This window comes from Cyanobium sp. NIES-981 (assembly GCF_900088535.1).
In the GTDB taxonomy this organism is placed as follows: Bacteria; Cyanobacteriota; Cyanobacteriia; order PCC-6307; family Cyanobiaceae; genus NIES-981.
In genome coordinates this window covers 488,234-709,085 of sequence record NZ_LT578417.1, presented here as the reverse complement: position 1 = coordinate 709,085, position 220,852 = coordinate 488,234, and the positions used below count along the sequence as shown (strand labels likewise).

225 protein-coding genes, 2 tRNA genes and 1 riboswitch (2 of these 228 cut by a window edge) are annotated in these 220,852 nt (G+C 69.9%); of the genes, 118 read left to right on the top strand and 109 right to left on the bottom strand.

The window, feature by feature from the left end:
• Window positions 1-439, top strand: partial view of a single-stranded DNA-binding protein gene (locus tag CBM981_RS03665; protein WP_087067310.1) — the 3' portion only. It extends 74 nt beyond the left edge of the window; the window shows 439 of its 513 coding nt (coding positions 75-513); its start codon lies beyond the left edge, outside the window; the stop codon is at window positions 437-439.
• A 7-nt stretch (window positions 440-446) separates the two neighbouring features.
• Here CBM981_RS03665 and CBM981_RS03660 read toward each other — a convergent pair whose 3' ends face one another.
• The gene (locus CBM981_RS03660) at window positions 447-689 is read right to left on the bottom strand and encodes a hypothetical protein (RefSeq protein WP_087067309.1); all 243 of its coding nucleotides are present in this window, start codon (window positions 687-689) and stop codon (window positions 447-449) included.
• 34 nt (window positions 690-723) lie between these two features.
• On the opposite strand from CBM981_RS03660, the gene CBM981_RS03655 reads away from it, so the two are divergent.
• The 3 genes from CBM981_RS03655 to CBM981_RS03645 all read left to right on the top strand — a co-directional run bounded on the left by CBM981_RS03655 (window position 724) and on the right by CBM981_RS03645 (window position 3,389).
• A complete protein-coding gene (locus tag CBM981_RS03655) occupies window positions 724-1,266 on the top strand; it encodes a DUF2854 domain-containing protein (protein ID WP_087067308.1) in 543 nt (180 codons plus the stop codon).
• An 86-nt stretch (window positions 1,267-1,352) separates the two neighbouring features.
• The gene (gene argB, locus CBM981_RS03650; RefSeq protein ID WP_087067307.1) at window positions 1,353-2,249 is read left to right on the top strand and encodes an acetylglutamate kinase; all 897 of its coding nucleotides are present in this window, start codon (window positions 1,353-1,355) and stop codon (window positions 2,247-2,249) included.
• Window positions 2,250-2,282: 33 nt separating this feature from the next.
• The gene (locus CBM981_RS03645; RefSeq protein ID WP_225867515.1) at window positions 2,283-3,389 is read left to right on the top strand and encodes a DUF3153 domain-containing protein; all 1,107 of its coding nucleotides are present in this window, start codon (window positions 2,283-2,285) and stop codon (window positions 3,387-3,389) included.
• On the opposite strand, the gene priA is transcribed toward CBM981_RS03645, so the two are convergent.
• The gene (gene priA, locus CBM981_RS03640) at window positions 3,386-5,608 is read right to left on the bottom strand and encodes a primosomal protein N' (RefSeq protein WP_225867514.1); all 2,223 of its coding nucleotides are present in this window, start codon (window positions 5,606-5,608) and stop codon (window positions 3,386-3,388) included. The two genes, CBM981_RS03645 and priA, sit on opposite strands and share 4 nt — an antisense overlap.
• 576 nt (window positions 5,609-6,184) lie before the next feature.
• On the opposite strand from priA, the gene rpoD reads away from it, so the two are divergent.
• The 4 genes from rpoD to CBM981_RS03620 all read left to right on the top strand — a co-directional run bounded on the left by rpoD (window position 6,185) and on the right by CBM981_RS03620 (window position 11,047).
• Complete coding sequence (gene rpoD, locus CBM981_RS03635; protein WP_087067304.1) at window positions 6,185-7,576, top strand: RNA polymerase sigma factor RpoD; 1,392 nt, start codon at window positions 6,185-6,187, stop codon at window positions 7,574-7,576.
• 52 nt (window positions 7,577-7,628) lie between these two features.
• Entirely contained in the window at window positions 7,629-8,024 is a 396-nt protein-coding gene (locus CBM981_RS03630) for a DUF1824 family protein (RefSeq protein WP_087067303.1), read from the top strand.
• 85 nt (window positions 8,025-8,109) lie between these two features.
• The gene (gene hemC / locus CBM981_RS03625) at window positions 8,110-9,075 is read left to right on the top strand and encodes a hydroxymethylbilane synthase (RefSeq protein ID WP_087067302.1); all 966 of its coding nucleotides are present in this window, start codon (window positions 8,110-8,112) and stop codon (window positions 9,073-9,075) included.
• Window positions 9,050-11,047 (top strand): chloride channel protein, encoded by a 1,998-nt coding sequence (locus CBM981_RS03620; RefSeq protein ID WP_087067301.1) that lies wholly within the window; start codon window positions 9,050-9,052, stop codon window positions 11,045-11,047. The genes hemC and CBM981_RS03620 overlap by 26 nt, the downstream gene beginning before the upstream one ends.
• Window position 11,048: 1 nt before the next feature.
• Here the strand turns inward: CBM981_RS03620 and CBM981_RS15170 are convergent, their stop codons facing one another.
• From CBM981_RS15170 to CBM981_RS03595, 6 genes are all read right to left on the bottom strand, one after another.
• The gene (locus CBM981_RS15170; RefSeq protein WP_157665318.1) at window positions 11,049-11,348 is read right to left on the bottom strand and encodes a hypothetical protein; all 300 of its coding nucleotides are present in this window, start codon (window positions 11,346-11,348) and stop codon (window positions 11,049-11,051) included.
• Window positions 11,349-11,476: 128 nt separating this feature from the next.
• The gene (locus CBM981_RS03615) at window positions 11,477-11,971 is read right to left on the bottom strand and encodes a L,D-transpeptidase (RefSeq protein ID WP_225867513.1); all 495 of its coding nucleotides are present in this window, start codon (window positions 11,969-11,971) and stop codon (window positions 11,477-11,479) included.
• 235 nt (window positions 11,972-12,206) lie between these two features.
• Window positions 12,207-12,794, bottom strand: coding sequence for an inorganic diphosphatase (locus CBM981_RS03610; protein ID WP_087067299.1), 588 nt, complete (start codon window positions 12,792-12,794; stop codon window positions 12,207-12,209).
• A 306-nt stretch (window positions 12,795-13,100) separates the two neighbouring features.
• Window positions 13,101-14,657: a carboxypeptidase M32 gene (locus CBM981_RS03605; RefSeq protein ID WP_087069169.1), complete on the bottom strand. Its 1,557-nt coding sequence runs from the start codon at window positions 14,655-14,657 to the stop codon at window positions 13,101-13,103.
• A gap of 31 nt (window positions 14,658-14,688) precedes the next feature.
• Complete coding sequence (locus CBM981_RS03600; protein WP_087067298.1) at window positions 14,689-17,208, bottom strand: plasma-membrane proton-efflux P-type ATPase; 2,520 nt, start codon at window positions 17,206-17,208, stop codon at window positions 14,689-14,691.
• 33 nt (window positions 17,209-17,241) lie between these two features.
• Window positions 17,242-17,649, bottom strand: coding sequence for an OsmC family protein (locus tag CBM981_RS03595; protein WP_087067297.1), 408 nt, complete (start codon window positions 17,647-17,649; stop codon window positions 17,242-17,244).
• A 44-nt stretch (window positions 17,650-17,693) separates the two neighbouring features.
• On the opposite strand from CBM981_RS03595, the gene CBM981_RS03590 reads away from it, so the two are divergent.
• Window positions 17,694-18,146, top strand: a complete 453-nt coding sequence (locus CBM981_RS03590; RefSeq protein WP_087067296.1) for a DUF2721 domain-containing protein — start codon at window positions 17,694-17,696, stop codon at window positions 18,144-18,146.
• Between the two features lie 37 nt (window positions 18,147-18,183).
• Here CBM981_RS03590 and CBM981_RS03585 read toward each other — a convergent pair whose 3' ends face one another.
• The 4 genes from CBM981_RS03585 to CBM981_RS03570 form a co-directional block, all read right to left on the bottom strand.
• Window positions 18,184-19,743: an NAD(P)/FAD-dependent oxidoreductase gene (locus tag CBM981_RS03585; RefSeq protein ID WP_087067295.1), complete on the bottom strand. Its 1,560-nt coding sequence runs from the start codon at window positions 19,741-19,743 to the stop codon at window positions 18,184-18,186.
• Window positions 19,740-20,225 (bottom strand): thiol-disulfide oxidoreductase DCC family protein, encoded by a 486-nt coding sequence (locus tag CBM981_RS03580; RefSeq protein WP_087067294.1) that lies wholly within the window; start codon window positions 20,223-20,225, stop codon window positions 19,740-19,742. The genes CBM981_RS03585 and CBM981_RS03580 overlap by 4 nt, the downstream gene beginning before the upstream one ends.
• Complete coding sequence (locus CBM981_RS03575; RefSeq protein ID WP_087067293.1) at window positions 20,226-20,474, bottom strand: hypothetical protein; 249 nt, start codon at window positions 20,472-20,474, stop codon at window positions 20,226-20,228.
• 84 nt (window positions 20,475-20,558) lie between these two features.
• Entirely contained in the window at window positions 20,559-20,750 is a 192-nt protein-coding gene (locus CBM981_RS03570; protein WP_369801683.1) for a hypothetical protein, read from the bottom strand.
• 150 nt (window positions 20,751-20,900) lie between these two features.
• Here CBM981_RS03570 and CBM981_RS03565 point away from each other — a divergent pair, with 150 nt between their 5' ends.
• The 4 genes from CBM981_RS03565 (at window position 20,901) to CBM981_RS03550 (ending at window position 22,454) form a co-directional block, all read left to right on the top strand.
• A complete protein-coding gene (locus CBM981_RS03565) occupies window positions 20,901-21,095 on the top strand; it encodes a hypothetical protein (RefSeq protein WP_225867512.1) in 195 nt (64 codons plus the stop codon).
• Window positions 21,096-21,231: 136 nt separating this feature from the next.
• Window positions 21,232-21,690 carry a secondary thiamine-phosphate synthase enzyme YjbQ gene (locus CBM981_RS03560; RefSeq protein WP_087067291.1) on the top strand — a complete coding sequence of 153 codons (459 nt, stop codon included), beginning with the start codon at window positions 21,232-21,234 and terminating at the stop codon, window positions 21,688-21,690.
• Window positions 21,691-21,753: 63 nt separating this feature from the next.
• Window positions 21,754-22,125 carry a hypothetical protein gene (locus CBM981_RS03555; protein WP_087067290.1) on the top strand — a complete coding sequence of 124 codons (372 nt, stop codon included), beginning with the start codon at window positions 21,754-21,756 and terminating at the stop codon, window positions 22,123-22,125.
• 41 nt (window positions 22,126-22,166) lie between these two features.
• Window positions 22,167-22,454 carry a 4a-hydroxytetrahydrobiopterin dehydratase gene (locus CBM981_RS03550; protein WP_087067289.1) on the top strand — a complete coding sequence of 96 codons (288 nt, stop codon included), beginning with the start codon at window positions 22,167-22,169 and terminating at the stop codon, window positions 22,452-22,454.
• A gap of 113 nt (window positions 22,455-22,567) precedes the next feature.
• Here the strand turns inward: CBM981_RS03550 and CBM981_RS03545 are convergent, their stop codons facing one another.
• Window positions 22,568-23,413, bottom strand: coding sequence for a hypothetical protein (locus CBM981_RS03545; RefSeq protein WP_087067288.1), 846 nt, complete (start codon window positions 23,411-23,413; stop codon window positions 22,568-22,570).
• A 149-nt stretch (window positions 23,414-23,562) separates the two neighbouring features.
• Here CBM981_RS03545 and CBM981_RS03540 point away from each other — a divergent pair, with 149 nt between their 5' ends.
• Both CBM981_RS03540 and CBM981_RS03535 read left to right on the top strand, forming a co-directional pair.
• On the top strand, window positions 23,563-24,459 hold the full coding sequence (locus CBM981_RS03540) for an NAD-dependent epimerase/dehydratase family protein (protein ID WP_225867511.1): 897 nt from the start codon (window positions 23,563-23,565) through the stop codon (window positions 24,457-24,459).
• Between the two features lie 56 nt (window positions 24,460-24,515).
• The gene (locus CBM981_RS03535; RefSeq protein WP_087067287.1) at window positions 24,516-25,289 is read left to right on the top strand and encodes a Coq4 family protein; all 774 of its coding nucleotides are present in this window, start codon (window positions 24,516-24,518) and stop codon (window positions 25,287-25,289) included.
• 35 nt (window positions 25,290-25,324) lie between these two features.
• Here the strand turns inward: CBM981_RS03535 and clpB are convergent, their stop codons facing one another.
• Window positions 25,325-27,994, bottom strand: coding sequence for an ATP-dependent chaperone ClpB (clpB, locus tag CBM981_RS03530; protein WP_087067286.1), 2,670 nt, complete (start codon window positions 27,992-27,994; stop codon window positions 25,325-25,327).
• Window positions 27,995-28,204: 210 nt separating this feature from the next.
• On the opposite strand from clpB, the gene CBM981_RS03525 reads away from it, so the two are divergent.
• Window positions 28,205-28,894 (top strand): hypothetical protein, encoded by a 690-nt coding sequence (locus CBM981_RS03525; RefSeq protein WP_087067285.1) that lies wholly within the window; start codon window positions 28,205-28,207, stop codon window positions 28,892-28,894.
• Here CBM981_RS03525 and CBM981_RS03520 read toward each other — a convergent pair.
• The gene (locus CBM981_RS03520) at window positions 28,876-29,139 is read right to left on the bottom strand and encodes a hypothetical protein (RefSeq protein WP_087067284.1); all 264 of its coding nucleotides are present in this window, start codon (window positions 29,137-29,139) and stop codon (window positions 28,876-28,878) included. The two genes, CBM981_RS03525 and CBM981_RS03520, sit on opposite strands and share 19 nt — an antisense overlap.
• A 130-nt stretch (window positions 29,140-29,269) precedes the next feature.
• Here CBM981_RS03520 and CBM981_RS03515 point away from each other — a divergent pair, with 130 nt between their 5' ends.
• On the top strand, window positions 29,270-29,491 hold the full coding sequence (locus CBM981_RS03515; protein ID WP_087067283.1) for a hypothetical protein: 222 nt from the start codon (window positions 29,270-29,272) through the stop codon (window positions 29,489-29,491).
• 28 nt (window positions 29,492-29,519) lie between these two features.
• On the opposite strand, the gene CBM981_RS03510 is transcribed toward CBM981_RS03515, so the two are convergent.
• From CBM981_RS03510 to CBM981_RS03460, 11 genes are all read right to left on the bottom strand, one after another.
• Complete coding sequence (locus CBM981_RS03510) at window positions 29,520-30,476, bottom strand: bluetail domain-containing putative surface protein (protein ID WP_304441612.1); 957 nt, start codon at window positions 30,474-30,476, stop codon at window positions 29,520-29,522.
• Between the two features lie 218 nt (window positions 30,477-30,694).
• A complete protein-coding gene (locus CBM981_RS03505; RefSeq protein WP_006910690.1) occupies window positions 30,695-31,036 on the bottom strand; it encodes a c-type cytochrome in 342 nt (113 codons plus the stop codon).
• A 97-nt stretch (window positions 31,037-31,133) separates the two neighbouring features.
• On the bottom strand, window positions 31,134-31,514 hold the full coding sequence (locus tag CBM981_RS03500; protein ID WP_087067281.1) for a plastocyanin/azurin family copper-binding protein: 381 nt from the start codon (window positions 31,512-31,514) through the stop codon (window positions 31,134-31,136).
• On the bottom strand, window positions 31,511-32,578 hold the full coding sequence (locus CBM981_RS03495; RefSeq protein ID WP_087067280.1) for an NAD(P)-dependent oxidoreductase: 1,068 nt from the start codon (window positions 32,576-32,578) through the stop codon (window positions 31,511-31,513). The genes CBM981_RS03500 and CBM981_RS03495 overlap by 4 nt, the downstream gene beginning before the upstream one ends.
• Window positions 32,575-33,633, bottom strand: coding sequence for a uroporphyrinogen decarboxylase (gene hemE / locus CBM981_RS03490; protein WP_087067279.1), 1,059 nt, complete (start codon window positions 33,631-33,633; stop codon window positions 32,575-32,577). Before hemE ends, CBM981_RS03495 begins: the two co-directional genes overlap by 4 nt.
• A gap of 98 nt (window positions 33,634-33,731) precedes the next feature.
• Complete coding sequence (gene glgB / locus CBM981_RS03485; RefSeq protein WP_087067278.1) at window positions 33,732-36,044, bottom strand: 1,4-alpha-glucan branching protein GlgB; 2,313 nt, start codon at window positions 36,042-36,044, stop codon at window positions 33,732-33,734.
• A 69-nt stretch (window positions 36,045-36,113) separates the two neighbouring features.
• A complete protein-coding gene (locus CBM981_RS03480; protein WP_087067277.1) occupies window positions 36,114-36,944 on the bottom strand; it encodes a DUF3887 domain-containing protein in 831 nt (276 codons plus the stop codon).
• 22 nt (window positions 36,945-36,966) lie between these two features.
• Window positions 36,967-38,613: a CocE/NonD family hydrolase gene (locus tag CBM981_RS03475; protein ID WP_087067276.1), complete on the bottom strand. Its 1,647-nt coding sequence runs from the start codon at window positions 38,611-38,613 to the stop codon at window positions 36,967-36,969.
• Complete coding sequence (locus CBM981_RS03470) at window positions 38,614-38,958, bottom strand: hypothetical protein (protein ID WP_225867510.1); 345 nt, start codon at window positions 38,956-38,958, stop codon at window positions 38,614-38,616. It lies immediately after the preceding gene.
• Window positions 38,959-39,023: 65 nt separating this feature from the next.
• Window positions 39,024-39,404 (bottom strand): DUF4332 domain-containing protein, encoded by a 381-nt coding sequence (locus tag CBM981_RS03465; RefSeq protein WP_087067275.1) that lies wholly within the window; start codon window positions 39,402-39,404, stop codon window positions 39,024-39,026.
• 38 nt (window positions 39,405-39,442) lie between these two features.
• A complete protein-coding gene (locus CBM981_RS03460) occupies window positions 39,443-39,928 on the bottom strand; it encodes a Ycf51 family protein (protein WP_087067274.1) in 486 nt (161 codons plus the stop codon).
• 66 nt (window positions 39,929-39,994) lie between these two features.
• Between CBM981_RS03460 and CBM981_RS03455 the strand changes: the two genes are divergently transcribed.
• The 6 genes from CBM981_RS03455 to CBM981_RS03430 all read left to right on the top strand — a co-directional run bounded on the left by CBM981_RS03455 (window position 39,995) and on the right by CBM981_RS03430 (window position 49,653).
• Window positions 39,995-44,299 carry a translocation/assembly module TamB gene (locus CBM981_RS03455; protein WP_087067273.1) on the top strand — a complete coding sequence of 1,435 codons (4,305 nt, stop codon included), beginning with the start codon at window positions 39,995-39,997 and terminating at the stop codon, window positions 44,297-44,299.
• 1 nt (window position 44,300) lies between these two features.
• On the top strand, window positions 44,301-45,230 hold the full coding sequence (locus CBM981_RS03450) for an ROK family protein (RefSeq protein WP_087067272.1): 930 nt from the start codon (window positions 44,301-44,303) through the stop codon (window positions 45,228-45,230).
• A 7-nt stretch (window positions 45,231-45,237) separates the two neighbouring features.
• Window positions 45,238-46,617 carry a glutamate-5-semialdehyde dehydrogenase gene (locus CBM981_RS03445; protein WP_157665316.1) on the top strand — a complete coding sequence of 460 codons (1,380 nt, stop codon included), beginning with the start codon at window positions 45,238-45,240 and terminating at the stop codon, window positions 46,615-46,617.
• Window positions 46,614-47,021: a dihydroneopterin aldolase gene (gene folB / locus CBM981_RS03440; protein WP_087067271.1), complete on the top strand. Its 408-nt coding sequence runs from the start codon at window positions 46,614-46,616 to the stop codon at window positions 47,019-47,021. The genes CBM981_RS03445 and folB overlap by 4 nt, the downstream gene beginning before the upstream one ends.
• A complete protein-coding gene (locus CBM981_RS03435; RefSeq protein WP_087067270.1) occupies window positions 47,014-48,009 on the top strand; it encodes a polysaccharide pyruvyl transferase family protein in 996 nt (331 codons plus the stop codon). The genes folB and CBM981_RS03435 overlap by 8 nt, the downstream gene beginning before the upstream one ends.
• A 162-nt stretch (window positions 48,010-48,171) precedes the next feature.
• Window positions 48,172-49,653, top strand: a complete 1,482-nt coding sequence (locus tag CBM981_RS03430; protein WP_087067269.1) for a glycosyltransferase family 39 protein — start codon at window positions 48,172-48,174, stop codon at window positions 49,651-49,653.
• A 58-nt stretch (window positions 49,654-49,711) separates the two neighbouring features.
• Here the strand turns inward: CBM981_RS03430 and CBM981_RS03425 are convergent, their stop codons facing one another.
• The 8 genes from CBM981_RS03425 to thrS form a co-directional block, all read right to left on the bottom strand.
• Window positions 49,712-50,692: a hypothetical protein gene (locus CBM981_RS03425; protein WP_087067268.1), complete on the bottom strand. Its 981-nt coding sequence runs from the start codon at window positions 50,690-50,692 to the stop codon at window positions 49,712-49,714.
• Window positions 50,693-50,705: 13 nt separating this feature from the next.
• Window positions 50,706-51,302, bottom strand: a complete 597-nt coding sequence (locus tag CBM981_RS03420; protein WP_087067267.1) for a DOMON-like domain-containing protein — start codon at window positions 51,300-51,302, stop codon at window positions 50,706-50,708.
• Window positions 51,302-52,480, bottom strand: coding sequence for a phosphotransferase enzyme family protein (locus tag CBM981_RS03415; protein WP_225867509.1), 1,179 nt, complete (start codon window positions 52,478-52,480; stop codon window positions 51,302-51,304). The genes CBM981_RS03420 and CBM981_RS03415 overlap by 1 nt, the downstream gene beginning before the upstream one ends.
• A 9-nt stretch (window positions 52,481-52,489) precedes the next feature.
• A complete protein-coding gene (locus CBM981_RS03410) occupies window positions 52,490-54,619 on the bottom strand; it encodes a M3 family metallopeptidase (RefSeq protein ID WP_087067265.1) in 2,130 nt (709 codons plus the stop codon).
• Window positions 54,620-54,670: 51 nt separating this feature from the next.
• A complete protein-coding gene (locus CBM981_RS03405) occupies window positions 54,671-56,299 on the bottom strand; it encodes an NAD(P)H-quinone oxidoreductase subunit 4 (protein ID WP_087069164.1) in 1,629 nt (542 codons plus the stop codon).
• A 77-nt stretch (window positions 56,300-56,376) separates the two neighbouring features.
• On the bottom strand, window positions 56,377-57,348 hold the full coding sequence (thrB, locus tag CBM981_RS03400; protein ID WP_087067264.1) for a homoserine kinase: 972 nt from the start codon (window positions 57,346-57,348) through the stop codon (window positions 56,377-56,379).
• 28 nt (window positions 57,349-57,376) lie between these two features.
• The gene (glk, locus tag CBM981_RS03395) at window positions 57,377-58,375 is read right to left on the bottom strand and encodes a glucokinase (RefSeq protein ID WP_087067263.1); all 999 of its coding nucleotides are present in this window, start codon (window positions 58,373-58,375) and stop codon (window positions 57,377-57,379) included.
• A 2-nt stretch (window positions 58,376-58,377) separates the two neighbouring features.
• Complete coding sequence (thrS, locus tag CBM981_RS03390) at window positions 58,378-60,111, bottom strand: threonine--tRNA ligase (protein ID WP_225867622.1); 1,734 nt, start codon at window positions 60,109-60,111, stop codon at window positions 58,378-58,380.
• Window positions 60,112-60,292: 181 nt separating this feature from the next.
• Between thrS and CBM981_RS03385 the strand changes: the two genes are divergently transcribed.
• Window positions 60,293-60,688 carry a DUF2605 family protein gene (locus CBM981_RS03385; RefSeq protein WP_087067261.1) on the top strand — a complete coding sequence of 132 codons (396 nt, stop codon included), beginning with the start codon at window positions 60,293-60,295 and terminating at the stop codon, window positions 60,686-60,688.
• Window positions 60,688-61,122: a TM2 domain-containing protein gene (locus CBM981_RS03380; protein WP_087067260.1), complete on the top strand. Its 435-nt coding sequence runs from the start codon at window positions 60,688-60,690 to the stop codon at window positions 61,120-61,122. The genes CBM981_RS03385 and CBM981_RS03380 overlap by 1 nt, the downstream gene beginning before the upstream one ends.
• Window positions 61,123-61,138: 16 nt before the next feature.
• On the opposite strand, the gene CBM981_RS03375 is transcribed toward CBM981_RS03380, so the two are convergent.
• From CBM981_RS03375 to CBM981_RS03355, 5 genes are all read right to left on the bottom strand, one after another.
• Window positions 61,139-61,753, bottom strand: a complete 615-nt coding sequence (locus CBM981_RS03375) for a muramidase (RefSeq protein ID WP_369801682.1) — start codon at window positions 61,751-61,753, stop codon at window positions 61,139-61,141.
• A gap of 448 nt (window positions 61,754-62,201) precedes the next feature.
• Window positions 62,202-63,239, bottom strand: a complete 1,038-nt coding sequence (trpS, locus tag CBM981_RS03370) for a tryptophan--tRNA ligase (protein ID WP_087067258.1) — start codon at window positions 63,237-63,239, stop codon at window positions 62,202-62,204.
• 5 nt (window positions 63,240-63,244) lie between these two features.
• Entirely contained in the window at window positions 63,245-63,766 is a 522-nt protein-coding gene (locus CBM981_RS03365) for a hypothetical protein (protein WP_225867508.1), read from the bottom strand.
• Window positions 63,767-63,782: 16 nt separating this feature from the next.
• On the bottom strand, window positions 63,783-64,289 hold the full coding sequence (locus CBM981_RS03360; RefSeq protein WP_157665315.1) for a hypothetical protein: 507 nt from the start codon (window positions 64,287-64,289) through the stop codon (window positions 63,783-63,785).
• Window positions 64,282-65,235 (bottom strand): cation diffusion facilitator family transporter, encoded by a 954-nt coding sequence (locus CBM981_RS03355; RefSeq protein WP_225867507.1) that lies wholly within the window; start codon window positions 65,233-65,235, stop codon window positions 64,282-64,284. Before CBM981_RS03355 ends, CBM981_RS03360 begins: the two co-directional genes overlap by 8 nt.
• A gap of 92 nt (window positions 65,236-65,327) precedes the next feature.
• On the opposite strand from CBM981_RS03355, the gene CBM981_RS03350 reads away from it, so the two are divergent.
• The 6 genes from CBM981_RS03350 to CBM981_RS03325 all read left to right on the top strand — a co-directional run bounded on the left by CBM981_RS03350 (window position 65,328) and on the right by CBM981_RS03325 (window position 72,049).
• A complete protein-coding gene (locus tag CBM981_RS03350; RefSeq protein WP_225867506.1) occupies window positions 65,328-66,764 on the top strand; it encodes a YcjF family protein in 1,437 nt (478 codons plus the stop codon).
• A 161-nt stretch (window positions 66,765-66,925) separates the two neighbouring features.
• On the top strand, window positions 66,926-68,002 hold the full coding sequence (gene psbA / locus CBM981_RS03345) for a photosystem II q(b) protein (protein ID WP_087067255.1): 1,077 nt from the start codon (window positions 66,926-66,928) through the stop codon (window positions 68,000-68,002).
• A 298-nt stretch (window positions 68,003-68,300) separates the two neighbouring features.
• Window positions 68,301-69,206 carry a metal ABC transporter substrate-binding protein gene (locus CBM981_RS03340; protein ID WP_225867620.1) on the top strand — a complete coding sequence of 302 codons (906 nt, stop codon included), beginning with the start codon at window positions 68,301-68,303 and terminating at the stop codon, window positions 69,204-69,206.
• Window positions 69,203-69,997, top strand: a complete 795-nt coding sequence (locus CBM981_RS03335) for a metal ABC transporter ATP-binding protein (RefSeq protein WP_087067253.1) — start codon at window positions 69,203-69,205, stop codon at window positions 69,995-69,997. Before CBM981_RS03340 ends, CBM981_RS03335 begins: the two co-directional genes overlap by 4 nt.
• A gap of 22 nt (window positions 69,998-70,019) precedes the next feature.
• Complete coding sequence (locus tag CBM981_RS03330) at window positions 70,020-70,880, top strand: metal ABC transporter permease (RefSeq protein WP_087067252.1); 861 nt, start codon at window positions 70,020-70,022, stop codon at window positions 70,878-70,880.
• Window positions 70,877-72,049, top strand: a complete 1,173-nt coding sequence (locus CBM981_RS03325; protein WP_087067251.1) for a DUF4336 domain-containing protein — start codon at window positions 70,877-70,879, stop codon at window positions 72,047-72,049. Before CBM981_RS03330 ends, CBM981_RS03325 begins: the two co-directional genes overlap by 4 nt.
• Before the next feature lie 41 nt (window positions 72,050-72,090).
• Here the strand turns inward: CBM981_RS03325 and CBM981_RS03320 are convergent, their stop codons facing one another.
• Window positions 72,091-72,453, bottom strand: coding sequence for a DUF760 domain-containing protein (locus CBM981_RS03320; RefSeq protein ID WP_087067250.1), 363 nt, complete (start codon window positions 72,451-72,453; stop codon window positions 72,091-72,093).
• A gap of 30 nt (window positions 72,454-72,483) precedes the next feature.
• Complete coding sequence (gene lepB, locus CBM981_RS03315; RefSeq protein ID WP_087067249.1) at window positions 72,484-73,056, bottom strand: signal peptidase I; 573 nt, start codon at window positions 73,054-73,056, stop codon at window positions 72,484-72,486.
• 65 nt (window positions 73,057-73,121) lie between these two features.
• On the opposite strand from lepB, the gene menD reads away from it, so the two are divergent.
• The 6 genes from menD (at window position 73,122) to murF (ending at window position 80,050) form a co-directional block, all read left to right on the top strand.
• Complete coding sequence (menD, locus tag CBM981_RS03310; protein WP_087067248.1) at window positions 73,122-74,909, top strand: 2-succinyl-5-enolpyruvyl-6-hydroxy-3-cyclohexene-1-carboxylic-acid synthase; 1,788 nt, start codon at window positions 73,122-73,124, stop codon at window positions 74,907-74,909.
• On the top strand, window positions 74,906-75,751 hold the full coding sequence (menB, locus tag CBM981_RS03305; protein ID WP_087067247.1) for a 1,4-dihydroxy-2-naphthoyl-CoA synthase: 846 nt from the start codon (window positions 74,906-74,908) through the stop codon (window positions 75,749-75,751). The genes menD and menB overlap by 4 nt, the downstream gene beginning before the upstream one ends.
• Before the next feature lie 115 nt (window positions 75,752-75,866).
• Window positions 75,867-76,346, top strand: a complete 480-nt coding sequence (locus CBM981_RS03300) for a L,D-transpeptidase (protein ID WP_087069161.1) — start codon at window positions 75,867-75,869, stop codon at window positions 76,344-76,346.
• 43 nt (window positions 76,347-76,389) lie between these two features.
• On the top strand, window positions 76,390-77,862 hold the full coding sequence (glgA, locus tag CBM981_RS03295; protein ID WP_087067246.1) for a glycogen synthase GlgA: 1,473 nt from the start codon (window positions 76,390-76,392) through the stop codon (window positions 77,860-77,862).
• Window positions 77,863-77,874: 12 nt separating this feature from the next.
• On the top strand, window positions 77,875-78,681 hold the full coding sequence (locus CBM981_RS03290; RefSeq protein WP_087067245.1) for a hypothetical protein: 807 nt from the start codon (window positions 77,875-77,877) through the stop codon (window positions 78,679-78,681).
• Entirely contained in the window at window positions 78,641-80,050 is a 1,410-nt protein-coding gene (gene murF / locus CBM981_RS03285) for a UDP-N-acetylmuramoyl-tripeptide--D-alanyl-D-alanine ligase (protein ID WP_087067244.1), read from the top strand. Before CBM981_RS03290 ends, murF begins: the two co-directional genes overlap by 41 nt.
• A 45-nt stretch (window positions 80,051-80,095) precedes the next feature.
• On the opposite strand, the gene glmU is transcribed toward murF, so the two are convergent.
• From glmU to CBM981_RS03260, 5 genes are read right to left on the bottom strand one after another with little or no spacing between them, the layout of a single operon-like run.
• Entirely contained in the window at window positions 80,096-81,451 is a 1,356-nt protein-coding gene (gene glmU, locus CBM981_RS03280) for a bifunctional UDP-N-acetylglucosamine diphosphorylase/glucosamine-1-phosphate N-acetyltransferase GlmU (RefSeq protein ID WP_087067243.1), read from the bottom strand.
• Between the two features lie 26 nt (window positions 81,452-81,477).
• Complete coding sequence (locus CBM981_RS03275) at window positions 81,478-82,407, bottom strand: MnmC family methyltransferase (protein ID WP_087067242.1); 930 nt, start codon at window positions 82,405-82,407, stop codon at window positions 81,478-81,480.
• Complete coding sequence (aroA, locus tag CBM981_RS03270; RefSeq protein WP_087067241.1) at window positions 82,382-83,707, bottom strand: 3-phosphoshikimate 1-carboxyvinyltransferase; 1,326 nt, start codon at window positions 83,705-83,707, stop codon at window positions 82,382-82,384. Before aroA ends, CBM981_RS03275 begins: the two co-directional genes overlap by 26 nt.
• Before the next feature lie 43 nt (window positions 83,708-83,750).
• On the bottom strand, window positions 83,751-84,185 hold the full coding sequence (locus tag CBM981_RS03265) for an Rrf2 family transcriptional regulator (RefSeq protein ID WP_087067240.1): 435 nt from the start codon (window positions 84,183-84,185) through the stop codon (window positions 83,751-83,753).
• Window positions 84,186-84,204: 19 nt separating this feature from the next.
• Entirely contained in the window at window positions 84,205-85,791 is a 1,587-nt protein-coding gene (locus CBM981_RS03260; RefSeq protein ID WP_087067239.1) for a UbiD family decarboxylase, read from the bottom strand.
• A 153-nt stretch (window positions 85,792-85,944) separates the two neighbouring features.
• Between CBM981_RS03260 and CBM981_RS03255 the strand changes: the two genes are divergently transcribed.
• The 5 genes from CBM981_RS03255 to sds all read left to right on the top strand — a co-directional run bounded on the left by CBM981_RS03255 (window position 85,945) and on the right by sds (window position 90,508).
• Complete coding sequence (locus CBM981_RS03255) at window positions 85,945-86,700, top strand: 2-phosphosulfolactate phosphatase family protein (RefSeq protein ID WP_087067238.1); 756 nt, start codon at window positions 85,945-85,947, stop codon at window positions 86,698-86,700.
• A gap of 71 nt (window positions 86,701-86,771) precedes the next feature.
• Window positions 86,772-87,590: a carbon-nitrogen hydrolase family protein gene (locus CBM981_RS03250; protein ID WP_087067237.1), complete on the top strand. Its 819-nt coding sequence runs from the start codon at window positions 86,772-86,774 to the stop codon at window positions 87,588-87,590.
• A 22-nt stretch (window positions 87,591-87,612) separates the two neighbouring features.
• A complete protein-coding gene (locus tag CBM981_RS03245) occupies window positions 87,613-88,689 on the top strand; it encodes an N-acetylmuramoyl-L-alanine amidase (RefSeq protein WP_087067236.1) in 1,077 nt (358 codons plus the stop codon).
• Window positions 88,689-89,513: a glutamate racemase gene (murI, locus tag CBM981_RS03240; protein ID WP_087067235.1), complete on the top strand. Its 825-nt coding sequence runs from the start codon at window positions 88,689-88,691 to the stop codon at window positions 89,511-89,513. The genes CBM981_RS03245 and murI overlap by 1 nt, the downstream gene beginning before the upstream one ends.
• Before the next feature lie 23 nt (window positions 89,514-89,536).
• A complete protein-coding gene (gene sds / locus CBM981_RS03235; protein WP_087067234.1) occupies window positions 89,537-90,508 on the top strand; it encodes a solanesyl diphosphate synthase in 972 nt (323 codons plus the stop codon).
• 36 nt (window positions 90,509-90,544) lie between these two features.
• Here the strand turns inward: sds and CBM981_RS03230 are convergent, their stop codons facing one another.
• On the bottom strand, window positions 90,545-91,186 hold the full coding sequence (locus CBM981_RS03230) for an HAD family phosphatase (RefSeq protein WP_087069160.1): 642 nt from the start codon (window positions 91,184-91,186) through the stop codon (window positions 90,545-90,547).
• A 2-nt stretch (window positions 91,187-91,188) separates the two neighbouring features.
• Entirely contained in the window at window positions 91,189-91,749 is a 561-nt protein-coding gene (locus CBM981_RS03225) for a hypothetical protein (RefSeq protein WP_157665314.1), read from the bottom strand.
• A 27-nt stretch (window positions 91,750-91,776) separates the two neighbouring features.
• On the opposite strand from CBM981_RS03225, the gene acs reads away from it, so the two are divergent.
• Complete coding sequence (gene acs / locus CBM981_RS03220) at window positions 91,777-93,744, top strand: acetate--CoA ligase (protein WP_087069159.1); 1,968 nt, start codon at window positions 91,777-91,779, stop codon at window positions 93,742-93,744.
• 5 nt (window positions 93,745-93,749) lie between these two features.
• Window positions 93,750-94,376, top strand: coding sequence for a hypothetical protein (locus CBM981_RS03215; protein WP_087067232.1), 627 nt, complete (start codon window positions 93,750-93,752; stop codon window positions 94,374-94,376).
• Between the two features lie 60 nt (window positions 94,377-94,436).
• Here CBM981_RS03215 and CBM981_RS03210 read toward each other — a convergent pair whose 3' ends face one another.
• On the bottom strand, window positions 94,437-95,174 hold the full coding sequence (locus tag CBM981_RS03210; protein WP_087067231.1) for a DUF1350 family protein: 738 nt from the start codon (window positions 95,172-95,174) through the stop codon (window positions 94,437-94,439).
• A 10-nt stretch (window positions 95,175-95,184) separates the two neighbouring features.
• Window positions 95,185-95,643 carry a peroxiredoxin gene (locus CBM981_RS03205; RefSeq protein ID WP_087067230.1) on the bottom strand — a complete coding sequence of 153 codons (459 nt, stop codon included), beginning with the start codon at window positions 95,641-95,643 and terminating at the stop codon, window positions 95,185-95,187.
• Between the two features lie 92 nt (window positions 95,644-95,735).
• Between CBM981_RS03205 and CBM981_RS03200 the strand changes: the two genes are divergently transcribed.
• Together CBM981_RS03200 and CBM981_RS03195 are read left to right on the top strand one after the other, a co-directional pair.
• Window positions 95,736-96,575, top strand: a complete 840-nt coding sequence (locus CBM981_RS03200; protein ID WP_087067229.1) for a 3'-5' exonuclease — start codon at window positions 95,736-95,738, stop codon at window positions 96,573-96,575.
• 105 nt (window positions 96,576-96,680) lie between these two features.
• Window positions 96,681-97,046 (top strand): hypothetical protein, encoded by a 366-nt coding sequence (locus tag CBM981_RS03195; RefSeq protein WP_225867505.1) that lies wholly within the window; start codon window positions 96,681-96,683, stop codon window positions 97,044-97,046.
• Window positions 97,047-97,127: 81 nt separating this feature from the next.
• On the opposite strand, the gene CBM981_RS03190 is transcribed toward CBM981_RS03195, so the two are convergent.
• The 4 genes from CBM981_RS03190 to CBM981_RS03175 all read right to left on the bottom strand — a co-directional run bounded on the left by CBM981_RS03190 (window position 97,128) and on the right by CBM981_RS03175 (window position 98,088).
• Window positions 97,128-97,201: transfer RNA gene (locus tag CBM981_RS03190), tRNA-Pro, on the bottom strand.
• Between the two features lie 14 nt (window positions 97,202-97,215).
• Entirely contained in the window at window positions 97,216-97,563 is a 348-nt protein-coding gene (locus CBM981_RS03185) for a hypothetical protein (RefSeq protein WP_087067228.1), read from the bottom strand.
• Window positions 97,560-97,757: a hypothetical protein gene (locus tag CBM981_RS03180; protein WP_087069158.1), complete on the bottom strand. Its 198-nt coding sequence runs from the start codon at window positions 97,755-97,757 to the stop codon at window positions 97,560-97,562. The genes CBM981_RS03185 and CBM981_RS03180 overlap by 4 nt, the downstream gene beginning before the upstream one ends.
• 34 nt (window positions 97,758-97,791) lie before the next feature.
• Window positions 97,792-98,088: a hypothetical protein gene (locus CBM981_RS03175; protein ID WP_087067227.1), complete on the bottom strand. Its 297-nt coding sequence runs from the start codon at window positions 98,086-98,088 to the stop codon at window positions 97,792-97,794.
• Between the two features lie 173 nt (window positions 98,089-98,261).
• On the opposite strand from CBM981_RS03175, the gene CBM981_RS03170 reads away from it, so the two are divergent.
• On the top strand, window positions 98,262-99,968 hold the full coding sequence (locus CBM981_RS03170) for a potassium/proton antiporter (protein WP_197686666.1): 1,707 nt from the start codon (window positions 98,262-98,264) through the stop codon (window positions 99,966-99,968).
• On the opposite strand, the gene msrA is transcribed toward CBM981_RS03170, so the two are convergent.
• From msrA to CBM981_RS03155, 3 genes are all read right to left on the bottom strand, one after another.
• Window positions 99,958-100,662 (bottom strand): peptide-methionine (S)-S-oxide reductase MsrA, encoded by a 705-nt coding sequence (msrA, locus tag CBM981_RS03165; protein ID WP_087067225.1) that lies wholly within the window; start codon window positions 100,660-100,662, stop codon window positions 99,958-99,960. The two genes, CBM981_RS03170 and msrA, sit on opposite strands and share 11 nt — an antisense overlap.
• Window positions 100,663-100,732: 70 nt before the next feature.
• A complete protein-coding gene (locus tag CBM981_RS03160; RefSeq protein ID WP_087067224.1) occupies window positions 100,733-101,020 on the bottom strand; it encodes a hypothetical protein in 288 nt (95 codons plus the stop codon).
• A gap of 134 nt (window positions 101,021-101,154) precedes the next feature.
• On the bottom strand, window positions 101,155-102,930 hold the full coding sequence (locus CBM981_RS03155) for an ABC transporter ATP-binding protein (RefSeq protein ID WP_087067223.1): 1,776 nt from the start codon (window positions 102,928-102,930) through the stop codon (window positions 101,155-101,157).
• A gap of 89 nt (window positions 102,931-103,019) precedes the next feature.
• Between CBM981_RS03155 and CBM981_RS03150 the strand changes: the two genes are divergently transcribed.
• The 9 genes from CBM981_RS03150 to CBM981_RS03110 all read left to right on the top strand — a co-directional run bounded on the left by CBM981_RS03150 (window position 103,020) and on the right by CBM981_RS03110 (window position 113,816).
• A complete protein-coding gene (locus tag CBM981_RS03150; RefSeq protein WP_087067222.1) occupies window positions 103,020-103,361 on the top strand; it encodes a DUF3288 family protein in 342 nt (113 codons plus the stop codon).
• Window positions 103,362-103,610: 249 nt separating this feature from the next.
• Complete coding sequence (gene trpD / locus CBM981_RS03145; protein WP_225867504.1) at window positions 103,611-104,645, top strand: anthranilate phosphoribosyltransferase; 1,035 nt, start codon at window positions 103,611-103,613, stop codon at window positions 104,643-104,645.
• Window positions 104,646-104,769: 124 nt separating this feature from the next.
• On the top strand, window positions 104,770-105,912 hold the full coding sequence (gene carA, locus CBM981_RS03140; RefSeq protein ID WP_087069157.1) for a glutamine-hydrolyzing carbamoyl-phosphate synthase small subunit: 1,143 nt from the start codon (window positions 104,770-104,772) through the stop codon (window positions 105,910-105,912).
• Window positions 105,913-106,031: 119 nt separating this feature from the next.
• Window positions 106,032-106,376, top strand: coding sequence for an STAS domain-containing protein (locus CBM981_RS03135; protein WP_087067220.1), 345 nt, complete (start codon window positions 106,032-106,034; stop codon window positions 106,374-106,376).
• Window positions 106,377-106,401: 25 nt separating this feature from the next.
• Window positions 106,402-106,788, top strand: coding sequence for a ribonuclease III domain-containing protein (locus tag CBM981_RS03130; RefSeq protein WP_225867619.1), 387 nt, complete (start codon window positions 106,402-106,404; stop codon window positions 106,786-106,788).
• 366 nt (window positions 106,789-107,154) lie between these two features.
• The gene (gene rlmB / locus CBM981_RS03125) at window positions 107,155-108,417 is read left to right on the top strand and encodes a 23S rRNA (guanosine(2251)-2'-O)-methyltransferase RlmB (protein ID WP_087067219.1); all 1,263 of its coding nucleotides are present in this window, start codon (window positions 107,155-107,157) and stop codon (window positions 108,415-108,417) included.
• Between the two features lie 63 nt (window positions 108,418-108,480).
• A complete protein-coding gene (locus tag CBM981_RS03120; protein WP_087067218.1) occupies window positions 108,481-108,720 on the top strand; it encodes a DUF1816 domain-containing protein in 240 nt (79 codons plus the stop codon).
• Between the two features lie 30 nt (window positions 108,721-108,750).
• Entirely contained in the window at window positions 108,751-110,211 is a 1,461-nt protein-coding gene (gatA, locus tag CBM981_RS03115) for an Asp-tRNA(Asn)/Glu-tRNA(Gln) amidotransferase subunit GatA (RefSeq protein ID WP_087067217.1), read from the top strand.
• A 68-nt stretch (window positions 110,212-110,279) separates the two neighbouring features.
• Window positions 110,280-113,816, top strand: a complete 3,537-nt coding sequence (locus tag CBM981_RS03110; RefSeq protein ID WP_087067216.1) for a DNA polymerase III subunit alpha — start codon at window positions 110,280-110,282, stop codon at window positions 113,814-113,816.
• 40 nt (window positions 113,817-113,856) lie between these two features.
• Here the strand turns inward: CBM981_RS03110 and CBM981_RS03105 are convergent, their stop codons facing one another.
• From CBM981_RS03105 to ruvA, 3 genes are all read right to left on the bottom strand, one after another.
• The gene (locus tag CBM981_RS03105) at window positions 113,857-114,249 is read right to left on the bottom strand and encodes a PAM68 family protein (protein WP_172820799.1); all 393 of its coding nucleotides are present in this window, start codon (window positions 114,247-114,249) and stop codon (window positions 113,857-113,859) included.
• 9 nt (window positions 114,250-114,258) lie between these two features.
• Complete coding sequence (rpsO, locus tag CBM981_RS03100; protein ID WP_087067215.1) at window positions 114,259-114,528, bottom strand: 30S ribosomal protein S15; 270 nt, start codon at window positions 114,526-114,528, stop codon at window positions 114,259-114,261.
• A gap of 159 nt (window positions 114,529-114,687) precedes the next feature.
• A complete protein-coding gene (ruvA, locus tag CBM981_RS03095; protein ID WP_087067214.1) occupies window positions 114,688-115,332 on the bottom strand; it encodes a Holliday junction branch migration protein RuvA in 645 nt (214 codons plus the stop codon).
• Between the two features lie 22 nt (window positions 115,333-115,354).
• Here ruvA and CBM981_RS03090 point away from each other — a divergent pair, with 22 nt between their 5' ends.
• Window positions 115,355-115,846 carry a hypothetical protein gene (locus CBM981_RS03090; protein ID WP_087067213.1) on the top strand — a complete coding sequence of 164 codons (492 nt, stop codon included), beginning with the start codon at window positions 115,355-115,357 and terminating at the stop codon, window positions 115,844-115,846.
• On the opposite strand, the gene CBM981_RS03085 is transcribed toward CBM981_RS03090, so the two are convergent.
• Complete coding sequence (locus CBM981_RS03085) at window positions 115,818-116,693, bottom strand: DMT family transporter (protein WP_225867503.1); 876 nt, start codon at window positions 116,691-116,693, stop codon at window positions 115,818-115,820. The genes CBM981_RS03090 and CBM981_RS03085 overlap by 29 nt on opposite strands.
• A gap of 62 nt (window positions 116,694-116,755) precedes the next feature.
• Between CBM981_RS03085 and dnaG the strand changes: the two genes are divergently transcribed.
• The 4 genes from dnaG to CBM981_RS03065 all read left to right on the top strand — a co-directional run bounded on the left by dnaG (window position 116,756) and on the right by CBM981_RS03065 (window position 121,807).
• Window positions 116,756-118,909, top strand: coding sequence for a DNA primase (gene dnaG / locus CBM981_RS03080; protein ID WP_369801666.1), 2,154 nt, complete (start codon window positions 116,756-116,758; stop codon window positions 118,907-118,909).
• Window positions 118,910-118,990: 81 nt separating this feature from the next.
• Window positions 118,991-119,665, top strand: a complete 675-nt coding sequence (locus tag CBM981_RS03075) for a hypothetical protein (protein ID WP_225867618.1) — start codon at window positions 118,991-118,993, stop codon at window positions 119,663-119,665.
• 249 nt (window positions 119,666-119,914) lie between these two features.
• A complete protein-coding gene (locus CBM981_RS03070; RefSeq protein WP_172820798.1) occupies window positions 119,915-121,516 on the top strand; it encodes a mechanosensitive ion channel in 1,602 nt (533 codons plus the stop codon).
• Between the two features lie 39 nt (window positions 121,517-121,555).
• Entirely contained in the window at window positions 121,556-121,807 is a 252-nt protein-coding gene (locus tag CBM981_RS03065) for a hypothetical protein (protein ID WP_087067210.1), read from the top strand.
• Between the two features lie 81 nt (window positions 121,808-121,888).
• On the opposite strand, the gene CBM981_RS03060 is transcribed toward CBM981_RS03065, so the two are convergent.
• Together CBM981_RS03060 and CBM981_RS15760 are read right to left on the bottom strand one after the other, a co-directional pair.
• Window positions 121,889-123,157: a Y-family DNA polymerase gene (locus CBM981_RS03060; RefSeq protein WP_087069152.1), complete on the bottom strand. Its 1,269-nt coding sequence runs from the start codon at window positions 123,155-123,157 to the stop codon at window positions 121,889-121,891.
• A 96-nt stretch (window positions 123,158-123,253) separates the two neighbouring features.
• Complete coding sequence (locus CBM981_RS15760; protein ID WP_369801665.1) at window positions 123,254-123,622, bottom strand: LexA family protein; 369 nt, start codon at window positions 123,620-123,622, stop codon at window positions 123,254-123,256.
• A 94-nt stretch (window positions 123,623-123,716) separates the two neighbouring features.
• Here CBM981_RS15760 and CBM981_RS03050 point away from each other — a divergent pair, with 94 nt between their 5' ends.
• From CBM981_RS03050 to CBM981_RS03040, 3 genes are read left to right on the top strand one after another with little or no spacing between them, the layout of a single operon-like run.
• Window positions 123,717-124,361: a succinate dehydrogenase gene (locus CBM981_RS03050; RefSeq protein ID WP_087069150.1), complete on the top strand. Its 645-nt coding sequence runs from the start codon at window positions 123,717-123,719 to the stop codon at window positions 124,359-124,361.
• Window positions 124,358-126,274, top strand: coding sequence for a fumarate reductase/succinate dehydrogenase flavoprotein subunit (locus tag CBM981_RS03045; RefSeq protein WP_087067209.1), 1,917 nt, complete (start codon window positions 124,358-124,360; stop codon window positions 126,272-126,274). Before CBM981_RS03050 ends, CBM981_RS03045 begins: the two co-directional genes overlap by 4 nt.
• A complete protein-coding gene (locus tag CBM981_RS03040; protein ID WP_087067208.1) occupies window positions 126,271-127,023 on the top strand; it encodes a succinate dehydrogenase/fumarate reductase iron-sulfur subunit in 753 nt (250 codons plus the stop codon). Before CBM981_RS03045 ends, CBM981_RS03040 begins: the two co-directional genes overlap by 4 nt.
• On the opposite strand, the gene CBM981_RS03035 is transcribed toward CBM981_RS03040, so the two are convergent.
• The 6 genes from CBM981_RS03035 to CBM981_RS03010 form a co-directional block, all read right to left on the bottom strand.
• Window positions 126,983-127,417, bottom strand: a complete 435-nt coding sequence (locus tag CBM981_RS03035; protein WP_087067207.1) for a hypothetical protein — start codon at window positions 127,415-127,417, stop codon at window positions 126,983-126,985. The genes CBM981_RS03040 and CBM981_RS03035 overlap by 41 nt on opposite strands.
• A 41-nt stretch (window positions 127,418-127,458) precedes the next feature.
• Window positions 127,459-127,776, bottom strand: a complete 318-nt coding sequence (locus CBM981_RS03030; protein WP_087067206.1) for a DUF805 domain-containing protein — start codon at window positions 127,774-127,776, stop codon at window positions 127,459-127,461.
• 83 nt (window positions 127,777-127,859) lie between these two features.
• On the bottom strand, window positions 127,860-128,861 hold the full coding sequence (gene gap, locus CBM981_RS03025) for a type I glyceraldehyde-3-phosphate dehydrogenase (RefSeq protein WP_087067205.1): 1,002 nt from the start codon (window positions 128,859-128,861) through the stop codon (window positions 127,860-127,862).
• Window positions 128,862-128,900: 39 nt separating this feature from the next.
• Window positions 128,901-129,227: a hypothetical protein gene (locus tag CBM981_RS03020; RefSeq protein ID WP_172820797.1), complete on the bottom strand. Its 327-nt coding sequence runs from the start codon at window positions 129,225-129,227 to the stop codon at window positions 128,901-128,903.
• A gap of 34 nt (window positions 129,228-129,261) precedes the next feature.
• On the bottom strand, window positions 129,262-129,690 hold the full coding sequence (locus CBM981_RS03015) for a hypothetical protein (RefSeq protein ID WP_087067203.1): 429 nt from the start codon (window positions 129,688-129,690) through the stop codon (window positions 129,262-129,264).
• Window positions 129,691-129,717: 27 nt separating this feature from the next.
• On the bottom strand, window positions 129,718-130,245 hold the full coding sequence (locus CBM981_RS03010; RefSeq protein WP_157665312.1) for a pentapeptide repeat-containing protein: 528 nt from the start codon (window positions 130,243-130,245) through the stop codon (window positions 129,718-129,720).
• Between the two features lie 131 nt (window positions 130,246-130,376).
• Here CBM981_RS03010 and CBM981_RS03005 point away from each other — a divergent pair, with 131 nt between their 5' ends.
• Complete coding sequence (locus tag CBM981_RS03005) at window positions 130,377-130,745, top strand: YraN family protein (RefSeq protein WP_087067202.1); 369 nt, start codon at window positions 130,377-130,379, stop codon at window positions 130,743-130,745.
• A 63-nt stretch (window positions 130,746-130,808) separates the two neighbouring features.
• Here CBM981_RS03005 and CBM981_RS03000 read toward each other — a convergent pair whose 3' ends face one another.
• A complete protein-coding gene (locus tag CBM981_RS03000) occupies window positions 130,809-131,075 on the bottom strand; it encodes a hypothetical protein (protein WP_225867501.1) in 267 nt (88 codons plus the stop codon).
• 147 nt (window positions 131,076-131,222) lie between these two features.
• Here CBM981_RS03000 and rsmA point away from each other — a divergent pair, with 147 nt between their 5' ends.
• The 7 genes from rsmA (at window position 131,223) to CBM981_RS02965 (ending at window position 137,214) form a co-directional block, all read left to right on the top strand.
• Window positions 131,223-132,065: a 16S rRNA (adenine(1518)-N(6)/adenine(1519)-N(6))-dimethyltransferase RsmA gene (gene rsmA / locus CBM981_RS02995; RefSeq protein WP_087067200.1), complete on the top strand. Its 843-nt coding sequence runs from the start codon at window positions 131,223-131,225 to the stop codon at window positions 132,063-132,065.
• Complete coding sequence (ispE, locus tag CBM981_RS02990) at window positions 132,058-133,005, top strand: 4-(cytidine 5'-diphospho)-2-C-methyl-D-erythritol kinase (protein ID WP_087067199.1); 948 nt, start codon at window positions 132,058-132,060, stop codon at window positions 133,003-133,005. The genes rsmA and ispE overlap by 8 nt, the downstream gene beginning before the upstream one ends.
• Window positions 133,002-133,343: a DUF3082 domain-containing protein gene (locus tag CBM981_RS02985; protein ID WP_087067198.1), complete on the top strand. Its 342-nt coding sequence runs from the start codon at window positions 133,002-133,004 to the stop codon at window positions 133,341-133,343. The genes ispE and CBM981_RS02985 overlap by 4 nt, the downstream gene beginning before the upstream one ends.
• A 181-nt stretch (window positions 133,344-133,524) precedes the next feature.
• Window positions 133,525-134,508 carry a pyruvate dehydrogenase complex E1 component subunit beta gene (locus CBM981_RS02980; RefSeq protein ID WP_087067197.1) on the top strand — a complete coding sequence of 328 codons (984 nt, stop codon included), beginning with the start codon at window positions 133,525-133,527 and terminating at the stop codon, window positions 134,506-134,508.
• 1 nt (window position 134,509) lies between these two features.
• Window positions 134,510-136,015, top strand: coding sequence for a protein translocase subunit SecD (gene secD / locus CBM981_RS02975; RefSeq protein WP_087067196.1), 1,506 nt, complete (start codon window positions 134,510-134,512; stop codon window positions 136,013-136,015).
• 15 nt (window positions 136,016-136,030) lie between these two features.
• On the top strand, window positions 136,031-136,993 hold the full coding sequence (secF, locus tag CBM981_RS02970) for a protein translocase subunit SecF (RefSeq protein WP_087067195.1): 963 nt from the start codon (window positions 136,031-136,033) through the stop codon (window positions 136,991-136,993).
• A gap of 2 nt (window positions 136,994-136,995) precedes the next feature.
• Entirely contained in the window at window positions 136,996-137,214 is a 219-nt protein-coding gene (locus CBM981_RS02965) for a hypothetical protein (protein ID WP_225867500.1), read from the top strand.
• Between the two features lie 50 nt (window positions 137,215-137,264).
• Here the strand turns inward: CBM981_RS02965 and CBM981_RS02960 are convergent, their stop codons facing one another.
• The 3 genes from CBM981_RS02960 to psb28 are packed head-to-tail and all read right to left on the bottom strand — an operon-like array spanning window position 137,265 to window position 139,764.
• The gene (locus CBM981_RS02960; RefSeq protein WP_087069148.1) at window positions 137,265-138,269 is read right to left on the bottom strand and encodes an AI-2E family transporter; all 1,005 of its coding nucleotides are present in this window, start codon (window positions 138,267-138,269) and stop codon (window positions 137,265-137,267) included.
• Window positions 138,270-138,323: 54 nt separating this feature from the next.
• On the bottom strand, window positions 138,324-139,388 hold the full coding sequence (locus CBM981_RS02955; protein ID WP_087067193.1) for an AI-2E family transporter: 1,065 nt from the start codon (window positions 139,386-139,388) through the stop codon (window positions 138,324-138,326).
• A 4-nt stretch (window positions 139,389-139,392) separates the two neighbouring features.
• On the bottom strand, window positions 139,393-139,764 hold the full coding sequence (psb28, locus tag CBM981_RS02950; protein ID WP_087067192.1) for a photosystem II reaction center protein Psb28: 372 nt from the start codon (window positions 139,762-139,764) through the stop codon (window positions 139,393-139,395).
• A gap of 111 nt (window positions 139,765-139,875) precedes the next feature.
• Between psb28 and CBM981_RS02945 the strand changes: the two genes are divergently transcribed.
• Entirely contained in the window at window positions 139,876-140,607 is a 732-nt protein-coding gene (locus tag CBM981_RS02945) for a GUN4 domain-containing protein (protein ID WP_087067191.1), read from the top strand.
• A gap of 56 nt (window positions 140,608-140,663) precedes the next feature.
• The gene (locus CBM981_RS02940; protein WP_087067190.1) at window positions 140,664-141,104 is read left to right on the top strand and encodes an ATP-binding protein; all 441 of its coding nucleotides are present in this window, start codon (window positions 140,664-140,666) and stop codon (window positions 141,102-141,104) included.
• Here the strand turns inward: CBM981_RS02940 and CBM981_RS02935 are convergent.
• Window positions 141,070-141,366 (bottom strand): DUF6439 family protein, encoded by a 297-nt coding sequence (locus CBM981_RS02935; protein ID WP_087069147.1) that lies wholly within the window; start codon window positions 141,364-141,366, stop codon window positions 141,070-141,072. The genes CBM981_RS02940 and CBM981_RS02935 overlap by 35 nt on opposite strands.
• Before the next feature lie 146 nt (window positions 141,367-141,512).
• On the opposite strand from CBM981_RS02935, the gene CBM981_RS02930 reads away from it, so the two are divergent.
• Together CBM981_RS02930 and CBM981_RS02925 are read left to right on the top strand one after the other, a co-directional pair.
• Complete coding sequence (locus tag CBM981_RS02930) at window positions 141,513-141,734, top strand: hypothetical protein (RefSeq protein ID WP_225867499.1); 222 nt, start codon at window positions 141,513-141,515, stop codon at window positions 141,732-141,734.
• Window positions 141,735-141,836: 102 nt separating this feature from the next.
• The gene (locus tag CBM981_RS02925) at window positions 141,837-142,835 is read left to right on the top strand and encodes an FkbM family methyltransferase (RefSeq protein ID WP_087067189.1); all 999 of its coding nucleotides are present in this window, start codon (window positions 141,837-141,839) and stop codon (window positions 142,833-142,835) included.
• 31 nt (window positions 142,836-142,866) lie between these two features.
• On the opposite strand, the gene CBM981_RS02920 is transcribed toward CBM981_RS02925, so the two are convergent.
• Window positions 142,867-143,685 carry a hypothetical protein gene (locus CBM981_RS02920; protein ID WP_087067188.1) on the bottom strand — a complete coding sequence of 273 codons (819 nt, stop codon included), beginning with the start codon at window positions 143,683-143,685 and terminating at the stop codon, window positions 142,867-142,869.
• Window positions 143,686-143,744: 59 nt separating this feature from the next.
• Window positions 143,745-145,163 carry a type I glutamate--ammonia ligase gene (gene glnA / locus CBM981_RS02915; RefSeq protein WP_087067187.1) on the bottom strand — a complete coding sequence of 473 codons (1,419 nt, stop codon included), beginning with the start codon at window positions 145,161-145,163 and terminating at the stop codon, window positions 143,745-143,747.
• A gap of 208 nt (window positions 145,164-145,371) precedes the next feature.
• Here glnA and CBM981_RS02910 point away from each other — a divergent pair, with 208 nt between their 5' ends.
• Together CBM981_RS02910 and CBM981_RS02905 are read left to right on the top strand one after the other, a co-directional pair.
• The gene (locus CBM981_RS02910; RefSeq protein WP_087067186.1) at window positions 145,372-145,902 is read left to right on the top strand and encodes an allophycocyanin subunit beta; all 531 of its coding nucleotides are present in this window, start codon (window positions 145,372-145,374) and stop codon (window positions 145,900-145,902) included.
• 128 nt (window positions 145,903-146,030) lie between these two features.
• The gene (locus CBM981_RS02905) at window positions 146,031-147,224 is read left to right on the top strand and encodes an alanine--glyoxylate aminotransferase family protein (RefSeq protein ID WP_087067185.1); all 1,194 of its coding nucleotides are present in this window, start codon (window positions 146,031-146,033) and stop codon (window positions 147,222-147,224) included.
• On the opposite strand, the gene CBM981_RS02900 is transcribed toward CBM981_RS02905, so the two are convergent.
• A complete protein-coding gene (locus CBM981_RS02900; RefSeq protein WP_087069145.1) occupies window positions 147,157-147,693 on the bottom strand; it encodes a nucleoside deaminase in 537 nt (178 codons plus the stop codon). The genes CBM981_RS02905 and CBM981_RS02900 overlap by 68 nt on opposite strands.
• Before the next feature lie 47 nt (window positions 147,694-147,740).
• Between CBM981_RS02900 and CBM981_RS02895 the strand changes: the two genes are divergently transcribed.
• Both CBM981_RS02895 and CBM981_RS02890 read left to right on the top strand, forming a co-directional pair.
• Window positions 147,741-149,207, top strand: a complete 1,467-nt coding sequence (locus CBM981_RS02895; RefSeq protein ID WP_087067184.1) for a pyridoxal-dependent decarboxylase — start codon at window positions 147,741-147,743, stop codon at window positions 149,205-149,207.
• The gene (locus CBM981_RS02890) at window positions 149,204-149,446 is read left to right on the top strand and encodes a hypothetical protein (protein WP_087067183.1); all 243 of its coding nucleotides are present in this window, start codon (window positions 149,204-149,206) and stop codon (window positions 149,444-149,446) included. The genes CBM981_RS02895 and CBM981_RS02890 overlap by 4 nt, the downstream gene beginning before the upstream one ends.
• On the opposite strand, the gene CBM981_RS02885 is transcribed toward CBM981_RS02890, so the two are convergent.
• From CBM981_RS02885 to CBM981_RS02870, 4 genes are read right to left on the bottom strand one after another with little or no spacing between them, the layout of a single operon-like run.
• Window positions 149,382-150,932, bottom strand: a complete 1,551-nt coding sequence (locus CBM981_RS02885) for a YcjF family protein (RefSeq protein WP_087067182.1) — start codon at window positions 150,930-150,932, stop codon at window positions 149,382-149,384. The genes CBM981_RS02890 and CBM981_RS02885 overlap by 65 nt on opposite strands.
• Before the next feature lie 3 nt (window positions 150,933-150,935).
• Complete coding sequence (locus tag CBM981_RS02880; protein WP_087067181.1) at window positions 150,936-153,107, bottom strand: transglycosylase domain-containing protein; 2,172 nt, start codon at window positions 153,105-153,107, stop codon at window positions 150,936-150,938.
• Window positions 153,088-153,555: a signal peptidase II gene (gene lspA, locus CBM981_RS02875; RefSeq protein WP_087067180.1), complete on the bottom strand. Its 468-nt coding sequence runs from the start codon at window positions 153,553-153,555 to the stop codon at window positions 153,088-153,090. Before lspA ends, CBM981_RS02880 begins: the two co-directional genes overlap by 20 nt.
• Complete coding sequence (locus CBM981_RS02870) at window positions 153,552-154,127, bottom strand: biotin transporter BioY (protein ID WP_087069144.1); 576 nt, start codon at window positions 154,125-154,127, stop codon at window positions 153,552-153,554. Before CBM981_RS02870 ends, lspA begins: the two co-directional genes overlap by 4 nt.
• Window positions 154,128-154,214: 87 nt before the next feature.
• Here CBM981_RS02870 and CBM981_RS16150 point away from each other — a divergent pair, with 87 nt between their 5' ends.
• Entirely contained in the window at window positions 154,215-154,541 is a 327-nt protein-coding gene (locus CBM981_RS16150) for an NAD(P)H dehydrogenase assembly family protein (protein WP_087069143.1), read from the top strand.
• Between the two features lie 18 nt (window positions 154,542-154,559).
• Here the strand turns inward: CBM981_RS16150 and CBM981_RS02860 are convergent, their stop codons facing one another.
• From CBM981_RS02860 to CBM981_RS02850, 3 genes are read right to left on the bottom strand one after another with little or no spacing between them, the layout of a single operon-like run.
• Window positions 154,560-155,447, bottom strand: a complete 888-nt coding sequence (locus CBM981_RS02860) for a ferritin-like domain-containing protein (protein WP_087067179.1) — start codon at window positions 155,445-155,447, stop codon at window positions 154,560-154,562.
• Window positions 155,448-155,472: 25 nt separating this feature from the next.
• Window positions 155,473-156,786, bottom strand: a complete 1,314-nt coding sequence (locus tag CBM981_RS02855) for a pitrilysin family protein (protein WP_087067178.1) — start codon at window positions 156,784-156,786, stop codon at window positions 155,473-155,475.
• Window positions 156,783-158,057, bottom strand: coding sequence for a pitrilysin family protein (locus CBM981_RS02850; protein WP_087067177.1), 1,275 nt, complete (start codon window positions 158,055-158,057; stop codon window positions 156,783-156,785). The genes CBM981_RS02855 and CBM981_RS02850 overlap by 4 nt, the downstream gene beginning before the upstream one ends.
• A gap of 88 nt (window positions 158,058-158,145) precedes the next feature.
• Between CBM981_RS02850 and CBM981_RS02845 the strand changes: the two genes are divergently transcribed.
• The 11 genes from CBM981_RS02845 (at window position 158,146) to CBM981_RS02795 (ending at window position 169,150) form a co-directional block, all read left to right on the top strand.
• Entirely contained in the window at window positions 158,146-158,898 is a 753-nt protein-coding gene (locus CBM981_RS02845) for a phycocyanobilin:ferredoxin oxidoreductase (RefSeq protein ID WP_087067176.1), read from the top strand.
• A gap of 17 nt (window positions 158,899-158,915) precedes the next feature.
• Window positions 158,916-159,827: an HlyD family efflux transporter periplasmic adaptor subunit gene (locus tag CBM981_RS02840; RefSeq protein WP_225867498.1), complete on the top strand. Its 912-nt coding sequence runs from the start codon at window positions 158,916-158,918 to the stop codon at window positions 159,825-159,827.
• Complete coding sequence (gene devC, locus CBM981_RS02835; RefSeq protein WP_087067174.1) at window positions 159,827-160,999, top strand: ABC transporter permease DevC; 1,173 nt, start codon at window positions 159,827-159,829, stop codon at window positions 160,997-160,999. Before CBM981_RS02840 ends, devC begins: the two co-directional genes overlap by 1 nt.
• Window positions 160,999-161,796, top strand: coding sequence for a DevA family ABC transporter ATP-binding protein (locus CBM981_RS02830; protein WP_087067173.1), 798 nt, complete (start codon window positions 160,999-161,001; stop codon window positions 161,794-161,796). Before devC ends, CBM981_RS02830 begins: the two co-directional genes overlap by 1 nt.
• 39 nt (window positions 161,797-161,835) lie before the next feature.
• Complete coding sequence (locus tag CBM981_RS02825) at window positions 161,836-161,991, top strand: hypothetical protein (protein WP_006910943.1); 156 nt, start codon at window positions 161,836-161,838, stop codon at window positions 161,989-161,991.
• 90 nt (window positions 161,992-162,081) lie between these two features.
• Window positions 162,082-163,014, top strand: coding sequence for a glycosyltransferase family 2 protein (locus tag CBM981_RS02820; RefSeq protein WP_087067172.1), 933 nt, complete (start codon window positions 162,082-162,084; stop codon window positions 163,012-163,014).
• A 234-nt stretch (window positions 163,015-163,248) separates the two neighbouring features.
• The gene (gene rpsB / locus CBM981_RS02815; protein WP_087067171.1) at window positions 163,249-163,962 is read left to right on the top strand and encodes a 30S ribosomal protein S2; all 714 of its coding nucleotides are present in this window, start codon (window positions 163,249-163,251) and stop codon (window positions 163,960-163,962) included.
• A gap of 77 nt (window positions 163,963-164,039) precedes the next feature.
• Window positions 164,040-164,696 (top strand): translation elongation factor Ts, encoded by a 657-nt coding sequence (gene tsf, locus CBM981_RS02810; RefSeq protein WP_087067170.1) that lies wholly within the window; start codon window positions 164,040-164,042, stop codon window positions 164,694-164,696.
• Between the two features lie 30 nt (window positions 164,697-164,726).
• Window positions 164,727-165,905, top strand: coding sequence for a hypothetical protein (locus CBM981_RS02805; protein ID WP_087067169.1), 1,179 nt, complete (start codon window positions 164,727-164,729; stop codon window positions 165,903-165,905).
• The gene (recG, locus tag CBM981_RS02800; protein ID WP_087069142.1) at window positions 165,902-168,385 is read left to right on the top strand and encodes an ATP-dependent DNA helicase RecG; all 2,484 of its coding nucleotides are present in this window, start codon (window positions 165,902-165,904) and stop codon (window positions 168,383-168,385) included. The genes CBM981_RS02805 and recG overlap by 4 nt, the downstream gene beginning before the upstream one ends.
• Before the next feature lie 45 nt (window positions 168,386-168,430).
• Window positions 168,431-169,150 (top strand): M15 family metallopeptidase, encoded by a 720-nt coding sequence (locus CBM981_RS02795; RefSeq protein WP_087067168.1) that lies wholly within the window; start codon window positions 168,431-168,433, stop codon window positions 169,148-169,150.
• Here the strand turns inward: CBM981_RS02795 and CBM981_RS02790 are convergent.
• Both CBM981_RS02790 and sir read right to left on the bottom strand, forming a co-directional pair.
• The gene (locus CBM981_RS02790) at window positions 169,129-169,443 is read right to left on the bottom strand and encodes a hypothetical protein (RefSeq protein WP_087067167.1); all 315 of its coding nucleotides are present in this window, start codon (window positions 169,441-169,443) and stop codon (window positions 169,129-169,131) included. The genes CBM981_RS02795 and CBM981_RS02790 overlap by 22 nt on opposite strands.
• A gap of 120 nt (window positions 169,444-169,563) precedes the next feature.
• Window positions 169,564-171,285 (bottom strand): sulfite reductase, ferredoxin dependent, encoded by a 1,722-nt coding sequence (gene sir / locus CBM981_RS02785; RefSeq protein WP_225867497.1) that lies wholly within the window; start codon window positions 171,283-171,285, stop codon window positions 169,564-169,566.
• Window positions 171,286-171,394: 109 nt separating this feature from the next.
• Here sir and glyS point away from each other — a divergent pair, with 109 nt between their 5' ends.
• The gene (glyS, locus tag CBM981_RS02780) at window positions 171,395-173,560 is read left to right on the top strand and encodes a glycine--tRNA ligase subunit beta (RefSeq protein ID WP_087069141.1); all 2,166 of its coding nucleotides are present in this window, start codon (window positions 171,395-171,397) and stop codon (window positions 173,558-173,560) included.
• 55 nt (window positions 173,561-173,615) lie between these two features.
• On the opposite strand, the gene chlP is transcribed toward glyS, so the two are convergent.
• Window positions 173,616-175,028: a geranylgeranyl reductase gene (gene chlP / locus CBM981_RS02775; protein ID WP_087067165.1), complete on the bottom strand. Its 1,413-nt coding sequence runs from the start codon at window positions 175,026-175,028 to the stop codon at window positions 173,616-173,618.
• Window positions 175,029-175,400: 372 nt separating this feature from the next.
• On the opposite strand from chlP, the gene CBM981_RS02770 reads away from it, so the two are divergent.
• The 7 genes from CBM981_RS02770 to ccsB all read left to right on the top strand — a co-directional run bounded on the left by CBM981_RS02770 (window position 175,401) and on the right by ccsB (window position 181,946).
• Window positions 175,401-176,054, top strand: coding sequence for a D-alanyl-D-alanine carboxypeptidase family protein (locus tag CBM981_RS02770; protein WP_225867496.1), 654 nt, complete (start codon window positions 175,401-175,403; stop codon window positions 176,052-176,054).
• Window positions 176,055-176,279: 225 nt separating this feature from the next.
• Complete coding sequence (gene typA / locus CBM981_RS02765) at window positions 176,280-178,088, top strand: translational GTPase TypA (protein ID WP_087067163.1); 1,809 nt, start codon at window positions 176,280-176,282, stop codon at window positions 178,086-178,088.
• A 9-nt stretch (window positions 178,089-178,097) separates the two neighbouring features.
• Window positions 178,098-178,505 carry a DUF309 domain-containing protein gene (locus CBM981_RS02760; protein ID WP_087067162.1) on the top strand — a complete coding sequence of 136 codons (408 nt, stop codon included), beginning with the start codon at window positions 178,098-178,100 and terminating at the stop codon, window positions 178,503-178,505.
• A gap of 65 nt (window positions 178,506-178,570) precedes the next feature.
• Window positions 178,571-179,047, top strand: coding sequence for an organic solvent tolerance protein OstA (locus CBM981_RS02755; protein ID WP_087069140.1), 477 nt, complete (start codon window positions 178,571-178,573; stop codon window positions 179,045-179,047).
• Window positions 179,044-179,772 (top strand): LPS export ABC transporter ATP-binding protein, encoded by a 729-nt coding sequence (gene lptB / locus CBM981_RS02750; RefSeq protein ID WP_087067161.1) that lies wholly within the window; start codon window positions 179,044-179,046, stop codon window positions 179,770-179,772. Before CBM981_RS02755 ends, lptB begins: the two co-directional genes overlap by 4 nt.
• A gap of 80 nt (window positions 179,773-179,852) precedes the next feature.
• Complete coding sequence (locus CBM981_RS02745) at window positions 179,853-180,959, top strand: LptF/LptG family permease (RefSeq protein ID WP_087069139.1); 1,107 nt, start codon at window positions 179,853-179,855, stop codon at window positions 180,957-180,959.
• Window positions 180,960-181,010: 51 nt separating this feature from the next.
• Window positions 181,011-181,946, top strand: coding sequence for a c-type cytochrome biogenesis protein CcsB (ccsB, locus tag CBM981_RS02740; RefSeq protein WP_087067160.1), 936 nt, complete (start codon window positions 181,011-181,013; stop codon window positions 181,944-181,946).
• Window positions 181,947-182,101: 155 nt separating this feature from the next.
• On the opposite strand, the gene rpe is transcribed toward ccsB, so the two are convergent.
• Window positions 182,102-182,785 carry a ribulose-phosphate 3-epimerase gene (rpe, locus tag CBM981_RS02735; RefSeq protein WP_087067159.1) on the bottom strand — a complete coding sequence of 228 codons (684 nt, stop codon included), beginning with the start codon at window positions 182,783-182,785 and terminating at the stop codon, window positions 182,102-182,104.
• A gap of 182 nt (window positions 182,786-182,967) precedes the next feature.
• Between rpe and glpX the strand changes: the two genes are divergently transcribed.
• The 7 genes from glpX (at window position 182,968) to CBM981_RS02700 (ending at window position 190,030) form a co-directional block, all read left to right on the top strand.
• Window positions 182,968-183,972 carry a class II fructose-bisphosphatase gene (gene glpX / locus CBM981_RS02730; protein ID WP_087067158.1) on the top strand — a complete coding sequence of 335 codons (1,005 nt, stop codon included), beginning with the start codon at window positions 182,968-182,970 and terminating at the stop codon, window positions 183,970-183,972.
• A gap of 34 nt (window positions 183,973-184,006) precedes the next feature.
• Complete coding sequence (locus tag CBM981_RS02725; RefSeq protein ID WP_087067157.1) at window positions 184,007-185,326, top strand: glutamyl-tRNA reductase; 1,320 nt, start codon at window positions 184,007-184,009, stop codon at window positions 185,324-185,326.
• Between the two features lie 126 nt (window positions 185,327-185,452).
• A complete protein-coding gene (locus CBM981_RS02720) occupies window positions 185,453-186,748 on the top strand; it encodes a glucose-1-phosphate adenylyltransferase (RefSeq protein ID WP_087067156.1) in 1,296 nt (431 codons plus the stop codon).
• A 172-nt stretch (window positions 186,749-186,920) separates the two neighbouring features.
• Entirely contained in the window at window positions 186,921-188,339 is a 1,419-nt protein-coding gene (gene gndA, locus CBM981_RS02715; RefSeq protein WP_087067155.1) for an NADP-dependent phosphogluconate dehydrogenase, read from the top strand.
• Between the two features lie 5 nt (window positions 188,340-188,344).
• Window positions 188,345-189,082, top strand: a complete 738-nt coding sequence (gene pgl, locus CBM981_RS02710) for a 6-phosphogluconolactonase (RefSeq protein WP_087067154.1) — start codon at window positions 188,345-188,347, stop codon at window positions 189,080-189,082.
• Window positions 189,079-189,621 (top strand): CIA30 family protein, encoded by a 543-nt coding sequence (locus tag CBM981_RS02705; RefSeq protein WP_087067153.1) that lies wholly within the window; start codon window positions 189,079-189,081, stop codon window positions 189,619-189,621. The genes pgl and CBM981_RS02705 overlap by 4 nt, the downstream gene beginning before the upstream one ends.
• Entirely contained in the window at window positions 189,608-190,030 is a 423-nt protein-coding gene (locus CBM981_RS02700; RefSeq protein WP_087067152.1) for a hypothetical protein, read from the top strand. Before CBM981_RS02705 ends, CBM981_RS02700 begins: the two co-directional genes overlap by 14 nt.
• Before the next feature lie 49 nt (window positions 190,031-190,079).
• Here the strand turns inward: CBM981_RS02700 and ilvD are convergent, their stop codons facing one another.
• The 3 genes from ilvD to CBM981_RS02685 are packed head-to-tail and all read right to left on the bottom strand — an operon-like array spanning window position 190,080 to window position 192,827.
• Entirely contained in the window at window positions 190,080-191,750 is a 1,671-nt protein-coding gene (gene ilvD, locus CBM981_RS02695) for a dihydroxy-acid dehydratase (RefSeq protein WP_087067151.1), read from the bottom strand.
• A 30-nt stretch (window positions 191,751-191,780) separates the two neighbouring features.
• A complete protein-coding gene (locus tag CBM981_RS02690; protein WP_225867494.1) occupies window positions 191,781-192,140 on the bottom strand; it encodes a hypothetical protein in 360 nt (119 codons plus the stop codon).
• A 24-nt stretch (window positions 192,141-192,164) separates the two neighbouring features.
• A complete protein-coding gene (locus CBM981_RS02685; RefSeq protein WP_087069137.1) occupies window positions 192,165-192,827 on the bottom strand; it encodes a uracil phosphoribosyltransferase in 663 nt (220 codons plus the stop codon).
• Window positions 192,828-192,866: 39 nt separating this feature from the next.
• Between CBM981_RS02685 and CBM981_RS02680 the strand changes: the two genes are divergently transcribed.
• The 3 genes from CBM981_RS02680 (at window position 192,867) to cobW (ending at window position 195,288) form a co-directional block, all read left to right on the top strand.
• Window positions 192,867-193,388: a pentapeptide repeat-containing protein gene (locus CBM981_RS02680; protein WP_087067150.1), complete on the top strand. Its 522-nt coding sequence runs from the start codon at window positions 192,867-192,869 to the stop codon at window positions 193,386-193,388.
• Between the two features lie 27 nt (window positions 193,389-193,415).
• A riboswitch (cobalamin riboswitch) is annotated at window positions 193,416-193,570 on the top strand.
• 14 nt (window positions 193,571-193,584) lie between these two features.
• Window positions 193,585-194,199 carry a HupE/UreJ family protein gene (locus tag CBM981_RS02675; protein WP_087067149.1) on the top strand — a complete coding sequence of 205 codons (615 nt, stop codon included), beginning with the start codon at window positions 193,585-193,587 and terminating at the stop codon, window positions 194,197-194,199.
• Window positions 194,200-194,208: 9 nt separating this feature from the next.
• Window positions 194,209-195,288: a cobalamin biosynthesis protein CobW gene (cobW, locus tag CBM981_RS02670; protein WP_087067148.1), complete on the top strand. Its 1,080-nt coding sequence runs from the start codon at window positions 194,209-194,211 to the stop codon at window positions 195,286-195,288.
• Here cobW and CBM981_RS02665 read toward each other — a convergent pair.
• Window positions 195,285-195,704 (bottom strand): hypothetical protein, encoded by a 420-nt coding sequence (locus CBM981_RS02665; protein ID WP_087067147.1) that lies wholly within the window; start codon window positions 195,702-195,704, stop codon window positions 195,285-195,287. The two genes, cobW and CBM981_RS02665, sit on opposite strands and share 4 nt — an antisense overlap.
• Before the next feature lie 90 nt (window positions 195,705-195,794).
• Between CBM981_RS02665 and purS the strand changes: the two genes are divergently transcribed.
• Complete coding sequence (gene purS / locus CBM981_RS02660) at window positions 195,795-196,082, top strand: phosphoribosylformylglycinamidine synthase subunit PurS (RefSeq protein ID WP_087067146.1); 288 nt, start codon at window positions 195,795-195,797, stop codon at window positions 196,080-196,082.
• Window positions 196,079-196,732, top strand: a complete 654-nt coding sequence (purQ, locus tag CBM981_RS02655; RefSeq protein WP_087067145.1) for a phosphoribosylformylglycinamidine synthase subunit PurQ — start codon at window positions 196,079-196,081, stop codon at window positions 196,730-196,732. Before purS ends, purQ begins: the two co-directional genes overlap by 4 nt.
• 88 nt (window positions 196,733-196,820) lie before the next feature.
• Here the strand turns inward: purQ and CBM981_RS02650 are convergent, their stop codons facing one another.
• Complete coding sequence (locus CBM981_RS02650) at window positions 196,821-197,411, bottom strand: peroxiredoxin (protein WP_087067144.1); 591 nt, start codon at window positions 197,409-197,411, stop codon at window positions 196,821-196,823.
• Between the two features lie 144 nt (window positions 197,412-197,555).
• On the opposite strand from CBM981_RS02650, the gene CBM981_RS02645 reads away from it, so the two are divergent.
• Entirely contained in the window at window positions 197,556-197,900 is a 345-nt protein-coding gene (locus tag CBM981_RS02645; protein ID WP_087067143.1) for a hypothetical protein, read from the top strand.
• Between the two features lie 301 nt (window positions 197,901-198,201).
• On the opposite strand, the gene CBM981_RS02640 is transcribed toward CBM981_RS02645, so the two are convergent.
• The 6 genes from CBM981_RS02640 to psb32 form a co-directional block, all read right to left on the bottom strand.
• Window positions 198,202-198,275 (bottom strand) — tRNA-Met (locus CBM981_RS02640).
• A gap of 18 nt (window positions 198,276-198,293) precedes the next feature.
• Window positions 198,294-199,325 carry a peptidoglycan DD-metalloendopeptidase family protein gene (locus CBM981_RS02635; RefSeq protein WP_087067142.1) on the bottom strand — a complete coding sequence of 344 codons (1,032 nt, stop codon included), beginning with the start codon at window positions 199,323-199,325 and terminating at the stop codon, window positions 198,294-198,296.
• Between the two features lie 202 nt (window positions 199,326-199,527).
• Window positions 199,528-200,016 (bottom strand): tRNA (cytidine(34)-2'-O)-methyltransferase, encoded by a 489-nt coding sequence (locus CBM981_RS02630; RefSeq protein WP_087067141.1) that lies wholly within the window; start codon window positions 200,014-200,016, stop codon window positions 199,528-199,530.
• 16 nt (window positions 200,017-200,032) lie between these two features.
• Window positions 200,033-200,581 carry a bifunctional adenosylcobinamide kinase/adenosylcobinamide-phosphate guanylyltransferase gene (gene cobU, locus CBM981_RS02625; protein ID WP_087067140.1) on the bottom strand — a complete coding sequence of 183 codons (549 nt, stop codon included), beginning with the start codon at window positions 200,579-200,581 and terminating at the stop codon, window positions 200,033-200,035.
• A gap of 2 nt (window positions 200,582-200,583) precedes the next feature.
• Window positions 200,584-201,729 carry a proton extrusion protein PcxA gene (pxcA, locus tag CBM981_RS02620; protein WP_087067139.1) on the bottom strand — a complete coding sequence of 382 codons (1,146 nt, stop codon included), beginning with the start codon at window positions 201,727-201,729 and terminating at the stop codon, window positions 200,584-200,586.
• Window positions 201,730-201,735: 6 nt separating this feature from the next.
• Window positions 201,736-202,413: a photosystem II repair protein Psb32 gene (gene psb32 / locus CBM981_RS02615; RefSeq protein WP_369801681.1), complete on the bottom strand. Its 678-nt coding sequence runs from the start codon at window positions 202,411-202,413 to the stop codon at window positions 201,736-201,738.
• Between the two features lie 154 nt (window positions 202,414-202,567).
• On the opposite strand from psb32, the gene CBM981_RS02610 reads away from it, so the two are divergent.
• A complete protein-coding gene (locus tag CBM981_RS02610) occupies window positions 202,568-203,248 on the top strand; it encodes a cofactor assembly of complex C subunit B (protein ID WP_087067137.1) in 681 nt (226 codons plus the stop codon).
• Here the strand turns inward: CBM981_RS02610 and lptC are convergent.
• Both lptC and metG read right to left on the bottom strand, forming a co-directional pair.
• Entirely contained in the window at window positions 203,169-204,305 is a 1,137-nt protein-coding gene (gene lptC / locus CBM981_RS02605) for an LPS export ABC transporter periplasmic protein LptC (protein ID WP_087067136.1), read from the bottom strand. The two genes, CBM981_RS02610 and lptC, sit on opposite strands and share 80 nt — an antisense overlap.
• A gap of 14 nt (window positions 204,306-204,319) precedes the next feature.
• On the bottom strand, window positions 204,320-205,924 hold the full coding sequence (gene metG / locus CBM981_RS02600) for a methionine--tRNA ligase (protein WP_087067135.1): 1,605 nt from the start codon (window positions 205,922-205,924) through the stop codon (window positions 204,320-204,322).
• A 132-nt stretch (window positions 205,925-206,056) separates the two neighbouring features.
• Between metG and CBM981_RS02595 the strand changes: the two genes are divergently transcribed.
• Window positions 206,057-207,871, top strand: a complete 1,815-nt coding sequence (locus tag CBM981_RS02595; protein ID WP_087067134.1) for an FAD-dependent oxidoreductase — start codon at window positions 206,057-206,059, stop codon at window positions 207,869-207,871.
• A gap of 5 nt (window positions 207,872-207,876) precedes the next feature.
• Here the strand turns inward: CBM981_RS02595 and CBM981_RS02590 are convergent, their stop codons facing one another.
• The 3 genes from CBM981_RS02590 to rpmG all read right to left on the bottom strand — a co-directional run bounded on the left by CBM981_RS02590 (window position 207,877) and on the right by rpmG (window position 210,406).
• Window positions 207,877-209,871, bottom strand: a complete 1,995-nt coding sequence (locus tag CBM981_RS02590) for a ribonuclease catalytic domain-containing protein (RefSeq protein ID WP_225867493.1) — start codon at window positions 209,869-209,871, stop codon at window positions 207,877-207,879.
• 44 nt (window positions 209,872-209,915) lie between these two features.
• Window positions 209,916-210,137 (bottom strand): 30S ribosomal protein S18, encoded by a 222-nt coding sequence (gene rpsR, locus CBM981_RS02585; RefSeq protein ID WP_006041316.1) that lies wholly within the window; start codon window positions 210,135-210,137, stop codon window positions 209,916-209,918.
• 74 nt (window positions 210,138-210,211) lie between these two features.
• The gene (gene rpmG / locus CBM981_RS02580; protein ID WP_006910077.1) at window positions 210,212-210,406 is read right to left on the bottom strand and encodes a 50S ribosomal protein L33; all 195 of its coding nucleotides are present in this window, start codon (window positions 210,404-210,406) and stop codon (window positions 210,212-210,214) included.
• A gap of 144 nt (window positions 210,407-210,550) precedes the next feature.
• On the opposite strand from rpmG, the gene pheT reads away from it, so the two are divergent.
• The gene (gene pheT, locus CBM981_RS02575; protein WP_087067133.1) at window positions 210,551-212,998 is read left to right on the top strand and encodes a phenylalanine--tRNA ligase subunit beta; all 2,448 of its coding nucleotides are present in this window, start codon (window positions 210,551-210,553) and stop codon (window positions 212,996-212,998) included.
• Window positions 212,999-213,185: 187 nt separating this feature from the next.
• On the opposite strand, the gene rlmD is transcribed toward pheT, so the two are convergent.
• A complete protein-coding gene (gene rlmD / locus CBM981_RS02570) occupies window positions 213,186-214,376 on the bottom strand; it encodes a 23S rRNA (uracil(1939)-C(5))-methyltransferase RlmD (protein ID WP_255376838.1) in 1,191 nt (396 codons plus the stop codon).
• A 126-nt stretch (window positions 214,377-214,502) separates the two neighbouring features.
• Between rlmD and apcD the strand changes: the two genes are divergently transcribed.
• The gene (gene apcD / locus CBM981_RS02565; RefSeq protein WP_087067132.1) at window positions 214,503-214,997 is read left to right on the top strand and encodes an allophycocyanin subunit alpha-B; all 495 of its coding nucleotides are present in this window, start codon (window positions 214,503-214,505) and stop codon (window positions 214,995-214,997) included.
• Between the two features lie 1,020 nt (window positions 214,998-216,017).
• On the opposite strand, the gene CBM981_RS02560 is transcribed toward apcD, so the two are convergent.
• Both CBM981_RS02560 and CBM981_RS02555 read right to left on the bottom strand, forming a co-directional pair.
• Window positions 216,018-217,235: a DnaJ domain-containing protein gene (locus CBM981_RS02560; RefSeq protein ID WP_087067131.1), complete on the bottom strand. Its 1,218-nt coding sequence runs from the start codon at window positions 217,233-217,235 to the stop codon at window positions 216,018-216,020.
• Window positions 217,236-217,267: 32 nt separating this feature from the next.
• Entirely contained in the window at window positions 217,268-218,770 is a 1,503-nt protein-coding gene (locus CBM981_RS02555) for a DUF3370 family protein (RefSeq protein WP_087069135.1), read from the bottom strand.
• Window positions 218,771-219,212: 442 nt separating this feature from the next.
• Here CBM981_RS02555 and CBM981_RS02550 point away from each other — a divergent pair, with 442 nt between their 5' ends.
• Window positions 219,213-219,404, top strand: coding sequence for a sigma factor SigF (locus CBM981_RS02550; protein ID WP_087067130.1), 192 nt, complete (start codon window positions 219,213-219,215; stop codon window positions 219,402-219,404).
• Here the strand turns inward: CBM981_RS02550 and CBM981_RS02545 are convergent.
• Both CBM981_RS02545 and CBM981_RS02540 read right to left on the bottom strand, forming a co-directional pair.
• A complete protein-coding gene (locus CBM981_RS02545; RefSeq protein WP_157665311.1) occupies window positions 219,352-220,110 on the bottom strand; it encodes a sigma-70 family RNA polymerase sigma factor in 759 nt (252 codons plus the stop codon). The two genes, CBM981_RS02550 and CBM981_RS02545, sit on opposite strands and share 53 nt — an antisense overlap.
• A gap of 125 nt (window positions 220,111-220,235) precedes the next feature.
• Window positions 220,236-220,852 carry the 3' portion of a DUF4922 domain-containing protein gene (locus tag CBM981_RS02540; RefSeq protein WP_087067128.1) on the bottom strand. Its footprint extends 211 nt past the window's final position, so the window shows 617 of its 828 coding nt (coding positions 212-828); its start codon lies beyond the right edge, outside the window — the gene reads right to left on this strand; the stop codon is at window positions 220,236-220,238.

Sequence of the window (220,852 nt, the reverse complement as noted above, 5' to 3'; positions counted from 1 at the left end):
GGTGGCCGAGATGGCGGTGCAGCTGGAGGGCCTGCGTCCCGACGATCCTCCCGGGCAGCTGAAGGTGGTGGGCTGGGGCAACCTGGCGCAGGACCTGCAGAACCGGGTGCAGGTGGGCCAGCGCCTGATGATCGAGGGCCGGCTGCGGATGAACACCGTCACCCGTCCGGACGGCATCAAGGAAAAGCGGGCCGAGTTCACCCTCTCCCGCCTGCATCCGCTCGGCGCCGCTGCGGGGCAGGCCGGCGGCGGTCCGGGGATGCCCCCTGCGGCGTCCGCCGCGCCGACCGCCATGGCCGCGGCTCCGGCGCGACCCCAGCCCCGCCGTTCGCCGGCTCCGGCCACCGGGGCCCCGGCCCCGGCTGCCGAGCCGCCCAGCTGGAATGCCTCTCCCCTGGTGCCCGATCTGCCCGAGGGCGACGACGACATCCCCTTCTGAGCAGGCTTCAGCTCGACGGTTCCTGCACCTCCGCCACCCGGTCGAGCAGTTCGCCGAGTTCCCGCTCCAGGGCCGCCAGGTCCAGCCTCCAGGCTGGCCAGGCGCCGGCATCGATCTGGCGCAGCAGCCAGAGCCTGTCGGCCTGGAGCTGGGTGATCAGATCCGCGGTGGAGGGTTCCGGCGCAGCGGGTGTGGCTCCGGCGGCGGCAGCCGCGCTGCCTGGCTCGGGCGGGTGGGGCTGGCTGGTCATCTCGGGGGCTCGCGGCATACAGGAAGATGGCGTCATGCAAGCACTTCTCTCTCCTGGCAGCCTGGTCACGGTGGCGGGAGCCGCCCTCTCGGTGATCGGCTGGATCGGTTACGCCACCGGCAATCCCAACCTCAGCCTGCCCACCATCTTTTACGGCATCCCGATCCTGCTGGGGGGCCTGGCCCTGAAATCGTCGGAGTTGCCGCCGCCCATGCGGGTCACGCCGGCGGCGCGCTTCCGGCACCTGCGCGAGCAGCCCGAGAGTGAGCCCCTGCGCAAGCTGCTGGCCGATGTGATGCGCTGGCGCTACGGCCAGAAGGCCCATCTGGAGAGTTCCCTCGAGGTGCTGAAGCTCTGGGACGACGACACCCCCCCCCAGCTGGTGGCCGTGGAGGAGATCGAGGAACAGGGCCACTACGGCCTGAAGCTGAACTTCGAGACAGGCGCCGTGCCCTTCGAGCGCTGGCAGGCCCAGCAGGAGCGGCTCGGCAGATTCTTCGGCCAAGGCCTGGCCTGCGCGCTGGACCCCCGGGAGCCCGGCCGCTTCACGCTGCGCCTCTGGGTGCAACCGTCCTGAGTTCAGGCCCGGAGTCCCCTCTGCCCGCCTGCCTGCCGTGGTCTGCCCCCCGGCCGCTCCTGTGTTCCTCCACCCTCCGCTCCGCCGTGAGTTCCGACGTCGTCATCAGCCAGACCGATGCCCTGCGGGTCTCGGTGCTCAGCGAGGCCCTGCCCTACATCCAGCGGTTCAGCGGCCGCCGGGTGGTGGTGAAGTACGGCGGCGCCGCCATGGCCCGTGAGGACCTGCGCGATGCGGTCTACCGCGACCTGGTGCTGCTCACCTCGGTGGGGGTGCGGCCCGTGATCGTGCATGGCGGCGGCCCGGAGATCAACGACTGGCTCGGGCGCCTGAACATCCAGCCGGAGTTCCGCGGCGGCCTGCGGGTCACCACCCCCGAGACCATGGACGTGGTGGAGATGGTGCTGGTGGGCCGTGTCAACAAGCACATCGTCAACGGCCTCAACAAGCTGGGTGGCCGCGCCGTGGGCCTGTGCGGCAGCGATGGCTCCCTGGTGACGGCCCGTCCCTACGGCGAGGGCCGCAACGGGCTGGTGGGGGAGGTGGCGGCGGTGAATCCCGCCGTGTTGTTTCCGCTGCTCGAGGCCGGCTACATCCCCGTGATCTCCAGCGTGGCCGCCGACCACGAGGGCCAGGCCCACAACATCAATGCCGACACGGTGGCCGGGGAGCTGGCGGCGGCGCTGCAGGCCGAGAAGCTGATCCTGCTCACCGACACCCCCGGCATCCTGCGCGATCGCCAGGATCCCTCCACGCTGGTGCGCCAGCTCACGCTCGCCGGTGCCCGGGAGCTGATCGCCAGCGGCGTGGTGGAGGGGGGCATGACCCCCAAGACCGAGTGCTGCATCCGGGCCCTGGCCCAGGGGGTGGGGGCGGCCCACATCGTGGACGGACGCATCCCCCACGCCCTGCTGCTGGAGGTGTTCACCGATGCCGGTATCGGCACCATGGTGGTGGGCAGTCCCCACCTGCTGGAGCCCTGAACCGGCGGAGCCGCTCTGATGTCAGACGATCCCTTGTCAGACGATCCCTTCCGCGAAGCCCGACAACGCCTGGAGCGGGGTGACTACGGCCAGGTGCTGCGCAGCCTCGAGCCCCTGGTCGCCAGCTACCCGCCGGCCAGTCCCGATGGGGCCCAGCTGCAGCTGCTCATGGCCACCGCCTGGATGGGGCAGGGCAACACCGTGCGGGCCATGGCCTGCTGCCGGCAGGTGAAGCGGTGCAGCGACGCGACCCTGCGGGCCCAGGCCCGGGATCTGCTGGAGGTGCTCGAGGCGCCGGCCCTGGAGCGGCCGCGCCACTGGTCGCTCACCCTGCCGGATCTCGGCGAGGCCGAGCCGGTGGCCGGCCGCCTGCAGCAGCTCGCCAGCCGGCGGCGGCGGCAGCGGCGTCCACCGCCGCCCCCCCCACCGCCGGTGGGGCCGACCCGGCCTCCGCTCGGCTTTGCGGCCGTGGCCCTTGCCCTGCTGCTGCTCACCGTGCTGCTGGGGGGGTGCGGTGCAGTGCATGCGGAACTCACCTTCCATTCCCCCGGCCGGCTGCAGGTGGGGGAGCGGCTGGTGCGCGATCCCGCCGCTGTGGCCACGCCCTGGGAACAGGCCCTGCTGGAGGCGCTGCGGCAGGCCGGTCTGCGCCCCACCGCCCCGGAACGGCCGGGCGTGGATCACCTGGTGGGTCCGGTGCTGCCGGCCGGCGCCGCGTTGCAGCAGCTGGGCGAGACCATCACCGAGGCCGGCCGCCTGGCTGGCCTCGACCTGCCGGCTCCCCGGCTGCAGTGGGAGGAACGCAACTGGCTGGTGGGGGTGCGCCAGCACCTGGTCATTGGCGTGGATCTCCGCCGCGCCGATCCCCTGCCCGGGGCAGACTTCAGCCTCGACCTCTCTCCCCTCGCTCCGGCCGCCGTGCGCCTGGCCACGCCGCGATCGGCCGTTCCCCTCGCAGTCGATCGCGGCGTGCGCTGGCCCCTGCAGCTCGGAGCTGACAACCGGCTGGACGTGCACTGCTGGCGCTGGAACCCGCTCGGGCTGGGCGCCCTGGCCATCGGTGTCGCGCTGCTGCTGGCGCTGCTGCTGGCGCGGCTGCGTCAGCAGCTCGGTTTCGGTCTGCCCCAGCTGCCGGCCTAGAGGCTGAGCGGGTCCGGGTCGATGGCCAGGCCCACGCCGGCCGGGAGCACCTGGCGCAGCTCGGCCTCCGGGGGCAGGGGCAGCCCGGAGTGGGCCGGGCCGTGCAACAGCAGTTGCCAGCGGCTGCGGCCCGCCACCCGCGCCACCGGGGCAGGGGCGGGGCCGATCAGGCACCATCCGCTCCGCTCCAGGGCCGGGCGCAGCAGCTCGGCCATGCTGGCGGCGGCCGTGGCCGTGGCGCCGCTGCCGCTGCCGCTGAAGCGCAGCAGGCAGGCCCGGCTGAACGGCACCAGCCCGCCGCTGCGGCGCAGGGCGATTTCTTCGTCCAGGAAGCGGTCGTAGCGGCCGTCCACCAGGTGCCGGATCACCGGGTGCTCGGGGCAGTAGGTCTGCACCAGCACCTCGCCGGGCCGCTCGCCACGCCCGGCCCTGCCGGCCAGCTGCAGCAGCAGCTGCAGGCACTGCTCGGAGGAGCGCAGGTCGGGACGGTGCAGCAGCCCATCGGCGGCCAGAACCGCCGCCAGGGTGACCTGGGGCAGATCCATGCCCTTGGCCAGCATCTGGGTGCCCACCAGCACGTCGGCGTCACCAGCGGCGAACCGTGCCAGCAGCCGGCGATGACCATCGCGGCCGCGGGTGGTGTCCCGATCGAAGCGCAGGACGCGCAACCCCTCCAGTTCGCCGGCCAGTTGCTCCATCACCCGCTGGGTTCCGGCTCCGAAGGGTTTGAAGGCCGTGGACCCGCAATGGCCGCAACGGGCCTCCATCTCCGTGCGGTGGTCACACCAGTGGCAGCGCAGCCACTCGTGCCCGCCCGCTGAGCGGTGGACGGTGAGTGCCACATCGCAGTGGGGACACAGCACCGCTTCCCCGCAACTGCGGCAGCTCAGGAAGGTGCGGTAACCCCGCCGGGGCACCAGCACCACGGCCTGCTCGCCGCGCTCCCGGATCCCCTCCAGCCGCTGCAGCAGCGGGCGGCTCAGCAGGCGCCGGTGACCCTCGGCCAGTTCCTGACGCATGTCCACCAGCCGCACGGGCGGCAGGGGCCGTCCGCCGATCCGCTCGCTGAGGCTCAGCAGCCGGGTCGGATCGCCTGCCTTGCCCTGGCAGGCCAGCCAGGTTTCCACCGCCGGGGTGGCACTGCCCAGCACCAGCCAGGCCCCCGTCTGCTCCGCCCGCAGCCGGGCCACATCCCGGGCGTGGTAGCAGGGCATGGGGCTCTCCTGCTTGTAGGAGCTGTCGTGTTCCTCATCCAGCACGATCAGGCCTGGCTGGCCCAGGGGCAGGAACACCGCGGAGCGGGTGCCCACGGCCACCAGACCCTCCCCCCGCAGGCAGCGTCGCCACGCCGCGATCCGCTCGGCCTCGCCCAGGCCGCTGTGGTACTCCACCACGGTCGCTCCGAAGCGTCGCCGGCAACGGTCCAGCAACTGGGGAATCAGGCCGATCTCCGGGGTCAGCAGCAGCACGCTGCGGCCCTGCCGCAGGCAGTGGGCCGCCGCCTGCAGGTACACCTCGGTCTTGCCGGATCCGGTCACACCCCAGAGCAGAAAGGCCTGCCCGGGGGGGGCGGTGGTGATGGCCTCCACGGCCTGCCGCTGGGGTGCGGTGAGGGGCTGGGGCGGTTCCAGGGCTGGCGCGATCGCGTCGCTGGCGTCGCCGGCCTCCAGCAGCAGCCGTTCCACCAGGCCGCGCTTCTCCACAGCCTGCAGCACGGCCCGGCTGAAGCCTGCGGCACCGCACAGTCTCCGCAGGGGAACGGGGGAGGGACACCGCGCCAGATGGTCGAGCAGCTGGCGTTGGCGCTGGGTGAGACGCTCCCCTGCCTCCGGCGGCCGCCCGAGCTGCACGGCGGCGATGGTGGGAGGCCCCCCCTGGCCCCGTTGGTGCCGCTGCCCCAGCCAGCCGGGGGGGAGGGCGCTCTTGAGGGTTTTGAAGCCGCTGGTGTGGCATTGCTCAGCCACCTGTGCGATCAGGGCATGCCACTGAGGATCCACAGCGGCGTGCTGGAGCACCAGCTCCACCGGCTGCAGGGTTTTTCCCAGCAGCTCCCCGGGGAGACTGGGGAGTTGGGCCACCACCAGGCCGCTGTGGCGCCGGCCCTGCAGGCGCACCTGGACAAGATCGCCGATCCGCAGAGGGAGTTCCTGGGGGTTCGCATAGGTGAACACCTGTCCTTCGCGTCCGGCCTCCAGCCAGATCTGGAGCCATTGGCTCACCAAACTTGCATTCGGCACGGGCCATTCATAGGATGGAGCTGTTGGGCAGCTCACAGGCTGCCGTCGGAACCAGGCAGAGTTCCGTCCAGAGGGAAGACAAGAAGAGAGCCGGGGAGACACCCTCCCATTGCGCCTCCTGTCTGCGACCACCCCTGACAGCCCTGCATCCGGCCCCGGCCACCACCTCCTTCCATTGCTGCAGACCGCACCGGCAGACCGCACCACCCCGGCCTGCCGCGTGCGCGCACGGAAACAGCTCCGGCTCCATTCCTCATTGACAAACCTTCCCTGGCCCGTCAAGCCCTTGCGCCCACCTCTCCAGGCTCCCTCTCCTTGCGGATGAAGCCGACTCCCTCCCCAGAGCGTCTCTCCCTAGAGCGTCGCTGTCCACAGCCTCGCCGTGCCGCCTGGCTCGTCCCGATCCCAGCGGCTCCGGCCCACGGTCTGTCCCCCTGAGCGGGCGCCGACCTTCCGGTCGCGGACTCCTGTGTCGCTTCCTGGCCGTTGGCGACTGGACCCCTGTTCCGCTGCCCGTCCCGCAGCCTTCTCTTCCTGTCCCTCCCCCACCTTTCGTCGATGAGCACCGCACTTCCCAAAGCCAAGCCTGCTGCCCAGATCCTGATGGTGGCCACGGCTTCGGGTGAAGCGGTGAGCGTCCACACCCCCGGCGCCGCGGCTTCCAACACCGGCGCGGCCGCCCCAGGCTCCGGCACGGCCACCGGCTCTGTGGCCAAGGCTGGCAAGCCGGAAGCGAAGGTCAAGCCCGCAGCCAAGCCCAAGGCCAAGGCTGCCGCCAAGGCCAAATCCACGGCCAAGACCAAGACCACGGCCAAAACTCCCGCCGGCAAGGCTGCTGCTGCCAAGCTGCCGGCCGGCGACCTCGATGCCGCGGCCGATGAGCTGCTGACCGCAGCAGGCTCTGCCGAGGCGAAGGCCGACCCCGCCGCCAGGCCGGTCAAGGATGCCGGCGACGACAAGGCCGCCAAGGCCCTCGCCAGCATCAAGGTGGGTCCCAAGGGGGTCTACACCGAGGATTCGATCCGGGTCTATCTGCAGGAGATCGGCCGTATCCGGCTGCTCCGCCCGGACGAGGAGATCGAGCTGGCCCGCAAGATCGCCGATCTCCTCCAGCTCGAGGAGCTGGCGGCCCAGTTCGAGGCCGACCATGGCCACCACCCCGACAACAAGGAGTGGGCGGCCCTCGTGGACATGCCCCTGATCAAGTTCCGCCGGAGGCTGATGCTGGGCCGCCGGGCCAAGGAAAAGATGGTGCAGTCGAACCTGCGCCTGGTGGTGTCGATCGCCAAGAAGTACATGAACCGGGGCCTGAGCTTCCAGGACCTGATCCAGGAAGGTTCCCTTGGCCTGATCCGCGCCGCCGAGAAGTTCGACCACGAGAAGGGCTACAAGTTCTCCACCTACGCCACCTGGTGGATCCGCCAGGCGATCACCCGGGCCATCGCCGACCAGAGCCGCACCATCCGCCTGCCGGTGCACCTCTACGAGACCATCTCGCGGATCAAGAAAACCACCAAGACCCTCTCCCAGGAATTCGGCCGCAAGCCCACCGAGGAGGAGATCGCCGAATCGATGGAGATGACCATCGAGAAGCTGCGCTTCATCGCCAAGAGTGCCCAGCTGCCGATCTCCCTGGAGACGCCGATCGGCAAGGAGGAGGATTCCCGCCTGGGTGACTTCATCGAGGCCGACATCGAGAATCCCGAGCAGGACGTGGCCAAGAACCTGCTGCGCGAAGACCTCGAGGGCGTGCTCGCCACCCTCAGCCCGCGGGAGCGCGACGTGCTGCGTCTGCGCTACGGCCTCGACGACGGCCGCATGAAGACCCTCGAGGAGATCGGCCAGATCTTCGATGTGACGCGCGAGCGCATCCGCCAGATCGAGGCCAAGGCGCTGCGCAAGCTGCGTCACCCCAACCGCAACGGCGTGCTGAAGGAATACATCAAGTGAGAGCTGGGTCAAGCGATGGGCTCCCTCCCCACCGCCCGACACCCTGAGGCCCATGCACGCATCCCTGGGGAGCCTGCGCGCCCTGCGCACGGCTCCTTGCCTCGATCCAGCCGAGCTCACCGCCCTGCGCACTGAGCTGGCCGCCCGCATGGGCCGCTGTGAGTGGTTCACGGTGGGGGTGATGGCCCCCACCGCGCTGCAGGCGGTTCAGACCCTGCGCTCCCTGGAGGCCGCCTGCGGATGGCCCCCGCTGGCGCCCGATTCCTCCGGGGAGGAACTGGAATCCACGGACGGGCCGGTGTTCCTCAAGGCGAACCAGAGCACCGGCCGGTTCAGTCTGCGCCTGGAGGATGGCCTGGGCGAAGGGGTGCTGATCACCGGCCACAGCCGCGCCAACCCTGACGCAGAGGACACCTGGGGGCCTCTGCCGCTCCAGTGTTTCGGCTGATCCGCCGGACTGCGGTGGGGTGAGGGCTGGTCCTTAGGCTGGGCGGCTGTGACACGGCAGTCTGTCTGCCAACCGAAGGATCTCGATGGCCGGCTCCACCCTGCGTATTGCCTCCCGCCGCAGCCAGCTCGCCATGGTGCAGACCCACTGGGTGCGCGATGAGCTGGCCAAGGCCCACGACGATCTGACGATCACGATCGAGGCCATGGCCACCCAGGGCGACAAGATCCTCGATGTGGCCCTCGCCAAGATCGGCGACAAGGGCCTCTTCACCAAGGAACTGGAGGCCCAGATGCTGGTGGACCGGGCCGACATCGCCGTGCACAGCCTCAAGGATCTGCCCACCAACCTGCCCGAGGGGCTGATGCTGGGCTGCATCACCGAGCGGGAGGATCCCGCCGATGCCCTGGTGGTGCACGCGAAGCACCGTGACAAGACCCTCGCCACCCTGCCGGAGGGCGCCGTGGTGGGCACCAGCTCCCTGCGACGCCTGGCCCAGCTGCGCCACCACTTCCCCCATCTCACCTTCAAGGACGTGCGCGGCAACGTGATCACGCGCCTGGAAAAGCTCGACTCCGGTGAATTCGACTGCCTGATCCTGGCTGCCGCCGGCCTGGGCCGGCTCGGCCTCGGTGCCCGCATCCATGAACTGATCGATCCCTCGATTTCCCTGCACGCCGTGGGCCAGGGGGCCCTGGGCATCGAGTGCCGCGATGGCGACACCGCCGTGCTGGAGCAGATCAGGGTGCTGGAGCACACCCCCACGGCGCGCCGCTGCCTGGCCGAGCGGGCCTTCCTGCGGGAGCTGGAGGGGGGCTGCCAGGTGCCGATCGGTGTGAACACCCGCTTCGCCGAGGCTGAGCACAGCGGCGATCTCATCCTCACCGGCATGGTGGCCAGCCTGGACGGGCTGCGGCTGATCCGCGACGAGGCCCGCGGTCCGCAGGAGGACCCCGAAGCGATCGGCGTTGCCCTCGCCCACAGCCTCAAGGATCAGGGCGCCGGGGAGATCCTGGAGGAGATCTTTGCCAGCGTCCGCCCCGAGGCCTGACCCCCAGCCCAACGAGGAGTCGGCCGCCTCGGCGACCCGTCTGCCCTTTCAGTGGAGTCTGCTCGCCTGGGCCGGCCTGGTGGGCGCCCTCACCGGGTTGGCCGTGGTGCTCTTTCACGAGCTGCTTGGTCTGATCAACAACGGCCTGTTCGGCCCCCTGATCGAAGCTCTGCTCAGCCTCGGCCGCTCCCCGGTGGCCGACCCCGGGCAGGATCTGGTGCCGCTGGCTGCCGACAGCTCCACTCCCCTGGAGGCGCTGCTGAGGATCGGCCTGGGGGGTCTCGGCTACCTGCCGACGCCACCGGCAGCACCGGAGCCGCCGCCGCTGCCCGCCTCCCAGCTGCCAGGCTGGATCAGCCTCTGGCCCGTGGTGCTGGTGCCCACCCTGGGCGGTTTCGCCGTGGGGCTTCTGCGCCGCTGGGGCGGCGATCTCGGCCCTGGCCTGCCCAGCCTGATGGCGATGGCGGAGGGCACCGAGCCGCCTGCCCCCCGGCTGCCGCTGCTGCGTCTGCTGGGTGCCTCCCTCAGCCTGGGGAGCGGCGCCTCGCTCGGGCCGGAGGGGCCCAGCGTGGAGAGCGGTGGCAACCTCGGCCTCTGGGTGGCCCTGCGGGGCGGCCTGCCGCCCCAGCGTCAGAAAGCCCTGGTGGCGGCCGGTGTGGCGGCGGGCCTGGCAGCGGGCTTCAAGGCACCGATCGCTGGGGTGTTCTTCGCCTTTGAAGGCAGTTTCAGCGCCATCCAGGGCCGCCCCAGCCTCCGGGCTGTGCTCGTGGCTGCGGTGGCCTCGTCGCTGGTGACCCAGCTGGTGCTCGGGGATGCACCGATCCTGAGACTGCCGGCCTACGAGGTGCGCTCACCCCTGGAATTGCCGCTTTACCTGGGGCTGGGGTTACTCGCCAGCCTGATGTCCTGGCTGCTGGTGCGGCTGCTCGCCCTGGGCCGCGATGCACGCCTGCAACGCTGGCTGGCCCAGCTGCCCCCCGGCCTGCCGACAGCCCTTGGGGGTGCCGCGGTGGGGGTGATGGCGCTTGGCTTTCCCCAGGTGCTCGGGGTGGGCTACGACACGGTCGAAGCCCTGCTGGGCAGTGATGGCGGCATCCCCCTGCTCAGCCTGCTGCTGTTGCTCGGGGTCAAGCTGCTGGCCACCACGGTGAGCAACGCCACGGGATTCGTGGGAGGGGGATTCGCCCCCGCCCTGGTGCTGGGCGCGGTGCTGGGGAATGGCTACGGCCAGCTGCTGGGCGACGCGGGCCTGCAGCTGCCGGTGGCCGAACCGCCCGCCTACGCCATGGTCGGCATGGCCGCGGTGCTGGCCGGAAGTGCCCGCGCCCCCCTCACCGCGCTGCTGCTGCTGTTTGAACTCACCCATGACATCCGCATCGTGCTGCCGCTGATGGCGGCGGCGGGGTTGAGTGCCCTGCTGGTGGAGCGCTGGCAGGGGCTGAGCGATCCCGGTCTGCTGGGGCCCGATGCAGCGGAGGAGCAGCGCCGGCGCCAGCTGGCCGCGGTGTCCGTGCTCGAGGCGATCGAACCGGAAGCCCCCCTGGTGCTGCCGGCAGAGACGCCGGTGGTGGAGGCCCTGGCGGAACTGGTGGCTGCCCATGGCCACTGCCTGGTGGTCGCCGAGGGGCCGTGGGTGCTCGGCCTGGCCACCCTCGCTGATCTGCAACGGCTGATCCGCTCCCGCCTCGACGGCACGGCCAGCACGGGGCTGGCGCCAGCACCGCTGCTGCGGGAGTGCGTGCGCGGGGACCTCCTCTGGCTCCCGGAGGCGGCAAACCTGGCCCAGCTGGAGGACCAGCTCAGCCCCTCAGGCTGCCGGCAGCTGCCGGTGTTTGCTGTGCACGACATCCGTGCCGGCGTTCTGCCCCATGGCTTGCCGAACCCCGGTCTGGCCGTGGGCAGCCTGCGGGGATTGGCAAGTCGCGATGGGCTGGCCAGGGCCCTGGCCCGCACGGCCCTGGCCGGGCACTGATTCAGCCGGCGTGGTGGCCGGCGTCAGAGCGGCAGCCGTTGACCCCCTCGCGTCCGGCCATGCCGAAATGGTGCAGGCTGAGATGGCTGGCCACGGGATCCGCATCGGCCAGCCGGGCCACGATCCGATCCAGGTCAAGGGCAGAGAGCTCACCCTCTTCCGACCACTTCAACGTGGTGTTGAGCGTGGTGTTGAGCGAAACGCCGCGCAGGGGCCGGTCGGCAGCACCGAGCTGCTCCCGTTGACCTCCCCTGTCTCCAGCTGCTCCCGGACATGGCTGGGTGTGCGGCGCTGGAACCATTGCGGCGGAAATGCAGAGCGAAACTTAAGGGAGGATCCCGGGCAATCCTGCCGATCCAGAACCGATCTCCAGGAAGTCTTTCGGATCCCGCCGCCATCCCTGGCGAGCCGCCCAGCCCAGTGGAGCACTCAGCGTCGGACGATCACCGGAGTGCCGATGTCCACCTTGTCGAACAGTTCACGCACATGGGGCGTGAGCATGCGCACACACCCATTCGATACGGCGGCCCGTGAGGTCACGGTCCAGGCCCAGGCGGTGGGCGTGCCGTGGATGCCGTACTGGTTGGGGCCGCTCTGTTTGAAACCGATCCAGCGATCCCCGAGCGGACCCTGGGGTCCCACGGTGGCGTTGATTTTGCCGCTGCGGGTGCTCTGGTAGCGGGGGTTCTGCACCTTGTTCTCCACTTTGAAGGTGCCCACCGGGGTGGGGGTGCTGGGGTCGCCGATCGCGACGGGCCACCGCCTCACCACCTGGCCGTTCTCACGGAGGCTGATCTCCCGACGCCCCAGCTCCAGCACGATCTCCCGCTGGACGGCCACCTCCGGCTGGACGGCGGCTGGAGGGGTCTCGGCCGCTGGAGCGGGCACGGCCGGGGGCGCGCTGGGCGGCTCCGTGGGCGCCACCGCCCCGGAAGGGGGAAGCGGACCCTGTCCGCTCGGTGCCGCCTGGGAGGGGAGTGGTGCTCCCCCCAGGGTCACGAGGGCGACGCCTAGGGCCAAACGCCCCCCCCACAGCCCCATCCCCTTGCTCCAAGTCCGTGCCCACGCTGACGGGGTGCGGGCCGGGGATTGGCTCTGGCGGGGAGCCATCGGCTCCGGGATCAGCAGGGACATCGGCGCGTGGTGGGGTGTCTCGGAATCAGTTCACCAGTTTGGCGTCGATCGCGCTGAGATAGCGCGCTTCGCACTCCTTGATGATGGTCACGGCCTCTGACGCCTCAAAGAAACCGTTCACCTTGCAGGTGCCGGGCTTCTTGAGATCCTTGTAACGCTCCCAGTAGTACTGGGTTTCCTTGAGCCAGTGATCACCCAGCTGGGTGTAGCTGGTGATGTGATCCATCCGCTTGTCATCGGCGAGAACTGCGATCACCTTGTCGTCCACCTCACCGCCATCGTCGAACTTCATGATGCCGATGATGCGGGCTTCCACCAGGGAGCCGGGAATCAGGGGCTCGGTCACTCCCACGATCTCGATGTCGAGGGGATCGCCGTCCTCATCCCAGGTGCGGGGGATACAGCCGTAGGCAAAGGGGTAGGCAAGGGAGGAGTAGCCCACCCGGTCCAGCTTGAGATGGCCGGTTTCCGTGATCAGCTCATATTTGTTGATCGTCATTGAGTTGAGCTCCACGATCGCGTTGAGGCGGAGCTCGGCTTCATCGGCGAAGGCCGGCAGCACGTGCAGCAGGTTGAGCATCGTGCGGCTCGGGGCGTGGTCGATGTTCGCCATGAAACAGAGTGTGCGATCGCGGCGCATCCTACGAAGGGCACCACCCACCAAGGCACGCCGCTGTGGTTGTCCCGTTCACGGCGGCAGTGCAGGCTGCCGCACCCCCTCGGGAAGCCGGCGCGTGGCCCGGGCCTCACCCCGCACGTCCACCGGAGTGAATGGCTCCGCCGTGAGCACCATTGCTTCCGCCCCGGGGGAGGAACTGCTCGATGGGCTCGGCCTGGATCACCCATGCGGCGAGGGGACGAGTTTGATCCAGCCCCTTCCCTGTGGCCGCCATGGTGGCGTCGTCCCTCCCAGGCGGCCTCAGCCCAGCAGCCGTTCGAGCTTGCCGGTGAGGTAGCGGAGGAAGGGGCCGGTCTCCAGGGGGCGGCCGCACACCTGCTGCACCAGCTCCTCGCCGTTGACGCTGCGGCCCAGGGCCCACACCTGCTCCCCCAACCAGCGGCGGAGCTGCTCCTCCTCCCCCGCAGCCACGCGGGCCTCCAGGGCGCCGGTGCCGCCCAGGTCGTGCTCCAGCCGCTCCGCCAGCTGGGCGCTGATCAGGTGCCCCAGGGCGTAGGAGGGGAAGTAGCCGAACAGCCCCTCCGCCCAGTGGATGTCCTGCAGGCATCCCTCCGCATCGCCGGGCGGGGTGATCCCAAGCAGCTCCCCCATCCGCCGGTTCCAGGCCTCGGGCAGCTCCTGAACCGGCATGTCCTGCTCCAGCAGGGCCAGCTCCAGTTCGTAGCGGAGCACGATGTGGAGGCAGTAGCTCAGCTCATCGGCCTCCACCCGGATCAGGCCGGGCCGCACGGGATTGAGGGCCCGCCAGAAGCCGTGGCTGCCGCCCCAGGGATCGCCCCCAAGCCCGGCCACGATCCTGGGATGCCAGCGCCGGGCGAAGGCCTCGCCTCTGGCGATGCGGCATTCCCAGAACAGGGACTGCGATTCATGCACCCCCATCGAGGTGGCCTCACCCAGGGGCCAGGGGAAGTAGTGGTCGTCGCTGCGGGGCAGGCCCTGCTCGTACAGGGAGTGACCCCACTCGTGGGCTGTGGCCAGCAGGGCCGAGAGGGGCTGGCCCGGCACCACCCGGGTGGTGATGCGGTAGTCGGCCGGCCCCAGGGTGCAGGAGAAGGGATGGGCCGAGCGGGAACGCTGGCAGCGCTGCGGGTCATAGCCCCAGCTGCCCAGAAGCTCGGCGCAGAGACGCTCCTGCAGGGCCTCGGGCAGATCGGCGCTCTCCCCAGGGCGCCGGGTTCCGGGGGCCTGGCCGACCGCCTCGGCAGCCCGGGCCAGCAGGTTGGGCAGCTGCTGGCGCAACGGGCCGAACAGCTCCTCCAGCCGGGCCTTGCTGATTCCGGGTTCGAAGGGCTGGGCCAGGATCTCCCAGCTGCTCCGCCGCACGGGTTCGGCCGCCGCCAGTTGGTCGGCCTGGCGGCGGCGCAGGGCGATCAGCTCCTCCAGGGCCGGGGAGAACAGGGTGAAGTCGTTGCGGGAGCGGGCTTCCTGCCACACGGCATTCCCCCGCGACTGGGCCCGGGCCAGGCTGGCCACCAGGGCGGGATCGAGGCGCCGCTGCCGCTCCAGCTCCAGCCGCAGCAGGGCCAGGTTGCGCCGCAGAAGGGCCGATGGAGCACCGTGCTGCCCGGCTGCCGCCTCGGCTTCTGCCGCCTCCAGCAGCGCGGCGTAGTGGGGATCGCTCTGGCGGCGATGGAGCTGGCTGGCCAGCAGGCCCAGCTGTTCGCCGCGCCACTCGGCGCCGGCGGCCGGCATCACCGTGTTCTGGTCGTAGTAGAGGGTGCTGCTGATCGAGCCGAGCAGCCGCGTCTGGTGGAGGTGGTCGCGCAGCTGGGCGAGCGCCGGGCCCGGTGTGGTCATGGAGCCGAGGGAAGGCTCCGCCAGCATGGCCTCAGCCAGGCCCGCGGCGGCCTCGGCCGTGGCGGCGCAACAGGGTGGGCCGCCGCCCGAAGAGCTCATAGCCCAGCAGTTTCACCCGATCCTCCACCAGGAACCAGAGCAGGGAGTAGCCCCACACCAGCAGGGCCCAGCCCCAGCCGATCGGTGCCATCAGGATCCCGTACACCGCCAGGACTGTGGCCACCAGCTGGGTGCCCACCACGGCGAGCAGCAGCGGCAGGGCCGGCCGCACCGACCAGAAGGGGCCTTCCGTGCGTGCCACGAACACCGTCAGGTGACCCGCCACCGACAGTTTCAGGTACAGGAGGGTCTGGATGAACTCCCGGGGCTGGCCGAACCCCCTCTCCGCCAGATAGAGCAGGCCGAAGGAGGCGACGACCCCGGCCAGGCCGAGCATCGTGGCCACCCCGAGCACCACCGGCATCTGCCAGCGCACCGGGCGGGGTGACCAGTGGGTGCGGTCGTAGGCGATCGAGAGGATGGCGCCGTCGTTGAGCAGCGCCAGCAGCACGATCATCAGCGCCGACAGCGGATAGAAGTCGAACACCAGGATCGACACGGTCATGAACACCAGCACCCGGAGCGTTTCGGCGATCCGGTACACGGCGTAGTGGTGCATCCGCTGGAAGATGCGCCGGCTCTCCCGGATCGCCGACACCACCACGCCGAGGCCGGGGCTGAGCAGCACGATGTCGGCGGCGCTGCGGGCGGCATCGCTCGCCCCGGACACGGCGATCCCCGCATCGGCCCGCTTCAGGGCAGGGGCGTCGTTGACGCCGTCGCCGGTCATGCCCACCAGGTGTCCCCGGTGCTGCAGCAGCTCCACGATCCGGTACTTGTGCTCGGGCAGGACCTGGGCGAAACCGTCGCTCCGCTCGATCCGTTCCCCGGGGGCGAACAGGGATGGGATCCGGGGAGCGGCGGTGGACGTCTCGAGGGCCTCCGCCGGAAGAATGGCGCTGCCCAGGCCCAGCTGGCGGGCCATCTCCCGGGTGATCGCCACCTGGTCCCCGCTGATCAGCTTGGTGGTGATCCCCAGCTGGCGCAGTTGCTCCAGGGTGGCCCGGCTGTCTTCGCGGGGTGGATCGAAGAGGGGCAGCACACCCAGCATCCGCCAGCACCCGTCGCCTTCGGCGGCGGCCACGGCCAGGGAGCGAAAGCCACGGGCAGCGAAGGCCTCCACCGCCTGATCCACCGCCTTGCGCACCTCCCCGGTCTCCACCGCCATGGCCAGGAGCACCTGGGGGGCTCCCTTGCTCACCCGCAGATGGTTGCCTGCGGCATCCACGGCGGTGGCTTCGGTGCGCTTGCGCACCGGATCGAAGCCACGGAACGCCTCGATCCGCATTCCGGCCGCAGCGGTGCCGGCCCCGGGGGCCTCGAGCACCGCCGCATCGATCGGATCGCCGTCTTCCGCCCGCGAAGCGAGCGCGGCGCAGCGCAGCAGGTGCTCCGTGGTGCAGGGCGGCACGCAGAAGGGTGTGCCGAGGCTGAGCCGGTTCTGGGTGAGGGTGCCCGTCTTGTCGGAGCAGAGGATGTCGATCCCCGCCAGCTCCTCGATCGCGGCCAGGCGCGTGACCACGGCTCGGCGGCGGGCCAGCCGCTCGGCACCCACGGCCAGGGTCACCGAGAGCACGGTGGGCATGGCCACGGGGATCGAGGCCACGCAGAGCACCAGGGCGAAGCGCAGCGTCTCCACCATGCCGTGGCCCCGGAACAGGGCCACCACCAGGACCAGGGTGATCAGCAGCAGCGCCACCAGGATCAGGTAGTCGCCGATCTTGAGCACCGCCTGCTGGAAATGGCTGGGTGGCGGTTCGGCCTCCGCCAGCCGGGCGGTGCGCGCGAAGGTGGTGGAGGCCCCCGTGGCATGCACCAGGGCATCGGCCTCCCCGCGCCGCAGGATCGAGCCGGAGAGCACGGCGCCCCCCCGGTCCCGCTCCACCGGCAGGGATTCACCGGTGAGGGGGGACTGGTCGATCTCCACCGGACCCCCGTCCAGCAGGCGGGCGTCGGCCGGCACGATGTCACCGATCCTCAGCCGGATCACATCGCCAGGCACCAGCTCCCGGGAGGGCACCAGCGTCCAGCGGCCGTCCCGCACCACCCGCGCCTCCCGGGCCAGCTGGGCCTCCAGGGCCGCGATCTCGTTGCCGGCCTTGTACTCCTCCCAGAAGCCCACCCCGGCATTGGCGGCCAGCAGCAGCAGGATCAGCCCCAGATCACTCCAGTCCGCCACCAGGGCGGAGAGCAGGGCGGCCAGTTCGATCATCCAGGCGATGGGCCCCCAGAGGTGGCCCAGCAACAGCCTCCAGGGCGACACCGCGTGACGCGGCAGCTCGTTGGCCCCCCCATCCCGGAGCCGGCGCCGGGCCTCGTCACTCTCCAGACCGCGGGGCGTCGTCTTCAGCCTCTCGAAGAGCGCAGGCAGCGGAAGGGCGGCCAGAGTGTCCCCGCACCCTGGGGCCGGCTCAGGCGCGCAGACCTTGCCGGGATGGCGAGCCTTGCTCATGCGAGGGATCGGGCGCTCCCGCCCAGGATGGCTTCAGCAGCTCTGCCAGTGCAGCGTCATCGGGATCGCCCCCTGCAGGCTGGCTTTCACCGGACAGGTCTCGGCGGCGCGGCGCAACGTCGCCTGCTGGCGCTCCTCGAGGTGCTCCGGCAGCGCGATCCACACCTCCAGGCCGGTGATCCGCCGCGGGGCGCCCTGGCCCATGGTCTTCTCCACCCGCGCCGTGGCCCCTTCGAGGTTCCACCCATGGCGCTCGGCCACGATCCCCATCACGGTGAGCAGGCAGGTGGCCAGGGATGTGGCGATCAGATCGGTGGGGGAGAAGCAGGATCCCTGCCCCTGGTTGTCCACCGGCGCGTCGGTCTCGATCCGGCTGCCGGAGGGACCGTGCTCGGCGCCGCAGCGCAGACCGCCGCTGTACTGGCAGGTGATGGTGGTCATGGAGTCGGATCCGTCTAGCGTCGTGCCACCACTGTGGCGACCGGATGCACGCTTCCCTGGCGGTGACGGCTGCGCCGGTGGAAGGTCTGGCCCGGGCGATTCAGCTCTCGGTTGCGCCGGTGTTTCTGCTGACGGGCATCGGCGGGCTGCTGGTGGTGCTCACCAACCGCCTGGCCCGCATCGTGGATCGCTCGCGTCAGCTGCAGGAGCAGCTGCGGGACGCCGCCATCGCCCAGGCCCACCTGGCGCGGCAGGAACTGCAGATCCAGAAGCGGCGCATGGGCCTGGTGCTCAAGGCCATTGAGCTCTGCACCGTCACCGTGCTGCTGGTGGCGCTTGTGGTGGCGATCGTGTTCGTGAGTGCCGTCACGGCCATCGATCTGGCCCTGATGGTGGTGCCCCTGTTCGTGGCGGCGATGCTGTGTCTGATGGTGGCGGTGCTCCTGTTCATGCGGGAGGTGCAGCTGGCGGCCGCCCAACTGCGCCGCCGCTTCTGATCGCCGGCTCCCTGCCCCTGCCCTGGGGGCAGCCTGATCAGGCCGCCAGTTCCAGCTCCTCCAGCAGGCGCCGCTGCTGCCTGGCCGGCACGAACCGGTGGGCCGCCATCGCGCCGCTCACCGCCACCGGTGGCACGCCGATTCCGGGAAACACCCCGGCACCGCAGAGCACCAGCCCCTCGAACGGCGTGCTCCCCCCCGGAAACGGCCCCTGGTCCGCCGGCCAGGCCGGGCCGTAGCTTCCCTGGTGCACCCGCAGGTAGTGGCGGTGGGTGAGGGGCGTTCCCTGGAGCTCCAGGATCCGCTGCTCCTGCCAACCCGGAAGCAGCCGGTCGAGCACGGTGTGGAACACCCCGCAGCGTTCCGCCTTGAGCTGACGGTAGGCCGGGCTGCCGCGCTCCAGATCCCTCCACAGCTCCCAGGGTTCGTTGGCAGGCGTGTAGCCGTGCAGCACGTGGTGGCCGGTGGGGGCCAGGCTGCCGTCGAGCAGCGACGGCATTGACAGCACCGCCATGTTGCGCTCGGCGTCGATGCCCCGCCGCCAGTCGCCCACCCACACGTGGTGAATGGGCAGATCGGCCATGGCTGGCGTGGCCCGCAGCCCCAGATGCCAGTGCAGGAAACTGCGGCAGGCGGGCGTGGCCTCCATCCGCCGGCGCCAGCGCCCCGCGACGGCCTGGTCGGGCAGCAGCCCCAGGAGATCCCAGGGGCTCACATTGGCGATCACCCCCTGCCGGGCCCGGATCCGCTCGCCGCCAGCCAGCACCACGCCCACGGCCCGGCGCCGTTCCAGCCACACCTCGGTCACCGGGGTCCCGGTGCGGAGAGCGCCGCCGTGACGCCGCAGGCCCCGCAGCAGGGCCTCCACCACCGCGGCGCTGCCGCCGATCGGGTAGTCGAGGCAGGCCTGGGGTTCGAACCACTCGCCGAACAGCGTTGCCATGGCGGCGGCGCTGGTGCGGTCCATCGGCAACCCGGAGATCAGGAAGCAGAGCAGATCGACCCACTGCAGCAGGAAGGGGTCCTGCAGCCGCCGGCGGGCCATGGGACCGAAGGCTCCCCCCAGCGCCGCCAGCTGGCCGGCCTGGCCGAGCAGTCCGAGCCCGCCGCTCGCCGCCAGGGTGGTGGCGGCTCCCAGCCCCGGCCGCAGGGCCAGCAGCGGCAGGCGCCGCGCCGCACGGCAGAGCGGCTGCAGCCACTCCATGAAGGCGGCCCATTCGCCGGCGGCGGCATCGCCGCGCAGCTGCCGCACCAGGGCGAGGAACGGCTCGAGCCCCACCCCCACCCGCAGGTCTCCCTCCGGCAGCAGCAGGCCCCACTCCCTGTAGGGGTGCACGGGCACCGATTCCCCCACCGCCCGCAGCACCTGGGCGAGGGGATTGCTGCTCGGCCAGCTCCCGAGTCCTGACCAGAGGGAAGGTCCCGATTCGAAGCGGAAGCCGCCGCGCTCGAAGCCGTGGGCGGCACCTCCCGCCTGGGTGTGGGCTTCCAGCACCAGGACCTCCAGGCCGTGGCGGGCGGCGATGGCGGCGGCACAGAGTCCGCCAAGACCGCTCCCCACCACGATCAGGTCCGGTTCGGCCGCTTCGCGCTTCACCGGCCTGGCACCGCCGCATCCTGCGGCTGCGGCTGTGCTTGCGGCTGTGGTTTCAGGGCACAACGGCCCTGGCAGAGCTGATCCAGGGGGGGGCGGCCGGTGAGCCGCAGCCGCCAGGCCGCCCAGAGGCGGTACACCCCATCCACCAGGGGCCGCAGCAGCGGCCAGCGGCTCGGGGCATAGAGCCATCCCAGACCCACCAGGGCATAGGCCCGGCGGAACACCTCCACATCGGTGAGCACAGCCCCATCGGCGCTGATGGCATGGATGCGCTCCATCGCCTGCCGGTAGGTGATGCCCCCGTGCTCGCGGGGGTCGTATCCGGCCGCGTCGACATCCACAAAGGCCAGCACAGGCTGGGCGCCGTGACGCTGGCGGTCTCGGTGGCGCAGCAGCCGCACCTCCCGCAGGCAGAGCGGGCAGCCTCCGTCGTAGAGGATCTCAAGTGCGGCGGCCGCCGGCGAACTGGTGGGGCTAGGCATTCACTTGCGTCGGCAGTATTTGCCGCCCACGTTCATCCAGCCCGAGGGGCAGGGTTTGCCGTGGGTGGGCCGCACCTCGTACTGCATCAATCCGAGGGTGCTGCATCGGCCGTTGAGCAGATCCACGTATCCCAGGGGGCACATCCAGTCCAGCTTCTTCACCTCGCGCTGGGCGAGGGCCGGCGTGGCGAGCGTGACCAGCGTCGGCAGGGCGGCCAGGAGGGGGAGCAGGGGGCGCGGTGGGCGCATTCAGGGCGGGGGCGGTGATGTGATGCTAAGAACAAACCGGTCCGGCGATGGACGGTCGTGCCGGGTGGGCTGGTTCCGCAAACCTCAACCTCCCACCTTCCTGTCCAGCCAGAGGGTGAGCACGTACACACCGATGAACATCGGCAGGTAGGCAATCCACATGTTGGGCAGGTTGAGCTCTGCGTTGTTGATCAGAACAAGCCCGGAATAGCTGATCACTCCATAGATCAAGGCTCGGCGCAACGGCCCGGCAAGCTTGTTCACGGCAGAGGCCACCACGCTGCAGTTCCAGGCTATCGGCCCGGACGGGATCCCTGCAGCAGGGGGTGGGGATCTCCACGGTGGCAGTGGCAGGCACCTTGCCGCGCGAGCGGGAACCGGGATGATGGAGGTTTCCACGGAGCGATGACCGGTATGGATCCCTCGATGGATCTCACCCAAGCCCTCCAGCTTCTCGGTCTGACCTCCCTCCCCCCCACCAGTGAGGAGCTGGCGCGTCTGGTGGCGGCACGCCATCCGGCCTCGAAGGCCTGGAGTGCCGAGCAGAGCGCCGCCTATCGCCGGATCTGGGAAGCGCTCGATCCTGCCGGGGGCACCACGGCTGCCGCAGCGCGGAGCTGAAGCCAGTCCAGCCCTGCGGCCCTGCGGCGGTGATGGAACCCGCAGCATCCCCCGCCCCCCTGGTTCAGGCTGGAGATGCGGAGATGGGTGCCACTCCGCGAATGGTGCCACTCCTCCCCGGTTCCGCTCTGGAAGCATGCGTCAGTCCCTGTCCACCCTGTCCATCGAGACCGCTGGCGAAGGTTTCACCGACATCACAGCGGCAGTGGAGCGGACCATTGCCGAGAGCGGCCTGGACACGGGGCTTTGCCTGGTGTTCGCCCTCCACACCAGCTGCTCGCTCACCGTGAATGAGAACGCCGATCCGCGGGTGCTGCAGGACCTCACCACCTACATGCGGGCCCTGGTGCCCCACCATGGCGTCAGCCCCCTCGGCGGTGAGGGCACCTGGCACCCCTACCGCCACAACGATGAGGGCCCCGACGACATGCCGTCCCACATCCGCACGGCCCTCACCGCCACCAGCCTCACCCTCTCGTTCCAGGCCGGCAGGCTGGTGCTCGGCACCTGGCAGGCGATCTACCTGTGGGAACACCGCAGGGCCGGGCAGCGGCGCCGAATCCGCCTGCACCTGATCGGTGAGGCTGGCGGTTGACGGCCGGCCGCGGGCAAAGCGTCCACCCAGCCCTAGCTTGCTCCCATCCGCTGGCTGCTGCTGATGGTCCGCCTGTCCCGTCCGTTCCTTGCTGCCGGCCTGGCCGCTCTCGTTGGCGCCGCTCTGCCCGCCCTGCCTCTGATGGCCCAGGAGGGCTCCCCAGCGGCGCAGGCCCCTGTGGACGGGCAGGCTCCCGGCACCGAAAGCGGACCTGAGGCCCGCACCGGCAGCGAGACCTCCACCTCCTTCATCTCCGAGGTGGATGCCTGCAACCGTGCCCAGAAACTGCGACCGGCCGGTTCGATCGTCACCCGGATGCACTACTGGCGCCAGGGAGTGGCAGGGGAGCGCAGCGTCACCTGCACGGTGAACTGGAGCACAAGGCAGGACGCCCGACCCACCCACAGGCCCATCCTGTTCGGCCCCACGGCCTGAGGGCTGCGCCAGCATGACCCCAGCTGTTCCCGCTGGTTTCCATGGCTGCCGTTCCCCTCACAGGCGAGCAGATCGCCGACCTCCCCAGTGCCCTGCCGGACTGGCAGCTGGTGGAGGGCAAGCTGCGCCGCGAGCTGCGCTTCACGGACTTCGTGGCCGCCTTCGGGTTCATGACCCAGGTGGCTTTGGTGGCGGAAGCCATGGGCCACCATCCCGAGTGGAGCAATGTGTGGAACCGGGTGGTGGTGACCCTCACCACCCACGACACCGGTGGGCTGTCCGACCTGGATCTGGAGCTGGCGCGGCGGATCGATGCCCTCGCTTCCTAGATGGTCTGCCCCCGCAGGTTGTTCCGTGGCCAATGCGGTGTGAGGCCGCTGCGGTCCGAGGTGCGACCCCATCCACTCCGACCGCCCAGCCAGCCAGGCGGGATCCGTGAGCGTCACGACGAAGCCGATGCGCACCGGTAGGTCCGCCGCTCCCAGGCCTCCAACTGGCCGGTGGCATCGAACAGCACGCTGATCCGCCTGAACTGCTGCGGGCCGAGCAGGCAGCCCACCTCCAGCCGGAACGCACCCTGCGGCAGCCACTCCGGCAGGCTCACGATGAGGCCGTCGGCGAACCCTGCCGTGAGCGTCTGGCTGGCGAAGTCGGCCGGATCGAAGGGTGTGCAGGCCTGGCCAGGCTGGTCCCGCTCCGGCCAGCGCCCAGGCTCCAGCCGCTCCAGCTCACCGGCCCAGCCCTGCAGCTGCTCCAGTTGCTGCAGGGGCTGCTCCACGGCTGGCCGTGCCGGATCCATCGCCGCCAGGCTGCAGCGGAAGGGCGTGACCGCCAGCTGGTCGAGACGCCAGGGGCGGGCTCCGGCCGGAGCCTGGGGCTGGGGCAACCAGAGGGCCACCAGCATCGTGCGGGAGCGCCCCTGGAACAGGTTGATCTCGTGACCGAAGCGGGCCCCCGCGGCCTCGCCTGCCGCCTGGGGTGGCACCACCAGGCTCGACTGACCTCCGGCCGCAGGGAACTGCCAGCAGCTGCCGCCCTGGTTGTAGGTGGAGGCGCTCAGCGGCAGGAGCCGCTCTCCGCCCGGTGCGAAGCGCAGGCCCACCCCGTGCCAGCTGCCGCTGGAGGGGCTGTCGAAGCGGATCGTGTAGGTGCTGTGGGGCAGTTCCAGCTCGGGCCTTTCCAGATCCAGCACCCCCTGCGCGTTGCGTCCATACCAGCGGGTGGGGCCCTGCCAGCGCCCCTCGAAGTTCTGCCGGTTGAGCTGCCACTGCCGTTCCGCTCCGGTCATGGGTTCGCTCCCTGGTGGTGGGCCAATCCTGGGCCCAACGGTGGACCCGATGCTGGGCTCGGTGGGGGGCCGGGGCTGTGGGTCTGGGGGCTGGGGCCGTGGGTCTCGGGCTCCAGCTCCCTAGGGTCGGAACGGCACCCCCCAGCACCTTGCGCATCACCATCATCGGCTGCGGCTGGCTTGGCCTGGCCCTGGCCCGCCACTGGCGGGGGCGCCATGCCCTGGTGCTCACCACGACCACCCCGGAGCGGCTGCCGGAGCTGGAGGCGCTCGGGGCTGAGGCTGCACTCGTGCAGGGCAACGACCGCTCCGCGATGGCCCGGGCCCTGGCGCAGGCCGAGGTGGTGGTGCTGACGCTGGCGCCCCGGGGCGATCGCCAGGTGGATGCCGATGCCTACGCCTCCACCTACCTGTCCACCTGCCGCTCCCTGCTGGAGGTGCTGCCGGAGCTGCCCCAGCTGCGGCAGATCGTGTACACGAGCAGCTGTGGCGTGTATGGCGATGCCGCCGGTGGCTGGATCGATGAAACCACGCCCCCCCAGCCACGGGATGGGCATGCCACGGTGCTGCTGCAGGCCGAGGCGCTGCTGCAGCGGGCCACAGCCCCCCGCGGGGCCGGGATGCCGGCCCCGGCGGTGGCCGTGCTGCGGCTTGGGGCCCTGCACGGTCCTGGGCGTGAGCTGGGCCCCCGGCTGGCCAGGCTGGCCGGCAGCCAGAGGCCAGGCGATGGCATCCTCTGGAGCAACTGGATCCACCAGCAGGACGCCGTGGCGGCGATCGATGCGGTGGTGGAGCAGGGGTTCAGTGGCCTGCTCAATGTGGTGGATGGCCGGCCGGCGACCCTGCGGCAACTGGTCGAGCGGGCCTGCGCTGTCCGTGCTCTGGCTCCGGTGACCTGGGGCGCCGACGACCCGCTCCCCCAGAGCCCCTCTCCCCCCTCCGCCGGGGCCAGCCTGCCCAACCGGCGGATCGGCAACCAGCGCCTGCTGGCGCTGGGCGTAACGCCGATGCGGGCCGGGGTGCTTGAGCAGCTCGCAGAGGGCTGAACGGCCGGCGGCCGGCCCCCCCATCCCTGCCTACCTTGGCGGTTTGCCCCCCTCGGATGAGTTTCCGTTACCTCGACCGGGTGGCCAGCCCTGAAGCGATTCAGCAGTTTCTGGACCTGGCCGATCTGGCCCTGGGCGCGGCCCAGTCGGCCCACAACGTGTTCGCCCTCTCCCACCGGCTGCGCGAGACCCGACCCATGCAGCTGTGCCGCACGCGCCTCCAGCGGGATCCGGCCAGCTGGGCCTGGGTGGAGGAGCGCCGGCCCTGCGGCCCCTACGACCTGGCGGCCCTGCAGGCGATGCCGAAGGGGAGCCTGGGCCACACCTACGGCACGGTGATGGCCACCCTCGGCTACGACATCAACTTCTTCCCCAAGCCGGAGTTCTTCAACAACCTCGACACCGACGCCGACTACATCAACTACCGGGTGTTTGCCACCCACGACATCCACCACATCCTCACGGGCTTCAGCCTCGATAACTTCGGCGAACTCGGGGTGATCAGTCTCAGCGTGGCCCAGTACTCCCACCCCGGGCTGGCCTTCACCGATCTGATCGGATTGCTGATGTCCTGGTTCCGCACCGACACACCGATCGCTGATCTGGAGAGTGAGCAGGAGCAGGCCCGCACCACGGCCTACGTGTTCCGCATGATCAGCCAGGGACTGGAGATGGGCCTGGCGGCCCAGCCCCTGTTCCCCGTGCGGTGGGAGGAGCGCATGGAGCAGAACCTCGAGGAGCTGCGGGCCGAGCTGGGGATCGAGCCGATCCGCGACGGCATCTCCAGCTGGCACAGCGATGGGGCCCTGGCCGCGGCGCTGGCGGCCTGAGCCCCTGGGGCGGCAGCCTCGCCGCCGCCGCCGCTTCAGACCAGCACCGGCAGCTGGGCGGGATCGCTCTGCTGGAAGCGGAGCCGTCCGGCCACGCCAGCGCTGCCCTGGGCGCTACCCACGCCGTTGGCCGCCTCCACCACATCCACCGCGATGGTGTGGCCCGGCGTGAACTGGCCGGCCAGGATTCCCTTGGCGATCGGGGTCTCCAGCTCCCGCTGGATGGCCCGCTTCAGCGGCCGGGCGCCGTACACCGGGTCGTAGCCCACACCGGCCAGCCAGTCGAGGGCATCGGCGTTGAGCGCCAGACCCAGCTTCCGGTCTTCCAGGCGCCGCTCGAGGCGCTTCACCTGCAGCTCCACGATCTCGCGCAGTTCTTCCTGCTTGAGGCTGTGGAAGATGATCGTTTCATCGAGCCGGTTGAGGAATTCGGGCCGGAAGTGGGCCCGCAGGGCGTCGTTCACCCGTTTCTCCATTTCGCTGTGGCGGGCCGGATCGCCGGCCAGATCGAGGATCGAGCTGCTGCCGATGTTGCTGGTGAGGATCAGCACGGTGTTGGTGAAGTCCACCGTGCGGCCCTGGCCATCGGTGACGCGGCCGTCATCGAGGATCTGCAGCATCACGTTGAACACATCGGGGTGGGCCTTCTCCACCTCATCGAACAGGATCACCGCATAGGGCCGGCGCCGCACCGCTTCGGTGAGCTGGCCGCCCTCCTCGTAGCCCACGTAGCCCGGAGGGGCTCCGATCAGGCGGCTCACGGCGTGCTTCTCCATGTATTCGCTCATGTCGATGCGCACCATCGCCTCCTCGGCATCGAAGAGCTGGGCGGCGAGGGCCTTGGAGAGTTCCGTCTTGCCCACGCCGGTGGGGCCCAGGAACAGGAAGCTGGCGATCGGCCGGTTCGGGTCGCTCAGGCCGGCGCGGGAGCGCTGGATGGCATCGGCCACGGCCGTCACGGCCTGCTCCTGGCCGATCACGCGGGTGTGGAGTTCCCCCTCCAGATGGAGCAGTTTCTCCATCTCGCTCTGCACCAGCTTGCTCACCGGGATGCCGGTCCACTTGGCGATCACCTCGGCGATGTCGTCCTCGGTGACCTCCTCGCGCAGCAGCGTCTTCTCGCCGCTGCCGTGGCCGCCGCTGAGTTCGGCCTCCTTGGCGGCCAGCCGCTTGTGCAATTCCGCCAGGGTGCCGTACTCCAGCTCGGCGGCCTTGTTCAGGTCGTACTGGCGCTTGGCCTGCTCCACCTGCAGCTGCACCTGCTCGATCTCCTCCTTGAGGGCGCTGAGAGCATCGATCGAGCCCTTCTCCGCCTGCCACTGGGCGTTGAGGGTGCTCTGCTGCTCGCGCAGCTCCGCCAGCTCCCGCTCCAGCCGATCCAGCCGGTCCTTGCTGGCGGCATCGGATTCGCGCCCCAGCGAGAGCTTCTCCATCTCCAGCTGCAGGATGCGGCGGTCGAGTTCGTCGATCTCCTCGGGCTTGGAGGTGATCTCCATCTTCAGCCGGGCGGCCGACTCATCCACCAGATCGATCGCCTTGTCCGGCAGGAAGCGGTCGGCGATGTAGCGGCTGGAGAGCACCGCGGCGGCCACCAGGGCGTTGTCGGCGATGCGCACGCCGTGGTGCACCTCGTAGCGCTCCTTGAGGCCCCGCAGGATCGAGATGGTGTCCTCCACGGTGGGCTGATCCACGAACACCTGCTGGAAGCGGCGCTCGAGGGCCGGGTCCTTCTCGATGTGCTGACGGTGCTCATCGAGGGTGGTGGCGCCGATGCAGCGCAGCTCGCCGCGGGCCAGCATCGGCTTGAGCAGGTTGCTGGCGTCCATGGCGCCGCCGGTGGCGCCGGCCCCCACCACGGTGTGGATCTCGTCGATGAACAGCACGATCTGCCCGTCGGAGGAGGTCACCTCCTTGAGCACGGCCTTGAGCCGCTCCTCGAACTCACCGCGGTACTTGGCGCCGGCGATCAGGGCGCCCATGTCGAGGGCGATCAGCTGGCGGTTCTGCAGGGCCTGGGGCACGTCGCCGTTGACGATCCGCTGGGCCAGGCCCTCCACGATGGCGGTCTTGCCCACGCCCGGCTCGCCGATCAGCACCGGGTTGTTCTTGGTGCGGCGGCTGAGGATCTGGATGGTGCGGCGGATCTCCTCATCGCGGCCGATCACCGGATCCAGCTTGCCGTCGCGGGCGGCGGCGGTGAGGTCGCGGCCGTATTTCTCGAGCGACTCGTAGGTGCCTTCCGGGTTCTGATCGGTCACGGTCTGGCTGCCCCGCACGGCCTGAACGGCGTCCTTCAGTTTGTCGGCATTGGTGCCGGCCTGGGAGAGCAGCTGCTTGCCGCAGCGATCATCGATGGCCAGGGCCAGCAGCAGATGCTCCACGGCGATGTAGCTGTCGCCGTAGCTCTGCTTGAGCTGGTCGGCCTGGTCCAGCACACCGTTGAGACCCTTGCCCAGGTACACGTTGTCCGGCGCGGCGCTGAGGCTGGGCTGCGCGGCGATGTAGGCGTCCACCTTCTGGCTCAGGCCACCCACATCCACGCCGGCCTTCTCGAGGATGCGGCCGGCCAGGCCTTCCTGGGCCAGCAGGGCGGCCAGCAGGTGCTCGCTCTCCATCTGCTGCTGGCGCTTCTGCACGGCCAGCTGCTGGGCGGCCACCACGGCGCCCCAGGCTTTTTCGGTGAACAGTTCAGCGGTGGGATGCATGAAACGACCTCCCGGAGTCAGGTGCTTTGTGATCAACCTATGGAGCCTGAACGGGCCTGAAACCCGTGCCAGCCGTACCGATGGGTACGGGGCTCCTCCCCCAGGGTGGGAAGACCGAAGCGGCCGGGGCGGATCCCCGTTGCAGCTCTTCAGGAACGGCGCACGGCGCCGGGATTGAGCAGACTTTTCGTGAACTTCCGGTCCGCCGTCATGCGTTGCCAGGCCTTTCTGCTGGGCTGTCTCGTGGCCTCCCTGCCCCTGCTGGCTTCCCCTGCCCAGGCCCGCGGCTTCGGCGGCGGCGGATTCCGCGGGGGTGATTTTCGCGGCGGGGGCGGCTATCGCTTTTCCGGGGATGGCGGTGACGCCTGGCGCGGCGGCTACCGCGGCGAACATCCCCTCTATGGCCCGGGCGCCCGCCCTGGCGTGGATGTCGATCGGGTCAACGTCAACCGGGTGACCATCAACAACAACTTCTACAACCGGGATCTGCACGGCTGGAACGACGCCTGGCGCGGTGGCGGCTACTGGAACCACCGCCCCTGGAACCACGGCTGGTATGGCGGCTGGGGCGGCTGGGGCTGGTGGGGGCCCAGTGCGGCGGCCTGGGGCGTGGCGGGTCTGGCCACCGGCGCCGCCATCGGCTCCCTGGTGAATGCGGCGGCCGAGCAGCAGTCCACCATGATCCTGGTGCCCGACACGGCCATCCAGCTCAACTACGGCTCGGTCGAGAGCGTGGGCAGCGCCGGGGTGAGCTTCAACTATTCCCTCGACGGCAGCGCTGAGCTCATGGGGGCAGCCAACTGCCAGCAGGGCCTGCTCAATGGCCAGGTGCCGGCTTCGGTGCAGCAGGCCCAGTTGCTCAACGCGGTGTGCCAGGTGGCCTACGGCAGCGGCAGCTGAATCACCCCCGCCTCCGGGCCACACAGCCGCTGGGGGCAGCCGTCCGGGCCGTACACCGCATCGAAGGGTGAAAGGCATCCCCGCCTGTTCTTCCCGGCCACCTGCTCGGGGGGCAGGCGCTTGGGCTGCAGGTCGCGCTGGCTGGCTGGCACCAGCAGCGGACAGCCCCCCGTGATCAGCGTCTGGGCACTGGCGACGCCGCTGAGCTGCAGGCAGGCGGCAACCGCCAGCACGCTGAATCCCATGGATCGGTCCAGGCCGGCTCGGGTCAGCGCGCGTTGGTTCTGCGCGAATCGGGTCACGTTCAGCCTCGGTACCCAGCCACTGTGATCTACCTTCAGCCCCAGTGGTGTTCGGCGCTGCCCAGCCCCCTTGATGACCAGCCCTTACCCCCAGGCCCTGATCGCCGAGCTGGCGGAAGCTTCCCGCGAGTTCGACGCCACGGCCCGCGACCTGGAGCGCAACTGCTGGATGGCGGTGCACCGCCACGTGCATGGCGTGCTCCCCAGTGAATACGACATCCGGGAGGTGCCGGAGGAGCTCTATCTGGCCGTGCTGGAGGTCCGCCGCCAGGGTGGCCCCCCGGATCTGCCGTGAGAGCGGCGTGATCGACGGGCAGGGATGGTCAGATCACATTGAGGCTGGAGAGGGGGGTGCTGCCGAAATGGCCGGTGATTTCAATCAGGAAATCCCTTTTGAGTTGAAAGTCCGGAATGCGGTCATTCATCACCAAGAATGTGCGTTCGTTCACGCCACCTGCTCCAACCTTGAATGTTCCCCAGGCTTTGCTCTTCAAATTCTTCCGAGTGAACTTCTTGTTCAGCGCCTTGGCGCTCAGCGAGGAAAGGGTGCCAAAGTCTTTGCCGATTCCACGGGGGCGACCAAAGGGATAGTTGATCCGGTCGTTGTCAGTGTCAAAATCCGTGAAGTGATCGTATTTCTTGAGCCAGGACGATCGGACAGCTTTGCGTCCTAACTTGTAGGTATCGCTCCCCAGGCCTCCGGCGTAGGTATTGACGGATTTTTTCAGCCTGATCAGGTTGTCGCCGTCATCGCCGAACACGGGGTTGGCGCCATGGAAGAGGCGCAGCTCCCAGCCCTGCGCCAGGTTGCCGCTATCCGGATTGAAATCGTCATTGATGTACAGGCGCCAGGTGCCGTTGGGATTGATGCCCCGGAAGGTCCTGAAGTCGGCCGTGTGGGGGCCGGCCGGTGCCGGGGCTGGGAAGGAGTCACCAGATTGGTAGTCGGAGGGCTTGTAGAGGCCGCTGACGATCTGAGTGGAGTCCGGTAGGGGGGCGGGGGCATTGTCGTCAAAGCTCAGATTGACGGAGCTGAGCACATTGCCACCGCCCGCGTCCGACATCACCAGGGAACGGGTGGTCCCATCGGGGGCCACCAACAGCACGTCGACATCATCTGGCCAGGTGTGGCTCAGATTCCTGAGGGTCACGCTCACCCGGGTGACGCCCCCCGGCAGCCCCCCCACGCTGATCAGTGATGGGTAAGGGGAGCCAACTCCGGATGTCCCCGTGCCTGGGATGGCCACCGGGTTGAGATTGGAAAACGTAGAGACGGCCACGGTCAACCTGTCACGACTGTTTCCTTGCTAGTTCAGTCAGGGGTTGCTGACAGGGTTCACACACTGATCTTCATGGGGCCAGTGACCCCTTCAGCAGGAGGGCTCACGCTGCGCTCACGGCCCCTACGCTGGCCGTGGGCCATGAAAAAACCCCGGAAGGCCGGGGTTGGGAGCTGAATGAAGCGGGCTCAGGCTGCAGCGGGAAGGCTGAAAGCCGATCAGGCCCAGCCCTTGGAGGCCATGTCTTCCACGTAGGCCGCCACGTCGGCGATGTCGCCTTCGCTGAGCTTGCCGCCGAAGGCCGGCATGGCGTTCTTGCCGTTGGTCACCTGGTAGGCGATGGCGGCTTCGTGGTCGCTGCTGTAGTTGGCCAGGTAGGCCTCCAGGGCATCCTGCTTGAGGGTGCGTTCCGCGTTCACCACGTTGCCACCGCCCATGTGGCAGGCGGCGCAGTTGGCGGAGAAGAGCTGGCCGCCATGGGCCACATCGGCCGCATAGCTGGGAGCGGCACCCAGCACCAACGCCAGGCAGAGAGCGATCAGGGAGAAAAGACGGCGCATGGAGAGGCGCTTCAGGCACGGGCTACCGCAAAAACTTAGGGGCCGCAGGCGCTGTTGTGCCGGAGGAGGCGGAGCTTCGCAACATTTTTGACATGGCTCAGCCCTGCGCGGCCGCCGGCTCCTCCACGATCAGCAGCCCCTCCATCCCCGCGAAGCGATGGGGCTCGCACCAGAACGGGTACCGCCCCGCCGCATCGAAGCGTCGCTGCCACTGGCCCCCCTCCTCGAACACCAGGCCCTCGTGGCTCCATTCCGGATGGCCGGCCACGATCAGGTTGTGGGGTCCCAGGCCGTGCACCTCGAAGGTCACCACATCGCCGGCCTCGATGCGCAGGGTGCTGGGTTCGAAGGCGAGCAGGCCCTCCGCCGTTCCCAGCTGCAGCCGGTGGGTGGCGGCGGCGGCGGGGCCCGCGGCCGCTGTGAGCAGCAGCGTGAGCATCAGCACGCCTCGGCACAACCAGGCCAGGGCACGGTTCATGGGCGCGACTGGGCCGGCAGGCGCCCCCGGCGCGGCAGGCCGGCGTCGGCGAACACGGTCTCCAGCGTGGGGGCGTGGCTCACGCCGCCGAAGCGCTCAGGCGGACTCACCGGCTCATGCACGAAGTGGCGCTGGCGGATCGAGAAGCGGTCCCAGGCGTTCAGCTCGATCCGCAGCAGGCGGATCAGGCCCTCCACCAGCCAGCCGCGCAGATCCAGACCGAACGGCGGCCACCAGACCCCGCGCCAGCGGCAGAGCTGGCGCACCGTGGCGTTCACGCTCACCGGTGGCTGGCCCAGCACCAACCGCCGCAGAGCCCCCTGTCCCTCCTCCGGGTTGGGCCGATGGGGCGCCGTGACCAGCACCTGGCACACCCGGGCAATGTCGGCGGCGTGGATGAAGTGGAAGGAGGCCTCGGCCCGCAGCCAGCGGGCCAGCCACAGCCAGCGGGCCGCCTCGCCCAGGCCCGCGGTGAGGTAGCTGGTGGGGTAAGGGCCACTGCCGTCCACCCTGCCGCCGAACACCAGGGTGGGGAACACCGCCACGATGCGCGGGGCCAGGGGGTGGCGCTCCAGCTGCTGCAGGCACAGGGCCTTGGTCTGGATGTATTCGGTGCCGTAGCGGCTGGCCTCCGGCAGGAGCTGCAGCCGGCGATCCAGCACCGAGGCGGTGGAGAAGTAGATCACCTGCTCCAGTCGCGCCGGATCGGTGAGGGCCAGCAGGGTCTTCACCGCATCCACGTTCACGCGCTGCGCCCGCTCCGGATCGCCCCAGGCCGTGGCGGTGTGGATCACCCGGGTGGCTGTGGCGATGGCGGCGTTCACCTCCGCCACCTCAGGGCTCCCCAGCTGGCGCAGGTCGGCCACCAGGAGGGTGATGCGGGGATCGTCCGGCGGCAGGGCCGTGAGCTTGGCTGGATCGCGCAGCAGCAGCAGCAGCTGGGCATCCGTCTCCCGGTGGAGGAGGGCGCCGATGTACTGGCCCACACAGCCGCTGGCGCCGGTGATCAGGATCCGCTGCGGCCGGGCGACAGCCTCCGGCGGCGCTGCCGGGGCCACGCTCAAACGGCGGCTCCGAGCAGCTCGTTCACGGCCTTGCCGGTTTCGAAGAACACCCGTGCATTCTCCTCCGGGGTGCCGGGCAGGATGCCGTGCCCCAGGTTGAGGATGTGGCGGCGGCCGCGCGCCTTGCGCACGGTGTCGAGGATGCGCTCACGGATCGCCTCCGGGGTGCCGAACAACAGGCCGGGGTCGACGTTGCCCTGCACGCCGAGGTGCTGGGGCAGCCGCGCACACCCATCGGCCATGTCGACCGTCCAGTCGAGGGAGATGAAGTCGATTCCCGTGCGGGCCATGCGCTCGAGCACGCCGGCGCTGCCGGAGATGTAGAGGATCAGCGGCGTGTCCGGATGGGTGGCCTTCACCTGGTCGATCACCCGCTTCTGGTACGGCGCGGCGAACACGTCGTAGTCGATCGGACTGAGCTGGCCGGCCCAGGAGTCGAACAGCTGCACCACCTGGGCGCCGCTGTCGATCTGGTAACGCACGTAGGTGGCGATTGAATCGGCCAGGTGGCCCAGCAGCTGGTGCAGCAGGGCCGGCTCCTGAAACGCCATCGCCTTGATCACGGCGTAGCTCTTGGAGCTCCTGCCCTCCACGGCGTAGGCCGCCAGGGTCCAGGGGGCTCCCACGAAACCGAGCACCGCGGCGGCGTTGCCGACGTCGGCCCGCAGCCTGCCCAGCACCTCGCCCACGAAGGGCAGCGCTTCCGCCGGGTTCAGCGGCCGCAGGGCATCCACCTGGGCCTGGCTGCGGATGGCGGGCTCGATGATCGGGCCCTTGCTCTCGACGATGTCGAAGTCGATGCCCATCCCCGGCAGCGGGGTGAGGATGTCGGAGAAGAGGATCACGCCATCGGGCTGGAAGGCCCGGAACGGCTGCATCGAGATCTCGTAGGAGAGATCGGGGTTCTCCGAGCGCTCGCGGAAGCCGGGGTGGCGGTCGCGCAGATCGCGGTACACCTTCATGTAGCGGCCGGCCTGGCGCATCATCCACACCGGCGGCCGCTCCACCTGCTCACCTCGGGCGGCGCGCAGCAGCAGGGGGGCGGATTCGGCCATGGAGCGGGGGCAGGGAAGCGATCCGGCAACCTAGCCGAAGGGCCCTGGCGCTCCCCGGGCCCGTGGCCCCCCAGCGTGACAATTCGACAACGCCCGCCTCAGGCGGCCGGCAGCGCAGCCGAGGCGGCGAATTCAGCGGCCTCGAGGCTGCGTTTCTCATCCCGCTGGAACACCAGCACCGACAGCGGTGGCAGGCAGAGGTCGAGCGAGTGCTCGTAGCCATGCACCGCCCAGGTGTCGGTGAACTTGCCGCCCAGATTGCCCAGGTTGCTGCCGCCGTACCGTTCGGCGTCGGTGTTGAACACCTCGCTGTAGAAGCCCTCCACCGGCACCCCCACCCGGTAGTGGGAGTGGCTCTGGGGCGTGAAGTTCGCCACCACCACCAGCCAGCGCCCCGTGGTGCTCTCGCGCCGCATGAAGCTGATCACCGAGTGGCGGTTGTCGCTGCAGTCGATCCACTGGAAGCCGTACTCATTGAAGTCATCGCCCCAGAGGGCCGGCTCCGCCTTGTAGAACACGTTCAGGTCATCCACGAGTCGCTGGATGCCGCGGTGGGGTTCGTAGTTCAGCAGGTCCCACTGAAGATCTCCCCACACGTTCCATTCAGCCCGCTGGCCGAACTCCATCCCCATGAAGATCGTCTTCTTGCCGGGATGGGTCCACATGTAGGCCAGCAGGGCGCGCACGTTGGCGAACTTCTGCCAGTCGTCGCCCGGCATTTTGTGGAGCAGATTGCTCTTGCCATGCACCACCTCATCGTGGCTGAGGGCCAGCATGAAGTTCTCGGTGTAGGCATACCAGATGGAGAACGTGACATTGTTCTGGTGGAACTGCCGGAACCAGGGATCCAGCTCGAAGTAATCGAGCATGTCGTGCATCCAACCCATGTTCCACTTCAGGTTGAAGCCCAGGCCGCCGATGTTCGTGGGCTGGGTCACCATCGGCCAGGTGGTGGATTCCTCCGCGATCGACAGGGCGCCTGGGAAGTGCTGGAACAGCACATGGTTGGCCTGCTGGAGAAAGAGCACCGCTTCGGTATTCTCCCGGCCGCCCTGTTCGTTCGGCAGCCATTCGCCATCGGGCCGCAGGTAATCGCGGTAGAGCATCGAGGCCACCGCATCCACCCGGATGCCGTCGATGTGGAATTCCTCGAACCAGTACACCAGGTTCGCCACCAGGAAGTTCCGCACCTCGTTGCGGCTGTAGTTGAAGATCAGCGTGCCCCACTCCTTGTGCTCCCCGATGCGGGGGTCGGCGTGCTCGTAGAGATGGGCGCCATCGAAGAAGGCGAGCCCGTGGGCATCCTTGGGGAAATGGCCCGGCACCCAGTCGAGGATCACGCCGATCCCTTCGGCGTGGCAGCGGTTCACGAAAGCCCGGAACTCCTCCGGTGTGCCGAAGCGGCTGGTGGGGGCGTACCAGCCCGTCACCTGGTAGCCCCACGACCCATCGAAGGGATGCTCGGAGATCGGCATCAGCTCGATATGGGTGAAGCCCCGTGCCTTCACATAGGGGATCACCCTGTCCGCCAGCTCCGGGTAGGTGAGCAGGCGGGCACCGGGTTTGAGGTCAGCGGGTTGGATCGGGGGCCTCGGCGTGCCGTCGGCCTCGATGTAGGGCTGGTCAGCGCTGGCGTGCATCCAGCTACCGAGATGCATCTCGTACACCGCCACCGGCTGGTCGAGCGGATTGCGGCTGTCCCGTTCGTCCATCCAGCCGGCGTCGCTCCAGGCGAAGCCCCCCAGGGGGTGCACGATCGACGCGTTGGCAGGCCGCACCTCGTGGCGGAAGCCGTAGGGATCGGCCTTCTGGTAACAATGCCCGGCCTGGGTGCGGATCTCGTATTTGTAGATGGCACCAGCGGCCACGCCGGGGATGAACAGCTCCCAGATGCCTCCCAGCCGTGACTGCATCGGGTGATGCCGCCCGTCCCAGCTGTTGAACGGCCCGATCACAGCCACGCTGCGGGCGTTGGGGGCCCACAGGCAGAACATCACCCCGGCCACCCCGTTCCGCTCCACCAGGTGGGCTCCCATCCGGCGCCAGATGTGGTGGTGGTTACCCTCGGCGAAGAGATGGCGGTCCAGCTCGCCCATCCACTCCTCGCGGAATGCCCAGGGGTCATGGGTCTCATGGGTGATGCCGGCGCGGCGCACCCGCACCCGGTAGCTGGAGCTGGGGTCGTGATCCAGTTCCGCCTCGAACACCCAGGGGTGGTTGGGGGTGGCGGTGGGCACCACGTCCTCCCCCCGCAGGATCAGCACCTCGTCGGCCTCCGGCATCCACACCCGCACCACCCAGCGGCCCGCATCGATCGGCTGGGGGCCCAGCACGGCGAAGGGGTGGTCGTGGCGGCACTCCGCCAGGCGCGCACCATCCTCCACCAACCACTCCAGCGTGGGGACCGGCATCGAGACGCAGCAAACGATCCGCGAGCTTAGGCGGCCTGTCCAGGCGGGTACGCCGGCAGTCCGCCCGCGTCAGCGGGCCGGGTTGGCCGCAGGCTGGGGCGGGTTGGGGTCCTTGGGGAAATCGACGCCGATGATTTCGTTGTTGGTGTTGAGGATCACGAACAGGTTGTCGGTCACGCGGTTGAACTCGGTGTTCACCAGCACCAGCTGACTGTCCTCGCTGCGACTGGCCTCGATCACCCGCACCACCTTCACGAAATTGCCGGTGCTGCGCTGCAGCTGCTGCCACTTCGCCTGCAGCGTGGCCGGCGTGAGCTCCTCCTGCAGCGGCAGCGCCAGGTAGCTGCGGGCGCTGATGAAATGGCCACGGCTGAGTTCCCGCACGAAGTCGGCGGCCACCCGGCTGGCCTTGGCGTCGGTGAGATCGAAGTGGTAGCCGCTGAGCCGACCCTCGCGATCCAGCACCATGAACAGGTCGCGCACGCCGTCGCTGGTCCTGAGGCTGGCCTCCACGGTGGTGGAGGCCAGCCCGCCCCGCACGCTCAGCAGGGTCCAGCCCAGCAGCTTCGGCTGGGTGCGCATGGTGTCGGCCACCATCGCCGGGCTGCTGATCGCCTGGAGTTCCGGGGAGAACTGGGCAAAGCGGAGGTTGGGGTCGCGGGTCTGCACCGCCTTGAGGATCCGCTCGGCCGCCGCCCGGGCCTCCGCCACGCTCAGGCCGGCTCCCTCCCTGGCACCAGGGCTGGCCGCCGCCGGGACCGCTGCCGCGGCGCCCTGGCCGGCCTGAACGCCCGGCCATAGTGCGGCACCGCCCAGCGCCAGCGCCAGGGCCAGGACCCTCAGGCCGGCGCGCTGTACAGGAGGCCAGTCCGTTTGGCCTGGCCGCAGGGAGGACCGCATCAGCTGGGGGGGATCGATGGGCTCAGTTTGCCCCAGCTTCCACCCAGGGGAAGGGCTCGATGCTCAGCTGGGCCGTGGCGGTCTGGACCCACAGGGTGATGATCCGGTGCCGTGCCGTGGCAGGCCCCTGGGGCAGCTCCCCGGTGCCGGGGTTCACGGCCACCTGGGGCCAGGCGGCGCCGGCCAGGGACAGGCGCAGCCGCTCGCCGGCCTGAAGCACGGCGCTCAGCGGTTGCAGCAGGATCCGATGGATGGCAGGCCTCAGGCTGCTGTCACCGCAGTGGCGCAGCACGCCGGTGCAGAGCTGCTGCACCTCCTGGCCATTGGCGGCCACGGCAGAGAGGGCCACGCATAGATCGAAACCCGGCTGGTCAGCCCGCACCACCAGATCGAGCACGGGCCTGCCCGCCAGGCTGCAGGCGGCCTCCAGCGGCTCAGTGCTGAAGCAGGCCACATCCTGGCGCTGGTCCAGATCGGCCCGATCGCACAGCCCGGCGTCCAGGCCGAGATGACCCCCGCGGCCCGGCACCGGACGCCAGGGGTCGTGCACCAGGCCCACCCAGGGCTGGCTCAGCCCCGCGGCAGACGTCGCCAGCCGACCGCCGCGGCTCGTCACGCAGACCCCGTCAGCGGTGCCCAGCCACCAGCGCGGCAGCTGCCGGGGGGCTTCCACTGCTGGGGCTGATCGCCACAGCCCATCGCGGCAGTCCTGCAGGGCGATCGGCACGGCCAGATCAAGAGCAGGCGCGTCACGGTGTACCGGGTTGCCCGCCTTCTGCAGATGGCAGCGGAAAAAGTCCAGCAGCAGCTCGTCGATGCCGCCCTGCCAGGCCAGGTGGCTCCAGGCTCCGATCCGCAGCAGGGGACGGCCTCCCTGGCTCCTGGCCTGGCGCCAGAGATCGAGGATCCCCTCCAGGTGCGGATCGTGCCATCCCCCCGTGAGCAGCATCGGCCGGCGCCAGAGCGGCTCGGGCACCGGATGCCGGCGCCATCGGTTGGCGGTGGTGGCATCCCGCGCCAACCAGGCGCTGGCCATCCCGCCGGGATCGAAGCGGTTCAGCAGCGCCAGCCCGTTGTCCAGGAACGTCTGCGTGGTCAGACTGCGGCGGATCTCCGCCCATCCCTCGGCATCGCCCCGGCGGCGGCAACGTTCCGCCGCCAGTTGCAGTCCCCAGGCCAGACCGAGGGCCCACCAGTGGGCTCCACCGCTGCTGGCCCAGTGCAGCCGCTCATCCAGCCCAGCCATGGCGGGGGCCAGGCAGTCCGGAAGGGGACCGTCGGGCTCGAGCAGCAGCTGGCTGAGGCCCTGGTAGGAGAAGCCGTAGCACCCCACCCGGCCGTTGCTGCCGGGAAGCTGCCGCACCCAGTGGAGCGTGTCGGTGCCATCCCGTGCTTCCTGGGCGAACCCCGCGAACTCCCCCTCGGAGTCGCCGCGGCCGCGGACGTCCTGCACCACCACGAGGAACCCATGGCTGGCATACCAACCGGGGTGGGCGTAGGTCACGGTCGAGGCAATGGCTCGGCCGTAGGGCTGCCGCATCAGCAGCACGGGCCAGGGACCCTCGCCCGGCGGTGACCAGATCCGGCTCACCAGCCGTACCCCGTCGCGGCAGCTGAGCCACGCGTCGCGATGGGGGGGCGGCCCATCAGGGAGCGGGCCAGGCTCCATTCAGCGCACGTCGGGACAATGCAGACCCACCACGTAGGTGGTGAGCACCTCGGCATCGCCAGGGGTGAGCCCTTCCTGCTGAGCGATCTGGCTGGTGGCCCTGCGGCTTGTGTAGGACACGCCGTCGGCGTTCATCTGGCGCAGCTGGCCGCAGATCTGCTTGGCCTTGGCCGGGTTGCGTTTGACGCTCTCCAGGATCTGGGACTGGCTCCAGGCCGCCAGCGGGGCCAGGGTCAGCAGCGCTGCCGCCGCAGTGAACAGGTGTCGCGCCAGGGATCTGGAGCGGGGCCGGGCGCTGCGCCCCGGTTGCCTCCAGGTCCGCTGGTGTTGTTGGGAGGAGACCATGGTCTGCCCTCGGCTCACTCCGATCTAGGAGTGGGTGGGCTGCAGGTTTGGCTCGAAGGGTCAGTTTATGGCCCGGCGTGCCCTTGGGCCCGCGCCCGGCGGATCCAGCTCTGAAGGGTGGCCAGCGTGATCAGGGGGGCTGCCATGCCGGTGAGCCGCCGCTGCAGCCGACCCATCTGCACCAGCAGCCGTTGCGGGTCGGCCTGCGCGAGGGCGCGAGGGTCCGGCACTCCGGCGTGCAGCAGCAGGGCGGCATCCGCTGGCTCCAGGCCCACGCCGATGATCAGCCGGGCCTGGCCGCGCAACCGGATCAGCCGGGCTTCGCTGGCGCCACCGGCCCGTCCCAGCCGCCGCAGGGTGGCGTCGTCCACCGCGGCCAGCGCCTCCCAGCTCCGAATGCCGGCGGCCAGGAGCTGCCGCTGCTCCCGTGCGAAATGGGGGGGCAGGCTCCAGCCCGGTGGTCCCCCGGCAGCGGTGGTCCTGTTCAGGATGGCCCAGCGGGGTTCAGGTTCACCACCACGCTGCCGTCCCGCAGGTCACGGCGGGCCTCGGCAAGCACGCGGGGGGCACTCAGGCCTGGCTCCAGGGGCTCCACCCGGCGCAACCGCACAGTCACCAGGCCGTCGCTGGTGTTGCGGCCGCTGCCCCGCAGGTTGAGGGCCACCTGTTCCACCGTCGCCGCTTCAGCGCCCACGGGGAAGTCCGCCGCGGCGGCGGCGATCACCAGATCGCCCCCGTTGTCGAACACCACGGGCACGCTCACGGCCCCCGCCACGCTGACCCGAGGCCGGTAGCTCACCGCGAACGCGAGGCAGGACAATGCCAGCAGGGCGGTGAAACTGGTGATGCCCACTAGCCGGAAGCGGATCCCCCAGCGCAGCAGGAAGCCGGCGATCGTGGCGATGGCCAGAAGCCCGCTGGCGGCGCCCAGCCACTCCCCTGCGGTGAAGAGAATCGGGTCGGTGGGCATGGGCTGGGGAGGGCTGGGCAACGCCGTTATATTGCGCCCGACCAACGCAAGGGCAGCCCCGGGTGCATGGCGGAGTTGCCTGAGCAGACCCCTGGAGCAGGCGAGTTCGACGGGGGGCCAGGAGATTCCGGCAGGAACCGCCCCCGGAGGGGGTCCCGCCGGCCGCGCCGGCCCACCGGTCTGGAGATCGCCCTGCTGGCAGCTGTGGGGGCCACGGCTGCCGCCGCCTGGTCGGCCGACCACGTGGCCAGGTCCGTGTACGGCCATGTCAGGCCCCAGCTGGAGCAGCAGATCGGCAAGGCCCTGGGCCATCCCCTCAAGCTGGGGGAGTACCGCGGGTTCGGCTGGTCAGGGCTGAGGATCGGGCCCACCCGGGTGCTGCCTGGGGCGGCCGACCGCTCCAGCCTGCAGGCGTCCCAGCTCTCGGTGAGCCTGGATCCGCTCTCCAGCCTCCGGCGTCGCCTGCCGGTGCTGCAGCTCACCCTGGCCGGGCTGGAGGTGGACCTGCGGCGCAACCCCCAAGGGCAGTACTGGGTGTTCGGAGCCGGCGACACCAAGGCGCCCCCGCCGCGGCTGGAGTTGCGTCTGCGGATGGCCCAGCCCGCCAGGGTGGCGATTCGGCCGGCGGCCGAGGAGACGCGGCTGGTGCGGCTGACCGTGCAGGCCTGGGCTGACCTGCAGGTCCACAACGAGGCGATCCAGCTGAGCGGTTCGCTGCAGCCCATGGATGGTCGCGGGGTGCCCGGCCCCGGCACGTTGCGCCTGGGCGCCGATGCCAACTGGGGTCAGCAGCGCCTGAAGGCGGACGTGCTCAGCCAGGGTTTTCCCCTGCAGCTCCCGGCCAAGCTGCTCGGGCTCCCCGGTGCCCTCAAGGGCAGCGGCCACGGCCGCGTCCGCCTCACCTGGCGGGATGGGCGGCCGGATTGCCAGGGCGAGCTGCGCCTGCGCCAGGTGCTGTGGCAGGCGCCGGGCTCGAATCCGCCGTTCGGGGTGAGCGATCCACTGCTGCGCTGCCGTGGCGACAGCCTCTCGCTCCCCACCACCGACTGGCGCTGGGGGGAGCTGGCGGGGCGGGTGGGTCTGAAGGCGCGCTGGAACCGCCAGCAGCTGGCGGTCGACACCCTCGAGATCCGCCGGCGCGGGTCCTGGCTGCGGGCCAGCGGCGAGGTGGGCCGCCGGCTGAGCCTGCGCGGGGACTGGCGCTTGCTGCCGGCGGACCTGCCCCTGCCGCCGGGCACGCCGCTGAACCTGATCGGCGATGCGGTGACCGGCCGGCTGCGGGTGGAGGGTGCCTGGCCCACCCCGCTGGTGGAGACGGACCTGCGCCAGGCGGCCAACCCCGTACTGGGCGGCTGGAGCGGACAGCTCCGCTGGAAGGGCCAGGAGCTGCGGCTGGAGCGTTTCCGCAGCGATCACCTCACGGCCAGCGGCTCGTTGCCCCTGCGGCTCCAACCCGGCCAGTCGCCCCGTTTCGGTTCTCTGGATCTGCGCCTGGCGTTGCGGGACTACCCCCTGCCGAAGCTGGGCGCGCTGGTCGGCACCAGTCTGGAGGGTGTGCTGCAGGCCCGCGGCTCCATCCGAGGCCCGCTCACGGGCCTCACCCCGGATTTCGACCTGGAGGTGAGCCGTCCGGGGGCGGGTCCGCTGCGGGTGTCGGAAACCTGGGTGGGCAACTGGTTCGGCGATCCTGCCGGCGGTGGGAGGCTGGCCATGGAGGCCGCCGGCGCGGCAGAGGTCGCCGTGCTCGAGGCCAGCCTCGACCGCCGCTGGGTGCCCCGCTCGGTGCTGCTGCGTCGCGGGGGTGGCGAGCTGACCCTGCGGGGCACCCCCCGGCTCTACCGCTGGACTGCCGCCACCTTCCCCCTCCAAGGTCTCCTGCTCACCCTGGGCCCCCGCAGCCAGCGCCAGCCCCTGCAGGGCACCCTCAGCGGCAGCGGGGAGCTGGAACTGCAGCCCCTGGCCTTCCGGGGAGCGGCACGGTTGGAGGACCCGGTGCTGCTGGGTGTGTGGGCGCGCACTGCCACCATCGAGGGCAAGTACAACGAACGCCGCTACGAGGCCCGTCTTGCGGTGGAGCCCCTCAGCTCCGGCCGGATCGCGATCGACTGGCGCGGCAGCTGGAAGGGGCCCTTCCGGGCCACGATCAGCGGCCAGAACCTGCGGGATCCGCTGGTGCGCCAGATGCTGGATGCCTGGCCGCGCTGGCAGGGGGAGGCGCCGATTGCCCAGGGATCCGCCATGGATCTGGGCACCCTGCTGATCGATACCCTGGGGGGGAGCCTGGATGGTCAGCTGGCGGCTCTGGACCGGGCCCGCGCCGCGCTGCAGGGAGCCCGCCGGGATTCCCTCACCGGCCTGAGCACCGCTGAGCGGCTCGAGAAGCTCTCGGCCCGCTTCAACCTGGAGGCCACCCTGGAGGGGCCCAGGCTGGTGGACACCCGCGCCGACCTGCGCGTGGACGGCCATCTCTGGCTGCCCGGCCTGGACGAGGACCTGGCCCTCACGGGCGAGCCCGTGCGTCTGCAGCTCCGGGGTCCGTTCCGGCTGGGTGCCGGGGAACTCTCGTTCTCGGGGCTGCCGCTGGCGTTGCTGGCCCTGCTCACCCCCGTGCCGGCCGGCCTGCGCGGCAGCCTGGGCGCCAGCGGCACCTACCGGCTGGGAGGGGCCGAGCCGGAACTTTCGATCGCGATGGCCCTCGACGGCGCGGTTGTGGGGGAGACGCCCCTCACCCTGGAACGGGGGGCCGTGGCGGTGGCCGACGACACCATGACCCTGGATCTGGCTGTCAAGGCGGAGGGGGCCTCCAGCAACATCGAGCTGGCCGGCAGCCTGCCCCTCAACCCCGACACCGACGGCATGGAGCTGCGCCTGGCCAGCCGCGACGACGGCCTGCGCTTCCTGAGCGAACTGGCTGGCCCCGGTGTGGAGTGGCGCAAGGGCGGTGCCGATCTGCAGCTTCTGGTGCGCGGCAGCCTCAACCGGCCGATCGCCAACGGCTTCCTGCGCTTCCGCGACGGGGATCTCATCCTGGCGGGCCAGACCGTGGAAGACCTGCAGGCCACGGTGCTGTTCGACTTCGAGCAGCTGTTCCTCCAGGAACTCACGGCCAAGGTGGGCAAGAGCGGCACGCTGAGTGGCACCGGCAGCCTCGGCCTGCTGGAGCCGGCCGTGACCGAGGCCAAGGAACCGTCCCGCCTCCAGATCGTGCTGAAGGACGTGCCCTTCGCCCTGCCACGGGTCAAGGCGGAGGCGGACGGCACCCTGGTGGTCTCCGGCAGCCTGGCGGCGCTGGACCTCAGTGGCGACCTGGCCGTGGCCCGCGGCTCCATCGACGTCCAGCCTGCCGAGGTGGGTCCTGCCGGCGGCGACAGCGTGCCCAAGCTGGCGCTCGATGGCTGGACGTTCGAGAGACCTCTGGTGCTCTACGGCCCGGGCGTGGAGAGCGAGGCCAGCGCCAGCCTGCGGGATCTGCTGCCCCGGTACAGCGTCGTGGGCTTCGACAACCTGCGCCTCACCCTCGGACCGGACCTCACCGTGGGGGTGCCCAACCTGGCCAGCTTCGCCTCCGAAGGGGTGCTCACCATCAACGGCCGTCTGGATCCCACGCTGGAGGCCCGGGGGGTGGTGCGGCTCAAGCGGGGCCGGCTCACCCTGTTCACCACCACCTTCAGCCTCGATCCCGATGCTCCGAACGTGGCCGTGTTCACCCCCTCCGCCGGCCTGATCCCCTACGTGGACATCGCCCTGCGCACGAGGGTGTCCGACAGCCTGCAGGTGGGCGGCCTGGGCACGAGCGGCTCCTACGCGCCGTCGCTGGCGGAGATCGAAGCCCAGGGAGGCACCAACTCCCTCGACCAGCTCAACCTGGTGCGCGTGTATCTGTCGGTGAGCGGCCCGGCCGACCGCCTCGCCGACACGATCAGCCTGCGCAGCAGCCCGCCGCTGCCGGAGGACCGGCTGCTGGCCCTGATCGGCGGCAACTCCCTGGCGGGCCTCAGCGGATCGGGCGCCGGGGCGGCCCTGGCCACGGTGGTGGGCCAGTCGCTGCTCTCCCCCCTGCTCGGCACGCTCAGCGACGCCTTCAACCAGCGGCTCAGCTTCGCCCTGTATCCGGCCTACGTGAACCAGACGGTGGGCAGCGGCTCGGAGCGACGTTCCGGGCGGGTGCCCCCCCAGCTGGTGCTCGGCTCGGAGATCGGCCTGGACATCACCGAGCGCTTCAATGCCTCGGTGCTCGCGGCCCCCAACCGCTCCGATGTGCCCCCCCAGCTGAACCTCAACTTCAAGGCCTCCGAACTGATCAACCTGCAGGGATCGGTCGACACCCAGGGGGTGTGGCAGACCCAGCTGCAGGTGTTCTTCCGCTTCTGAGATGGATCCGTCCACCGCGGAGCGCTCCCCGCTTCCCCAGGCCATCGGCGTGGACCTGGGCGGCAGCGCCATCAAGCTCGGCCGCTTCGACGCTGCGGGCACCCTGCTGGCCGAGGCCGTGTGCCCCACCCCCCAGCCCGCCGTGCCCGGGGCCGTGACCACGGCGATCGCCGAGGCGGTGGCGGCGATCGACCCGGACAGCCGCGCCGACCGGGTGGGCATCGGGCATCCCGGCCCGAGCGACCGCACCTGCCGCCGGGCCCGCATCGCCATCAACCTGCCGGGCTGGCGCGATGTGCCCCTGGCGGACTGGCTCGAGCCGCTGCTCCAGCGGCAGGTGACCCTGGCCAATGACGCCAACTGTGCGGTGATCGGCGAGCTCTGGCAGGGCGCCGCCCGCGGCAGCGCCGATGTGCTGCTGCTCACCCTCGGCACGGGGGTGGGTGGGGCGGTGCTGCTGGGCGGCCGGCTGTTCACCGGCCATGGGGGGGCGGCGGCCGAGCCCGGCCTGATCGGGATCCAGCCGGAGGGCCCCCCCTGCAACAGCGGCAACCGTGGTTCCCTGGAGAGCTACTGCAGCATCGGTGGTCTGGGCCGGCTCAGCGGCCTGGATCCCCGCGAGCTCTGCCGCCGCGCCGATGGGGGCGATGCCGAGGCCCTGGCGGTGTGGCAGGCCTATGGGCGGTTGCTCGGCATCGGGCTCAGCTCGCTTCTCTACGTGCTCACCCCCGAACTAGTGCTGCTCGGCGGCGGTCTCAGTGGCGCCAGCCACCACTTCCTGCCGGCGGTGTGGGAGCAGGTGGAGCAGCGGGTTCTGGCGGTGAGCCGCGAGGGTCTGCGGATCGAACGCTGCGCCCTGGGCAACGGGGCCGGCCGGCTGGGGGCAGCGCGGCTGGCGTTCGAGCGTCTGGCCCCGCTCCGGTTGGGATGATGGGGGCATGACTGTCACCGCCACCCCACCGTCCGGCTCCACCCCGTCGGGGTCAGCCTCCCCGGGTTCCGCAGCCCCTGGGGCTTCCGTTCCCGATCCCAGTCCCGAGCTGCTGCAGCGGGCCGCCACGGTGCGCCGCAGCGCCATGGCCCTGGGTCAGTGCGCCGATGGCGAGCGCCGCCAGGCGGTGCTCGCCATGGCCGAAGCGCTCGAGCAGGCCCGCGCCGCGATCCTCGCCGCCAACCAGGCGGATCTGGAGGCCGCGGCCGCCGATGGCCTGGCACCGGCCCTGGTGGCCCGCCTGAAGCTGGATGCCGCCAAGCTCGATGGTGCCATCGCCGGCGTGCGCCAGGTGGCCGCGCTGCCGGATCCGGTGGGCCGGCGGCAGCTCCACACCGAGCTGGATCAGGGCCTGGTGCTGGAGCGCCTCACCGTGCCGCTGGGGGTGGTGGGGGTGATCTTCGAGGCCCGGCCGGATGCGGTGATGCAGATCGCCTCCCTGGCGATCCGTTCCGGCAACGGCGCCATCCTCAAGGGAGGCCGCGAGGCCAGCCGCAGCTGCGCGGCCATTCTCCAGGCCCTGCAGGCCGGGCTGGGCCGCAGCGCCGTGGCGCCGGAGGCCCTGGCGCTGCTCACCAGCCGGGAGGAGAGCCTGGCCCTGCTGAAGCTCGATGGCCTGGTGGATCTGATCATCCCCCGCGGCTCCAATGCCCTGGTGCGCTTCATCCAGGAGAACACCCGCATCCCCGTGCTGGGCCACGCCGACGGGGTGTGCCACCTCTACGTGGACGCGGCCGCCGATGGGACCCAGTCCCTGCGGGTGGCCCTCGATGCCAAGACCCAGTATCCGGCGGCGTGCAACGCCATCGAAACCCTGCTGGTGCACCGCTCGATCGCCGCCAGCTTCCTGCCGCTGGCCATTCCCGCCTTCGAGCAGGCGGGGGTGGAGCTGCGCGGCGATGCGGCCAGCCAGTCCCTGGGGGTGGGCGTGGCCGCCCGGGAGCAGGACTGGGGCAGCGAGTTCTCCGATCTGATCCTGGCGGTGAAGGTGGTGGACGACCTCGAGGACGCCCTGGAGCACATCCGCCGCTACGGATCCCGCCACACCGATGCGATCTGCACCACCGACGCGGCGACGGCCGATCGTTTCCTGGCGGCGGTGGACAGTGCCGGTGTGTTCCTCAACTGCAGCACCCGCTTCGCCGACGGCTTCCGCTACGGCTTCGGCGCCGAGGTGGGCATCAGCACCCAGACCCTTCCCCCCCGCGGGCCGGTGGGCCTCGAAGGCCTGGTGACCTACCGCTACCGCCTGCGGGGGGAGGGGCACATCGCCGCCGACTACGCCACGGGGGTCCGCGCCTTCACCCACCGCGCCCTGCCCCTGTGAGCACCGATCAGATCGTGGTGCGGGGCCTGCGCCTCTGGGCCCACGTGGGGGTGCTGGAGCAGGAGCGGCAACGGGGGCAGTGGTTCGAGCTCGATGTGGTGCTCGCTGCCGATCTGCGCCAGGCCGGCCGCGACGACGCCCTGGCCGCCAGCCTTGACTACAGCCGCCTGATCGCGGACCTGCAGCGGCTGGCCCCCCGCACAGAGTGCCTCACCCTGGAGCACTTCAGCGAGCGCATCCTCAGCCGGGTCGAGGCCCTCTACGGGGCGGTGCCGGTGCGGCTGGAGCTGCGCAAGTGCGCCGCCCCCGTGCCGGGGTTCACCGGCGTGGTGGCCGTGCGCCGCAGCCGCCACTGGCCCCCCGGCCCGGGATTCCCCTCCCCCGGGGAGGCGCCCCATGGCTGAACCTGGCCGCCCCCGGCTCACCGGACTGCTGCCCGCCGGGCTGCGGGGCTGGCGCCAGCCCCCGGCCTGTTCTCCGGTGGCCCTCGTGTGGTGGGGCAGCTGGCCCCGGGGCGCCACCCTGGGAGACCTCCTGGCGGTGGAGAACCTCTCCGCCGCGCTGCTGGCGGCCGGGGTGCCCCACACCGTGCTGTCCCATCCCCGCCATGCGCTCCCCACCCATCTGGCGATCCGCCGGCCGTGGCGGCTGGCCGGCCAGCTGCGCACCCTGGTGTTCGTCTGCGGACCGCTGGTGATGACCAAGCGGCTCCGGCGCCTGCTGTCGGCCTGCGGCCCAACCCGCAAGCTCGCCGCCGGGGTGTCGATCCTCGAGCGCCAGGACCCCCTCAACGCCCTGCTCGAGGGGGTGGTGGCCCGCGACGGCAGGGAGCCCGCCTTCTTCGATCTGGCCATCGGCCACTGCCGTCCGGCCCTCGAGCGTCCGCGCCCGGCCAGCCTGGCCGGTGCCCGCATCGGCCTCTGCCTGCGCGGGCCCCAGAAGGACTACGGACCGGCAAGGGACCGCTCGGCGGCGGCGGCGGACCTGTTCCAGCAGGTTCTGGCCGACCACCCCGGGCCGGTGCTGCCGATCGACACCGTGCTCTCGGCGACCAACACCCCGGCCCGGATCCAGGCCGGCTTCGAGGCGGTGGATCTGGTGCTCACCACCCGCCTGCACGGTTCGCTGCTGGCCCTGGCCGCCGGCGTGCCCGTGATCGCGGTGGATCAGATCGCCGGCGGCGGCAAGCTCACCGAGGTGCTCGGCCGCACCGGCTGGCCCCATCTGTTCAACGCCGAGGCCTGCAGCAGCGACCAGCTCGCCGCCGTGATGCGCCGCTGCCTGGAGACCTGCCCGCTGGAGGCGATCGCCTCCAGCCAGGCCCGGATGCTGCTGCTCTCCCGCCAGGCACTGGAGGCCTCCGTGGCCCTGGTGCAGCAGCAGGCCGGCTGAGGCTGAGGCATCCGCCCGGCCCCGTTGGGCCGGGAGCACGTCCAGCAGTCCGTCCGCGCCCCGGCAGCCCCGGCGTCCACGGCAACCTGGTGGGGTGCCGTGCTGTCCTGCTGCAGCGTTGTCCTCAGACTGGTTCCCAGCTTCCTTTGAGCAGGCGTCGCCTTGAGCCCTGGCCGATCCCCCTGGAGCTGGGCCCTCCTGGCACTGCTGGTCGTGGCGGCCGTGCTGCGCTTCCACAACCCGGCCCAGCACTGGCTCTCCCATGACGAAGTGCACACCGCGCTGCGCACGGCAGGCTTTCCCCAGGAGCAGATCGCCCGGCTTGCGGTGCCGTCCACCACGCTGAAGGCAGGCGACCTGCAGCGTTTTCTTCACCTCTCCCCCGACCACGGCTGGGCGGCCACGCTGCGGCAGCTGGTCCGGCACCCGGAACATCCCCCCCTCTACTTCCTGCTGGCCCGGCTGGTGCGTGAGGCCTCCGGTGACGCGATGGCCCGGGTGCGGCAGCTCTCCGCCCTGTTCAGCCTGCTGACCCTGCCTGCCATGGCCTGGCTAGGCCGGGAGGCTTCCGGCCAGCGGGGGCTCGCCGCCGTGGTCGCCGTGACCACCGCCGTTTCGCCCCTGCACCTGCTCTACGCCCAGGAGGCACGGCCCTACAGCCTGCTGCTGCTGCTGAGCGCCCTTGCCTGCGCGGCCTACCTGCGCCTGCGGCGGCTGCCCGGCCCCAGGCTGTTCTGGGGCTACGTGCTCAGCCTGCTGGCCGGCCTCTACACCAGCCTGATCTTTCTGGTGGTTCCCCTGAGCCACGGCCTCCACGCCCTGCTCGCGGGGCGGCACCGCGCCCAGCGCCGCCGCTGGGCAGGCGCCACTGCCCTGGCGCTGCTGGGCTTTCTTCCCTGGCTGTCGGTGATGGGCCTGCGGCTGCATGCCCTGCTCAGCCACACGGCCTGGCTGCGGACCGCGGCCCCACCCGCCTCCGGGCCCCTGATCCGCAGCCTGCACTGGAGTGCTCCCTTTCTGGACCTGGGCGCCCCACCACCGCCGTGGTGGCCCTGGCTGGTGCTGCCGGTTCTGCTGGGTCTGGCGCTGGCCGGTGCCCACCATCTGGCGCGCCGCGGCGGTGGCGACTGGCTGCTGCTGGTGCTGCTGCCGGCCGTGAATCTGCTGGCCCTCGAGAGCGCCGATCTGCTGAGCGGTGGACGCCATGCCCTCACCACGCGCTACCTCCTCCCGGGTCTCCTTGGCGTTCAGCTTCTGGTGGCCGCAGCCATCTGGGGGCTGATCGCCTCCAGAAGCAGCCGCGCCGTGGGTGGGATGGTGCTGCTGCTCTGCGTGCTGGCGGGGTCCGTCTCGTGCCTCTCCATCCTGCGGGCGGACAGCTGGTGGAGCCGTTATGCGTTCCACCAACCGGCCGAGCTGCAACGGGTGCTGGAGGCCTGCCCGGGGAGTGTGCTGCGGGTGGTGATCTCCCCGACCAGCACCGGGGAGGCCATCTCGCTCGCGCAGCGACTGGATGGGCGCACCCGTGTCCATTTCGCCGCGCGCCATGCCACCTCTCCGGCTGTCCCTGTGCTCCACCGCTCCGCCCTGGGGCAGGTTCTGATGCCCAGCAGGGATCCTGCAGCGGTGCAGGAGGCTTCCTGACAGGGGTTGCCGCCCCTGGGGGAGCCCGGAAGCTCGCCGCCGCCCTCGTTCCGTGGTCTCAGCGTCGTCCGGTCTGGCGCCGGGCATAGCCCTGCCAGGCCCGGATCACCTTCAGCGGCAGCGCCGCCAGCTTCAGGCGCAGCAGCACCAGGGCTGCCCCCAGCCCATCGGCCTGGCCGCGGGCATGGCGGGCCATCAGGGCCTTGAAACGGCCGTGGTAGTGCACGCACAGCAGCCGCAGCCGCTGGCCGTTGTCCCGGCGGAAGGCGTAGGCGCAGCCGTTCTCGAACACCAGCCGTTTCCAGGGGCGCACCAGCAGCGGCAGGGGATTCACCGCCTCGAAGCCGCGGATGTGCTCGATGCAGCTGTCGTAGATCGCCCCATCGGTGCCCAGGCGCTCGCGGATCAGCACCGGCCGGTCGGTGGCCAGGGTCCAGGCATGCCAGAGCGACATGTCGGAGATCCAGTGGCGGCCCAGCTTCTTCTGGTTGCGCCGCTTCAGGGTCTCCAGGCTGGCTTCGCTGGCGTAGGTGGCACTCACCAGGCTGCAGAACTCCTCGAGCGCCTCCCGTTGCTGGATGAAGGTGCAGTGGGGCAGGGCCCGGTGCTGGTCCCAGTGGTTCAGGGCCACGGCATAGGCGCTGCAGCGCATGGCTTCCTCGGCGGCGTCGCAGAACAGCAGCACATCCGAATCGAGGGCCAGCACGCGATCGAGCCCCTCCCGTTCCATCACGGCCAGCAGCACGAACCAGCGTTCGATGCAGAAGCGCTCCCACAGCAGACTCTGGGAGGGGCTGTGGTGGCGGTAGTCGCGCAGGAACCGCTCGTAGCCAGGGCTGCGGGGCAGGCTGTCGATCGCCACGAAGCGGTCCACCGCAATGCCGGCATTGCTGGCATCACCCGCCAGCACGATCGGCACCCCCGGATTGGTGCGGCGCGCCTGCTGCAGGCACACCGCCAGGTAGGGACTGGCGGAGCGGTGCACCACCACGATCCCGAAGCGCCCCTGCGGAGCCGGTGGCCCGCTTGCGGCGCTCAACGCAGTCGGGGGATCACAACAGCTCTCCCCGGCTCCACTGCCGCCGGTCGTGAAAGTCGGCGGCGGCGGCGGGATGGCGCAGGGCCCAGTGGCTCAGGCCGCCATCCAGGTTCTCCAGCACGGCGCTCACCTGCCAGTCGATCGCCCTCACCCCGTGCCAGCTGGAAGGCAGCGGGCAGCGCAGCTCCAGCTGGAGGGCTTCAGGGCCGATCCGGCAGTGGAAGGGCAGGCTGCGGTACTCCGCCGCCGGACGCAGTCCCTGCCTGTAGGCATCCAGGGCGTAGACGTTCCACGCCCCATCCGGAGCGAGGTTGAACTCCAGGTAGTGGGGCTGGCCGGCGGGAGCCAGGAAGCATTCCAGGCAGGTGTGCTCCCACAGGCCGTCGCGCCGTGCGCCCTCGCCGGGCCCGCCCGCGACGCCGGCCGGTGGCCGGGGCAGGGCCAGGCCGGCGAGGCCATGGTGCTCAGGTTGGCTGCGCACGTCGAATGTCAGCTCCAGCACCAGCCCGGTGCCGCCCGGCTCGGCGGCGCCCACCCGGAGCCGGCCACCGATGGTGACGGCCGGCGCAGCCGCCTCGAAGGGAACGAGCGCGAACACCTGCCGTTCCATCAGCGCAGCTCCTCGATCACGGCCCGGATGGCAGGCTCCTGGGCCTCGATGCTCTCGGTGAGACGGAACTGCACCAGGGCCCGCTCCAGGTTGTGGCGCGGATGGCTCACCTTGAAATAGCGGTTGCCGGCCAGGTGATCGGTGAAGAACCGAAGGCCCAACTCAAAGCTGATCAGTCGCCCCGCCACATAGAGATGGTCGAAATCCGGGGGGGTGAGGAATCCCCGGGCCTGGTCCAGATAGCCGTCCAGGATGGCGCGGCAGCGGTCGAGATCGAACACCACAGCGTCCAGGTCGCGGCATTCCTCCCCTGCCGGATTGCAGCCGGAGCGCAGGCAGTCGCCGATGTCGTAGTGCACCAGGCCCGGCTTCACCGTGTCCAGATCCACCAGGGCCACGGCGCGGCCGCTGGTGGCATCCAGCATCACGTTGTTCACCTTCGGATCGCCGTGAATCGGCCGCAGCTGCAGCACCCCGGCAGCCTTGGCCTGCTCCAGCACCCCTGCCAGGTCCCGGCGCTGCTCCACGAAGGCGATGCAGTGGCGCTCGTCGGCGTCGAACCGCCGCTCCGGGGAGCTGCTCTGCAGGTTGGCCCGCACCCGCTCGTAGCTGGCCAGGTAGGCCGGTGTGATGTGGAACCCCTCCAGGGTGTCGGCCAGCTGGGCGCAGGGCAGGTCGTGGATCAGCCGGTGGAAGGTGCCCAGGCCCCGCCCCAGTTCGGCCGCGTGGTCGAGGCTGAGCACCGTGTCGTGGGTGGTGGCCTGATCCACGTGGCTGATCAGGCGCCACACTCCGCTCGGGACTTCCAGCTGAAACGCCTGCCCGCCGGGCTCGCCGTGGGACTCCGCTGCCTCAGCCCGCAGCGGGATCGCTTCGGGCAGTTCCCAGCGCTCCCTCTGCGGCCCGGACGGTGCCCCTCGGCCGGCCACGTGGCGGTTCAGCGCCACGATGTTGGCCATCACCAGCTCCGGGCGGGGGAACACGTGGGTGTTGAGCCGCTGCAGCACGAAACGCTGGCCGCCAGCCGTCTCCACCCGGAACGTGTCGTTCACATTGCCGTTGCCCAGGGGTTCCACGCTGGTCACCGCCGCCGGCAGGGCGAAGTGTTCGGCGATGCCGCGCAGGTCGGTCATGGAGGACTCCATCGCCCCATCCTGCCCAAGGGCCTGCGGCGGCATCGGCGCAGCTCAGCCGGCGGCGGCCGCCACCGAGCTCAGACCCGAATGGCGGATCAGGGCCTCGCTGCTGGGCTGGCGGCCCCGGAACGCCTCGAACACCTCCGCCGGGGAGCGGCTGCCCCCCAGGCTCAGCACGGTGTCGCGGAAGCGGCGCCCGGTGGCCACGATGGCCTCCTCCTGCTCCAGCCCCACCTCCTCGAAGGCGCCGAAGGCATCGGCGCTGAGCACTTCCGCCCACTTGTAGGAGTAATAGCCGGCCGCGTAGCCACCGGCGAAGATGTGGCTGAAGGCGCAGAGGAAGGCATCCTCCGGAATCGGCTCCAGCACCGTGGTGGTGCGGGCAATTTCGCGGCGCAGCTGCTCCGGGCTCTGGCCGCATTCCGGTGTCCAGCGGCTGTGGAGCCGCAGGTCGGTGAGGGCGAAGTGCACCTGCCGCAGGGTGGCGGTGCCCCCCATGAAGGTGCGGGCCGCCAGCAGTTTGCCGTATTCGCTCTCCGGCAGGGGCTCGCCGCTCTGCCAGTGGCGCGCCATGCCCATCAGCGTGGCGCGGTCGTAGCACCAGTTCTCCATGAACTGGCTGGGAAGCTCCACCGCATCCCACTCCACGTTGTTGATCCCGGCCGCCTGGGGACGCTCCACGGTGGTGAGCATGTGCTGCAGGCCATGGCCGAATTCGTGGAAGAGGGTCTCCACCTCCTCGAAGGTCATCAGGCTCGGGGTGTCGCCCACCGGCGGGCTCTGGTTGCAGACCAGGTAGGCCACCGGCAGCACGGGCTCTCCGGATGGGGTGCGGGAGCGGCCCAGGCACTCATCCATCCAGGCGCCACCGCGCTTGCTGCCGGGCCGGCTGTAGGGATCGAGGTAGAACCCGGCCAGCGGCGATCCGCTGCCGGCATCCAGCACCCGGAAGTAGCGCACATCGGGGTGCCACAGGGGGGCCTCCCCCTCGGTGCTCACGATGCGGATGTCGAAGAGCCGCTGGCAGAGGCCGAACAGGCCCTGCAGCACCTGCTCCAGCGGAAACCAGGGGCGCAGGGCCTCGGCATCGAGCTCGAACGATTCCTGGCGGAGCACCTCGGCCCAGTAGCTCACGTCCCAGGGCCTGAGATCGTCGGCTTCGGGGGCGCCATGGCGCCGGGCGCAGGCCTTGAGGGCCTCGATCTCCGCCTCGGCCACCGGGAATGCCGCGGCCCGCAGCTCCTCCAGGAGCTGCTCCACCTCCGCCACGGAGCCGGCCATCTTGGTGGCCAGGCTCACCTCGGCCCAGTCGGCGTAGCCCAGGCGGCGCGCCTGCTCCCTTTTGAGGGTGAGGATCCGTTCGATCAGCGGGCCGTTGTCGAGATCGCCGCTGGCGGCCCGGCTCACATGGGCCCGGTACACCTGCTCGCGCAGGTCGCGCCGCTGGCTGTACTTGAGGAACGGCATCACCCGGGGCATGTCCAGCCCCAGGCGCCAGCCCTCCTCACCCGCTTCGCGGGCGGCCTGGGCCAGCAGCTCCCGCAGGCTCGCCGGCAGGCCCGCCAGTTCCTCCTCGCTGGTGAGGGTGAGGCTCCAGCCGTTGGTGGCATCGAGCACGTGGTTGCCGAACGTATTGGCGAGGCTGGCCAGCTCGGCCGTGGCGGCATTGAAGGCCTCCTGCTCGGCCCCCTCCAGCCCCACACCCCGCAGTTGCATGTCCAGGCGCTCGGCCTCGAGGATTCGCAGCTGGGTGGCATCGAGGTGTTGGGGCTCGCCCGGCTGGCTGGCCGCGTGCTGGCTGGACAGCCGCTCCAGGGCGCGGTAGATCGGGCGGCTCTGACCGGCGCGGCTGCCGAAGGCCACCACCGCCGGCTGCTGCTGCTGGTAGGCCTCGCGCAGCTCGGGGCTGTTGCACACCCCGTGGAGGTGGCTCACCACCCCCCAGCTCCAGCGCATTCGTTCCCCCAGCCATTGCAGCGGGTCCATCACGGCGTCCCAGCTCAGCTGACAGGCGGGCTGGGCCAGCTGCTCCTCGAGCCGACTCTCCAGCGCTGTGAGCTCAGTGTGGAGCTCCTCCAGCAGCTGGGGGATGGCACGGCTGATCTGCTCAGGCGTGATCGCTTCGAAGGCCGGCAGTCCCCGGCCGGCGAGCAGGGGCTGAAGAGCGGTGGCGTTGCCCATCCACGGGATTCGGTTGGAGCCATTCCAGCGGATGAACGCCGGGGCCGTGGTTCAGCCCAGGGCGGGCAACCGCCCCAGCGTGAGGCTGGTGACGCTCGCCAGCTGAGTGGCCAGGGCATTGGTGCTGGCTTCGTAGAAGTCGATGGCCACCCGCGGCCAGAAGCCGATCACCAGGGTGGGCACCAGCAGGGTGAGCCCGATCAGCAGCTCGCGGGGCTTCATGTCGCCCACCACCGCCAGCGCCGGAATCCTGGGACCGAAGAACACCCTGCGGCACAGGCTGAGCAGATACACCGGGGTGAGCACCAGGCCGATGGCGGCGAGCACGATGGTGATCACGCGGAAGCCGATGGTGAAGCCGTCGTTGGCGGTGATGCCCAGAAACACGGTGATCTCGCTCACGAAGCCGCTCATGCCCGGCAGGGCCAGGGAGGCGAGCGAGCTGGCCAGGAAGAAGGCGAAGGTGATGGGCAGCACCTTGGCCAGGCCGCCCATGTTGGGGATCGAGAGGGTCTTGGTGCGCTCGTAGAAGACGCCCGTGACAAAAAACATGGCGGCGGCGATCAGGCCGTGGCTGATCATCTGCAGCATCGCCCCGCTCATGCCGAGCGCGTCGACGGCGCCGATGCCCAGCAGCACGAAGCCCATGTGGCTCACCGAGCTGCAGGCGATGCGCCGCTTCACGTTGTCCTGGGCGAAGGCATTGAGGGCGCCGTACACGATGTTGACGATGCCCAGCACGATCAGGGCCGGGGCCAGGGTGAGATGGGCTTCGGGCAGCATCTGCACGTTGAAGCGCATCAGGGCGTAGCCGCCCATCTTGAGCAGCACCCCGGCAAGCAGCATCGACACCGGCGCGTTCGCCTCCCCATGGGCATCGGGCAGCCAGGTGTGCAGCGGGAACATCGGCAGCTTCACGCCGAAGCCGATCAGGAAACCGGCGTAGCAGAGCAGGCCGAACACGCCTCCCGGGCTGCGGGCTGCCAGCTCCGAGAGGTTGAAGCTGAAGCTGTCGCCCGAGAAGGCCAGGGCCAGGCCGCTCACCAGGATCAGCAGCGACGCGGTGGCGGTGTAGAGGATGAACTTGGTGGCGGCGTACTGGCGCTGCTGACCGCCCCAGATGGCGATCAGCAGGTACACCGGAACCAGCTCCAGCTCCCAGGCCAGGAAGAAGAGCAGGAAGTCCTGGGAGAGGAACACCAGGCCCTGGGCGGAGGCCTGCACCAGCATCAGGGCGAAGTAGAGGCGGGTCTTGCGGTTGATGTTCCAGCTGGCGGCCACCGACAGCAGGGTCACCAGGCCCGAGAGCACCACCAGCGGTGCCGACAGCCCGTCAGCCCCCAGCGACCATTCCAGACCGAGGGCGGGCACCCAGCTGACCCGCTCCACCAGCTGCAGGCCACTGCTGCTGCCGTCGAACCGCTGGCTGAAGCACACCAGCATCAGCACCAGATCCACCAGCAGGGTTCCCAGGGCCAGGGTGCGGGGCCAGCGGGGATCGCTGCCATCGCCCGGCAGCAGGGGCATCAGCAGGGCCATGGCCGCCGGCAGCAGCACGATCAGGCTGAGCCAGGGGAAGGCGGCGGCGGCGGCCAGGGCTCCGTTCAACGGCTCGGGCGTGGCCATGGTCCCGGCAGGGGGCGGGATGGACGCGGCCAGCAGAGCCAGATTCGCGTCCATCCCGATCCCCATGACGTTGTGGTGCAACTTATCAGTCTCGCGATGGTCACTGGGTAGATGTACTCAGTCCAGGCTGCTCAGCTTGCGCCGCCCGGGGCCGTCACCCGGTCGGGGAGGGGCTGCCAGTGGCTGCCCTCCTGCTGCACCTGGAGCACCTCCGCCCGGGATTCCACCCCGGCGTGGTACCAGGCCCGCACCATGGCCCGCCGCACTCCCTCGGCCGCCTCGCCCGGACAGAGGGCCAGCAGACTCGGACCGGCGCCACTGATCACACACCCCCACGCCCCGGCCTCGAGGGCGGCCTCCCGCACCTGGCGGCCGCCGGCGATGAGGCCCCAGCGGTAGGGCTCGTGCAGCCGGTCGTGCATGCCGTCGGTGATCAGGTCGCCGTTGCCCGTGCGCAGGCCCTGCAGCAACAGCGTGAGGGCCCCCAGGTTGGTCACCGCGTCTCCCACCGGGATGGCCTTGGGCATGGCGCGACGGGCTTCGCTGGTGGTGAGCCGGATCGCCGGGATGGCCACCACGGCCACCACCTCGGGCGACCACTCGCAGCGCACCACCCGCCAGCGGTGGGAGGCCGCCTTGGCGGTCATGCACAGACCTCCCACCAGGGAGGGCACGACGTTGTCGGGGTGGCCCTCGATGTCGATGGCGAGCTCCAGCAGTTTTTCCTTGCTGAGGGGCTCACCCACCAGGGCATTCGCCCCCATCAGGCCGGCCACGATCGCCGTGGCGCTGCTACCGAGGCCCCGGGCGGGGGGCACGGCCAGCCGCACCCGCGCCTCGAGCCCCACCGGTTCCTCCTGGGCCTCTTTCCACACCCTCTGGGCGGAGCGGTACACGAGGTTGTCCGGCCCGCCGCGCAGGTGGGAACCTTCAGGTCCCTCGATGATGAGGTCGAAGCGGGAGATGCCCCCCTCGATGCAGCGCATCTCGAACACGTTGTCGAGATCGAGCGCCGCCCCCAGGCAGTCGAACCCCGGCCCCAGGTTGGCGGTGGTGGCGGGCACGTGCACCACGACCCCTTGGCCGATGCGGGGGCGCACCATGGGACTGTCCACAACTGGGCCCAGTGTCTCAGCCCACCAGCATCCGGGCGCGGCAGGCGGCGCTGAACTGGCCGATCGCCGGATCGATCACCGCTGTGATCGGGATCGCTTCCAGCAGGCGGGACAGCCGCCCCTTGGCCAGAAAGGCCTGGCGGAAACGGTGGCTTCTCAGGGGTTCCAGCAGTTTGCCGGCGGTGCCTCCCGCCAGCCAGATGCCGCCCCTGGCCAGGGCCCCCAGGGCCAGGTCGCCGCACACGCTGCCGTAGGCCTCCAGCCAGAGGGCCAGGGCCTCGCCCGCGAGGGGGTCGCCCCCTGCGGCGGCTGTCGCGGAGGCGGCAGGCAGGTCGTCCCCGGCCTGGCGCAGGGGGTGGCAGCCCTCCGGGTCCCGCCGCTGGAGCAGCCAGCGGGTCACATGGCCCAGGCCGGTGCCGCTCACCACCCGTTCGATCGAGAGGCGCTCGAGGGCCAGATCCTGCTGCAACCACTGCTTGAGCTCCCACTCCTTCTGGGTGCGCGGGGCGAATTCCGCATGGGCCGCCTCGCTGGCCACGGCGGTGAGGCCCTCCGGTCCCGGCAGGCCGAAGGCCACGCCCAGGCCTGTGCCGGCCCCCAGCACCAGCAGGGGTTCCCCCGCCAGGGCGGAGCCTTCGTGAATGCAGGCCTGTTGCTGGGGCTCCAGGTGCGGCAGGCCGTAGATCAGCACGGCGAAGTCGTTCACCAGATCCACCCGGCCGATGCCGGTGTTGCGGCTGAGGCCGCATTCCGAGAGTTGCCACGGCAGGTTGGTGAGACGGGCGCGGTCGCCCTCCACCGGCCCGGCCACGGCGAAGCAGGCGGCGGCCGGCACCTGCTCGCTGCCCAGGAAGGCCCGCACCATGGGCGCCAGGTCGGGCCACTCGGCCGAAACGTAGCGGTGGCTGTGCACCAGCTCCAGCTGCTGGCCCCCCATGGTGTAAAGGGCCAGCAGGGTCTTGGTTCCGCCGATGTCCCCCGCCAGCAGGGTGGTGGGCTGCCCGCCTGGATCCACGGTCAGCTCGCCGCGGTGCCGGTGGTCTCCAGCATCAGCCTTGCGGCGCGTTCCCGGTTGGCCCGGCAGGCGGAGGCCAGCAGGATGGATGCCGCCACGCAGCCCAGATCGCCATCGCGCCGGCTGCGCAGGCTCACGGCTCCCGCCTCAGCCTCCTTGGCACCGATCACCCCCAGAACGGGGATCTTCATCCGCTCGCCGTTGCGGATCAGCTTGCCGAGGCGATCACCGGAATGGTCGATGCTGGCCCGCACCCCGGCGGAGCGCAGCCGGCCCAGCAACTCCTCGGCGTAGGGCCGCACCTCGTCGGTGACGGGCAGCAGCCGGATCTGTTCCGGTGCCAGCCAGAACGGGAAATCGCCGGCGTAGTTCTCGGTCATGATGCCGAAGAACCGCTCCAGCGAGCCGAAGATGGCGCGGTGGATCATGATCGGCCGCTGCCGGGTGCCGTCGGCGGCCACGTACTCCAGGGCGAAGCGCTCCGGCAGGTTGAAATCGAGCTGGATGGTGGAGCACTGCCACATCCGGCCGATGGCATCCTCGATCTTGAGGTCGATCTTGGGGCCATAGAACGCGCCGCCCCCCTCATCGACCCTGTAGGCCCAGCCCTTGCGGGTGAGCGCCTCGATCAGGCCCTGGGTGGCCAGCTCCCACACGGCGTCCTCGCCGATCGACTTCTCCGGGCGGGTGGAGAGGTGGATCTCGTAGCTGCGGAAATCGAAGGTGGAGAGGATCTGCTCGGTGAGATCCAGGATCCGCAGGATCTCATCGCCGATCTGCTCCGGCAGGCAGAACACGTGGGCGTCGTCCTGGGTGAAGCCCCGCACCCGCATCAGGCCGTGCATCACGCCAGGCCGCTCGTAGCGGTACACGGTGCCCAGCTCGGCCCAGCGGATCGGCAGCTCGCGGTAGCTGCGCAGCGTGCTGGCGTAGGTGAGCACGTGAAACGGGCAGTTCATCGGCTTGAGCTGGTATTCCCGCTCATCCACCTGCATCGGCCCGAACATGCTCTCGCTGTAGAAGTCGAGGTGGCCCGAGGTCTTCCAGAGGCCGATGTCGGCCACGTGGGGGGTGTAGAGCAACTCGTAGCCGGCCGCGAAGTGCGCCTCCCTCCAGAAGTTCTCGATCTCCAGGCGCATGCGGGCGCCCCGGGGGTGCCAGAACACCAGGCCAGCCCCGGCCTCGTCCTCGATCGAGAACAGGTCCAGATCGGTGCCGAGGCGGCGGTGGTCCCGCCGCAGGGCCTCCTCCTTGCGGCGCTGGTATTCCGCCAGCTGCTCGGGCGTTTCCCAGGCGGTGCCGTAGATGCGCTGCAGCTGGGCCCTGGTTTCATCACCGCGCCAGTAGGCGCCCGCCACGCTCTCCAGCTCGAACGCCTTCGGGTTCAGTTCGCCGGTGTTGGCCACGTGGGGACCGGCGCACAGGTCCCACCACTCCTCGCCCAGGGTGTAGAGCGTGATGGGCTCGGTGATGCCCGCCAGGATCTCGAGCTTGTAGGGCTCGTTCTGGGCCTGGATTCTCGCCTCGGCCTCGGCCCGGCTCACCTCGAACCGCTCGAGCGGCAGCTTGCGGTTGATGATGCGGATCATCTCCTTCTTGATGGCCTTGAGGTCGGCCTCGGTGAAGGGGTCGGGGCTGTCGAAGTCGTAGTAGAAGCCGGTCTCGGTCCAGGGGCCGATGGTGACCTGGGCCTTCGGAAACAGCTTCTGCACCGCCATGGCCATCACATGGCTCATGGAGTGGCGGATGCGCAGCAGGGGCTCGCTCTCGCTCGTTTTCGGCAGAGCCAGCGGTGCCCCATCCACCGGGCCGGCCGCCGTCGCATCCTGGTGGTGATGGGATGCGGGCGCGGAAGCGGGCACGGGGGATCGAGGATCGGCGAAGTCTGATCCTACGCAGCCCTTCTAGGCTGGCCCCATGAGCCCCTCCTCATCACCACAGGAGCCCGCCGCCGATCTGCTCGACCATCTGCTCGGGTCGCTGCTGGCCGATTTCCGGGTGTGGTTCAGCCGCGGCGAGCTGCTGCTGGATCTCTGCCCGGACCAGGTGATGTCCCCCCAGGACCGCCGTGCCCTGCGCCAGCGGCTTGCCGAAGCGAACGGCCAGCTGGCCGCGGCCCTCAGCCTGCGGCAGGCGGCTCCCGTGCCCATGGCCCTGGGGATGGATTCGTTGGCGCCCTGGCATCAGCTGGTCATGCAGCTGTGGTCCCTGTCCGCCCGGCTGCGCAGCAGCGGGGTTGACCTGCCGCCGATGGTGTGGCCCGAACCTCCCGCCATGCCCGGCGGCCTGCTGCCCCCCGAACCGCGCGGCTGATGGCCCTGGAGCAGCGCCGTCACCTCGGCATGGCCTACCTGCTCTGGGCGCTGGGCCTGTTGGGAGTCTGCGGCGTGCAACGGCTCTATGCCCGCAAGCCATGGAGCGGCACGCTCTATCTCCTGACCTTCGGGCTCTGTTTCATCGGCCAGCTCGTTGACCTCTGGCTGATGCCTGAACTGGTGGAGCAGGCCAACACCCTGCCTCTGCTGCGCCGCGGCCGCTCCGGGGTGTCCACCGAACGCCAGCTGCTCCTGCTGGCCCGCCAGCGGGGGGAACGGGGCTTCACCATCAACGACGCGGTGCTCAGCCTGGAGGAGCGCGATGCGCTGGAGAGTGAGGAGCTGCGGGTCGTGATCGAACGCCTGCTCCATGCCCACCTGCTCGATGTGGGGAACGATGAACGCGGAAGGGTGATCTACCGCGAGCCCTAGCGGGCCTTGGCGGGCCCTAGGCCTGGACCCTGCTCTCGGCCTGCCGGGCCCGGGCCAGGGCCCCCTGGTAGAAGCGGCTGAGTTCCTGCACGCTCTTCACCGGCTGCCCGTAGTAACTGCCGCCGTGGCGGGCCGGCAGCGAGGCCCATTCGGGGGCGAGACGGGCCATCACCTCGGCGCCGAGTCCCTGCCGATCGAACAGGCCCAGGGCACGGCGACGCTGCACGAGGTACAGGGCGGCCTGGTCCTGGTTGTGGGGTTCGAAGCTGCGCAGGCCCAGGCGGCGGGACACCTCGCGCCAGGTGTGCGGCAGAAACTGGTAGGCCCCGGCAGCGGCGCTGGTGTAGCGGCGGCGCACCGTGATCTCCGGGTGGCGCTCCAGGCTGTGGAACAGCTGGCCGCCGTACAGCACCCGGTACCCCTCGGGCCGCCCGTCTTTCCAGGTGCCTTCGGCGTAGCGGATGGTGTCCAGCAGCGCCCGGCGCTCCGGCGTGATGGTGAAGGGCCCTGCCGAGGTCCGAACCGCCACGCGCGTGGCCGCCGGCAGCTGGCTCTTGGCGGGGTCCAGGCGGGCGGGGCCACCGGGCAGCTCGGCGGAAGCCGCCAGGGTGGTGGGGAGCGCGGCTGCCAGGCAGAAGGCGATGGCCAGGGGACGGCGGGTCGCGGTCTGGAGGAAGGGGGTCGTCAGTCAGGGATCAGGCGAGTCGCCACACCCTGCTGATCCGTGCCGGGCCGCAGCCACACCCCTGGCTGGGGAGTTGACAAGTGACACATCTTATGCGCAGGCAGCAGGATCGTGGTGAGGACGCCTCCCCGAGGGTCTCCCGCACAGGCCTGGCGGAGCCAGCGGCAGCTGGGGGACAGCCGGGCCACCAGGCCTCAGGCGCGGAGCCAATGATCAGTTCGGCTGATCGATCCTGTTGAAAGTGTTAAGAGAGGGAGGACGATGTTTTGGCGTGGATCGGCAGAAATGCCTAGGAAGAAGGCCGCGATTGGCCTACGGTTTCGTTCTGATGCCGGTTCGGCCAGGGCTGCCTGGACGGTTCGGTGATTGGCTGGCCCTTGCCGGCTGGAGCTGCTCAGGTCTGCGGGCGCGGCGGCAGGAAGCCCAGGCAGCGGTGCACGCGCTCCAGGGTGGCTTCCGCCACGGCTTCAGCCCGCTGGCGCCCTTCCGCCAGCACCTGCTCCAGGGCGCCGGGATCACGGCGCCAGGTGTGGTATCGCTCCTGCACGGGCGCAAGGGCCTCCACCATCACCTCGGTGAGCAGGGGCTTGAACCGTCCCCAGCCCATCTCCGCACACTCGTCGGCGGCAACGCGGCGGCCCTTGCCACTCAACAGCGCATAGAGGCCGAGCAGGTTGTCGGCCTCCGGCCTCTCGGGGTTGCCGAACTCCAGCCCCAGCGTGGCGTCGGTCCTGGCCCGCTTGATCTTCCTGCGGATCAGCTCGGGGGGATCCAGCAGCGTGATGCGCGAGCCCTCGTTGGGATCGCTCTTGCTCATTTTGCTGCGGCCGTCGGTGAGGCTCATCACCCGGGCGCCCTCCTTGAGGATCATCGGCTCGGGCACCTTCAGCACCGGCCGAGGTTCCCCGTCGGCTCCAGGGCTGCCGAAACGGGCGTTGATCCTCTGCTGGGCAATGTCGCGGGCCAGCTCGAGGTGCTGCTTCTGGTCTTCCCCCACGGGCACCAGATCGGCGTCGTAGAGCAGGATGTCGGCGGCCATCAGCACGGGGTAATCCAGCAGGCCCGCGGACACCTGGTCGCCCTGTTTCACGGCCTTTTCCTTGAACTGGATCATCCGCTCGAGCCAGTTGAGCGGTGTGACGCAGTTCAACAGCCAGCACAGGGCGCTGTGGGCACTCACATGGCTCTGCACAAACACGGTCGATTTCGCCGGGTCGATGCCGCAGGCCAGATAGAGCGCTGCCGTGGTGAGGGTGGACTCCGCCAGGGTGGCCGGATCATGGGGCACGGTGATGGCGTGCAGATCCACCACGCAGAAGAAGGTGTCGTGGCTGTCCTGGAGGTCGACCCAGTTGCGGATGGCCCCGAGCCAGTTGCCCAGGTGAAGGGCGCCCGTGGGCTGGACCCCTGAGAGAACCCTCGGCCGTGCCATCGACGTCAGTCCTCCTGGCGGGTGGCCGGTTCGTCAGCGGTGGTCGTGCTGGCCTCGGGTTCCGCAGAGGCCTCGACCGCAGCTGGCTGTTCGGGCGTGGGCTCGAGCGCGGCAGGCTCCACCGGTTCCGGCGCGGGTTTGGGCCGGCTCGGACGGGCGAAGGGGTCAATCCTCGCGCTCCGGTCGGTGCGAGAACCCCGTCCCTCACTTCGTGCTTCGCCCCTCCCCTCACTTCTTGCCTCACTTCTTCCCTCGCCGCGGCGGCCACCGCGGCCGGGGTCGCGGCTGCCCGCCTGACTGCGGGCCTCACTGACCAGCTCATCGAGTTTGCCGTCCTCCAGCAGCTGGGCCAGCGTGCGCACGCAGAAGCCCAGCACCGCCACCGTGGAGCGCAGCTGGAAGGCGTCCTGGACTGCCCGGGCCGCCCGCATCTCGTTGTCGCTCAGCCGGATCCGGAAACCGCCGGGCTCCCGGTTGCCGCCGGGTCTGCCGCCCTGGGGCGAGGAAGTGCTCGTCTCGTCAGCCATGGCGGCCATCTGGGAGTCAGGCGCAAGTGTGCCGCATCGGCTGGCACGAGGGCCCGAGCCACAGCAGCCGGTGTGGCTCGCGGCTGGCGCCCCTGGCGGTGAGCAGGATCGGCAGCGACCGTGGGCCGGGCTGCTCCAGCTGGCGGCGGTAACGGCTGATCAGATCCAGGTACTGCGCCAGGGTCCAGCCCCCGCCGTCCTGCCGCTGCCAGAAGGTGAGCTGGGCGGTCTGACAGGCCTGCTGGCCGAATTCCTCCCAGCACAGCAGCTGGGCCTGCCAGGGATCCTCCCCTCGCCTGAGCCGCTCGCGGTAGCGCACCAGTTCCGGAGCCTCCGTGCTGGTGTCGGGCGGCACCTGCCGGCAGAGCTCGGCCACGGGCACGGCCCGCAGCCGCAGCCAGCAGCGCTCGTGCACGACCACGGGCAGCTCGCCGTTCCAGCCTTCCGCCTGCTCGAGCACCAACTGCCAGGCGCGCAGCTGTTGCCACTGCTTGGGCGTGAATCGGGCCTGACCCTCAGCCATGGGCTCCATGAAAGGTGATCCGGTCGCTGGCGTACTCCCGGGGTTCCAGATGGATGCTGCAGCGCAGGGGCCCGAAGCGGCCGTCCAGGTGTTCCTCCACCAACTCACTGATCCGATGGGCCGTGGCCAGGTCGCTGGCTTCGACCACCAGGTGCATGTCCACGAACACCAGCTGCCCCAGCACACCACGGCTGCGGATGTCATGGACATTCAGCACCCCCGGCACGGCCAGCACAACCGCATGGATCGCCTCCGGCGCAATGGCGATCCGGTCCTCCAGCTCCGGAAGCAGTTGCTGGATCACCCGCCAGCACTGGCGTGACAGCAGCAGCAGCAGGGGCAGGGGCAGCAGCAGATCGAGCAGGCCCCTGCCCCGGCCTTCGGCCATCAGCAGGCCCACCAGCACCAGCCCTGAGGCCCCGTTCCAGACACCCTGGGCCTGGCTCCTCGCCCGCAGCACCGGATCGCCCAGCTGCCTGGCCCTCTCCCGCATCCACAGCCACAGGCCCAGCTGCATCACCACCAGCAGGGCCAGCAGAACCAGCCCAGCCGGAGCCAGCTGCAGTGCCGGCTGACCCTCCATCCCTCTGCCCTGCCAGCGGGCCAGGGCGGCCTGCAGGATCTCCACCCCGGCGAACAGCGGCAGGGCGCAGCAGGCGAGGGCGCCGAGCGCCAGGACCTTCTGGTGTCCGTAGGGGTGGTCGCGATCCGGACCAGCCACCCCCATCCCCTGATGCAGCAGGGCCACCAGGCTGGCCGCCCCATCCCCAAGCCCCAGCAGAGCATCGGAAAGCAGGCTGAGCGAGCCGCTCATCAGCCCCACGGCTGCCTTGGCCGCGCTGAGCACCAGGCCGAGGGCCAGAGCCCGGGAGAGGGTGCGGCGCACCACCGCTGTCCGCTGCGGCGGCCCGGGCGGTGTCTTCTGCTGCGGCCCCTGGCTCGCCACCGGACTGGCCTGCGACTGCTGTCACGCTATTGAGCTTCGGAGGGGCGTGCAGCCGCCGGGTGAGCTAAAGAGACTCAGCTCTTCCCGCCGCGTTGACGCCGCCACTGCCGTCCGGGCCAGACACCACCGCCTCGGCTTTCCCCCCGTCTCCTCCCCCGGCGCTGCGCCTGCTGGGCGGCGGCGTGTCCCGCTGGTGGCCCCTCGGCCTTGCTGTGGTGGGAGGCGGGGTGGTGCTGGATGGCCTGGGCCATCTCTCCCAGCTGCCCCTCGCCTCGGCCGGAACCGGCGCCCTGGGGCTGGCCGCGCTCTGGTGGTTCGGACGGCGCCCAGCCGGTCCGCCCTCCCCCGGGCGGGAGGATGTGACCGGCTGGCTGCGCCGGCTGGATGCCCTGCAGGGGCAGTTCCTCACCCTCGAAGCCGAGACCAGCGGCACGGTGGCAGGCGGTTCCGGCGCCGGCGTGGGGGCTCTGGAGCGCACGCGGGCCCTGGAGGCCCAGCGCCGGCTGATCGAGCGTCCCGGCCTCACCATCGGTGTGGCTGGAACCGCCCCGTTCGCGGAGGAACGCCGTCCCCTCCTGGCGGAGGGACTGCGTGGATCGGCGGCGATCACCCTGAACTGGGCCCATCCCCTGGCCAGCTGGAGCACCGACTGGGTGTGGCCCGAGCCCTTTCAGGCCGCCGAAGTTCTCCTCTACTGGCTGCGCACCCCGCTGACGGCGGCAGACCTGCGCTGGCTCGAGGCTCTGCCCGACGGCCTGCCTGCCTGGCTGCTGGTGGAGCACGGAGCAGATCAGGATCCGGAGGCTCTGCGCCAGGAGCTCACCGCCCAGCTGGCCCTCCGCTGCGACCACAGCCTGTTGCTGTGGGAGCCCGCCACCACGCCGCTGGCGGCGGTGCTGGCGCCGCTGGCGCGTCAGCTCGGCCGGGATGCCGCTTCCCTGCGCCGTCAGCGGCAGCTGCGTGGCCTGCGCAGCCTTCACGACAGCTGGCAGGCAGATCTCGAGACCCTGCGCCGCCAGCGCTTTCAGCTGCTGCAGCAGCGCACCCAGTGGCTGGTGGCGGCCGGAGTGGTGGCAGCCCCCCTGCCGAGCCTCGATGTGGTGGTGCTGGCCGTGGCCAACGGTCTGATGCTCCAGGAGATGGCGCGTCTCTGGCAGTGCCCCTGGTCGGGCGACCAGCTGCGGGCGGCGGCCACCGAGCTGGCCAAGGCCTCCCTGGCCCTCGGAGTGGTGGAGTGGAGCACGCAGATGCTGTGTTCCCTGATCCGCCTGCACGGCGCCACCTGGCTGGTCGGCAGCGCCGTGCAGGCGCTCAGCGCGGCCTACCTCACCCGCGTGGTGGGCCGGGCCATGGCCGATGTGCTCGCCCTCTCCGCCGGGGTGCGGGAGCCGGATCTGGAGCGGATCAAGCGGGAGGCCCCCCTGCTGGTGGCCCGCGCCGCCGAGGCGGAGAAGCTCGACTGGAATGGATTCCTGCAGCAGGGCCGCCAGTGGTGGTCGGCCCAGCGCCTGGCGGCCACCGGCGGCTGACCCCGCCATGACGGATTCGTTACGCGTGAAGTGAAGTTTCCCTAAGTAATCCCACGTTTCCTGTGATTACGGTCTCGGATCAGCCGCGTTGCGTAGCGTTTTCTGGAGCTCCCCTTGCAGGGAGCCCGTTCTCTTCCTGATCCGTTCCGGATCCTGATCCCATGACCACTGCTGTTCGCGGCAGCCGCGCAGAAAGCTGGGAAAGCTTCTGCCAGTGGATCACCTCCACCAACAACCGCATTTATGTGGGTTGGTTCGGGGTGCTGATGATCCCCTGTCTTCTGGCTGCCACCATCTGCTTCATCGTGGCGATGATCGCCGCTCCCCCCGTCGACATCGACGGCATCCGGGAGCCCGTGGCGGGTTCCTTCCTCTACGGCAACAACATCATCTCCGGTGCCGTTGTGCCTTCCAGCAACGCCATCGGCCTGCACTTCTATCCCATCTGGGAGGCCGCCAGCCTCGATGAGTGGCTGTACAACGGCGGCCCTTACCAACTGGTGGTGTTCCACTTCCTGATCGGCATCTCCTGCTACATGGGTCGCCAGTGGGAGCTGTCCTACCGCCTGGGCATGCGTCCCTGGATCTGCGTGGCCTACAGCGCCCCGCTCTCGGCCGCCTTCGCCGTGTTCCTGATCTATCCCTTCGGTCAGGGCTCCTTCTCCGACGGCATGCCCCTCGGCATCAGTGGCACCTTCAACTTCATGCTGGTGTTCCAGGCCGAGCACAACATCCTGATGCACCCCTTCCACATGCTGGGTGTGGCCGGTGTGTTCGGCGGCAGCCTGTTCTCCGCCATGCACGGCTCGCTGGTGACCTCCTCGCTGCTGCGGGAGACCACTGAGAGCGAGAGCCAGAACTACGGCTACAAGTTCGGCCAGGAGGAGGAGACCTACAACATCGTGGCCGCCCACGGTTACTTCGGTCGCCTGATCTTCCAGTACGCCAGCTTCAACAACAGCCGCAGCCTCCACTTCTTCCTGGCGGCCTGGCCGGTGGTGGGGATCTGGTTCACCGCCCTGGGGGTGAGCACGATGGCCTTCAACCTGAACGGCTTCAACTTCAACCAGTCGATCCTGGATGCCCAGGGCAAGGTGGTTCCCACCTGGGCCGACGTGATCAACCGCGCCAACCTGGGCATGGAAGTGATGCACGAGCGCAACGCCCACAACTTCCCGCTTGACCTGGCGGCCGTGGAGACCACCCCCGTGGCCCTCGCGGCTCCCGCCATCGGTTGAGTCGGCTCACGCTCCGGGATCGGCCGCACGGGATGGTCTCCCCTGCCTGATCGGTTCCCTGGCCCCCGCTGCGGCGGGGGCTTTTTGCTGCCGGCCAGAAGGTCCCGGCAGCCTTTGTTTCAGCCCCTATCGGCGTAGAAGCCACCGCCCGGAGGCCCGTGGGCGTTCTGTAGCGTTTTCAACACGATGCGAGGACGCACGGTTGACCGCCCCCAGGACCGCCCCCAGCACCGGAGCCCGTTTCAGCCGCTTCCGGGTCCTGGGGAGGGCTCGGGGCTGGGGTGCCGCCCTCGGCACCCTGCTGCTGGTCTCCTGTGCCCTTCAGCGGCCCGAGCCTCGCAGCCGCGACAGCGATGCCCGCCCGGTGGTGCTCACCACCTTCACGGTGCTGGCCGATCTGGCGCGGCAGGTGGCGGGTGATCGCCTGCGGGTGGAGTCGATCACCAAGCAGGGCGCCGAGATCCACGGCTACCAGCCCACCCCCAGCGACGTGGAACGGGCCAGCCGGGCAGACCTGATCCTGGAGAACGGGCTGGGCCTCGAGCTCTGGGCGCGCAGGTTCACCGCCGCCGCCGGTGACGTGCCCACCGTGACCCTCAGCGAGGGCCTCACGCCCCTGCTGATCGAGGAGGATGCCTACGCCGGCAAGCCCAACCCCCACGCCTGGATGTCTCCCCAGCGGGCCATGCACTACGTGGACCGGGCCACCCTTGCCTTCTCCCGCCTCGATCCCGAGGGTGCCCCGCTGTTCCGTGCCAACGCCGAGGCCTACAAGGCCAGGTTGCGCGCGTTGGATCAGGAGCTGCGTGCCAGCCTGGCCGCCATTCCTGCGGCGAGACGGGTGCTGGTGAGCTGTGAAGGGGCCTTTTCCTACCTTGCCCGCGACTACGGCATGCAGGAGGCCTACCTCTGGCCGGTCAACGCCGAGAGTGAGGTGACTCCCCAGCGCATGACCCGGCTGATCGCCACCATCCAGGAACGGCAGGTGCCCACGGTCTTCTGCGAGAGCACGGTGAGTGACAAGGCCCAGCGGGAGGTGGCCCGTGCTTCCGGAGCCCGCTTCGGCGGCACCTTCTACGTCGATTCCCTCTCCGGGCCGGACGGCCCGGCCCCCACGCTGCTGGACCTGCAGCGCCACAACGTGGGACTGCTCCTGCAGGGGCTCAGAGGCGCCCCGGCTCCGGCAGGGGGAAGCCAGCCATGAGCCAGGCCCGGCCGCCGGAGGGCAGCACACCCCTGAGGATCGAGGCGGACCAGCTCTGCGTGGATTACAACGGCATCCTGGCCTTGCACGACGCCAGCCTGCGGCTGGAGGCGGGGTGCATCTGCGGCCTGGTGGGCATGAACGGGGCGGGCAAGACCACCCTGTTCAAGACCCTGATGGGCTTCCTGCGCCCCTCCCGGGGCTACATCCGCATCAACGGTGTTTCGGTGCGGGAGGCCCAGCGTCAGCAGGCTGTGGCCTACGTGCCCCAGAACGAGAGCGTGGACTGTTCGTTCCCCGTGAGTGTCTGGGACGTGGTGATGATGGGCCGCTACGGCTCGATGAACCTGCTGCGCATCGCCGGAGCCTCCGATCGCGCCGCCGTGCGCCATGCGCTGGAGCGGCTCGAGCTGCTGGACCTGCGCCACCGCCCCATCGGCGCCCTGTCCGGTGGGCAGCGCAAGCGGGCCTTCCTGGCCCGGGCGATTGCCCAGGGGGCTTCGGTGCTGCTGCTGGACGAGCCGTTCAACGGCGTGGACGTGCGCACGGAACGGCTGATGGCGGAGCTCTTCTTCCAGTTCCGGGAGGAGGGGCGTTCGATCCTGATCTCCACCCATGACCTGAGCCATGTGAGGGATTTCTGTGACCGGGTGGTGCTGATCAACAAGACGGTGCTCGCCTACGGCGAGACCTCCGAGGTGTTCACGCCGGAGAACCTCGCTCTCACCTTCGGGGGCCTGCCGCCCAACCTGCTGACGGGCCCGGCTCCCTTCCCGGACAACGAGCGATGAGCCGAGCGATGAGCAACGAGCGATGAGTGTGCTGCTGACCGGCCATCCCCTGCTCACCTGGCTGCTGGAGCCGATCAGCCAGGGGTTCATGGTGCGGGCCCTGCTGGTGAGTGCGCTGGTGGGTGGGGTGTGCGGGCTTCTCTCCTGCTACATGACGCTCAAGGGCTGGGCCCTGATGGGCGATGCCGTGTCCCATGCGGTGATGCCCGGGGTGGTGCTGGCCTACGCCCTGGGGCTGCCGTTTGCGGTGGGAGCGTTTGTGTTCGGGGTGGGGTCGGTGGCCCTGATCGGGTTCGTGAAGCAGAAGTCGCGGGTCAAGGAAGACACCGTGATCGGACTGGTGTTCACCGGCTTCTTCGCGCTGGGGTTGGTGCTGGTGTCGAAAATCCGCAGCAACATCGATCTCACCCATATTCTCTTCGGCAACGTGCTCGGCATCTCCGCCGGGGATATCGCTCAGACGCTCGTGATCTCCAGTCTGGTGCTGCTGGTGCTGCTGGTGCTGCGCCGGGATCTGATGCTGTTCTGCTTCGATCCCACCCACGCCCGCTCGATCGGCATCAACACCGGGCTGCTGCACTACCTGTTGCTCTCGGTGCTCTCGCTGGCGGCGGTGGCCGGCCTGCAGACCGTGGGCATCATCCTGGTGGTGGCGATGCTGGTCACCCCCGGAGCCACGGCCTACCTGCTCACCGACCGGTTCGATCGCATGACCTTGCTGGCGGTGGCCAGCAGTGTGGTCTCCAGTGTGGTCGGGGTCTACATCAGCTACTGGACCGACAGCTCCACGGCCGGTTGCATCGTGCTGGTGCAGACCCTGCTGTTCCTGCTGGCCTTCGTCTTCGCTCCCCGCTACGGGATCCTCCACCATCACCGCCCGTGACCGCCCCGGCCGCCGAACAACGCTGGCCCTGGTGGCCGCTCCTGCCCCTCTACCCCTATGGCCGTAGGCACACCTCGGTGCGGGAACTGATCCCCGGCCAGGTGTGGAGCTTCGAGCAGCTGCAGGGTCTGCTCTACGTGGCCGTGCCGATCCGCATGACCGTGGTGCGTCTGCAGGAGGGCCTGCTGCTCTACGCGCCGCTGCCCCCCACCCGCGAGCTGCGCCGGCGGCTGCGGGAGTTGGAGCAGCGCCACGGCCCGGTGCGCACCATCGTGCTGCCCACCAGTTCGGGACTGGAGCACAAGCTGCCGCTGCCGGCCCTGGCCCGGGCTTTTCCGCAGGCCCAGGTGTGGGTGAGCCCACGCCAGTGGAGCTTCCCGCTCCGCCTGCCGCCGAGCTGGCTCGGCATCCCCAGCTCCCGCACCCGCATCCTGTTCGAGCAGGGGCTCCCCCATGCCGATCAGCTCCACTGGGAGCCCCTTGGCCCCCTGGATCTCGGCCTGGGCACCTTCATGGAAGTGGCCTGCCTGCACCGGGCCAGCGGCTGTCTGCTGGTCACCGATGCCCTGGTGGCCATCGGCGCCGAACCCCCCTCCCTGTTCGATGCCGATCCCACACCCCTGCTGTTCCACGCCCGTGACCGGGGCGACGAACCCCTGGAGGACACGCCCGAGCATCGGCGTCGCGGCTGGCAGCGGCTGGTGCTGTTCGCCTGTTACCTGAGGCCCGACCAGCTGCAGGTGCCGGGCCTGAAGGAGCAGCTGGCCCAGGCGATGGCCCCGGGGCTGCGGCGGCCGCGCAGCTACTTCGGCCTCTATCCCTTCCGCTGGTTGCCGGGCTGGCAGGACGAGTTTCGTGCTCTTGTGCCGCCTGGTCCGCTGAGCATTCAGGTGGCGCCGGTGCTCGAGCGTCTGGTCTTCCCCCGTTGCCGCGGCGCCCTGCTGGCGTGGATGCGGCGGCTGGCCGCTGTTGAGGGCATCAGCCAGCTGATCCCCGCCCACTATGAGGCTCCGGTGTCATGTGATGCCCCAACCCTGGCGGCCCTGGCCCACAGCCTCGAAACCAGACCCTGGGCGCCCGATGGGGGCAGCTGGCGCTTTCTGGCCCAGCTCGATGCCAGGTTGCTGCGATGGGGGGTGGTGCCGGAAACGCCGGACATGACCCCCTGACTGGAATTAACGTCCTGGGCAGGGGATCAGGCAGAGCTGGCTCAGAGCCGCAGGTCGCCGGGATCGGCGTCATCGCCGAGGTCGCCGGATCCGTCCGTGCCCAGGAGGCTGGTCTCCAGCTCCATGCGCTGCTCCATCTGGCGCAGGAAGTAGCCGGTCATCATCGCTGAAGCTAGCAATCCGGCGAGGTTTTCGCGGTTGGTCTGGATCTTCACCTCGAAGTGCTCAGCCGGCAGCATGCCGAGCAGCCCCTGCACGTTGTGGCGGATGATGTCCTGGATGTCGCTGCTGGCTGATCGGGCCACCCGCTGCAACACATCCGGAGACTGTTCCTGCAGATACTGGATCAGGGAATTGCCGCTGATGGCTTCGTTGTCTGTCGTCAGGAACTCCGGGTTGAACATTTCCGGTGTGCTCCGCGTCACCGCCAAACCTTAACCCAGCTCCCGCGGTGGTACAGGTTCGTCTGGGGTGGGGGAGAACCGAATCGCTCCGAAGCGTTGCAGCGGCCAGTAGCGCCAGACCGCCGCACCGATGAGCTGGCCTTCCGGCAGGGGCCCCCAGAGATGGGAATCGAGGCTGGCATTGCGGTTGTCACCCAGCACCAGCAGATGCCCGGGCGGCACCGTCAGAGGAGGCAGGCTGTAGGTCATCGCCTCCGCCGCCCAGTCCTGCGCCACCACCGATCCGTTGCGCCAGAGCTGGCCCTGGCGCACCTCCACCTGGTCGCCGGCCCTGGCCACCACCCGTTTGATCAGGGCGGCATCCGGCGCGTACCCCACCGCCTGCAGGGCCTGCGGGGGGTGAAACACCACCACCGTGCCCACGGGCAGGGGCCGGTGCAGCCGGGTGCGCACCTTCTCCACCAGCACCCGGTCCTGCAGCTGCAGGGTGGGCAGCATCGAGCCGGAGGGGATCCAGCGGGGTTCCAGCACGGCCCAGCGCAGCAGCAGCGCCACGGCCACCCAGGCCAGCAGGGGCAGCAGCTGGCGGCGCAGGCCCTGCATCGGCGACGGTGTGGGGGCGGACACGGCGGCAGGGAGGATGGACGCCCCATCCTGCAGGTCCTGGTGTGGATCTGGCCCGCCGCAATCTCGAAGCCGCGCTGCAGCTGCTCCAATCCCTGGTGCAGGAGGGCCTGCGGCTGGTGGTGCTCTGCCCCGGCAGCCGTTCCGGGCCGCTCGCCGTGGCGGCCGGACTGCTGGATGGGCCGCAGCTGACGCTGCACACCGCCCTGGATGAACGCTCGGCGGCCTTCTTCGCCCTGGGCTGGTCACGGGCGCGGGGGTGTGCCGCCGCCGTGATCACCACCTCAGGCACGGCGGTGGCGAACCTGCTGCCTGCCGCGGTGGAGGCGGATTTCGGCGCCATTCCCCTCCTGCTGATCACGGCGGACCGCCCCCGCCGCCTCAAGGGCTGCGGCGCCAACCAGACCGTGAATCAGCAGGACTTCCTCGCCTCCAGTGTGCGTGCCCTGCTGGAGGGAGATCCGGATGGCGTGGCGCTGATGGCGCCCCAGGCCCTCGCCCGGCTGGCGACCAGGGCCATCGCGGCCAGCACGGCAGCGCCGGCGGGGCCGGTGCACGTGAATCTGGCGATCGAGGAGCCGCTCCATGCCGGGACCACCACCCTCATGGCCCTGCAGGCTCCGGCGGCCCAACTCTCCCCTGGCCAGCCTGCCCCACTGCCCGCCCCCCGGCCGGCCGCCAGCGCCGCCGCGGGGGCCGGTCCAAGCGACCCGATCGGCCTGGGGGGGCTGGATCCCGACGCGCCGGGCCTGGTGGTGGCCGGGCCCTGGCGGGGCCGGCCCCAGCACTGGCCATCCTTCTGTGCGGCCCTGCGGCACTGGCAGCAGCGCACGGGCTGGCCGGTGCTGGCCGATGGCCTGAGCGGGCTGCGGGGTGAGCCTGGGCTCGCCCTGGTGGCTGCCGCTGATCTCTGCCTTGATCCTGAAGCCGCCGCTCTGCTGGCGCCCCAGGTGCTGCGCCTCGGCCCCGTGCCGGCCAGCCGGCGGCTGCAGGATCTGCTGCGCCGCTGCGGCGGCCGCCAGCTGCTGATCAGCGAGGCCGATCCCCGCCCGCTCGACCCCCTGGGCACGGCGTGCCATCAGTGGTCGGGGGGGCTGGCCCGCTGGTGGCAGCAGCTGCCGCCGGCGGCGCAGCGGGGATCGCCGTCGGCCGCCAGCCAGGCGCTCGGGGCCCGCTGGCAGCGGCGGGAGGCGCAGGTGCAGGCCCAACTGGCCCCGCTCCTGGCGGCGCCGGCCTGGGGGGAGCCGGCGATCGCCCACCAGCTCAGTCTGCTGCTGCCCCCCGGCCTGCCCCTGGTGATCGCCAACAGCTCGCCGGTGCGGGACTGGGACAGCTTCACGCCCGCCAGCGCCGCGGCCCGGCCGATTCACGCCTTCCGCGGCGCCTCCGGCATCGATGGCACGCTCTCCCTGGCCTGCGGCGTGGCGGAGGCCTGCGGCGACGCCGTGCTGCTCAGCGGCGATCTGGCCCTGCTGCACGACAGCAACGGCTGGCTCTGGCACCGCCGCCTGCGGGGGCGGCTCACCGTGGTGCTGCTCGACAACGGCGGCGGCGGCATCTTCGAGCAGCTGGCGATCCGGCCCGAGGACGGGGCCCTCCTGGATTTCGAGCGGCTGTTCGCCATGCCCCAGGGCGTCGACCCGCTCCTGCTGGCGGCGGCCCACGGCGTGCCCGGCCGCCCGTGCCGGAGGGCGGAGGAGCTGCCGGCTGCCCTGGCCTGGGCCCGTTCGCAGCCCATGGCGCTGCTGCAGTTGTGCACCGATCGCCGCCGGGACGCCGCCTGGCGGCACGACCTGCGCAGAATGGCCAGCGCCCTGGCGCCGCCCGCATGACCGCCGTCCCTGTCCACTGGCATGAGGCCGGCCGCTACGAAGACATCCGCTTCGAGCTGTGTGACGAGGGAATCGCCCGCATCAGCATCAACCGGCCCCACAAGCGCAACGCCTTCCGGCCCCGCACCGTGCAGGAGCTGTGCGACGCCTTCGCCCGGGTGCGGGACAACCCGCGGGTGGGGGTGGTGCTGTTCACCGGAGCGGGTCCGGCGGCCGATGGGGGCTGGGCTTTCTGCGCCGGTGGGGACCAGAGCGTGCGCGGCGATGGGGGCTACGTGGGGGACGACGGCCTGCCCCGGCTCAACGTGCTCGACCTGCAGCGGCTGATCCGTAGCCTGCCCAAGGTGGTGATCGCCCTGGTGGCGGGCTACGCCATCGGTGGAGGCCAGGTGCTGCATCTGCTCTGCGACCTCTCGATCGCCGCGGAGAACGCCCGTTTCGGCCAGACCGGCCCGCGGGTGGGCAGCTTCGATGGCGGCTTCGGCGCCGGGTACCTCGCCCGGGTGGTGGGGCAGCGCAAGGCGCGGGAGATCTGGTTCCTGTGCCGGCAGTACGACGCCCAGGCGGCCCTGGCCATGGGGCTGGTCAACTATGTGGTGCCGCTGGAGGCGCTGCAGGAGGAGGGGGTGCGCTGGGCGCGGGAGGTGCTGCAGCACAGCCCCACGGCGATCCGCTGCCTCAAGGCCGCGTTCAACGCGGAAACCGATGGGCTGGCGGGGATCCAGGAGCTGGCCGGCCAGGCCACCCACCTCTTCTACCGCACAGCCGAGGGCCAGGAGGGACGGGATGCCTTCCTGGCCAAGCGCCCGCCCGACTTCTCCGACGCACCCTGGCTACCTTGAGTCCCGTGACGGCCCGGACCAGCCCCCGATTCCAGTGGCGCGCCCCTCAATCCTGAGCTCCGCACTCCGCTCCCTGGCTGCCCTGCTGCTGGCTGCCCCGGCCGGGCCGCTGGGTATGGCGCCATCGCTGGCCCAGCAGGCTGGGTCGGGCCTGCCGGGCGGGCGCGAGTTGGTGCTCGACCGGCGCGGCCGCCATGTGCGGGTGTTGGAGGGGGGGCGTGAGGTGCGTCGCTTTCCGGTGGCCGTCGGCCGCCCGGGCTGGGAGACGCCGGTGGGACGCTTCGCCGTGCTCGAACTGGTGCGCGATCCCGTATGGGAGCATCCGGCCACGGGCCAGAAGGTACCGCCGGGACCCCGGAATCCCCTGGGCAGCCGCTGGATCGGCTTCCACCGCGACTGCCAGGGCCGCCGCGGTTTCAATGGCCGCGACTACCTGGTGGTGGAGGGGTGCGTGAGTGCGGGCTTCCACGGCACCCCGAACCGGGAGAGCGTGGGGCAGGCCGTGTCCCATGGCTGTGTGCGCCTCTTCGACGAAGACGCCCGGGAACTGTTCGACCTCGTGAGCATCGGCACCCCTGTGACCGTTCTTCCGTAGCAGACACCGCCCTTACAGTTGCGCCCACCAAGGGCTGGACAGCATGCGGGTTTTGTTTGCAGCTGCGGAATGCGCCCCTCTGATCAAGGTGGGAGGCATGGGTGACGTGGTGGGCTCCCTGCCGCCTGCCCTGGCGCAGCTCGGCCATGACGTGCGCATCGTGATGCCGGGCTACGGCAGGCTCTGGTCGCTGCTGTCGATTCCCTCGGATCCGGTGTGGCGCGGCCACACCATGGGCAACGATTTCGCCGTGTTCGAGGCGCGCCACCCCAGCAACGGCCTGCCGCTCTACCTGGTGGGTCATCCCGTGTTCGATGCCGAGCGGATCTACGGCGGTGACGACGAGGACTGGCGCTTCACCTTCTTCGCCTCCGCCACCGCCGAATTCTGCTGGCACCACTGGAAGCCCCAGGTGCTGCACTGCCACGACTGGCACACCGGCATGCTGCCGGTGTGGATGCATCAGGACCCCGAGATCAGCACGGTGTTCACCATCCACAACCTCAAGTACCAGGGCCCCTGGCGCTGGAAGCTCGACCGCATGACCTGGTGCCCCTGGTACATGCAGGGCGACCACACCATGGCGGCGGCCCTCCTCTACGCCGACCGGGTGAACGCGGTGTCGCCCACCTATGCGATGGAGATCCGCACGCCCCAGTACGGCGAACAGCTCGATGGTCTGCTGAACTACATCAGCGGCAAGCTGCGGGGCATCCTCAACGGCATCGACACCGAGGCCTGGAATCCCGCCGCCGATCCGACGCTGCCGGCTCCCTTCAGTGCGGCGGATCTGGCTCCCCGGGCCCGCAACAAGCAGGCGCTGCAGGAGCGCTTCGGTCTCACGGTGAGCCCCCGCACCTACCTGATGGGTCTGGTGAGCCGGCTGGTGGATCAGAAGGGGGTGGATCTGCTGCTGCAGGTGGCCGACCGGGTGCTCGCCTACACCGACAGCCAGATCGTGGTGCTGGGCACCGGGGATCGCGCCATTGAATCCGGCCTCTGGCAGATGGCGGCGCACCATCCCGGCCGCTTCGCCGTGTTCCTCACCTACGACGACGCCCTCTCCCGCCTGATCTACGGCGGCAGCGACGCCTTTCTGATGCCGAGCCGCTTCGAGCCCTGCGGCATCAGCCAGATGCTGGCGATGCGCTATGGCTCGGTGCCGGTGGTGCGTCGCGTGGGGGGTCTGGTGGACACGGTGCCCCCCAACGATCCCCTGGCCGGCAGCGGCACGGGCTACGGCTTCGACCGCTTCGAGCCGATCGACTTCTACACCGCGATCGTGCGCTCCTGGGAGGCCTATCGCCACCAGGCCAGCTGGGAGGAGCTGCAGCGCCGCGGCATGGCCGTGGACTTCAGCTGGGCCCGTTCGGCCCTGGAATACGACGCCATGTACCGCGACGTGTGCGGTGTGAAGGAGCCCACACCGGCGGCCGATGAGGTGGAGCGCTTCTCCCAGGGCCAGGATGCCGATCCCAGCCGCAGGGGCCTGGCTGGACTGCTGCGCCGCCGCTGAAGCCCCCCGTCCGTGTCGGAGCTGCCCGCCCCTTACGTCAATCCCTGGAAGTTGCTGGGGCGTGATCTGCGGGCCGTGGCCGCCAGTGTGCAGTTGCGGCTGCGGGAACTCTGGCGCCGGAACCGCGAGGGGGATCTGCCGCGGCCGTCCTTCTGGCCGCGAACCCTGGCGGCCCTCTTCTGGCCGTTGGTCCTGGCCCTGGGGCTGGTCCTGGCCCTGGGGCAGATCCTGGCCCTGGGGCAGATCACGCTCAGCGTGCTTACACGCCATGGGATGGGGACGACCCTGGGATCCGAGCCGCCGCCGGAGTCGGCGCTGGATGCTCGGGCCGTCGATGCCGTCAATGCTGCCGTGCTGGCACCGGAGGCACCCCCGGAGCCATCGGAGCCGCCCCCGGAGCCATCGGCCGGGCAGCCACCGGCAGGCGAGGCCCCCGGGCTCCAGGAGGCTGCTCCCCTGCCATCGACCGGGACGCCTGACACGGCCGCGGGCGGGGAGCCCGGGCTGGCGGCCCTGTGGCAGGCGCTGCAGGAGGGGGATGACGGATCCCTGATCCGGGCCGTGCATCCCACGGCCCCCGCCCGGCTGCGCTTGCAGCTCACCCCGGACTTCGGGACGCTGGCCCTGCCGCGCCGCCAGGAGCTGGCGGATCGCTGGCTGGTGCAGAGCCGCCGGTTGGGCTACGAGAGCCTCAGCCTGGAGAGTGACCAGCACCTCCTGCTCGGCCGTAGTGCCCGGGTGGGTTCAGGCATGATCCTGCTCGCGCCGCCCCCTCCCGATGCCGCTTCGCTTCCACCAGCTGACGGACATCTGGGGTGAGCCCCTGGCGGAGCTGACTTCCTCGGCGGAGGTCCTGCTCCCCTCGATCAGCACGGACAGCCGGCGGCTGCTCCCGGGCGGGGTGTTCCTGGCTCTGCTGGGGGAGCGGTTCGATGGCCATGATTTCCTGGAGCAGGCGATTGCGGCGGGATGCGCCGCCGTGGTGCTGCAGCGCGACCACCTGCCGGCGGCCAGGCTCCTGCACCTTCTGAGGCTGGCCAGCCAGCATCGCTGCGCCGTGTGGGCCGTGGCCGATACGCTGCAGGCCTTCCAGCAGCTGGCGGGGTGCTGGCGGCGGAGCTTCCCCGGGCCTGTGGTGGCGGTGACCGGTTCGGCCGGCAAGACCACCACCCGCGAACTGATCCGCGCTGCCCTGACCCCGCTGGGCCCGGTGGTGGCCTCCAGTGGCAATGAAAACAACGATGTGGGTGTACCGCTCACCCTGCTGCGGCTGAGCGAACGGGACCGGGCCGCGGTGGTGGAGATGGGGATGCGCGGACCTGGTGAGATTGAACGCCTGAGCGTCTGTGCCCAGCCGGATGTGGCGGTGATCACCAACATCGGCACGGCCCACATCGGCAGGCTGGGCAGCCGCGAGGCGATCGCCCGGGCGAAATGCGAGATCACCAGCGCCCTGCGGCCGCCGGGGCTGGTGGTGATCCCCGCCGGCGACCCCCTGCTGGATGCCGCCCTGGCCGCGGTGTGGCAGGGGCCTGTGGTGCGCATCGCCCTGGCTGGGGATCCCGGTGAGGCCGAGGCGGACTGGGTGGGACGGGAGGACCCCTCCGAAGGCTGCCTGGTTGTGGACGGGGTGAGCGTGCCATTGCCCCTGGAGGGCCGTCACCACGCCCGCAATCTGATGCTGGCTCTTGCCGTGGCGCGGCATCTGGGCGTGGCGCCGGACCGCCTGCAGCAGTTGGAGGTGGCTCTGCCGGGTGGACGCAGCCGCCGGCTGCAGGTGGGGGGCGTGCGGCTGCTGGATGAGACCTACAACGCCTCTCCCGAGGCGGTTCTCGCCTCCCTGGAGCTGCTGGCTGCCCAGCCCGGTGGCCGCCGTTTCGCTGTGCTCGGCACCATGCTCGAGCTCGGGGAGCAGAGCCTGGCGCTGCACCGGCGGGTGGCCCGGCGTGCCGCCGAGCTCCATCTCGACGGCCTGCTGATCGTGGACGCCGGCCGGGAAGGGGAGGCGATGGTCTCCGGGGCGCAGGGGCTCCCCCGCCTGGAGCGCGTGGCCACTCCCGAGGCGGCGGCAGCGGCTCTGCGGCCCTGGCTCAGGCCCGGCGACACCGTGCTGCTCAAGGCCAGCCGGGGCGTGGCCCTCGAGCGCCTCATCCCCCTGCTGGAGGCGGCCACGCCGGAGCCGGCCTGAGCCGCCGCCGGCTCCGGCGCCCCGAAGCCTGCCGGTATCGGGGGGTCAGCCGCCCTGGGGGCCGCTCCAGTTCTCCTTCACCAGCTGGCGGGCCCGGCCCAGGGCCAGGGCCCCGGCGGGCACGTTGCGGGTGAGGGTGGAGCCCGCCCCCACGGTCACGTTCTCCCCCAGGCTGATCGGGGCCACGAGCACGGAGTTGGCCCCGGTCTTGCTGCCGGCGCCGATCACCGTGCGGTGCTTGCGCACCCCATCGTAGTTGGCGGTGATCGTGCCCGCCCCCACGTTCACCCGCTCGCCGAGGTCGGCATCGCCGATGTAGCTGAGGTGGTTCACCTTCACCCCCGCCCCCAGGCTGCTGTTCTTCACTTCCACGAAGTTGCCCACGTGGCAGTGCTCGGCCAGGGTCGAGCCCGGGCGCACCTGGGCAAAGGGGCCGAGCGAGCAGCCCGCGCCCACCTCGGCCTGGCGCACCACGCTGTAGAGCGCCTGCACACCGTCCCCCAGCCGGGAGTCCTCGATCAGACAGCCGGGGCCGATGCGGCAGCCGGCTCCGATGCTGGAATCGCCGCGGAAATGGCACTGGGGCTCCACCACCACGTCACGGCCGAAGCGGGTGCCCTCGCTCAGGGTGCAGCTGGCGGGATCCGTGAAGGTCACCCCCTCGGCCATCCAGTGCCGGCGCAGCCGCTCCTGCAGCAGGGCTTCGCACTGGGCCAGCTGCAGCCGGTCGTTGATGCCGCTGATCTCGGCGGCATCGGCCACCTCCTGATGCATGGCGGGCTCCAGCATCGCCACCGTGTCGGTGAGATAGAGCTCGCCCTGGTCGTTGTCGGCGGTGAGGGAGGGCAGCACGGCGGCCAGCTGCGGCCAGTTGAAGCAGTAGATGCCCGCATTGATCAGGGGGTTGCGGCGCTGCTCCTCGCTGCAGTCGCGGTGCTCCACGATGGCGCTCACCCGGCCGTCGTCAGTGGAGAACACCCGGCCGTAGCCGCTGGGATCGTCGAGCCGGGCCGTGAGCAGGGTCACCGCCGCGCCCGTGCGGTGGTGCTGCTCCAGCAGGGCTTCAAGGGTGGCGGGCCGCAGCAGCGGCACATCCCCGTTGAGCACCAGCAGGTCCCCCGCGAAGCCCTCCAGGGGGCCGAGCAACTGCTGCACGGCATGGCCGGTGCCGTTCTGGGGCTGCTGCAGCACGAACTCCAGGCCAGGCTGGGCCGCCAGGGAGGCCTCCACCCGTTCCGCCTGGTGGCCCACGATCAACAGCTGGCGCTGGGGATCGAGATGGCGGCAACTGGCCAGCACGCGCTCCACCAGGGTGGAGCCGGCCAGGGGCTGCAGCACCTTGGGCAGCTCACTCTTCATCCGCGTGCCCTTCCCGGCGGCCAACACGGCAACGGCGAGCATGGTGGGGCGGGGCGGCTGGGCGGAATCTACGCGGGCCCACCGGCCCGAACCTCCGCCCGCCCGGGCAGTCCCCAACGGCGGCGCCAGGCGCTGGTGCTGGGGGCCGCGCTGCCGGCCTGGGCCTGCTGCCGCCGCTGCAGCACCTCCTGGGCCGTCGCCGTTCCGGTGGGATCCCGGTAGGGCTCGGCGGCCCGGGTGGCCAGATGCTCCCGCTCCATCGCCGTGAGCGCCCGCAGCACGCGGGAGGGCAGCAGCGGGCCCGGGCTGGCGGCGGTACCGGCGCTCCAGGCCGCGGCCCCGTCGCCTGGGGTGCGGATGGCGGCCAGCTCGAGGCCCTGGCACAGGAGGCTGCCCCGCACCGCGGCCGCCGAGCAGTAGGTGAGCAGTCGGCCAGCCGGGGCCAGCAGCCGGGCCAGCCGGGCCAGAAACTCCTGGCTCCAGAGCTGGGGGCAGCGTCGGGGCGAGAAGGCATCGAGGAGGATGAGGTCGCAGCCACCCGGCGCCCGCGCCTCGATTGCCGCCAGCCGGTGCCGGGCGTCACCCCAGAGCATCCTGCCCAGGCTGCCGTTGGAGCACCAGCTGCCCGAGGCCAGGGTCTGCTGCAGCAGCGCGAGGGTGGCCGGCTGCCACTGGCGGCGGAAGCCGGGGTGCTCCAGGGCCAGCTCCAGCGGCCGCCGGTCCAGTTCCAGCCCCCACCAGCACAGGCTGAGCCCCCGGCCGGCGGCCGCCTCGATCAGGGCGGCGCTGTTGTAGCCCAGGCCCACACCCACATCCAGCACGCGCAGCTGGTGCCCCGGCCCATGGCGCTGCAGTTCCGCCGGCTCCACGTATTTCTGGCGGGCCTCCCGCAGGGCTCCCTCGGCGCTGTGGAACCCCTCCCCGAAGGCCTCGCTGAAGAGGCTGAAGCTGCCGTCGGCCCCGACCCGGGCTCTAAGCGGCGAGGCGCTGGAGGTCATCCCAGAACCCGGGATAGGACACCGCAGCGGCCTCGGGCCGGTGCAGCCGGCTGTCGCCCCGGGCGACGCCGGCCGCCACGGCCAGACTCATGGCCACCCGGTGGTCGGTCTCGCTGTCGAGCTCGGCACCGCGGAGCTCCGCGCCCCCATGGACGGCCATGCCGTCCTCGTATTCCTCGATCCGGGCTCCCATCGCCCCCAGCTGCCGCGCCATCACCGCCAGCCGGTCGGTTTCCTTGACACGCAGCTCCCCGGCATCGCGGATGCGGCTGCTGCCCTCCGCGCAGCAGGCCGCCACGGCCAGCACCGGGATCTCATCCACCAGCCGGGGAATCAGCTCCCCGCCGATGCTGAAGGCCTGCAGCGGGCCATGCCGCACCCGCAGATCCCCCACCGGCTCGCCGGCCACATCGCGGCGGTTCAGCACCTCGATGCGGGCCCCCATCTGCTGCAGCACCTCCAGGATGCCGGTACGGCTGGGGTTCAGGCCCACGTTCTCCACGGTGAGATCGGCCCCCGGGGTGACCGCCCCGGCCACCAGCCAGAAGGCGGCGGAGCTGATGTCCCCGGGCACCACCACCCTCTGGCCCCGCAGGGTCGCGCCCGGCTCCACCGTGACGCAGGTGTCGCCGGGGCCGCCCACCTGCAGCGCGGCGCCGAAGGCCCGCAGCATCCGCTCGCTGTGGTCGCGGCTCTGGGCCGGCTCGATCACGGTGGTGGGGCCCTCGGCGCTGAGGGCCGCCAGCAGCAGGGCGCTCTTCACCTGGGCGGAGGCCACCGGTGTCCGCACCGTGGTGCCGCGCAGCTCCTGGCCCAGCACGGCCAGCGGGGCGAAGTTGCCGTCCCTGCGGCCATGGATCACGGCGCCCATGCCTGCCAGCGGTGCCCCCACCCGGCGCATCGGCCGTCCACGCAGGGAAGCGTCGCCGGTGAGGACGAAATGGCGGCCGGCGCGGCCCGCCAGCAGCCCCAGCATCAACCGCATGGTGGTGCCGGAGTTGCCGCAGTCCAGCACGTCCCCCGGCTCCTGCAGCCCATCGAGGCCCACCCCCTGCACCCGCACCAGAGCGCCCGCCACGATTGGCGACACCTCCACCCCCATGGCGCGCAGGCAGGCGGCCGTGCTGAGGGGATCCTCGGCGGGCAGCAGGCCTTCGATGCAGGTTTCACCGCAGGCGATGGCGCCGAACAGCAGCGCGCGGTGGGAGATCGACTTGTCGCCCGGCACCCGCACCGTGCCCCGCAGGCTGCCGCCGGCCGGCAGGAGGAGCGGGGCGCTGGGGGGGCTGGACTGGGCCAAGACGGGGGACCTGCGGTGCCTGGATCCTATGGATCACCCTGCCCTAGCCCAGCAGCAGGCCGGCATCGCCGTCGCGGCAGGCCTCGGCACTGCGCAGATCGAAGAGCAGTTCCTCGAGGCTCAGCTCCTGCAGGGTGCGGCCCACCGCCCGCTGCAACCGCTGCTCCAGGGCCCGGGTCACCTGCTCGGCCGCTGAGCCCGCCGATTCCGGTTCCCGCGGCGGCGCTGGCGTCTGCATGGCCCCGATCACCGCCGCCAGGCAGATCTCGGCAGGGGGGCGCGCCAGGCGGTAGCCACCCAGCCGACCGCGCCGGGCCACCACCAGGCCCGCCCGGCGCAGCCGCAGCAGCAGCTGCTCCAGCATCGGTTCGGGCAGCTGCTGGGCCGCCGCCAGCTCGCGGCCGGTGCGCCAGCGCTCGGGAACGGCGGCCAGCTCCAGCAGGGCCCTGATCGCATCCGTGGTGCTCTTGGCCAGCATGGTCGACGGACGGGTGGGATCAGGCCCCCAGACCAGCCCGGCTGAGGCGGTCGAGCACGTGTTCGAGGGTGTAGCCGAAGAGGGTGGGATCGGGGGCGGCGCGGCCCACATCCCCCAGGCCCAGCTCCTGCCAGCGGGCATCGAGGCGGGCCTCCAGTTCGGGGGGGCGGCCGAGGGGTTCGCCCCAGGGGTGGCGCCGCTCCGGTCCGAGCTTGGTGGTGGCATCGATGGCAAGGCGGCCGCCCAGGCCCAGCCGTTCGCTGGCGAAATCGAGACTGTCAAAGGGGGTGTCCGCCAGCACGAACAGGTCGCGCTGGGGATCCACGAGGGCGCTGATCGCCCAGATCACCTGGCGGGGGTCGCGGATGTTGATGCTCTTGTCCACCACCACCACGAACTTCGTGTAGGTGAACTGGGGCAGAGCCGTCCAGAAGGCCATCGCGGCGCGCTTGGCCTGGCCGGGGTAGGCCTTGTCGATGGCGATCACCGCCAGCTTGTAGCTGAGCCCCTCCATCGGCAGGAAGAAATCCACGATCTCCGGGATCTGCTGGCGCAGGATCGGTGTGTAGATGCGGTTGAGGGCGATCGCGAGCATGGCGTCCTCCTTGGGGGGACGGCCGCTGAAGGTGGTGAAGTAGATGGGATCACGGCGCTGGGTGACGCACTGGATGCGCACCAGCGGGGAGGGCTCCTCGCCGCCGTAGAAGCCCATGTGGTCGCCGAAGGGCCCATCGGAGCGCTCTTCGCCGGGCGTGATCGTGCCCTCCAGCACCACTTCGCTGTGGCTGGGCACCTCCAGGTTCACGGTCTTGCACTTGGCCAGCCGCACCCCTTCGCCAGCATAGATGCCCGCGAACAGCCATTCGCTCAGCTGCACCGGGATCGGGGTGGCGGCGGCCATCACCAGCAGGGGATGGACGCCGATGGCGATGGCGATCTCCAGCTTCTTCCCCAGGGCCGCCGCCTTGCGCAGGTGGCGGGCGCCGCCGCGCACGCTCAGCCAGTGCACCGTCATGGTGTTGACCGACTGCTGCTGCAGCCGGTAGACCCCCACATTGGGGGTACCGGTTTCGGGGTCCTTGGTGATCACCAGGCCGAGGGTGATGATGCGGCCCCCATCGCTCGGCCAGGGGCGCAGCAGCGGCAGGGCATCGAGGTTCACCCGCTCGCCTTTCAACACCTGCTGATGGCAGGGGGGGGTGAGGTCGAGATCGGGCCGCGCCTTGAGCACATCCAGCAGCACCGAACCGAAGCGCAGCGCCTCCTTGGCTCCCTTGGGCGGGCGCGGCTGCTGCAGCAGCGCCAGCCGCCCGCCGAGGGCTTCCAGTTCCTCGGGCTGCTCCATGCCCATGCTCCACAGCACCCGCTCCTGGGTGCCGAGCAGGTTGATGGCCACCGGCATGGAGCTGCCGATCACGTTCTCGAACAGCAGGGCCGGGCCGCCGCAGCTGAGCACCCGGTCGGCAATGGCCGCCAGCTCCAGGTCGGGGTCCACCGGCGCCTGAATGCGCCGCAGCTGGCCCCGGCTCTCCAGCAGGGCCAGGAAGCCCCTCAGGTCGCGGCGGAGGCGACGGCGGGTCACGGGGGCAGCCTGGGTGGCGGTCATCGACGCGGGGCAGGGTCCTTGGCAGGGTCCGGGACTCCTCGGTCTGGAGCCGGATCCCCGCGCTTGAAGGCACTGTGCCGCAGACGGGCCCGCTGCTGCGTTCCGCAGCCCGCCGGAGCATTCCTACTGTGATGCCCCCGTCCGGCGTCCGTCGTGCAGATCTCCTACTTCCACACCTCCGAGTGCGTGCCTCCCGTGAAGGCCGTGGCGGAGGGGGGACCGGACGCCGCCGTGGTGATCGATGTGCTGCGGGCCACCACCACCATTGCTTGGGCACTGCAGAACGGAGCGGAGGCCGTGGAGGCCTTCGCCGATCTGGCCGCGCTGGATGCGGCGGCGGCCGCCTGGCCGCCCGGGCGCACCCTGCGGGCGGGAGAGCGGGGCGGCCGGCGGGTGGAGGGCTACGACCTGGGCAATTCCCCCCTGGCGGTGACCCCTGAGCTGGTGCAGGGCAAGCGGATCTTCATGAGCACCACCAACGGCACCCGCTCCCTGCAGGCCGTTCGCCCGGTCCCCCTGCTGCTCACAGCCTGCCTGCCGAACCGCACGGCCGTGGCCCGGCGCCTGGTGGAGTCGGCCGTGGAACGGGTGTGGATCGTGGGCAGTGGCTGGGAGGGCGACTACTCCCTCGAAGACAGCCTGGCCGCCGGTGCGGTGGCCTCCGCCGCCACGGAGCTGGCGGTGGCCCCCCATCGGGGGGTGAGCTTCGGCAACGACGAGATGCTGGCGGCCCTGGCCCTGTGGCAGCAGTGGCACAGCGATCCCGAGACCTGCCTGCGGGCCGCCAGCCATGGGCAGCGCCTCAGTGGTCTGGGCAACCACGACGCCGACTTCGCCTGCTGCAGCGCCGTGGACAACCTCCGCATCGTGCCGATGCAGCAGGAGCCGGGGGTGCTGCGGGCCAGTTGACGCCCCTGCTGGAGGGTCCGGTTCGGCCTTGGCAGCACCCTTACAGTGCGGCGGTTCGTTTCTGTCACCTGGTGAGCAGTTTTCTGGCGGCAGCGGTGCAGCTCACCAGCACGCCGGATCCGGATGCCAACTTCGCGGCTGCCGAGGAGCAGATCGAGCTGGCAGCGCGCCGGGGCGCCGAACTGGTGGGCCTGCCTGAGAACTTCGCCTTCATGGGGGAGGACGCACTCCGTCTGGAACTCGCTCCTGCCCTGGCGGAGCGCTGCAGCACCTTTCTGGTCACCATGGCGCGCCGCTACCAGGTGACCCTCCTCGGCGGCGGCTTCCCCGTGCCCTCCGGTGAGGGGCACACCCTCAACCGGGCCGAGCTGGTGGGCACCGAGGGGCAGCTGCTGGCCCGCTACGACAAGATCCATCTCTTCGATGTGGATCTGCCCGACGGCAACACCTACCGGGAGTCGGCCACGGTGCGCCCCGGTGAGGAGCTGCCCCCGGTGGTGGCGGTGCCGGGTCTGGGCCGCATCGGCCTGTCCATCTGCTACGACGTCCGCTTCCCCGAGCTCTACCGCCACCTGGCCGCCGCCGGCGCCGATGTGCTGATGGTGCCGGCCGCCTTCACGGCCTTCACCGGCAAGGACCACTGGCAGGTGCTGCTCCAGGCCCGGGCGATCGAAAACACCGCCTATGTGGTGGCACCGGCCCAGACCGGGCTGCACTACGGCCGTCGCCAGAGCCATGGCCACGCGCTGGTGATCGATCCCTGGGGCACGGTGCTGGCCGACGCCGGCGACGCCCCCGGCCTGGCCGTCGCTCCGATCGACCCACGCCACGGCGAGCGGGTGCGGGCCCAGATGCCGAGCCTGCAGCACCGCCGGCCTGCCCTGTTCTGAGCCCCCGTCACACCGGCCGCCCATGACCCGCAGGCATCCCTGGACTGTGATTCGCGGCCTGCTCGTGCTGGCCCTGCTGCTGGCCGACCTGCCGGCCTGGGCCTCGAGCCTGGCGGCCTGGCGCATCACCCGCCAGGGGGTGCTGGAGCTGCGCACCAGTCCCAATGTGCGGCCGCAGGCCTTCTTCGAGGACGGCTCCCGGATCCAGGGGCCGCGGGTGTGGGTCGACCTGCCGGGCGCCCCCTCCCGGGCCCGCTCCATCCGCGGCAGCGGCGACGTGCGGGAGGTGCGGATCGGCAAGCCCACCCCCACCTCCACCCGGATCGTGGTGGAGTTCCGGCCGGGCACCGACCTCGACCCCGCCGACCTGCGCCTGGTGGGCACCTCCCCCGACCGCTGGAAGCTGGAGTTCAAGGGCCTCAGCCGGGCGGTGCTGCTGGGCCTCGGCGAGGGCGACATCGAGGGCACTGCCGTGGCCTCCTACCCGGTGGCCAGTTTCCCCACCGCCAGCACCCCCCTCTCGGCCGATGGGCTGCCGGTGGTGCCACGGGGTCGGTTCAAGGTGGTGATCGACCCCGGTCATGGAGGCCCGGATCCCGGGGCCGTGGGCATCCGCGGCCTGCGGGAGACCGACGTGGTGCTCGATGTGTCGCTGCAGGTGGCGCGGCTCCTCCAGGCCCGCGGCGTGACCGTGGTGATGACCCGCACCTCGGAGGTGGACGTCGACCTCCCGCCCCGGGTGTCCCTGGCGAACCGCGTCGGTGCCGACGTGTTCGTGAGCGTCCACGCCAACGCCCTGAGCATGGCGCGTCCCGACGTGAATGGGATCGAGACCTTCTACTTCTCCAGCGGTTACTCCCGCCGTCTGGCCGACTCCCTGCAGGGCCAGATGCTGGCCGTGTCCCCCGGCTCGCCGAACCGGGGGGTGAAGCAGGGGCGCTTCTTCGTGATCCGCCGCACCGTGATGCCCTCCGCCCTGGTGGAGATGGGCTTCGTCACCGGTGCCCTCGACGCGCCCCGGCTGGCGGACCCCGCCCACCGCCGCCGGCTGGCCCTGGCCCTGGCCACGGGCATCCTCCAGTACCTCGGAGGACGCTGATGGCGCTGCTTCTCGGGCTGTTCGACAGCGGTCTTGGCGGCCTCACCGTGCTGCGCAGGGTGAACCAGCTCTATCCCCACTCCCCCTGCCTCTACCTGGGGGACACGGCGCGGGTGCCCTACGGCACCCGCAGCGCCGAGGAGATCCGCACCATCGCGGCGGAGGTGGTGCAGTGGTTGCGCCGCCAGAGGGTGGGCGTGCTGCTGATGGCCTGCAACACCTCCAATGCCCTGGCCCTCGATGTGGCCGTGGCCGAGGCGGGCGTGCCCGTGCTCGGCCTGATCGACAGCGTGGCCAGCGTGATCAGCAGCGACCGGGTGGGTGTGCTGGCCACCCCCGCCACGGCGGGCAGCGGCGCCTACCGCCGGGCGATCCATGCCAGCCGCCCGGACGCCCTGGTGGTGGAGGTGGGCTGCCCGGAGTTCGTGCCCTTGATCGAAGCCGGCCACCGCTTTTCACCCGAGCTGCGCCGGGCTGCCGTCGCCTACCTCGAGCCACTGCTGGCGGCCGATGTGGACACGGTGGTGCTCGGCTGCACCCACTACCCCCTGTTGCGCCCCCTGCTCACCGAGCTGTTGCCCGCGGGCGTTCAGCTGGTGGATCCGGCCGAGGCTGCGGCCGAACGTCTGGGCCCCCTGCTCGGCAGCCTCGGCGAAGCCCCGGAGGTGGAGCGCCAGGGGGAGTCGGTCGTGCCGGCCGTCCAGCGCTCCCGGCTCTGCGTCACCGGCTGTCCGGACACCTTCGCCACCGGAGCCGAAGACTGGCTGGGCCACCGCCCCAGCGTCGAGCGCGTCGACCTGCGGTCCACCGCTGGAGCCTTCTAGGATCAAGCCACGACGGAGGTGTTGTGGCAACGGTTGCAGAGCTGCTCAATCCGGTCGAGGCGGATCTCGATACCCTGCTGGCCGACCTGCGCAGCCTGATCGGAGCGGGCCATCCCATCCTCCAGGCCGCCGCCGAGCACCTCTTCGCCGCCGGTGGCAAGCGGCTGAGGCCCGGCATCGTGCTGCTGCTCTCCCGGGCGGTGGCCCCGGACGGGGAACTCACCCCGCGGCATCGCCGCCTGGCCGAGATCACCGAGATGATCCACACCGCCTCGCTGGTGCACGACGACGTGGTGGACGAGGCCGCCACCCGGCGCGGGGTCGACACCGTGCACAGCCGTTTCAATCACCGGGTGGCCGTTCTTGCCGGCGATTTCCTCTTCGCCCAGGCCAGCTGGCACCTCGCCAACCTCGATGACCTCGATGTGGTGAAGCTGCTCAGCCGCGTGATCATGGATCTGGCCGACGGCGAGGTGAAGCAGGGGCTGTTCCGCTACGACACCACCCAGAGCTTCGAGACCTACCTCGAGAAGAGCTACTGCAAGACCGCCTCCCTGATCGCCAACAGTGCCCGTGCCGCCGGCGTTCTTTCTGGCCTGGCGGCCTCAAGGCTCGATGACCTCTACCGCTTCGGCCGCCAGCTGGGCCTGGCCTTCCAGGTGGTGGATGACATCCTCGACTTCACCGGCAGCGACCAGCAGCTCGGCAAGCCGGCCGCCAGTGATCTGGCCTCCGGCTACCTCACCGCTCCCGCCCTGTTCGCCCTGCAGGAGCGACCGGCCCTGGCCGGCCTGATCGAGCGGGAATTCTCCGAGGAGGGCGATCTCGAACAGGCCCTCGAGCTGGTGCGCGGCTGCGAGGCCATCCCCCGTTCGCGGGCGCTGGCCGAACAGTTCTCCCGGGAAGCCGCCGAAGCCCTGGAGTGGCTGCAGCCCTCCGAGCCCCGCAGTGCGCTCAGGGCCCTGCCGGACTTCGTGCTCAGCCGTCTCTACTGACGCGCCACTGACCTGAACCCCGGGGCCAGCGTCGGCTCAGGGGAACTTCACGTCCCGCAACGACTCCAGCCAGACCACACCGGCCGGATAGGCGTTCCGATCCGCATCCGGTGGAGCCAGCACGTACACCCGGCAGCCTGCAGAGGTGGCGGCCTGGCTGCCCGCCACGGAGTCTTCAAACGCCCAGGTTGCGGCGGCGGCCACGCCGAGCCGCTCCAGGGCGATCCGAAAGATGTCCGGCGCTGGCTTGCCCTGCCTCAGGTCCGGGTCATCCCCCATCACCCGCAGCGTGATCAGCTCAAGCCAGGGGTGGGGGGCAGCCTTCACGTTCACGGCCGCAGCGGCGCTGCTGGTGGCCAGCGCCGTCGGGATGGCCAGCTCACGGCAGCGTTGCACCAGCTCCTGCGCTCCTGGCATGGCCCGGGCGTGGGGCAGCAACCGGGCCGCGATCGGCTCACGCACGGCCAGCAGCTCCTCCGCACTGATCCCGGCGGGCAGCAGCCGGCGCACCTCGTCGGCACAGTCCAGCCGCCGCCGTCCGCGCAGCCGCCGCAGCTGCCCATCATTCAGGTCGGCACCGAAGTGCCGGGCCGCCTCCCGCCAGGCCTGCCCCTGCAGGGGTTCGGTGTCGAGCAGGAGCCCGTCAAGGTCGAACAGGCAGGCGGCGGGGCGTTGGATTGTCACAGCGGATCCATCATCGCTGGAACCTCGCCAGCTGAAGCACTGTTGGGGACGGCGGCGAAGAAGTCGACCCTGAACCGCTCCGGGTGGCCGCAGGCTTCCGGATGGAGCCAGGTCCAGCGGGTCCAGAGCTTGAGATAGAGCTGTGTGCCACCAGGCCCATTCGAAAAGTCGGTGCCCAGGAAGTGGCCCCAGCTCACTGGGGTTCTGCCGGCGTAGGCGGGATGGGAGCGGGTCCAGGAGCTGCGCCGCTCACTGTGGTGCAGGATCGGCCGGCCGTCGTAGGTGAACACGGGGATCAGCTCCTGCACGCCGCCACGCTGGACCGGGAACCAGACCTTCTTGCTGGTCTGGAAATACCAGAAGCCCCAGTCGCGGCCGGCCACGGGACGGTTGTGGCGGGTGGAGTAGGCGACGCCTTGGGCGCTGGCGAGAGGAGCCCCGTGGCCCTGGATGCGCGCCCCTTCCATGTGGTGCTGCCGGCCGCTGCTGCCGTTCCAGTGTGTCGTGAGGTCTCCGCCGCGGCGCCCCCGGGGGGCCAGGCCCGCCCGGCGCTCCACAATGAGGCAGCTGCTTCAGCCATGGCGATGCCCGAGGCCACGATCGAATCCGTGCTGCAGGAAGGCCGGGTGTTCGCGCCGCCGGCCGCGCTGGCCGCCTCGGCCCGGATCGGCAGCATGGAGGCCTACCGGGCCCTGGCCAGCGAGGCGGACGCGGATCCGGATCGCTTCTGGGGCCGTCTGGCCCGCGAGCACCTGCACTGGTTCCAGCCCTTCGCCACGGTGCTCGACTGGAGCAACCCGCCCTTCGCCCGCTGGTTCGAGGGGGGCACCACCAACCTCAGCTTCAACTGCCTCGATCGGCACCTCGACGGCCCGCGGGCGGACAAGACGGCCCTGATCTGGGAAGGGGAGCCGGGCGACACCCGCCGCTTCACCTACCGGGAGCTGCACGCCGAGGTCTGCCGGGCCGCCAATGGCCTCAAGGCCCTGGGGATCGGCAAGGGCGATCTGGTGGCCCTCTACATGCCGATGGTGCCGGAGGCGGCCATCACCATGCTGGCCTGCGCCCGCATCGGCGCCCCCCACTCGGTGGTGTTCGGCGGCTTCTCGGCCGAGGCGCTGCGCGACCGGCTGATCGACGGCGAGGCGAAGCTGGTGATCACCGCCGATGGCGGCTTCCGCAAGGATAAGGCCGTGGCCCTCAAGCCGGCGGTGGATGCCGCCCTGGCCGACGGTGCCGCCCCCAGCGTGGAGCACGTGCTGGTGGTGCGGCGCACGCAGCAGGCCTGCGCCATGGCGGCGGAGCGGGACGTGTGGTGGCATGAGCTGGTCGACGGCCAGAGCGCCGACTGCCCGGCCGAGCCGATGCAGAGCGAGGATCGCCTCTTCGTGCTCTACACCTCCGGCTCCACTGGCAAACCGAAGGGGGTGGTGCACACCACCGCCGGCTACAACCTCTGGGCCCACCTCACCTTCCAGTGGATCTTCGACATCCGCGAGGACGACGTGCACTGGTGCACAGCCGACGTGGGCTGGATCACCGGCCACAGCTACATCGTCTACGGGCCGCTCTCGAACGGTGCCACCACCGTGATGTACGAGGGGGCGCCCCGGCCCTCCAAGCCGGGCGCCTTCTGGGAGGTGATCCAGAAGCACCAGGTGAGCATCTTCTACACGGCGCCCACGGCCATCCGCGCCTTCATGAAGAGCGGGCGGGAGGTGCCGGATCAGTACGACATGGGCACGCTGCGGATCCTGGGCACCGTGGGGGAGCCGATCAATCCCGAGGCCTGGATGTGGTACCGGGATGTGATCGGCGGGAACCGCTGCCCGGTGGTGGACACCTGGTGGCAGACCGAGACCGGCGGGGTGATGATCAGCCCCCTGCCTGGCGCCACCCCCACCAAGCCCGGCTCGTGCACCCTGCCGCTGCCGGGCATCGCCGCCGACATCGTGGATCTGGCGGGCATCTCCCAGCCGGCTGACGCGGGCGGCTACCTGGCGGTGCGACGCCCCTGGCCCGGGATGATGCGCACGGTGCATGGCGATCCCGAGCGCTTCCGCAAGAGCTACTGGGAGCACATCCGCCCCGCCGACGGCAGCTGGCTCTACTTCGCCGGCGACGGCGCCCGCCGGGATGCCGACGGCTACTTCTGGGTGATGGGCCGTGTCGATGACGTGATCAACGTGTCGGGCCACCGGCTCGGCACCATGGAGATCGAATCGGCCCTGGTGAGCCATCCCGCCGTGGCGGAGGCCGCGGTGGTGGGCCGGCCCGATGAGCTCAAGGGCGAGGGGATCGTGGCCTTCGTGATCCTTGAGGGCGGGCGCCATGGCGATGACGGCCTCGCCGCTGAACTGCGCCGCCATGTGGGCCAGGAGATCGGCCCGATCGCCCGGCCCGATCTGATCCACTTCAGCGACGCCCTGCCCAAGACCCGCAGCGGCAAGATCATGCGCCGGATCCTCCGCTCCCTGGCAGCCGGCGAGGAGGTGAGCGGCGACACCTCCACCCTGGAAGATCGCTCGGTGCTCGATCAGCTGCGGGTGTGAGGCCCATGGGCCACCGGGTGCGGCGGCTGGAGGACTCTCTGCTGGCCACGTTCTTCCGGGGTCTGCTGATCGTGGTGCCCGCCTATCTCAGCTTTCTGCTGGTGGTGAAGGCGATGAAGGCGGTCGGCGGGCTGGTGCAGCCGGTGGCCCTGGTGGTGCCCGATTCCCTGCCGGTGCAGAAGGTGCTCTCGCTGCTGTTGCTGGCCGCGATCTGCCTGCTGGTGGGCTTTGTGGTGGCCACTCCGGCCGGACAGCTGCTGCACCAGCGGTTGGAGCGCCGTCTGTATGACCGCATCCCCGGCTATTCCCTGTTTCGCAGCCTCTTCCAGCAGCTGCTGGGCACCAGCGAAGAGAACGTGTGGAAGCCGGCCTTCTTCGAGAGTGATGAGGGTCTGCTGCCCGCGTTCATCATCGAGGAATTCGCGGATGGCCGCTTCACGGTGTTCGTGCCCTCGATCCCCACCCCCTTCGCCGGGGCGGTGTTCATCGTGGATGCCAGCCGGGTGCATCCTCTCGATGTGCCCTTCACCGACGCCATGAAGAGCGTGGCCCGCTGGGGCTCTGGCAGTGAGGAGATGGTGAAGGCCTTCGAGAGCAAACACGGGCCGTTGCGTCCCAGGCCGCTGGAGTGAGGACTGGGCTGCTCCCGTTCGGCGGTGAGATGGACAGAGGTGCGCAGCACGTTCGTGCCGCTAGGCGGGCTCGGCCCAGGCGGTGATCTGGTCCGCCAGCCGCTCCATGCGCCGCTGCCGGCCCGGATCGTCGGCCCAGGCGCCGAGCAGTTGCTTGCGCAGGGCTCCACTGGCCGGGGTGAGGTGGTCACCGGGCAGCTCCAGCAGGGTGGAGGCATCGTCCGTGCGGGCCTGCAGCACCCCGACCAGCCGGCTGCTCTGGTCGATGCCGTCGCGGCTGAACCGCACCAGCAGGTTGCGGGGCTGGCGGTAGCTCTGGCTGATCTGCGCCAGGGTCTGCTCCGGCGACGGACTGAATTCGCTGCGGAAGCGGAACTGCTGGCCCAGTTCGGCCAGGAACGGTACGGAGCGCTCCGCTGAGAAGTTGTTGAAGCTGAGGGCCACCAGGCCGTCGCAGCGGCGGCCGCCATCGGGGGCGAGCAGGTGAAGCTTGCAGCCGAGGCTGTGGCCCAGCCGCAGCTGGCGTTGCCGGGGTGGGCCCAGCGGCACCGGCTCCTGCTCGCGCAACTGCCGGAACAGACGCCAGGCGGTGTTGGCCTGGGCCTGATGGTCGAAGCCCGGCACATAGCTCCAGGCGTGCACCCGCCAGCCGCGGTCGGCCAGGGCCTCAAGGAACCGCCGGTAGCTCAGCTGCGGGGTGGCGGCCAGGTAGCTGCCGCCGATGAACTCGATCAACCCAGCGGGCGAGGCCGCTGGCTCCAGTGTCCAGATCTCCCCCTGTTGCCGCCAACGTGTCATCGCCGGCTGTTCAAGCGGCGTGGAGCTCTCGCAGAGCTTCGAGGGCCTCGCGGCGGTGGGCGGCGCCGTCGAGCAGGTTGTTGAACACGTGGCGGATCACCCCACCCCCGTCGATCACATAGGTGACGCGCCCCGGCAGCAGCCCCAGCACGCTCGGCACTCCGAAGGCCTTGCGCAGTCCATTGCCCCGGTCCACCAGCAGGGGGTAGGGCAGATTGTGACGTTGGGCGAAGCGCTGGTGGCTGGCGGCATCGTCGCCGCTCACGCCCCACACCTCGGCTCCGAGGGCCTGGAGGTCGGAGAAGCTGTCCCGGAAGGCACAGGCCTCCATGGTGCAGCCCGGCGTGTCGTCCTTGGGGTAGAAGAAGAGCACAAGGGCCCTGCCGCCGAGCTGGTCGCTGCGGCGTTCGGTGCCGCTCTGGTCGGTCAGAGCGATCAGGGGGGCGCGATCGCCCACGGCAAGAGCCATGCGGTTGGCGGGTGAGTGCCTGAACCCTAGGCAGTGGGACCGTGCTGCCGGTTGCCGTGGCTGGGACGATGGGGTGAGCCCCCGTCCCGTCCATGAGTGGCACCCCTGCCCAGCCGAGCGGCCCATGGCAGCAGCAGGATCTGCTGAGTGGCCTCCTGGCTCCCACACCCTCCCCCCAGCCTTCCCCCACGCCCCCCCCTGGGGTGGAAGCGGCCGCTGAGCAACCCGATGGTTCGCCGGGCACGCTGCTGATCGTGGACACCGAGACCACGGGCCTCGATCCCGAGCGCGACCACTGCCTGGAGGTGGGGGCGATCCTGTTCCATGTGCGGAGTCGTGCCGTTCTCAGCCAGGTCTCCTTTCTCCTGCCGGTGCGGGACAATCCGGCCGAGGCGATCAACGGCATCGCCGCCGCCACCACCCGCCTGCCCCAGCCCTGGCGCCAGGGTCTGTGCTGCTTCGAGGCGATGGCGGCCTCGGCCGACGCGGTGCTGGCCCACAACGCGGCCTTCGACCGGCAGTGGTTCGGTCGCGGGGAGCTCCCCGCCCTGGCGGCTCCGTGGATCTGCTCGATGGAGGACATCCGCTGGCCGCCGGAGCGCGGGTTGAGGCCCAATCCCTCCGTCCGGGACCTGGCCCTGGCCTACGGCGTGCCCGTCTGGGCGGCCCACCGGGCCCTCACCGACTGCATCTACCTGGCCCAGGTGCTGCAGCGCTGCCGGCAACTGGAGGCCTTGCTGGTCGCCGCCCGCGAACCGCGCCAGCTGTTTCGAGCCCAGCTCTCCTATGCCGAACGGCACAAGGCCAAACAGGCCGGCTTCCGCTGGAACGATCCGGTGCCCGGTGCCTGGAGCCGGCGGCTGAGCGCGCGTGAGGCCTCGGCCCTTCCCTTCCCTGTGCAGCCGGTGCGCCCCACCCAGGAAGCTGCCTGAATCTGCCGCAAGCCACTGATTTGCTTCCAGTGGCTGAAGTCCTCCGGTGGATTCGCCTGCCCCCGCCCCAGCGCCACCAGCCTTGGGCATCCGGGCCGTGACGCCATGGCCATTGCCTGCCTTCCCAGCCGTAGCCGCGAGCCCCGTTCTCCCCGCCAGCAGCTCGGCCGCTGGCAGGTGTGCCGGAGCTGGGCACGGCTGATCCGGGAGGCCGAGGCGCTCTGGCTCGTGGATGTGCGGCCCCTGCGTCGCCTCGCCGCCCAGGAGCTGGGACAACTGCATCACGAGGTTCCCGCCGCCCTGCGGCATCAGGTGAACCGCTGGCTGCAGGGGTTCCGGGTTCACACCCGGCTGATCACGGCCGTGCTGCCCGCGGGGCTCGGCGGGGGGGAGGGCCGCGAGGCACAAGCTGGGTCGGATCCAGGGGCCGGCGCTCACCGCCCGGGCGAGCCGGAGCTCCCAGCCGGGTGAGCAATCGGGTAAGCAAAAGGGAAACCCCAGGCCACAGCTCCAGGGGAGCCGTGGTGTCCGGTGGTCGTCAGGCCGGTGAAATCGGAGCGGCGGGATTTGAACCCACGACCCCCACTACCCCAAAGTGGTGCGCTACCAAGCTGCGCTACGCCCCGGCGGAACGAAATTATCACAACGCTTTGCGCCGTCTGAGCCGGCGCAGCAGGCGACTCTCCAGCCGCTCCCGCCGCAGGGAGGCATAGCCGCCCACCCGCAGGCTGCGGGCCAGCAGGCGCAGCTCGGCCAGGGACATGCTGGCCAGTCGCAGCTCAGGCAGGCGGCGCCAGGCGGCGGCCGCCGGCGCCAGCAGCTCCCCCCGCTGGCGCCCCTGGAGGCCAACCATGAGGCCACCGGCCATCCACTCGGGCACCAGCACGAACAGCACCGCCAGCAGCCCGTAGAGCTCCACCAGGCCCATGGGCAGGGGGTGGAGCTGGCGTTCCGACGACTCCTGCGGCGCCTGGGGGGGGTCGGTCACGGGACGGTCGGCAGGCTGCTGGCCACTGGCGACGGGAACGGACGGCCGTCGAGCCGGGCGGCGGGAGCGTCGCGCCACTGCATCGGCAGCTCCTGTCTGGGCTGGAGTTTCACGGTCCAGAGCACCAGGGCAAAGCAGACCCCCACGGTGGCGAGCAGGGCCACGATCACGACGCGGTCGGGCAGGGGAGTCATGGACGCGGCCGAGGTCGTCGGCAATCAGTTTCGGTCACACCTGCTCGGTACGGGTGCACTCAATGCGGCTGGGCAGTTGTTCGAGGGTGAGGATGTCGCCCCTGAGGATCAGGCTGCGGCTCTGGTTGCGGTAGTGGATCCCCGGAAGCTGGGAGGGTTCGCGGAAGTAGGTGCTGCGGTACCCGCCGCTGATCAGCGACGCCTGGGATGCGTTGCGCTCCAGCACCACCCGGCCGCGATTCGGGCACAGGAAGCTTTCGGTGCTGTCGTAGTTCTCCCACCAGGGTGAGGACTGGGCGATCATCGCCAGAACCAGCAACAGCGGAGCCATCGGGTGAGGGGGTGTGAGAACCACCGCTCCGCAGGGTAAGGAGCGGTGGGGTGGCCTGGGGGCAGCTGGTCTACCGCGATTCGGATCTCCGGATCCGGCACCGGCCTCGCTGCCGTCCGCTCCGCCGGGGAGCCTCTGCGGCATTCTCTGGACATTCCACCGCCCGAGAGCAGGTGTCGATTCAGGCCTCCATGCTGCTGGGCGGGGTGCTGCTGCTGCTGGGCATCGCCTCCAGCAAGTTCTCGGCCCGGCTGGGGGTGCCCGTGCTGGTGCTGTTCCTCGGGCTCGGCATGCTGGCCGGCTCCGAAGGACTGGGCGGCATTCCCTTCGAGGATTACCCCCTGGCGAACAACATGGGCAGCGTCGCCCTCGCCCTGATCCTGTTCGACGGCGGGCTGCGCACCTCGCCGGCCTCGGCGCGGCGGGTGTGGCGCCCGGCCCTGGCCCTCTCCACCCTGGGTGTGCTGCTCACCTCCCTGATCACCGGGCTGGCGGCGGCCTGGGTGCTGGGGATGCCCCCGCTGCAGGGGCTGCTGCTGGGCAGCATCGTCGGCTCCACCGATGCGGCAGCGGTGTTCTCCATGCTGCGCACCAGTGGACTGAAGCTGCCCGAGAGGCTCACCGCCACGCTGGAGGTGGAGAGCGGCTCCAACGATCCGATGGCGATCTTCCTCACCATCGGCCTGATCGGCGTGATCAGCGGGCAGGCGGACTCGGCCCAGGCTCTCCTGTTGCTCTTCCTGGCCCAGTTCGGGGTGGGGATGGCGGGCGGACTCCTTGTGGGGGTGCTCGCGGCACGCGCCGTGAACCGGATCAACCTCGACTACCCCGGCCTCTATCCGCTGCTGGCCCTCGGCTTCGGCCTGGTGGCCTTCGGGCTGGCCTCGGTGCTCGGCGGCAGCGGCTTTCTGGCGGTGTATCTGGCCGGGATGGTGATCGGCAGCAGCTCGCGGGTGTTCCGCCCCGGCATCCTGGCCTTTCACGATGCGATCGCCTGGCTGGGGCAGATCGTGCTCTTCGTGATGCTCGGCCTGCTCAGCTTTCCCAGCCGCCTGCTCACGGTGGCCTGGGCCGGGGTGCTGATCGCCCTGGTGCTCCTCCTGGTGGCGCGCCCTCTCGCCGTGTTCACGGCCGCCCTGCCCTTCCACTACCGGCTCCGGGAGCTGGTCTTTCTGTCCTGGGTGGGGCTCAAGGGGGCGGTGCCGATCACCCTGGCCACCTTCCCGCTGATGGCGGGCATTCCCCAGAGCCAGCTGATCTTCAACGCGGTGTTCTTCGTGGTGCTGCTCTCGGCGATCACCCAGGGCTGGTCCCTGCCGCTGGTGGCGCGCTGGCTGCGGATCGGCCGGCCGGCCGACCCGAGCCCCGCCCTCACGGTGGAGATCAATGCGCTGCGGCGCGTGGATGGCGAGATCGTGGATTACACCGTGAAGCCCACGGCCGTTGGGGCCGGCAAGGCCCTGCGTCAGCTGGCCCTGCCCGACGGGGTGCTGGTGACCCTGATCCTGCGGGGCAGGCAGGTGGTGATGCCCCGGGGCGGCACGGTGCTGCTGCCCGGTGATCACGTGTTCGTCGCCATGCGCACCAGCCTCCAGCCCCTGATCGATCGCCTGTTCGATCCCGATCCCGCCGCCTTCGCCGAAGGCGCCGCAGCCCCCTCGCTGCCCCCCGATCTGCGGCTGGCGTTCCGGGCCACCACCACGGTGGAGCAGCTGCATGGGTTTCTCGGGCTGCCCCTGGATCCGCACCTGCCGAAGCGGACGGCCGCATCCAGCCTGGGCTCGCTGCTGGCGGCCGCCCAGCCGGCCGCGGCCATGGAGCTGGGCAGCCTCATCATCGAGGCAGGTCCGGACCGGGAGCTGGTGCTGGTCAGACGGTGATCGGCGCGTTGTCTCCCCGCAGCACGCAATGGGGGATGGACCAGTCGTACTGCTGCCAGACAGAAGCCGGCAGTGTGTAGTCGCTGCCGGGGAAGTCGCCCAGGGCAACGCCGGTGGGCTGGGCTGAGCAGTAGGGACGGCTGCCCGGCTTGGCCAGATATTGCTGGTGGTACGTCTCGGCCGACCAGAAGCGCACGCCGCAGCGGATCTCGGTGGTGATCGCGCCGTGACCGGCCGCGCTCAGCAGCCCCTGGTAGGCCTCCCGGCTGGCCTCGGCCAGCACCAGGTCCTCGTCACGGGTCACGTAGATGGCGGAGCGGTACTGGGACCCCCTGTCGTTGCCCTGACGGTCCCCCTGGGTGGGGTCATGGCATTCCCAGAAGAGCTTGAGCAGATCGGCGAAACCGACTGTCTGGCGCTCCCACACCACCCGCACGACCTCGGCATGGCCCGTGCGGCCCGAGCACACCTGCTGGTAGCTGGGATCGTCCAGGGCACCGCCGGCATACCCCACCGCCGTGCTCACCACCCCCGGCAGGCGCCAGAAGCCCTTCTCGGCCCCCCAGAAGCAGCCACAGCCGAACAGAACCTCCCCCTGAGCACTTGTGACGGGGGCATCGATGGGGGTTCCCAGCACAGCGTGGAGACGCTCTCCCGACGCTGTCTCCGGCTTCTGGAACAGTCCGAACACCATGGGCACGCATCAGCCTTCACCCTAGGCAGCGCGCCCCGCTCCCCCGCGGCCGGGTTCCCCGACCCGGCCCTCAGAGCGGTGGCGTGCCGCTGTTCGGTTCAAGAGCGATGTGGTTGAGCAGCGTGGTGGTGAAGGCGAAGAGCAGGAAGGGCAGCGACAGCACCAGAATCAGGCCCACACCCACCAGGGCCACGATCGGCTTGCTCGCCCCCATCAGGGCCAGGCCCGCGGCGAGGCTGGCGAAGATCACCAGCATCCAGATCAGGATCTGCCCGTAGATGTCCCCGAAGGTGAGGGTGCAGCGCAGGTTGTAGGCCTGGGTCGTGACCCTGGGCTCCACGGTGGTGGCGGACGTCATGGAAGGCTGCGGGGGAGAGGCCGGCGGCGGGTGGGAGCAGGCACAGCTGCCTGCCCCACTCAAGCCAGCCCCGGCGCCACTGGCCGGGTTGCTCAACAACTGTTGAGACATGCCGGCAGGGAACCGGGGCGGGATCAGCCGGCTGCGCGCAGTTGCTCGGAGGCCTGCTCCCTGGCCCACAGCCGGCGGTAGGTGCCCGGCACCGCCAGCAGGCTCTCGTGGTCACCCTCCTGCACGAGCCGGCCGTCCTCCAGCACCAGGATCCGGTCGCAGGCGGCGGCCGCCGAGAGCTGGTGGCTGATCATCAGGATCGTGCGGCCGGGTTCGCCATCCTCCCGGTGCAGGCCCTGGCTGCGGATGGTGCGCAGGATCTCCGCTGCCGTGGTGTTGTCCACACTGGCCAGAGCGTCGTCGAGCACCAGCAGGGGAGCCTCCACCAGCAGTGCCCGTCCCAGGGCCGTGCGTTGGCGCTGGCCGCCGCTGAGGGTGATGCCACGCTCCCCCACCAGCGTGCGGTACCCGTCGGGGAAGCCCTTGATGTCGCCCTCCAGCCGCGCTTCCCGGGCCGCCCTCTCCACGGTCTCCATCGGGGCGGCAGGCTCGCCGTAGCGGAGGTTGTCGGCCAGGGTGGCCGTGAACAGGTAACCCTCCTGGGGAACGAGCGCCACCTGGCGGCGCAGGTCGTCCAGGCTCAGCCGGGTGATGTCGACGCCATCCAGCCAGAGCTCCCGCGGCGCCACCTCCACCATGCGCCCGATGGCGCGGGCCAGGGTGGTCTTGCCGCATCCCACCGGCCCCACCACGGCCACGAGCTCCCCGGGCTCCAGGCGGAAGCTCACATCCACCAGGGCGGGCCGGGGAGCCTCGGGGTAGCGCACCGTCAGCCCCCTGGCCTCGAGGGCTCCCCGGCCGCGCCGCCCCAGGGGCTCGGGCTGGGCCGGCGAGGTGATCAGGGGCTGGCGGCGCAGCAGCTCCTCGATCCTCTCCAGGCTCACCTGCCCGGTCTGGAAGGTGTTGAGCGTGAAACCCAGCAGGGCGGTGGGGAACACCAGCCGCTCCACGAACAGGATCAGGGCCACCAGATCGCCGATGCTCAGCCGGCCGGTCTCCAGCTGGCCGCTGCCGAGGGCCAGCAGCAGCAGCAGGCTGATCGAGGAGATGCCCTCCAGCAGGGGGAAGAGGGTGCTGCGGGTGCGCGCCAGGCCCAGCGCCGCATCCCGGTAGCGGCGGTTGCGGCCGGAGAAGGCCTCCTGTTCGGTGGCTTCCTGGCCGTAGATCTTGATGGCGCTGATCCCGGAGAGATCCTCCTGGATCAGATCGCTCAGGCCGGCCAGGGCCTCCTGCTGGCGCCGCTGCTGCCGCATCATCCGCCCGCCGAACAGCCGCACCGTGATCAGCATCAGCGGGTAGAGCCCCACGGCCGCCAGGCTGAGCCAGGGATCGATGGACAGCATCGCCGGCAGGGTGAGGCTGTAGGCGAGGGCGGTGTTGGTGAGGCTGAGCACGGCGAAACCCAGCAGCCGCCGCACGTTCTCCACGTCGCTGGTGGCGCGGCTGATCACTTCACCGCTGCCGGCGGTCTGCACCCAGCCGGGTTCCTGCAGCAGCAGGTGGTCGAAGATGTTCTGCTTGAGGTCGGCCTCCACCTGGCGGCCCACGCCGAACACCAGCAGCCTCGAATACAGCCGCACGGCGCCCATGGCGGTCGCCAACCCCATGATCAGGGCCGCCTGCAGCAGCACGTCCCGCAGGGTGAAGCCGTCCTGCAGGTCGTCGATCACCCGGCGCACCAGCAGGGGAATGCTGACGCTCAGCAGGTTCACCACCACGAGGGCGGCCACCCCCATCAGCACCGTGCGCCGGTGGGGTCGCAGATAGCGTCGGATCAGATCGAGCCGGAAGGCGGCCACGCGGCCATCACGAACGTGGGCCCAACCTAGGGATCACGGCGGGCCGGACCGCTTCCATCCCGTGCCCCGTGCCACCCGCCGCTCCCTCCATGCCCCCGTCTGCCCCTTCCCAGCCCGGCTCCGAGGGGCCGCCCCTCCAGAGCCATCCCCTCCAGGCCCAGGACCGAGCGGTGGTGGACCGGCTGCTGGCTGCGGACCCCCCCAGCGACGCCGATCTGGTGGATGCCGCCCGCCTGCTGATGCGTTACGAAGGATTTCCCGGTGCCCACGACATCCAGGACGATCTGACCAAGGCACTGCGCTTCTGGAACCTCAGCCGCGAGGCGCTGCACGCCCGCACCCGAGCCATCTGGGCGGAGGGCTACCGGCCGGCTCCCGCCGCCGCGGAAGCGGTGGGATCGGGTTTCGATACCGCCTCCCAGGAGGGGTGACGCCGGCTTCGGCAGCCCCCCTGCCGCGAACCGTCATGGCCTGCCCACAGCCGTTGCCGCCTGCGCGCCGTCACAGCGTGTCCTGGGTGATAGTGGATCCGTCCCCATCACCCGGCCCGGTGTGCTCCGCACCCGGGCTTTTTTCTGGCGTCATGGGTCCGGGCCCGGGCCGCCGGCGAGCCTGCCGGCCGCACCACAGCAGAATGCTGCCGCTGCTGATCGCCTGCGTCGATGGTTTCCTCCACGCCGATGGCCCCTGCTCCGTCCTGGCCTGCCCTGCTGGAGACCCTGCTGCAGGGCCGTGACCTCCCGGCAGAGGAGGCGGAGGCGCTGATGCGCGGCTGGCTGGCGGAGGAGATCCCGCCGGTGCTCACGGGAGCCCTGCTGGCGGCCCTGCGGGCCAAGGGGGTGGGGGCGGAGGAGCTGGCCGCCATGGCCGCGGTGCTGCGCCAGGCCTGCGCCCTTCAGGCGCCCCTGCCTGCGATCGATCTGGTGGACACCTGCGGCACGGGTGGGGACGGTGCAGACAGCTTCAACATCTCCACGGCGGTGGCCTTCGTGGCCGCCGCCTGTGGCGTGGCCGTGGCGAAGCACGGCAACCGCAGCGCCAGTGGCCGTGTCGGGTCCGCCGATGTGCTCGAGGCCCTGGGGATCCATCTCCAGGCTCCCCAGGAGCAGGTGCTGGCGGCGCTGCCGAAGTCGGGGGTCACCTTCCTGTTCGCGCCGGGGTGGCATCCGGCGCTGGTGGGCCTGGCTCCGCTGCGGCGCAGTCTCGGGGTCCGCACCGTGTTCAACCTGCTCGGGCCGTTGGTCAATCCCCTCCGCCCGGCCGCCCAGGTGCTCGGTGTGGCGCGGCCTGAGCTGCTGGATCCCATGGCCGGAGCCCTGGCCCGCCTGGGCCTGCGCCGGGCCGTGGTGGTGCACGGGGCCGGCGGCCTCGACGAGGCTTCCCTGGCCGGCGTGAATGCCCTGCGGCTGGTGGAGAACGGTGAGGTGCGGCCCGCCAGCCTCGACCCCGCCAGCCTCGGCATGGAGCCCGCGCCCCTGAGCGCCCTGGCCGGTGGGGATCTGGCCACCAACCGGGCCATTCTCGAGGCGGTGCTGCAGGGCCGGGGCACCCGGGCCCAGCAGGATGTGGTGGCGCTCAACACCGCCCTGGTGCTGTGGGCGGCCGGCCTGGTCGACAGCCCTGCCGCCGGCTGCGAACCGGCCCGGCGGGCGATGGCCGACGGGGCGGCCTGGTCCAGCCTGCTGGCCCTGCGGGAGGCGCTGGCGCCGCTCTGATCCGGCCCGGTGATCCGGCGCGGTGCCCGTGCACACCGGTTGCTGGCCCGTTTCAGGGGATGATCGTTCCACGGCCCGCCCCGCTCCACTTCCCCCCGCAACCCCGCAACCCCGCAACCCCGCCATCGTGACTGCGTCCTCCCCAGCCGCTCTCCTGGTTCTCGCCGACGGCACCCTGCTGCGCGGTGAGGCCTTCGGCGCCATCGGCACGGCCATTGGTGAGGTGGTCTTCAACACCGGCATGACCGGGTATCAGGAGGTGATGACCGACCCCAGCTACTCCGGGCAGCTGGTGACCTTCACCTACCCCGAACTCGGCAACACCGGTGTCAACGCCGCCGACCAGGAGGCGGACCATCCCCACGTCCGCGGGGTGATCGCCCGCCAGCTCGCGCCCGTGGCCAGCAGCTGGCGCGCCGAGGCCGACCTGAGCACGTGGCTGGAGGGCCATGGCGTGGTGGGAATCCGTGGCGTGGACACCCGTGCCCTGGTGCGGCACCTGCGGGAGGGCGGCGCCATCAACGGGGCGATCAGCAGTGATGGCACCGCCGCCCAGGAGCTGCTCAGGCAGGTGGTCGCAGCCCCGTCGATGCAGGGGCTCGACCTGGCCTCCAGGGTCACCACCCCGGAGCCCTACACCTGGGACGGCACCTGCGCGGCCGCGTTCGACACCAGGATCCAGGCCACTCCTGAACCTCCCTATCGCGTGGTGGCCATCGATTTCGGCATCAAGCGGGCCATCCTCGATCGCTTGGTGGCCCACGGCTGCGTGGTCACGGTGCTGCCGGCCACCGCCAGTCTCGAGGAGGTGCTGAGCCACCATCCCGAAGGTGTGTTCCTCTCGAATGGCCCCGGTGATCCGGCCGCTGTCACCACGGGGGTGGAGCTGGCCCGCGGCCTGCTGCAGCAACCCGACCTGCCGGTGTTCGGCATCTGCATGGGCCACCAGATCCTCGCCCTGGCCCTGGGGGGACGCAGCTTCAAGCTCGGCTACGGCCACCGCGGCCTGAACCATCCCTGCGGCAGCCCCGGGCACGTGGAGATCACCAGCCAGAACCACGGTTTCGCCATCGAGGCCGACTCCCTGCCCGCGGACCGGGTGGAGATCACCCACCTCAACCTCAACGACCGCACCGTGGCGGCCCTGGCCCTGCGCGACCAGCCCGTGTTCGGTATCCAGTACCACCCGGAAGCGAGCCCCGGTCCCCACGACGCCGATCACCACTTCGCTCGCTTCGCGGCCCTGATGGCCGAGCGCCGCGGCTGAGGGGCGCTCGGCCCACCCCGTGGCGGCCCCCTGGGCTCTGCTTTCTGCAAACGGCGTCCCTCTCCCTACACTCCCCGCAGAACAGCCAAGGGGGCAGAGCCATCAACGACCTGCAGCGTCTGACGGTGTCCCTGCGCGGCGGCTTCGAGCAGCAGGCCCGCTGCCAGCTCTTCCGGTTCACCGGCCAGCTCGACGCCTACTCCGACAAGCAGTTCGGAACCTTCATCGCCGAGCACCGCAGCCCCGGTCAACCCCTGGTGGTGGACCTCACCCACATCGATTTCATCGACTCGTCCGGGCTCGGCGCCCTGGTGCAGCTCGCCAAGCAGTGCAACACCGACCGGCAGACCTTTCTGGTGGTGGGCAATGCCCGGGTTGTGCAGACGGTGAAACTCGTGCGCCTGGAGGAGTTTCTGCATCTCCAGCCCGACCTGGCCACCGCCCTTGACAGCCTCGCCGCCTGAGTCCGGCCGAGGCGGATCCGCCTGGCTGCAGGGGCTGCATCCCCAGCGGCCCAGCGCCGAGCTGGGGGTGCTGCAGCTAGCCTGGCTGGGTGATGCCGTATGGGAGCTCCATCAGCGCCTGGACCGCTGCCGGGCTCCCGCCCGAGCCCAGGATCTCCACCGGCACGTGGTGGCAGCGGTGCGGGCCGATGCCCAGGCCCTGCTGCTGGAAAGGCTGGAGCCGAGCTTGCGCAGCGCTGAGCGCGAGCTGGTGCGGCGGGCCCGCAACAGGGCCGGACGCGGCCCCCGGGGGGGAGATCCGTCGGTCTATGCGCGGGCCACCGGTTTCGAGGCCCTGCTGGGCTGGTTGTTCCTCCATGATCCGGCGCGGTTGGTCGAGCTGCTAGATCACTTGAACGACAACAATCCATAAGACCTGGCGACCATGAGCCCGCGATTTGAACGCCGTCCGGACAAACGGACGGGGACTGGGGGCCGTGGGGCCGCACGCCCTGCCCGAGAGGGTGCCTGGCAGGGGAAGCGGGAGCGGGGTCGCGACGTGCGTCGTGTCGATGGCGGCGCTGAGGGTGGGGAGCGCTCCAGGCCCCCCTTCTCCCGTGGCCAGGCGGAACGGGGATCCTTCGCCCGCCGATCCCCTGACCGATCCGCTGACCGATCGCCCGCCCGTGCAGCCCGGCCAGACCGGGAGGGCCGCAGCCGTGACGCCGGCGACCGTGCCTACGGCCGCCGTGACGATGTCCGGGCGCGGAGCCCGCGCAGGGACTGGGGAGGGGCGCCCGTGCGTCGCGACGCCTCGGCCAGGCGACCAGCCCGCCGCCTCGATGCCCCTGCTCGCCGCTACGGCGGCGCGCCCACGCCCACCCGGGTGGGTCTGGAGGACGCTGATCGCCGCCCCGTGGTGCCGGAGGCGGACCAGCACGGCATGGACCAGCCAGCCGATCTCATCTGGGGTCGCCATTCCGCCCAGGCGGCCCTGGAGAGCGGACGCCCCATCCACCGGATCTGGTGCACGGCCGAGATGCGCTTCAGCCCCCGCTTCCTGCAACTGCTGCGGGAGGCCAAGAGTTCCGGGGTGCTTGTGGAGGAAGTCACCTGGGCCCGGCTGGGGCAGCTCACCGGCGGGGCGGTGCACCAGGGCATCGTGCTTCAGACGGCGGCGGCCGAGACCCTCGATCTGCCCGGCCTGATCGAGGGCTGCCGCGCCATCGGTGAGCCCCCCCTCCTGATGGCGCTCGACGGCATCACCGATCCCCACAACCTCGGAGCGATCGCCCGCAGCGCCGAGGCCCTCGGGGCCCACGGTCTGGTTCTGCCCCAGCGCCGCAGTGCCGGGCTCACGGGCTCGGTGGCGAAAGTGGCCGCCGGGGCTCTGGAGCATCTGCCCGTGGCCCGGGTGGTGAATCTCAACCGGGCTCTCGACAGCCTCAAGCAGGAGGGCTACCGCGTGATCGGTCTGGCCTCGGAGGGGAACCTGAGCCTGGAGGAGGCCGACCTGGAGGGACCTCTGGTGATCGTCACCGGATCCGAGGCGGACGGCCTGGCCATGTTGACCCGCAAGCACTGCGATCAGCTGGTGAGCATTCCCCTGCGGGGGGCCACACCCAGCCTCAACGCCTCCGTGGCCACCGCCCTGCTGCTCTACGAGGTGGCCCGCAGGGGCTGGATGAAGGGGTTGAAGGGGGGGCAACCCGCCCCCCGGCTGCAGCGGCCCCGCATGCCTGTGGCCGCCGCTGCCGAAGTCCCCGGCCCCGAGCCCGATGCCCCGGGCCCCTACCCCGAAGCTTCGCAGGTGCCTGGTTCTGAACCGCTGGCAGACTCCGCCGCCACTCCGCCGCCCAACCCCGACCCCGGGCCCGACCCCGGCCCCGGGCCCGACCCCGACCCCGACCCCGGCCCCACCGACGCCATGCCGGAGCCGCCTGGCCCGGAGGCTGGGGCGGATCAGCCCCTCGAGCCTGCCGCAGCGCCAGCCGTGAGCCTCGATCCGTTGACGCCTGCTTCCTTCCCCGACCCGGCCTTCGCCCGTGACATCCAGTTGTGACCCAGCGGCGCCATGGCAGCGACCAGCCACCCGGCACAATGGCCCTTGCCTGACCCCGCATCCATGAACCCCTTGCTCTGGCCTGTGCGCAGCTGCGCCAACGGTCTGGGTCTGGCCTGGTGGGCCCGGGTGCGCACACAGTCGCCCGATGTCACCTACTGGTTCGGCCCCTTCGTGCGACGCCGCACCCTTGAGGCCCAGCTCCCGGCCTTCGTCGAGGATCTCCGCGCCGAAGCACCGGCCTCCCTTGAGGTGGAGCTGCTGCGCACCCGCCGCGGCGAGCCCCTCACCGAGCTGGGCTGATAGCGTCCAGTCCTGCTGGTGAACGGTTGGATGGGCATCGCCGAATGGCGTGAGCACCTAGAGCGGGGCGAGGTGTCGGCCCGCGAGCTCACCGATCACCACCTGGCGCGGATCGAGGCGGTGGACGGCACCGTCAAGGCGTTCCTCACCGTCACCGCCGAGCGGGCCCGGGCGGACGCCGACCGGATCGATGCGGCCCGCCTGGCCGGGGAGCCCCTGCCGCCGCTGGCGGGCATCCCCCTGGCGATCAAGGACAACCTCTGCACCGCGGGCATTGCCACCACCTGCTCCAGCCGCATGCTGGAAAGCTTCGTGCCGCCCTACGAGTCCACGGTCACCGAGCGGCTGTGGCAGGCCGGTGCGGTGCTCCTCGGCAAGACCAATCTCGACGAGTTCGCCATGGGCAGCTCCACCGAGACCTCGGCCTTCGGACCCAGCCACAACCCCTGGGACCCGGAGCGGGTGCCGGGGGGCAGCTCCGGCGGCAGTGCCGCCGCCGTGGCCGCCGGCGAGTGCGTGGCCTCCCTTGGCTCCGACACCGGTGGCTCCATCCGCCAGCCCGCGGCCTTCTGCGGGGTGGTGGGCCTCAAGCCCACCTACGGCCGGGTGAGCCGCTACGGCCTGGTGGCCTTCGCCAGCTCCCTCGATCAGGTGGGGCCGTTCAGCCGCAGCGTGGCGGATGCCGCCGAACTGCTGCAGGTGATCGCCGGTCCGGATCCGCGCGATTCCACCTGCCTGCGGCTGCCGGTGCCGGACTACCGCGCTGCCCTTCAGCAGCCTGTGGCCGGGCTGCGGGTGGGCGTGGTGCGTGAGTGCCTGGAGGCCGAGGGTCTGGATCCGGAGGTGAAGGCCTCCGTGCTGGCCGCCGCCAGCCAGCTCGAGGCCCTCGGCTGCGAGCTGGTGGAGGTGAGCTGCCCCCGCTTCAACGACGGCATCGCCACCTACTACGTGATCGCGCCCTCGGAAGCGTCCGCCAACCTGGCCCGCTACGACGGCGTGAAGTACGGCCATCGCGCCGAGGGTGTGGAGAGCCTGGCTGAGATGACGGCCCGCAGCCGCGCCGAGGGGTTCGGCGATGAGGTGCAGCGCCGCATCCTGATCGGCACCTACGCCCTCTCCGCCGGCTACGTGGACGCCTACTACAAGAAGGCCCAGCAGGTGCGCACCCTGATCCGCCGCGATTTCGACCGCGCCTTCGAGCGGGTCGATGTGCTGCTGACCCCCACCTCACCCACCACCGCCTTCGCCTTCGGGGCCCACACCGACGACCCCCTGGCGATGTACCTGGCCGACCTGCTCACCATTCCGGCCAACATGGCCGGCGTGCCGGCCATCAGTGTGCCCTGCGGCTTCGATCAGCGCGGTCTGCCGATCGGGGTGCAGTTCATCACCAATGTGCTCGAGGAGGCGAGGCTGCTGCAGGTGGCCCACCACTACGAGCTGGCGGCCCGGGTGATGGAGCAGCGGCCGGAGGCTGCCCTGGCCGTCTGATCCTGCCCTGGCCGGGCACCAGATCTGGTGGAGGCGATCTACGCTTGCCGCTACAGGCGCTGCCCTCCTTGGCTTTCGTACCCCTCCACAACCACAGCGATTACAGCCTCCTGGACGGGGCCAGTCAGCTGCCGGCCATGGTGGAGCGGGCGGTGGCGCTGGGCATGCCCGCCCTGGCCCTCACCGACCACGGGGTCATGTATGGCGCCATCGAGCTGCTGAAACTCTGCGCGAAGGCCGGCATCAAGCCGATCATCGGCAACGAGATGTACGTGATCAACGGGGCGCTGGATGATCCCAATCCCCCCAAGAAGGAGCGCCGCTACCACCTGGTGGTGCTGGCCAAGAACGCGGTGGGCTACCGCAACCTGGTGAAGCTCACCAGCATCAGCCACCTGCGGGGCATTCGGGGCCGGGGCATCTTCGCCCGGGCCTGCATCGACAAGCAGCTGCTGCGGCAGCACAGCGAGGGGCTGATCGTGGCCACCGCCTGTCTCGGGGGCGAGATTCCCCAGGCGATCCTCCGCGGCCGCCCCGAGGTGGCCCGGGAGGTGGCGGCCTGGTACCAGGAGGTGTTCGGCGACGACTTCTACCTTGAGATCCAGGATCACGGCGGCCTGGAAGATCGCATCGTCAACACCGAGATCGCCCGCATCGGCCAGGAGCTGGGCATCGAGCTGATCGCCACCAACGACGCCCACTACCTCAGCGTGGGGGATGTGGAGGCCCATGACGCCCTGTTGTGTGTGCTCACCGGCAAGCTGATCAGCGACGAGAAACGGCTGCGCTACACGGGCACCGAGTACATCAAGAGCGAGGCGGAAATGCTCGGCCTGTTCGCCGACCACCTCGAGCCGGAGGTGATCGAGCGTGCCGTGGCCAACACCGCCGGGGTGGCCGAGAAAGTGGAGGACTATGACATTCTCGGCCGTTACCAGATGCCGCGCTTCCCCATCCCGGACGGGCACACGGCCGTGAGCTACCTCACCGCGGTGGCCGAGCAGGGCCTGCGGGATCGGCTGGAGCTGGCACCGGAAGCGTCATTCGATCCTGCCTACGGCGAGCGTCTGCACTTCGAGCTGCAGGTGATGGAGCAGATGGGCTTTCCCACCTACTTCCTGGTGGTGTGGGATTACATCCGCTTCGCCCGCGACAACGGCATCCCGGTGGGGCCGGGCCGGGGCTCGGCGGCGGGATCGCTGGTGGCCTACGCGCTGGGCATCACCAACATCGATCCGGTGGTGCATGGGCTGCTGTTCGAGCGCTTCCTCAATCCCGAGCGCAAGTCGATGCCTGACATCGACACCGACTTCTGCATCGAGCGGCGCGGGGAGGTGATCGACTACGTGACCCAGCGCTACGGCGAGGACAAGGTGGCCCAGATCATCACCTTCAACCGCATGACCTCCAAGGCGGTGCTCAAGGATGTGGCCCGGGTTCTCGACATCCCCTACGGCGATGCCGATCGCCTTGCCAAGCTCATCCCCGTGGTTCGGGGCAAGCCCGCCAAGCTCAAGGAGATGATCTCTCCGGAGTCGCCAGCGCCGGAGTTCCGCGAGAAATATGACAAGGATCCCGTGGTGCGCCGCTGGGTGGACATGGCCATGCGGATCGAGGGCACCAACAAGACGTTCGGTGTGCATGCCGCTGGCGTGGTGATCGCGGCCGATCCCCTCGATGAACTGGTGCCGTTGCAGCGCAACAACGACGGCCAGGTGATCACCCAGTACTTCATGGAAGACGTGGAGTCGATGGGCCTGCTGAAGATGGATTTCCTGGGCCTCAAGAACCTCACCATGATCGAGAAGACCCTCGATCTGGTTCACCAGAGCACGGGGGAAACCATCGACCCCGACAAACTGCCTCTGGATGACCCTGCGACCTACGGGCTGCTGGCCCGTGGGGATCTGGAAGGTATTTTCCAGCTGGAATCGAGCGGCATGCGGCAGATCGTGCGCGATCTCAAACCCTCGTCCCTGGAGGATATCTCCTCAATCCTGGCGCTCTATCGTCCCGGGCCTCTCGATGCCGGCCTGATTCCCAAGTTCATCAACCGCAAGCATGGCCGTGAAGTCATCGAGGTTGCCCACGTCAAACTCCAGCCCATCCTGAAGGAAACCTACGGGATCATGGTGTACCAGGAGCAGATCATGAAGATCGCTCAGGATCTGGCCGGCTACTCCCTGGGCGAGGCCGACCTGCTGCGGCGTGCCATGGGGAAAAAGAAGAAGAGCGAGATGGAGAAACACCAGAGCATCTTTGTGGAAGGGGCCACCCAGCGGGGGGTGGACACGGCAGTGGCGGAGGCTCTGTTCGAGCAGATGGTGCTGTTTGCGGAGTACTGCTTCAACAAGAGCCACTCCACGGCCTATGGCGCTGTGACCTTCCAGACCGCCTACCTCAAGGCGCACTACCCCGTGGCCTACATGGCGGCCCTGCTCACGGTGAACGCGGGTGCCTCCGACAAGGTGCAGCGCTACATCGCCAACTGCAATGCCATGGGCATCGAGGTGATGCCTCCGGATGTGAATGCCTCGGGGATCGACTTCACACCGGTCGGCGGGCGCATCCTGTTCGGCCTTTCGGCCGTACGCAACCTCGGCGATGGCGCGATCCGCCAGCTGATCGAGGCTCGCCAGAGCGATGGCCCCTACCGCTCCCTTGCCGATCTCTGCGACCGCATTCCGGGCCAGCAGCTGAACCGGCGGGCCCTGGAGGCGCTCATCCACTCCGGTGCCCTCGATGCCCTGGAGCCCAGTGGGAACCGTGCCCAGCTGATGGCGGACCTCGATCTGATCCTCGACTGGGCCAGCTCCCGGGCCCGCGACCGAGCCAGCGGTCAGGGGAACCTGTTCGACCTTGTTGCCGCTGGCGGCGCTGAAGCTGCCGGGCCTGAGGCCGGTGGTGGCGATCTGGGCACCGCCCCCAAAGCGGCTCCGGTGAAGGACTATCCCCCCACAGAGAAACTGCGTCTGGAGAAGGAGCTGGTGGGGTTCTACCTCTCGGACCACCCCCTGAAGCAGCTCGGGCGCCCCGTGCGCCTGCTCTCCCCGGTGGCCCTCACCAACCTCGATGAACTCGCCGACAAGGCCAAGGTGAGTGCTGTGGTGATGGTGCCCGAGCTGCGCCAGGTGAACACCCGCAAAGGGGATCGCATGGCGGTGCTGCAGCTGGAAGACCTCACCGGCAGCTGCGAGGCGGTGGTCTTTCCCCGCACCTATGCCCGCCTGGCGGACCACCTGATGGTGGATGCACGGCTGCTGGTGTGGGGATCCGTGGACCGGCGCGATGACCGTGTGCAGCTCATCGTGGATGACTGCCGCTCCATCGATGATCTGCAGCTGCTGATGGTGGAACTGGAGGCCGATCAGGCCGCTGACATTGCGATCCAGCACCGCCTGCGGGAATGCCTGCAGCGCCACAGACCTCCCCAGGACGAACCCGGCCTGCGCGTGCCCGTGGTGGCCCTGGTGCAGCAGAGCCAGGAGACGCGGTTCGTGCGGCTCGGTTCCCAGTTCTGCGTCGCCGATGCGGCCGCCGCGCTGGACACCCTGGCGGCGGCCGCGTTCCGGGCCCGCATCAGTGCTCCGCTGATCGCCGCCTGAGGGCCGCCGCCAGCGCCGCCTCCCAGAGGGTCAGCGCGGATCAGCGGCCGGCCCGCATGGCCCGGAGTGACTCGCGGACCCGGGAGATGTTGAGGCCCAGTTGTTCGCTGCCCATCAGGCTCCCTGGCTTGTCCTCCCAGCTGGCGGAGAGAACCCCGTAGCTGAGACCGAGCAGTCCGAGCAGGAAACAGGCTCCGGAGGCGGCGAGCGTGGCTCCCGGTGGGATGTCGAGGATCTGGCGGCTCACCAGCACATAGCTCACCACGAACACCGCCATGCCCGCGGCCGTGGGCACGCCCGTGGCCACCGCGATCCTCCGGACCATGCGGTTGGCCACGGCTTCGGGAATCACCTGCTGGCTTCCCTTGCGGGAGGGCTTGACCCTGCGGGAGCCGGATGCAACCGGCCCTTTCCCCATCCCCTTGCCGGCCATGGCTGGGCCTCAGCCGCGGATGCCGAGCTTGGCGATGAGGGTGCTGTACCGCTCCTGGCTGATGCTCTTGAGGTAGCCCAGCAGGCGCTTGCGGCGCCCGATCATCTTCAGCAGCCCCTGGCGGGAGGAGAAGTCGTGCTTGTTCTGCTGCAGATGGCCCGTGAGCTGGCTGATGCGCTCACTCAACATCGCCACCTGCACCTCAACGGAACCGGTGTCGGTGCCGTGGGTCTGGTGGCTGTTGATCAGTTCCTGCTTCTTGTCGGTGGTGAGCGGCATGGAGATGGAAGTTGGCGGAGCCCGGGCCTGCAGCCTGGTGTGGCAGGCAGGGCGATCGGCCGGGGAATCGGACCCCGACAACAACGGCCTTGCCCCGGCGTCTGCGGTGCAAACCGGCACTTTAACGTCCGGAGTCCCCCCCTCCCCGGCAACCCCCGCTCAGGCGGCCGAACGGGACAACCAGCGCAGACAGTCGCGGATCCAGTCCTCGGTGGAGGCCTCCGGATCGAGTCCCTGGGCGGCCACCGCGTGCAGGGCCCGGTGGATTTCGAGCTCTGCGAACCCAAGGGACACCAGGGTGCCGTGGATGTCGTCGCGGCTGCCGTCGGCCAGGCTTGAGAGGCTGCCGTCGCCGCTGTCAGCGCCAGGGCCGGCCGGGCCGAGATAGCGCTCCTGCAGCCGCCCCCGCAGCTCCACCGCCAGGCGTTCCGCCGTGCGCTTGCCCACGCCGGGGGCATGGCAGAGGCGGCGCAGGTCCGGCTGCACGATGGCCTGCACCAGCTCCTCGGGCTCGAGGGCCCCAAGCAGGCCCAGGGCCATCTGGGGACCCACGCCGCTCACGGCCACCAGTTCCCGGAAGAGGTCGCGCTCCTGCCGCGCCGTGAAGCCGTAGAGCGTCCAGGCGTCCTCCCGGATGCTCTGGTGGATGTGCAGGCCTAGCGCGGCGCCGGGCGGGGGCAGGCGCTGCCATTCCCGCTGGCTCACCTGCACCTCGTAGCCGACCCCCTGGCAGAGGAGCATCAGCCCGCACCGCTTGTCGTGCTGCCAGGGATCGGCGAGTTCGCCTTGCAGCCAGCCGATCATTGGAAGCAGAGAAACCGAATCCATGCTGCCCGCCCTGCGGACCCTTGCCCAGTCCTGGGCTTCCTTCCCCGCCTTCGCCGGCCAGGCGCTCCGGAGCCGGCGGCGCCTGCCGGTTCTGGCCCTCGCGCTGGTGCTCCTGCTGGGCCTGGGCGGCTGCGGCGGGGTGGGACAGCCACCCCGCAGTGTGCTGCTCTCAGCCCTCACCCTGCAGATCCAGCTCACCCAGGGCGCCATCGCCCAGGCCCTGCGCCTGCAGCCCGAGGGGGTGCCCCAGGTGAGCCGGGTGCGGGTGATCCGCCAGGACACGGTGCGGATCGGCGAGGCCAAGGGCCTGCACCTCACCGGCAGCTTCGACTGGCGCCTGCCGGACGACCCGATCCGGGTGGATACGCCCTTCGAGCTGTATCTGCAGCGCGGTGAGCGCGGCGAGAGCTGGCGGCTGGCCCGGCCCAGCGGTGCCCTCGACGGCGACACCCAGCTCTGGATCACCGACCCCCTTCCCCTGCCGAGCTGAGACTGATCAGGGTGGCCAGCAACACCAGCAGCGCACCGAGGATCGTCCAGCCATCGAGGGCCTCAGCGAACAGCAGCCAGCCCCACAGTCCGGCAAAGAGCACCTGCACGTAGCTGATCGCCGTGGCCCGCGCCGCCGGCAGCGCGGTCAGTCCGCGGGTCAGGCAGACCTGCCCCATCTGGGTGAACAGCCCCACGCCCGCCAGCCAGAGCAGCTCCGTGGGCGTGGGCAGCACCGGATCGAGAGCCACCAGCGGCAGGCTCAGGGGCACCGCGACCAGGGGGAAGTAGAAGACGATCACCAGCGGGTGCTCCGTGCGACCGAGCTTGCGCACGCTCACGTAGGCCAGGGCCGTGGCCAGGGCTCCGGCCACGGCGACCAGCACCGGCAGCGGCTCCAGGGGAGTGGCGCCGCCGGACAGCGGCGCCGGCTGGGCCACCAGCAGCACACCGGCCCAGCCCACCACCATCGCCAGCACCACGCGCCGGCCGATGGGCTCGCCGAGGGCCAGCCAGGCCAGCAGGGCCGTGAAGGTGGGGTAGAGGTACTGCAGCACCGTGGCCGAGGCCAGCGGCAGCGCCATCAGCGCCACGTAGACGCAGAACAGGGCCAGGGTGCCGATGGTGCCGCGCCAGAGCAGCAGGCCGCGCTGATGGCCCCAGGGATCGATTCCGGCGCGGCGCAGCAGCCCCCAGCTCAGCACCACGCTCACCAGGGCCCGAACCAGCACCACCTCGGCGGCGGGGATGCGGCCGCCCACCTGCTTCACGCACACCCCCATCACGCTGAAGGCCAGGGCGCTCGCCACCATCTGCAGCGTCGGTGCCAGGGGCGTGGCCCGGGTCATGGTGCGCTGTCCCCGGCCGCCATGGCCATCGTGCCAGCCGGGCGAGCGCCACGGCGAGGGCCATGGCGGGCAGAATCGGGGCTGTCGTCCGGGCTGTGCCCTTGAGCCTGCCGCGCCTCCACCCCCGCACGATCGAGGCCGTCAAGGAGCGCGCCGACATCGTGGATGTGGTGGGCGAGCACGTGGTGCTCAAGAAGAAGGGGCGGGAGTTCGTGGGGATCTGCCCCTTCCACGACGACAAATCCCCGTCGATGACGGTGTCGCCCGCCAAGCAGTTCTACTACTGCTTCTCCTGCGGCGCCGGCGGCAACGCCATCAAGTTCCTGATGGAACTGCAGCGCCAGAGCTTCAGCGACGTGGTGCTGGAGCTGGCGCGCAAGTACCAGCTGCCGATCGAGACCCTCGACGGGCCCCAGCAGGAGCGGCTGCGCCGGCAGCTCTCCCGCCGCGATCAGCTGCACCGGGTGCTGAGCCTGGCCTCGGGCTGGTTCCGCAGCCAGCTGCGGGTCCCGGAGGGCGCGGCGGCCCTGGCCTACCTGCGCGAGCAGCGCAAGCTCGACGAGGGCACCATCGAGGCCTTCGAACTCGGCTTCGCCCCGGAGCGCTGGGACGGCCTGCTCAACCACCTGGGCCAGGTGGAGGGCCTTGCGCCCGAGTGGCTGGTGGAGGCGGGCCTGGCGGTGCCGCGCAAGGGCCAGGGCGGTGAGGGCGCCCAGGGCTACTACGACCGCTTCCGCGGCCGCGTGATGGTGCCGATCAGGGACCGCCAGGGGCGGGTGATCGGCTTCGGCGGCCGCAGCCTCGACGGCGCCGAGCCCAAATACCTCAACTCCCCGGAAACCGAGGTGTTCGAGAAGGGCAAGCACCTCTTCGGGCTGGACCGGGCCGCCAGCGCCATCCGCCGGGACGACCGGGCCGTGGTGGTGGAGGGCTACTTCGACGTGATCGCCCTCCATGCCGCCGGCATCACCAATGCCGTGGCCTCGCTGGGCACGGCCCTGAGCAGCCAGCAGATCACCCAGCTGTGCCGCTGCTGCGAGAGCCGGCGGCTGATCCTCAACTTCGACAGCGACGGCGCCGGCGTGCGGGCGGCGCAGCGGGCGATCGGCGAGGTGGAGCAGCAGGCGCTGCAGGGGCAGCTGGAGCTGCGGGTGCTGCACCTGCCCGCCGGCAAGGACCCCGACGAGTTTCTGCGGCAGCACGGCGCCGGCGACTACCGCGCCCTGCTCGACCAGGCGCCCCAGTGGCTCGACTGGCAGATCGAGCAGGTGCTGGCCGGCAAGGACCTGGCCCGCTCCGACCAGTTCCAGCAGGCGGTGAGCGGCCTGGTGGCCCTGCTGGGCAAGCTGCCCCAGAGCGCCGTGCGCAGCCACTACCTGCAGCAGGTGGCCGAGCGGCTCAGCGGCGGCCAGGCGCGGCTGGCGATCCAGCTGGAGGACGACCTGCGCCAGCAGGTGAAGGGCCAGCGCTGGCACGGCCGCTCCCAGAAGTGGGAGCAGCCCGGCGAAGCGGGCCTGCGGGAACGGGCCGAAGCCGAGGTGCTGCGGCTCTACCTGCATTGCGGGGCGTACCGCGCCCCGATCCGGGCGGAGCTGCGTCGCCATGAGCTCGAGGACTTCGCCCTGGCGCACCACCGCCAGCTCTGGGCCGCGATCAGCGCCCTGGAGGAGGACAACCTCGGTGCCGGCCGACTGGAGGCGGTGAACCGCGGCCTCGATGCCGGCCACGACCTGGCCGACCTCGACCTGCCGCGCCTGCTGAGTGATCAGCTGCTGGTGGAGGAGAGTGCCCTGCTGGCCCGGCTCACGCCCCTGATCGAGCCGAGTGAGCTGCAGCACCTGCACCTGGCCCAGCCGATGCTGCAGCTCCGCGGCGCCCTGGCCTCCCTGGAACGGCAGCGCAGCCTCAAGCGCTGCCGCCATCTGCTCGATGCCTGGAGCAGTCAGCGGCTCGAGACCCTGGAGCGCTGCATCGCCCGGTTGCTTGAAGGTGAGCGCCTGGAGGCCGAGAGCCACGCCGGGCTGGTGCCCGTGAGCGACATGGAGAGCCGCATCGAAACCCTGTTCGCCGAGCTCAACAGCGATGCGCTGCGCTTTCAGGAGCTGTATTACAACGAACGCCGCTACCTGGAGGAGCTCGATGCCCGGCGCCGGGCCGGTTTCGCCGAGCTGGTGCCGGCCATGAACCGGCCAGCGGAGCTCGATGTGGCCGGCTGATCCTGCCGTGGCAGCACGGCCGCAGCTGCTTCAGGGGCGATACTGGGGTGCTCGACCCTGGGGCCTGTCGCGGTGGTGGGGATGCCTGGTGGCCTGAGCTTCATCACCGCCCTGGCCGTCACGGCGAAGCTGGCTCTGGCACCGGTGGCCGCCGCGGCCAACCCCAACGGCACCTGGCTGTCCCAGCCCCAGATCTGGTTCTACAGCTCCAGGCAGGCCGTGCCGCAGTTGATGGCCCAGATCCGGGCGAACCGCTACCGCGTGGTCTTTCTCGACTACCGGAACGTTTCGGATCCCGTGCAGAAGCAGGTGGCAGAGGAGGCCCGAGCCCAGGGGCTGATCCCCGTGGTGTGGGTCCAATCGCCCCAATACCGCTCCATGAGCGTGAGCGATCTCATCCATGAGGCGCGCCATGCGGATGGCATCCAGGTGGACGACCACTTCTTCGCCAACTACAGCCTCTCAAGCTTCTACCGATTGCGTCAGCTTTATTCCAAGCCGATCTTCTGCAGTATTCAGCCTTTCCAGGTTGGTCTTGTTCCCCGTGGAGGCTGCAACCAACTCGATGTGCAGTGCTACACATCCCAGACCTTCGGGCAGTGCGTCAAGCTCGCTGATCGGCTTGGAGCCGTGGTGAGTCTGTCCACAGAAAATACCCTGGGCCAGCGCAATCGCCTGGGTGGGCGACAGTTCAACACGTTTCTCTGGCCCGATGTGCAGATCCAGGCGGCCGGCGTGATCTCCGGACAGACCTGACACAACAACCAGGAGAGGCTGCGCGGTGGGTCTGGCCGTCGCGGTGGGCCGTCAGGGTGAGACGTCGCGGTCGGCCGTCGCGGTGGGCGGAATGGAGCCCTGCGGCCGTGCGCTGATTTTGTTTCGATCTTTCGATCCGCTTAATGGCGTTCGTCGGCCCCTGGGCTCAGGTTGAAACCATGTCGCGATGCGTTTTCGATGGTGGATGCCACCCTCCCTGCCCAGCCGCCCCCCCTTGCGGCCCTGCCCGTGGCTGGCATCCCAGCCACGCTGATGCCCCTGGTGGTCAATCTGCTCGGGGCTCTGGCCATCCTGCTGGTGGGCTGGCTGGTGGCTGCCCTTGCAGCCAGGAGCGTCCGCAGTCTGCTGCGCCGCACCCAGCTGGATGAGCGCGTCTCCAACGCCATCCAGGACCCGGAACGCCCGGGCCAGCGGAACCTGCGGCTCGATCGGCTGCTGGCCGCGCTGGTGTTCTGGGTGGTGCTGGTGCTGGCGGTGGTGGCGGCCCTGAATGCCCTCAACCTCACCACGGTCTCGGAACCGCTCAACGACTTCCTCTCGCAGATTTTCTCCTTCCTGCCCCAGCTGGGGGCCGCAGGGCTGCTGGCTGCGCTGGGCTGGATGGTGGCCAGCCTGGCGCGCGCGCTGCTGCTGCAGACCGCCCAGCAGCTGCAGCTGGATGAACGCCTGTTCTCCTCCCCCGAGGACGACCAGTCCGACGACACCACTCCGGGACTGCTGTCGAGCCACACCCTCGCCAATCTCCTGTACTGGCTGATCCTTCTCTTCTTCCTGCCGCTGGTTCTCAATGCGCTGAATCTGGGCAGCCAGCTCCTGCCGCTGCTCAACCTGCTCAACGAGTTCATGGCGGCGGTGCCCCTGCTCGCGAAGGCGGCGGCAATCGCGGTGGTGGGCTGGCTTCTGGCCCGCACGGTCCGCAGCCTGGTGCGCAACCTGCTCGGCTCCACCGGCCTGGATCACCTGGGCGAGGGCATGGGCCTCGATCCGGAGCAGCCCGGCCAGTCGCTCTCCAGCCTGGGTGGCACCCTCAGCTTCGTGCTGGTGCTGATCCCCACGGCCATTGCGGCCCTGGAGGCTCTGGCCATGCCGGCGATTGCCGGGCCGGCCATCGGCATGCTCAACACGGTGCTCGGCACCCTTCCCCAGGTGTTCACCGCGGCGGCGATTCTTGCCGTGGCCGTTGTCCTTGGGCGCTTCCTCGAGCAGCTGGCGGTGCGGCTGTTCACCGGGTTCGGCTTCGATCACTGGGTCCAGCAGCTGGGCCTGGTGGAGGACGGTGATTCCGAGGATTCCCCGCAGAGCAGGGCCGCGGCCCAGGCTGAGGCGGTTCAGGGCGACGCGCTTCAGGGCGATGCGGGGCTGGCCGCCGCGACCGCATCCACCCCGCGACGTCCCTCCGAGGTGATCGGCGTCGCGGTGCTGGGCGCCGTGGTGCTGTTCGGCGCCGTGGCGGCGGCCAATGTGCTCAACCTCCCCGCCATCACGGAGATCGTGAGTGGGCTGTTGCTGGTGTTCGGCCGGATCCTCGCCGGGGTGATCGTGTTCGCCTTCGGGCTCGCGATCGCCAACTTCGCGGCCCGCCTGATCGTCAGTTCCCAGACCGTGCAGGCCGGACTGCTGGCCCAGGCCGCCCGGGTGGGTATCCTCGGCTTCAGCGGTGCGATGGCCCTGCAGCAGATCGGAGTCGCCCCTTCGATCGTGACCCTCGCCTTCGGGCTGGTCCTGGGGTCGATTGCCGTTGCGGCCGCCGTCGCCTTCGGGGTGGGCGGTCGGGAGGTGGCTGCCGAGCAGTTGCGCGAGTGGCGCGATGCCCTGCGCCAGCAGACCTAGGCTGCCGAGGCTGAAACGGCCATCTGCAGCCCTTCCCGCATGGCTTTCTTCGAGGTGCTCTGGCATGGCGATGGCATCGGTGACGGGGGTGATCTCGAGGAGGCCCTCGCTGCCTACGCCCTGGTGAAACCGGACGACGGCAACTGGAGCGAGGCCTGCGCCACAGCTGGTGCCGATCCCTGCATCCGCCGCTATGCCTCTTTCGAGGCCTTCCTGGACAACGCCGATGAGCTGGAGACGATCCCCGTGACGGCCGCCATGATCGAGGCCGCCCTGGCCTCCCACCCCTGATCCCTGCGCCCCTGGCCATGGCTCGCCTCCTGCCCGGAGTTGCTGCGGCACGCCTGAACTGGTTGGTTTGACTTCCACGGTTCAGCGGGCCAGCACCCGCGGGATCGCCTCCAGCCGGGTGGTGGCGGCCCGCGAGAGCCGCTCCCGCCGCATCGCCCAGGCCGGTTGCAGGCCGCAGGCGGCCCAGCGCACGGTGCCGCTGCCGTAGCGACGGTTCAGACGGTCCAGCACCGCCATCAGGGCGGCCCGGCGCTGCTGCTGCTCCGGTGGCAGGGGCTGCAGCAGGTGGTGTTGCAGCTGCTCCTCGCCCTGCAGCTGCAGCAGCAGCACACCGGCTTTCTGCAGCGGATGGCAGGGGCGGAACAGCGTCTCGGCCAGGGGCAGCGCCGCCGCCAGCAGCACAGCGGTGTCGTTGCTGGGCACCGCCAGGGTCACGGTGGCGCTGTTGCTGTAGAAGCTGGTGCCGTTGAACGGGTTGCTGCGCACGAACACGCTCAGGGCACCGGCCCTCTGGTGCTGGCGGCGCAGCTTCTCGGCGGCCCGCACCGTGTAGGTGGCCAGCGCCTGCCGCAGTGCGTCGGCGGTGCGCACCGGCTGGCTGAAGCTGCGGCTCACGCAGGTCTCCTGTTTCGGGGGCGGCACCAGGGTGAGCGGCAGGCAGCGGTGGCCGCGCAACTCCTGCTGCAGCCGCAGGCCCACCACGCCGCACTTCTGACGCAGCTCGCCGCTGGGCATGTCGCGCAGGGCGCGGGCATCGGCGACACCCCGCAGCCGGCACCAGCGGGCCAGGCGCCGGCCGATGCCCCACACGTCCTCGATCGCCACCTGCTCCAGCCAGGGCGTGGGGTCGGCCTGGGCCTCCAGGTCGAACACGTGGCCGTGGGCGGGTTGCGTCTTGGCCAGGCGGTTGGCCAGCTTGGCCAGCACCTTGGTGGAGGCGAGGCCCACGGCCACCGGCAGCCCCAGCTCCCGGCGCACCGCCCGGCGCACCTGCCGGCCCCAGCTGCTGAGATCCTCGCCCTCCCGGCGGCTCAGCAGGCCGAAGGCCTCATCGATCGAATACACCTCCAGCTCCTCCACCCAGCGCTCCAGGGTGGCCATCAGCCGCTGGCTCATGTCGGCGTAGAGGGCGTAGTTGGAGCTGCGCACCTCCACGCCCAGCCGCTCCAGCTGCCGCTGCACCTGGAAGTAGGGCGTGCCCATGGCGATCCCCAGCCGCCGGGCCTCGGCACTGCGCGACACGATGCAGCCGTCGTTGTTGGAGAGCACCACCAGGGGCCGGCCCAGCAGGGACGGATCCATCACGGCCTCGCAGGAGGCATAGAAGTTGTTGCCGTCGATCAGGGCGATGGCCGGCTGGCTGCCCGTCTGGGGGCGGCCCTGGAGGCGTCCTTCGGAACTGGTGTCATGGAGGCTCACCGGTGACGGTTCGGCAGTGGGGACCGATCAGCAGGGGTGGACCACGTGGGTGGCCACGCCCCAGATCCGCACGGCGCGGTCGGGGGGCAACGGCAGGGCGGGATAGGCGGGATGGGCCGCCTCCAGCCACAAGCGCGCTCCGCGGCCGGCCAGACGCTTCACCGTGAAGCCCTCCTCCAGCAGAGCCACCACCACCAGGCCCGGTCGGGGTTCCAGCCGCCGGTCCACGATCAGCAGGTCGCCGTGGTGGATGCCGGCATCACGCATCGACTCGCCGGCCACCCGCAGCAGCAGGCAGCCGCGGGGATCGGGCACCAGCAGCCGCTGCAGGTCGATGACTGCCGGGCCGGTGGCCTCAGGGGGGCTGCCGGGGTCGCCGCTGGAAAGGTGGGTCACGCAGCCGGCATCGCTGGCATGCAATCTAGTACAGGCGTACTGCTGAATGGAGCGCGGGCGCAGGCAGGGGCGCGGCCGCCGGATCGTGAATACGATGCACCCATCCAGGCGGCGCGCGGTGATCGGGGCGGAGAAGGCCAGGGTCTGGACAGCTGCCGCCGGGTTGCTGCTGGTGCTGTTTCTCGTGGTGCACCTGGGGGGCATCGCCCTGGCCGCGGTGGCACCGGTGCGGTTCGAAGCCTACGCGGTGCGGCTGCATCAGGCGGCCTGGCTGCCGGCCGTGGAGCTGGCACTGCTGGGGCTGGCCATGGCCCATCTGGCCCTGGGTCTGGCGAAGCGCCTGGCCAACCGTCGTGCCGGCAACACCGCCGCCCTGGTGAGCCGCCGCGGCGAGCCCCTCGCCGCCCTGGCCGCCCGCAGCCAGGCCGCCGGTGGGGCGCTGCTGCTGCTGTTCCTCGGGGTGCACCTGGCCCAGCTGCGCTGGCCCCGTCCCCAGGCCGGCGAGGAGCTGGCCACCCTGCGGGCGGTGCTGGCGCAGCCGGCCTCCCTGGCCCTGTATGGGGCCGCCGCCCTGGCCGTGGGCCTGCACCTCTGGCATGGCACGGAAGCGGCCCACCGCAGCCTGGGGCTGCTGGATCCGGCCAACGGCGCCCTGATCCGGGCCGCGGGCCGCAGCCTGGCCCTGGTGCTCGGGGTGGGTTTTGCAGCCGTGGCCCTGGTGCTGGGGGTGGCCCCGTGAGCGGCCTGCCGGATGCACGACTGCCCGGCGGCCCGCTGGCCGATGGCTGGTGCCGCCAGCGGGAGGCCATGCCCCTGATCAGCCCGCAGCGCAAGGCCCAGCTGCGGCTGCTGGTGGTGGGCACGGGGCTGGCCGGAGCATCGGCGGCCGCCACCCTGGCCGAGCAGGGCTACCGGGTGCGGGTGCTCTGCTTCCACGACAGCCCCCGGCGGGCCCACTCGGTGGCGGCCCAGGGAGGCATCAATGCCGCCCGGCCCGGAGCGGCCGATGGCGACAGCGTCAGCCGCCTCTTCGCCGATACGCTGCGGGGCGGCGATTTCCGGGCCCGCGAAGCGGGCTGCCACCGCCTGGCGGAGATCAGCAGCGGCATCATCGACCAGTGCGTGGCCCAGGGCGTGCCCTTCGCCCGGGAGTACGGCGGCACCCTCACCACCCGCAACTTCGGCGGTGCCCTGGTGAGCCGCACCTTCTACGCCCGCGGCCAGACCGGCCAGCAGCTGCTCTACGGCGCCTACCAGGCCCTGATGCGCCAGGTGGAGGCCGGCCGGGTGGAACTGCTCTGCCGGCGCGACGTGCTGGAGATCATCACGGTGGATGGGGTGGCCCGCGGCGTGGTGTGCCGCGATCTGCTCAGCGGCGCCCTCGAGGTGCACACCGCCCAGGCGGTGCTGCTGGCCACCGGGGGCTACAGCAACGTGTATTTCCTCTCCACCAACGCACTGAAATCGAATGCCAGTGCGATCTGGCGGGCCCATCTGCAGGGCGCCCTGTTCGCCAACCCCTGTTTCACCCAGATCCATCCCACCTGCATTCCCAGCGGCGACGCCTACCAGAGCAAGCTCACGCTGATGAGCGAGAGCCTGCGCAACGACGGGCGGGTGTGGCTGCCGCTCCGCCCCGGCGACGAGCGGGATCCGGCCGGGATTCCCGAACACGAGCGCGACTATTTCCTGGAGCGCCTCTATCCGAGCTACGGCAACATGGTGCCGCGCGACCTGGCCTCCCGCCGGGCCCGCGAACTCTGCGACGCCGGCCATGGCGTCGGGCCCGGCGGCCGCTCGGTGTACCTCGATCTGCGGGACGCCATCGCCAGCCAGGGAAGGCAGGTGATCGAGGCCCGCTACGGCAATCTGCTGGAGATGTACGAGCGGATCAGCGGAGCCGATCCGTACACCACGCCCCTGCGGATCTATCCGGCACCCCACTACACGATGGGGGGCCTGTGGGTGGACTACCAGCTGATGAGTTCGATCCCCGGACTGTTCGTGCTCGGGGAGGCCAACTTCTCCGAGCACGGCGCCAACCGGCTCGGGGCCAGTGCCCTGATGCAGGGCCTGGCGGACGGCTATTTCATCGCTCCACTCACGGTGACGGCCTGGCTGGCCGGCCATGGAACCCCCAGCGTTGAGGCGACCCATCCGTCCTGCCGGGAGGCCCTCGCACGGGCCGCCGCCAGGATCGAGGCCCTGCTCCAGGTGCCGGGAGCCCGGCCGGTGGATGCCTTCCACCGGGAGCTGGGCGCGGTGATGATCCGGCACTGCGGCATCAGCCGCGACGCGCAGGGACTGCGGAGCGGCCTCAGGGAGGTGGAGCAGCTGGAGCAGCGCTTCCTGACGGAGGTGCGGGTGCCGGGGAGCGGTGAGGGCCCCAACCCCGAACTGGAGAAGGCGCTGCGGCTGAGCGACTTCTTCGGCCTGGCCCGGTTGATGCTCCGCGATGCCCTGGCCCGGGAGGAATCCTGTGGGGCCCACTTCCGCGAGGACCACCAGACGCCGGAAGGCGAAGCCCGCCGCGATGACGCCAACTTCGCCCACATCGCCGCCTGGGAACACCGGCCAGGCGCGGAGCCCTTGCGCCATGCCGAGCCGCTGCAGTTCACGGTGCTGCAGCCCTCCACCCGCAACTACCGATGAGCAGCCGAACGCTGTCCCTGACGCTGCGCATCTGGCGGCAGGAATCCCCGGGGAGCCCCGGTGGCTTCCGCGACTATCGGCTGGACGGGGTGTCGGCGGATCTCTCCGTGCTGGAGGCGCTCGATCAGCTCAACGAAGGACTGATCGCGGCGGGGGAGCGGCCCGTGAATTTCGAGCACGACTGCCGGGAGGGCATCTGCGGGAGCTGCGGCTTCCTGGTGAACGGCCAGGCCCATGGTCCCCGCAGCGCCACCAGCGTGTGCCAGCTCTATCTGCGCCAGTTCGAGAGCGGTGCCACCCTCACGCTGGAGCCCTGGCGGGCCACGGCCTTCCCGCCCGTGCAGGATCTGGTGGTGGACCGCTCCGCCCTGGACCGGCTGATCGCCGCGGGGGGCTACTGCTCGGTGAACACCGGCCAGGCCGCCGACGGCAACGCCATGCTGGTGGGGGCGGAGCAGGCCCGTTCGGCCTTCGACACCGCCACCTGCATCGGCTGCGGCGCCTGCGTGGCGAGCTGCCGCAACGCCTCCGCCAGCCTGTTCGTGGCGGCCAAGCTGGCCCACCTGGGCCAGCTGCCCCAGGGCCAGCCGGAGCGGGCGCGGCGGGCCCGGGCCCTGCAGCAGCGGATGGAGGAGGAGGGGTTCGGCAGCTGCAGCAGCCACCTGGAGTGCGAGGCGGTGTGCCCCCAGCAGATCTCCGCCGACTGGATCAGCTGGATGCATCGCGAGGGGCGGCGAAGTGCCGGATGAAGGCCGGCAGGGCCATCGGTCCGCAGCGCCGCTGCCAGCCGGGCGTGCCCGGGTGCTGCCGCCAGCAGGAGAGGCGAAAGCCGTGGCGATGCCCGCAGAGCAGATACCGGTAGCCAGCCGTGCGGCAGGCGGGGTGGGCGGCGGCGGCAGGCAGCACGGGCAGGGGAGAGAACACCTCCAGCAGCTCCAGGGTCGTGGTGGCGGGCTGCCCGCTGCTCCGCAGGGGTGCTCCCAGCAGACCGGCGATGCGCTGAGGAAAGCCATCGGCCTCCAGCCACCAGTGCATCTGGTCGCCGCAGCGCGGATCCACCAGGGAGATCAGGGCGGCGGACGAGGCCGGAAGCGAGGCCGGAGCTGATGGGGGGAAGGCGGCGGCGGGTGGAGGCGTGGGCACGGCGGAGAGGAGAACTCTCCAGATCAGTGCCCACCCCTGTCTCAGGCCGTCACGGAGGGCGCCAAGGAGGGCTGGCAGAAGAGCACGATCAGCCAGATCGCCCCCACGATTGGAATCAGGCCGATGAGCAGCCAGGGCCAGGGTTTGCCGATGTCCCGCAGCCGGCGCACGCAGATGGGGATGCCCGGCAGCAGGCTGGCCACGGCGTACACGGTGTACAGCTTGTCGGAGATCAGCTGCAGCAGGATCCCGATGATCAGGTTCGCCAGCACGAACCACCAGTAGTCACCGCGGTTGGAGCGCCCGCTGTAGTCGAACGAGCGGCTCCAGGCTGAGGTGAAGGCTTCGATCAGGCGCATGGCGGAAGCGCGGCGTCGCTGCTGTCTAGGGGCAGGGACGCCAACGCGCCAGCGGTTGTGACAAAGCGTGGCTTAGGCCAGCCTCAGGCCACCGTGGCCATGTGGCGCATCAGATCGAGGCACTTGCAGCTGTAGCCCCACTCGTTGTCGTACCAGGCCACCACCTTCACGAAGGTGTCGGTGAGGGCGATGCCGGCGCCGGCATCGAACACCGAGGTGCAGCTCTCGCCCAGGAAGTCGGTGGACACCACATCATCCTCCGTGTAGCCGAGGATGCCCGCCATCGGCCCCGCGCTGGCGGCCTTCATCGCCGCTTTGATCTGCTCGTAGCTGGCCGGGCTGGCCAGGTTCACGGTGAGATCCACCACCGACACATCCGGCGTGGGCACCCGGAAGGCCATGCCGGTGAGCTTGCCGTTGAGCTCGGGGATCACCCGGCCCACCGCCTTGGCGGCGCCGGTGGAGCTGGGGATGATGTTCTGGCCGGCACCGCGGCCGCCGCGCCAGTCCTTCACCGAGGGGCCATCCACGGTCTTCTGGGTGGCGGTGGTGGCGTGCACGGTGGTCATCAGGCCGTTCACGATGCCGAAGTTGTCGTGCAGCACCTTGGCGATCGGCGCCAGGCAGTTGGTGGTGCAGCTGGCGTTGGACACGATGGTCTGGCCGGCGTAGCTGGTGTGGTTCACCCCCATCACGAAGATCGGGGTGGCGTCCTTGGAGGGGGCGCTCATCACCACGCGTTTGGCGCCTGCCTGGATGTGGGCGCGGGCCGTCTCCTCGGTGAGGAAGAAGCCGGTGCTCTCCAGCACGTAGTCCACCCCCAGCTCGCCCCAGGCCAGGTGGGCCGGGTCACGCTCCGCGGTGATGCGGATCGGCTTGCCGTTCACCACCAGCTGGCCGCCGTCCACCGCCACCTCGCCCTGGAAGCGGCCGTGGGTGGAGTCGTAACGGAGCATGTAGGCCAGGTACTCCACATCGATCAGGTCGTTGATCCCCACCACCTCCACATCGCCCAGGCTGAGGGCGCGGCGGAAGGCGAGGCGACCGATGCGGCCGAAGCCGTTGATGCCGATGCGGATGGTCATGGTGCGGAGCGGGAGGCGGACAGGGGAGCTGGCGTCAGCCTACGGAGTGCCTACGCCGCCGCTGAAGACCGACGAAGGGCACAGGCTGGCCCGGCCATCGGCGAAGGCCATCCCCACCCGCAGATTCCGGCGGGCCACCGCGTCGTCGGCGCGCTCCAGCAGCAGGGGGGTGAGGGTCTCGCTGTAGCGGCGGCGCTGCTCCGCGGTGATCAGGCCGTCTCGCTCCAGCACGCAGAGGGTGCGCATCGCCCCGTTCCCCTTGCCGAACATCAGCATGAAGGCCTCCTTCTCGCTCAGCGGGGCGCCCGCCGCCGGGGATGCCGCCGCCACCGCAGCGGCCGCGAGCAGCGGCATGACGGCAGCCATCGCTGCCGCGCCGGGCAGGCGTCTGCCTGCGGAGTCAGGGATCGTCCTCGTCCTCCAGCAGCAGCTGCTGAAAGGCGGTGTAGAGGTCTGCATGGTCCTGGGCCAGATGGGGGTTGGCGCGGCCGAGGGCCCGGTTGCGGGCTCGGGGCACGGGCGGCGTGCCTGTGGCGCCGGGGGTCTCGCTGCCCGCGGCGGGGGAGGAGGTCAGCGGGGCGGCCTGGCTCTGGCGGCGCTGCGCTTCGAGGGAGCGGAGGCGATCCAGCAGGTGGGGCGGCACGCTGCCGTCCGGGCTGGCCCGCATCAGCTCCCGGAACAAGGCGTCCGGATCGGTTTCGGTCTCCACCTTGTGGCGGGGCCGATCAGCCCGGGCCGGCGGCGGCGGTGCCTCTGGCTTGGGCAGGGGCTTGGGCAGGGTGCGACCCAGTTGCTGGAGGTGCTCCAGGCTGCGGGCATCGAAGCTCATGGGGAGGGCCCCGGAACCGTGCCGGGCTCAGCTGCAACCCAGTGTGTCGCGGGTCCGGCGGCCGGTGACGGGGTTGGTGCCCCCGGCCACGGCGCAGAGCGCTTTCAGCGCATCGCCCCGCAGGGGCACGTTCGTGAAGTCGGCCCCGTCGATGATCACATCCGTGAATTTGGTGTTGAAGGCGAAGGCGTCCTCCAGCACCGCATTGGTGAGGTCGGTGCCGTTGAACACGGCCGAATCGAGCGTGGCTTCCCGCAGGTTGGTGTTGCTCAGGTCGGCATCCTGCAGCTTGGCGCCGAACAGGCTGGCGCCCTGCAGATCGGAGCCCGAGAGATCGGCGTCGCGCAGGTTGGTGAGGTTGAAGGTGCCGCCCCGCAGGTCCTGGCCGTGGTAGTCGGCGCCGATCAGCACCTGCTTGGCCACATCCACCGCGGCGAGAGCAGGGGACGGCACCAGCCAGCCGAGGGGAAGGGCCAATGCCAGCGTCAGCAGGCTGATCAGCCAGAACGGCGCCTGGCCGCCGGGGCGTGAAGGGGCCGTTGTTCTGCGGGCCATGGCCACGTCCTCGTCGCTGCAGGGAGTTCACGGCGTTGGCGCCGCCCTCCCATCCTCGCCGAAGCGTCCCGCTGGTCCCGGTTCCCGGACCCGGGTGGCAAACCTGAGCCTGTCCGCCCCCGGGAGAGCTGTTGGCGACCCCTTCACCCACCCAGCGCCAGGGCAACTGGGCCGAGCAGCGTGCCCTGCGGTTGCTGCGGGCGCGGGGCTGGACGCTGCTGGATCGGCAGTGGCGCTGCCGCTGGGGCGAGCTGGATCTGGTGCTGGTGAAGCCGCCGCGGCTGCTGCTGGTGGAGGTGAAGGCACGCTCCCGCAGCGGCCCGGATGGCTGGGGCCGGGCGGCGCTGGGAGCGGCCAAGCGCATCCGGCTGGAGCGCAGCTGGGCCTGCTGGCTGCTGGAGCATCCCGAGTGGGCCGGGGCCCCCGTGGAGCAGGTCTACGCCCTGGTGCCCCTGCCGCCCTCCAGACGGCCGGTGCGCTGGATCCGGGTCACCGCCTAGGTCGGCTCACCCGCACCGTTCTGGCGCCCTGCTCCTGGCGCCCTGCACCAGGGTGTCAGCGGCTCAGGGTTCCACCGTCGGAGCAGCCATGGGAGCGGCCGTGGGAGCGGCCGGGGGGGTGTCGTACCAGACCGTGCAGCGGTAGCGCACGTTGTTCATGCCCACCTCCACCTCCTCGCAGCGGTTGCGCGTCTCCGTGGCCCCCTTGGGCATCTGTTCACGGGCGCGCTGCAGGGCATTGTCCCGGTCCCACACCGAACCCGCCGTGATGCTGCCGGCTCCGGCGGCGGGGGCCGTGAGGGCCAGGGCCGTCAGGGAAACCAGAAGCAAGGCAGGACTGATCACGGCAGGCCCAGGTGTCGGAAGCCCCGGGATGTCGCAAGCCCGGGAGGGGGTCAACGTCCGGTCTAGCGCCGCAGCCACTGCGGCGCCGCCGGGGAACACCGGCAGGCAGTCTGGGGGGATCGTGCCGCCGCCATGTCCTTCGCCGCCCACCGCGCCCGCAAGCGCTTCGGCCAGCACTGGCTCACCGATGCGGCGGTGCTGGATCGGATCGTGGCTGCGGCGGACCTGCGGCCTGAGGAGCGGGTGCTGGAGATCGGTCCGGGGCGCGGAGCCCTCACCGGAAGGCTCCTGGCCAGCGGGGCGGCGGCGGTGGCGGCGGTGGAGCTGGATCGCGACCTGGTGGCGGGCCTGCGGCAACGCTTCGGCGGCGATCCCCGCTTCGCCCTGCATCAGGGCGATGCCCTCGCCCTTTCCCTCCCCCCGGCTGACAAGGTGGTGGCCAACATCCCCTACAACATCACCGGCCCGCTGCTGGAGCGTCTGGTGGGCCGCCTCGACCGTCCCGTGCAGCCGCCGTACCGGCGGCTGGTGCTCCTGTTGCAGCGGGAGGTGGCTGAGCGCATCCGCTGCAGCCCCGGCAGCCCGGCCTACTCGGCGCTGAGCGTGCGCATGCAGCTGCTGGGGGAGTGCCGCACGGTGTGCCCGGTGCCTCCGCGCTGCTTCCAGCCGCCGCCGAAGGTGCAGTCAGAAGTCATCCTGATCGAGCCCCACGGCGCGGGGGAGCTTCCCGAGGCCTCCCTGGCCCGAACCACAGAGCAGCTGCTGCGCCGCAGCTTCGCTGCCCGCCGCAAGATGCTGCGGAACAGCCTGGCCGGGCTGCTCCCTGAGGGGGAGCTCCAGGACCTGGCCGAGCAGGCGGGCATCGGCCTGCAGCAGCGCCCCCAGGAGATCGCCCCGGCGGCCTGGCTGCGGCTGGCTGCCGGTTTGAATCGCTCCACCGGCGTCCTGCCCGCTCCCCCTGCATGCCATGGCTGATCTGACCGTCTGGGCTCCCGCCAAGATCAATCTGCACCTGGAGGTGCTGGGCCTGCGCCGCGACGGCTTCCATGAGCTGGCGATGGTGATGCAGAGCATCGACCTGCTGGATACCCTTCAGCTCTCCCCCACAGCCGATGGCGGCATCACCCTCAGCTGTGACAACCCGGCCCTGCCGGTGGACGGCGACAACCTGATCGTGAAGGCCGCCGCGCTGCTGCGGTCCAGGGCCGGACTGCCGGAGCTCGGTGCCCGGATCCATCTGCAGAAGCGCATCCCCGTGGGCGCCGGTCTGGCGGGGGGCTCCAGTGATGGCGCCGCCGCCCTGGTGGGGCTGAACACCGTGTGGGGGCTCGGTTTCGCACCGGAGGACCTGCTGGAGATGGCCGCCACCCTCGGCTCCGACATGCCGTTCTGCCTCGCCGGGGGCACCCAGCTCTGCTTCGGTCGCGGAGAGGTGCTGGAACCCCAGCGGGATGGGGGCAGCGCAGATCTGGCGGTGCTGCTGCTCAAGCATCCGGACGCGAGCGTCAGCACACCCTGGGCCTACCGCCTCTGCCGGGAGCAGCGCCAGCACACCTACCTGCACACCGAGGTGGACTTCGCCCGGCGGCGGGATGCCCTGCGCCAGTCGCCCCTGTTGCACGCCCTGGGGCCGGGGGGCAGGGCCGGCCTGGCCCTGCCCCCCCTGCGCAATGACCTGCAGCAGGTGGTGGAGCCAGAGGTGGCCAGTGTGCGGGCGGGGCTGGAGCTGCTGCGGCAGGCCAACGGTCCCCTGGCGGTGGCCATGAGTGGATCGGGTCCCAGTGTGTTCGCCCTGTTCGGCCAGCTCGATCAGGCCCTCGCCGCCCAGGCCGCGCTGGCCGGCGGAATCGAGGCCGGCGGTTTCGTCAGCTGGGCCTGCCGGCTGCGCCCGCGGGGTGTCAGCCTGGAGGGGTGAGCGACTCCCTCCCTCCCACCGACCCCGGTCATGACGCGCAGCCCGCCCGCAAGGGCCCGCTGAGCTTTCTCTCCGGAGCTCTCACGGCCGGACTGCTCAGCTGGTTGTGTCTGGGCCTCAGCCGGCGCATGGCGCTCTACTACGCCCTGCATCCGCCCCACTACAGCTCGGCCATCGCCCAGAGCATCGCCACGGCGCTCAAGACCCTGATCGTGGGGATGGCCTTCCTGGCCACCTTCAGCTTCGGCTTCATCGCCCTGGGGCTCTGCCTGGTGTTCCTGCGCAGTCTCTTCTCGGGATCCGCACCGACACCGGCCAGCCCCGAGGATCGCCCCTAGCGTCGGGCCATGACTCCCCATGATCTGGGCCTGCTCGTCACCCTGCTGCTGCCGGGCATGCTGCTTTCCGTACTGATCCTGAGCACCTTCGCCGCAGGAGGCTGATCGGCAGGGTGCCCCGTCTCAGCCCTCCTCCAACCGGACTGAGATAAGTTGGCGGCCAGATGGTGCTTGCCGACGCGTGGCCGAAACGCTGCTGTTCAACGCTCTCCGCGAAGCCATCGACGAGGAGATGGCCCGCGATCCCCACGTGTGTGTGATGGGGGAGGACGTGGGCCAGTACGGCGGCTCCTACAAGGTGACCAAGGACCTCTACGAGAAGTACGGCGAGCTGCGGGTCCTGGACACTCCGATCGCCGAGAACAGCTTCACCGGCATGGCCGTCGGCGCCGCCATGACTGGCCTGCGGCCGATCGTGGAGGGCATGAACATGGGCTTTCTGCTGCTGGCCTTCAACCAGATCTCCAACAACATGGGGATGCTCCGGTACACCAGCGGCGGCAACTTCACCATCCCAGCCGTGGTGAGAGGGCCCGGGGGTGTGGGGCGCCAGCTAGGCGCGGAGCACAGCCAGCGTCTTGAGGCCTATTTCCATGCGGTGCCGGGCATCAAGATCGTGGCCGTGAGCACCCCCACGAATGCCAAGGGGCTGATGAAGGCTGCGATTCGCGACAACAACCCCGTGCTCTTCTTCGAGCATGTGCTGCTCTACAACCTCAGCGAGGACATCCCCGAGGGCGACTACATCTGTGCCCTCGATCAGGCTGAAGTGGTGCGCGAAGGCCAGGATGTCACCATTCTCACCTATTCCCGCATGCGCCACCACTGCCTCAAGGCAGTGCAGCAGCTGGAGGCCGAAGGCGTGGATGTGGAACTGATCGATCTGATCAGCCTCAAGCCGTTCGACATGGCCACCATCGCCGCCTCGATCCGCAAGACCCACAAGGTGATCGTGGTGGAGGAGTGCATGAAGACCGGTGGGATCGGCGCCGAGCTCCTGGCCCTGATCACCGAGCACTGCTTCGATGATCTCGATGCCAGGCCCGTGCGTCTGTCCTCCCAGGACATCCCCACCCCCTACAACGGCGTCCTGGAGAACCTCACGATCATCCAGCCCCATCAGATCGTCGAGGCGGCGCGGCAACTCAAGGCCGGGTCACTCTGAAATGGCCCGTCAACAGGGCTGGTTCGCCCTCATCCTTGCCCTCGCCATCGCTGCCGGGGCCCTGCTGATCAGCTTTCCCCTGCAGCTCGGGCTCGATCTGCGCGGCGGCAGCCAGCTCACCCTCCAGGTGATGCCCGCCGGCAGCATCAAGAGCGTGGATCAGGAGCAGCTCGAAGCTGTGAAGGAGGTGCTGGAGCGCCGCATCAACGGCCTCGGGGTGGCCGAATCCACCCTGCAGACCGTGGGGAACGACCAGCTGGTGCTGCAGCTGCCCGGTGAGCAGGACCCCAGCCGTGCCGCCAGGGTGCTGGGCTCCACCGCCCTGCTGGAATTCCGGGCCCAGCGTGCCGGCACCGAGCAGGAGATGCAGGGACTGCTCCAGCTCAAGCGCCAGGCCGAGGCCGTGCTGGGCAACGCCCGGGCCCGCCAGGCCGCCCTCGGCAATGGGGACGTCCCTCCCGAGGGCTCTGCAGACGCCTTCCCCACCCAGCAGCTCGCCGCAGCCCTGAGACAACTGGGCGTGACCGTGCCGGAGAGCGCCAGTGAGGCGGACCAGCTCTCCCTGCTGCTGGATGCCGTCAACACCAAGATTGTGGAGCTCTACGCGCCGGCGGCCCTCACCGGCAAGGAGCTCGTCACGGCAGGACGCCAGCAGCAGCAGTCCGGCAGCGGATGGGAGGTGACCCTGAGCTTCACCCAGGCCGGCGGTGAGCAGTTCGCCCGCCTCACGAAGGACATCGCCGGCAGCGGCCGTCTGCTCGGCATCGTGCTCGATGGCCGCTCCATCAGCGAGGCCAGCGTCGGGCCCGAGTTCAAGGCCGCTGGAATCACCGGGGGCTCCGCCAGCATCACCGGCAACTTCAGCGCCGAAGAGGCGCGCGACCTCGAGGTGCAGCTGCGGGGTGGATCCCTGCCCTTGCCGGTGCGGGTGGTGGAGGTGCGAACCGTGGGTCCCTCCCTCGGCGCCGACAACATCCGCACCAGCCTGGTGGCGGCCCTCTCCGGCCTGGTGCTGGTGGCGGTGTTCATGGTGCTGGTGTACCGCCTGGCCGGTGTGGTGGCGGTGCTGGCGCTCAGCCTCTACGCGCTCTTCAACCTGGCCCTCTATGCCCTCATCCCGGTGACACTGACCCTGCCGGGCATCGCGGGCTTCATCCTCTCGCTGGGCATGGCGGTGGATGCCAATGTGCTGATCTTCGAGCGAATCAAGGATGAACTGCGCGCTGGCAACACGTTGATCCGCTCGATCGACACCGGATTCAGCCTGGCCTTCTCCTCCATTCTCGATGGCCAGCTCACCACCCTGATCAGCTGTGTGGCCCTCTTCGCCCTGGGCACCGGCTTCGTGAAGGGCTTTGCCGTGACCCTCGGCATCGGCGTGCTGCTCAGCCTGTTCAGTGCCCTCACCTGCACCCGCACGCTCCTGCGCCTGCTGATGAGTTACCCGGCCCTGCGCCAGCCCACCTATTTCCTGCCCCGGGTTCAGCTCCCGGCGGCATCCACCTGAACCGATCCCGCCCTGATGTCCATCCTGAGTCGTCTGCCGGGTGTGCAGGTCAACCGCCGCCGCCGCACCCTCTGGGCCGCCTCGGCCGTCGCCCTGCTGCTCAGCCTGCTGGGGATCGGGATCAGCTGGATGGCGCCCTCGATCCGGGCGCCGCTGCGACCCGGGCTCGACTTCACGGGCGGAACCCAGATCCAGCTGGCGCGAAGCTGCGGAGCCACCTGTTCCGCTCTCACCCCAGCGGCGGTGGAAGGCCAGCTGGCGACGATTCGCCTGCCGGCCGAGGCCGGCGCGGCCGCTCCCCCGAGCCTCAGCGGTGCCGCGGTGCAGCTGTTGGATGGCGGTCAGCAGGTGGTGCTGCGGCTGCCCAGCCTCACGGCGGAGCAGGGCCAGGCCGTGGTGACGGGCCTCGCACCGGTGCTCGGGCCCACCGATCCTGCCGGGCTGTCGGTGGAAACGATCGGTCCCACGCTCGGCAGCCGGTTGCTGCGGGCCAGCATGATCTCCCTGGCGGTGAGTTTCGTGGGCATCTCCGCCTACATCACCATCCGCTACGACCGGCTGTTTGCCCTGCTGGCCCTGCTGTGTCTGGCCCACGACGTGCTCATCACCTGTGGCGTCTTCGCCTGGCTCGGGCTGCTGGCCGGAGTGGAGGTGAACAGCCTCTTTGCAGTGGCGCTGCTCACCATCGCCGGTTATTCGGTGAACGACACGGTGGTGATCTTCGACCGGATCCGGGAAAAGCGGAACCAGCTGCAGGATCTTTCGCTGGCCGAGCAGGCTGATGCCGCCGTTGCGGCCACCCTCACCCGCTCGATCTACACCAGCTTCACCACGTTGCTGCCGCTGCTGGCGCTGATCCTCTTCGGCGGCAGCACCCTCTTCTGGTTCGCGGTGGCCCTGAGTGTGGGCGTGGTGGTCGGCGCCTGGTCCAGCGTGGCGATCGCTCCCACCCTGTTGCCCGTACTGGCACGGTCGTGACCTTGCCTGCCGCGACCAACCGTCGTACCACCGTGCGGCGTGCTGCCCTGCCGCTGCTGCCGCTCACCCTGGCGCTGCTGGCACTGCTGGATCTGCGCCAGGAACTGCAGCTCCTCGCCGACCACTTCACCTTCACGGCCCTGTGGTTCGCCGTGATCAGCCATCCCCTGGCTGTGATCGTGCTCCTGGTCACCCCCGATCTCTGGCGTCGCTACCGCTGACGTCCGCCCCCAGGCCAGGGGAGCGGGCCGGGCACCGGCATGGGCCTGCCTCAGACGGTCCAGCGATCCATCACGCCGTGCACGACCACCTCGCGGCAGAGCACCTGCAGCACCACCACCAGGGGAAGGGCCAGCAGCACCCCGGGCAGGCCCAGCAGGGTGCCGAGGCTGAGCTGGGCCATCAGGGCCACGGTGGGCAGCAGGTTCACCGTGCGGCTCAGCAGCATCGGCGTGAGCAGGAACGCCTCACCGTTCTGCAGCACGAGCCGCAGCACGAGCACCTGCGCCACCTTGGTCGGGGAGACCAGCAGCGCCACGGCCAATGGCAGCAGGGTGGCGGCCGTCGGGCCGATGGTGGGCACGAAGGTGAGCAGTCCACACACCAGGGCACTCAGCAGGGCCAGCGGCACCTGCAGCAGCACCAGCCCTGCCCAGGTGAGCAGAAAGACGGTCACCGCCGAGAGGGTCATCCCCGCCAGCCAGCCGCCCAGCGCCTCCCGGCACTCATCCAGTAGAGCCGCCATGGCCTGGCGCCATTTGCAGGGGGTGAGGGCAATCACCAGGCGGCGATGGCGCGCGGGATCCAGAGCCAGCAGGATGGCCAGCAGCACCATGAGCAGCACCTGCACCGTGCTGTTGGCGGCACCGCCGGCCATGCCCAGGAGCTGGGCGCCCAGCGGCTGGAGCCCATCCCAACTGGTGAGGCGCTCCAGGCTCTGATCCAGCCGCGGCAGCCAATCCACCTGGGCGGCCATGCTGGCCAGACGAGCCGCCACCTCGGGGATCAGCTGCCCCAGCTGGCTGATCTGCTGCAGCAGTTCCGGCAGCAGCTGCTGGCTGAGCCATCCCCCCAGCAGCACCAGCACCAGCAGCACCAGGGCCAGGGCGGCAGGGCGTCCGAGCCGCCGCCGCCGCATCAGCAGCGTGGTGGGCACGTCCAGGGCCACCGCCACCACCACGGCACCGAAGAAGACAAGCAGGACCCAGCGCAGCTCCCAGGTGAGCAGGCCCAGCACGATCAGCGCCAGGAGCCCGAGAACGGTGCGGCCCTCGATCACGGGCCCTGACCTGTCCTTGCCTGTCACGGGGGGGATTGCATCAGTGGGCCTTCATCGCGCACGGTCCAGGGCTGGCGGCTTCCAGCGATCCAGCACGTCATGGATCAGCACCTCGCGCACGATCACTTGGAGGCACACGGCCAGGGGGAGGGCCAGCAGCAGTCCCAGGGGGCCAAACAGCACGGTGAAGAGCAGCTGGGCGGCGAGGGTGAGCCCTGGCAGCAGGTTCAGCTGGTGCTGCATCACCGAGGGGGTGATCACGTAACTCTCCAGGTTCTGCACCGCCACGTAGAGCACCAGCACCGCCAACGCCTTGATCGGCGAATCGAGCAGGGCCACCGACATCGGAAACACCGTGCTCAGGGTGGGGCCGATGTTGGGAATGATGTTCAGCAACCCGGCCAGCACCGCATTGGCGGCCACCAGTTTGACGCCGAGCAGCGAGAGCCCGATGGCGGCGAGCACACCGACGCAGAGCGAACTGATCAGCACCCCCACCATCCAGCCGCTCAGGGCGTCGCCGCAGTGGATCAGGATCCTGCGGAAGCGGCGCCGGTAGAACGCGGGCACGAGCAGCACCGCGACCTCGCGGTAGGCCACGGGGTGCACCGTGATCATCAGGGCGACGGCCACCACGAACAGCAGCTGCACCAGGCCGGAGCCGATCCCGCCGGCCAGACCGAGCAGCTGCAGTGCCCCACCCCGCAGGTTCTCCGTGCTCCCGCCGCTGAACAGTCCTTCCCGCAGCCAGTCGAGACTGCCGTCACTGCGCCCGTACAGCATCTGACTGGCGCCCGCGATCAGCCCGCGCATCAGGCGGAGCAGAGTGGCCGCCGCTGCCGGCAGCTTGGCCACCAGTTCGGCGAACTGGTCGATGAACGGGGGAATCACGGCCGTGGCGAGGATGGTCACCACCACCGTCACCAACGCCAGGCTCAGCAGCAGCGCATGGGAACGGTGGCAGGCGAGCCGCTCGCGCACCCAGCCCACCAGGGTGCAGAGGGCCATGGCCAGCACCACCGCCGCGAACAGGGTCATCAGGCTCTGGCGCAGGCTCCAGAGCAGCAGCAGGGATGCCACCAGGGCCAGCAGCCCCAGCCACTGGCCGAACCGCACGACCTCAGCCCTCGCTCACGGCCTCGCCATCGCCCTCCTTCTGGCCGGAGAAGCCCAGGTCGTGGCTGTCGGCGTAACGCTGGGCGAAGCGCATGAAGCGCTCGAAATCGGCCGTGCTCTTCCAGGTGTAGGTGGCCTCGATGGCGCTGGCCTTGCCGTTCACGAACCGGGCCTTCACCTCGCGGGTGACCAGCTCGCCCTCCTCATCCACCAGGAACATGCCGGTGATGTCCCCCATGCTTTCCGGGGCCAGGGCTTCCGGCTCCTCGAACACGAACATGGCCTGGCCAGTGCGCCCATCACGGGAGCGGGTGAGGCGAATGTCGGGCACGACCGGTTCGTCCACACCACGGAAGAACTGAATGGCAGCGCCCATGGGTGAGAGGCAAACGTCGATCCTAGGCAGCCGCCCCCGGAACGCCCCCCGCCGGGGCCTGTGGCGCCTGACATAGTGGGCCCAGCGGGCTCAGCACAGACACGGTTTTCCATGCTCTCCGGTTCTCCGGTCTCCGCCAATGCCAGCCCTGAGGCTCTGCTCGAGCGCTTTCAGGCGGCCAGTCCACGGCAGCGGCGCTCCCTGCTGAAGCCCCTGCAGGAGCGGGCGCAGCAGCTGCGGCCGCTGATCCTCGATCACCTGGCGGGTCTCGATGCCACGGGAGACGACTGGGCCGCCGGGGCCCTGATCCAGTTGCTGCTGGCGGGGGACGGGCCGGAGGCAACGGAGTTTCTGCAGCGTTACCCGGAAGGCTGGCTGGCCACCACCAGTGCCTCGGGCATCGCCTACGGGCCGCTGCAGAGCCACCTGGCCCGGCAGCAGTTCGAGCAGGCCGACCGCCTCACCAGTGCCCTGCTGCGAGAACTGGCGGGGCCCGGTGCCGTGGCCAGGGGATACGTGTATTACAGCGAGGTGCCGGCGATGGCGGCGGCCGACCTGGACACGCTGGATCGCCTCTGGGTCTGTTACTCCCGGGGGCGGTTCGGTTTTTCGGTGCAGGGCAGGCTGCTGCAGGCCTGCAACGGACGCTGGGATCAGCTCTGGCCCAGGCTGGCCTGGAAGGAGGGTGGCCGCTGGACGCGCTATCCCGGCTCCTTTCAGTGGTCCATCGAGGCACCGGAGGGGCACATGCCCCTGGTCAATCAGCTGCGCGGCGTTCGCCTGATGGATGCCCTGCTGCAGCACCCGGCTCTGCAACAACGCATCAACGGCGCCACCCCCTGATCCTCTCCCCGCCGACCTCGGCGTAGGGTCATGGAGGGACCTGAGGATTACGGCTGATGGCCCTGCGCTGGTCAGACTTCATCACCCCCTCCACGCTGCAGCTGGCCCCTCTGCTGGAACTGCTGCTGGAGCCCGTTCGCTGCCTGCAGCAGCAGGCGCAGGTGCAGTTGGGCTTGCAGGAGGCCCTGGTCAACGCCGTGCGCCACGGCAACGGCTGCGATCCCGCCAAATGCCTGCGGATCCGCCGCATCGAGACCCCCCGCTGGGTGGTGTGGCAGGTGCAGGATGAGGGCAGCGGCATGCCGACCCAGGCGCGCCGCGGCCAGTTGCCCGAGGCGATCGACGCCACGGATGGCCGGGGGCTCTTCCTGATCCACCACTGTTTCGACGACGTGCGCTGGAGTCCGCGCGGCAACCGTCTGCAGCTGGCCGTCAAGCGCCAGCGGCAGGCCTCACCGCTGCTCAGCGCCCGTGGCTGGGGCAGCCAGGATCGCTGATTTCCGCCCGGAGCCACGCCAGGGCATGGTCAACGAGCTCGACCGCCTCACGGCGCGCCGGCCCGATGCGGCTGTCACGCGGATCATCCGCACTGAGCAGATGCACCAGGGCTGCGGCCAGCTGTTCGGCACCACGCCGGGCCCGCTGGGTCTTGAGGGCATGCCAGTCGCGGTCGTTGATGGTGAGGTGCTGATGCAGAAGCCTGGCCTGCTCCACGGCTCCCTCGGGCCAGGCCGTGTCAACTGTCTGGGCGATCGGCATGGTGGGCACCCTCTGCACTGGACGAAAAGCCCCGGAAGGTCCCATCCTGGCGGTTCCTCTGCAGCCTTGGGCCGCGTGCCGTGAAGCCGGTGAGATCCAGGCGTTCCCGTCGCGGAGGTGCAGCCGCCCCGCGAGAGCCCGTCGGGGTGTTGCACCATCTGGAGGGCCTGCTCACCCTCGCCTCGCTGGCCTCCCACAGCAGCGGCGCCCCGGGGAGACGCCAACGGCAGCGTCTGGCACTGGCTCAGCGTCTGCTGGACCCCCTGCCGATCGAACTGGCACCGCCGCTGCGGGTCGAGGTGATGTTCTGGCGGCTGTTGCGCTGGGGCACCGTGGGGCTGCTGGTGGCCTGGTGGCTGCGCCCGTAACCGGTGGGAGCGCTAGGGCCGGGGGCAGCTTCAGCTGATCGTGCCGGAGTTCCATTCGGGCCACGGTGCTAGCTTCTGCGCTGCGCGGCTGGCTGAACTGCCATGGGGCTGTTTGATTCCAGTGACCGCTTTCTGAGGTTCTGCGAGGCCTTCCAGCACCTCACGAATTCCCAGTGCCTGCAGGATCTCTTTGCCCTGTATTGCCATGGTCCCAGGCCGGGTTTCTTCCTGGAATTCGGGATGGCCAACGGCACCCAGCTCTCCAATACTCTCCTGCTGGAGCTCATGGGCTGGAAGGGACTTGGCGGCGAGCCCAACCCTTTGCAGCGCAAGGCGGCCGAGGCCCGGCGATCGATCACGGTCGTGGCAGAGGCGCTCTACTCGCGCACAGGGGACACCCTGCAGTTTGCCTGTAACGGTCTCTATGGCGGTCTGGACGAGACGGCCGATCGCCGGACGACCGAGGCACGTTCCGGTTTCACCGAAACCATTGCTGTGCCAACGATCACCCTGGGTGATCTGCTGCTGCGCGAGCACGCGCCCCACGTCATTGACTACTTCTCCCTTGATGTTGAAGGTGCCGAGCTCACGGTTCTCCGCAACCTGCCCCTGGAGAGCTATACGTTTCGATGCTTCACAGTGGAGCACAACTTCTCGCCGGGGCGCACGAAGATCCACCGGCTGATGGTCAGCCTGGGGTTCCGGCGTGTCTTCAAGGATCTGAGCGGCCACGACGACTGGTACGTGAATACGGCCGTGCGTTTCGCCGGTTGGTCACCCCGTCTGCTGCGCCATCTGGATGACGAACGGGGCCGCCTGCATCTGGCTCGCCTGCAGCACAGGGCGATGGCCGAGCCCGAGCGGGCGATTGCCACGCTCTACGCCACCCTGTTCTCACGCCCCCGGCCCCATCCCCGCGGCTTCCTCGACCTGGCGGCCCTGCTCCGCTCGGCGGAGCGCCTGGATGAAGCCCGCGCCATTCTCCTGCGCGGCACGGCCCTCCATCCCACCAATGCCCGCATCCTGACCCTGCTGGCTGAGCTGGACGGGGTCAGTGCCGGCGGGATCTCCCCGGACGCCGCCAGGGGGCAGGAGCCGTGATGCCCACCCATCCCCGGCAGGAACTGCCGCCTCAGGGCTGCAGCATGCTCAGCAGCACCGTCCGCTCCGCCGTGGGCTGCTGGGGCAGACCGCGGTGGACCCCATGCTGCATGGCCACCACCATGTCGCCAGCAGCGCAGAACACCGGCAGCGCCCTCTGCAGGGGCAGCCATGGGCAGTCATCCCGCCTCACGCCCCTGCCGCGGAACAGCCCCCGGTTCAGCCAGCGCAGCCAGGGGCGCCGATGGGAGCCAGGCACGTAGCAGAAGGGGCCTTCGGCGAGGCTCTCGACGTCCGAGAGATAGAGAAAGGCCTTCGCCTTGATGCCGCCGCCGTCGGTGTGGAACCCCCGGGTGCTGGTGACCCCGCGGTTCACGTACAGGTTGCGGGCCCGCACGTGAAAGGGCGTGGCGAAGGCCTGCTCGAGCAGAGCGGTGACCAGGGGTTCCCGCAGGGAGGTCACCACCAGGTCGTGGAGGTGGGGTTCGAGTCGCTCGGGATGGAACACATCCAGCATCCCGTTGTCCTCATTGGCTCGGATGCTGATCACGGCTTTCCTGGCCGCCACCAGCCTGCGGTAGCCGCGGATCGCCCGTTCCTGGCCGCGGTTGAGCAGCACCGGAGCGTTCCTGTCGCCCGCTGAACCCTGGGACGCATGGCGCCAGGCGGAATGCTCCACCTCAGCCAGCGCCTCCATCCGTTGCGCGTCGACCGCACGGCGCAGCAGCAGCAGCCCATGGCGCCGCAGCTGCTGGCAGGCCTTCCTGCGGAGTGAGGACCCCTCCACCAGGGCGTCACAGTCGAAGCTCAGAGGGGCCAGGCAGTGCTCCAGCGCAGGACCCTCGAGCACCCGCGGGGGCTGAGGGAACGGCGCCAGGCCAGGGATCCGGGGCAGAACAGGAATGGAATTCAGGCGTCGTAGTACATCACGAATTCGTGCGGATGGGGACGCTGCCGCAGCTGCTGCACCTCCTCGTATTTGAGGGCGATCCAGTTGTCGATGAAGTCTTCGGAGAACACCCCACCCTCCATCAGGTAGTGCTTATCGGCATCGAGGGCCTCAAGCGCACCGTTCAACGACGCCGGCACGGTGGAAATCCTGGCCAGCTCATCGGCGCTGAGCTCGAACAGGTCCACGTCGGTGCCATCGCCCGGATCGATCTGGTTCTTGATGCCATCGATGCCGGCCATCAGCATGGCGGCGAAGCCCAGGTAGGGGTTCGAGAGCGCATCGCCGGAGCGGAACTCGAGGCGCTTGGCCTTCGGGCTCGGCCCGGTGAGGGGAATGCGCACGGCGGCCGAGCGGTTGCCCTGCGAATACACCAGGTTCACCGGGGCTTCGAACCCGGGCACCAGCCGCTTGTAGCTGTTGGTGGTGGGGTTGGTGAAGGCCAGGAAGCTGGGGGCGTGCCTGAGCAGGCCGCCGATGTACCAGCGGGCTGTCTGGGAGAGGTTGGCGTAGGTGCCCTCACCGAAGAAGAGGGGGTTGCCGGCTTTCCACAGGCTCTGGTGCACGTGCATGCCGCTGCCGTTGTCGGCGAACACGGGCTTGGGCATGAACGTGGCCGTCTTGCCGTATTTCCTGGCGACGTTGCGGACCACGTACTTGTAGATCATCACGTTGTCCGCCGCGCTGATCAGCTCGGCGAACTTCATGCCCAGCTCGTGCTGGGCCGTGGCCACCTCGTGGTGGTGCTTCTCGATCGGCACCCCCAGGGAGGCCATCGTGAGGATCATCTCGGTCCTCATGTCCTGCAGGGTGTCGTTCGGCGACACCGGGAAGTAGCCCTCCTTCAGCTGGATCTTGTAGGCGAGGTTGCCGCCCTCCTCGAGACGGGCGGTGTTCCAGGGCGCCTCGATCGAATCGACGCTGTAGAAGCTGCTGCCACTGCCGGAGGTGTAGCGCACGTCGTCGAAGACGAAGAATTCCGGCTCCGGACCGAAATAGGCGGTGTCGGCAATGCCGGTGGAACCCAGGTACTCCAGGGCCTTCTGGGCCAGGGCCCGGGGACAGCGGCCGTAGGGCTGGCCGCTGCGGGGCTCCTGGATCGAGCAGATCAGGCTGAGGGTCTTGTGGCTGTAGAAGGGGTCGATCCAGGCGGTCTTCGGATCGGGCACCATGGCCATGTCCGACTCGTTGATCGCCTTCCAGCCGCGGATGGAGGAGCCGTCGAACGCCACACCGCTGGTGAAGGCGTCTTCATCGATCAGCTCCTTGCACACCGTGAGGTGCTGCCATTTGCCGTGCAGGTCGACGAACTTGAGGTCAATCAGCTCAATTCCTTCGTCCTGGATCTGACGGAGGACGTCCTGGGCTGTCTGGGCCATGACGAAAACAGATGGAGTGCCGCCCCGGGGCCGGCGTGTGCGGACGGTACGGAGCTGCCCGGCCAGCACCCTGTAGCCCTCGTAACCAAATGGCTGCCCGGGTTTGCGTAACTGTTTCTCTCAAATCCGCCAGATCGCACCGCAGGCCTGGGATCTGGCGGGTTGCAAGTGCTAGCTTCCGCGCCAGGTGCGTCGAATCTCCCAAGCCATGCGCGATGCCATCACCGGTCTGATCGGCCGCTACGACCAGCTGGGCCGCTATCTCGACCGCGAGGCCATCGATCGCATCACGGCGTACTTCGCGGAAGCGGAGCTGCGGCTGAAGGCCGTGGAGCTCATCAACCGGGAAGCCGCCAGCATCGTGCGGGAGGCCTCCCAGCGCCTCTGGCTCGATGATCCCGAGCTGATCCTGCCCGGCGGCAACGCCTACACCACCCGCCGGCTGTCCGCCTGTCTGCGGGACATGGACTATTTCCTCCGCTACGCCAGCTACGCCCTGGTGGCCGCCGACGCCACCATCCTCAACGAGCGGGTGTTGAACGGGCTGGATGACACCTACAAGAGCCTGGGGGTGCCCACCGGCCCCACGGTGCGCAGCATCGCCCTGCTCGCGGATGTGGTCTGCGAGATGCTGGGTGCCGAGGGTGTCAGCGACCCAGCAGCCCTGGCCGCCGTGGTGCGCCCTCCGTTCGAGCATCTCTGCCGGGGCCTCGCCGCCAGCGATGTACGGACCCGCTGAACAACCCCGGGTCATCCCCGCTACGTAGGCTGCAGCAGCGCGGAACGGGCACGAGGCCCTTCCATCAGCCGCTCCTGGGCCGGCCGCCGCGCTCCCCATCCCTATCCCCTTCCCACGCCCTCAGGCTTTTGTCCGCGCCGCACCCCGTCAACAACGCCCACCGCCGCGCCCTCGGGCCCATCGCCACTCCCGATCGGCTGCTGCTGGGGCCCGGCCCCTCGAACGCCCACCCCACGGTGCTGCAGGCGCTGGCCCGCACGCCGATCGGCCATCTCGACCCCCTCTACGTGGAGTTGATGGGCGAGGTGCAGGAGCTGCTCCGCTACGCCTGGCAGACCGACAACCGCCTCACGATCCCGATGAGCGGCACCGGCAGTGCGGCCATGGAGGCCACCCTGGCCAACACCCTCGAGCCGGGGGACAAAGTGCTCGTGGCGGTGAAGGGCTATTTCGGCCTGCGTCTGGTGGACATGGCCGGCCGCTACCGCGCCGAGGTGGTGACGATTGAACGCCCCTGGGGCGAGGCCTTCAGCCTCGAGGAGATCGAGGCGGCGGTGAAGGAGCATCGCCCGGCCGTGCTGGCCATGGTGCACGCCGAAACCTCCACCGGCATCCGCCAGCCGATGGAGGGAATCGGTGAAATCTGCCGCCAGCACAACTGTCTGCTGCTGCTCGACACCGTGACCTCCCTCGGTGCCGTGCCCGTGCACCTCGATGCCTGGCAGGTGGATCTCGCCTACAGCTGCAGCCAGAAGGGCCTGAGCTGTCCGCCGGGGCTCGGACCCTTCACCATGGGCCCCCGCGCCGAAGCCAAAATGGAGCGGCGCCGTGACAAGGTGCCGAACTGGTACCTCGATGTCACCCTGCTGAATCAGTACTGGGGCAGCGACCGGGTGTACCACCACACCGCGCCGGTGAACATGAACTTCGGCATGCGCGAGGCGCTGCGACTTCTGGCCGAGGAGGGTCTGGAGAACGCCTGGGCCCGCCACCAGCGCAATGCCGAGCGGCTGTGGGCTGGCCTCGAGGAGCTGGGGCTGGAGCTTCACGCCCCGGAACACCTGCGCCTGCCCACCCTCACCACGGTGCGGATCCCTGAAGGTGTGGATGGCAAGGCCTTCTCGCTCCATCTGCTCAACCAGCACGGCATTGAGGTGGGCGGTGGCCTGGGGGCCCTGGCCGGCAAGGTCTGGCGGATCGGCCTGATGGGCTTCAACAGCCGGCCGGAGAATGTGGACCGCCTGCTTGAGCTGTTCAGGACGGAGCTCCCAGCCTTCCGGCCTGGAGCCACCTCCCGGACGTCGGCCGCCGTCGCCGTCTGAACCATCCGCTCAACAGCTCCCCGGCCTGATCCGCCGCCACGCCGCTGATCACCCGCATGTGGTGATGGGCGCTGGCGTGGTTCACCAGATCGAGGCAGCCACCGACGGCACCGCGCTTGGGATCTGGGGCTGCAAACACCAGGGTGCCGAGCCTGGCCTGCACGAGAGCGCCCGCGCACATCGGGCAGGGCTCCAGGGTCACCAGCAGGGTGCAGCTGTTCAGACGCCAGTCATCCAGAACCCGGCTGGCCTGGCGGATCGCCACGAGCTCGGCATGGCCCAGGGGATCCTGCAGGCGCTCCCGGCGGTTGCTCCCCCAGCCAATGCAACGTCCCTCCTGATCGAGAACGGCTGCGGCCACAGGGATCTCACCTTCCGCCCCCACCCGTGCGGCGCAGCGCAGCAGGCGCTGCATCCACAGTTCGTACCCGGTGGACCGGGCCTGCGCGGTGTCGATCCCATGCCCCATGGCAGCCCCGGCCATCCTGAAACCAGGCTTCAGGCTCACAAGTGAGAATGGTGTCATCCGAGCCTCCTTCGTTGGCAACTGCGCCACCTGCCCCCTGGGCGCTCCCGCCCCTGCCCTTTGCCAGCCCGGATCACCCCGATGCTCGCCTGCAGCGGTTCCTGGAGCAGGCCAGTGAGCGGCTCTGCGCCTGGCTGGGGTCGGCGGCGAGCCGTTCGCCGCTGCCCGGTCTCAGCGTGCTGCCGGAGGTGGAACCCCAGCGCCGGGGGTTGGATGAGGCCGCTCTGCTCGCCGATCTGCAGCTGGTGATGGACGGGGCGTACAACCCGAGCCACCCCGGTGCGCTGGCCCATCTCGACCCCCCACCCCTGCCGGCCTCCATCGCGGCCGACCTGATCTGTGCCGGACTCAACAACAACCTTCTGGCTGAGGAGCTCTCGCCAAGCCTCTCCCGCCTGGAGCGCAATCTGGCGGCCTGGCTGGCCAGGCAACTGGGTCTCGGGGACGTCAGCGGTGGCGTGGCCGCCAGCGGGGGCACCCTGGCCAACCTGATGGCCCTGGTCACGGCCCGCCACCGTGCCGGCCTGGGCTGCTGCAGTGAGGCCGTGGTGCTGGCCAGTGCCGACGCCCATGTGTCGCTGCGCAAGGCCGTGGCGGTGATGGGCCTGCCGGCCACGGCCCTGCACGCCATCCCCACCGCTCGGGATGGTGGCATGGATGTGAGCCAGCTGGACCGTGCGCTCGAGGCACTGCGCGCCGCCGGCACCCCCGTGATCGCCGTGGTGGCCACGGCTGGCACCACGGTGCGTGGGGCGGTGGACCCCCTCGAGCCCGTGGCGGCCCTGTGCCGGCGCCACGGCCACTGGCTGCATGTGGATGGGGCGATCGGGGCCGTGTTCGCTCTCAGCCCCCGCCACCGTCATCGGGTGGCGGGCCTGGAGCAGGCCGATTCGATCACCATCAACCCCCAGAAGCTGCTGGGCATCACCAAGACCTCCTCCCTGCTGCTGCTGCGTCAGCCCGGTGCCCTGGAGCAGGCGTTCGGCACCGGCCTGCCCTACATGGAACCCAGCTGGGGCGGCGGCCATGGCGGTGAATGGGGCCTGCAGGGCACCAGGCCCGCCGACATCCTGAAGCTGTGGCTCGGGCTGCGCCAGCTCGGGCTCGGCGGCATCGAGGCGGTGCTGGACGGAGCGATCCAGCGCCGACGGGTGCTGCACGCTCTCCTCTCCTCGCTTCCGGAGCTGGAGGTCAGGGGCGGGCCCTGTCATCTGCTGGCCTTCACACCGCGGGGGCTTTCAGCGGCCGAGGCCGACAGCTGGAGTCAGACCACCCGCCAGCAGCTGCTGAACCACCAGCTGATGCTGTCGCGGCCGCTGCATGGCGGACGCCACCACCTCAAGGCGGTGCTGGGGAACCCCCACACCACGGTCGCGGAACTTCAGCAGCTCCACGCGCTGGTGGCCGCTTCCCTGCAGGGGATCCACTGCCGATCTCTGCCCTCTCCCTCGCCATGACCCCCGACCCGAACCGCCGTGGCCGCCTGGTGGCCATCGTGACCGGCGCCATCTCGATCCTGGTGGGGGTGCTCTACCTGGGACTGATCCTGGTGCTGGACAGCCGGGGCCCCCTGCAGCCTCCCCCTCCGGAGGCCTTCGGGCTGGCGATGCCCGCGGGGGCCGCTGCCCTGCTCAGTCCCGCGGGCGTGGGGGCAGCTGGCGGTCTCTCTGCTGCAGCGGTTCCACCACGCGCCTGAAGGCCACCGCCAGGAACTGCTGCAGCGCGCCGTCCCGCCGGCCCAGGTCGTAGTGCCGCTGCACCACATCCTGAATTCCGCCGTCGCCCCAGTCCTGGTCCCGCTCGAAGTAGGTGATGAAGCTCTGCCCCGCCACCCGGGTGAGCCAGGCCGCGCTCACCGCCTGGATGGCCCGGCTCACCAGCAGCGCCGGCAGGGAAAGGCTGAGCGCCGCGCTGAGCAGGCTCACGCCCCCCTTCACCAGGCCGAGGCCGGCGAGGGTGCGCCCCACCGAGAGGGCCAGGTCCTGGGCGGTGGAGCGGCTGAGGCTGACGCCGTAGACCCGGCCGATCTCCACCACCATCTGGGCATTGACGGCCGCCGCCCCCAGCAGGTCGATCCCGGGCAGGGGCGTCACCGCCAGCACCCCAGCGCCGATCCACATGTAGCGGTCCACGATGCGGGCCGCATCGCCGCGGCGCTGCTCCGCCAGCAGCTGCCGGCTCGCCTCGCCGAGCTGGCGGCACTGCAGAAGCAGGTTGTCGGCGATCAGCTCCTCGCCTTCGGCATGGAGCACGGCGGCGATCCTCAGCAGCAGCCGCTCCACCTCCGGCGGGGGCTGGTGGGGCTGGCCGCCCGGCAGCGGCAGGGTCTGGGGGGAGGCGCTGGCGGGGATCACATCCTCCGCCGCCAGCCTGGTGCCGCAGCGGCGCCGCAGCAACGCCAGCAGCCGCTGCTCCTCCTGCTCACCGCGCAGATCGCACTTGTTGAGCACCAGCAGCAGCCGCTTGCCGAGGGCGGCCAGTGCATCGAACACCTGGTACTCCGCGGCCCGCAGGTCCCCATCCACCACCAGCAGCAGCAGATCCGCCCGGCTGGCCTGGGCCCGGGCCAGCCGTTCGCGCTCCGCGCCATCCCGGCCGGCCTCAAGGATTCCAGGGGTGTCCACCAGCCACACTCCCCGCTGCAGGCCCTGCAGCCGCAGCCGGTAGCGGCTGCTGCGCCCGGTGGCGCCCATCGGGGCACCCACCTGGCCCACCAGCCGGCGCAGCAGCGCCCGGATCAGGGAGGTCTTGCCGGCTGAGCCGGTGCCGAACACCACGATCACGAGATCGCCCCGCTCCAGTTCCGCCGCCATCCGCTGCTGCTGCTGACGCAGGGCCTCCCGCTCCACCGCATCCCGCACCCGCTCGAGGGTCTGGTCGATCGCCTCCAGCTGGCGGGCCGCCGCCTCCCGGCGGTTGTCCGGTGCAGGGGGGGGCTGGGGAGGAAGGCTGCCCGATCGGCTGCCGGTGCGGAGGCTGCGCAGCCAGGGCCAGGCCAGCTGGGCGAGCAGCAGCACGGCCCCGGCCATCAGCAGGACCACCACGGGCCCCACCAACCCGTAGGGAAGGATGGCGCTGAGCTGCCATACCAGCTGGTTGATGGCCTGCAGCACCATGCCCACCACCACCAGGGCCAGCAGCAGCGCACCGGCGGCAATCCAGAGGCGGGTGCGGCTGTTCACCGCTCAGGAACTGGTGGCTCGCATGATGTCGCCCCAGAGGCCCGCGGCCAGGGCACTGGAGCCCCTGGTGGGGCTGTTGTCGTCGTTGCCGAGCCAGATGCCCATCACCCAGTGGCGCTGCGGGGCGTAGCCGATGAACACCAGATCGCGGTTGTCATTGCTGGTGCCAGTTTTGCCCCCTTCGCTGCCGCCCAGACGGGCGGCCCGGCCGGTGCCGCCCGTCACCACGGCTCTCAGCAGCTGCTGCATCGCCTCGGCCGTCTTCGGGGTCACCACGCGGCGGCCGGCATTGACGGTGGATGGGGTGGCGGCCTCCTCCTGCCGGCACAGGCTGCTCTCCTTGCCGCGGCAGGTCTCGGCGTCCACCAGCCGACGGATGGTGGTGGGGGGATGCCAGACGCCGTCGTTCGCCACGGCGCCATAGGCGGCGGTGAGCTCCAGCAGGGTGGTTTCGCTCTGGCCGAGCACCAGGCCCGGCACCGCCGCCAATGGACTGGTGATGCCGAGATCGCGGGCCTGCTGCACGACGGCATCCAGGCCCACCTTCTGGGCCGTGCGCAGGGCCGCGGTGTTGCTGCTGCGGGCGAAGGCCGAGGTGAGCGAGAGGGTGCCGCTGCAGTCACTGCTGAACGTCTGGCCCCGCCAGCGCAGCGGCCCGCAGCTCACCGGATCGCCGGGCCTGGCCCCCTTGCTGAGGGCAGACAGGTAGGGGAAGAGCTTGAAGGAGCTGCCCAGCGAGCGCAGGGCCATCGTGGCCCTGTTGAACTGGCTCTGCTGGTAGTCGCGCCCACCGGCGATCGCCACGATGCCGCCGTTGCGGACATCGAGAATCACCACCGCTCCCTCGCTGATCGCGAGGCCACGGCTGCTGTTCAGCCGTTGCCGCAGAAGCCGCTCCACCTGGGCCTGCACGCGGGGATCGAAGTGGGTGTCGATCAGAAAGTTGCCCTCTGCCGCCACCGCCGGGCCCACCTGGGCTGCCAGATCGCGGCGCACCTGGTCGGTGTAGAAGGGCGCTCCCCGGAGTTCGGCGGCCCGCTTGCACGCATCGGGTGCCAGCTTGATCGGGCTGCGGCGCGCCGTGCGGCCGGCATCGGCACCGAGACGTCCGCTGTCCACCATCTTCAGCAGCACCGCGTTGCGTGATTCCAGCGCCGCCTGCGGATCGAAGCAGGGGTCGTAGCCGTTGGGGGAGGGCAGCAGACCCACCAGCAGAGCCGCCTCCTGCAGCTGCAGCTTTGCCGCCGGTTTGCCGAAGTAGTGGCGGGCGGCGTCCTCGAAGCCCCAGCCCACCCCCAGATACACGCGGTTGAGGTAGCTGAGCAGCAGATCGTGCTTGCTGAAGCGGGCCTCCAGCTGGAGTGCCACCAGCAGTTCCCGCCACTTGCGTGCCAGGGTCTCGCCCTGGCCCACCTGGTCGGGATAGAGGCTGCGGGCGAGCTGCTGGGTGAGGGTGCTGCCACCCTCGAGCACCCGCCCGCCCAGCAGGTTGGTCACCAGGGCCCGGGCGGTGCCCACCGGGTCCACCCCGGGATGCCACCAGAAGCGGGCATCTTCGCTGGAGAGCAGGGCATCGACCAGCACGGTGGGATAGTCGCCCAGTCCAGCGAGTTCCCGGTGCTCCAGACCCTGCACCGAGTTGATCGGCTTTCCCTGGCGGTCGTAGAGGGCCAGCGGCCCCCGCACCGTGGCCAGGCTGCCGCGGATCGGACTCTGCAGCACCGAGAGGGCCAGCAGGCCCACACCGCCGGCGGTGACGGCGGCCAGAACCAGGGAGCCCGTCCGAACGATGCGCTCCAGTTGCGGTTGGGGCCGCTGCTGGAACTCCAGCTCCGGCAGCCCCGGCTGATGGCTGGGACCGATGCGCACGGTGTCACCGTCCCGCAGCAGCAGCTGCTGCACCCGCCTGCCTCGCCACCACAGGCCGTTGGTGGATCCACGGTCGGAGAGCAGCCAGCCCGGCCCGCGCCGCTCCAGCAGGGCGTGCTGCCGGCTCACGGCGGGATGGTCGATCGGAATCTGCCCATCCCCCTCGCGCCCGATCCTGTACACCCCGCTGTGGATGGCGACCGACCTGCTGCCCTGCCCCGGCAGATGGATCAGCAGCAGGGCCTGGGAGGGCTGGCGCCAGCGACGCCAGCGCTGTCGCAGCAGCTCAAGCGCGGCGATGGCCATGGCCTCCGAACAGGTCGATCACGAAGCAGAGCACAGCCAGGTTGATGGCCACATCGGCGAGGTTGAACACCGGAAAGCTGATCGGCACGAAGGAGAGGAAGTCCACCACGGCCCCGAGCCGCCAGCGGTCCAGGCCATTGCCCACCGCACCCCCCAGCAGGAATCCCAGGGCCAGCCTGCGGGGGATGCCCAGGATGCTCTGGCGTGCGATCCACACCGCCACAGCCAGGGCCACGACCAGGCTCACCAGCCCCAGCGCCTGGGTGTGGCCGGTGAACAGGCTGAAGGCCGCTCCGGTGTTCCAGGTGAGCAGCAGCTCGAGCAGCCCGGGCAGGAGGGGCCGGGGCAGGCCGGCCGGCAGGGTCTGCACGGCCCAGGCCTTGCTGAGCTGATCCAGCAGAACCACCACGGCCGCCAGCAGGTAACTGTGCCTGCGGCCCGCGCTCACGAGGGCACCAGAAGCAGACGACGCAGGATCAGGGCCGTGGTGGCCACCGCACAGCAGAGCAGCAGCTGGGGCAGCAGGGGCGCCAGGGAGTAGGTCATCAGCAGCGGCAGAACGCCATCAGGCCAGCGGCCGGCCAGGCCCCCAAGCAGGAGGTTGAGGGCACCACACACCTGGATCACCACCAACCCGGTCAAACTCGCCAGGGTGAGGTTCAGCACATCGTTCATGCCGCGCTGGCGGGCGAGTCTGCCCGTGACCCAGGCGGCGGGAAGAAAGCCCGCCAGGTAGCCGAATCCCGGGTCCAGCAGGTAGGCAGCCCCGCCGCCGCCGTGGAACACCGGCAGCTGGAACAGCCCCAGGCTCAGGTAGGCCACAGCCGCCAGGATGGCGCTGCGCGGGCCGCACACCAGGGCGGTGAGCAGCAGGGCAGGCACCTGCAGCGTGATGGGCAGGGGGGTGAGGGCCCAGCCGCCGGAGGCCTGGGGAAGGGGCAAGGCGGCCTGGATCAGACCACCCACCAGGATCAGCAGCAGGCCGGCAACCGCTCCACTCCAGTTTGCTAGCGCCCGCAAAGCGTCCGTGCTGGTCTCGGCCCAGTTTGCCGCGCCGGGATCCCCTGCGGCCACGGGTTGGCTTGAATGGGGCTGATGCCCGTCCCCATGCCCCCCGTTCCCCCCGCTCCCGAATCAGCCAACCCGCTGCCGGGGGAGTCCGGCCCAGGCAACCCAGTGGCGCCCGCTGCGGCACCGGAGCAGCCCGTCAGGTCCTGGCGCCCCGGCGATCGGGTGAAGCTGCTGCGCAGCCCGCGCTACCTCAAGACGGCCGATCCGATGCCGATGCTGCGGCCGCCCGATCTGGTGGGTATCGATGAGATCGGCCAGGTGGTGGGGGTCCGGGCGCTCGGCCAGCTCGCCGTGCGCTTCCGCCGGGGCACGTTCCTGGTGGAGTCCGAGGCCGTGACGGAGGGGGAGCCTGCCGACGGCTGAACCGGGGGCGGCAGACGATCAGGCCCTGCTGGAGCTGGGCCGCAGCCCCTTGAGGCCGCTCAGGAACATCGGCACGAAGGTCTCGAAGAACTGGGCAGGTTCCTGCTCCCACACCCGCCTAGCGGCGAGGAACCTGGATTTCTGCAGGTCGGGGGCCAGAAGCGTCTGGGGGAGCCGCTCCAGCAGGTAGGCGGGGCGCTGCCAGGCGGGGATGGTGTTGGCGATGTCCACCAGGCTCGCCAGCCGCCGCAGCTCGGCGCCGGCGGTGATGTCCATGCCGGCGGCGTAGGCGGCGTGTTCGATCAGGGAGTAGCGGTGTTTGGCCTCGTCCACCCGGGCACGGTCGGCGGCACTGCGGCTGGCGATGCGGCAGAGCCAGCGGTTGCCCCAGCGCACATGGCCGGCCTCCTCGGGGAGGATCCGCTCGAGGGTGGCCTGGATCCTGGCGTTCTCCTCGGTGGGTGGGGCCGCCTTCAGGGCATGGATGTGGGCCGAAAAGGTCTGGCAGCCACGCTTTTCCGTGGCGTTGATCGAGGCCAGGGCCGCCACCACGCCCTCCTCCTTGCTGCCGGCGGAGGCGGAACTGTCCAGCAGGCGGTTCAGCTCATCGATGTACGAGGACGTCTGCGGATTGCCGATCGGTTCCCCCATCTCATAGAGCAGGTCCGTCAGCCAGACGGCGTGGCGCGCCTCGTCGTTGACGTGATGGGAGAGATCCCGCACCAGTTCGGGCGGCTCGCCATCCAGCAGCTCGATCAGGCTGGTGAGTTCGAGGCAGGAGCGCTGTTCGTTGAAGCGGTAGCCGTTGAGAAAAAGAATCTGGAGCTCCCGCTTCTTCACCACCTGCTCCATCACCTGCCGGGCGCTGAGGTTGTTGGAGAGTTTCCGGGGATAGGTGACAGGCATGGAGCGCCACAAGCGTGGCTCGACGTTAACGACTGCCCGACGTCCCCTGGGGCTGGCCCTGGGGCTGGGGGCAGCGCTGGCGCCAGACCCGGGCGGCATTCTCGAGGGCGGCGCTCGGTCCGCAGAGGCTGAGCCGGGGTTGCGTCAGGCGTCGCCGTGCCGCCGCCTGCAGGGCCTGCGCGTCCAGCCGCTCTACCGCAGCGAGGGTATCCAGCACATAGCTGTCCGCCAGGCCATGGCCGATCACCAGCGCCTGACGGTCGGCCACCTGGCCACAGGTCTGGCGCCCCATCGCCTCCTGCCCCCGGAATTTCGCCTTGGCCAGCCCCAGCTCCTCACTGCTGAGCGCCGAGCTGCCCAGCGCCATCCATTCGTCCAGCAGGCACTCCAGGGCTTCGCCGGCATGGTCCGCCGAGGTGGACATGTGCCACACGAATGGGCTGGGGCCACAGCGGCCCGGCATGTGCACGCCCACGTCGTAGGCCAGGCCCCGCTCCTCGCGCATCACCACGAACAGACGGCTCGACATGCCCACGCCGGCATGGGCCTGCAGCAGCCGCAGGCAGAGGGCATCGGGCTCTCCGAGCGGCACGGTGGCTGAGCCCAGCATCAGCACCAGCTGCTCGGTGTCCTGGGGAACGAGTGCGAGGTCGGCGCTGCCCCATCCGCCGGCGAGCGGCGTGGCCCGGGGACGACCGGTGGCCCAGGGGGTGCGGGCCAGCTGGTCATTCAGGCACTGCCGCAGCACCTGTGGGTCCGGGAGGTCGCCGCAGACCACGAGCACGGCGCCCTGGTGTCCCAGCGCGGCAAGCGCCGGCCTGAGTTCCGCGGCACCGAGCTGGGTCAGCTCCTCCGACACCCCCAGGGGATCGTGGCCATAGGGACCATCGTCATAGAGCAGCTGTCGCAGGTGGTCGTGGGCGAGCTGGAACGGATCCTCCTGCTGCCGCTGCAGGTTCTGCAGGTTGAGTTCCCGCTCGATCTCCACCTGATCGGGTTCAAGGCCGGGATCGCGCGCCATGGCGAGCAGCAGGGGCAGCAGGCCCGTGAGATCGTCGCTGGCGCACTTGAGGCTGATCACCAGAGCGTCCTCATGGGCCTCGCTGCGCAGGGCGGCCCCGCGGCCCTCGACCAGATCGGCGAGCTGTTCGGCATCGAGGTCCGCGCAACCGCGGGTCATCACGCCGGCGAGCAGCTGCATGGCCCCCCGCATCCCGGGCCCCTCCACGCTGCTGCCGCCCCTGATCCAGAGGCGTGCCGCCACGAGGCCGACGCCAGGGCGATGCAGGGTGACCAGGGGCAGGCCACCATCCAGGCAGCAGGTGGTCCAGCGGCTCATGCGGGCACCGCCTCCAGAACACAGGCCAGGGCGGGATCCAGCAGGGGCAGCACCCTGGCCTGCAGCAGCTCGGGAGACCAACGTCTCAGCTGCTCGAGCGGTGCGGCCAGGGGATGGTTGCGGCCCCACAGCAGGTTGTTGCCCACCGTGCCGGCCACCCCACCGGCGGATTCCAGGCCGAAGCGGTAGCCGTTGCCCACCAGGTGGCAGGCCCGTTCCCACTCCTGGGCGTCCAGCGGCCGTTCAGCGAGGACCTGCCAGGCCTGCTGAATCGCCGCGGTCACGGCTTCGAGATCGGAGGCGTCGCAGATGGCCTCCAGCAGGGCGAAGCTGCCGCACTCCATCACGTGCAGGTCGAGATCGATGCTCTCCACCAGCCGCAGCTCTTCCCTCAGCAGGGAGACCAGCCGGCTGCGGCGGCCCTCCGCCAGCACGGTGGTGAGCAGATCCGCCCCCATCACGGCGTGCAGATCGCTGGCGGGAGGGAGCTGCCAGAGCATCAGAAGCCTGGCGGACTCCAGCCGCGGCAGGGCCACGCGATGGCGGCCCGGCCGCACCACCAGGGGGGCGGCGGGAGAGGGGTCCGGGGCGGTGGCGAGCCGGGCCAGGGCCCCGTCCCGGAGCCGGTCCCCCAGGGCGTCGGCTCCGCTCCCCACCGCTCCGGCCACCGCCAGAACACAGCCATTGGCGCCGTAGAGACGCCGCTGGAAGGCGCCCATGCGGGCGGGAGTGTGGCTCAGCAGGGCCTGGCGCTCCCCCAGGATCGGGGCGCCGTAGGGATGCCCGCCGCAGCCGAGCCGCAGCAGGCGCTGCAGGGCCACATCCTCGGGCTGGTCCTCACTCTGCGCCAGCTCTTCGAGCACCACCTGCCGCTCCAGCTGGAACGCCTCATCCTGCAGGCGCGGTGCCAGCACGAGTTCCAGCAGCAGGTCGAGGGCTTCCCCGGCAGCTGCCGGGGGAATCAGCACGTGGTAGTGCACGTCATCGAAGCCGGTGGCTGCATTGCTGCTGCCCCCCATCGCTTCGATGCGCCGGTCGAACTCCCCCGGTTCCAGGCCCGCACTGCCCTTGAACACCATGTGTTCGAGGAAGTGGGCCAGGCCGCTCTCGCCGGGCTGTTCGTACACGCTGCCGGCCCGGCACCAGAAGTCCAGGCACACCAGGGGCGCGTCCGGCAGGGGCATCCGGGCGATCCGGGCGCCGTTGGGGAGGGTCTCCACCTCGGGTTCGGCCAGGCCTGGCAGGGAGGTCGCAGCAGGAGCCAGGGGCAAGGCACAACGCGTGGCAGGATCAGCATTCTGGTGGCTCACGGTGCGCCCTGAGCCAGGAGCCACGCAGCGCACTGTCGGGAGCCGATCGATGGCGGGAACTTCAGGGAAGAGCGGCGGTGCCGTCGCCGGCGGGATCCATCCGCTGGTGGATGCCCTGGCGGAACGGATCCGCTCCTGCTGGCAGGGCATGCCCGACCTGGTGCCCCTGGCCATCGATCCGGAGCTCGAGGCGATCAGCGGCAGCCTCGACGGCGAGGCCCTGTTCATCCGCAACGAGCTGAGGCAGTGCCGCGGCCTGCGCAAGCTGCACCTCGAAACGGCACGGCTGGGAGCCGGCCTGCAGATTCTCCACTGCGTGCTCTTTCCCGATCCCCACTACGACCTGCCGGTGTTCGGCGCCGACATCGTGGCCGGACCCGCCGGGGTGTCCGCCGCCATCGTCGACCTCTCCCCGGTGACGGGCAGCCTGCCCGAGGCGATCGAGCAGGCCCTCTCCCGGCGCCAGCGAAGGGTGTACCAGCAGGAGCGGGACCTGCCGGCCTGGGGGTCGATTTTCTCGCCCCATGTGCGCTTCATCCGGCCGGTGGACGCAGCCGAGGAGCAGGCCTTCATCGCCGAGGTGGCCGAAGTGCTCGATGTGCTCACCGCCGCCATCCGGCGCTGTGAAGCACAGGCCAGTGACGATCCAGCTACTGTTGCGCGATGGAAGGGCCAGCTCCGGTACTGCAAGCAGCAGAAACAAAACGACAAGACCCGCCGGGTGCTGGAGAAGGCGTTCAATCCGGCCTGGGCCGACCGCTACATCGAAGAGCTCCTTTTCGACGACCCTCCGGCCCTGTGAAGCTCCTGGGCAGGGAAGTGAGTTCCCGCTCGCTGGTGCTGGGCTTCGGGGCTGCCGCCCTGCTGGCCCTGGCGGCGTTCGGCGGCCAGCGCCTTCTGAACCGCCAGCCGGCCCCATCCTCCGCCCCGCCCGGCACCGTGAAGCGGCCGGCGATGCCGGAGGCGGTGGCCGCCCTGGGCCGGCTCGATCCCCGGGGTGAGATCCGCTCCCTCGCGGCGCCCATCACCGGCATCGGCGGCAGCCCGCGCATCACCCGCCTGCTGGTGCAGGAAGGCGACCGGGTGGCTCCCGGCCAGCTGCTTTCCGTCTTCGACACGGCCGAACCGCTTCAGGCCCAGCGGCGGCTGGTGGAGGCCCGCATCACCAACCTGCGCAGCCGCCTGGCGGTGCAGAACCGGGACATCGCCCGTTACCGCTCCCTCAGCCGCAGTGGAGCCATCCCCAGTGGCGAGCTCGACACCCGCGAGACCGACCTGCTCGAGCTCAACGGCCAACTCCAGGAGGCCCTGGCGGAGCGCGACCGCATCGATGCGGATCTCAAGCTCACCGAGCTGCGTGCTCCGATCGGGGGCACCGTGCTCCGCCTGCACGCGCGGGTGGGAGAGCGCCCCGGCGACGACGGCGTGCTCGAGCTGGGGGCCAGTGACCGCATGGAGGCCCTCATCGAGGTGTACGAGAGCGACATCGACCGGGTGAGCCTGGGGCAGACGGTCACCATGACCAGCGAGAACGGCGGCTTCGAGGGCACACTCTCCGGCCGCGTCCTGCGCATCAGCCCCCAGGTGCGGCAGCGCAAGGTGCTGGAGACCGACCCCACCGGTGACGTGGATGCCCGGATCGTGGAGGTGCGGGTCGGCCTCGAGCCCGCCGATGCCGCGCGGGTGCGTCAGCGCACGGGGCTCAAGGTGATCGCCCGCTTCACCCCCTGATGCTGGAGCGCCTCTGGCAAGCCCGCCGAATCCCCCTGGCCTGGCTGCTGCTGTCGCGGCAACCGCTGCGCCTGGCGGTGGCCCTGGCCGGCATCGCCTTCGCCGGGATCCTGATGTTCATGCAGCTCGGTTTCCGCGACGGGCTGTTCGACGCCAGCGTGACCGTGCACAAGCTGTTCGACGCCGATCTGGTGCTGATCAGCCCGCGCACCATGAGCTCGATCGGCATGGCGGGCTTTCCCCGCCGCCGGCTGATCCAGGTCATGGCCGACCCGGCGGTGCAGGGCACCACGCCGGTGCACTGGAACCTGCTGCTGTGGCGCAACCCCGCGACGAGCCGCAACCGCTCGATCCTGGCCCTCGGCTTCGAACCCAACGACCCCCTGTTCACCGATCCGGAACTGGCGGAGAAGGCCCGCACCCTCACCCAGAAGGGTCGGGTGCTGTTCGACCAGCGTTCCCGGCCGGAATTCGGGCCGATCGCCGAGTGGTTCAACCAGGGCCGCACCGTCGAAACGGAGGTGGCCGGCACCCGGGTGCGGGTGACGGGCCTGGTCACCCTGGGCCCGTCCTTCGGCGCCGACGGCAACATCCTCACCAGCCGCGAAACCTTTCTCCAGCTGGTGCCGGGCACCCCCCGCGGCAGCATCGAGCTGGGCCTGATCCGGCTCAAACCCGGCAACGATCCCCAGGTGGTGCTGGAACGGCTGCGGCGCACCCTTCCGCCTGACGTGCGCGTGTTCACCAAAGAGGGATTCGAGGAGTTCGAGAAGACCTACTGGCGCACAAGCACCTCCATCGGCTTCATCTTCACCCTGGGGGCCGCCATGGGGTTCATCGTGGGCTGTGTGATCGTGTATCAGATCCTCTACTCGGATGTGAGTGATCACCTGCCCGAGTACGCCACCCTGATGGCGATGGGCTACCGGCTGCCCACCCTGCTCGGGGTGGTGGCCCGGGAGGGCCTGATCCTGGCGATGCTGGGCTATGTGCCTGCCTATGTGGTGGGCCAGGGGCTCTACGCCCTGGTGCGCAGTGGCACCAACCTGCCGGTGGCGATGTCCACCCCCCGGGCGGTGATCGTGTTCAGCATGATCCTGGTGATGTGCATGGGATCGGCAGCCCTGGCCATGCGGCGCCTGGCGGATGCCGACCCGGCGGAGATCTTCTGATGGGTACGGCATCCTTTCCCTCCACCCCCTCCAGTGCCTCTGCAGCGGCCCTGGATTCGGCGGGGCCCCGCAGCTCCTGCGCCGCGGGGCCACTGGTGAGGATCCAGGGGCTGAGCCACTGGTTCGGCGCCGGGGACATGCGCCGTCAGGTGCTGCAGGGCATCAACCTGCAGATCGCTCCGGGCGAAGTGGTGCTGCTCACCGGACCGTCAGGCTGCGGCAAGACCACCCTGCTCACCCTGGTGGGAGCCCTGCGCCAGGTGCAGGAGGGCTCGGTGGAGCTGTTCGGCCAGGAGCTCCATGGGGCCGGACGGAGCGTCCGCCAGCGGCTGCGCCGCCACATCGGCATGATTTTCCAGGGGCATAACTTGCTGCGCTGTCTGAGTGCCGAGCAGAACGTGCAGATGGGTTCCGACCTGATCGGGGGCCTGGGCTACAGGGCCCGCCGGGACCAGGCCCGCGAATGGCTCCGGGCTGTGGGCCTGGGAGATCACCTGCACAAGCTTCCCCACGATCTCTCGGGCGGGCAGAAGCAGCGCGTAGCGATTGCCAGGGCCCTGGCCGCCCACCCACAGCTGCTGCTGGCGGATGAGCCCACGGCGGCACTGGACCGCCGCAGTGGCCGGGAGGTGGTGGACCTCCTCAAGGGCCTGGCGCGGGAGCAGGGCTGCGGGGTGCTGATGGTGACCCATGACCCGCGCATCCTGGATGTGGCGGACCGACTGGTGCAGATGGAGGATGGACGCCTCAGCGAGGCCAGCGCGGCGTCGGTGGCCCAGGTGCAGGAGGTTGGTTGAGTAGGGTGGTGTTTCGTCTGACCCCTACGTGCCGACCCTATGGCCAAGCGCAGAAATCTGAAGAAGGAAAAGCAGGAACGGAACCGCGCCTATGCGCGCAAGTTCAAAAAACGCAAGCTGCGCAACGACGGCCGGGGTGAAGGTGTTGGCAACGGTGTGACCGGCACGGCCAACAACGGCGGCGCCGCTGACTGAATCCGGCCGCCTCCATTTCTCGGCTGTGGGGATCCGCTGGGATCCCCTTTTTTTGAGCCTGTCCGTCCACCGCCTGCACCGGGACGACCCATGTTCCTCAGTGTCGTCATCCCCACCTACAACCGGCTGCCGATCCTGCGCCAGTGTCTGCTGGCCCTGGAGCAGCAGGACCTGGCCGGGGTTGCCGAGGGCTACGAGGTGGTGGTGGTGGATGACGGCTCCAGCGATGACACGGTGGCCTGGCTCGCAGCCCACCGCCAGCAGCTCCCCCACGTGAGCCTGGTGCTCCAGGAGCACGGCGGTCCGGCGGAGGGGAGGAACCGGGGTGTGGATCAGGCCAGGGGGGATGTGATCGTGTTCATCGACAGCGACCTGGTGGTCACCCCCAGCTTTCTCCGCTGCCACGCGAGCGGTCTGAGCCGGGCCTGGCAGCGGCTCGGCCACCGGCGCTGCTTCACCTACGGCGCCGTGATCAACACGGCCGATTTCGAGGCGCCCACCCGGGAACGCCACAAGCTTCGCGACCACTCCTGGGCCTATTTCGCCACCGGCAATGTGGCGATCAGCCGTGAGCTGCTGGAGCAGGCCGGGCTGTTCGACACCGCCTTTCGTCTCTACGGCTGGGAAGATCTGGAGCTGGGCGAACGCCTGCGCCAGCTCGGGGTGCAGCTGATCCGCTGCCCCGAGGCCGTGGGCTACCACTGGCATCCGGCCTTCAATCTGGAGCAGATCCCTGCCCTGATCCGGGTGGAGCAGGAGCGGGCCAGAATGGCTCTGGTGTTCTACCGCAAGCATCCCAGCCGCCGGGTGCGGATGATCATCCAGTTCACCTGGTTCCACCGGCTGCTCTGGGAGATCCTCACCCTGGGGGGGCTGCTCAACGAGCGCAGCCTGCGGCCGCTGCTGGGCTGGCTCGTCCGCCGTGGCCATGCGGCCCTGGCCCTGGAGCTGCTGCGCCTGCCGCTCAACCGGCTCGGTGTGCGGGCGCTGCAGGCCCAGGCGAGACAGGAGGGCCTGGCCTGAGGCCAGGTCAGAACCGTGCTTTGGTAGGGTTCGTTAGTCAACTTTCACTCCGCACACCTGCGTGTTTCGGGTGATCGAGGACTCCACCCTGGCCCAGGGAAGCTGCGTTGCAGCCCCCCGATCGACGTCAGGCGGTGAAGGGAACGCTCGCGTGCTCCGCACTGCGGCTCACCCTCCATCCGGGAGTCCCCTGATCCCTAGGCAGGTGGAGGCAAACCCGAAACCCCAACCACCATGGCTGTTGTCACTCTCGCCGAGATGATGGAGGCGGGTGCCCACTTCGGGCACCAGACCCGTCGCTGGAACCCCAAGATGTCGCGCTACATCTATTGCGCGCGCAACGGTGTTCACATCATCGACCTCGTGCAGACCGCCGTCTGCATGAACAACGCCTACAAGTGGGTGCGCAGTGCCGCCCGCAGCGGCAAGCGTTTTCTGTTCGTCGGCACCAAGAAGCAGGCCTCCGAAGTGATTGCCCTCGAGGCCACCCGTTGTGGTGCTTCCTACGTGAACCAGCGCTGGCTGGGTGGCATGCTCACCAACTGGACGACAATGCGCGCCCGTATCGAGCGGCTCAAGGACCTGGAGCGCATGGAATCCTCCGGTGCGATCGCCATGCGGCCCAAGAAGGAAGCGGCCGTGCTGCGACGGGAGCTGGATCGTCTCCAGAAGTATCTGGGCGGCCTCAAGAACATGCGTCGCCTGCCAGATGTGGTGGTGCTGGTGGACCAGCGCCGCGAGACCAATGCCGTGCTGGAGGCCCGCAAGCTCGACATTCCGCTTGTATCGATGCTCGATACCAACTGCGACCCCGACCTCTGCGACGTGCCGATTCCGTGCAACGACGATGCCGTGCGCTCCGTCCAGCTGGTGCTGGGGCGTCTCGCGGATGCCATCAATGAAGGCAGGCATGGTGGCAGCGAGCAGGCCCAGGGCGACGACGCCTGAGCCGGATTGCTCCGTAGCCCGTTCATCTTCCGTTCATCACGTTTTCCCTAAGCACAAGTTCAGTTACTTCTGTAATCATGGCTGAAATCTCGGCAAAGCTGGTCAAAGAACTGCGCGATAAAACCGGCGCCGGCATGATGGACTGCAAGAAGGCACTCACCGAAACCAAGGGGGATGCCGAGAAAGCCATCGAGTGGCTGCGTCAGAAGGGCATCGCTTCGGCAGAGAAGAAGTCCGGTCGCACCGCTGCGGAAGGAGCCATCGGCTCTTACATCCATACCGGCGCCCGCGTGGGCGTTCTGGTGGAGGTGAACTGCGAAACCGACTTCGTGGCCCGTGGAGAGATCTTCCAGGATCTGATCCGTAACGTGGCGATGCAGATTGCCGCCTGTCCCTCCGTGGACTACGTGAGCACCGAAGACATTCCCTCAGAAGTGTCTGACCGTGAAAAGCAGATCGAGATGGGCCGCGACGATCTGGCGGGCAAGAAGGAGGAGATGAAGGAGAAGATCGTGGCCGGCCGCATCGGCAAGCGTCTCAAGGAGATGGCCCTGATGGACCAGCCCTACATCAAGGACAGCACGATCACCGTGGCGGAACTCGTGAAGCAGGTGGCCGGCAAGGTGGGCGAGAACATTCAGGTGCGGCGTTTCGTTCGCTTCAACCTGGGCGAGGGGATCGAGGTGGAGAAGATGGATTTCGCCGCTGAAGTGGCGGCCATGCAGGCCTCCTGAGTCATCGGGCAGTCCGTTCCCACTGGACCTGTGGACGCGCTTCAGGAGGCTCAGAGCCAGCTCGCCGCCATCCGTGCCGATGTTGAACGGTCCAACCCTGAGCTCTATCGCCATCTCGCCCTCTACCTGCAGGTTCTCCGGCAAGGCCTGCTGAAGGCCATTCAGCAGGCCTGTTTCCACCTGGCCACCCAGATTCAGCCCGATCGCTACTGCCGGCTGCCGGTCCGTCGGCGGCGGGAACTGCACCGGCGCATGGACGATCTGGCCCGGCGGGCCAGCACCCTGTTGACGGTGGAGCAGGTGACCGCCATGGCCGCCCAGATTGCCCGCTCAGACCAACGGGAGCGCCTGCAGCGGCAGACCCAGGGGCTCGAGGAGATCGGAACGTCGCAAGAGAGCAGCGAGGCTCCGCCCCAGCAGCACGGTGCCCAACCACCGCCAGGGGAGTGGTCTCAGACGCCCGGCTCCATCCACCTGGGCATGGCCCCGCCGATTGATCCGCGCCACCTCCCGCCCCCTGCCCACGCCGCAGCCTCCATGCCAGGCGGCAGTGCGGCGACGGGCGCGCCGCCACCAGCCGAGTCCGGTCCGCCCCTGGGCTCCCTCGATGCGATGTTGCAGGCCTTCTCCGAGGCTCTGGAGATGGAGCGGCTGCGGCATCCGGGCTCTGCCGATCCGGCGGTGCCCGAGCTGCCGGAGGAGGCCGATGGCTTTGACGGCGGGGCTCCCTGGAGTGAGCCCCGCCTGCCCAGCGACCCCACCCGGCTGATCACCTGGTTGAGCGGCTATGAGCGGGCCCTCACACGCCGGTTGCGCAACCTCTCCCATGCCCTGAATGTCGACTGTCTCCGCCTCGGCCTCACCCAGGGGTTGTTGCCCGTCGGTCTGTTGGATGCGGCGCTGCAGGGTCAGGTGGAGATGCTTCCAGCCCCCGCCAATCTGCTGCGCCTCCAGGTTCCGGCAGAGGCCTCGGCGGGCGGGACGCCGCTGGCTCTGGTGGCGGTGCTGCTGCGGCTGGTGGATCTGGAGCTGGAGGACCCGCGCCTGCGCACCTGCCGTCAGCGGTTGCAACAGCACACCCAGGAGGTGCGCAGAATGGCCCAGACCTACCGCCGGGTGCAGCGGCGGCTGCGAACGCTGGAGGCGGAACGTCTGTGGCTGGAGGACAACCGCACACCGACGCCCCAGCTGGAGTTTCCCGCCAACTGAACGGCGGGGCCGCGTTCGAATCCTGGCTCAGGATCCTGCAGCAGGCCCTGCAGCTGGAGATCGACCGTGGCTTCTCCGATCTCCAGGGCCGTCACGAGCGCTTCAGTGTGTTTCTGGAGCGGAGTTTGCGTTGTCCACCAGCTTCAGAGCTCCCCGGGGCGGACCGCCGGCGTGCCATGGCGGCGTCCTTTGCCGGCTATGGGCAGCTCACTGCCGCCCACCGGCAGAGCCTGGTGAGGGACTGTCGCCAGCATCTGCACGAGCTGCGCCAGTGGTGGCAGCCTCCTGCCCCGATCGGGCCTCCCAGGCTGCGCCTGGCCGCGGAGCCGCACAGCACCCGGCCCAAGGGCGTGGCCCAGGCAGCCGGAGGGCCCCTGGATCCGGAGGCCCCCCTGGGCACGATTCGCGGTGTGGGACCCCGCACCGCAGCCCGCCTGGCCCAGCTCGGCCTCTTCGTGGTGCGGGATCTGGTGCACTACTACCCGCGCGATTACCTCGACTACGCCCATCTGGTGCGGATCGCGGGTCTGGAGGTGGGCCGCACAGCGACCATCGTGGCCACGGTGCGCCGCGCCCAGGCCTTTGCCAGCCCCCGCAATCCCAACCTGGGGATCCTGGAGCTGCAGCTCAGTGATCCCACCGGCAGGCTGCGGGTGAGCCGCTTCTTCGCGGGTCGCCGCTTTGCCAGTCCGGCCTGGTTGCGGGCGCAGCAGCGCCTCTACCCCCCAGGCGCCAGCGTGGCTGTGAGCGGTCTGGTGAAGGAGAGTCCCTACGGCCCGGCCTTTCAGGATCCTCTGATCGAGGTGCTGGAGAGCCCGCAGGCTCCTGTGCGCTCCCCTGTGATCGGGCGGCTGCTGCCTGTCTACGGCCTCACCGAGGGCCTGGGGGCCGACCGGCTGCGTCAGGCCATCGCCGCCGTGCTGCCCCATGTGCGCCACTGGGAGGACCCTCTGCCCCTGCCCCTGCGCCAGGCCCATGGGCTGGCCGCCCGGGCGGAGGCCCTGCAGCAGATCCATGCCCCCACCGATCAGCAACGGCTGCAGGCGAGCCGCCATCGGCTGGTGTTCGACGAGTTCCTGCTGCTCCAGCTCGGGCTGCTGCAGCGGCGGCGCAAGCTCACCCGCAGCTCCTCCCAGGCGCTGCAGAGTCCGGCGAGCGGCAGCCTGATGGCCCGCTTCCTGGCCCTGCTTCCCTTCGAGCTCACCCCATCGCAGCAGCGGGTGCTCGAGGAGATCCGCGCCGACCTCGGCCGGGAGCAGCCGATGGCGCGGCTGGTGCAGGGCGATGTGGGCAGCGGCAAGACCGTGGTGGCCGTCGCCGCCCTGCTCACCGCCATCGATGCCGGCTGTCAGGGAGCCCTGATGGCCCCCACCGAAGTGCTGGCTGAGCAGCACTACCAGAAGCTCTGCGCCTGGCTCCCCCAGCTCCATGTGACCTGTGCCCTGCTCACCGGTTCCACACCCGCTCGCCAGCGGCGGGCGCTGCTGGAGGACCTGGCCAACGGGCAGGTGCAGATGCTTGTGGGCACCCATGCCCTGCTGGAGGATCCGGTGGCCTTCGCCCGCCTGGGCCTGGTGGTGGTGGACGAGCAGCACCGCTTTGGGGTGACCCAGCGCAACCGGCTGCTGGCCAAGGGGCTGCAACCCCATCTGCTCACGATGACCGCCACCCCCATTCCCCGCACCCTGGCGCTCTCGGTGCACGGGGATCTGGATGTGAGCCAGATCGATGGCCTGCCGCCGGGCCGGACGCCGATCCAGACCCGGTTGATCCAAGCGGCGGAACGGGATGGGGCCTACCAGCTGATCCGGGAGGAGGTGGCCAAGGGCCAGCGGGCCTACGTGGTGCTCCCCCTGGTGGAGGAGTCGGAAAAGCTCGATCTGCGCTCGGCGGTGGAGGTGCACCGCCAGCTGAGTGAGGAGGTGTTCCCGGATCTGGCCGTGGGCCTGCTGCACGGTCGCCTGGCAAGCGCCGACAAGCAGGCGGCCCTGGCTGCGTTCGCCACGGGCAGGAGCCAGGTGCTGGTGAGCACCACGGTGGTGGAGGTGGGCGTGGATGTGCCCGAAGCCAGCGTGATGGTGGTGGAGCATGCCGAGCGCTTCGGCCTGGCCCAGCTGCATCAGTTGCGCGGCAGGGTGGGCCGTGGTGCGGCCGCCTCCCACTGCCTGCTCGTGAACCACAGCCGCCAGGCCCTGGCCCGCCAGCGGCTGGATGTGCTGGTGCGCTCCAGTGACGGCTTCGAGATCGCCGAGATGGACCTGCGGCTGCGGGGGCCTGGCCAGGTGCTCGGCACCCGCCAGTCCGGTCTGCCGGACCTGGCTCTGGCCAGCCTCACCGACGATGGGGCTGTGCTGGAGCAGGCACGCCTGGTGGCCCAGGAGATCATCGCCGCCGATCCGGAGCTGCAGCGCCATCCGGCCCTCGCGGCCCTGCTGGCCCGGCAGCAGGCGCGGCTCTGCAGCGACGCCCGCCTCAACTGAGGCAATCTGGCCCCATCCCCCCAGCCCGAGCGGGCCGTCAGGCAAATGGAGCGGCGTCCGTGGAACGCGATTCCGATCAGTCCGTGCCCGGAACCCCTGGTTCCCCTGCCCGAGGACCTCTGGCGGCTGGAGCCCCATCCCTACATCGCCGCCGGCGCGCCCTACGGGGGCGGTGGCTCGCCCTTCCAGCTGCGGCAGGGGGTGGTCGCGCGGCTGCTGGCTGCCCAGCTGGCCCTGCGCAGGCAGCGGCCTTCCTGGCGGCTGGCCATCTTCGATGGCTGGCGCCCCCTGGCGGTGCAGGCCTTCATGGTGCGGCACGCCACGGCCGAACTCTGCCGCCAGAGAGGGCTCGACCCCCACAGGCCGGGGCCGGCCCTGGAGGCGGTGGCCCGGGAGGTGGGGGGCTTCTGGGCCCCGCCGAACCCGGATCCGGCCGCCCCTCCCCCCCACAGCACCGGGGCGGCGGTGGATCTCACGCTGGCGGATGAACGCGGCGCACCGATCAGCATGGGATCCCCGATCGATGCCATCGGCGAGGTGTCCGCCCCTGATCACTTCCAACGGCTGGCCGCCGGGAGCCTCGATCCGGTGGAGCGCGAACGGGCGCAGGTGTTTCATGGCCGCCGCCAGCTGCTCCAGGCCGTGATGCAGGAGGCCGGCTTCGCCCAGCATCCGGCGGAGTGGTGGCACTTCAGCTGGGGGGATCAGCTCTGGGCGTGGCGCAGCGGCCAGCCGCAGGCCATCTATGGGCGGGTGGAGCCCTGAGCGGCGAGTTCCTGGAACAGGGCGGCGGCGGCCTGCTGCTCCATCAGCCCCTTCGCCACGCAACGGCGCAGGCTGGATTCGGTCATCTCCAGCTGCACCACCCGCAGGCGGGCCAGCACCGCTGGACTCTGATCCGCGAAGGGGTCGAGATGGCGGGCGAAGGCCTGGCGGATGGTGTCGGGCTGACAGCTGAGCGGATCGGGGTCGTAGATCACGACCTTCGGGGACGGTGGCGGTGGGCCACGGCGCCCCTGGGCGGCAGCCGGCAGCACGGGCTGAACCACGGCGGTCATGGCCAGCAGCAGCCACCAGCGCCGGCCCCAGGTGTTGGCCCCCCCCCCTCAGGCGCCCGGGGCAGGAGGGGGCTGGCCGGTGGGGGGCGGCGGCCAACCTCGACACCGTCTCCACCCTGGTCACACCGCGGCGAGCATGGCTTCGATGGCCGGCCGCCCCTGCCGTGCGACGAAGTCGCCGAAGCTGATGCGGCCGCCGGCCCCATGCCAGGCCAGCAGCAGCGGCTCCAGGGTGGGCTCCAGAGCGGCGAGAGGCATCTTCTCGAGATAGGGCTCGGCCAGGCGGCTGAGGTTGGGTGTTCCCCCCAGCCAGAGCTGGTAGAGATCCGGCCCACTGCCCACCAGGCCGATCTCCGCCATGTAGGGGCGGGCGCAGCCGTTCGGGCAGCCGGTCATGCGCACCAGCACGGGCCGGCTGATTCCCAGCTGATGCAGCAGTCCATCGAGGCGTTCCAGGACATCGGGCAGCACCCGTTCCGCCTCGGTCACCGCCAGGCCGCAGAGCGGCAGGGCGGGGCAGGCCAGGGCATGGCGCGCCAGCGGCGGCGGTGCCTCGGGCGTCTCGATGCCCATGGCTGCCAGGTCGGAGCGGACGCTGCTGCGCTGGGCGCTGCCGATGTTGCAGAGCAGCAGGTCCTGGTTCGGGGTGAGGCGCAGCTCCAGCTTGTAGGTGTCCACAAGCTGGCGCAGCCCCTGCTTCAGCGGCCCGGCGATGCGGCCGCACAGCACAGGCAGCCCCACGAACCAGAGCCCCCGGTCCTGGCGATGCCAGCCCAGGTAGTCCTCCAGCCGGGCTTTGGGCTCAGGGCGCATCCCCTGGATCGGATGGGGGAAGAAATTCTCCTGGAGTTCCTGGCGGAACCAGTCCACGCCGCGGTCGTGGATGAGGTATTTCATGCGGGCGTGGCGGCGTTGCTGCCGATCGCCGTGGTCGCGCTGCAGGGCGACGATCGCCTGAACCAGATCGAGCAGATGGCCATGGGCCACGTAGCCGAGAGGGTCGGCGGTGCGGGCGAAGGTCTCCTCCTTGTTGTGGGTTCGGCCCATGCCCCCACCCACGTACACGTTGGCGCCCTGGGGGCGTCCCCGGGGGTCGCAGAACAGCACCAGGCCGATGTCCTGGGTGAGCAGATCCACCGAGTTGTCGCCAGGCACGGTGACCGCCACCTTGAACTTGCGGGGCAGATAGGTGGCGCCGTAGAGGGGTTCCTCGGCATCGCCGCTGAACACGCCGCCCTCGCTCTGGCGGGCCTTCACCTTGCGCACCGGCGCACTGGGCTTGATCCGGTAGCTGAGTTCCCCGTCGACCCAGAGATCGAGGTAGGAGCCTTCCGCCGCTTTGGGAGCGAGCAGATCGGCGATCTCGTCCGCCAGTTGGCGGGCCGAGGGGTAGCCCCCCTTGGTGAAGGGGGCCGCAGGGGCCATCACGTTGCGGTTGATGTCGCCACATGCCGCCAGGGTGGAGCCCAGGGACCGCACGATCGTGCCGATCACCTCCTTGAGGTTCTCCTTCCGCACCCCGTGCATCTGGAACGCCTGGCGGGTGGTGACCCTGAGGGTGCCGTTCCCGTAGCGGTCGGCGAGCTCATCGATGGCGAGATAGAGCTGGGCTGGCACACGGCCGGCAGGATTGCGCAGCCTCAACATCATCTGCCAGTCCTTGGTCTGGCCTTTCTGCCGCTTGTCGCGGTTGTCCTGCTGGTAGCTCCCGTGGAACTTGAGGATCTGAACGGCGTTTTCGGTGAAGTTCGGCTCCGTGTTGCCGAGCTCACTGAGGAGCGGCTCACGCAGATGACCACTGCTGGCCTTCAGTTGCTCGAACTTTGTCGGCCCTGACGTCACGATGTCGGCAACCACCCGTTAGCCCGATGACCGTAGCGAATGGGGATGGCCTCCAGCCTGCCGCGTTGCGCGTCACTCCATAAAGTTGGCGGCTGCCGTGCCTGCCCGCGTGTCGACGTTTCTGCTCGAGATCGGAACCGAGGAACTGCCGGCAGACTTCGCGCGCCTCGCCCTGCCCCAGCTGGAGGCTCTGGTGAGCTCCAGCCTCGAGGAGCAGCGGCTGGACCACGCTGGGGTGGAGTGCACCAGCACCCCACGGCGTCTGGCCGTGACCATCCAGGGTCTGCCGCCGCAGCAGCACGACCGCCAGGAGGAGCGCAAGGGCCCGCCCGCTGCCCAGGCGTTCCGCGACGGCGTTCCCACCGAGGCCGCCCGGGGGTTTGCCAGGCGTTGCGGCGTGCCACCGGACCGGCTCGAGATCCGCGACACCCCGAAAGGACCTTTCGTGTTCGCGGTGCTGCGGGAGCCGGGCCGCAGCACCGCCGACGTGCTGGCCTCCCTCATCCCGGGCTGGATCCAACAGCTTCAGGGACGTCGCTTCATGCGCTGGGGTGAGGGCGAGTGCCGCTTCTCCAGGCCCGTGCGCTGGCTGGTGGCACTGCTGAATGAGCAGGTGGTGCCGGTGGAGCTGCCGGGCAGCGACCCGGCCGTGGCCTCGGGACGCCAGAGCCGGGGCCACCGGCTGGTGCCCGGGCCGGTGGTGATTGCCGCTGCCGGGCAGTACGCCGAGACCCTTGCAGCGGCCGGCGTGATGGTGAGCCGCGCTGCCCGGGGCGCCTGGATCCGGGAGGCCATCGCCACAGCGGCTGGGGCGCTCCATGCCCGGGCGGATCTTCCGGACACGCTGCTGGAGGAACTCACCGATCTGGTGGAGCAGCCTCTGCTGATCGAAGGCCGGCTGGAGCCCACCTATCTGGATCTGCCGGCGGAGGTGCTGAGCACGGTGATGCGGGCCCATCAGCGCTACGTGCCGCTCTACCAGCTGGGGGCCACCGTGGATCCGCTGGCCGCCGCTGCCCGCGGCGTGCTGCTGCCGAGCTTCCTCTGCGTCAGCAACGGCCGGGCTGAAGCCCAGGACACCGTGCGCCGTGGCAATGAACGTGTGCTCAGGGCCCGGCTGGCCGATGCGCGCTTCTTCATCGAGGCCGATCGCGCCGTGGCGAGCATCGACCGGCGTGACCAGCTGGCACGGGTCACCTTCGCCGAGGGCCTCGGCTCGCTGCGCGATCGCGTCGAGCGCATGGAATGGTGCACGGACGTGCTGCTCGAGGCGCTGGCCCTGCAGGGAGCCGACGCGGACCATGCCCGGCGGGCCACCCACCTCTGCAAGCACGATCTGGTGAGCCAGATGGTGGGTGAGTTCCCCGAGCTGCAGGGGGTGATGGGAGGGAAATACCTGCTGGCTGAAGGGGAACCGAGGGCCGTGGCCCTGGCGGTGCTGGAGCACTACCTGCCCCGGGGGGCGGGTGACACCCTGCCCGAATCGGTGCCAGGCGCTGTGGTGGCCGTGGCCGAGCGCCTCGAGCTGCTGCTCAGCATCTTTGCCAAGGGGGAGCGGCCCAGCGGCTCGTCCGATCCCTATGCCCTGCGCCGTGCCGGGAACGGGCTGATGCAGATCCTCTGGGCCCGGGGATGGACCCTGGATCTGGAGGCCCTGCTCGTGCGCTGCAGCCTCCACTGGGCCAGCCTGCTGCCCGGCCTGGAGGTCTCCGCAGAGCAGTTGCGGAACGACCTGGCCGAGTTCCTCCGCCAACGCCTCGCCAGCCTGCTGGAGGAGGAAGGGCTGGAGGCGGATCTGGTGGCGGCCGTGGCAGGCCAGGCACTGCCGATCGGTCGGCTGCTGCGCGATCCGGGCGATGTGCGGCAACGTGGGCATCTGCTCGCGTCACTGCGGCGCGAGCAGCGGCTGGCCGGCGTTCAGGCGGTGGTGACGCGGGCGGCCCGGTTGGCCGAGAAAGGGGACCTCCCGGACGACGTGCTCAGCCCGCAGGCCGTGGTGGATGCCTCGCTGTTCGAGAAGCCCTCGGAGGCCGGCATGCTGGAGGTGCTGAAGCAGCTGCAACCCCTGGCCACCAGCTGCACCAGCGAGGGCTACAACGCGCTCGCCTCAGCGCTGGAGCAGAGCGCCGAGGTGCTCGCTGCCTTCTTCGATGGAGACGGCAGCGTGATGGTGATGGCGGAGAATGCCGCTGTGCGGGCCAACCGACTGGCCATGCTCGGCGTGCTCCGCAACCAGGCCGCCGTGCTGGCCGACTTCCGGGTGCTGCAGAGCTGATCCCCCGACGCCGAGGGGCATGGGTCCCCTGCGGCGCGGCAGATCAGTCTCGGGTTCACTTCGCCGCCAGCACCGGCTCGCGCTCGGCAGTGTCGCCATCGGCGGCGGGAACCCCGGCAGCCTGGGGGATGGCGGTAGGAGGCTGGGGCTTCTCGCCCCGCATCCTGATGCCACCTTTGATGGTGCTCACCGCCAGCATCGCGGAGACTTCATCGTCATCCCGCACGGCACTGTCCACGGGTCTGTAGCTCTGGGGAGCCAGGGCATTGCCGCGCAGCACCGCACCCAGGGTGAGCAGGGTGAGCTTGAGCTGCTGCCAGGGATTCATGGCCACCACCCTCTTGTACAGATAGCTGTCGAAGGTGAGGCGCTGCACGTCCTTGTCATCGCACATCTCCACGAAGGCTTCGCGGGCTGCGTCGTTGCGGTAAAAAATGTTCTGGAGAATCTCGAGCACCTTGTAGGTGGCGCCGTACTGCCGATCCCACTTGCGCAGGTAGGTCTTGAGGTCAGCCTCGCTGGGAATCCTCCGGCCTCCCTGGCTGGCAGCCACGATCTCCTCGGCACACATCCGCCCGCTCTTGGCGGCGAAGTAGATGCCTTCGCCCGAACTCTTGGTCACGTAACCGGCGGCGTCACCCACCAGCGCCATGCGTCCCACAACGCGGCGAGGCCGCGGATGTTCCGGAATCGGGTGGGCTTCCACCTTGATCACTTCGCCGTTCACCAGCCGCTTGCGGGCCCTCAGGCGAATGCCCTCCTGCAGGCCCTTGATCAGGGCCTGGTTGTTCTGCATGGTGCCGGTCCCAACCGCCACGTGGTCGTATTTGGGGAACACCCAGGCGTAGAAGTCCGGAGACACGTCCGTACCGACATACATCTCGGCCAGGTCTTCGTAGTAGCTCATCTCCTTGGCCGGGAGCTTGATTCGCTCCTGGAAGGCGATCGCCACGTTGTAGTCGCCTGCGTCCATGGCCTTGGCCACGCGGCTGTTGGCGCCGTCGGCGCCCACGATCAGATCCACTTCGAGGGTCCTGGTCTCACCGGTCGCCTCACCGGAACCGTAGTCGGAGTAGGTGAGGGTGTAAGGCCCCTGTCGGTTCTTGCCGGTATCGATCTTGGTGACAAGCCCATTGACCAGATGGGCGCCCAGATCAGCGGCACGATTGCGCAGGAAGGCATCCAGAATCTCGCGACGGCACATGCCGATGTACTCATTCTCGTCGTCGAGATGGATATCCACTTCCCGGTTGGAAGGGGAGATCATCCGCATGTTGCGGACTTTGCGATCGATGATCGATTCAGGCAGATCGAACTCGGACACCATGCACAGCGGGATGGCGCCGCCGCAGGGCTTGGCATTGTCGAGCTTTCGCTCGAAGATCCAGGTTTGAATGCCGGCCTTGGCGAGCACCTCAGCGGCACAGGAACCACTGGGGCCGCCACCCACCACCGCGACACGCAACATCGGGAAAACGCTCCGCCTGAAAAGGTTCTGGCCCGGAAGCTAACACCGTTGCCGGGTCCTACGGGGTGGACTTGGGCCTTCGCAACTAGGATCGTCACCAGCGGTCGCCCCAGAGCGGATCAGCCCTGCATCGAGCCCGCCAACCCCAACCCTGCCGGCGGTGCTCCTTACGACAGTTGTCCCGATGTTGTTACAAAGCCTCAACAAAGCTGTCTCCCGATCCGTGATGCCCAGGGCGACAACATCGGCCGGCCGATCTGCCGGGGCGGGCGGGTGCCACTGAAGCCCCGCCGCCCGGGCCAGGTCCTGGCCGCCGAGGACATCCCGGTTGCTGAACGCGTCAACCCAATGGCGTTCACGTCTCCTCGCCCCATGGGGCGGAGGCGGCTGCTGCTCCTCGGTGCAGCCGTGCTGGCGCTGGTGGGGGCCTTCCAGCTTCCCGCCGTGCGGGGCTGGCTCGGTCCCCGGCTCGCGCCCGGTCCGGTGCCGGGGCTCGATGCCCAGCAAAGCGCCGACGGACGGCTGCTGGGGCACTTCCCCTACCCAGAGGCGGAGCCCTCCCTGCTGGTGAGCGTGGGCACGGGCCTCGAACTGCACCGGGATGCCGCCGAAGCCCTCCTGGCCATGCTGCGGGCCGCCGACCGTGATGGCGTCAGCCTGGAGGTGCTCAGTGCCTTCCGTTCCCAGGACCTGCAGAAGGACATCTTCTTCGGTGTGAAGGCGGAGCGGAACCAGAACGCCCGGGAACGGGCCGAGGTGAGCGCGCCGCCAGGCTTCTCCGAGCACAGCACGGGCTATGCCGTCGACCTGGGAGATGCGCGCCTGCCCCAGACCAACCTCTCCACCGGGTTCGAGGAGACGCCGGCCTACCGATGGCTGGAGCGCAATGCCGCCCGCTACCACTTCACCCTCTCCTTCCCGCGGGACAATGCCCAGGGCGTGAGCTACGAGCCCTGGCACTGGCGCTTCGAGGGCACCGCCGACGCGCTGCGGATGTTCGAGCCCGCCCAGCGGCTGGCCCGCTGAAGCGGCTGCCTGAGCAGGCCCTGAACGGAGCCATGGCACACGGCCCACATCTGCGCGTTCCCCTCAGGAATGGTCCTGGCCGGGCGGAGTGGATCCGGAGTGGATCGATGGACCGCACTGAGCGAACGGCAGTCACCGCGCGTGGAATGGGATCGGAGCCCCAGGCATGGGGATGCGTTAGGATCTTCCCTTGGCTTCATCCGTTACTGTAGGAAATCTCAATTTATGAGCGGCGCACATCCAGGCACGCCGATTCGCAACATTGCGATCATTGCCCACGTCGACCACGGCAAAACCACCCTCGTCGACGCGCTGCTCGCTCAGTCAGGCATTTTCCGGGACAACGAAGCGGTTCCCACCTGCGTGATGGATTCCAACGATCTCGAGCGAGAGCGTGGAATCACGATCCTGAGCAAGAACACCGCGGTGGATTACGAGGGGATCCGCATCAACATCGTGGACACCCCCGGCCACGCCGATTTCGGTGGCGAGGTGGAACGGGTGCTCGGGATGGTGGATGGCTGCCTCCTGATCGTGGACGCCAATGAGGGGCCGATGCCCCAGACCCGCTTCGTGCTGAAGAAGGCCCTGGAGAAAGGCCTTCGCCCCATCGTGTTCGTGAACAAGATCGACCGGGCCCGGGTGGATCCGGAGATCGCCGTCGACAAGGTGCTGGATCTGTTCCTCGAACTTGGCGCGGACGACGACCAGTGCGACTTTCCCTACCTGTTCGGCAGCGGCATGGGCGGCTACGCCAAGCCGGACATGAAGACCGACAGCGACACGATGCGGCCGCTCTTCGATGCCATCCTGCGCCACGTGCCGCCGCCGGTGGGTGATCCGACCAAGCCCCTGCAGCTTCAGGTCACCACCCTGGATTACAGCGATTTCCTGGGCCGGATCATGATCGGCCGTATCCACAACGGCACGATCAGGTCAGGCCAGCCCGCCGCCCTGCTGCGTGACGACGGCAGCGTCAAGCGGGGTCGCATCAGCAAGCTGCTCGGTTTCCAGGGCCTGCAGCGCGTGGAGATCGAGGAGGCCAGTGCCGGGGACCTTGTGGCTGTGGCCGGTTTCGATGAAGTGAACATCGGTGAAACGATCGCCTGTCCGGACAACCCGGAGGCCCTGCCTCTGATCAAGGTGGATGAGCCCACACTTCAGATGACCTTCGTGGTCAACGATTCTCCCTTTGCCGGCAAGGAAGGGAAATTCGTCACCAGCCGTCAGATCCGCGATCGCCTGCAGAAGGAGCTCCTCACCAACGTGGCCCTGCGGGTGGAAGACACCGATTCCCCTGATCGCTGGGCCGTGAGTGGCAGAGGTGAGCTGCACCTCGGCATCCTGATCGAAACAATGCGGCGGGAGGGCTATGAATTCCAGGTGAGCCAGCCCCAGGTGATTTTCCGCACCATCGATGGCACGCCGAGCGAGCCCTATGAAACGCTTGTCCTCGATGTGCCAGAGGTGTCCGTGGGGGCTTGCATCGAGAAGCTTGGTATCCGCAAAGCGGAAATGCAGAACATGGAAAATACGAACGACGGCCGCACCCAGCTGGAGTTCGTGGTGCCGTCCCGCGGGCTGATCGGTTTTCGCGGTGAATTCATCCGTGCCACGCGAGGGGAAGGCATCATGAGTCACTCCTTCCTGGATTACCGCCCCATGCAGGGCGACTTCGATGCACGCCGCAACGGCGTTCTGATCGCCTTTGAAGAGGGAGCAGCCACCTTCTATGCACTCAAGAATGCCGAGGATCGCGGTCAGTTCTTCATCACTCCCGGCACCAAGGTGTACAAGGGGATGATCATCGGAGAGAACAACAGGCCCCAGGATCTTGAGATCAACGTCTGCAAGGCCAAGCAACTCACCAACATGAGATCAGCAGGCGCGGAGGAACTCGACACCCTCCAGGCTCCCGTGCAGATGACCCTGGAGCGGGCCCTCGAATACATCGGCCCTGACGAGATGCTGGAGGTCACCCCGGAGTCCATCCGCCTCCGCAAGCTGCCCAGCAAGAAGGCGGCCAAGCGCTGAGTTCCCGCGTTGCCTCCTGACCACGACGAGGAATCGAGCCTGATCCGCGACCCCCGCCTGGCCGAAGCCATTGCCTGCTTCAACGCAGGCGACTGGTACGCCTGCCACGACGGGTTCGAGGAGCTGTGGCACGAGACCGCAGGCCCGCTCCGTCCCGTGCTCCAGGGAATCCTCCAGATCGCCGTGGGGCAACTGCACCTGGAGCGGGGGAACCGCCGTGGGGCCACCATTCTCACCGGCGAGGGTCTGGGGCGGCTGCGTGGCTGCGACGATCAGGCCCTGGGTATCGATCTGGCCCGGCTGCGTGACAGTGCCCGCGAGTGGCTGCAGGCCCTGCAGGCGGCTGGGGATCCGCCTCCGCTGGAAGCCCCCCGGCTCACCGCGCCGCAGCGCCATGACTCCGAGGCCGGAAGCTAGGCAGCAGCGGTCCTGGTCTGGGAGCGATCTGTAGATTGTTCCGGCTGCACCATTGGCCCGGCACCTTGGCCCTGTCTGCTCCCCTTGTTGCCGCCGCCGTGCTCGGTCTCTGCGTCAGCGGCCTGGCAGCTCCAGGCGTGCACGCCCAGGTCGGGGCCGGCAGTCCTGCCGCAGCCCCCGCGCCGGCTTCCGCTCCAGCCCGGGCTCCGGTCACCGGCGTTGTCACCATCGAATCCGATCTGCAGAGAGCCGACAACTCCACCGGCATCCTCACGGCCAGTGGGAACGTGCGCATCGTGTATGAAGACCAGGGCGTGGTGGCCACGGCCAGGCAGGCCCAGTACTTCAGCCGCGAGGGTCGCCTCGTGCTGAGCGGTGAGGTGGATGTCGTGCAGGGCGACGGCAACACCATCCGGGCGGAACGACTGGTGTACCTGGTGAACGGGGAACGCCTGCTGGCGGAGCCGGCCCCAGGCCAGCAGGTGTTGACCCTCTACCGGTTCAGGACTGCCCCTGCCCCCGCGCCCTCAGCGCAGCCATGACGCTGGCGTTGAAGCAGGTGGTCCTGGCCATCGGTGGCCGGGTGCTGGTTGACCACGTCTCCCTGCAGCTGCAGCCGGGTGAAGTGGTGGGTCTGCTCGGACCGAACGGCGCCGGCAAAACCACCACGTTCGGCCTGGTGACCGGGCTGATCCGCCCCGACGGCGGCGCTGTGCTGCTGGATGGTGCCCCAATCGCCCACCTGCCGATGCCCCAGCGAGCGCGCCTGGGCATCGGCTATCTGCCCCAGGAGCCCAGCGTGTTCCGCCAGCTCACGGTTCGCGACAACCTGCGGCTGGCGCTCGAATCCAGCCGGACGCCCCGCGCTCTGCGCCGCGAGCGGCTGGAGACCCTGATTGCGGAGTTCCACCTCTCCCCCTTCCAGCATCGCCGCGGCTTTCAGCTCTCCGGCGGTGAGCGCCGCCGCTGCGAGGTGGCCAGAGCCCTGGCTGTCGGTGCCGAGGGGCCGCGCTATCTGCTGCTGGATGAGCCCTTTGCCGGGGTGGATCCCATCGCCGTGGCCGACCTGCAGCAGCTGATCAACGAGCTGCGCGGCCGGGGCATGGGGCTCCTGATCACCGACCACAACGTTCGCGAAACCCTGGCGATCACCGATCGGGCCTACATCCTCTCCGAGGGGGCCATCCTGGCCTCTGGAACGTCCCTCGAGGTGGGCAACGATCCCCTGGTGCGCCGCCACTACCTGGGCGAAGGATTCCGGCTGTGACCACGCTGAACCCAACACACCCCGCCAAGCTCCAGCGGCTGCTCAGGCCGTGGAGGCGATTGCCCCTGCTCGATCGCTGGATGCTGGCCGAGCTGATCGGTCCCCTGGTGTTCGGGGTGGCGGCCTTCACCGCCGTCTCCCTCTCGGTGGGAGCGGTGTTCGAACTGGTGCGCCGGGTGGCGGAATCCGGTCTACCGCTCGATGTGGCAGTGCAGGTGCTGCTGCTGGAGTTGCCCTCGTTTCTGGTCCTCTCCTTCCCCATGGCCACCCTGATGGCCACGCTGCTCACCTACAGCAAGTTGTCGGGCAACAGCGAGCTCACGGCCCTGCGCAGCGTGGGCGTGCCCACCTGGCGCATGCTCGTGCCCGCCGTGGCCCTGGCCGTGGCGATGACCCTGCTCACCTTCGGCTTCAACGAAGCCATCGTGCCCACCACCCTCAGCCAGGCCGAGGCCACCCTCAGCCGTGCCATCGGCCGGGCCGTGGCCGGAGAACAGAAGGACAACGTGGTGTATTCCAAGTTCGGGCGGGTGGAGCTCCCCGATGGCAGCACGGAGAAGGGCCTGACGCACATCTTCTACGCCCAGCGGTTCAACCAGGGGGTGATGGAGGATGTGACCCTGGTGGACCTGAGCCGGTCGGCCCACCGCGTGATGCTCACGGCGGATCGGGCCCGTTGGAGCGCGAAGGATGCCCAATGGGAGTTTCTCGATGGTCAGGTGGTGGGCATCGGCCGTGGTGGCTCGGAGGCCATCACTTCGGCGCGGTTCGACCGCTATCTCTATCCCCTCGGCAACCAGCCGCTGAAGGTGGCGAAACTGCCGAGGGATGCCAACGAGATGAGCATCGGCCAGGCGCGCACCGCCGAGAGATTGCTGCGGGAATCCGGCGACAGCCGGGCCGCCCGCAAGCTGCGGGTCCGCATCCAGGAAAAGTTCTCCTTTCCGGCGGTCTGCCTGGTGTTTGGCCTGATCGGCAGCAGCCTCGGTGCCCGCCCCCACTCCCGCCGCAGCCGCAGCCAGGGGTTCGGGCTGAGCGTGCTGCTGATCTTCGGCTACTACCTGGTGGCCTTCAGCTTCAGTTCCCTGGGCGTGAAGGGCACGCTCACACCGGCCCTGTCGGCCTGGCTGCCGGTGCTGATCGGCCTGGCGACCGGTCTTGTGCTGTTACGGCAGGCCAGCCGCTGAGCGAGCCTGCCCACGAACCGCCAGACTGGCCCCTGGTTGTGCGTTGAAACCTTGCCCGATCTGCTCCACGATCCGGTTCTTGGCCTTGGTCTGGCAGCCTTCGCGCTGCTGCTGCTGGTGCTTCCCCTGGCGTTCTGGGCCCTCAGCGGCGGAGGCACCAGCTCCGTGGTGAGGCTGCTGGTGGCCAGCGCCAATCTGTGCCTCACCGCCCAGCTCGTGCTGCGCTGGATCGATTCCGGACACTTCCCCATCAGCAACCTCTACGAGTCGCTCTGCTTCCTGGCCTGGGGCTGCACCCTCACCCAGCTGCTGGTGGAGCGCTCCTGGCCTTCGCCCCTGGTGCCGGCAGCCGCCACCCCGATGGCCCTGGGCTGCGTGGCCTTTGCCAGCTTCGCCCTGCCCGATCGCCTGCAGGAAGCCTCGCCGCTGGTGCCGGCCCTGCGCTCCAGCTGGCTGGTGATGCACGTGAGCGTGATCATGCTCAGCTACGCGGCCCTGCTGGTGGGCTCCCTGCTGTCGCTGGCGGTGCTGTTCACCGACCGGGGCAAGGCCCTTGAGCTGCGCAGCAGCTCCATCGGCAGCGGGGGCTTCCGTCAGGCCCAGCTGGCCACCGAAGGACCCGGGGCGATGGCCGCGCCCCTCAGGCTCACCAGCGGTTCGCTCTCGATGGCCGAACAGCTCGACTCACTCAGCTACCGCACCATCACGGTGGGCTTCCTGCTGCTGTCGGTGGGCCTGGTGAGTGGAGCGGTATGGGCCAATGAAGCGTGGGGCAGTTGGTGGAGCTGGGATCCGAAGGAAACCTGGGCCCTGATCTGCTGGCTGGTGTACGCGGCCTACCTGCACACCCGGCTGATCCGGGGATGGCAGGGGAGGCGGCCCGCCATCGTGGCGTCCCTGGGCCTGGTGGTGATCGTCGTCTGCTACATCGGGGTGAATCTGCTCGGCATCGGCCTGCACAGCTACGGCTGGTTCTTTGAGAGCTGACCTGACAGCTCACTTGTGACAGCTGACTCTTGACAGGTGAGTGAATGGTGTCCGCCCCGCCTGGCACGGCAGGGCCGGCGTCTGCGGGGCGCCGGGGCAGGGGTGAACTCCTGCCCCGGTGGTTCTCCTGGCCGGATCTGGACCACCCGTCGGGGTCAGGCGGCCACGGCCGTAGGCCGACGGCTGTGGCGAATGCCGCTGATGGCGTCCGCATAGCTCGGCTGGTTGAACACGCCGGACCCGCTCACGATGGCGTTGGCTCCAGCCTCGATCACCTTCCAGGCATTCTCCGCCTTGATGCCGCCGTCGACCTCGATCCAGGGATCCAGGCCCTTGGCATCGCACATGCGACGGAGATCACGGATCTTGTCCACCTGGCTTTCGATGAAGCTCTGACCGCCGAAGCCAGGGTTCACACTCATCACCAGCACCAGATCGCACAGTTCGAGGCAGTACTCCAGCGTGTCGATCGGGGTGCCGGGATTCAGCACGGCACCGGCCATCTTGCCGAGATCACGGATCTGGGCCAGGTTGCGGTGCAGATGGGGACAGGCCTCCACCTGCACGGAGATGATGTCCGCCCCGGCCTTCGCGAACTCGGGCACATACTTCTCCGGCTCCACGATCATGAGATGAACGTCCAGGGTCTTGGCCGTCACCGGGCGCAGGGCCTGAACAATCAGCGGGCCGATCGTGATGTTCGGCACGAAGCGCCCGTCCATCACATCCACATGGATCCAGTCGGCACCGGCGGCATCCACCGCCCGTACGTCATCCCCGAGGCGAGAGAAATCAGCCGAGAGAATCGACGGGGACACCACCAGGGACTTCGTGCTCATGCGGGTTCAGCGGACAGGGAGAACCGATTGTAGGAAAGCCCCCGCCCCCTCCCCCGCCCCGCCCCCGGGAGGGGGCGGCGGGAACGGCGCTGATACACTGAACAGCGCTTCCTGCCTGAAATGCCGCTCAGCAGCTGGCATCTCAGGCCTCAGCCCGAAGCCTCCACCCTTGCCGGACCACTGTGGATCGCACCCTCATCCAGGAAATTCTCGAGGTCGTAGAACAGGCCGCCATCGCCTCGGCCGAACTCACGGGTCTCGGTAAGAAGGACGAGGCGGACGCCGCTGCGGTGGAGGCGATGCGCAAGCGCATGGGCCAGATCCAGATGCAGGGCCGCATCGTGATCGGCGAAGGGGAGCGCGACGAAGCTCCGATGCTCTACATCGGCGAAGAAGTGGGCAGCGGCACCGGTCCCGGTGTCGACTTCGCGGTGGATCCCTGTGAAGGGACCAACCTCTGCGCCAACAACCAGCGCGGCTCGATGGCCGTGCTGGCCGCCTCCGACCGGGGCGGCCTCTTCAATGCTCCTGACTTCTACATGAAGAAGCTGGCGGCGCCCCCGGCCGCCAAGGGCAAGGTGGACATCCGCAAGAGCGCCACCGAGAACATCGAGATCCTCAGCCAGTGCCTTGGCATGGCCAAGAGCGAGCTGGTGATCGTGGTGATGGACCGCGCCCGCCACAAGGATCTGATCGCGGAGATCCGGGCCACCGGTGCCCGGGTGCAGCCCATCTCCGACGGTGACGTGCAGGCCGCCATCGCCTGCGGCTTCGCAGGCACCGGCACCCACTGCCTGATGGGCATCGGCGCCGCTCCGGAGGGGGTGATCTCCGCCGCCGCCATGCGGGCCCTGGGCGGCCACTTCCAGGGCCAGCTGGTCTACGACCCCGCCGTGGCCCAGACCAAGGAATGGGAAGGCCTCACCCGTGAAGGCAACCTGGCCCGCCTGACGGAGATGGGCATCACCGACCCCGACAAGATCTATGAAGCCGAGGAACTGGCCTCCGGTGAGAACGTGGTGTTTGCCGGCAGCGGCATCACCGACGGGCTGCTGTTCGACGGCGTGAAGTTCGAGAAGGACTGCACCCGCACCAGCTCCCTGGTGATCAGCACCCTGGACAACACTGCCCGCTTCACCGACACGGTGCACATCAAGCCTGGTGCCCAGAGCATCGCGTTGCGCTGATCGGTTCCCGAGCAGCACACCCCGCCCAGTCACCATGCATATCGCCGTCGTCGGACTGAGCCACCGCACAGCACCGGTTGAAATCCGGGAGCGGCTCAGCATCCCGGAGCAGGCCATGGATGCCTCCCTGCAGCAGCTCCGGGAGGACGACCAGGTGCTGGAGGCCTCGATCCTCAGCACCTGCAACCGGCTCGAGATCTACACCCTGCTGCGCCATCCTGAGCAGGGGATCTCCTCGGTCGGCGCCTTCCTCAGCCAGCATTCCGGCCTGGCCGTGGACGAGCTGACGCCCCACCTCTTCACGTATCACCACGAGGACGCGGTGGCGCATCTGCTGCGCGTCGCTGCCGGCCTCGATTCCCTCGTGCTGGGTGAAGGTCAGATCCTCTCCCAGGTGAAGAAGATGGTGCGGCTGGGCCAGGAGCACCACTCCGTGGGTCCGATTCTCAACCGCCTGCTCAACCAGGCTGTCAGCACCGGAAAGCGCGTCCGCACCGAGACCAATCTCGGCACCGGAGCCGTCTCGATCAGTTCCGCGGCGGTGGAGCTGGCCCAGCTCAAGGTGGGGCAGGCCAGGGGGTGCGATGAGCTCGTGCCCCTCGATCAGGAGCAGGTGGCCGTCGTGGGCGCCGGCCGCATGGCCCGGTTGCTGCTGCAACACCTCCAGGCCAAGGGCTGCCGGGGGGTGGTCCTGCTCAACCGCACGGTGGGCCGCGCGGAGCAGCTGGCGGCAGACTTTCCCACCCTGCCCGTGCAATGCCGGCCGCTGGAGGATCTGGACCACTGCCTGAGCACGTGCTCGCTGGTGTTCACCAGCACCGCGGCGGAGGAACCGATCATCACGGCCGGGCGGCTGAGCGGACTCAACCGTCGCAGTTCCCTGATGCTGGTGGACATCGGCGTTCCGCGCAACATCGCGGCCGACACCGCCGGTGTGGCGGGGGTTCAGTCGTTCGATGTGGATGACCTGCAGGAAGTGGTGACCCGCAACCAGGAGGCCAGGCGCGAGATCGCTGCCGAGGCTGAAGGGCTGCTCAGGGAAGAGGCACGGCTGTTCCTGGAATGGTGGGACGGGCTCGAGGCCGTGCCCGTGGTGAACCGTCTGCGCCGCCGTCTCGAGGAGATCCGGGAGCAGGAACTCCAGAAGGCCCTCAGCCGCATGGGTCCCGATCTCTCGGCCCGGGAGCGGAAGGTGGTGGAGGCCTTGAGCAAGGGAATCATCAACAAGGTTCTCCACACGCCCATGACCAACCTGCGGGCGCCTCAAGCGCGCCAGCAGCGCCATACCTGCATGCGTGTGATCGAGGAGCTCTTCGAGCTCCAGGACGACGGATCACTGAGCTCTGGCCCCTGAGGGTCAACCCGATCACTCCTTGCAGTGATCCCCGGCACCAACAGCGCCGTGCAGTACCGCCGGCACTCGCCTGCAGGAGCCCTGGTCCTGTACGGTCCCCCCTAACAAGAGAAGGAATCAGGAGACATGAAACGCGTCCTTGCCATCATTCTGGGAGGTGGTGCCGGCACCCGCCTCTATCCGCTCACCAAGATGCGTGCCAAGCCGGCTGTACCGCTGGCAGGCAAGTACCGGCTCATTGACATTCCCATCAGCAATTGCATCAACTCAGAGATCAACAAGATTTATGTGTTGACGCAGTTCAACAGTGCGTCGCTCAATCGGCACCTGTCGATGAGTTACAACCTCTCGGCTGGTTTTGGTCAGGGCTTCGTGGAAGTGCTGGCAGCCCAGCAAACCCCGGACAGTCCCAGCTGGTTCGAGGGTACGGCCGACGCCGTGCGCAAGTATCAGTGGCTGTTCCAGGAATGGGACGTGGATCACTACCTGATCCTCTCCGGTGACCAGCTGTACCGCATGGATTACAGCCGCTTCGTGCAGCACCACATCGACACCGGTGCCGATCTATCGGTGGGAGCCCTGCCGGTGGACCCGGTGCAGGCTGAGTCGTTTGGTCTGATGCGCACCGATGGCGAGGGACGCATCCAGGAATTTCGTGAGAAGCCCAAGGGCGAAGCCCTCACGGCCATGCGGGTGGACACCCAGAGTCTCGGGCTCTCCCGTGAGGAGGCAGCCAAGCGCCCCCATCTGGCGTCGATGGGGATCTATGTGTTCAGCCGAGACACCCTGTTCGATCTGCTCAATTCCAATCCCACCTCGACCGACTTCGGCAAGGAGATCATCCCGGCCTCTCTGGCCCGTGGTGATCAACTACGCAGCTATCTCTTCGATGACTACTGGGAGGATATCGGCACGATCGGCGCGTTCTACGAGGCGAATCTGGCGCTCACCGAACAGCCCAATCCGCCGTTCTCGTTCTACGACGAAAAGTTTCCCATCTACACCCGTCCCCGTTACCTTCCCCCGAGCAAGCTCCAGGACGCCCAGGTCACCGAGTCGATCATCGGAGAGGGATCCCTGCTCAAGGCCTGCAGCATCCATCACTGCGTTCTCGGTGTCAGGACCCGCGTTGAAGACAGCGTTGTCCTGCAGGACACGCTGGTGATGGGTTCCGACTACTTCGAGTCGTCAGAGGAACGCGCCACCTTGCGGCAGCGGGGCGGAATCCCGCTTGGTGTCGGCAGGGGCACCACGGTGAAAGGGGCCATCTTGGACAAGAACGTGCGCATCGGTCGCGACGTCACGATCATCAACAAGGACCGGGTGGAAGAAGCCGACCGGCCGGAGCTGAACTTCTACATCCGCAACGGCATCGTGGTGGTGGTGAAGAACGGCACCATCGCCGATGGCACCGTGGTCTAGAGGGCACCGTGATCTGAATGGCGGCGTGATCTGACCGGGCGCCATCATCTGATCGGGCGCTCCGACTGCCTCCCCAGGCCAGGAGACCCTGACAGAGGGGCGCCAGTTGTGACGGAACGGCCCCGCTTCCGTTCGCTCTGGCCACACTGAGGCCAAAGCCTCGAACCAACGGATGGGATCGGCACATTTCGGCCTGATCGGCCTCGGCGTGATGGGGGAGAACCTGGTGCTCAATGCGGAGCGCAACGGGTTTTCCAGCGTTGTCTACAACCGCACCTATGCGAAGACGGAAGCCTTCCTGCAGGGGCGCGGCGCCGGCAAGGACATCGTGGGCGCGCGCACCCTGGAGGAGTTCGTGGCCGCCCTTGAGCGTCCCCGGCGCATCCTGATGATGGTGAAGGCGGGGCAGCCGGTGGATGACACCATCGCCTCGATCTCCCCCCTGCTCGAAGAAGGCGATCTCCTCATCGACGGCGGCAACTCGCTGTACACGGATACCGAACGGCGTGTGGCCCAGCTGGAGAGCCAGAGTTTCGGCTACATCGGGATGGGTGTCTCCGGCGGCGCGAAGGGTGCCCTCGAAGGTCCGAGCATGATGCCCGGCGGCACCCGTTCGGCCTACGACGCGATCGAACCGCTGGTGCGCAAGATGGCCGCCCAGGTCGACGACGGCCCCTGCGTCACCTACATCGGCCCCGGTGGTGCCGGCCACTTCGTGAAGACCGTGCACAACGGCATCGAATACGGCATCGAGCAGATCCTGGCCGAGGCCTACGACCTGATGAAGCGCTGCGGCGGCATGAACGGCGATCAGATGGCCGATGTGCTGGCCCTCTGGAACGACAGCGAGGAACTTGCCTCCTTCCTGGTGGAGATCACCGAAGTGTGCCTTCGCACCAAGGACCCCAGCAGCGGTACCGACCTGGTGGAGCAGATCGTGGATGCGGCAGGCCAGAAGGGCACCGGTCTGTGGACCGTAGTGAGTGCGCTGGAGATGGGGGTTCCCGTTCCCACGATCTACGCCGCCCTCAATGCCCGCGTGCTCAGCTCCCTGCGTCCCGAGCGCCTGGCGGCCGAGGCCGTGCTCCACGGTCCGGGCCCCCATGGGGTGGAGCTGGGCGCTCCGGCCGAAGGCCTGGCGCCTTTGCGGGATGCCTGCATCGCCGCCTGCATCGTGAGCTACGGCCAGGGCATGGCCCTGCTCCAGGAAGCTTCGAAACTGCACGACTACGGCCTGGACTTCGCCGCCATCGGCCAGATCTGGAAGGGGGGCTGCATCATCCGGGCCCGCCTGCTGCAGCGCATCCAGGATGCCTACACCGCCTCCCCCGATCTGCCGAACCTGATGCTCGACCCCTGGTTCGCCGAGCAGATCAACCGGCGCCTGCCCGGCCTGCGCCGGATCGTGGCCGGCGCCGCGCTTGCCGGCATCCCGGTGCCCTGCCTGTCCAGCACCCTCGACTACATCGACAGCTACCGCACGGGCCGGTTGCCCCAGAACCTGGTGCAGGCCATGCGCGACTGCTTCGGCTCCCACACCTACGAACGGGTCGACAAACCGGGCAGCTTCCATACCGAATGGCTGGACTGACGTCCATGGCCCCCTCTTCTCCCCTGGATCCGGCCTACACCCTGGAGCTCTGTGCCAGCGGCGAACCGCTGGCCCGCCGCGCCGCCGAGCTGATGGCCACCACAATCGATCTGGCCCTGGCCCAGCGCGATCGCTGCCAGATCGCCCTGGCCGGAGGCAGCACGCCGGAGGCCAGCTACGTGCACCTGGGGCAGGAACATCTGGCGTGGGACCGGGTGGATGTGGTGCTGGGCGATGAGCGCTGGGTAGAGGCCGAGGATCCCTCCAGCAACGCCCGCATGCTGCGGCAGACCCTGCTCGCTCAGCCACCCGGACGCAGCGCCTGCCTGCACCCCGTACCCACGGATCGGGACACGCCGGAGGAGGGTGCCCGGGCCTACTCCCAGCTGCTGCGGCTGCTGTGCCCCGGGGAGCCGCCCCTGCTGGATCTGGCGCTGCTGGGCCTCGGGGACGATGGCCATACGGCGTCGCTGTTTCCGGGGACGGAGGCCACCCGGGTTCGCGATGCCCTCGTCACCGTCGGTGAAGGCAAGGGTCTGCCTCGGGTGACCCTCACGGCACCGATCCTGTCGGCGGCGCGCAGGGTGCTCTTTCTGGTGAGCGGTGCGGGCAAGGCCGAGGCGCTGCGGCGTCTGCTGGATCCGAGCGAGAGCCCGGAGCGCACCCCCGCCAGGCTGGTGCGACCCTCCACGCCGATCCTGGTTCTGGCCGACAATGCGGCAGCCTCGTTGCTGCAGCCTTGATCCCGATTGCTTCCGCCGATGGTTTCAGTGGCTGGCATGCGCTGAACGACACGATCATGGGCGGCCGCAGCCAGGGCGACTGTGCGGTGGGTCCTGCCGGGTTGCGCTTCCAGGGTGAGCTGGTGGCCGAGGGGGGCGGCTTCGTGAGCTGCCGCTCTCCGCTGTTCTCGCCCCCCCTCGACCTTTCCGGCAGCGAGGGGCTGGAGATCGATCTGGAGGGCCACGGCCGCCGCTTCAAGCTCGCCGTGGGCTGTGCGGACGGCGTCGGCGGGCTCACGGAACTGATCCCGGGAGGTCTGCGCTGGGTGGCGGAATTCGGCACCGAGGCCAGCGGCTTCAGCCAGGTGCGCCTGCCGTTCGCCAGCCTGCGGCCCTCCGTACGGGCCCGTCCCGTCGGCCTGCCCCTGCGTTTCGATGCCGGCCGGGTGAACCGGCTGCAGCTGCTGCACTCCCGCTTCGGCGACGACGGCACGCCGAATGCCGGGTTCCGGCCCGGCGCGATCAGCTTCCTGCTCCAGGCGATCCGTGCCTACCCCTGATCCCGGGCCGGCGCCGAACACGGATCTGGCGCAACTGGTGGCCGCCGCGGCTGATCTGTGTCGCAAACCGCTGCGCCATGCCGTGCTCCCCGTGCTCACCCAGCCCGGGGCGGCAGCGGCCGGGCTGGGGCCGGTGGATGACTGCTGCCTCAAGCTCGAAGCGCGCAGCCCTGCGGGTGAACGACGGCCGCAGGACGACCTGGAGCTGGAGCTCTACCGCAGCGGCACTGGCCTCAATCTCACGCTGGCCTGGACGGAGGACCCGGGGCGGCCGATGCTCTGGCATGGCCAGCATCCGGTCTGGATGCGGCCGGAAACGGGGGAACGGTGCGCCTGTCCCCCCGAAGGTGCTGCCCTGGAGGCCCTGGGCCGCCGGTTGCGGGCCCTGCTGAGCCCGCCCGTTCCCTGACCTGGAGCTGGGCTCAGCAGCGACCTTCGGGCGAGCGGTGGGCGCCCCTTCAAGGCAGATCGGTCACAGCCCCCAGGCTGCTGCTGCTCACCAGCCGGGCGTACTTGCCGAGCACCCCCGTGCGGTAGCGGGGCTCGGGCTTCACCCAGGCGGCCCGCCGCGCGGCCAGTTCCTGCTCGGGCACATTCAGCTGGATCAGCAGCTGGTTGGCATCCACGGTGATGCTGTCCCCCTCCTGCACCAGGCCGATCGTTCCCCCCACGGCGGCTTCCGGGGCCACATGGCCCACCACCAGGCCGTAGGAGCCGCCGGAGAAGCGGCCATCGGTGATCAGGGCCACGCTCTCGCCCAGCCCCTGGCCGATGATGGCGGCCGTGGGACTGAGCATCTCGCGCATGCCGGGCCCACCCACCGGCCCCTCGTTGCGCACCACCACCACATCCCCCGGCTGGATCTGGCCATCCAGGATGGCGGCCAGGCTCGCTTCCTCGCTCTCGAACACCCGGGCCGGACCGGTGATCACGGGGGTCTTGACCCCGGAGATCTTGGCCACCGCCCCTTCTTCGGCCAGATTGCCCTTGAGGATGGCCAGGTGCCCCTTGGCATAGAGGGGGTTGCTGAGCGGACGGATCACGTCCTGATCGGCGGGGGGGACGCTCGGCACCGAGGCCAGCACCTCGCGGAGGGACTTGCCTTCGATCGTGCGGCAATCGCCGTGCAGCAGACCGGCGTCGAGCAGCAGCTTCATCACCTGGGGGATGCCGCCGGCCCGGTGCAGATCCACCGTCACGTAGCGGCCGCTGGGCTTGAGATCGCAGATCACCGGCACGCGCTGGCGGATCTTCTCGAAGTCGTCGATGCTGAGTTCCACGCCAGCGGTGCGGGCGATGGCCAGCAGGTGCAGCACCGAGTTGGTGGAGCCGCCCACGGCCATGATCACGCTGATGGCGTTCTCGAAGGCTTCCCGGGTGAGCAGGTCGCGGGGACGGATGCCCGCGGCGATGGCCCGCACCAGCACCTCGGCGGAACGGGCCGCGCTCTCGGCCTTCTCCGGATCCTCCGCCGCCATGGTGGAGCTGTAGGGGAGGCTGAGGCCCAGCACTTCGAAGGCCGAGCTCATCGTGTTGGCGGTGAACATGCCGCCGCAGCTGCCGGCACCGGGGCAGGCGTTCTTTTCGATCGCCAGCAGTTCCGCCGCATCGATGCGGCCCCCCGAGAACTGGCCCACGGCCTCGAAGGCGCTCACCACCGTGAGGTCACAGGGGCCGAGCTTGCCGGGCTTGATCGTGCCGCCATACACGAAGATCGCCGGAATGTTCATCCGGGCCATCGCCAGCATGGCTCCCGGCATGTTCTTGTCGCAGCCGCCGACCGCGAGCAGACCATCCATGCTCTGCGCATTGCAGGCGGTTTCGATCGAATCGGCGATCACCTCGCGGCTCACCAGGGAATACTTCATCCCCTCGGTGCCCATGGAGATGCCATCGCTCACCGTGATGGTGCCGAAGGTCTGGGGCATGGCCCCGGCGGCATGGGCGGCCTGCTCGGCTCGCCGGGTGAGGTCGTTGAGCCCCAGGTTGCAGGGCGTGATGGTGCTGTAGCCGTTGGCGATGCCGATGATCGGCTTTCCGAAGTCGTCATCACCGAAGCCCACGGCCCGCAGCATGGCCCGGTTGGGCGAACGCTGAACGCCCTGGGTGATCGCATCGGAACGGAGCATGGCCGCAGCGGAAAGTGCCTGCCAGGCAACCTACCGGCCGGTGGCCATCGCCTCGAGCTGGCGACGCACGGCGTCGATGGCCTCGTTGAGTTGATGCACCTTGTCGTGCAGCTCGCGGTCATTCCGTTCGGAGCCCGGGAGCGCCGTCGGTTCGTCGAGCCCACCGCCGCTGTCCTGCAGCCGGGAGAGGCGCAGGGCGCGCTGCTGGCGGCCGCGGAGGCGCCGCTTCTCGGCTTCCGAGAGCAACCACCAGGCCAGTCCCGCCGCGCCGATCACGGCACCGGCCAGGGCGCTGATCAGCAGGGCCGAGGAATCCCCCGCCGCAGCGGCCGCCGGGTAGGTGGACGATCGGCCGCGCGAGGCGCCGGATTCCGCATGCGGGCCTGCCATCTGCAGCCTGGAACTGCCCCAAGCCTAGGCAGTGGTGCCCGCCACAGCAGCGTCGGCCGCTGGCGTGGCGGGCAGGGCGAACAGGCGCTCGGCCACCCTGCCGATCCCAGGTTCGATCTCCTGCCGTTCGGTGAGACCCGGATCCACGCAGCTGGTGTAAAGGGTGAGCCAGGGAAAGCGCTCACCGAGCAAGGAGAGGCCAGGCCCGGAGGCCAGGGTCGCGACCACCCGCAGGCGGTCTCCGCTCACGCCACGCCGTTCCAGCTGCTCCAGCAGAGCCACCAGGCTGTGGCCCGTGGCCACTTCAGGGGCGAAGACCAGCACACCGCAACGGCTCTCGATCGATGCCGGCAGGGTGCTGCCGCAGCGGTCCACATGCTGCACCCGGGCGGCGGGCAGCACCTGGCGAGCCCCGTCCCACAGGCCCAGGCCGGCGGTGAGAACGGGCAGGGCCAGGAGCGGCACCCCCGGATCCACCACCCTGCCCTCGGTAGCCCCCAGGCATCCCTCGATCGGGGTGCTGCGCTGGGGCAGCCAGTCGCGCAGGGCCTCATAGGTGAGCCAGCGGCCCAGCTCCGCCGTGGCCGTGGCGTACACGGCAGGGGGGGTGTGCCGGTTGCGCAGCACGCTGAGCCAGTGGCCGATCAGGGGGTGGGGAGGAACCACCACCCGCAGGGTCATCCCCATGGTTGCCATAAGTTGAGGCTTCACCGTAGTTGTGTGCCGATGGGCCGCCTCCGTTCCTTGCTGCTGACCCTGGGCCGCCAGCTGGTGGCGGCCTGCCTGCTGGGCGTGGTGCTGATCGGCTCGACGCCGGCCGCTCAGGCGATCACGGCTCCTGAACTGCGGGGCCAGAGGGCCCTGCAGGATCTCCAACCCGACATGCATGGCCGCAACCTGCGCCAGCAGGAGTTCCTCAAGGCGAGCCTGGAGGGCTTCGACTTCAGCGAGGCCGACCTGCGCGGAGCCGTGTTCAACGGCAGTTCGCTGCGCGAGGCGAACCTGAGCGCCGCCAATCTGGAGGACGTGGTGGCCTACGCGACCCGCTTCGATGACAGCAACCTGGAAGGGGCCATCCTGCGCAACGCCATGCTGATGCAGAGCCGCTTCAAGGGCAGCAGCATCACCGGGGCTGACTTCAGTGACGCCGTTCTGGACCTGCCCGAGCAGAAGGCCCTGTGTGCCCGCGCCACGGGTGTGAATCCCAGCACCGGAGTCGCGACCCGCGACAGCCTGGCCTGCCGCTGAGGCCGCTGGGGGTGGTCCGGGGCCCTGCCCATAGGATCGGGGTCCGGTTCCGCTGGTGATCAGCCAGCGGAGGCAACGGGGAAAGCCGGTGAAAGACCGGCACTGTCCCGCAGCTGTGAAGGCAGATCGAGCCTGGCTCCCTGTGCCCAGTCAGAACGCCCGCCGGATTTCCTGAACTCTCGGCGCGGACCGAACCATGTCCTTTTCCATCAGAGCCCCATGGGCGGCAGGCCTGCCCCTGGCGGCGGCTGGCGCGGCCCTGTCGCTCGGCCTGCCCGCCAGGGCCCACCACCTGCTCGATGTCAATGCACTGCAGCCGACACCCCTGAACGGCCTGGTGAGCGGATTGCTCCACCCCGTGATCGGCCCTGATCATCTGCTCTTCCTGCTGGCCCTCTCCCTGGTGGGTCTGCAGCGTCGCGGCCTCTGGATGCTGACCCTGCTGGCCGTCGGGATGCTGGGGAGTCTGGCCGGGTTGCTCGCCCCGGGCCTTCCCGGCGCCGAGCTCATCGTGGCCGGCACCCTGGCGGTGGTGGCCCTGGTGCTGTGGAGGTGGCTGCCGACCACCGTGCTGCTGCCGTGCATGGGCGTGCATGGCTACGTGCTCAGCGGCTCCGTGCTGGGATGGACCGCCATGCCCATCGGCTTCTACGCCGCCGGGCTGCTGCTCAGCCAGGCCGCCCTGCTGGTGTTCGCCCTGGCGCTGCTGCGGCGCCTCACCGCCAGGATCCCGGCGCGTGGGCTGCGCTGGTCGGGGCTGCTGCTGGTGGGTGCCAGTGCCTCCCTTGCCCTCTCCAATGCTGTGAGCTGAGGAGCCTCCATGACAACGCCAGTCGTGCCGCCCTCGCCCCGGCGGCTGCCCGTCACCGTGGTGACCGGCTTCCTCGGTGCGGGCAAGACCACGCTTCTGCGGCAACTGCTCACCAGGGGTGGCCAGCGCCTCGCGGTGCTGGTGAATGAATTCGGTGAGGTGGGGCTCGACGGGGATCTGCTGCGCAGCTGCGGCTTCTGCCCTGAGGACGAGATCGACCAGCGCCTGGTGGAGCTGGCCAACGGATGCCTGTGCTGCACCGTGCAGGACGACTTTCTGCCCAGCATGGAACTGCTGCTGCAGAGAGCAGACCAGCTGGACGGCATCGTGGTGGAGACCAGCGGCCTGGCCTTGCCGGAGCCGCTGGTGGCGGCGTTCGGCTGGCCCGAGATCCGCTCGCGCACCCGGGTCAATGGTGTGGTCACCGTGGTGGACGGTGAAGCGCTGGCCCAGGGGGCTGTGGTGGCGGATCCCGGGGCCCTGGAGGCCCAGCGTCAGGCGGATCCAAGCCTGGACCATGCCAGTGCGATCGACGAGTTGTTCGCCGAGCAGCTGGAGTGTGCCGACCTTGTGCTGGTGAGCCGGGCCGATGGCCTCGACGCCGCCGGTCTGGAACGGGTGCGGCGGCGGGTGGAGGCCCTGGTCCGGCCTGGAACCCCGATTGTTCCGATGGAGCGGGGCCGGATCGACCCCGCCCTGGTGCTGGGGCTCCACGGCCGCGACGACGACCACCTCCTGGAGGCCGGGGAGCCCCACGACCATGACCACAGCCATGTGGCCATGGATGCCGTGGCGCTCCGGCTGATGGGCGTCTGGAGCCGGCCCCAGGTGGAAGCGGCCGTGGCCCAGCTCTGCCGTGAGAGCGGCCTGGTGAGGGTGAAAGGGCGGCTGCTCCTTCCAGGCAAGGCCCGGCCACTGATGATCCAGGCGGTGGGTCCCCGGCTCGAGAGCTGGTTCGAGGCCGGGGGATCCGGCGATCAGCCCGCCCGAGAGATGCCAGCGGGGACCCTGGAACTGGTGATGCTGGGCTTCGGACTTGACGCCACGGGGCTGGAGGCGTCCCTGCGGCAGACCCTGGAAGCGACCTAGTCGAGGGGGAGATCCCCCTGGGCGCAGATGCCGTCCCAGCAGAGGGCCTGCTCCTCGCTCCAGCGCGGTTCCACCGGCACCCAGGTGGTGGCCGGCTCCCCTGTTCTGTGCCGTTGCATCGTGACGCTGCCGCGCCCGTCGTGGCGGAATTCGATGCTCTGACCGTCGAGAAGCAGACGCCAGCGCCTGCCGATCTCCTCCACCTGGAGATGGCAATCAGCCCAGGGACCGTTGCGGTCGCGGCAACGCAGCTGAATCGGCTCAGCCAGCGGCGTTGCTGCAGCGGCCGCCATGTCCTGGGCCGTGGCCGAACCGATCGGAAGAACCGCGACCTGCAAGGCCACCAGAAGCAGAAGCCTCCAGAACCGGCTCTGCTGGGCGCTCCCACCGGAGGCCTGGCCCAGGAGGAACGGCATGGTGCGCCCCGCGGCTACCTCTTCAAGCTGCCCCGCGCCAGGGAACAGGGCGCCATGGGCTGCCAAGATTTAACAAACTCCGGCTGCGCCGTGCCCGTCTACAACGCCCGCGTTCAGGTCTCTCTGCGTCCATCGGTTCTCGATCCCGCCGGCGAGGCCACCCGTGCCGCCGCCGCCCGCCTCGGCGTGGGCACGGTGCGGAGGCTGCGCATCGGCAAGGCGATCGAGGTGGAGCTCGAGGCGCCGGATGTCGCCACGGCGCGCCAGCAGCTCGAACTGCTCAGTGACCGCCTGCTGGCCAATCCCGTCATCGAGAACTGGACCCTCGACCTTCAGGAAGTGTCCGGCCAGGCAGTGTCCGGGGGGCAGCAGGGATGACCGTGGGCATCGTGGTGTTTCCCGGCTCGAACTGCGACCGGGATGTGCGCTGGGCCCTGGAAGGGTGTCTGGGTGTGGCCACCCGCTTCCTCTGGCATGAGGAGCGCGATCTGGGCGGCCTGGATGCCGTGGTTCTGCCCGGAGGCTTCAGCTACGGCGACTACCTCCGCTGCGGCGCGATCGCCCGCTTCGCCCCGGTGCTGGAGGCCGTAAGACACTTCGCCCAGAACGGTGGCCCGGTGCTCGGCATCTGCAACGGCTTTCAGGTGCTGACGGAAATGGGTCTGCTGCCGGGGGCACTCACCCGCAACGCCCGTCTTCATTTCCTCTGCGAACCGGCACCGCTCCAGGTCGATCCGGGCATCTGCCGCTGGTTGCAGGGCTACGGGAAGGGAGAGCGGATCGCGCTGCCGATCGCCCATGGCGAAGGTCGCTTCCAGGTGGCCGACGACCAACTGCGTGCCCTCGAGGAGAACGGACAGGTGGTGCTGCGGTACGCCGCGAACCCCAATGGCTCGATGGGGAACGTGGCGGGGCTCTGCAACCCCCGCGGCAACGTGCTCGGTCTGATGCCCCACCCGGAACGAGCCTGCGATCCGGCCACAGGAGGGATCGATGGTCGCCGTCTGCTGCAGAGCCTGCTGGGTTGAGTCGCTGGGCGTGGCAAGCGGCATGAAAAAGGGCCCCGGCAGGGGCCCTGGGTGCTCCGGGCGGTGAGCCGCGGCCGGAGATGCTGACTCAGTTGACGGCGGCGAAGAAATCCTTCGACTTGACGGGGTCGGGATTCATGGTCTTGTCGCCGGGCTGCCAGTTGGCGGGGCACACCTCATCGGGGTGGGATTGCACGTACTGGAAGGCCTGCAGCACCCGCAGGGTTTCGTCAACACTGCGACCCACGGGCAGATTGTTGATGGTGCTGTGCATGATCACGCCATCGGGATCGATGATGAAAAGACCCCGCAACGCCACGCCGGCGTCCTCGTCCAGCACGTTGTAGGCGCTGGCGATCTCTTTTTTGAGATCGGCCACCAGGGGGTAGGCGCAGGAGCCGAGTCCACCATTTTTGCGGTCGGTCTGGATCCAGGCCAGGTGGCTGAACTCACTGTCCACAGACACCCCGAGCACCTCGGTGTTCTTGCTGGTGAACTCGCCGTAGCGATCGGAGAAGGCCGTGATCTCCGTGGGGCACACAAAGGTGAAGTCCAGCGGATAGAAGAAAAGCACCACGTACTTGCCGCGGTACTGGGACAGGGACACCGTCTGGAACTCCTGGTCCACCACGGCGGTGGCCGTGAAGTCTGGAGCGGGCAGGCCGACAAGCCGGGTCATAGATGAGCGCAGGGTGAAACGAACAGGGAGGCCGCGACGCAGACGCCTGAGCGTACTCGTATCGACTTCCAGTTACATCCTACAATTTATCACAGCCCGCCGCTGGCCACGCCATAGGCTGGCCCCACTGCGACTGTCATCTCCATGGGCTGGGACCCGAGCGTTCTGCGCCGCTACAACACCACCGGGCATTTCCGGCTGCTCAGCCAGCTGCGGAGTGAGCTGAAGGCCAACCCACTCGTGCGCCCCAAGGAGGGTGAGACCATCGGCGAAGTGAACCGCAGCAAGGGCCTGATCCGGGCCATGGAATCGCGTGGTTCCGGCCGCAGCCGCCGCACCATTGCCGCCGCCCAGGCGGCTGCGGCCTTCCCCGTGGTGATGAGTGAAGCGACGCTGGCTGAATCCACCAGGTCCCTGGCGGATGAGGGGGGAGAGGAATCCACTTCCGCCACGTTTCGCGAACGCCTCAACGCCATCGAACTCCGTTGAAGACAGCCGCAGGACCCTCCACCCAGCAGCGGCACTTCCGGCACGACACTGCTCGATTGCGGGGACTGCTCACGGCACGGGACCTGCGGTCTCGGCAGACAGGGCACGGTCGCCCCTGCGGGGAACGGAGTGGCAGGAACCGCAGCTCCAGGCAGGAGCCGCGTCCAGGCTGATCCCAACGGGTTGATGATGGATCCCAACGCGTTGATGTTGGAGGCACCATTGCCAGGGTGAGCGCCTGCCTGGGCAACAACACCGGCACACAAAAAGTGGCACCGCACGATGGCGGTACCCATCACAATGGCTCGGGGGAGACTTGAACTCCCGACCTTGGGGTTATGAATCCCACGCTCTAACCAGCTGAGCTACCGAGCCGTGATGGGGTCGAGTGTATCAGGCGCGGGGGGGCAGAAACTGGAGCGGATTGGCCGCACCCCTGGACGGGGGATGGATCTCGAAATGCAGGTGGGGACCGGTGCTGCGGCCCGTGCTTCCCATCAGGGAAATCAGGGTTCCCTGGGCCACCTCCTGGCCTGCGGACACCATCAGACGGCTGTTGTGGGCATAGAGGGAACGGCTGCCATCGGGGTGGGCGATGGTCACCAGATAGCCGTAGCCTCCGTCGTGCCAGCCCGAGAACACGACACGGCCGGCACGGGCGGCCACGATCGGGGTGCCCACGTTGTTGGCCACGTCAATCCCCTTGTGCATGCGCCCCCAGCGCCAGCCGTAGCCCGAGGTGAACACACCCTTGGTGGGCCAGATCCAGCCGTCGGCCGTGGGGCTGCCTCCAGGCTGGCCCGGCTCGGTCTCCACCCCCGGGATCTGGGGCCAGCTCAGACCGCCACTGGTGGAGGGCTTGAGACCAAGAACGGCACGCTGACGCACCGGTGCAGCCTGCACCAGCTGCACCTCGTTGCCGGCGACCAGACGCGCCGTCTGCAGGCCGGGGTTGAGGCGGAGGAGCTCCGCCATGGTGAGGCCGTAGCGCTGGGCGATCTTCATCACGGTGTCGCCCAGGCGCACCACCCCGGTGGACTGCACCGGCGGAGGGGTCTGCAGGGGAGGGGTACGGCGCAGCTCTGTGGTGTCGATCGCCGCCAGCAGCTTCACGGCCCTGGTCTGCTGGGACGGAACCACCAGCCAGTCGCCCCGGTCGAACCGGTGACCGGAGTCGACATCGTTGAGGGTGGCGAGGCGATCGGGCTGGACCCTGAGGTCGCGGGAGAGCTCATCCAGGGTGACGGGGCGACGCACCTTCACCCAGAGCTTGTCGGTGCTGGCTGAGGGAAGCGAGGCCAGCAGCTGATCCACACTTGGATCTTCGCTTTCCGCTGCCCCGAAGGCCTGGGTGACGGCAGGCAGCCCGGCGGCCAGGGCGGCGGTGAGCAACAGGGAGGTTTTGATTGATGTCAAAGGCTTCATCAAAGGTTCCCCAAACGACAAGGCTCAGTAGAGAAGCCGAGATCTCTGAACCGCGCAGACAGTAGCGGACAGACCTGGGTGGTACAAGTGCGGCCGCCTACAGACACGGTGGGAGCAGAGGACAAACTCCAGGCTGTGGAGGGAATCAGCCAGGTGATCCAGCACCTCGCGCCCTGGCCCCTGGAGCAGGCCGCAGCGAGCATCAGCACCGATCGGGCGGGCCGTTCTCCTGGCGCAGGGCCTCGAAGAGCACCACGCCCACCGCCACGGAGAGATTGAGGCTGCGCACGCCTCCTTCGGGGTGGTGACGCGATCGCCGCATCGGGATGGTGAGCAGGGCGTCGGCCTGCTCGAGCCTGGCCTGGGGCAGACCATCGGTTTCGCGGCCGAACAGCAGCCAGTCGTCGGGCTGGAAGGGGAAGGCGGTGTACGGGGTGCTGCCGTGGGCGCTGAGGGCCAGCAGCCGGCCGCCCTGCAGGCGGCGCTGGCGGTCGAAGGCCTGCCAATCCGGATGCACGGTGAGGGCCACGTAGGGCCAGTAGTCCAGGCCGGCCCTGCGGAGCGTGCGATCGCTGATCTCGAAGCCGAGCGGGCCCACCAGGTGCAGCTCCTGGGCCGTGGCGGCACAGGTGCGGGCCACATTGCCCGTGTTGGGCGGAATCTGGGGCTGGTAGAGCACAACCCGGGGCATGGTCGGCGGGAGATCGTCAGCGGGGCACGGCCTGACTGATGGCGGCCAGGTCCAGGGCGCGGCCAGCCACGACCAGCCAGCAACGCTGGCACTGCCGAACCAGCTGCTGCTCCAGTTCACCGAGGCGATCGCGGAACAGACCGCCGATGGCCGTGGGAGGCACCACACCCCAGCCGGTCTGTTCACTCACCAGGATCACCTGGCCGGGGCAGGCCGCCAGGGCGCCGCTGAGCTCATCACAGTGGCGGCGCCACTGGCACTCGGACTGGTCCAGCCCCCACGCCACCCAGGTGCCCAGGGCATCGACCAGGGCCAGCTCCGCGGGTTGCAGCTGCCTCAGGGCATCGGCCAGATCGGCCTGCACCTCCCGCAGACGCCAGCCGGCCGGCCGGCGCTGCCGATGGGCCTGCAGGCGTGCCTGCCAGAGCGGATCCTCGGGCCGGGGATCGGCCGTGGCGAGATACAGCACGGGGCCGGAATGGGCGGCGGCGAGATGTTCGGCCCAGCGGCTCTTTCCACTGCGGGCCGCACCGGTGACCAGCTGGCAGCGGGGCTCAGGCTGCACGCTCAACCACCACCGTTCATGTTGCGCAGGGTTGCCACCGAGGAGGGCGACACCCGGTTGAGGTAGCGGAAGATCCAGTACTTGAACACGGTGGCCAGCACCACCGGAAAGGTGGCGATGAACAGCATGATGAAGTTCTCCTGGGCCGGCAGTCCCAGGTGGTGGGCCACCCCATCCAGCAGCACGGTCCAGCCTTCCGGGCTGTGGAACCCCACGAAGATGTCGGTGAAGAGGATGATCGCGAAGGCCTTGGCACTGTCACTCAGGCCGTACACCAGTTCATCCACAAAGCCGCGCAGCACCTGGAGATCGCGCCGCCAGAAGAGGCAGACCAGCACGAACCCCCCCAGGCCGGCGAGATCGGCCAGCACGTTCTTGATCGCGTGGGTGCTGGCCTGATCGGCCTCCTCCTTGAGTTCCTGGGCCCTCTCGGCCAGCTTCTGGTGCAGCTCGTCGGTGGTGGGCAGGCGGCTGCCGGTGAGCAGGGCATCGAACTCGATCTCGGCGCGGTACACCCGCAGCCGCTCCACGGCCCGCTCCTCCAGCTGGGGGCGGGGGTAGCTCAGGAAGCCGTGATCGGGCGCATAGCGATCCACCAGGGGAGACACCACGTAGGTGCGGCTCACCTGCTGCAGCAGCACCGGCACCAGCACCATTAGCAGCAGGATCCGCAGCGACACCAGCGTTGAATCGCGGCGCCGTCGGAAACCGGCCACCATGTTGGCTTCGGCCTTGGGGTCGAGCTGGCGGCGCACCTGATCCACCACCCCCAGCAGGCTGCGGGGCAGCACCTCGGGCGAGCGGCTGATGGCCGGCAGGGGCTGGCGGCGCGGGTCGTAGCGGCCCACCACGGTCTCGATCAGCTGCAGCTGCCGCAGTTCCTGGCCCAGCAGCTCGCCGCGGCTGGGCTCCAGCACCGCCAGGCTCTGCCTGCACACCTCGAGGGCGGCGCGGAAGCGGCGCAGCACCTGGTCCTGCACACCCCGGGGCAGGGCCAGTTCCAGCTCGGGCCGCACCGGGCGGTCGTTGTAATGCTCGAGCTCGATGCTCTGGATCAGCAGCGCCGCCTCATAGCCGCGCTCGAGATGATGGCTGAGGTCACTCGCTTCGGCACGACCGAAGGCGCCAAGCCAATCGGTGAGGCCCATGGGGAATCAGCGGGAGAAGACCCACCAGGTGGCCATCGGCACCACGGTACCGACCACGAGCAGCACCACCACCCAGGTGAAGGCGTTGCTTTCGGCGGTCTCCTCCCGGGTCGGAACGTTGGTGGGGAGCGCTTCCACCTCCGCCACCACGGGCTCACCGGGATCCTCCCCGCCCTGGAGCACGGTCTGCAGCCGACTGATGCCATCGAGACTGGCCTGGCGGAAGCGGGCGCCGTCACGGATGGGCTGGGCCATGGTGGCGCGGGCGGTGCTGCGCAGGAGCCCCGGGCTGAGCTGGCCTTCCAGTTCCGGGGATGCCACCACCGCGGCGGTGTTGGTCTGGCTGTCGATCAGGAAGAGCAGCTGGCCTTCACCGCCGCCGCCTGCCTGCCAGCGCTCCAGCACCTGCTCGCCCAGCTGCGGCAGGCTCAGGCCGTAGTCGAGGCGGGTGAGGGTGATCAGGTGGGCGTTCACCCGCTCCGCCTCCAGCGCTTCCAGCTGGCGGCTCACTTCGGCGTTGGCGGCACGGCTGAGCACGGCCGCCGTATCGAGGACCCGCTCCTGGGGCGGGCTGTCCGGGAAGGAGCTGGCGGAGACGGCCAGGGCGGGGGCGGCCGCTCCCAGCCACAGCAGCAGGCTGGCCAGCGCCGCCCAGCAGCGCCGCACGATGCGCTGCTGCACGATTCGCGGCTGCACGACTCGCTGGCGCACGGATTGTTGCCGCACGGCCAGGGGACTGCGGGGGGCTGGGCGGAACAGGGCCTGGGGCAGGAACAAGTCGGGCGGCGCGCGTGTCCCTAGTTTGCCTGCTTCAGCCTGGCCTGTCGCCCCAGCAGCCATGAGCCTCCCTGCACCCGCCCGCACCGCCCTGGGGAGCGGCGTCCTCGGGCTGGCCCTGGTGGTGCTGAACCAGCTCAGCGCCGAGGGGCTGACACCGCCCCTGGAGCGGGCCGGGGTGCTGGCCAGCCTGCTGGCGGTGGGGTTGATGCTGGTGGGGGTGCTGTGGACACGGGCGACGCCGGAAGCAGCGGCCAGGGCCGCGCTGCCCGGCGACGAGGGCCTGGTGCTCGCTGAGGCTCTGCCCGCTGAGGTGGCGGAAGAGCTGGGCTGGGGCAGCCAGATGCTGCTGACGGCCACCCCGGCGGCCGTCGTGCTCGTGCAGTGGCGGGGAGAAACGCTGCTGCGCCGGGGCCTGCTGACGGCCACGCCCTTCCACCCTGGCGCCATCTGCGCCCGTGCTCTGGCGCGGCAGCAACCGGTGTCGCTGGTGAACCTGCGCCTCTATCCAGGACGCGCCGAATTCGAGACCCTGCTGCCCGGGCTGCCCGCCGTGGTGGTGCAGCCCCTGGGCGAGCAGGGGTTGCTGCTGGTGGGCGGCTGGTCCGTGCGCTGTTTCAGTCGCAGCGATCTCACCTGGCTCGAGGGCTGGGCCCAGCGGCTCACAACCCGATTGGAGCGGGTGCAGCCCGACCGTCCCGCGGCCGGCCCGGAGCCTCCGGAAGCCGCAGCTGGGTCCTGACCCGCGCACCGGGCCCGCCGAACTGCACGAAACCGTCCTTCTCCGCCCTGGCGGTGAGCCGTTCGGCCCGGGTCACCTGGTCGTTCTCCCGCCGGCGGAGGGTCACATCGCCGCTGGCCTCCACAGCTCCCGTGGCCCAGTTCCACTGGCAGCGCTCCGCCCGCAGGCTTTCGCCGGGCTGGTTCAGCTGGCAGGCGGAGGGCACCACCACCGTGGTGCTGGCGAAATTGAGCGCGAACCCGGTCCCGCGCAGCGTGGACTGGCCCAGTCGCCCCTCGAAGGGTTCGTCGCTGGTGATCAGCCGGCGTTGCAGGTCCATTCGGGTGCTGCGGGCCAGGAGCTCTCCCTTCTGGCCGGGATCCACCACCCGCACCGGGGCCTGCAGGTCGATCGTGCGGCTGCGGGTGTTGGCGGTGAGCGAGGGGGCCGTAAGGCGCTGGGGAGGCCGGTCCGGCACGGCGCGCTCCCCCTGCACGGGCCCCCGGCCCCGCAGGGCGCCGCTGCCGGGCGACCAATCCGCCCGGCTGAGCACCAGACGCAGGGGATCCACGCCCGAGCGCACGAGGGTGGGGGTCCCCACCAGCTCCAGGCGATCCTCACCGATCAGGAAGCGCACCCGCCGGCTGGTGAGGCGCAGGTCATCCTGGGTGGCGACCGGAGCGCGATCGAGCTCCATCAGCTTGCGTGCCGGGTACCAGCGCACGCGAAGGGCCGTGATCACCAGGGGCCGCTCACCGCCTTCGAGCCGCTGCACCCGGGTCGGGCCCTCCAGCTGCACCAGCTCGCCATCGTTGAGCACCACCCCGTTGGCGGCGGTGAAGCGGTAGAGGGGTTTGCCCTGGCTGTAGAGCACGCCCCGCAGATCCCGGGCCTGGGCCACGCGGCGGCTGAGGTCGTACCGCGTTTCCGGGCTGGTCAGCTCCCACAGCGTCCTGCCCTCTCCATCCTGCTGGCGCAGATCGAGGCTGCGGAACACGAAGGGGGGGGCAGCTTCAGGCTCGGCTGGGGGGCTGGCACAGGAGGCGAGCAGGAGGGTGAGCCCGAGGCCCGTGGCCATGGGGTGACGGCAGCTCACAGCGGAGCATCGAGTTCAAGACGGAGCAGCACCGGTTCGGGCGGCGGCAGGGCCTGACCGGCCGGCAGCCCGCCCCACCGCTGGGCGGCGAGCCAGGCAGTGGGCTGTCCTGGGGAGGGTGGAGCCGGCGAGGCGTCGGTGCCGCTGGGGAAGGGCTCCAGGCCGAGTTGCTGGAGCATGCGTGCCGAGAGATCGGGCACCAGCGGCGCCAGCAGCACCGCCAGCCAGCGGGCCGCTTCCAGCACCGCATAGAGGTCGGCCCCCACGCGCACCTCCTGGTCGGGGAGCTTCATCTGCTTCCAGGGAGCCCGGTCATTGAGGTAGCCATTCGCCGCGGTCGCCAGCTGCAGCACCGCCTCGGCCGCCCGGCGGAAATCAAGGGCATCGAGGCCATCGCAGGCCTGCTGGCCGGCCAGGCGGGCGGCCAGGGCCAGGGGATGCTCCGCCGAGAGGGCGTCGCCGGCGGGGGGAACGGCCGCATCGAACCACTTGCGTGCCATCGAGCTGGTGCGGTTGAGCAGATTGCCGATCGTGTTGGCCAGGTCGTTGTTGACCAGATCCGTGAAGCGCTGCTGCTGGAAATCCCCATCTTCACCAAAGGGGATGTCCCGCAGCAGGTACCAGCGCACGGCGTCGCGGCCGCAACGCTCCAGCAACACGTCCGGATCCAGCACGTTGCCCAGGGATTTGCCCATCTTCTGGCCTTCCCGGGTGAGAAAGCCATGGCCGAACACCCGCTCCGGCAAGGGCAGTCCGGCCGAGAGCAGCATGGCGGGCCAGTACACGGCATGGAAGCGCAGGATGTCCTTGCCGATCACGTGCAGCTGGGCCGGCCACCCCCGTTGCAGCAGGGTGTCCAGGGCGACGGGCTCCGCCGGCGCACTGCCCTCGGCCTGGAGCAGGGCGGAGAGGTAGCCGAGCAGGGCATCGAACCACACGTAGAAGGTGTGGCCGGGATGGCCGGGCACCGGGATCCCCCAGGGCAGGTCGATCCTGGAGATGGAGAAATCCCGCAGGCCCTGGGCCACGAAATTCTCCACCTCGCGGCGCCGGCTGGGCGGCTGAATGAAGCCCGGCTGAGCGATGAGCGCTTCGATCTCGCGCTGGTAGCGGGACAGCCGGAAGAACAGATTCACCTCATCGCGCCACTCCAGGGGGCGGCGGTGGGTGGAGCATTCCGGGTCCTGAGCCTCGTGGGGATCGTCCTTGAACTCCTCGCAGGCCACGCAGTACCAGCCCTGCTGCCGGCCTTCCACCACATCGCCCTTCGCCTCCACCCGGGCGAAGAACTGGGCCACCAGCTCCCGGTGGCGGGGATCGGTGGTGCGGATGAAGCGGTCGTGGCTGATCTGCCAGCGCTCCCAGAGGTCGCGGTAGCCCGCACTGACCCGGTCGCAGTGGTCCTGGGGGCTCACCCCGGCGGCCTCGGCAGTGCGCTGGATCTTCTGCCCATGCTCATCACAGCCGGTGATGAACACCACCTCCTGCCCGCACAGCCGCTGGTAACGGGCGATCGCATCGCAGGCCAGGGTGGTGTACGTGCTGCCCAGATGGGCGCGATCGTTGACGTAGTAGAGCGGGGTGGTGAGGGTGTAAGACATGCGGCGGGGGATGGTCCGGCGGTACTCCGGGCTCGCGGTACTCCGGGCTCGTTGCGCCGCTGCAGCGGACCTGTGCCGGGGCCGGATCCTACCCATCATTCCCTGGCCCACCCCCGAGTTCCCTGAACCCCGATGCAAGACGAGCGGTATCCCGTCGTGGTGTGGGGTGGAGGAACGGGGGGGGTGGCGGCCGCCCTCCAGGCCGGACGGACGGGCACACCGACCCTGCTGCTGACGCCGGGGGCCTGGCTGGGGGGCATGGTGAGCGCCGCCGGGGTGTGCTGCCCGGATGGCAACGAGCTCACGCCCTGGCAGACCGGCCTGTGGGGGGCCCTGCTGCGGGAGCTGGCCCAGCGTGAACCGGAGGGTCTGGACCACAACTGGGTGAGCTGTTTCGGCTACCGCCCCGCCACGGCCGAGGCGATCCTGAGGGAGTGGGTGGCGGCGGCAGCGCCGCTGGCCTGGTGGCCCAACTGCCGGCTGCTGGAGGTGGAGCGGCGGCAGGACCGGGTGAGCCGACTGGTGCTGGAGCGGCGCAGGGCCGGGCAGCCCACCGGTGAGACCGTGGCGCTGCCGGTGCACGACGGCATCGTGATCGACGGCAGCGACCGCGGCGAGCTGATCGCCATGGCGGGGGCAGGATACCGGCTGGGCTGGGAGCCGAAGGAGCGCTGGCAGGAACCGAGCGCACCCGCCGCCAGTGCCATCGCTGGAGAGCCGTTCTTCAGCAGCCAGCCGGTGCAGTCGCCCACCTGGGTGGTGATGGGGCAGCTGCGGGGCGATGCCCCCGGGCCTGATCCGGGGCAGGCCCTGCCCGAACCCTTCGCCGGAGCCACCAGCCGCTTCGGGCTGGAGCGCACGATCACCTACGGCCGTCTGCCGGGTGGCCTGGTGATGCTGAACTGGCCCCTGGAGGGCAACGACTGGCACCACGGCCTCGGGGCAGCCTTCGGCGACGCAGCGAGCCGGGAGGACGACCTGAACCGCGCAATGCGGGAGCACAGCCTGGCCTTCGCGGCCGCCCTCGAGCAGGCCAGTGGCGGTTGGATCTCGCTGGCGGAGGTGTTTCCCCGATCGGCCCTGGAACCGGCGCTGCAGGGCCCCTCCCCCCTGGCCCTGATGCCCTACTGGCGGGAGGGCAGACGCCTCAAGGGCGTGGGCACGGTGATCGAACAGCAGCTCCTGCCGCAGGGGAGCGGCGCGAGCCTGGCCCCCCTGCCCCGCCGGGAGGGGGAGGTGGAGGCGGTGGCCGTGGGCAACTACGCCAACGACCACCACTACCCGGGGAGGGACTGGCCGCTCGCACCCAAGAGCTGTGCGTGGGGAGGCCGCTGGAGCGGCACGCCGTTCTGCCTCCCCTTCAGCGCGCTCGTGAGCCGGGACACGGCGAACCTGATGGCGGCCGACAAGGGGATCAGTGTGAGTCACATGGCCAATGGCGCCACCCGGCTGCAGCCCCTGGTGCTCAACGTGGGGCAGGCGGCCGGCCAGGCTGCGGCCCTGTGCCATCAGCTGGGCTGCCTGCCGGCGACCCTGCCGGTGCGCCGGCTGCAGCATGCCCTGGTGCTGGATGCCCAGGCGCCGGCCGGGCCTCTTCCCCTGTGGGACACCCCCTGGCACCACCCCGCCTGGCGGGAACGCCAGCTCGCCGCCCTCGACGATCCTTCCCGCCTCGAAGCGGATGGCACCCTGAGGGGCACGGGTGCTGAGCTGGACCCCTGCGAGGCGCCGTCTGAGCCCCATGAACGGCTCTGGGAGGGAAGGCTGCACAGCGATGGGGCTGGCCGTTACAGCCTGGAGACCCGGGAGCGGAGCTGGCCGGTGATCACCCTGGAGCCCGCCCTGCATCGCTGGCTCCAGCAGCTGGAGACGCCACGGGTGGCGCGGCTGATCGGTTGCGCCAACCCCTGGGGGCCCTGGCTGCGGCTGTCGCGGCTGCAGTCCTGAGGGACTCAGGAGGAGGCGATCAGGCGCAGCTGATCCCGCAGGGGATCCACCAGCTGCACGCGCACGATCAGGGCATCTCCAGGCTCGGACCCCGCCGGACAGAGGGCCGCCAGATCCATGGCCAGCTCCTCGAGATGCACCAATCCGAGCTGGTCCTGGGCCCGCAACCACCGCAGGAACTGGCCCTGCCACTGGCACGCCCCTTGCCTGGAGAACCACTCCTGCTGCCAGTGCCGCTGATCCTCCCGGCTGATCTGCAGGCCCTGGCGGATCGGATCCTCGATCTCCTGCAGCAGGGCCTGCAGGGCATCGGCATCCAGGGGGGTCTGGCCCTGCTGCAGGGCCAGCAGCTGACGCTGGGCCACCAGGTCGCCATAGCGGCGGATCGGTGAGGTGGCCTGCACGTAGGCCGGCAACCCCAGAGTGAAATGGGCCCGGGGCGTCGCCCCGGTATGGCCGCGGCTGAGGCAGCGCTTGATGGCGGCATGGCGCACCGGGCCTGCGGGCAGCGCCTCCAGTTCGGCTGGTCGCGGCAGCTCGGCGGGCATCTGGCTGCGGTAAGGCAGGGCCAGGTGGTGCTCCTCTCCGTAGGCGGCCACCACCGCGCCGGCCAGGATCATGGCCTCGGCCACCATCAGGCGTGCCGCACTCGGTTCGGTCAGCTCCAGTTCGGGCTGGCCATCCCGCACGCGGATCCTGCCCTCGGGCTGGTCCATCAGAATGGCCCCCCGGGCAGTCCGCCAGCGGCGACGCCGGTTCAGCAGGGCATGCAGATCGGCGAGATCCGGATCCTCGGGTGGGGCCAGATCGATCAGCTCATCGGCATCGGCGTAACTGAGGCGGTAGGTGGGACGCACCCAGCTGCGCACCAGCCGGAACGTGGTGACGGCCCCCTCGGGATCGAGAACCACCGCCAGGCTCCAGGCCGCGTTGCGCCGTCCGGCGCCGAGGCTGAGGGGCCCGGTGGCCAGCGCCTCAGGGAACATCGGCAGGGTTCCGCTGGCGAGATAGAGGCTGCTGCCCCGCCGCCGGGCCTCCAGATCCAGGGGCGAATCCACGGCCACCAGACGGCCCGGATCGGCGATGTGGATCCACAGGCGGAGCGCGCCGTCCGGACAACGCTCCAGCCCGAGGGCATCGTCGATGTCCCGGGTGTCGGCGTCATCGATCGTGACGCAATGCTGGGCGGTGAGGTCGAGGCGATCGTCATCCCCAGGCCGCGCCTCGGAGGCCTGGGCGATCAGCCGCTGGGCCTCCGCCTCCAGCTCGGCGCTGAAGCCCGTCTCCCAGGTGGTGGCGTGCAGGGAGGGGAGGTGATGGGGATCCCACTGGCCCAGATCCACCAGCAGGTGGCGGACGCCACCGCTGTCCGCTGGGCAGTGGGCGGCCTGGAGCGCCCGGCGCAGCGGCACTGGCAGGTCCGTGGCATCCTGGCCGGCCGCCACGGCCAGGAGCAGATCCAGCTCCCGCTCCTGCTGGGGGCCGAGCGAGGAACGCCGCAGCGGTTCCCGGCGCCTGAGGGCCTCATGCCACTGCCGCTGGCTCCGCTGATCGAGCGCCAGACGGTGCTGCTCACGCCGCAGTCGCCGCAGGTCGTCGGGAGAGCGGGCGCTGATGCCCTGATGACGCAGACGGAACAGGAGCTGGGAGCCATGCAGCCACAGCCAGCAGGCCGCCAGCGCTGCGGGATCGCTGCGGCTGCACACCAGCTCCACCCACTCCGGCAAGGCCCAGGCCTGGTCGCCATCGGCGAGCAGGAGCCAGGCGGCGGCGAAGTCCCGCCGGGGGGGCAGGGCTTCCGCCAGATCCTGGTCCGTGAAGGTCCAGGGAGGCAGGCCCAGCCTGACGGGCGGGTCGCCGCCATCGGTGAAGGGAACGAGCAGGGTGGCCGTGCGCCGGGGCAGCTGCTGATGTCTGTGCTGAAACCCGACGGAGAGGTCGAGCTTCGAGCCATGGTCCTGCAGCACCACCGCCAGATGGGAACCGCGCTCGTCCTTCACACCGACGAGATCGCCGGGGTGGAATGGGGGCGTGGCCAGGGGCTTCAGCCTTCGGGGTTCACGAAGGGCAGCAGGGCCACGATGCGGGCACGCTTGACTGCGTTGGTGAGATCGCGCTGCTGCTTGGCGGTGAGGCCGGTGAGGCGGCGGGGCAGGATCTTGCCGCGCTCGGTGATGAACTTCTTGAGCAGATCGACGTCCTTGTAGTCGATCGGATCACCCGGCTTGATCGGGGAGAGGCGCTTCTTGAAAAACGAGCTGGACATGGGGGCAATGGAGAAGAACTGAGACAAGGCCGCTGGCAGTCCCGTGACCCGGAGGGTTCAGCGGGAAGTGGCGTTCACTTGATTTCCTTGTGAACGGTCGACTTGTTGCAGTGCGGGCAGAATTTCTTCAGTTCCAGCCGTTCGGTGGTGTTGCGGCGGTTCTTCTCGGTGGTGTAACGAGACACCCCAGGAGACCGCTTGGCGGGGTTGGACCGGCATTCCGTGCACTCGAGGGTGATCACGATCCGGACGCCCTTGTTCTTAGCCATGAAGGACGTTGCGCCGCGTGTGCGATGCGAAAGGACAATGTCGCACCTTACCTCCCGATGGGGTCTGCCCCCGGCAGGAGCGGGCCGAGGGCCCAGTGGCGGTGCCTCCCTAGGATCCGCCGTTCCTGTTGAACGTGCAACGCCATGCGGGTATCGCTCCAGTGGCTGCGAGAGCTGGTGGGCGGCCCGGCGGCGACCTCCGCAGCCTGGCCCGCAACGGCAGAGCTGGCCGAGCGGCTCTCGATCGCGGGCTTCGAGGTGGAGGCGGTCGAGGACCTGGCAGCCCAGGCCGAGGGCGTGGTGGTGGGTCTGGTGCGGGATCGCAGCCCCCATCCCAACGCCGACAAGCTCAGCGTGTGCCAGGTGGATGTGGGCGCCGCCGAGACCCTTCAGATCGTCTGCGGTGCCGCCAACGTGCGCCAGGGCATCCATGTGCCGGTGGCCCTGGTGGGCACCCGCCTGCCGGCGGTGGATCTCACCATCAAGCCCGCCACGCTGCGGGGCGTGGCCAGCAGCGGCATGATCTGCTCCCTGGCCGAGCTGGGCCTTGAGGATGGCTCCAGCGGCATCGCGGTGCTGGAGGAGCTGCTGGAGCAGGTGCCCCCGATCGGCAGCCCCGTGGGTCCGAGCCTGGGCCTCGATGACACGGTGCTGGAGCTGGCCATCACCGCCAACCGGCCCGATGGCCTCTCGATGCAGGGCATGGCCAGGGAGGTGGCGGCACTGCTGGGGCTGGAGACGACCCTGCCCGCCGCGGCTCCGGGCTGCAGCGGCGAACCGCTGGCGGTGACGGCCGCCGATCGCCAGACCATCGAGCGCGGCGGCCTGTTCAGCCTCACGGCCCTGGAGGGCGTCAGCGTGGCCCCCTCGCCCCGCTGGCTGCAGCAGCGGCTGCAGAAGGCCGGCATCCGGCCGATCAACAACGTGGTGGACATCACCAATCTGGTGATGCTGGAAACCGGCCAGCCGCTCCATGCCTTTGATCGCGACCGGCTGGCGGCCCTGGAGGGGGGCAGCCCCGACCCCGCGGCGATCGGCCTGCGTCAGGGCCGCCAGGGCGAGAGCCTCACCACCCTGGACGGGGAGGAACGGCCCCTGGACGGGGAGGCCCTGGTGGTGACCTACCGGGACCGGCCCATCGCCCTGGCTGGGCTGATGGGGGGCAGCGGCGAAGCGGTGCAGGAGCACACCCGCAGCCTCTGGCTGGAGGCCGCGGTGTTCGCAGCCCAGGACGTGCGGCGCTCCGCCCGCAGCGTGGGGCTGCGCACCGAAGCCAGCAGCCGCTTCGAGAAGGGCCTCCCTGCCGAAACCACCCTGGCGGCGTGCGATCGGGCCTGCCAGCTCCTGGGCGAGCTGGCGGGGGCGCGCGTGCAGGGGCGCTGGGTGCACCAGCGGCCGGGCAGCCCCACCGCTCCCGTGCCGCTGCGCCGCGACGCCCTGCACAACATGCTCGGCCCGGTGCTGGGCGAGGACGGCCCGGAGGATCTGGACGACCGGCGGATCGTGCAGACCCTGGAGGCGCTGGGCTGTTCCCTCGAGGAGAGCGGGGAGGGCTGGCTGGTGCGGGTGCCGCCCGCCCGGGCCCTGGACCTGCAGCGCGAGGTGGATCTGATCGAGGAAGTGGCGCGGCTCGTGGGCTACGACCACTTCGCCTGCCACCTGCCTGACCCGATCGAGCCCGGCGGCCTCGACCCGGCCCAGAAGGCAGAGCGCCGCCTGCGGCAGGCGCTCTGCGCTGCCGGGCTGCAGGAGCTCTGCCATCTCTCGCTCGTGCCCGAGGGGGAGGCCCGGCTGCCCCTGGCCAATCCGCTGCTGGCCGATTACGGCCATCTGCGCGACGAGCTGCACAGCGAGCTGCTGGCGGCGGCGCGGCGCAACCTGCAATGCGGCCAACCCGGCTTCTGGGGCTTCGAGATCGGCGCGGTCTTCGATGGGCGTGGCGAACAGACCCAGCAGCTGGTGGGGGTGATCTGCGGGGAGCGTCGCTCCGAACGCTGGACCACCAGCGCCAAACCCCGTCTGCCCGACTACTTCACGGCCCGGGGGGTGCTCCAGCAGGGGCTGGCCGCGCTCCGGATCAGCAGCGAGGACCGGGTGCTCAGCGGCCACGCCCTGCTGCATCCCGGACGCAGCTGCCAGGTGGTGGTGGAGGGCAGGCCCGCGGGCTGGTTCGGCCAGCTCCATCCCGCCAGCGCCGAAGCCCAGGACCTTCCCGGCGCCACCTATCTGTTCCAGCTTGACCTGGCGCCGCTGCTCACCGCCGCCACCCGGCCGAACCGCTGGCAGCCCAGCTTCCGCAGCTTTCCCACCGTGCCGGCGGCGGAGCGGGATCTGGCCCTGGTGGTGCCGGCGAACACCCGGGCCGCCGACCTGCTGCAGGTGATCCGCAAGGCCGGCAAGCCCCTGCTGGAGCAGGTGGAGCTGGTGGATCGCTATGCGGGTGACCAGCTGGCTGAAGGGGAGTGCAGCCAGGCCTTCCGCCTGCGCTACCGCGATCCCGCCCGAACCCTCACCGACAGCGACCTGGAGGCGGTGGACGGCCGCATCCGCGCGGCCCTGGAGCAGCAGCTGGGAGCCCGGTTGCGCTGCTGAGTTGCGCTGCTGAGTTGCGCTGCTGAGTTGCGCTGTGGGGGTCACCCCCCGTGGCGCCGCAGCACTGCCAGTGTCTCCACGTGGCTGGTCTGGGGAAAGAAGTCCAGCGGCTGCACCGTGCTCACCCCATAGCCGCAGGAGCGGCAGAGCTGGCCGAGATCGCGGGCCAGGGTGGCCGGATCGCAGCTCAGGTAGAGGAGCAGGGGGGGGGGGACGCCTGCAGGGCCGCCAGGACCGCCCCATCGAGGCCCCGGCGGGGCGGATCGAGGAACAGCGCCTGGCAGCGGGGCAGCCAGGACGGCAGCAGCGTGCCCACCTCCCCCGCCTCGAAGCTGGCCACCGCGGCGAGGCCGTTCACCGCCGCGTTGAGAGCCGCCAGACGCACGGCCTCGGGGTTGCGCTCCAGCCCGTGCACCCGCCAGCCGGCCTGGGCCAGGGGCAGGCTGAAGGTGCCGATGCCGCAGTAGGCGTCCACCAGCAGTCCGGGGTTGACGCCCTCCAGCGCCTGCAGCAGCAGCGGGACGACCCGCTCGGCCTGGGGCGTGTTCACCTGGAAGAAGGTGTCGCTGGCGATGCGCAGCTCCAGACCGCAGAAGCGCTCGGCGAGCCAGCTGCGGCCGGCCACCAGCTCCGTCTCCGCACCGAGCAGGGTGTTGGTGGGCTGGGGTTGCAGATTCAGCGTCACCCCCACGAGCTGGGGCCAGCGCTGTTGCCAGCGCTCGGCCCAGCGGGGCAGCTGATCGAGGTCCGGATGGCTGCTCACCAGCGTGAGCAGCACCTCCCCGCTGTGGTGGCCGATCCGCAGCGCCAGGTGGCGCAGTCCGCCCGGGCCGGCCAGTTCCCGGTCCACGGGCCAGCCGCTGGTGTCCAGATCGGCCTTGAGCGGGGCGATCAGGGCGTCCAGGCGCGGATCCAGCACCGGACAACGGCTCATGTTGACGATGCGGTGGGTGCCGCGCCGGTAATAACCGGCCCGCAGGCGGCCGTCCGGGCGTCGCTCCAGCGGGATGATGGCGCGGTTGCGGTAGCCCAGGGCGGCAGGCGCCGTGATCACCGCGGCCACCGGGGTCGCCAGCCCGCCGATCCGCTCGAGGGCCTCCCGCACCCTCTGCTCCTTCCAGTGGGCCTGCTGGGCATCGACGAGATGCTGGAGGCTGCACCCGCCGCAGTGGTCGGCGAGGATGCAGGGCGGGCGGCGGCGGGCCGGCGAGACCGTGAGCACCTCCTCCAGGCTTGTCAGCCAGTGGCGCCGGGCACGGTGCACCAGCCGGACGGTGACCCGCTCACCGGGCAGGGCGCCGGGCACGAAGCAGGCCACGCCGTCGTGACGCCCCACCCCCTGTCCGTCATGGGAGAGACCATCGATGCGGATCTCCACCCGTTCTCCCACACGTTCCTGGCAACCGTCTGACCCTAGGCGTGCAAACGGGCGTTACACCTTGTCCGGCTACCGCAGGACAAGCCTGCAGAGTGGATACACTCGTGCCTGCGTCTGGTCGCTGCAATGAGCGTCGTTCGGGATCTGATCCTTCAGGCCGATGATCAGCTCCGCTACCCGAGCGGCGGTGAGCTCCGCTCGATGGTGGACTATCTCAGTGGGGGTGCCCAACGCCTCTTCGTGGTGCGGGTGCTCACCGACAACGAGAAGAAAATCGTCGATGAGGCAGCCAAGCAGCTGTTCAGCCGCAAGCCGGAGTACGTGGCCCCCGGCGGCAACGCCTACGGCCAGAAACAACGCGGCCAGTGCCTGCGCGATTACAGCTGGTACCTCAGGCTGGTCACCTACGGCGTGCTCGCCGGCAGCACCGAACAGATCCAGCAGATCGGCCTGGTGGGTGCCCGCGAGATGTACAACAGCCTCGGCGTGCCGATGCCGGGCATGGTGGAAGCGATGCGCACCCTGAAGGACGCCGCGCTGTCGCTGCTCGGCACGGAGGAAGCCGCCATGGCCGCACCCTATTTCGACTATCTGATCCAGGGGATGCAGACCCCCACCTGAAGTCCGCCGCCGGACGCACCCGTTCCACCCCCAGGCTGGCCATCGCCAGCCTGGGGGTTCTGGCATGGCAATGCACCGGGGTGGGATCCAGCGGCGTGGAGGATGCAGGGCGGCATGTGAGCGGTCGCGGTGAGGCTCGAATGCCTGCAGGCAGACCACGGCGCCAACGGAATTCGCACTGAGCCGATACGGCGTGATCCCGGAAGACTCATCGAAGTCCAACAGCTAGTCCACTTCTGATTCGCAACTGAGAACGGAGGGAGAGCTCACGACGTGACTGCATGGCACCCCTGACCGCCCGACTCCTGGTCGGCGCCTGAAGCCGGCCTGGTCAGGCGGGCGGGTGTTTGCCACCCCATAGCAACTGTCTCATTCAGGTCGCGTCATCAGACCTGGTTCTGGTCTTGGATGAGACTCTAGAGACGTGAGTGGAGCGGCCCTGCGCCGCGGCCAGGTGTTGTGGCAGAGGGCGACACGCTTCTTCGCCAGGACCGGAGAAACCAGGACCGCAGAACAGGGAGCCGCCGTGGCCGCCAGCGGCGGGACGGGGCTGCGTATCTGCATCAGACACAGGTACGCAGCCGAGCCCATCCCAGTTCCAGCAGCCTCTCTGAGGCCTTGTTCACGCCCTTGGACACGCCTGGCCGGAGGTGATTGGCCACCAGTCCTGCTCTCTGGAAGGGGCGTGGGGAGCAGTCGGCCAGGGGGTAGAACTCAACAACGCAGGGCAGAATCGCGAACAATTCATAGTCTTGCTGGTCGCGTTACGGTCTCAGTCCTGGTCTTATGAAGTGTCGAGCACGCGACCCCTGAGACGCGTCACTGCTGCCCCGCAGGGCTCCCCATTGCAGCCCTTCCCGCCGTGCGGCGCGGACACCCTCCACGGCGCCACAACACGGCAATCGCAAGGGAGGCGGGAGACCTTCGGATATCCCAGAGGTCTCATCCGGGACTATTTCCAGGACCTGGAAAGGGTCCTGTTCGACAGGGGTGAGACAGGCCTGTTCGGCGTCTCCTGCTTCAGGGTGTGCGGTAGAGCTCCTTGAGCAACTGATAGGCCTCATTGAGGCGGCGCATCGCCTCCTCGGAGCCGCCGGCATCGGGATGGTGGGCCAGGGCCATCTCCCTGTAGGCCTCACGGATCTGCGGCAGGGTGAGACGCTGACCGGGATCGGTGGGAAGCTCCAGCAGCTTCAGGGCACCGTGAAGGGTCATCGTGTGCTCCAGCGTCTGGAACGTGGCACCTGGTCGGCGCCGGCGGAAGCGGTGAACGAAGCGCCGGATCAAGGTGGGGATCCGAAGCTCAAGCGTGGCACTGCTGAACGGATCCTCCAGAACCCCTGCCGTCACCATCACCCGGCCGAACGAGGGGGGCAGGTCGGGCCAGTCAGGGGTCAGCTGGCGCATCACGGCGCTGGCCAGCGACCAGGTGAACGGTCGGCCCTCGCTCTGATCACTCTGGGGCCACACGTCCTGGGCCATCCACAGCATGGCCGCCTCCAGCACCGCCGGGTTGGCCGGTTGCCCGTAGAGCTCATGCCAGTGGGCCTCAGCCTTGGCCAGAGCACTGGCGATCCTCGCGGCCGGCACCTGGGGAAGCGGCTCCAGACTGCTGGAGGCCTCCGCCGCCGTGGGGTGAAGACTGCGGCGCAACTGGTCCGTGCGGCGTTGCACGAAGCCCGGCAGATCGATGCCGCGGCTGGGGGCCCCACGGCCCGGCGGATCAGCCGAGCTGGCCGTCGCGGCACCGGACTGAGCCTGCTCTCCATCTCCGCTCGGCATCGGTGCATCGAGCACCAGATCGCCTGCCGTGCTGCCCAGGCGCAGCACGAGTGCGCCGCGCTCATCAAAACCGCTGTCCAGAGCGCTCGGCGATTCGGCTGACGGGTCGTTGGTTGAAAGGCCGTTGGGGAGTGGGTCGTTGGGGGATGGAGGATCCGAGGGTGCCACCGCCGCCGCAGCGGCCGACGGACTCCGGCCCTGCGCTGCCTCCCGGGCAGGCGAATGGATGCCCTGCGGATCGAGGCTCTGTGGATCGAGGCTCTGTGGATCGAAGCTCGCGATGCAGTCGCTGGGACCTTCCTCGTCGGTCGCCAGCAGGCTCTGCAGCAGCCGTTCCACGATGGCGCCGCGGCTGCGACAGCCGAACTCCCCCTTGAGCGCATCGATGCGGCTGATCAGCTCCTCGGGCAGCCGCAGGCTGATCTGGCGACGGTCGTCCTGCTCCTGCTCAGCCACTGTTCAAGGAAGGGTCCGCCGTGGTCACGTGCTCAAGGCCCCATCAGCTCGCGCAAGGCACGCCGCTGCGCCTCGAGAGCCTCCTGATAGCGATCGAGCAGGGCCGGACTCACCGGTGTGGCCGTGGGCGCAGGCGGCCGGGCCCGGGTCGCCGGGCCCGGCGTGGCGGCGTTGGTGGGGGGAAGGGTGCGGGGCAGCGGCGCTGCCGGCATGGCCGCAGCAGCCGCAGGTGCCGGCGCCGGTCTGGGGGCCGCTGGCCGGGGGGCCGCCGGCTGGGCCGCTCCCGGCTGGGCCGCCGCAGCGGCGGCTTGGCGTTGCTGCTCCTCCTCCCGGGCCTGGACCATGGCCAGCTGGGTGGCCGGCACCACGCTGAGCAGATGGCCCGGGGTGGCGTCGGCGGGATAGACCACACTCACACGCACGGGATTGCTGACGCCCGGCCGCAGATTGAGGCTGGTGAGGGAAAGGCTCTGGCCGGAACGCAGGCCGACGTGCACCTCCTGCAGGCCTTCGGCGGTGCGGATCTGAATGGAGCCACGAAAGGCTGTGAAGGGGTTCAGCCCCGCCACGGTGGGGTGGCTCATCACCAGCTCGTAGGGACCTGAGCCGTAGAGATTCAGATCGACGTCGAAGCGAACGCCATAGGTGCCGACGTTGTCGAGGGAGGAATCGATCATGCGGCTGGCCAGGGGATTCACCTGGATGTCCTTGGTGCCGAAGTGATGGCGCACCGTGCTGGTGAGCGGCACATGCAGGGCACCCTCCCGGTTGAGGTCATGCTTGATCGCGGCGGTGTACTCGTCGCCGAGGGCCACTCCCCCCACCCGCGAGAACACGCGGCGGTTGTTGATGGCGGCCACCTGGTTGAGATACACGCGACCGGGAGCCAGGCGTCGCTGGTCGAGTACCGCCACCAGATCGGCATCGCTGTAGGGATTGCTGGCGGCCACCACCGCCATCTGGAACGGGCCGGTGCTCCGCCCGCGCAGCAGGGCATTGGCGATGCCGAGGGCCGGGAGCTGGGTGCGGAACAGCACCACCCGGCTGCGCGGCGGGATGGTGATCTGGTCAGTGAGCCGCCGATCCAGGTTGCCTCGCAGCATCTGGACGGCCGTGGCATCCCCAGGACCGGTGTTCCAGGGACGCACCCCCAGGGGCTTGACGCCCATCAGATGGTTGGCGAGGTAGGGAGCCTCGAAGCTGTTGCGCACCGCTCCTCGCTCGAACTGGATCTGAACCGGTCGCTGCCCGGGATTGATCAGGATCAGCCCGAGCGTGAGTTCGGTGCGCCGCTCTCCGGGGCGGATCTGGCTGCGGTAGGTGGGGAAATACTTGTGGTGCATGTGCAGGCCGAATTCACCGTTGAACGTGAATTCGGCATTGCGCAGCGCCCGACCGTCCTCGGCCGCGTAGGACACGCCCGGCTCGGTGGTGATCAGGATGCCGGGTCCTTCCACTTCCTCGGGCTGGTTGGAATGGAGCACCGGCACCTTGTTGAAGGTGCCGTTGAGGGGGCGCGCCCGCTGACCCGCCATCAGCGCCACCGCTGCCTGGGCCGGCTGCACCGGACAGGACGCCACGGCCACGGCGGCGACGATGGCCACTGGCACCAGGCCTGCGGTGAAGGGGCACAGCCGGGAGGCAACCAACGGTCTCAAACTTCTTCGGGGGTGAAAGAACTGAGCAGCGTGGATCTGCGATGGGGGGTAGCGGCCTGATCGGCACGGAGCAGGGCCGGCCGTCGGTGCCTCCGGACCCCCGGATGCCGGGAACCAGGCGAGGGCTGGTGGCGAGGGACCATGCCGGAACAGCAGACCCATCTCCTGATGGGGCAACCCTACCGGAAGCGTCGGTGCTCAACGGTGAGGTGAGGGGCTGGCCTGGGCTGGCGGGCTGGGCTGGGCTGGGCTGGGCTGCCCCAGCCTCTCGCTGGAGGGAATGGGGTCGCTAGAAACGTAGCGACGTCGGATTCCCCCCATGTTCCCTCCCTTTGGCTGCTGCACCGACGCCGACGGCGGCCACGCGTCCCACCGCCGGTACCAGGAACGCAAGCTGCGCATGCTGCGCTTCTGGCGCGATGGGGTGGAGCGTCAGCTGGCCGCGCTGACGGCAGCGATCAGCACCCTGGAGCAACAGATGCAGCGGGACGTAACCCCGGCTCAGGACTGACCAGACAGTCACGCAGCAGCCCCAGGGCACGGCGCAGGCGGCGCTGCACCGTCATCGGGCTCACCTGCAGCCAGGCAGCTGTGCGGCGGTAGCTCCAGCCGGCCAGGATCACCCGCTCCACCACCAGCCGCAGGGGCTCTTCAAGCCCGGCCAGCAGGACCGAAGCGGCGGCCGTGCCGTCTGCCGAACCTGCATCGGAAGCCTGGGGCTCCAGCGCGGTGGAGGGCTGCTCGGAGCCGTCATCCAGCCAGGCTTCGAGCGACTGGACCCGCACCAGCTGCTCCGCCGCCTGCAGCAGGGTCCACTGGCCCTGGTCAAGGCCCAGCTGGTCCCGCAGTTCCTGCTCGGTGGCAGGCCGATGGTGGCTGGCCAGCCAGGTGCTGCGCAGGCGCGCCAGCTGGAGCCTTTGCTCATCCAGCCGCCGTGGCAGCCGGATCGGCAGAGCCACGTCCCGCAGGTAGTGCAGCAGGGCGCCGCGCACATGGGGCCGGGCAAAGGCCTCGAACGGGGTGGTGGTGGCCGGTCGGTAGAGCTCAGCGGCCCGCAGCAGGCCGAGCAGACCCACCTGGATGAGATCGTCCAGGGGTTCGGCGCAGCGACGGTGGTAGTGGAGAGCGATCGGCCGCACCAGGGACCTGTACTGCTCGACCCGCCGGTTGCGGGCCTGAACGGAAGTGGAGGGGCGAAGGGAGGAGGGGGTCGACATGGGGCGAGCCATAGCAGGAGATGTAGGGAGTTGCCCTGGGGCAGCTCTCCATCCAGCCACGCCGATCCGGCGGCCATTCCGCAACGGTGGAAGCACGGATCGAGGCGGGATCCGGCTGCCGAGCCTCAGCGCGGTGCGGCCACGCGACGCAACAGCTCCCAGGGGCCATGGCGCTCGAGCCAGCCGCTGTCGGAGCGGTCCGTGGCCAGCAGGTAGCCGCCGAAACCGAGGGCATTCACGCTGTAGCCGGCACAGTGCTCCTGCTCACGCCGCACGGTGATGAACCAGTCGTCGTCGAACAGCAGGTTGTAGGGGTGATGGGGCCTGGAGTCGGAGCGCGGATCCCCCAGCTCCAGGTCCCTGGCCTGGCGCAGGTAGAGCTGCTCCAGCTCGAGCGGATCGTCGGCGGAGCGGCGGGCGGCGATGGCATACCGCCAGGGCCAGCCGGGGGCGTTCCCCGCGATCTCCCGCAGGAAGTGTGCCGCCAGCGGACAGCTCGGTTCATCGGCACGGCGCGGCAACAGCTGGAGGTGGCGATGGGGCTGGCTGGCGCCGGCGGCCGCACAGCTGTTGAAGAACCAGAAGCCACCGGTGTCGCGGGCGAGGTGGGCCACCGCGCTCCAGTCCGCCGCCGTGATCCACCCCGTCTGGGGCTGCCAGTCCTGGGTGATCAGCAGCAGGTGGGCCGGCTGCACGGGAAACTTGTTGAGCAGCACCACGTGGCTGCGGCCCAGGCGCTCGA

What these genes read in the sequence shown, in the direction of transcription:
- rpsR (WP_006041316.1), bottom strand. Translation starts at nt 210,137, where the DNA reads ATGTCCAGCTCGTTTTTCAAGAAGCGCCTCTCCCCGATCAAGCCGGGT.
- metG (WP_087067135.1), bottom strand. Translation starts at nt 205,924, where the DNA reads ATGTCTTACACCCTCACCACCCCGCTCTACTACGTCAACGATCGCGCC.
- CBM981_RS03120 (WP_087067218.1), top strand. Translation starts at nt 108,481, where the DNA reads ATGAACCCCTTGCTCTGGCCTGTGCGCAGCTGCGCCAACGGTCTGGGT.
- CBM981_RS02610 (WP_087067137.1), top strand. Translation starts at nt 202,568, where the DNA reads ATGAGCCTCCCTGCACCCGCCCGCACCGCCCTGGGGAGCGGCGTCCTC.
- CBM981_RS03595 (WP_087067297.1), bottom strand. Translation starts at nt 17,649, where the DNA reads ATGACCACCATCACCTGCCAGTACAGCGGCGGTCTGCGCTGCGGCGCC.
- CBM981_RS03090 (WP_087067213.1), top strand. Translation starts at nt 115,355, where the DNA reads ATGCTGCCCGCCCTGCGGACCCTTGCCCAGTCCTGGGCTTCCTTCCCC.
- CBM981_RS02890 (WP_087067183.1), top strand. Translation starts at nt 149,204, where the DNA reads ATGACCCCCGACCCGAACCGCCGTGGCCGCCTGGTGGCCATCGTGACC.
- glnA (WP_087067187.1), bottom strand. Translation starts at nt 145,163, where the DNA reads ATGGCCCAGACAGCCCAGGACGTCCTCCGTCAGATCCAGGACGAAGGA.
- tsf (WP_087067170.1), top strand. Translation starts at nt 164,040, where the DNA reads ATGGCTGAAATCTCGGCAAAGCTGGTCAAAGAACTGCGCGATAAAACC.
- CBM981_RS02675 (WP_087067149.1), top strand. Translation starts at nt 193,585, where the DNA reads ATGTCCTTTTCCATCAGAGCCCCATGGGCGGCAGGCCTGCCCCTGGCG.
- CBM981_RS03655 (WP_087067308.1), top strand. Translation starts at nt 724, where the DNA reads ATGCAAGCACTTCTCTCTCCTGGCAGCCTGGTCACGGTGGCGGGAGCC.
- CBM981_RS02945 (WP_087067191.1), top strand. Translation starts at nt 139,876, where the DNA reads ATGCTCTCCGGTTCTCCGGTCTCCGCCAATGCCAGCCCTGAGGCTCTG.
- CBM981_RS02650 (WP_087067144.1), bottom strand. Translation starts at nt 197,411, where the DNA reads ATGACCCGGCTTGTCGGCCTGCCCGCTCCAGACTTCACGGCCACCGCC.
- hemE (WP_087067279.1), bottom strand. Translation starts at nt 33,633, where the DNA reads ATGGCCGAATCCGCCCCCCTGCTGCTGCGCGCCGCCCGAGGTGAGCAG.
- psb28 (WP_087067192.1), bottom strand. Translation starts at nt 139,764, where the DNA reads ATGGGCGCTGCCATTCAGTTCTTCCGTGGTGTGGACGAACCGGTCGTG.
- chlP (WP_087067165.1), bottom strand. Translation starts at nt 175,028, where the DNA reads ATGTTGCGTGTCGCGGTGGTGGGTGGCGGCCCCAGTGGTTCCTGTGCC.
- clpB (WP_087067286.1), bottom strand. Translation starts at nt 27,994, where the DNA reads ATGCATCCCACCGCTGAACTGTTCACCGAAAAAGCCTGGGGCGCCGTG.
- CBM981_RS02830 (WP_087067173.1), top strand. Translation starts at nt 160,999, where the DNA reads ATGGGTACGGCATCCTTTCCCTCCACCCCCTCCAGTGCCTCTGCAGCG.
- CBM981_RS03500 (WP_087067281.1), bottom strand. Translation starts at nt 31,514, where the DNA reads ATGAACCGTGCCCTGGCCTGGTTGTGCCGAGGCGTGCTGATGCTCACG.
- CBM981_RS03455 (WP_087067273.1), top strand. Translation starts at nt 39,995, where the DNA reads ATGGCGGAGTTGCCTGAGCAGACCCCTGGAGCAGGCGAGTTCGACGGG.
- CBM981_RS02845 (WP_087067176.1), top strand. Translation starts at nt 158,146, where the DNA reads ATGGCGGGAACTTCAGGGAAGAGCGGCGGTGCCGTCGCCGGCGGGATC.
- CBM981_RS03445 (WP_157665316.1), top strand. Translation starts at nt 45,238, where the DNA reads ATGACTGTCACCGCCACCCCACCGTCCGGCTCCACCCCGTCGGGGTCA.
- ispE (WP_087067199.1), top strand. Translation starts at nt 132,058, where the DNA reads ATGGCTGATCTGACCGTCTGGGCTCCCGCCAAGATCAATCTGCACCTG.
- lptB (WP_087067161.1), top strand. Translation starts at nt 179,044, where the DNA reads ATGACGCTGGCGTTGAAGCAGGTGGTCCTGGCCATCGGTGGCCGGGTG.
- menB (WP_087067247.1), top strand. Translation starts at nt 74,906, where the DNA reads ATGACCGCCGTCCCTGTCCACTGGCATGAGGCCGGCCGCTACGAAGAC.
- CBM981_RS02825 (WP_006910943.1), top strand. Translation starts at nt 161,836, where the DNA reads ATGGCCAAGCGCAGAAATCTGAAGAAGGAAAAGCAGGAACGGAACCGC.
- CBM981_RS03265 (WP_087067240.1), bottom strand. Translation starts at nt 84,185, where the DNA reads ATGCTGGCCAAGAGCACCACGGATGCGATCAGGGCCCTGCTGGAGCTG.
- CBM981_RS02895 (WP_087067184.1), top strand. Translation starts at nt 147,741, where the DNA reads ATGGTGTCATCCGAGCCTCCTTCGTTGGCAACTGCGCCACCTGCCCCC.
- CBM981_RS03245 (WP_087067236.1), top strand. Translation starts at nt 87,613, where the DNA reads ATGACCCGCAGGCATCCCTGGACTGTGATTCGCGGCCTGCTCGTGCTG.
- CBM981_RS03405 (WP_087069164.1), bottom strand. Translation starts at nt 56,299, where the DNA reads ATGGACGCGAATCTGGCTCTGCTGGCCGCGTCCATCCCGCCCCCTGCC.
- CBM981_RS03365 (WP_225867508.1), bottom strand. Translation starts at nt 63,766, where the DNA reads ATGGCTGACGAGACGAGCACTTCCTCGCCCCAGGGCGGCAGACCCGGC.
- CBM981_RS03105 (WP_172820799.1), bottom strand. Translation starts at nt 114,249, where the DNA reads ATGGCCGGCAAGGGGATGGGGAAAGGGCCGGTTGCATCCGGCTCCCGC.
- CBM981_RS02550 (WP_087067130.1), top strand. Translation starts at nt 219,213, where the DNA reads ATGTTCCCTCCCTTTGGCTGCTGCACCGACGCCGACGGCGGCCACGCG.
- thrS (WP_225867622.1), bottom strand. Translation starts at nt 60,111, where the DNA reads ATGAGCCATGTGATGGCCATGGCGGTGCAGAAGCTGTTTCCGAAGGCC.
- murI (WP_087067235.1), top strand. Translation starts at nt 88,689, where the DNA reads ATGGCGCTGCTTCTCGGGCTGTTCGACAGCGGTCTTGGCGGCCTCACC.
- CBM981_RS03410 (WP_087067265.1), bottom strand. Translation starts at nt 54,619, where the DNA reads ATGGGCAACGCCACCGCTCTTCAGCCCCTGCTCGCCGGCCGGGGACTG.
- CBM981_RS02645 (WP_087067143.1), top strand. Translation starts at nt 197,556, where the DNA reads ATGGGCTGGGACCCGAGCGTTCTGCGCCGCTACAACACCACCGGGCAT.
- CBM981_RS02690 (WP_225867494.1), bottom strand. Translation starts at nt 192,140, where the DNA reads ATGGCAGGCCCGCATGCGGAATCCGGCGCCTCGCGCGGCCGATCGTCC.
- ilvD (WP_087067151.1), bottom strand. Translation starts at nt 191,750, where the DNA reads ATGCTCCGTTCCGATGCGATCACCCAGGGCGTTCAGCGTTCGCCCAAC.
- CBM981_RS03575 (WP_087067293.1), bottom strand. Translation starts at nt 20,474, where the DNA reads ATGCGCCCACCGCGCCCCCTGCTCCCCCTCCTGGCCGCCCTGCCGACG.
- secF (WP_087067195.1), top strand. Translation starts at nt 136,031, where the DNA reads ATGTCCATCCTGAGTCGTCTGCCGGGTGTGCAGGTCAACCGCCGCCGC.
- CBM981_RS15170 (WP_157665318.1), bottom strand. Translation starts at nt 11,348, where the DNA reads ATGGTTCCAGCGCCGCACACCCAGCCATGTCCGGGAGCAGCTGGAGAC.
- CBM981_RS03515 (WP_087067283.1), top strand. Translation starts at nt 29,270, where the DNA reads ATGACCAGCCCTTACCCCCAGGCCCTGATCGCCGAGCTGGCGGAAGCT.
- CBM981_RS03555 (WP_087067290.1), top strand. Translation starts at nt 21,754, where the DNA reads ATGGTCCGCCTGTCCCGTCCGTTCCTTGCTGCCGGCCTGGCCGCTCTC.
- CBM981_RS03525 (WP_087067285.1), top strand. Translation starts at nt 28,205, where the DNA reads ATGCGTTGCCAGGCCTTTCTGCTGGGCTGTCTCGTGGCCTCCCTGCCC.
- CBM981_RS03470 (WP_225867510.1), bottom strand. Translation starts at nt 38,958, where the DNA reads ATGGTCTCCTCCCAACAACACCAGCGGACCTGGAGGCAACCGGGGCGC.
- CBM981_RS03415 (WP_225867509.1), bottom strand. Translation starts at nt 52,480, where the DNA reads ATGCCGCCGCAGGCCCTTGGGCAGGATGGGGCGATGGAGTCCTCCATG.
- CBM981_RS03195 (WP_225867505.1), top strand. Translation starts at nt 96,681, where the DNA reads ATGGCCATTGCCTGCCTTCCCAGCCGTAGCCGCGAGCCCCGTTCTCCC.
- dnaG (WP_369801666.1), top strand. Translation starts at nt 116,756, where the DNA reads ATGGCGGGCAGAATCGGGGCTGTCGTCCGGGCTGTGCCCTTGAGCCTG.
- CBM981_RS03380 (WP_087067260.1), top strand. Translation starts at nt 60,688, where the DNA reads ATGGCCCTGGAGCAGCGCCGTCACCTCGGCATGGCCTACCTGCTCTGG.
- hemC (WP_087067302.1), top strand. Translation starts at nt 8,110, where the DNA reads ATGGCCGGCTCCACCCTGCGTATTGCCTCCCGCCGCAGCCAGCTCGCC.
- acs (WP_087069159.1), top strand. Translation starts at nt 91,777, where the DNA reads ATGCCCGAGGCCACGATCGAATCCGTGCTGCAGGAAGGCCGGGTGTTC.
- CBM981_RS03535 (WP_087067287.1), top strand. Translation starts at nt 24,516, where the DNA reads ATGAGTTTCCGTTACCTCGACCGGGTGGCCAGCCCTGAAGCGATTCAG.
- CBM981_RS02925 (WP_087067189.1), top strand. Translation starts at nt 141,837, where the DNA reads ATGGGGCTGTTTGATTCCAGTGACCGCTTTCTGAGGTTCTGCGAGGCC.
- CBM981_RS03020 (WP_172820797.1), bottom strand. Translation starts at nt 129,227, where the DNA reads ATGGCTGCCGTCATGCCGCTGCTCGCGGCCGCTGCGGTGGCGGCGGCA.
- CBM981_RS03660 (WP_087067309.1), bottom strand. Translation starts at nt 689, where the DNA reads ATGACCAGCCAGCCCCACCCGCCCGAGCCAGGCAGCGCGGCTGCCGCC.
- CBM981_RS02595 (WP_087067134.1), top strand. Translation starts at nt 206,057, where the DNA reads ATGCAAGACGAGCGGTATCCCGTCGTGGTGTGGGGTGGAGGAACGGGG.
- rpsB (WP_087067171.1), top strand. Translation starts at nt 163,249, where the DNA reads ATGGCTGTTGTCACTCTCGCCGAGATGATGGAGGCGGGTGCCCACTTC.
- CBM981_RS03475 (WP_087067276.1), bottom strand. Translation starts at nt 38,613, where the DNA reads ATGGAGCCTGGCCCGCTCCCTGATGGGCCGCCCCCCCATCGCGACGCG.
- CBM981_RS02745 (WP_087069139.1), top strand. Translation starts at nt 179,853, where the DNA reads ATGCTGGCCGAGCTGATCGGTCCCCTGGTGTTCGGGGTGGCGGCCTTC.
- CBM981_RS02790 (WP_087067167.1), bottom strand. Translation starts at nt 169,443, where the DNA reads ATGACCGCCGTGGTTCAGCCCGTGCTGCCGGCTGCCGCCCAGGGGCGC.
- CBM981_RS03040 (WP_087067208.1), top strand. Translation starts at nt 126,271, where the DNA reads ATGAGCAGCCGAACGCTGTCCCTGACGCTGCGCATCTGGCGGCAGGAA.
- CBM981_RS02725 (WP_087067157.1), top strand. Translation starts at nt 184,007, where the DNA reads ATGCATATCGCCGTCGTCGGACTGAGCCACCGCACAGCACCGGTTGAA.
- glgB (WP_087067278.1), bottom strand. Translation starts at nt 36,044, where the DNA reads ATGCCGGTCCCCACGCTGGAGTGGTTGGTGGAGGATGGTGCGCGCCTG.
- CBM981_RS03435 (WP_087067270.1), top strand. Translation starts at nt 47,014, where the DNA reads ATGGCTGAACCTGGCCGCCCCCGGCTCACCGGACTGCTGCCCGCCGGG.
- CBM981_RS03200 (WP_087067229.1), top strand. Translation starts at nt 95,736, where the DNA reads ATGAGTGGCACCCCTGCCCAGCCGAGCGGCCCATGGCAGCAGCAGGAT.
- CBM981_RS03565 (WP_225867512.1), top strand. Translation starts at nt 20,901, where the DNA reads ATGGATCTCACCCAAGCCCTCCAGCTTCTCGGTCTGACCTCCCTCCCC.
- apcD (WP_087067132.1), top strand. Translation starts at nt 214,503, where the DNA reads ATGAGCGTCGTTCGGGATCTGATCCTTCAGGCCGATGATCAGCTCCGC.
- CBM981_RS03150 (WP_087067222.1), top strand. Translation starts at nt 103,020, where the DNA reads ATGCCCCCGTCTGCCCCTTCCCAGCCCGGCTCCGAGGGGCCGCCCCTC.
- CBM981_RS02855 (WP_087067178.1), bottom strand. Translation starts at nt 156,786, where the DNA reads ATGAGCCGCTGGACCACCTGCTGCCTGGATGGTGGCCTGCCCCTGGTC.
- CBM981_RS02860 (WP_087067179.1), bottom strand. Translation starts at nt 155,447, where the DNA reads ATGCCTGTCACCTATCCCCGGAAACTCTCCAACAACCTCAGCGCCCGG.
- CBM981_RS03065 (WP_087067210.1), top strand. Translation starts at nt 121,556, where the DNA reads ATGGCTTTCTTCGAGGTGCTCTGGCATGGCGATGGCATCGGTGACGGG.
- CBM981_RS02935 (WP_087069147.1), bottom strand. Translation starts at nt 141,366, where the DNA reads ATGCCGATCGCCCAGACAGTTGACACGGCCTGGCCCGAGGGAGCCGTG.
- pgl (WP_087067154.1), top strand. Translation starts at nt 188,345, where the DNA reads ATGGCCCCCTCTTCTCCCCTGGATCCGGCCTACACCCTGGAGCTCTGT.
- CBM981_RS03335 (WP_087067253.1), top strand. Translation starts at nt 69,203, where the DNA reads ATGAGCCAGGCCCGGCCGCCGGAGGGCAGCACACCCCTGAGGATCGAG.
- purQ (WP_087067145.1), top strand. Translation starts at nt 196,079, where the DNA reads ATGACCGTGGGCATCGTGGTGTTTCCCGGCTCGAACTGCGACCGGGAT.
- CBM981_RS02900 (WP_087069145.1), bottom strand. Translation starts at nt 147,693, where the DNA reads ATGGGGCATGGGATCGACACCGCGCAGGCCCGGTCCACCGGGTACGAA.
- pxcA (WP_087067139.1), bottom strand. Translation starts at nt 201,729, where the DNA reads ATGGGCCTCACCGATTGGCTTGGCGCCTTCGGTCGTGCCGAAGCGAGT.
- CBM981_RS02770 (WP_225867496.1), top strand. Translation starts at nt 175,401, where the DNA reads ATGGGGCGGAGGCGGCTGCTGCTCCTCGGTGCAGCCGTGCTGGCGCTG.
- lepB (WP_087067249.1), bottom strand. Translation starts at nt 73,056, where the DNA reads ATGCAGGGCCTGCGCCGCCAGCTGCTGCCCCTGCTGGCCTGGGTGGCC.
- CBM981_RS03460 (WP_087067274.1), bottom strand. Translation starts at nt 39,928, where the DNA reads ATGCCCACCGACCCGATTCTCTTCACCGCAGGGGAGTGGCTGGGCGCC.
- gatA (WP_087067217.1), top strand. Translation starts at nt 108,751, where the DNA reads ATGGGCATCGCCGAATGGCGTGAGCACCTAGAGCGGGGCGAGGTGTCG.
- CBM981_RS03580 (WP_087067294.1), bottom strand. Translation starts at nt 20,225, where the DNA reads ATGCCTAGCCCCACCAGTTCGCCGGCGGCCGCCGCACTTGAGATCCTC.
- CBM981_RS03275 (WP_087067242.1), bottom strand. Translation starts at nt 82,407, where the DNA reads ATGACCTCCAGCGCCTCGCCGCTTAGAGCCCGGGTCGGGGCCGACGGC.
- gndA (WP_087067155.1), top strand. Translation starts at nt 186,921, where the DNA reads ATGGGATCGGCACATTTCGGCCTGATCGGCCTCGGCGTGATGGGGGAG.
- gap (WP_087067205.1), bottom strand. Translation starts at nt 128,861, where the DNA reads ATGACCATCCGCATCGGCATCAACGGCTTCGGCCGCATCGGTCGCCTC.
- CBM981_RS02635 (WP_087067142.1), bottom strand. Translation starts at nt 199,325, where the DNA reads ATGAAGCCTTTGACATCAATCAAAACCTCCCTGTTGCTCACCGCCGCC.
- psbA (WP_087067255.1), top strand. Translation starts at nt 66,926, where the DNA reads ATGACCACTGCTGTTCGCGGCAGCCGCGCAGAAAGCTGGGAAAGCTTC.
- typA (WP_087067163.1), top strand. Translation starts at nt 176,280, where the DNA reads ATGAGCGGCGCACATCCAGGCACGCCGATTCGCAACATTGCGATCATT.
- CBM981_RS03075 (WP_225867618.1), top strand. Translation starts at nt 118,991, where the DNA reads ATGCCTGGTGGCCTGAGCTTCATCACCGCCCTGGCCGTCACGGCGAAG.
- CBM981_RS03630 (WP_087067303.1), top strand. Translation starts at nt 7,629, where the DNA reads ATGCACGCATCCCTGGGGAGCCTGCGCGCCCTGCGCACGGCTCCTTGC.
- CBM981_RS03560 (WP_087067291.1), top strand. Translation starts at nt 21,232, where the DNA reads ATGCGTCAGTCCCTGTCCACCCTGTCCATCGAGACCGCTGGCGAAGGT.
- CBM981_RS03160 (WP_087067224.1), bottom strand. Translation starts at nt 101,020, where the DNA reads ATGACGTCCGCCACCACCGTGGAGCCCAGGGTCACGACCCAGGCCTAC.
- CBM981_RS03450 (WP_087067272.1), top strand. Translation starts at nt 44,301, where the DNA reads ATGGATCCGTCCACCGCGGAGCGCTCCCCGCTTCCCCAGGCCATCGGC.
- rpoD (WP_087067304.1), top strand. Translation starts at nt 6,185, where the DNA reads ATGAGCACCGCACTTCCCAAAGCCAAGCCTGCTGCCCAGATCCTGATG.
- trpD (WP_225867504.1), top strand. Translation starts at nt 103,611, where the DNA reads ATGGCCCCTGCTCCGTCCTGGCCTGCCCTGCTGGAGACCCTGCTGCAG.
- CBM981_RS02910 (WP_087067186.1), top strand. Translation starts at nt 145,372, where the DNA reads ATGCGCGATGCCATCACCGGTCTGATCGGCCGCTACGACCAGCTGGGC.
- CBM981_RS02880 (WP_087067181.1), bottom strand. Translation starts at nt 153,107, where the DNA reads ATGGCCATCGCCGCGCTTGAGCTGCTGCGACAGCGCTGGCGTCGCTGG.
- CBM981_RS16150 (WP_087069143.1), top strand. Translation starts at nt 154,215, where the DNA reads ATGCCCCCCGTTCCCCCCGCTCCCGAATCAGCCAACCCGCTGCCGGGG.
- rpe (WP_087067159.1), bottom strand. Translation starts at nt 182,785, where the DNA reads ATGAGCACGAAGTCCCTGGTGGTGTCCCCGTCGATTCTCTCGGCTGAT.
- CBM981_RS03385 (WP_087067261.1), top strand. Translation starts at nt 60,293, where the DNA reads ATGAGCCCCTCCTCATCACCACAGGAGCCCGCCGCCGATCTGCTCGAC.
- rsmA (WP_087067200.1), top strand. Translation starts at nt 131,223, where the DNA reads ATGTCCTTCGCCGCCCACCGCGCCCGCAAGCGCTTCGGCCAGCACTGG.
- CBM981_RS02680 (WP_087067150.1), top strand. Translation starts at nt 192,867, where the DNA reads ATGGGCCGCCTCCGTTCCTTGCTGCTGACCCTGGGCCGCCAGCTGGTG.
- CBM981_RS03330 (WP_087067252.1), top strand. Translation starts at nt 70,020, where the DNA reads ATGAGTGTGCTGCTGACCGGCCATCCCCTGCTCACCTGGCTGCTGGAG.
- thrB (WP_087067264.1), bottom strand. Translation starts at nt 57,348, where the DNA reads ATGGTGCGCCCCCGCATCGGCCAAGGGGTCGTGGTGCACGTGCCCGCC.
- rpmG (WP_006910077.1), bottom strand. Translation starts at nt 210,406, where the DNA reads ATGGCTAAGAACAAGGGCGTCCGGATCGTGATCACCCTCGAGTGCACG.
- CBM981_RS03210 (WP_087067231.1), bottom strand. Translation starts at nt 95,174, where the DNA reads ATGACACGTTGGCGGCAACAGGGGGAGATCTGGACACTGGAGCCAGCG.
- CBM981_RS02820 (WP_087067172.1), top strand. Translation starts at nt 162,082, where the DNA reads ATGTTCCTCAGTGTCGTCATCCCCACCTACAACCGGCTGCCGATCCTG.
- CBM981_RS03545 (WP_087067288.1), bottom strand. Translation starts at nt 23,413, where the DNA reads ATGACCGGAGCGGAACGGCAGTGGCAGCTCAACCGGCAGAACTTCGAG.
- lptC (WP_087067136.1), bottom strand. Translation starts at nt 204,305, where the DNA reads ATGGCCACGGGCCTCGGGCTCACCCTCCTGCTCGCCTCCTGTGCCAGC.
- CBM981_RS03590 (WP_087067296.1), top strand. Translation starts at nt 17,694, where the DNA reads ATGCACGCTTCCCTGGCGGTGACGGCTGCGCCGGTGGAAGGTCTGGCC.
- pheT (WP_087067133.1), top strand. Translation starts at nt 210,551, where the DNA reads ATGCGGGTATCGCTCCAGTGGCTGCGAGAGCTGGTGGGCGGCCCGGCG.
- glgA (WP_087067246.1), top strand. Translation starts at nt 76,390, where the DNA reads ATGCGGGTTTTGTTTGCAGCTGCGGAATGCGCCCCTCTGATCAAGGTG.
- CBM981_RS02665 (WP_087067147.1), bottom strand. Translation starts at nt 195,704, where the DNA reads ATGCCGTTCCTCCTGGGCCAGGCCTCCGGTGGGAGCGCCCAGCAGAGC.
- rpsO (WP_087067215.1), bottom strand. Translation starts at nt 114,528, where the DNA reads ATGCCGCTCACCACCGACAAGAAGCAGGAACTGATCAACAGCCACCAG.
- ruvA (WP_087067214.1), bottom strand. Translation starts at nt 115,332, where the DNA reads ATGATCGGCTGGCTGCAAGGCGAACTCGCCGATCCCTGGCAGCACGAC.
- secD (WP_087067196.1), top strand. Translation starts at nt 134,510, where the DNA reads ATGGCCCGTCAACAGGGCTGGTTCGCCCTCATCCTTGCCCTCGCCATC.
- CBM981_RS03175 (WP_087067227.1), bottom strand. Translation starts at nt 98,088, where the DNA reads ATGGCTCCGCTGTTGCTGGTTCTGGCGATGATCGCCCAGTCCTCACCC.
- CBM981_RS03260 (WP_087067239.1), bottom strand. Translation starts at nt 85,791, where the DNA reads ATGACCGCCACCCAGGCTGCCCCCGTGACCCGCCGTCGCCTCCGCCGC.
- msrA (WP_087067225.1), bottom strand. Translation starts at nt 100,662, where the DNA reads ATGGTGTTCGGACTGTTCCAGAAGCCGGAGACAGCGTCGGGAGAGCGT.
- CBM981_RS03505 (WP_006910690.1), bottom strand. Translation starts at nt 31,036, where the DNA reads ATGCGCCGTCTTTTCTCCCTGATCGCTCTCTGCCTGGCGTTGGTGCTG.
- cobW (WP_087067148.1), top strand. Translation starts at nt 194,209, where the DNA reads ATGACAACGCCAGTCGTGCCGCCCTCGCCCCGGCGGCTGCCCGTCACC.
- devC (WP_087067174.1), top strand. Translation starts at nt 159,827, where the DNA reads ATGCTGGAGCGCCTCTGGCAAGCCCGCCGAATCCCCCTGGCCTGGCTG.
- CBM981_RS03215 (WP_087067232.1), top strand. Translation starts at nt 93,750, where the DNA reads ATGGGCCACCGGGTGCGGCGGCTGGAGGACTCTCTGCTGGCCACGTTC.
- CBM981_RS03605 (WP_087069169.1), bottom strand. Translation starts at nt 14,657, where the DNA reads ATGACCACACCGGGCCCGGCGCTCGCCCAGCTGCGCGACCACCTCCAC.
- CBM981_RS03610 (WP_087067299.1), bottom strand. Translation starts at nt 12,794, where the DNA reads ATGGCGAACATCGACCACGCCCCGAGCCGCACGATGCTCAACCTGCTG.
- CBM981_RS03010 (WP_157665312.1), bottom strand. Translation starts at nt 130,245, where the DNA reads ATGGCCCGCAGAACAACGGCCCCTTCACGCCCCGGCGGCCAGGCGCCG.
- CBM981_RS02720 (WP_087067156.1), top strand. Translation starts at nt 185,453, where the DNA reads ATGAAACGCGTCCTTGCCATCATTCTGGGAGGTGGTGCCGGCACCCGC.
- glmU (WP_087067243.1), bottom strand. Translation starts at nt 81,451, where the DNA reads ATGCTCGCCGTTGCCGTGTTGGCCGCCGGGAAGGGCACGCGGATGAAG.
- CBM981_RS03085 (WP_225867503.1), bottom strand. Translation starts at nt 116,693, where the DNA reads ATGACCCGGGCCACGCCCCTGGCACCGACGCTGCAGATGGTGGCGAGC.
- CBM981_RS02555 (WP_087069135.1), bottom strand. Translation starts at nt 218,770, where the DNA reads ATGGCGGGTCAGCGGGCGCGCCCCCTCAACGGCACCTTCAACAAGGTG.
- CBM981_RS03480 (WP_087067277.1), bottom strand. Translation starts at nt 36,944, where the DNA reads ATGCGGTCCTCCCTGCGGCCAGGCCAAACGGACTGGCCTCCTGTACAG.
- CBM981_RS03030 (WP_087067206.1), bottom strand. Translation starts at nt 127,776, where the DNA reads ATGCGCCTGATCGAAGCCTTCACCTCAGCCTGGAGCCGCTCGTTCGAC.
- CBM981_RS03205 (WP_087067230.1), bottom strand. Translation starts at nt 95,643, where the DNA reads ATGGCTCTTGCCGTGGGCGATCGCGCCCCCCTGATCGCTCTGACCGAC.
- CBM981_RS03360 (WP_157665315.1), bottom strand. Translation starts at nt 64,289, where the DNA reads ATGGCTGAGGGTCAGGCCCGATTCACGCCCAAGCAGTGGCAACAGCTG.
- CBM981_RS03300 (WP_087069161.1), top strand. Translation starts at nt 75,867, where the DNA reads ATGGCGCCATCGCTGGCCCAGCAGGCTGGGTCGGGCCTGCCGGGCGGG.
- CBM981_RS03015 (WP_087067203.1), bottom strand. Translation starts at nt 129,690, where the DNA reads ATGAGCTTCGATGCCCGCAGCCTGGAGCACCTCCAGCAACTGGGTCGC.
- CBM981_RS03050 (WP_087069150.1), top strand. Translation starts at nt 123,717, where the DNA reads ATGCACCCATCCAGGCGGCGCGCGGTGATCGGGGCGGAGAAGGCCAGG.
- CBM981_RS02795 (WP_087067168.1), top strand. Translation starts at nt 168,431, where the DNA reads ATGGAGCGGCGTCCGTGGAACGCGATTCCGATCAGTCCGTGCCCGGAA.
- CBM981_RS03600 (WP_087067298.1), bottom strand. Translation starts at nt 17,208, where the DNA reads ATGAGCAAGGCTCGCCATCCCGGCAAGGTCTGCGCGCCTGAGCCGGCC.
- CBM981_RS03320 (WP_087067250.1), bottom strand. Translation starts at nt 72,453, where the DNA reads ATGTTCAACCCGGAGTTCCTGACGACAGACAACGAAGCCATCAGCGGC.
- CBM981_RS03520 (WP_087067284.1), bottom strand. Translation starts at nt 29,139, where the DNA reads ATGGGATTCAGCGTGCTGGCGGTTGCCGCCTGCCTGCAGCTCAGCGGC.
- CBM981_RS03550 (WP_087067289.1), top strand. Translation starts at nt 22,167, where the DNA reads ATGGCTGCCGTTCCCCTCACAGGCGAGCAGATCGCCGACCTCCCCAGT.
- CBM981_RS03420 (WP_087067267.1), bottom strand. Translation starts at nt 51,302, where the DNA reads ATGGAACGGCAGGTGTTCGCGCTCGTTCCCTTCGAGGCGGCTGCGCCG.
- CBM981_RS03180 (WP_087069158.1), bottom strand. Translation starts at nt 97,757, where the DNA reads ATGACTCCCCTGCCCGACCGCGTCGTGATCGTGGCCCTGCTCGCCACC.
- trpS (WP_087067258.1), bottom strand. Translation starts at nt 63,239, where the DNA reads ATGGCACGGCCGAGGGTTCTCTCAGGGGTCCAGCCCACGGGCGCCCTT.
- murF (WP_087067244.1), top strand. Translation starts at nt 78,641, where the DNA reads ATGCCGCTTCGCTTCCACCAGCTGACGGACATCTGGGGTGAGCCCCTG.
- CBM981_RS02685 (WP_087069137.1), bottom strand. Translation starts at nt 192,827, where the DNA reads ATGGGGATGACCCTGCGGGTGGTGGTTCCTCCCCACCCCCTGATCGGC.
- CBM981_RS02630 (WP_087067141.1), bottom strand. Translation starts at nt 200,016, where the DNA reads ATGCCCCGGGTTGTGCTCTACCAGCCCCAGATTCCGCCCAACACGGGC.
- CBM981_RS02940 (WP_087067190.1), top strand. Translation starts at nt 140,664, where the DNA reads ATGGCCCTGCGCTGGTCAGACTTCATCACCCCCTCCACGCTGCAGCTG.
- CBM981_RS02545 (WP_157665311.1), bottom strand. Translation starts at nt 220,110, where the DNA reads ATGTCGACCCCCTCCTCCCTTCGCCCCTCCACTTCCGTTCAGGCCCGC.